Origin of the sequence: Thermodesulfovibrio sp. 1176 (assembly GCF_029946585.1) — a bacterium.
Classification (GTDB): Bacteria; Nitrospirota; Thermodesulfovibrionia; order Thermodesulfovibrionales; family Thermodesulfovibrionaceae; genus Thermodesulfovibrio.
Map to the genome: position 1 here is coordinate 35,001 of NZ_JARZRZ010000003.1, position 230,686 is coordinate 265,686.

214 protein-coding genes, 4 tRNA genes and 1 rRNA gene (2 of these 219 only partly in view) are annotated in these 230,686 nt (G+C 32.7%); 132 read left to right on the plus strand and 87 right to left on the minus strand.

Annotated features, from left to right (window positions below; all coding sequences use genetic code 11):
• From QI155_RS06130 to QI155_RS06140, 3 genes are all read left to right on the plus strand, one after another.
• Window positions 1–1,982 (plus strand): 23S ribosomal RNA (locus QI155_RS06130) (it extends 978 nt beyond the left edge of the window).
• 173 nt (window positions 1,983–2,155) lie between these two features.
• Window positions 2,156–3,592, plus strand: a complete 1,437-nt coding sequence (locus QI155_RS06135; RefSeq protein ID WP_068860050.1) for a sigma-70 family RNA polymerase sigma factor — start codon at window positions 2,156–2,158, stop codon at window positions 3,590–3,592.
• Window positions 3,589–5,424 (plus strand): transketolase, encoded by a 1,836-nt coding sequence (locus QI155_RS06140; RefSeq protein WP_281321306.1) that lies wholly within the window; start codon window positions 3,589–3,591, stop codon window positions 5,422–5,424. Before QI155_RS06135 ends, QI155_RS06140 begins: the two co-directional genes overlap by 4 nt.
• Here the strand turns inward: QI155_RS06140 and QI155_RS06145 are convergent.
• From QI155_RS06145 to tolQ, 6 genes are read right to left on the minus strand one after another with little or no spacing between them, the layout of a single operon-like run.
• Window positions 5,344–7,164, minus strand: a complete 1,821-nt coding sequence (locus QI155_RS06145; RefSeq protein WP_281321307.1) for a sugar phosphate nucleotidyltransferase — start codon at window positions 7,162–7,164, stop codon at window positions 5,344–5,346. The genes QI155_RS06140 and QI155_RS06145 overlap by 81 nt on opposite strands.
• Window positions 7,157–8,323, minus strand: coding sequence for a DUF1343 domain-containing protein (locus tag QI155_RS06150; RefSeq protein WP_281321308.1), 1,167 nt, complete (start codon window positions 8,321–8,323; stop codon window positions 7,157–7,159). Before QI155_RS06150 ends, QI155_RS06145 begins: the two co-directional genes overlap by 8 nt.
• Window positions 8,324–9,523 (minus strand): hypothetical protein, encoded by a 1,200-nt coding sequence (locus QI155_RS06155; protein ID WP_281321309.1) that lies wholly within the window; start codon window positions 9,521–9,523, stop codon window positions 8,324–8,326.
• Window positions 9,520–10,152 (minus strand): energy transducer TonB, encoded by a 633-nt coding sequence (locus QI155_RS06160; protein ID WP_068861750.1) that lies wholly within the window; start codon window positions 10,150–10,152, stop codon window positions 9,520–9,522. Before QI155_RS06160 ends, QI155_RS06155 begins: the two co-directional genes overlap by 4 nt.
• Window positions 10,149–10,553 carry an ExbD/TolR family protein gene (locus QI155_RS06165; RefSeq protein ID WP_068861751.1) on the minus strand — a complete coding sequence of 135 codons (405 nt, stop codon included), beginning with the start codon at window positions 10,551–10,553 and terminating at the stop codon, window positions 10,149–10,151. The genes QI155_RS06160 and QI155_RS06165 overlap by 4 nt, the downstream gene beginning before the upstream one ends.
• Window positions 10,541–11,182 (minus strand): protein TolQ, encoded by a 642-nt coding sequence (gene tolQ / locus QI155_RS06170; RefSeq protein WP_068861752.1) that lies wholly within the window; start codon window positions 11,180–11,182, stop codon window positions 10,541–10,543. The genes QI155_RS06165 and tolQ overlap by 13 nt, the downstream gene beginning before the upstream one ends.
• A gap of 152 nt (window positions 11,183–11,334) precedes the next feature.
• On the opposite strand from tolQ, the gene QI155_RS06175 reads away from it, so the two are divergent.
• Window positions 11,335–11,844, plus strand: coding sequence for a ribonuclease H-like YkuK family protein (locus QI155_RS06175; RefSeq protein ID WP_281321310.1), 510 nt, complete (start codon window positions 11,335–11,337; stop codon window positions 11,842–11,844).
• An 18-nt stretch (window positions 11,845–11,862) separates the two neighbouring features.
• Here QI155_RS06175 and QI155_RS06180 read toward each other — a convergent pair whose 3' ends face one another.
• From QI155_RS06180 to QI155_RS06190, 3 genes are all read right to left on the minus strand, one after another.
• Complete coding sequence (locus tag QI155_RS06180; protein WP_068861754.1) at window positions 11,863–12,078, minus strand: hypothetical protein; 216 nt, start codon at window positions 12,076–12,078, stop codon at window positions 11,863–11,865.
• A gap of 34 nt (window positions 12,079–12,112) precedes the next feature.
• On the minus strand, window positions 12,113–12,688 hold the full coding sequence (locus QI155_RS06185; RefSeq protein WP_068861755.1) for a hypothetical protein: 576 nt from the start codon (window positions 12,686–12,688) through the stop codon (window positions 12,113–12,115).
• A 212-nt stretch (window positions 12,689–12,900) separates the two neighbouring features.
• On the minus strand, window positions 12,901–14,436 hold the full coding sequence (locus QI155_RS06190; RefSeq protein WP_281321311.1) for a PAS domain S-box protein: 1,536 nt from the start codon (window positions 14,434–14,436) through the stop codon (window positions 12,901–12,903).
• Window positions 14,437–14,822: 386 nt separating this feature from the next.
• Here QI155_RS06190 and QI155_RS06195 point away from each other — a divergent pair, with 386 nt between their 5' ends.
• Genes QI155_RS06195 through QI155_RS06205 form a run of 3 tightly spaced genes read left to right on the plus strand, consistent with a single transcriptional unit; the run spans window position 14,823 to window position 16,762 of the window.
• Window positions 14,823–15,587, plus strand: a complete 765-nt coding sequence (locus QI155_RS06195; protein WP_068858941.1) for a flagellar motor protein — start codon at window positions 14,823–14,825, stop codon at window positions 15,585–15,587.
• On the plus strand, window positions 15,584–16,225 hold the full coding sequence (locus tag QI155_RS06200; RefSeq protein WP_083200023.1) for an OmpA family protein: 642 nt from the start codon (window positions 15,584–15,586) through the stop codon (window positions 16,223–16,225). The genes QI155_RS06195 and QI155_RS06200 overlap by 4 nt, the downstream gene beginning before the upstream one ends.
• A 3-nt stretch (window positions 16,226–16,228) precedes the next feature.
• Window positions 16,229–16,762: a PilZ domain-containing protein gene (locus QI155_RS06205; RefSeq protein ID WP_068858922.1), complete on the plus strand. Its 534-nt coding sequence runs from the start codon at window positions 16,229–16,231 to the stop codon at window positions 16,760–16,762.
• A gap of 75 nt (window positions 16,763–16,837) precedes the next feature.
• Here QI155_RS06205 and QI155_RS06210 read toward each other — a convergent pair whose 3' ends face one another.
• The 8 genes from QI155_RS06210 to QI155_RS06245 all read right to left on the minus strand — a co-directional run bounded on the left by QI155_RS06210 (window position 16,838) and on the right by QI155_RS06245 (window position 28,426).
• Window positions 16,838–20,092: an ATP-binding protein gene (locus QI155_RS06210; RefSeq protein WP_068858919.1), complete on the minus strand. Its 3,255-nt coding sequence runs from the start codon at window positions 20,090–20,092 to the stop codon at window positions 16,838–16,840.
• Window positions 20,089–21,516 (minus strand): PAS domain S-box protein, encoded by a 1,428-nt coding sequence (locus tag QI155_RS06215; protein WP_068858916.1) that lies wholly within the window; start codon window positions 21,514–21,516, stop codon window positions 20,089–20,091. The genes QI155_RS06210 and QI155_RS06215 overlap by 4 nt, the downstream gene beginning before the upstream one ends.
• The gene (locus QI155_RS06220) at window positions 21,513–23,120 is read right to left on the minus strand and encodes a methyl-accepting chemotaxis protein (RefSeq protein WP_068858912.1); all 1,608 of its coding nucleotides are present in this window, start codon (window positions 23,118–23,120) and stop codon (window positions 21,513–21,515) included. The genes QI155_RS06215 and QI155_RS06220 overlap by 4 nt, the downstream gene beginning before the upstream one ends.
• A 612-nt stretch (window positions 23,121–23,732) precedes the next feature.
• A complete protein-coding gene (locus QI155_RS06225; protein ID WP_068858910.1) occupies window positions 23,733–24,563 on the minus strand; it encodes a universal stress protein in 831 nt (276 codons plus the stop codon).
• Window position 24,564: 1 nt separating this feature from the next.
• A complete protein-coding gene (locus QI155_RS06230; RefSeq protein ID WP_068858907.1) occupies window positions 24,565–25,311 on the minus strand; it encodes a hypothetical protein in 747 nt (248 codons plus the stop codon).
• A 1-nt stretch (window position 25,312) separates the two neighbouring features.
• Window positions 25,313–26,581, minus strand: coding sequence for a sulfite exporter TauE/SafE family protein (locus QI155_RS06235; RefSeq protein WP_068858904.1), 1,269 nt, complete (start codon window positions 26,579–26,581; stop codon window positions 25,313–25,315).
• A 200-nt stretch (window positions 26,582–26,781) separates the two neighbouring features.
• The gene (locus QI155_RS06240; protein ID WP_143600634.1) at window positions 26,782–26,967 is read right to left on the minus strand and encodes a hypothetical protein; all 186 of its coding nucleotides are present in this window, start codon (window positions 26,965–26,967) and stop codon (window positions 26,782–26,784) included.
• A gap of 169 nt (window positions 26,968–27,136) precedes the next feature.
• Window positions 27,137–28,426 carry a sigma-54 dependent transcriptional regulator gene (locus tag QI155_RS06245; protein ID WP_068858901.1) on the minus strand — a complete coding sequence of 430 codons (1,290 nt, stop codon included), beginning with the start codon at window positions 28,424–28,426 and terminating at the stop codon, window positions 27,137–27,139.
• A 112-nt stretch (window positions 28,427–28,538) separates the two neighbouring features.
• On the opposite strand from QI155_RS06245, the gene QI155_RS06250 reads away from it, so the two are divergent.
• The 9 genes from QI155_RS06250 to QI155_RS06290 are packed head-to-tail and all read left to right on the plus strand — an operon-like array spanning window position 28,539 to window position 36,169.
• Window positions 28,539–28,784 carry a 4Fe-4S dicluster domain-containing protein gene (locus QI155_RS06250; RefSeq protein ID WP_254045427.1) on the plus strand — a complete coding sequence of 82 codons (246 nt, stop codon included), beginning with the start codon at window positions 28,539–28,541 and terminating at the stop codon, window positions 28,782–28,784.
• Between the two features lie 54 nt (window positions 28,785–28,838).
• The gene (locus QI155_RS06255) at window positions 28,839–30,671 is read left to right on the plus strand and encodes a 4Fe-4S binding protein (protein WP_068858898.1); all 1,833 of its coding nucleotides are present in this window, start codon (window positions 28,839–28,841) and stop codon (window positions 30,669–30,671) included.
• Window positions 30,652–30,876: a sulfurtransferase TusA family protein gene (locus tag QI155_RS06260; RefSeq protein ID WP_068858895.1), complete on the plus strand. Its 225-nt coding sequence runs from the start codon at window positions 30,652–30,654 to the stop codon at window positions 30,874–30,876. The genes QI155_RS06255 and QI155_RS06260 overlap by 20 nt, the downstream gene beginning before the upstream one ends.
• The gene (locus QI155_RS06265) at window positions 30,858–32,096 is read left to right on the plus strand and encodes an ABC transporter substrate-binding protein (protein ID WP_068858892.1); all 1,239 of its coding nucleotides are present in this window, start codon (window positions 30,858–30,860) and stop codon (window positions 32,094–32,096) included. Before QI155_RS06260 ends, QI155_RS06265 begins: the two co-directional genes overlap by 19 nt.
• A 2-nt stretch (window positions 32,097–32,098) precedes the next feature.
• Window positions 32,099–33,934: an ATP-binding protein gene (locus QI155_RS06270; protein WP_173894026.1), complete on the plus strand. Its 1,836-nt coding sequence runs from the start codon at window positions 32,099–32,101 to the stop codon at window positions 33,932–33,934.
• Between the two features lie 3 nt (window positions 33,935–33,937).
• Window positions 33,938–34,303 carry a response regulator gene (locus QI155_RS06275; protein WP_068858883.1) on the plus strand — a complete coding sequence of 122 codons (366 nt, stop codon included), beginning with the start codon at window positions 33,938–33,940 and terminating at the stop codon, window positions 34,301–34,303.
• Window positions 34,304–34,314: 11 nt separating this feature from the next.
• On the plus strand, window positions 34,315–34,875 hold the full coding sequence (locus QI155_RS06280) for an isochorismatase family protein (RefSeq protein ID WP_068858881.1): 561 nt from the start codon (window positions 34,315–34,317) through the stop codon (window positions 34,873–34,875).
• Window positions 34,872–35,522, plus strand: a complete 651-nt coding sequence (locus QI155_RS06285) for a histidinol phosphate phosphatase domain-containing protein (RefSeq protein WP_068858878.1) — start codon at window positions 34,872–34,874, stop codon at window positions 35,520–35,522. The genes QI155_RS06280 and QI155_RS06285 overlap by 4 nt, the downstream gene beginning before the upstream one ends.
• Window positions 35,519–36,169: a tetratricopeptide repeat protein gene (locus QI155_RS06290; protein ID WP_068858876.1), complete on the plus strand. Its 651-nt coding sequence runs from the start codon at window positions 35,519–35,521 to the stop codon at window positions 36,167–36,169. Before QI155_RS06285 ends, QI155_RS06290 begins: the two co-directional genes overlap by 4 nt.
• 9 nt (window positions 36,170–36,178) lie before the next feature.
• Here QI155_RS06290 and QI155_RS06295 read toward each other — a convergent pair whose 3' ends face one another.
• From QI155_RS06295 to QI155_RS06310, 4 genes are read right to left on the minus strand one after another with little or no spacing between them, the layout of a single operon-like run.
• Window positions 36,179–37,522, minus strand: a complete 1,344-nt coding sequence (locus tag QI155_RS06295) for a sigma-54 dependent transcriptional regulator (RefSeq protein ID WP_068858873.1) — start codon at window positions 37,520–37,522, stop codon at window positions 36,179–36,181.
• A complete protein-coding gene (locus QI155_RS06300) occupies window positions 37,519–40,215 on the minus strand; it encodes a bifunctional acetate--CoA ligase family protein/GNAT family N-acetyltransferase (RefSeq protein ID WP_068858870.1) in 2,697 nt (898 codons plus the stop codon). Before QI155_RS06300 ends, QI155_RS06295 begins: the two co-directional genes overlap by 4 nt.
• Window positions 40,202–42,682, minus strand: coding sequence for a DNA gyrase subunit A (gene gyrA / locus QI155_RS06305; RefSeq protein WP_068858867.1), 2,481 nt, complete (start codon window positions 42,680–42,682; stop codon window positions 40,202–40,204). Before gyrA ends, QI155_RS06300 begins: the two co-directional genes overlap by 14 nt.
• Window positions 42,683–42,735: 53 nt before the next feature.
• Window positions 42,736–42,936 (minus strand): zinc ribbon domain-containing protein, encoded by a 201-nt coding sequence (locus tag QI155_RS06310; RefSeq protein WP_068858863.1) that lies wholly within the window; start codon window positions 42,934–42,936, stop codon window positions 42,736–42,738.
• 113 nt (window positions 42,937–43,049) lie between these two features.
• Here QI155_RS06310 and QI155_RS06315 point away from each other — a divergent pair, with 113 nt between their 5' ends.
• The 10 genes from QI155_RS06315 (at window position 43,050) to QI155_RS06360 (ending at window position 54,835) form a co-directional block, all read left to right on the plus strand.
• Window positions 43,050–43,640: a SurA N-terminal domain-containing protein gene (locus tag QI155_RS06315; RefSeq protein WP_068858860.1), complete on the plus strand. Its 591-nt coding sequence runs from the start codon at window positions 43,050–43,052 to the stop codon at window positions 43,638–43,640.
• 1 nt (window position 43,641) lies between these two features.
• Window positions 43,642–44,409, plus strand: a complete 768-nt coding sequence (gene cdaA / locus QI155_RS06320; RefSeq protein ID WP_068858858.1) for a diadenylate cyclase CdaA — start codon at window positions 43,642–43,644, stop codon at window positions 44,407–44,409.
• Entirely contained in the window at window positions 44,406–45,062 is a 657-nt protein-coding gene (locus QI155_RS06325; RefSeq protein WP_068858855.1) for a CdaR family protein, read from the plus strand. The genes cdaA and QI155_RS06325 overlap by 4 nt, the downstream gene beginning before the upstream one ends.
• A 23-nt stretch (window positions 45,063–45,085) precedes the next feature.
• Window positions 45,086–46,459 (plus strand): phosphoglucosamine mutase, encoded by a 1,374-nt coding sequence (gene glmM / locus QI155_RS06330; protein ID WP_068858931.1) that lies wholly within the window; start codon window positions 45,086–45,088, stop codon window positions 46,457–46,459.
• Window positions 46,460–46,635: 176 nt separating this feature from the next.
• On the plus strand, window positions 46,636–48,720 hold the full coding sequence (locus tag QI155_RS06335; protein WP_173894025.1) for a DNA internalization-related competence protein ComEC/Rec2: 2,085 nt from the start codon (window positions 46,636–46,638) through the stop codon (window positions 48,718–48,720).
• A gap of 9 nt (window positions 48,721–48,729) precedes the next feature.
• A complete protein-coding gene (gene hisH / locus QI155_RS06340; RefSeq protein WP_068858849.1) occupies window positions 48,730–49,341 on the plus strand; it encodes an imidazole glycerol phosphate synthase subunit HisH in 612 nt (203 codons plus the stop codon).
• On the plus strand, window positions 49,338–51,212 hold the full coding sequence (gene selB, locus QI155_RS06345; protein WP_068858846.1) for a selenocysteine-specific translation elongation factor: 1,875 nt from the start codon (window positions 49,338–49,340) through the stop codon (window positions 51,210–51,212). Before hisH ends, selB begins: the two co-directional genes overlap by 4 nt.
• A 2-nt stretch (window positions 51,213–51,214) precedes the next feature.
• Window positions 51,215–52,648, plus strand: a complete 1,434-nt coding sequence (locus QI155_RS06350) for a DegQ family serine endoprotease (RefSeq protein WP_068858844.1) — start codon at window positions 51,215–51,217, stop codon at window positions 52,646–52,648.
• Window positions 52,645–53,652 (plus strand): hypothetical protein, encoded by a 1,008-nt coding sequence (locus tag QI155_RS06355; RefSeq protein ID WP_068858841.1) that lies wholly within the window; start codon window positions 52,645–52,647, stop codon window positions 53,650–53,652. Before QI155_RS06350 ends, QI155_RS06355 begins: the two co-directional genes overlap by 4 nt.
• Window positions 53,645–54,835: a bifunctional 2-C-methyl-D-erythritol 4-phosphate cytidylyltransferase/2-C-methyl-D-erythritol 2,4-cyclodiphosphate synthase gene (locus QI155_RS06360; protein WP_068858838.1), complete on the plus strand. Its 1,191-nt coding sequence runs from the start codon at window positions 53,645–53,647 to the stop codon at window positions 54,833–54,835. Before QI155_RS06355 ends, QI155_RS06360 begins: the two co-directional genes overlap by 8 nt.
• A gap of 344 nt (window positions 54,836–55,179) precedes the next feature.
• Here QI155_RS06360 and QI155_RS06365 read toward each other — a convergent pair whose 3' ends face one another.
• Window positions 55,180–55,395 (minus strand): LapA family protein, encoded by a 216-nt coding sequence (locus QI155_RS06365; protein WP_068858837.1) that lies wholly within the window; start codon window positions 55,393–55,395, stop codon window positions 55,180–55,182.
• Window positions 55,396–55,454: 59 nt separating this feature from the next.
• On the opposite strand from QI155_RS06365, the gene uvrA reads away from it, so the two are divergent.
• On the plus strand, window positions 55,455–58,256 hold the full coding sequence (gene uvrA / locus QI155_RS06370) for an excinuclease ABC subunit UvrA (protein ID WP_068858834.1): 2,802 nt from the start codon (window positions 55,455–55,457) through the stop codon (window positions 58,254–58,256).
• On the opposite strand, the gene QI155_RS06375 is transcribed toward uvrA, so the two are convergent.
• From QI155_RS06375 to QI155_RS06450, 16 genes are all read right to left on the minus strand, one after another.
• Window positions 58,245–59,363 carry a Vms1/Ankzf1 family peptidyl-tRNA hydrolase gene (locus QI155_RS06375; RefSeq protein ID WP_068858832.1) on the minus strand — a complete coding sequence of 373 codons (1,119 nt, stop codon included), beginning with the start codon at window positions 59,361–59,363 and terminating at the stop codon, window positions 58,245–58,247. The two genes, uvrA and QI155_RS06375, sit on opposite strands and share 12 nt — an antisense overlap.
• On the minus strand, window positions 59,356–60,366 hold the full coding sequence (locus QI155_RS06380; protein WP_173894024.1) for an AI-2E family transporter: 1,011 nt from the start codon (window positions 60,364–60,366) through the stop codon (window positions 59,356–59,358). The genes QI155_RS06375 and QI155_RS06380 overlap by 8 nt, the downstream gene beginning before the upstream one ends.
• A 66-nt stretch (window positions 60,367–60,432) precedes the next feature.
• On the minus strand, window positions 60,433–61,098 hold the full coding sequence (locus QI155_RS06385) for a type 1 glutamine amidotransferase (protein ID WP_068858827.1): 666 nt from the start codon (window positions 61,096–61,098) through the stop codon (window positions 60,433–60,435).
• On the minus strand, window positions 61,095–62,648 hold the full coding sequence (locus QI155_RS06390) for a D-aminoacylase (RefSeq protein ID WP_068858824.1): 1,554 nt from the start codon (window positions 62,646–62,648) through the stop codon (window positions 61,095–61,097). The genes QI155_RS06385 and QI155_RS06390 overlap by 4 nt, the downstream gene beginning before the upstream one ends.
• Window position 62,649: 1 nt before the next feature.
• Window positions 62,650–63,861 (minus strand): N-acetylmuramoyl-L-alanine amidase, encoded by a 1,212-nt coding sequence (locus QI155_RS06395; RefSeq protein ID WP_068858821.1) that lies wholly within the window; start codon window positions 63,859–63,861, stop codon window positions 62,650–62,652.
• A gap of 12 nt (window positions 63,862–63,873) precedes the next feature.
• Window positions 63,874–64,098 (minus strand): NifU family protein, encoded by a 225-nt coding sequence (locus tag QI155_RS06400; protein WP_068858819.1) that lies wholly within the window; start codon window positions 64,096–64,098, stop codon window positions 63,874–63,876.
• 76 nt (window positions 64,099–64,174) lie between these two features.
• Window positions 64,175–65,683: a DHA2 family efflux MFS transporter permease subunit gene (locus QI155_RS06405; RefSeq protein WP_068858816.1), complete on the minus strand. Its 1,509-nt coding sequence runs from the start codon at window positions 65,681–65,683 to the stop codon at window positions 64,175–64,177.
• A 328-nt stretch (window positions 65,684–66,011) separates the two neighbouring features.
• Window positions 66,012–66,671 (minus strand): ABC transporter ATP-binding protein, encoded by a 660-nt coding sequence (locus QI155_RS06410; RefSeq protein ID WP_068858813.1) that lies wholly within the window; start codon window positions 66,669–66,671, stop codon window positions 66,012–66,014.
• Complete coding sequence (gene cbiQ, locus QI155_RS06415; RefSeq protein WP_068858810.1) at window positions 66,668–67,411, minus strand: cobalt ECF transporter T component CbiQ; 744 nt, start codon at window positions 67,409–67,411, stop codon at window positions 66,668–66,670. The genes QI155_RS06410 and cbiQ overlap by 4 nt, the downstream gene beginning before the upstream one ends.
• Window positions 67,401–67,973 (minus strand): emp24/gp25L/p24 family protein, encoded by a 573-nt coding sequence (locus QI155_RS06420; protein ID WP_068858807.1) that lies wholly within the window; start codon window positions 67,971–67,973, stop codon window positions 67,401–67,403. Before QI155_RS06420 ends, cbiQ begins: the two co-directional genes overlap by 11 nt.
• The gene (cbiM, locus tag QI155_RS06425; protein ID WP_068858804.1) at window positions 67,970–68,563 is read right to left on the minus strand and encodes a cobalt transporter CbiM; all 594 of its coding nucleotides are present in this window, start codon (window positions 68,561–68,563) and stop codon (window positions 67,970–67,972) included. Before cbiM ends, QI155_RS06420 begins: the two co-directional genes overlap by 4 nt.
• Window positions 68,563–69,333 carry a DUF4198 domain-containing protein gene (locus QI155_RS06430; protein WP_068858801.1) on the minus strand — a complete coding sequence of 257 codons (771 nt, stop codon included), beginning with the start codon at window positions 69,331–69,333 and terminating at the stop codon, window positions 68,563–68,565. Before QI155_RS06430 ends, cbiM begins: the two co-directional genes overlap by 1 nt.
• Before the next feature lie 79 nt (window positions 69,334–69,412).
• The gene (locus QI155_RS06435) at window positions 69,413–70,519 is read right to left on the minus strand and encodes a carbohydrate porin (protein ID WP_068858798.1); all 1,107 of its coding nucleotides are present in this window, start codon (window positions 70,517–70,519) and stop codon (window positions 69,413–69,415) included.
• Between the two features lie 143 nt (window positions 70,520–70,662).
• Window positions 70,663–72,054: a radical SAM protein gene (locus QI155_RS06440; protein ID WP_281321312.1), complete on the minus strand. Its 1,392-nt coding sequence runs from the start codon at window positions 72,052–72,054 to the stop codon at window positions 70,663–70,665.
• 137 nt (window positions 72,055–72,191) lie between these two features.
• Entirely contained in the window at window positions 72,192–74,375 is a 2,184-nt protein-coding gene (gene katG, locus QI155_RS06445; protein WP_083200018.1) for a catalase/peroxidase HPI, read from the minus strand.
• A gap of 58 nt (window positions 74,376–74,433) precedes the next feature.
• The gene (locus tag QI155_RS06450) at window positions 74,434–74,862 is read right to left on the minus strand and encodes a transcriptional repressor (protein ID WP_068858925.1); all 429 of its coding nucleotides are present in this window, start codon (window positions 74,860–74,862) and stop codon (window positions 74,434–74,436) included.
• A 201-nt stretch (window positions 74,863–75,063) separates the two neighbouring features.
• On the opposite strand from QI155_RS06450, the gene QI155_RS06455 reads away from it, so the two are divergent.
• Window positions 75,064–76,416, plus strand: coding sequence for a TrpB-like pyridoxal phosphate-dependent enzyme (locus QI155_RS06455; RefSeq protein WP_068858792.1), 1,353 nt, complete (start codon window positions 75,064–75,066; stop codon window positions 76,414–76,416).
• Window positions 76,417–76,427: 11 nt separating this feature from the next.
• On the opposite strand, the gene QI155_RS06460 is transcribed toward QI155_RS06455, so the two are convergent.
• The 4 genes from QI155_RS06460 to QI155_RS06475 form a co-directional block, all read right to left on the minus strand.
• Window positions 76,428–77,957 carry a YifB family Mg chelatase-like AAA ATPase gene (locus tag QI155_RS06460; protein ID WP_068858790.1) on the minus strand — a complete coding sequence of 510 codons (1,530 nt, stop codon included), beginning with the start codon at window positions 77,955–77,957 and terminating at the stop codon, window positions 76,428–76,430.
• Window positions 77,902–78,840 carry a TIGR01212 family radical SAM protein gene (locus QI155_RS06465; protein ID WP_068858787.1) on the minus strand — a complete coding sequence of 313 codons (939 nt, stop codon included), beginning with the start codon at window positions 78,838–78,840 and terminating at the stop codon, window positions 77,902–77,904. The genes QI155_RS06460 and QI155_RS06465 overlap by 56 nt, the downstream gene beginning before the upstream one ends.
• A gap of 39 nt (window positions 78,841–78,879) precedes the next feature.
• The gene (locus tag QI155_RS06470) at window positions 78,880–79,542 is read right to left on the minus strand and encodes an energy transducer TonB (RefSeq protein WP_281321313.1); all 663 of its coding nucleotides are present in this window, start codon (window positions 79,540–79,542) and stop codon (window positions 78,880–78,882) included.
• Window positions 79,543–79,655: 113 nt separating this feature from the next.
• Window positions 79,656–80,321: a hypothetical protein gene (locus QI155_RS06475; RefSeq protein WP_068858782.1), complete on the minus strand. Its 666-nt coding sequence runs from the start codon at window positions 80,319–80,321 to the stop codon at window positions 79,656–79,658.
• Between the two features lie 818 nt (window positions 80,322–81,139).
• Between QI155_RS06475 and QI155_RS06480 the strand changes: the two genes are divergently transcribed.
• From QI155_RS06480 to QI155_RS06490, 3 genes are read left to right on the plus strand one after another with little or no spacing between them, the layout of a single operon-like run.
• Complete coding sequence (locus QI155_RS06480; RefSeq protein ID WP_254045424.1) at window positions 81,140–81,424, plus strand: phosphate-starvation-inducible PsiE family protein; 285 nt, start codon at window positions 81,140–81,142, stop codon at window positions 81,422–81,424.
• 2 nt (window positions 81,425–81,426) lie between these two features.
• The gene (locus QI155_RS06485) at window positions 81,427–81,579 is read left to right on the plus strand and encodes a hypothetical protein (RefSeq protein ID WP_159426680.1); all 153 of its coding nucleotides are present in this window, start codon (window positions 81,427–81,429) and stop codon (window positions 81,577–81,579) included.
• On the plus strand, window positions 81,576–82,691 hold the full coding sequence (locus QI155_RS06490; RefSeq protein ID WP_068858776.1) for a site-2 protease family protein: 1,116 nt from the start codon (window positions 81,576–81,578) through the stop codon (window positions 82,689–82,691). Before QI155_RS06485 ends, QI155_RS06490 begins: the two co-directional genes overlap by 4 nt.
• A gap of 157 nt (window positions 82,692–82,848) precedes the next feature.
• Here the strand turns inward: QI155_RS06490 and QI155_RS06495 are convergent, their stop codons facing one another.
• Window positions 82,849–83,352: a transposase gene (locus QI155_RS06495; RefSeq protein ID WP_281321314.1), complete on the minus strand. Its 504-nt coding sequence runs from the start codon at window positions 83,350–83,352 to the stop codon at window positions 82,849–82,851.
• A 99-nt stretch (window positions 83,353–83,451) separates the two neighbouring features.
• Entirely contained in the window at window positions 83,452–83,709 is a 258-nt protein-coding gene (locus tag QI155_RS06500) for a hypothetical protein (protein ID WP_068858765.1), read from the minus strand.
• A gap of 160 nt (window positions 83,710–83,869) precedes the next feature.
• Between QI155_RS06500 and QI155_RS06505 the strand changes: the two genes are divergently transcribed.
• Complete coding sequence (locus QI155_RS06505) at window positions 83,870–84,421, plus strand: DUF2148 domain-containing protein (RefSeq protein WP_281321315.1); 552 nt, start codon at window positions 83,870–83,872, stop codon at window positions 84,419–84,421.
• A 45-nt stretch (window positions 84,422–84,466) separates the two neighbouring features.
• On the opposite strand, the gene QI155_RS06510 is transcribed toward QI155_RS06505, so the two are convergent.
• Window positions 84,467–86,053, minus strand: a complete 1,587-nt coding sequence (locus tag QI155_RS06510; protein WP_068858754.1) for an L-lactate permease — start codon at window positions 86,051–86,053, stop codon at window positions 84,467–84,469.
• A gap of 156 nt (window positions 86,054–86,209) precedes the next feature.
• Here QI155_RS06510 and QI155_RS06515 point away from each other — a divergent pair, with 156 nt between their 5' ends.
• The 10 genes from QI155_RS06515 to polA are packed head-to-tail and all read left to right on the plus strand — an operon-like array spanning window position 86,210 to window position 99,653.
• A complete protein-coding gene (locus QI155_RS06515; protein ID WP_281321316.1) occupies window positions 86,210–87,190 on the plus strand; it encodes an NrpR regulatory domain-containing protein in 981 nt (326 codons plus the stop codon).
• Window positions 87,191–89,818, plus strand: coding sequence for a CBS domain-containing protein (locus QI155_RS06520; RefSeq protein WP_281321317.1), 2,628 nt, complete (start codon window positions 87,191–87,193; stop codon window positions 89,816–89,818).
• 39 nt (window positions 89,819–89,857) lie between these two features.
• Window positions 89,858–90,436, plus strand: a complete 579-nt coding sequence (locus tag QI155_RS06525; RefSeq protein WP_068861219.1) for a TetR/AcrR family transcriptional regulator — start codon at window positions 89,858–89,860, stop codon at window positions 90,434–90,436.
• Window positions 90,433–91,752, plus strand: a complete 1,320-nt coding sequence (locus QI155_RS06530) for a TolC family protein (RefSeq protein ID WP_281321318.1) — start codon at window positions 90,433–90,435, stop codon at window positions 91,750–91,752. The genes QI155_RS06525 and QI155_RS06530 overlap by 4 nt, the downstream gene beginning before the upstream one ends.
• Window positions 91,749–92,843: an HlyD family secretion protein gene (locus QI155_RS06535; RefSeq protein ID WP_083200140.1), complete on the plus strand. Its 1,095-nt coding sequence runs from the start codon at window positions 91,749–91,751 to the stop codon at window positions 92,841–92,843. The genes QI155_RS06530 and QI155_RS06535 overlap by 4 nt, the downstream gene beginning before the upstream one ends.
• Complete coding sequence (locus QI155_RS06540) at window positions 92,843–94,114, plus strand: TolC family protein (protein ID WP_068861216.1); 1,272 nt, start codon at window positions 92,843–92,845, stop codon at window positions 94,112–94,114. The genes QI155_RS06535 and QI155_RS06540 overlap by 1 nt, the downstream gene beginning before the upstream one ends.
• On the plus strand, window positions 94,111–95,268 hold the full coding sequence (locus QI155_RS06545; protein WP_068861215.1) for an efflux RND transporter periplasmic adaptor subunit: 1,158 nt from the start codon (window positions 94,111–94,113) through the stop codon (window positions 95,266–95,268). Before QI155_RS06540 ends, QI155_RS06545 begins: the two co-directional genes overlap by 4 nt.
• 2 nt (window positions 95,269–95,270) lie before the next feature.
• The gene (locus tag QI155_RS06550; protein ID WP_068861214.1) at window positions 95,271–95,954 is read left to right on the plus strand and encodes an ABC transporter ATP-binding protein; all 684 of its coding nucleotides are present in this window, start codon (window positions 95,271–95,273) and stop codon (window positions 95,952–95,954) included.
• Window positions 95,951–97,180 (plus strand): ABC transporter permease, encoded by a 1,230-nt coding sequence (locus tag QI155_RS06555; protein WP_068861213.1) that lies wholly within the window; start codon window positions 95,951–95,953, stop codon window positions 97,178–97,180. The genes QI155_RS06550 and QI155_RS06555 overlap by 4 nt, the downstream gene beginning before the upstream one ends.
• Window positions 97,173–99,653, plus strand: coding sequence for a DNA polymerase I (gene polA / locus QI155_RS06560; RefSeq protein ID WP_068861212.1), 2,481 nt, complete (start codon window positions 97,173–97,175; stop codon window positions 99,651–99,653). Before QI155_RS06555 ends, polA begins: the two co-directional genes overlap by 8 nt.
• Window positions 99,654–99,719: 66 nt before the next feature.
• On the opposite strand, the gene rpsT is transcribed toward polA, so the two are convergent.
• Window positions 99,720–100,028, minus strand: coding sequence for a 30S ribosomal protein S20 (gene rpsT / locus QI155_RS06565; protein ID WP_068861211.1), 309 nt, complete (start codon window positions 100,026–100,028; stop codon window positions 99,720–99,722).
• An 82-nt stretch (window positions 100,029–100,110) separates the two neighbouring features.
• Here rpsT and QI155_RS06570 point away from each other — a divergent pair, with 82 nt between their 5' ends.
• Together QI155_RS06570 and glgP are read left to right on the plus strand one after the other, a co-directional pair.
• On the plus strand, window positions 100,111–100,929 hold the full coding sequence (locus QI155_RS06570) for a 1,4-dihydroxy-6-naphthoate synthase (protein ID WP_068861210.1): 819 nt from the start codon (window positions 100,111–100,113) through the stop codon (window positions 100,927–100,929).
• On the plus strand, window positions 100,908–102,602 hold the full coding sequence (glgP, locus tag QI155_RS06575; protein WP_068861209.1) for an alpha-glucan family phosphorylase: 1,695 nt from the start codon (window positions 100,908–100,910) through the stop codon (window positions 102,600–102,602). The genes QI155_RS06570 and glgP overlap by 22 nt, the downstream gene beginning before the upstream one ends.
• Here the strand turns inward: glgP and QI155_RS06580 are convergent.
• A complete protein-coding gene (locus tag QI155_RS06580) occupies window positions 102,568–103,053 on the minus strand; it encodes a methylated-DNA--[protein]-cysteine S-methyltransferase (protein ID WP_068861208.1) in 486 nt (161 codons plus the stop codon). The genes glgP and QI155_RS06580 overlap by 35 nt on opposite strands.
• A gap of 21 nt (window positions 103,054–103,074) precedes the next feature.
• On the opposite strand from QI155_RS06580, the gene QI155_RS06585 reads away from it, so the two are divergent.
• Entirely contained in the window at window positions 103,075–103,617 is a 543-nt protein-coding gene (locus tag QI155_RS06585) for an HD domain-containing protein (protein ID WP_068861207.1), read from the plus strand.
• Here the strand turns inward: QI155_RS06585 and QI155_RS06590 are convergent.
• Genes QI155_RS06590 through QI155_RS06600 form a run of 3 tightly spaced genes read right to left on the minus strand, consistent with a single transcriptional unit; the run spans window position 103,614 to window position 106,361 of the window.
• Window positions 103,614–104,120, minus strand: coding sequence for an Rrf2 family transcriptional regulator (locus tag QI155_RS06590; protein ID WP_281321319.1), 507 nt, complete (start codon window positions 104,118–104,120; stop codon window positions 103,614–103,616). The genes QI155_RS06585 and QI155_RS06590 overlap by 4 nt on opposite strands.
• The gene (gene cydB / locus QI155_RS06595; RefSeq protein WP_068861206.1) at window positions 104,029–105,051 is read right to left on the minus strand and encodes a cytochrome d ubiquinol oxidase subunit II; all 1,023 of its coding nucleotides are present in this window, start codon (window positions 105,049–105,051) and stop codon (window positions 104,029–104,031) included. Before cydB ends, QI155_RS06590 begins: the two co-directional genes overlap by 92 nt.
• A 2-nt stretch (window positions 105,052–105,053) precedes the next feature.
• The gene (locus tag QI155_RS06600; RefSeq protein WP_068861205.1) at window positions 105,054–106,361 is read right to left on the minus strand and encodes a cytochrome ubiquinol oxidase subunit I; all 1,308 of its coding nucleotides are present in this window, start codon (window positions 106,359–106,361) and stop codon (window positions 105,054–105,056) included.
• A gap of 94 nt (window positions 106,362–106,455) precedes the next feature.
• On the opposite strand from QI155_RS06600, the gene QI155_RS06605 reads away from it, so the two are divergent.
• Window positions 106,456–107,532: a hypothetical protein gene (locus QI155_RS06605; protein WP_281321320.1), complete on the plus strand. Its 1,077-nt coding sequence runs from the start codon at window positions 106,456–106,458 to the stop codon at window positions 107,530–107,532.
• Window positions 107,525–108,493 carry a GGDEF domain-containing protein gene (locus tag QI155_RS06610; RefSeq protein WP_068859834.1) on the plus strand — a complete coding sequence of 323 codons (969 nt, stop codon included), beginning with the start codon at window positions 107,525–107,527 and terminating at the stop codon, window positions 108,491–108,493. Before QI155_RS06605 ends, QI155_RS06610 begins: the two co-directional genes overlap by 8 nt.
• 13 nt (window positions 108,494–108,506) lie before the next feature.
• On the opposite strand, the gene ffh is transcribed toward QI155_RS06610, so the two are convergent.
• Genes ffh through trxA form a run of 3 tightly spaced genes read right to left on the minus strand, consistent with a single transcriptional unit; the run spans window position 108,507 to window position 110,683 of the window.
• The gene (ffh, locus tag QI155_RS06615; RefSeq protein WP_068859836.1) at window positions 108,507–109,829 is read right to left on the minus strand and encodes a signal recognition particle protein; all 1,323 of its coding nucleotides are present in this window, start codon (window positions 109,827–109,829) and stop codon (window positions 108,507–108,509) included.
• A gap of 2 nt (window positions 109,830–109,831) precedes the next feature.
• Window positions 109,832–110,344 carry a TlpA disulfide reductase family protein gene (locus QI155_RS06620; RefSeq protein WP_068859838.1) on the minus strand — a complete coding sequence of 171 codons (513 nt, stop codon included), beginning with the start codon at window positions 110,342–110,344 and terminating at the stop codon, window positions 109,832–109,834.
• Window positions 110,345–110,347: 3 nt separating this feature from the next.
• Window positions 110,348–110,683, minus strand: a complete 336-nt coding sequence (gene trxA / locus QI155_RS06625) for a thioredoxin (RefSeq protein ID WP_068859840.1) — start codon at window positions 110,681–110,683, stop codon at window positions 110,348–110,350.
• 404 nt (window positions 110,684–111,087) lie between these two features.
• On the opposite strand from trxA, the gene QI155_RS06630 reads away from it, so the two are divergent.
• The 3 genes from QI155_RS06630 to QI155_RS06640 all read left to right on the plus strand — a co-directional run bounded on the left by QI155_RS06630 (window position 111,088) and on the right by QI155_RS06640 (window position 112,208).
• Window positions 111,088–111,158: transfer RNA gene (locus QI155_RS06630), tRNA-Gln, on the plus strand.
• Between the two features lie 11 nt (window positions 111,159–111,169).
• Window positions 111,170–111,244: transfer RNA gene (locus QI155_RS06635), tRNA-Glu, on the plus strand.
• A 31-nt stretch (window positions 111,245–111,275) separates the two neighbouring features.
• On the plus strand, window positions 111,276–112,208 hold the full coding sequence (locus QI155_RS06640) for a L,D-transpeptidase family protein (RefSeq protein ID WP_068859842.1): 933 nt from the start codon (window positions 111,276–111,278) through the stop codon (window positions 112,206–112,208).
• A gap of 18 nt (window positions 112,209–112,226) precedes the next feature.
• On the opposite strand, the gene QI155_RS06645 is transcribed toward QI155_RS06640, so the two are convergent.
• The 3 genes from QI155_RS06645 to QI155_RS06655 all read right to left on the minus strand — a co-directional run bounded on the left by QI155_RS06645 (window position 112,227) and on the right by QI155_RS06655 (window position 114,504).
• Entirely contained in the window at window positions 112,227–112,535 is a 309-nt protein-coding gene (locus QI155_RS06645; protein ID WP_068859844.1) for an alanine-zipper protein, read from the minus strand.
• Between the two features lie 68 nt (window positions 112,536–112,603).
• A complete protein-coding gene (ribD, locus tag QI155_RS06650) occupies window positions 112,604–113,695 on the minus strand; it encodes a bifunctional diaminohydroxyphosphoribosylaminopyrimidine deaminase/5-amino-6-(5-phosphoribosylamino)uracil reductase RibD (protein WP_083200064.1) in 1,092 nt (363 codons plus the stop codon).
• Between the two features lie 311 nt (window positions 113,696–114,006).
• Window positions 114,007–114,504 (minus strand): rhodanese-like domain-containing protein, encoded by a 498-nt coding sequence (locus QI155_RS06655; RefSeq protein WP_254045449.1) that lies wholly within the window; start codon window positions 114,502–114,504, stop codon window positions 114,007–114,009.
• Between the two features lie 217 nt (window positions 114,505–114,721).
• Between QI155_RS06655 and QI155_RS06660 the strand changes: the two genes are divergently transcribed.
• The 13 genes from QI155_RS06660 (at window position 114,722) to QI155_RS06720 (ending at window position 129,770) form a co-directional block, all read left to right on the plus strand.
• Window positions 114,722–115,300, plus strand: coding sequence for a rhodanese-like domain-containing protein (locus tag QI155_RS06660; protein ID WP_068859848.1), 579 nt, complete (start codon window positions 114,722–114,724; stop codon window positions 115,298–115,300).
• A gap of 3 nt (window positions 115,301–115,303) precedes the next feature.
• Window positions 115,304–116,071 (plus strand): rhodanese-like domain-containing protein, encoded by a 768-nt coding sequence (locus QI155_RS06665; protein ID WP_068859850.1) that lies wholly within the window; start codon window positions 115,304–115,306, stop codon window positions 116,069–116,071.
• Between the two features lie 54 nt (window positions 116,072–116,125).
• Entirely contained in the window at window positions 116,126–118,060 is a 1,935-nt protein-coding gene (locus QI155_RS06670; RefSeq protein WP_281321321.1) for a hypothetical protein, read from the plus strand.
• On the plus strand, window positions 118,026–118,448 hold the full coding sequence (locus tag QI155_RS06675; protein ID WP_068859856.1) for a DUF488 domain-containing protein: 423 nt from the start codon (window positions 118,026–118,028) through the stop codon (window positions 118,446–118,448). The genes QI155_RS06670 and QI155_RS06675 overlap by 35 nt, the downstream gene beginning before the upstream one ends.
• Before the next feature lie 129 nt (window positions 118,449–118,577).
• Window positions 118,578–119,108: a bifunctional pyr operon transcriptional regulator/uracil phosphoribosyltransferase PyrR gene (gene pyrR, locus QI155_RS06680; protein WP_068859858.1), complete on the plus strand. Its 531-nt coding sequence runs from the start codon at window positions 118,578–118,580 to the stop codon at window positions 119,106–119,108.
• Window positions 119,105–120,004 (plus strand): aspartate carbamoyltransferase catalytic subunit, encoded by a 900-nt coding sequence (locus QI155_RS06685; protein WP_068859860.1) that lies wholly within the window; start codon window positions 119,105–119,107, stop codon window positions 120,002–120,004. Before pyrR ends, QI155_RS06685 begins: the two co-directional genes overlap by 4 nt.
• Window positions 120,005–120,180: 176 nt before the next feature.
• On the plus strand, window positions 120,181–121,485 hold the full coding sequence (locus QI155_RS06690) for a dihydroorotase (RefSeq protein WP_068859862.1): 1,305 nt from the start codon (window positions 120,181–120,183) through the stop codon (window positions 121,483–121,485).
• Entirely contained in the window at window positions 121,482–122,567 is a 1,086-nt protein-coding gene (carA, locus tag QI155_RS06695; protein WP_068859864.1) for a glutamine-hydrolyzing carbamoyl-phosphate synthase small subunit, read from the plus strand. The genes QI155_RS06690 and carA overlap by 4 nt, the downstream gene beginning before the upstream one ends.
• 148 nt (window positions 122,568–122,715) lie before the next feature.
• Window positions 122,716–125,976 carry a carbamoyl-phosphate synthase large subunit gene (gene carB / locus QI155_RS06700; RefSeq protein WP_068859865.1) on the plus strand — a complete coding sequence of 1,087 codons (3,261 nt, stop codon included), beginning with the start codon at window positions 122,716–122,718 and terminating at the stop codon, window positions 125,974–125,976.
• The gene (gene purH, locus QI155_RS06705; RefSeq protein ID WP_281321322.1) at window positions 125,973–127,508 is read left to right on the plus strand and encodes a bifunctional phosphoribosylaminoimidazolecarboxamide formyltransferase/IMP cyclohydrolase; all 1,536 of its coding nucleotides are present in this window, start codon (window positions 125,973–125,975) and stop codon (window positions 127,506–127,508) included. Before carB ends, purH begins: the two co-directional genes overlap by 4 nt.
• A gap of 1 nt (window position 127,509) precedes the next feature.
• The gene (locus QI155_RS06710; RefSeq protein WP_068859869.1) at window positions 127,510–128,403 is read left to right on the plus strand and encodes a protoglobin domain-containing protein; all 894 of its coding nucleotides are present in this window, start codon (window positions 127,510–127,512) and stop codon (window positions 128,401–128,403) included.
• Window positions 128,400–129,665, plus strand: coding sequence for a phosphoribosylamine--glycine ligase (gene purD, locus QI155_RS06715; protein WP_281321323.1), 1,266 nt, complete (start codon window positions 128,400–128,402; stop codon window positions 129,663–129,665). The genes QI155_RS06710 and purD overlap by 4 nt, the downstream gene beginning before the upstream one ends.
• Window positions 129,666–129,687: 22 nt before the next feature.
• Window positions 129,688–129,770: transfer RNA gene (locus QI155_RS06720), tRNA-Leu, on the plus strand.
• 8 nt (window positions 129,771–129,778) lie between these two features.
• On the opposite strand, the gene QI155_RS06725 is transcribed toward QI155_RS06720, so the two are convergent.
• The 5 genes from QI155_RS06725 to hpt are packed head-to-tail and all read right to left on the minus strand — an operon-like array spanning window position 129,779 to window position 133,660.
• Window positions 129,779–130,303 (minus strand): CAP domain-containing protein, encoded by a 525-nt coding sequence (locus tag QI155_RS06725; protein WP_348650832.1) that lies wholly within the window; start codon window positions 130,301–130,303, stop codon window positions 129,779–129,781.
• Window positions 130,304–131,464, minus strand: coding sequence for an acyl-CoA dehydrogenase family protein (locus QI155_RS06730; RefSeq protein ID WP_068859875.1), 1,161 nt, complete (start codon window positions 131,462–131,464; stop codon window positions 130,304–130,306).
• A gap of 12 nt (window positions 131,465–131,476) precedes the next feature.
• A complete protein-coding gene (locus tag QI155_RS06735; protein WP_281321324.1) occupies window positions 131,477–132,793 on the minus strand; it encodes a metallopeptidase TldD-related protein in 1,317 nt (438 codons plus the stop codon).
• On the minus strand, window positions 132,768–133,136 hold the full coding sequence (gene queD, locus QI155_RS06740) for a 6-carboxytetrahydropterin synthase QueD (RefSeq protein WP_068859879.1): 369 nt from the start codon (window positions 133,134–133,136) through the stop codon (window positions 132,768–132,770). Before queD ends, QI155_RS06735 begins: the two co-directional genes overlap by 26 nt.
• Window positions 133,136–133,660, minus strand: a complete 525-nt coding sequence (gene hpt, locus QI155_RS06745; RefSeq protein WP_068859881.1) for a hypoxanthine phosphoribosyltransferase — start codon at window positions 133,658–133,660, stop codon at window positions 133,136–133,138. The genes queD and hpt overlap by 1 nt, the downstream gene beginning before the upstream one ends.
• 502 nt (window positions 133,661–134,162) lie before the next feature.
• On the opposite strand from hpt, the gene cobA reads away from it, so the two are divergent.
• Genes cobA through QI155_RS06775 form a run of 6 tightly spaced genes read left to right on the plus strand, consistent with a single transcriptional unit; the run spans window position 134,163 to window position 141,301 of the window.
• Window positions 134,163–135,854 carry a uroporphyrinogen-III C-methyltransferase gene (gene cobA, locus QI155_RS06750; RefSeq protein ID WP_068859884.1) on the plus strand — a complete coding sequence of 564 codons (1,692 nt, stop codon included), beginning with the start codon at window positions 134,163–134,165 and terminating at the stop codon, window positions 135,852–135,854.
• On the plus strand, window positions 135,833–137,179 hold the full coding sequence (gene hemG, locus QI155_RS06755) for a protoporphyrinogen oxidase (protein ID WP_068859886.1): 1,347 nt from the start codon (window positions 135,833–135,835) through the stop codon (window positions 137,177–137,179). Before cobA ends, hemG begins: the two co-directional genes overlap by 22 nt.
• Before the next feature lie 22 nt (window positions 137,180–137,201).
• Window positions 137,202–137,633: a nucleotidyltransferase domain-containing protein gene (locus tag QI155_RS06760; protein ID WP_068859888.1), complete on the plus strand. Its 432-nt coding sequence runs from the start codon at window positions 137,202–137,204 to the stop codon at window positions 137,631–137,633.
• Window positions 137,634–137,642: 9 nt separating this feature from the next.
• Window positions 137,643–138,575 carry an AEC family transporter gene (locus QI155_RS06765; RefSeq protein ID WP_068859890.1) on the plus strand — a complete coding sequence of 311 codons (933 nt, stop codon included), beginning with the start codon at window positions 137,643–137,645 and terminating at the stop codon, window positions 138,573–138,575.
• A gap of 54 nt (window positions 138,576–138,629) precedes the next feature.
• A complete protein-coding gene (locus QI155_RS06770) occupies window positions 138,630–140,825 on the plus strand; it encodes a sensor histidine kinase (RefSeq protein WP_281321325.1) in 2,196 nt (731 codons plus the stop codon).
• Window positions 140,826–140,881: 56 nt separating this feature from the next.
• Entirely contained in the window at window positions 140,882–141,301 is a 420-nt protein-coding gene (locus QI155_RS06775; protein ID WP_068859896.1) for a response regulator, read from the plus strand.
• 5 nt (window positions 141,302–141,306) lie between these two features.
• On the opposite strand, the gene QI155_RS06780 is transcribed toward QI155_RS06775, so the two are convergent.
• Window positions 141,307–143,796, minus strand: a complete 2,490-nt coding sequence (locus QI155_RS06780) for a PEP/pyruvate-binding domain-containing protein (protein WP_281321326.1) — start codon at window positions 143,794–143,796, stop codon at window positions 141,307–141,309.
• 189 nt (window positions 143,797–143,985) lie between these two features.
• Between QI155_RS06780 and QI155_RS06785 the strand changes: the two genes are divergently transcribed.
• Genes QI155_RS06785 through QI155_RS06870 form a run of 18 tightly spaced genes read left to right on the plus strand, consistent with a single transcriptional unit; the run spans window position 143,986 to window position 156,788 of the window.
• The gene (locus QI155_RS06785; protein WP_281321327.1) at window positions 143,986–144,717 is read left to right on the plus strand and encodes a GntR family transcriptional regulator; all 732 of its coding nucleotides are present in this window, start codon (window positions 143,986–143,988) and stop codon (window positions 144,715–144,717) included.
• A 45-nt stretch (window positions 144,718–144,762) separates the two neighbouring features.
• Entirely contained in the window at window positions 144,763–145,287 is a 525-nt protein-coding gene (locus QI155_RS06790) for a CBS domain-containing protein (RefSeq protein WP_068859906.1), read from the plus strand.
• A 1-nt stretch (window position 145,288) separates the two neighbouring features.
• Complete coding sequence (locus QI155_RS06795; RefSeq protein WP_068859908.1) at window positions 145,289–146,785, plus strand: DASS family sodium-coupled anion symporter; 1,497 nt, start codon at window positions 145,289–145,291, stop codon at window positions 146,783–146,785.
• A 58-nt stretch (window positions 146,786–146,843) separates the two neighbouring features.
• Window positions 146,844–147,344 carry a Na+/H+ antiporter subunit E gene (locus tag QI155_RS06800; RefSeq protein WP_068859911.1) on the plus strand — a complete coding sequence of 167 codons (501 nt, stop codon included), beginning with the start codon at window positions 146,844–146,846 and terminating at the stop codon, window positions 147,342–147,344.
• Between the two features lies 1 nt (window position 147,345).
• A complete protein-coding gene (locus tag QI155_RS06805) occupies window positions 147,346–147,654 on the plus strand; it encodes a monovalent cation/H+ antiporter complex subunit F (protein WP_068859915.1) in 309 nt (102 codons plus the stop codon).
• Window positions 147,651–147,992 carry a monovalent cation/H(+) antiporter subunit G gene (mnhG, locus tag QI155_RS06810; protein WP_068859917.1) on the plus strand — a complete coding sequence of 114 codons (342 nt, stop codon included), beginning with the start codon at window positions 147,651–147,653 and terminating at the stop codon, window positions 147,990–147,992. Before QI155_RS06805 ends, mnhG begins: the two co-directional genes overlap by 4 nt.
• On the plus strand, window positions 147,989–148,234 hold the full coding sequence (locus QI155_RS06815; RefSeq protein WP_068859919.1) for a hydrogenase subunit MbhD domain-containing protein: 246 nt from the start codon (window positions 147,989–147,991) through the stop codon (window positions 148,232–148,234). Before mnhG ends, QI155_RS06815 begins: the two co-directional genes overlap by 4 nt.
• On the plus strand, window positions 148,231–148,515 hold the full coding sequence (gene mbhE / locus QI155_RS06820; protein WP_216819017.1) for a hydrogen gas-evolving membrane-bound hydrogenase subunit E: 285 nt from the start codon (window positions 148,231–148,233) through the stop codon (window positions 148,513–148,515). The genes QI155_RS06815 and mbhE overlap by 4 nt, the downstream gene beginning before the upstream one ends.
• A complete protein-coding gene (locus QI155_RS06825) occupies window positions 148,499–148,954 on the plus strand; it encodes an MnhB domain-containing protein (protein WP_216819018.1) in 456 nt (151 codons plus the stop codon). Before mbhE ends, QI155_RS06825 begins: the two co-directional genes overlap by 17 nt.
• 3 nt (window positions 148,955–148,957) lie before the next feature.
• The gene (locus QI155_RS06830) at window positions 148,958–149,332 is read left to right on the plus strand and encodes a cation:proton antiporter subunit C (RefSeq protein ID WP_068859922.1); all 375 of its coding nucleotides are present in this window, start codon (window positions 148,958–148,960) and stop codon (window positions 149,330–149,332) included.
• Window positions 149,329–150,810: a monovalent cation/H+ antiporter subunit D family protein gene (locus QI155_RS06835; protein WP_083200066.1), complete on the plus strand. Its 1,482-nt coding sequence runs from the start codon at window positions 149,329–149,331 to the stop codon at window positions 150,808–150,810. The genes QI155_RS06830 and QI155_RS06835 overlap by 4 nt, the downstream gene beginning before the upstream one ends.
• Before the next feature lie 3 nt (window positions 150,811–150,813).
• Window positions 150,814–152,310 (plus strand): monovalent cation/H+ antiporter subunit D family protein, encoded by a 1,497-nt coding sequence (locus QI155_RS06840; RefSeq protein ID WP_281321328.1) that lies wholly within the window; start codon window positions 150,814–150,816, stop codon window positions 152,308–152,310.
• Window positions 152,307–152,444, plus strand: a complete 138-nt coding sequence (locus QI155_RS06845) for a hypothetical protein (protein ID WP_281321329.1) — start codon at window positions 152,307–152,309, stop codon at window positions 152,442–152,444. The genes QI155_RS06840 and QI155_RS06845 overlap by 4 nt, the downstream gene beginning before the upstream one ends.
• 11 nt (window positions 152,445–152,455) lie before the next feature.
• Window positions 152,456–152,707, plus strand: coding sequence for a hypothetical protein (locus tag QI155_RS06850; protein ID WP_281321330.1), 252 nt, complete (start codon window positions 152,456–152,458; stop codon window positions 152,705–152,707).
• Window positions 152,697–154,493, plus strand: coding sequence for a Na(+)/H(+) antiporter subunit D (locus tag QI155_RS06855; protein ID WP_281321331.1), 1,797 nt, complete (start codon window positions 152,697–152,699; stop codon window positions 154,491–154,493). The genes QI155_RS06850 and QI155_RS06855 overlap by 11 nt, the downstream gene beginning before the upstream one ends.
• Before the next feature lie 36 nt (window positions 154,494–154,529).
• On the plus strand, window positions 154,530–155,234 hold the full coding sequence (locus QI155_RS06860; protein WP_068859292.1) for a hypothetical protein: 705 nt from the start codon (window positions 154,530–154,532) through the stop codon (window positions 155,232–155,234).
• Between the two features lies 1 nt (window position 155,235).
• Window positions 155,236–156,174 carry a universal stress protein gene (locus QI155_RS06865; protein ID WP_068859304.1) on the plus strand — a complete coding sequence of 313 codons (939 nt, stop codon included), beginning with the start codon at window positions 155,236–155,238 and terminating at the stop codon, window positions 156,172–156,174.
• Complete coding sequence (locus QI155_RS06870) at window positions 156,174–156,788, plus strand: hypothetical protein (protein WP_068859289.1); 615 nt, start codon at window positions 156,174–156,176, stop codon at window positions 156,786–156,788. Before QI155_RS06865 ends, QI155_RS06870 begins: the two co-directional genes overlap by 1 nt.
• Here the strand turns inward: QI155_RS06870 and QI155_RS06875 are convergent, their stop codons facing one another.
• From QI155_RS06875 to QI155_RS06890, 4 genes are read right to left on the minus strand one after another with little or no spacing between them, the layout of a single operon-like run.
• Window positions 156,789–158,747, minus strand: a complete 1,959-nt coding sequence (locus QI155_RS06875) for a TRAP transporter fused permease subunit (RefSeq protein WP_068859287.1) — start codon at window positions 158,745–158,747, stop codon at window positions 156,789–156,791.
• Window positions 158,748–158,768: 21 nt separating this feature from the next.
• Window positions 158,769–159,137: a hypothetical protein gene (locus QI155_RS06880; RefSeq protein ID WP_068859284.1), complete on the minus strand. Its 369-nt coding sequence runs from the start codon at window positions 159,135–159,137 to the stop codon at window positions 158,769–158,771.
• 10 nt (window positions 159,138–159,147) lie between these two features.
• Complete coding sequence (locus QI155_RS06885; protein WP_068859281.1) at window positions 159,148–160,158, minus strand: TAXI family TRAP transporter solute-binding subunit; 1,011 nt, start codon at window positions 160,156–160,158, stop codon at window positions 159,148–159,150.
• Between the two features lie 60 nt (window positions 160,159–160,218).
• Window positions 160,219–161,622: an NAD-dependent malic enzyme gene (locus QI155_RS06890; RefSeq protein WP_281321332.1), complete on the minus strand. Its 1,404-nt coding sequence runs from the start codon at window positions 161,620–161,622 to the stop codon at window positions 160,219–160,221.
• Between the two features lie 78 nt (window positions 161,623–161,700).
• Between QI155_RS06890 and sdhA the strand changes: the two genes are divergently transcribed.
• The 5 genes from sdhA to QI155_RS06915 are packed head-to-tail and all read left to right on the plus strand — an operon-like array spanning window position 161,701 to window position 166,044.
• On the plus strand, window positions 161,701–163,434 hold the full coding sequence (sdhA, locus tag QI155_RS06895) for a succinate dehydrogenase flavoprotein subunit (RefSeq protein WP_083200034.1): 1,734 nt from the start codon (window positions 161,701–161,703) through the stop codon (window positions 163,432–163,434).
• Window positions 163,434–164,153 (plus strand): succinate dehydrogenase iron-sulfur subunit, encoded by a 720-nt coding sequence (locus tag QI155_RS06900; protein WP_068859279.1) that lies wholly within the window; start codon window positions 163,434–163,436, stop codon window positions 164,151–164,153. The genes sdhA and QI155_RS06900 overlap by 1 nt, the downstream gene beginning before the upstream one ends.
• Window positions 164,150–164,494 carry a succinate dehydrogenase, cytochrome b556 subunit gene (gene sdhC / locus QI155_RS06905; RefSeq protein ID WP_068859276.1) on the plus strand — a complete coding sequence of 115 codons (345 nt, stop codon included), beginning with the start codon at window positions 164,150–164,152 and terminating at the stop codon, window positions 164,492–164,494. Before QI155_RS06900 ends, sdhC begins: the two co-directional genes overlap by 4 nt.
• Entirely contained in the window at window positions 164,495–164,809 is a 315-nt protein-coding gene (gene sdhD, locus QI155_RS06910) for a succinate dehydrogenase, hydrophobic membrane anchor protein (protein WP_068859274.1), read from the plus strand. It abuts the gene before it with no gap.
• A gap of 20 nt (window positions 164,810–164,829) precedes the next feature.
• Window positions 164,830–166,044, plus strand: coding sequence for a type II secretion system F family protein (locus QI155_RS06915; RefSeq protein ID WP_068859271.1), 1,215 nt, complete (start codon window positions 164,830–164,832; stop codon window positions 166,042–166,044).
• On the opposite strand, the gene QI155_RS06920 is transcribed toward QI155_RS06915, so the two are convergent.
• Window positions 166,010–167,185 carry a pyridoxal phosphate-dependent aminotransferase family protein gene (locus tag QI155_RS06920; protein WP_068859268.1) on the minus strand — a complete coding sequence of 392 codons (1,176 nt, stop codon included), beginning with the start codon at window positions 167,183–167,185 and terminating at the stop codon, window positions 166,010–166,012. The genes QI155_RS06915 and QI155_RS06920 overlap by 35 nt on opposite strands.
• Before the next feature lie 70 nt (window positions 167,186–167,255).
• Here QI155_RS06920 and mraZ point away from each other — a divergent pair, with 70 nt between their 5' ends.
• The 29 genes from mraZ to QI155_RS07065 all read left to right on the plus strand — a co-directional run bounded on the left by mraZ (window position 167,256) and on the right by QI155_RS07065 (window position 203,342).
• The gene (mraZ, locus tag QI155_RS06925) at window positions 167,256–167,711 is read left to right on the plus strand and encodes a division/cell wall cluster transcriptional repressor MraZ (protein ID WP_068859265.1); all 456 of its coding nucleotides are present in this window, start codon (window positions 167,256–167,258) and stop codon (window positions 167,709–167,711) included.
• A complete protein-coding gene (gene rsmH, locus QI155_RS06930) occupies window positions 167,686–168,582 on the plus strand; it encodes a 16S rRNA (cytosine(1402)-N(4))-methyltransferase RsmH (RefSeq protein ID WP_083200033.1) in 897 nt (298 codons plus the stop codon). Before mraZ ends, rsmH begins: the two co-directional genes overlap by 26 nt.
• Window positions 168,579–168,908, plus strand: coding sequence for a hypothetical protein (locus QI155_RS06935; RefSeq protein ID WP_068859262.1), 330 nt, complete (start codon window positions 168,579–168,581; stop codon window positions 168,906–168,908). Before rsmH ends, QI155_RS06935 begins: the two co-directional genes overlap by 4 nt.
• Before the next feature lie 2 nt (window positions 168,909–168,910).
• Window positions 168,911–170,638, plus strand: coding sequence for a penicillin-binding protein 2 (locus QI155_RS06940; protein ID WP_068859260.1), 1,728 nt, complete (start codon window positions 168,911–168,913; stop codon window positions 170,636–170,638).
• Complete coding sequence (locus QI155_RS06945; protein WP_068859258.1) at window positions 170,635–172,113, plus strand: UDP-N-acetylmuramoyl-L-alanyl-D-glutamate--2,6-diaminopimelate ligase; 1,479 nt, start codon at window positions 170,635–170,637, stop codon at window positions 172,111–172,113. The genes QI155_RS06940 and QI155_RS06945 overlap by 4 nt, the downstream gene beginning before the upstream one ends.
• 4 nt (window positions 172,114–172,117) lie before the next feature.
• A complete protein-coding gene (murF, locus tag QI155_RS06950) occupies window positions 172,118–173,452 on the plus strand; it encodes a UDP-N-acetylmuramoyl-tripeptide--D-alanyl-D-alanine ligase (RefSeq protein WP_068859255.1) in 1,335 nt (444 codons plus the stop codon).
• 2 nt (window positions 173,453–173,454) lie between these two features.
• A complete protein-coding gene (gene mraY / locus QI155_RS06955) occupies window positions 173,455–174,540 on the plus strand; it encodes a phospho-N-acetylmuramoyl-pentapeptide-transferase (RefSeq protein WP_068859252.1) in 1,086 nt (361 codons plus the stop codon).
• Between the two features lie 4 nt (window positions 174,541–174,544).
• Entirely contained in the window at window positions 174,545–175,534 is a 990-nt protein-coding gene (locus QI155_RS06960) for a D-alanyl-D-alanine carboxypeptidase family protein (protein WP_068859249.1), read from the plus strand.
• On the plus strand, window positions 175,506–176,954 hold the full coding sequence (murD, locus tag QI155_RS06965) for a UDP-N-acetylmuramoyl-L-alanine--D-glutamate ligase (protein ID WP_068859246.1): 1,449 nt from the start codon (window positions 175,506–175,508) through the stop codon (window positions 176,952–176,954). Before QI155_RS06960 ends, murD begins: the two co-directional genes overlap by 29 nt.
• The gene (ftsW, locus tag QI155_RS06970) at window positions 176,951–178,129 is read left to right on the plus strand and encodes a putative lipid II flippase FtsW (protein ID WP_068859243.1); all 1,179 of its coding nucleotides are present in this window, start codon (window positions 176,951–176,953) and stop codon (window positions 178,127–178,129) included. Before murD ends, ftsW begins: the two co-directional genes overlap by 4 nt.
• A complete protein-coding gene (murG, locus tag QI155_RS06975) occupies window positions 178,126–179,235 on the plus strand; it encodes an undecaprenyldiphospho-muramoylpentapeptide beta-N-acetylglucosaminyltransferase (RefSeq protein ID WP_068859241.1) in 1,110 nt (369 codons plus the stop codon). Before ftsW ends, murG begins: the two co-directional genes overlap by 4 nt.
• Window positions 179,222–180,595: a UDP-N-acetylmuramate--L-alanine ligase gene (gene murC, locus QI155_RS06980; protein ID WP_281321333.1), complete on the plus strand. Its 1,374-nt coding sequence runs from the start codon at window positions 179,222–179,224 to the stop codon at window positions 180,593–180,595. Before murG ends, murC begins: the two co-directional genes overlap by 14 nt.
• Entirely contained in the window at window positions 180,586–181,479 is an 894-nt protein-coding gene (gene murB / locus QI155_RS06985; protein WP_068859236.1) for a UDP-N-acetylmuramate dehydrogenase, read from the plus strand. The genes murC and murB overlap by 10 nt, the downstream gene beginning before the upstream one ends.
• The gene (locus QI155_RS06990) at window positions 181,476–182,384 is read left to right on the plus strand and encodes a D-alanine--D-alanine ligase (protein WP_281321334.1); all 909 of its coding nucleotides are present in this window, start codon (window positions 181,476–181,478) and stop codon (window positions 182,382–182,384) included. Before murB ends, QI155_RS06990 begins: the two co-directional genes overlap by 4 nt.
• Window positions 182,374–183,072, plus strand: a complete 699-nt coding sequence (locus QI155_RS06995; protein WP_281321335.1) for an FtsQ-type POTRA domain-containing protein — start codon at window positions 182,374–182,376, stop codon at window positions 183,070–183,072. The genes QI155_RS06990 and QI155_RS06995 overlap by 11 nt, the downstream gene beginning before the upstream one ends.
• 22 nt (window positions 183,073–183,094) lie before the next feature.
• Window positions 183,095–184,408, plus strand: a complete 1,314-nt coding sequence (gene ftsA / locus QI155_RS07000; protein ID WP_068859228.1) for a cell division protein FtsA — start codon at window positions 183,095–183,097, stop codon at window positions 184,406–184,408.
• 15 nt (window positions 184,409–184,423) lie between these two features.
• Window positions 184,424–185,788 (plus strand): cell division protein FtsZ, encoded by a 1,365-nt coding sequence (gene ftsZ / locus QI155_RS07005; RefSeq protein WP_068859225.1) that lies wholly within the window; start codon window positions 184,424–184,426, stop codon window positions 185,786–185,788.
• Entirely contained in the window at window positions 185,772–187,424 is a 1,653-nt protein-coding gene (locus tag QI155_RS07010) for a radical SAM protein (protein WP_281321336.1), read from the plus strand. The genes ftsZ and QI155_RS07010 overlap by 17 nt, the downstream gene beginning before the upstream one ends.
• A 276-nt stretch (window positions 187,425–187,700) precedes the next feature.
• The gene (locus QI155_RS07015) at window positions 187,701–192,275 is read left to right on the plus strand and encodes an AAA domain-containing protein (protein WP_281321337.1); all 4,575 of its coding nucleotides are present in this window, start codon (window positions 187,701–187,703) and stop codon (window positions 192,273–192,275) included.
• A 251-nt stretch (window positions 192,276–192,526) separates the two neighbouring features.
• Complete coding sequence (locus QI155_RS07020; RefSeq protein WP_281321338.1) at window positions 192,527–192,775, plus strand: macro domain-containing protein; 249 nt, start codon at window positions 192,527–192,529, stop codon at window positions 192,773–192,775.
• Between the two features lie 316 nt (window positions 192,776–193,091).
• Window positions 193,092–193,514 (plus strand): phosphatidylglycerophosphatase A, encoded by a 423-nt coding sequence (locus QI155_RS07025; protein WP_281321339.1) that lies wholly within the window; start codon window positions 193,092–193,094, stop codon window positions 193,512–193,514.
• A gap of 6 nt (window positions 193,515–193,520) precedes the next feature.
• Window positions 193,521–194,081, plus strand: a complete 561-nt coding sequence (gene thpR, locus QI155_RS07030) for an RNA 2',3'-cyclic phosphodiesterase (protein ID WP_068859214.1) — start codon at window positions 193,521–193,523, stop codon at window positions 194,079–194,081.
• A gap of 38 nt (window positions 194,082–194,119) precedes the next feature.
• Window positions 194,120–195,148 carry a recombinase RecA gene (recA, locus tag QI155_RS07035; RefSeq protein WP_068859211.1) on the plus strand — a complete coding sequence of 343 codons (1,029 nt, stop codon included), beginning with the start codon at window positions 194,120–194,122 and terminating at the stop codon, window positions 195,146–195,148.
• Window positions 195,129–195,575 (plus strand): regulatory protein RecX, encoded by a 447-nt coding sequence (locus tag QI155_RS07040; RefSeq protein ID WP_068859208.1) that lies wholly within the window; start codon window positions 195,129–195,131, stop codon window positions 195,573–195,575. The genes recA and QI155_RS07040 overlap by 20 nt, the downstream gene beginning before the upstream one ends.
• Complete coding sequence (locus tag QI155_RS07045) at window positions 195,572–195,907, plus strand: hypothetical protein (RefSeq protein WP_068859206.1); 336 nt, start codon at window positions 195,572–195,574, stop codon at window positions 195,905–195,907. Before QI155_RS07040 ends, QI155_RS07045 begins: the two co-directional genes overlap by 4 nt.
• A 3-nt stretch (window positions 195,908–195,910) precedes the next feature.
• The gene (gene alaS / locus QI155_RS07050) at window positions 195,911–198,532 is read left to right on the plus strand and encodes an alanine--tRNA ligase (protein ID WP_281321340.1); all 2,622 of its coding nucleotides are present in this window, start codon (window positions 195,911–195,913) and stop codon (window positions 198,530–198,532) included.
• A gap of 53 nt (window positions 198,533–198,585) precedes the next feature.
• Window positions 198,586–199,929: an acetyl-CoA decarbonylase/synthase complex subunit gamma gene (acsC, locus tag QI155_RS07055; RefSeq protein ID WP_281321341.1), complete on the plus strand. Its 1,344-nt coding sequence runs from the start codon at window positions 198,586–198,588 to the stop codon at window positions 199,927–199,929.
• Complete coding sequence (acsB, locus tag QI155_RS07060; protein WP_068859198.1) at window positions 199,926–202,055, plus strand: acetyl-CoA decarbonylase/synthase complex subunit alpha/beta; 2,130 nt, start codon at window positions 199,926–199,928, stop codon at window positions 202,053–202,055. Before acsC ends, acsB begins: the two co-directional genes overlap by 4 nt.
• Window positions 202,056–202,106: 51 nt before the next feature.
• A complete protein-coding gene (locus QI155_RS07065) occupies window positions 202,107–203,342 on the plus strand; it encodes an ATP-binding protein (protein ID WP_068859196.1) in 1,236 nt (411 codons plus the stop codon).
• A 4-nt stretch (window positions 203,343–203,346) separates the two neighbouring features.
• On the opposite strand, the gene QI155_RS07070 is transcribed toward QI155_RS07065, so the two are convergent.
• A tRNA-Met gene (locus tag QI155_RS07070) sits at window positions 203,347–203,420 on the minus strand.
• A gap of 138 nt (window positions 203,421–203,558) precedes the next feature.
• On the opposite strand from QI155_RS07070, the gene QI155_RS07075 reads away from it, so the two are divergent.
• From QI155_RS07075 to QI155_RS07085, 3 genes are all read left to right on the plus strand, one after another.
• On the plus strand, window positions 203,559–203,789 hold the full coding sequence (locus tag QI155_RS07075) for a FeoA domain-containing protein (protein WP_068859194.1): 231 nt from the start codon (window positions 203,559–203,561) through the stop codon (window positions 203,787–203,789).
• Entirely contained in the window at window positions 203,786–205,699 is a 1,914-nt protein-coding gene (gene feoB / locus QI155_RS07080) for a ferrous iron transport protein B (protein WP_068859191.1), read from the plus strand. The genes QI155_RS07075 and feoB overlap by 4 nt, the downstream gene beginning before the upstream one ends.
• A gap of 69 nt (window positions 205,700–205,768) precedes the next feature.
• Window positions 205,769–206,251, plus strand: a complete 483-nt coding sequence (locus tag QI155_RS07085; RefSeq protein WP_068859186.1) for an adenosine-specific kinase — start codon at window positions 205,769–205,771, stop codon at window positions 206,249–206,251.
• Here QI155_RS07085 and amrS read toward each other — a convergent pair.
• The 4 genes from amrS to QI155_RS07105 all read right to left on the minus strand — a co-directional run bounded on the left by amrS (window position 206,248) and on the right by QI155_RS07105 (window position 208,665).
• Window positions 206,248–207,258, minus strand: coding sequence for an AmmeMemoRadiSam system radical SAM enzyme (amrS, locus tag QI155_RS07090; RefSeq protein ID WP_068859183.1), 1,011 nt, complete (start codon window positions 207,256–207,258; stop codon window positions 206,248–206,250). The two genes, QI155_RS07085 and amrS, sit on opposite strands and share 4 nt — an antisense overlap.
• A complete protein-coding gene (locus tag QI155_RS07095; protein ID WP_068859180.1) occupies window positions 207,258–207,503 on the minus strand; it encodes a DUF2934 domain-containing protein in 246 nt (81 codons plus the stop codon). The genes amrS and QI155_RS07095 overlap by 1 nt, the downstream gene beginning before the upstream one ends.
• Window positions 207,504–207,723: 220 nt before the next feature.
• Entirely contained in the window at window positions 207,724–207,954 is a 231-nt protein-coding gene (locus QI155_RS07100) for a transposase (protein ID WP_281321380.1), read from the minus strand.
• A gap of 201 nt (window positions 207,955–208,155) precedes the next feature.
• Window positions 208,156–208,665, minus strand: coding sequence for a nitroreductase family protein (locus tag QI155_RS07105; RefSeq protein WP_281321342.1), 510 nt, complete (start codon window positions 208,663–208,665; stop codon window positions 208,156–208,158).
• A gap of 65 nt (window positions 208,666–208,730) precedes the next feature.
• Here QI155_RS07105 and dapA point away from each other — a divergent pair, with 65 nt between their 5' ends.
• From dapA to QI155_RS07125, 4 genes are read left to right on the plus strand one after another with little or no spacing between them, the layout of a single operon-like run.
• The gene (gene dapA, locus QI155_RS07110; RefSeq protein WP_068859171.1) at window positions 208,731–209,606 is read left to right on the plus strand and encodes a 4-hydroxy-tetrahydrodipicolinate synthase; all 876 of its coding nucleotides are present in this window, start codon (window positions 208,731–208,733) and stop codon (window positions 209,604–209,606) included.
• A complete protein-coding gene (recN, locus tag QI155_RS07115; protein WP_281321343.1) occupies window positions 209,603–211,240 on the plus strand; it encodes a DNA repair protein RecN in 1,638 nt (545 codons plus the stop codon). The genes dapA and recN overlap by 4 nt, the downstream gene beginning before the upstream one ends.
• Window positions 211,237–212,427, plus strand: a complete 1,191-nt coding sequence (locus QI155_RS07120) for a TIGR04013 family B12-binding domain/radical SAM domain-containing protein (RefSeq protein WP_281321344.1) — start codon at window positions 211,237–211,239, stop codon at window positions 212,425–212,427. Before recN ends, QI155_RS07120 begins: the two co-directional genes overlap by 4 nt.
• 51 nt (window positions 212,428–212,478) lie before the next feature.
• The gene (locus tag QI155_RS07125; protein ID WP_281321345.1) at window positions 212,479–212,724 is read left to right on the plus strand and encodes a hypothetical protein; all 246 of its coding nucleotides are present in this window, start codon (window positions 212,479–212,481) and stop codon (window positions 212,722–212,724) included.
• 92 nt (window positions 212,725–212,816) lie between these two features.
• Here QI155_RS07125 and QI155_RS07130 read toward each other — a convergent pair whose 3' ends face one another.
• The 4 genes from QI155_RS07130 to QI155_RS07145 are packed head-to-tail and all read right to left on the minus strand — an operon-like array spanning window position 212,817 to window position 214,938.
• Window positions 212,817–213,473, minus strand: a complete 657-nt coding sequence (locus QI155_RS07130) for a cytochrome b/b6 domain-containing protein (RefSeq protein WP_068859159.1) — start codon at window positions 213,471–213,473, stop codon at window positions 212,817–212,819.
• Window positions 213,463–214,440, minus strand: a complete 978-nt coding sequence (locus QI155_RS07135; protein ID WP_281321346.1) for a 4Fe-4S dicluster domain-containing protein — start codon at window positions 214,438–214,440, stop codon at window positions 213,463–213,465. Before QI155_RS07135 ends, QI155_RS07130 begins: the two co-directional genes overlap by 11 nt.
• Before the next feature lie 38 nt (window positions 214,441–214,478).
• A complete protein-coding gene (locus QI155_RS07140; protein ID WP_068859153.1) occupies window positions 214,479–214,661 on the minus strand; it encodes a zinc ribbon domain-containing protein in 183 nt (60 codons plus the stop codon).
• 13 nt (window positions 214,662–214,674) lie between these two features.
• Entirely contained in the window at window positions 214,675–214,938 is a 264-nt protein-coding gene (locus QI155_RS07145) for a metal-sensitive transcriptional regulator (protein ID WP_068859150.1), read from the minus strand.
• A gap of 119 nt (window positions 214,939–215,057) precedes the next feature.
• On the opposite strand from QI155_RS07145, the gene QI155_RS07150 reads away from it, so the two are divergent.
• On the plus strand, window positions 215,058–215,966 hold the full coding sequence (locus QI155_RS07150) for a selenium metabolism-associated LysR family transcriptional regulator (RefSeq protein ID WP_068859297.1): 909 nt from the start codon (window positions 215,058–215,060) through the stop codon (window positions 215,964–215,966).
• On the opposite strand, the gene pyk is transcribed toward QI155_RS07150, so the two are convergent.
• From pyk to QI155_RS07190, 8 genes are read right to left on the minus strand one after another with little or no spacing between them, the layout of a single operon-like run.
• Window positions 215,961–217,379 (minus strand): pyruvate kinase, encoded by a 1,419-nt coding sequence (pyk, locus tag QI155_RS07155; protein ID WP_068859148.1) that lies wholly within the window; start codon window positions 217,377–217,379, stop codon window positions 215,961–215,963. The two genes, QI155_RS07150 and pyk, sit on opposite strands and share 6 nt — an antisense overlap.
• Window positions 217,380–217,399: 20 nt before the next feature.
• Complete coding sequence (nadB, locus tag QI155_RS07160) at window positions 217,400–218,974, minus strand: L-aspartate oxidase (protein ID WP_068859145.1); 1,575 nt, start codon at window positions 218,972–218,974, stop codon at window positions 217,400–217,402.
• Window positions 218,975–220,687 carry a type IV-A pilus assembly ATPase PilB gene (pilB, locus tag QI155_RS07165; protein WP_281321347.1) on the minus strand — a complete coding sequence of 571 codons (1,713 nt, stop codon included), beginning with the start codon at window positions 220,685–220,687 and terminating at the stop codon, window positions 218,975–218,977.
• A gap of 3 nt (window positions 220,688–220,690) precedes the next feature.
• Window positions 220,691–221,584 (minus strand): methylenetetrahydrofolate reductase, encoded by an 894-nt coding sequence (locus QI155_RS07170; protein WP_281321348.1) that lies wholly within the window; start codon window positions 221,582–221,584, stop codon window positions 220,691–220,693.
• A 3-nt stretch (window positions 221,585–221,587) separates the two neighbouring features.
• Entirely contained in the window at window positions 221,588–222,238 is a 651-nt protein-coding gene (locus QI155_RS07175) for a methylenetetrahydrofolate reductase C-terminal domain-containing protein (protein WP_068861525.1), read from the minus strand.
• Complete coding sequence (gene folD, locus QI155_RS07180; RefSeq protein ID WP_068861526.1) at window positions 222,235–223,095, minus strand: bifunctional methylenetetrahydrofolate dehydrogenase/methenyltetrahydrofolate cyclohydrolase FolD; 861 nt, start codon at window positions 223,093–223,095, stop codon at window positions 222,235–222,237. The genes QI155_RS07175 and folD overlap by 4 nt, the downstream gene beginning before the upstream one ends.
• Window positions 223,095–223,661 (minus strand): GTP cyclohydrolase I FolE, encoded by a 567-nt coding sequence (gene folE / locus QI155_RS07185; RefSeq protein WP_068861527.1) that lies wholly within the window; start codon window positions 223,659–223,661, stop codon window positions 223,095–223,097. The genes folD and folE overlap by 1 nt, the downstream gene beginning before the upstream one ends.
• A complete protein-coding gene (locus QI155_RS07190; protein ID WP_281321349.1) occupies window positions 223,654–224,208 on the minus strand; it encodes a 5-formyltetrahydrofolate cyclo-ligase in 555 nt (184 codons plus the stop codon). The genes folE and QI155_RS07190 overlap by 8 nt, the downstream gene beginning before the upstream one ends.
• A 51-nt stretch (window positions 224,209–224,259) precedes the next feature.
• On the opposite strand from QI155_RS07190, the gene QI155_RS07195 reads away from it, so the two are divergent.
• Window positions 224,260–225,465, plus strand: a complete 1,206-nt coding sequence (locus tag QI155_RS07195) for an acetylornithine transaminase (RefSeq protein WP_068861529.1) — start codon at window positions 224,260–224,262, stop codon at window positions 225,463–225,465.
• On the plus strand, window positions 225,462–226,367 hold the full coding sequence (argF, locus tag QI155_RS07200) for an ornithine carbamoyltransferase (RefSeq protein ID WP_068861530.1): 906 nt from the start codon (window positions 225,462–225,464) through the stop codon (window positions 226,365–226,367). The genes QI155_RS07195 and argF overlap by 4 nt, the downstream gene beginning before the upstream one ends.
• On the opposite strand, the gene murA is transcribed toward argF, so the two are convergent.
• Complete coding sequence (gene murA / locus QI155_RS07205; RefSeq protein WP_068861531.1) at window positions 226,368–227,621, minus strand: UDP-N-acetylglucosamine 1-carboxyvinyltransferase; 1,254 nt, start codon at window positions 227,619–227,621, stop codon at window positions 226,368–226,370. It abuts the gene before it with no gap.
• A gap of 38 nt (window positions 227,622–227,659) precedes the next feature.
• Between murA and QI155_RS07210 the strand changes: the two genes are divergently transcribed.
• Window positions 227,660–229,768, plus strand: coding sequence for a bifunctional (p)ppGpp synthetase/guanosine-3',5'-bis(diphosphate) 3'-pyrophosphohydrolase (locus tag QI155_RS07210; protein ID WP_281321350.1), 2,109 nt, complete (start codon window positions 227,660–227,662; stop codon window positions 229,766–229,768).
• Here QI155_RS07210 and QI155_RS07215 read toward each other — a convergent pair.
• Both QI155_RS07215 and QI155_RS07220 read right to left on the minus strand, forming a co-directional pair.
• Window positions 229,754–230,353, minus strand: a complete 600-nt coding sequence (locus QI155_RS07215) for an L-threonylcarbamoyladenylate synthase (protein ID WP_068861533.1) — start codon at window positions 230,351–230,353, stop codon at window positions 229,754–229,756. The genes QI155_RS07210 and QI155_RS07215 overlap by 15 nt on opposite strands.
• Window positions 230,331–230,686, minus strand: the 3' portion of a protein-coding gene (locus QI155_RS07220; protein WP_281321351.1) for a DUF3488 and transglutaminase-like domain-containing protein. It continues 1,504 nt past the right edge of the window; only the last 356 of its 1,860 coding nucleotides appear in the window; the start codon falls outside the window, past its right edge; the stop codon is at window positions 230,331–230,333. Before QI155_RS07220 ends, QI155_RS07215 begins: the two co-directional genes overlap by 23 nt.

Sequence of the window (230,686 nt, forward strand, 5' to 3'; positions counted from 1 at the left end):
CAGGGAGTGAGACTATGGGCGCTAAGGTCCATGGTCGAGAGGGCAAGAGCCCAGACCGTCAGCTAAGGTCCCTAAGCGGATGCTAAGTGGTAAAGGATGTGGCACCACGAAGACAGCCAGGATGTTGGCTTAGAAGCAGCCATCATTTAAAGAAAGCGTAATAGCTCACTGGTCGAGTGGCGCTGCGCCGAAAATTTAACGGGGCTTAAGCATCCCACCGAAGCTACGGACTGTCTGTAAAGACAGTGGTAGGGGAGCATTCTGCTAACCTGTGAAGGTGAGTCGCGAGGCTCACTGGAGGAGGCAGAAGAGACAATGCTGGCATAAGTAGCGAAAAGGCTGATGAGAAGTCAGCCCGCCGTAAGCCTAAGGTTTCCCGGGGAAGGTACATCCGCCCGGGGTTAGTCGGGACCTAAGGCGAGGCCGAAAGGCGTAGCTGATGGATAGCCGGTTAATATTCCGGCACCACCTGATTGACGTTATTACCGAAGGGGGGACGCAGGAGGATAGCCTGAGCCTGCTATGGTTTGCAGGTCCAAGCACCGAGGCTGAGGGAAGAGGCAAATCCCTTCCCTCATGAAGGCTAAGGTGTGACGGGGAAGACCGTAAAGGTCGAACTCAGGTGATTTCACACTGACGAGAAAAGCCTCGTAGGGAGTCATTCAGGTGCCCGTACCGCAAACCGACACAGGTAGGCGAGTAGAAGATACTAAGGCGTTCGGGAGAACCCTCCCCAAGGAACTCGGCAAACTCGCCCCGTAACTTCGGGAGAAGGGGTGCCTCGAGTAGGGTGAGGATGTAAATCCGAGCCCGAGGAGGCCGCAGTAAAGAGGGCCTGGCGACTGTTTACCAAAAACACAGGTGCCTGCTAACTCGTAAGAGGATGTATAGGCACTGACGCCTGCCCGGTGCCGGAAGGTTAAGGGGAGGAGTTAGGGGGTAACCTCGAAGCTCCAAACCGAAGCCCCGGTAAACGGCGGCCGTAACTATAACGGTCCTAAGGTAGCGAAATTCCTTGTCGGGTAAGTTCCGACCTGCATGAATGGCGTAACGACTGGGCCGCTGTCTCGGGGAGGGACCCGGCGAACTTAAGCAACCGGTGAAGACGCCGGTTACCCGCAGCTAGACGGAAAGACCCCGTGCACCTTTACTACAGCTTGGCAGTGAGTTCTGGCAATACATGTGTAGGATAGGTGGGAGGCTATGAAGCAGGGACGCCAGTTCCTGTGGAGCCGTCGGTGAAATACCACCCTTGTGTTGTTGGGACTCTAACCGTGAGCCGTTATCCGGCTCCGGGACACTGCCTGGCGGGTAGTTTGACTGGGGCGGTCGCCTCCTAAAGAGTAACGGAGGCGTCCAAAGGTCTCCTCAGGCTGGACGGAAACCAGCCGTTGAGTGCAAAGGCATAAGGAGGCTTGACTGTGAGGGAGACATCCCGAGCAGGGGGGAAACCCGGGCTTAGTGATCCGGTGGCTCTGTGTGGAAGGGCCATCGCTCAACGGATAAAAGGTACGCCGGGGATAACAGGCTGATCGGGCCCAAGAGTTCACATCGACGGCCCGGTTTGGCACCTCGATGTCGACTCATCGCATCCTGGGGCTGAAGTAGGTCCCAAGGGTTGGGCTGTTCGCCCATTAAAGCGGTACGTGAGTTGGGTTCAGAACGTCGTGAGACAGTTCGGTCCCTATCTGCTGTGGGCGTAGGAGACTTAAGGGAGGCTGCCCCTAGTACGAGAGGACCGGGGTGGGCGGACCTCTGGTGTTCCAGTTGTCGCACCAGCGGCAATGCTGGGTAGCTATGTCCGCAAGGGATAACCGCTGAAGGCATCTAAGCGGGAAGCCCGTCCCAAGATTAGGTCTCCCGTTCCTGGGGAAACCCAGGACCTAAAGGCCCCTGGTAGACTACCAGGTTGATAGGCTGGAGGTGTAAGCACCGTAAGGTGTTTAGCTTACCAGTACTAATAGGCCGTGAGTCTTGACTTACTCTTTTACTTCTTCTTGAATAAATTTTTCTTTTCATTAATTTCAATAGAAAAGAGAGGAAGGTTAATCCCTTTCTCTCTTTTTATTTATTTTTTATGACAATTTTAGGGATTGAAAATTTTTCAAAAATTGATATTATTGAAATATAAACTATTTTTTGAGAGGACAATGATATGAAGGAAAGGGATATATTTGAAGAAATAGTAAATTTAGGTAAGAAAAGAGGAAAATTAACATATGATGAAATAAATGAAGCTCTTCCTTCTGAATATTTTTCACCAGATGAATTAGAGGATTTAATTGATGTTTTAAGTGATATGGGAGTAAAGGTTGTAGATGAAGATGAAGAATTATTTTTAGAAGAAGAGGAGGAATTAGAAGAGGAGGAACATGTAGAAGATTTAGTTCAAGCATACTTTAATTCCATGGGTGATATCCCAATTTTAACAAAAGACGAAGAAGTTGAACTTGCAAAAAAATTGCAAGAAGGAAAGAGCATAATTAAAGATACAGTTGTTGGTTTATCCATATATAAAAAGATTTTAGATGAAGTTAATAAAGAGGAAGAATCAGAATCTCTTACAGAAGATGAAAAGGCTGAAGAGGCTTTAAGTCGCACGATAATTAAATTAGAAGATTTAATTAATCAATTAGATAAAGTAGAGCAAAAGATAAAGGAATATGGTACTTTAAAGGATTTAAGAAAGAAAATCAATGATTTAAAAAAGGCTGGTGAAAGTCCTAAAACTTTAGAAAATTTATATAAAGAGGTCTATGCTGACATAAAAAAGATAGAAAATGAATCAGGACTAAAAGTTGATGAATTAAAAAATGTCTGGAATAAGATATATAAGGCTAAATGTCTTGTTGAAGAAACAAAAAATGAATTAATAACCAGAAATTTAAGACTTGTTGTCAATATTGCAAAAAATTATGTTGGAAGAGGATTGCCTCTTCTTGATTTAATAGAAGAAGGTAATATTGGTTTAATGAAGGCTGTTGATAAATTTAAATATGAAAAGGGATTTAAATTTTCAACATATGCTACATGGTGGATAAGGCAAGCTATTACAAGAGCACTGATTGATCAAACTAAAACAATAAGGGTCCCGGTGCATATGATGGAATTTTATAATAGAGTAACAAAGGCATCCCGTGAATTAACCCAACAGCTTGGAAGAGAACCGAATAACGAAGAAATTGCAGAAAAGCTTGGCGTTCCTGTAAGAAAAGTTGAGGAAGTTTTTAGAGCTATTCAAGATCCTATTGGATTACAGACGCCTATCGGGGATGAAGACACAGAGCTTGAAGATTTCATCGGAGATAAAACTTCTCCTTCTCCTATTTCTGAAGCTGAAAGAACAGAACTTAGTGAGCATATTCAGAGAATTCTTAAGACCTTAACACCTAAGGAAGAAAAAGTAATAAAAATGAGATTTGGTATAGGAGAAGACAGAGATCATACACTTGAAGAAGTTGGAAGATATTTATCCATAACAAGAGAAAGAGTTCGACAAATAGAGACAAAAGCTCTAAGAAAATTAAAGCATCCAAGCAGATTAAAACTTCTTAAGATGCTTCTCAGTGACACTGTAGAACCAAAAAAGTGAAGTATTTAGAAGAAATAGCAAAACTTTTAAGATACTATATTCTTTCATCTACAACACAGGCAGGTTCTGGACATCCTACAACCTGTCTTTCAGCAGTAGAGTTAATGGCAAGCCTCCTTTTTGGAGGCTTTTTTCATTTTGATGCCGATGACCCTCAGAATCCAAACAATGACAGACTGATTTTTTCAAAGGGTCATGCAGCACCTCTTCTTTATTCTTTATGGACAGTGGCTGGAAAGTTAACAGAAGATGAGCTTTTAACTTTAAGAAAATTCGGCTCTCCCTTAGAAGGACATCCTGTAAGAACATTCCCATATTCTGAGGCAGCTACAGGTTCTCTTGGTCAAGGACTTTCAATTGGAGTTGGTATGGCTATTAACGGAAAATATATTGATAGACTTCCCTACCATGTTTTTGTATTACTTGGTGACAGTGAAATGACTGAAGGCTCAGTATGGGAGGCAATACAAATTGCAGACTATTATAAGCTTGATAATCTCATTGGAATAGTTGATGTTAATAGATTAGGTCAGAGAGGCGAAACAATGTACGGATGGAATTTATCTGCCTACGAAAAAAGAATTTCTTCTTTTGGATGGAAAACTATATGTATTGATGGACATAATTTTAATGAAATTTTTAAAGCCTATGAAGAAGCATTAAGTAGCAATGTCCCCTCAATGATTATTGCAAAAACAGTAAAAGGAAAAGGAATATCCTTCCTTGAGGATAAAGAAGGAAGACATGGTGTTGCACTAACTAAGGAAGAATTCAATCAAGCACTGAGAGAACTTGGAGAAATAAAAAAGTTTTCGGTTCCTTTAAAAAAACCTGAACCATTAACTCCTAATCCTGAACTTTTACAAACAAAAGAATTTATAAAAAATTATTCAATTGGTGATAAAGTTGCAACAAGAAGAGTCTATGGAGAAGCACTTGTTAAAATTTTCCCAGAGTTTTCTAATATTGTTGTCCTTGATGCAGAGGTCTCTAATTCAACATATGCAGAAATATTTAAAAATCATTATCCAGAAAGATTTTTTGAATGTTTTGTTGCAGAACAAAATATGGTTGGAATGGCAGTTGGACTTTCCCTTAGAGGCAAAATTCCCTTTGTATCTACTTTCGCAGCCTTTTTAACCCGTGCCTTTGATCAAATAAGAATGGCTCAATACAGTGATGTAAATATAAAATTTGTGGGCTCCCATGCTGGAGTCTCTATTGGACAAGATGGAGCAAGTCAGATGGGACTTGAAGATATTGCAATGATGCGCAGTATCTTAAATAGTGTTGTTCTGTATCCCTCTGATGCTGTTTCTACTGAAAAGCTTGTAAGAGAAGCAGCAAATTACAATGGAATTGTTTATATCAGAACGACCCGTGCAGCTACACCAGTTATATATAACGAAAATGAAGATTTTCCAATTGGTGGGGCAAAAGTTTTAAAAGCATCAGATAGAGACTTGTTCACAGTTGTTGGAGCAGGTATTACCTTGCATGAGGCATTGAAAGCTTATGAAGAACTTAAAAATAAAGGAATTTATATTAGGGTCATCGATCTTTACAGTGTGAAACCATTGAATACAGAGTTACTAAAACGAGCTTCTTCTGAAACAGATGCAATTATAACAGTTGAAGACCATTACCCTGCAGGAGGGATTGGTGAAGCTGTAAAAGGTGAAGTTGGTTCAGAAAAGATTTATAGTCTATCCTGTAAAAAAATACCAAAGAGTGGAAATCCTGAAGAACTTTTAGATTATGAAGAAATCTCTGCAAGAGCCATTGTAAATAAGGTTCTTGAGCTTAAGGACAAGATTTTTTATTCTTGGTAAATCAATATAACATTCTTCCAAATCCATTAGAAGTAGGGTTAATCCATAAGGAATAAATTTAAGAAAGCTTTTTTTCCCTTTTTTTGAAGCTAAAAATCCATAGGCACCAAGAGCTTGCATATGTCTTTGAATTCTACATAATGAAAGCTCCTTCAGAAAAGATATATATTGAAGATTACAGTGTTTGATATAAAAATTAACAAGTCTTTTTCTTAATTCATTATTAAGTTCTACATAAGGATCCCAAATTAGGGAGGCTATATCATATCCAGCTGGACCCATCCTTGCACTTTGATAATCAATAAAATAAACTTTCCCATTTTTTAACATTATATTTTGGCTTTGTAAGTCTCTGTGCACTATTACTTTTTGAGTTTTTGAAAGAGTATCAGCAATCCAATGGAGTTCATCCTCTAATCCTTGATATTTAATTTTGAAAACCTCTTCAACGCATTCCTTTAAAAAATAATCACTTTCCCATCGAAAATAGGAGTAATCAAACTCTGGAAGATTTAAATTTGTTGATTCCTTGGAAATTTCCCAGTGAAGTTTCCCAATTTTTTCAAGTATTTTTTTATAAATTTTTTCAATATCTTTATCATTTCTTTTGCACTGTAGCCAACTATAAAGTGTTAAATCTCCAAGGTCTTCAAAAATAATTATTTTATTATTCTTGTCGAATTTAATAATTTCCGGAACAGGGAAATTATTTTCTTTTAAAAAATTACCTAAAGATATATTCTTTTCAAAATCTTCTAATAATTTTTTCCATTTACAAAAAATTCTGCCATTTTTCCTGAAATATTCTCTATCAGAACCGCTTAAGGTTAAGGATTCTTTTACAGGAATTTTAATTGGAATTCTATAATCTTTCCCAAAAATTGAATTGGAAATATTTTCGCTTTCGGGATTAAATTCAGTTTCTGGAAGAATTATAATATTTTTAGCCTTAAAGGGTTTTTTTATTTTTACATTTTTTTCGATAACCACATTTCCATTAAATTCTATTAATTCACATCCTGAAACAGTTGAATGCACAAATAGGGAAGTAAAATTTCTCTTTAATTTATGAAAAACTGCTCGTGCATATTCATTTGGAGTTCCTATATCAAACCAAAAATTGTAATTTGCTTTAAATGTTTTTACTTTTAATCCTTTTTTTATAGCTTTAATCCAGACATCAATTATTGATGAAGGACCCTCAGGTAAAAGTTCAAGAATTTGAGGGCTATAAATTGCAACTCCACAAAAGGCAACACTTTTTTCTGTTGGACTTAGATTATTTGAGCTATCAATTCTAAGTAAATTACCTTCTTTATCGATAATTAACTTGTTTTGAGGTTTGTGTTCATGAGTAATAAGAGTTATTGAATTTTTAGATTCAATATGCCACTCAACTGCTTCTTTAATATTTCCATCCCAGTAAATATCTCCGTTATGTACTATGAAGTGAGAATTCTTAAGAAATTGTTTTGCATTCCAAAGGGCTCCTCCAGTTAAAAGAATTTTTTTTTCATAGAATGTGTGAAGTGGTAGATTATAATTTTTTATATAATCTTCAATTTCTTTTGCTTTGTAATGTAAATTTATACCAATATGTTGGGTTATAGGTCTTAAATTTTTAAAAATATGTTCAAGTAAAATCTCTCCTGCAATTGGCATTAAGGGTTTTGGTATGTGTTCTGAAATTGGTCTTAATCTTGTTGAGTATCCTGCAGCAAGTATAAATCCTTTAATCATAAATTAAATATTTTTCTCTTATTTTTCTGAAGCTTTCAAGTTCATCATTCCACCAATATTCCATATTCTTAAGAGATTTGCCTTCCTCAATATCCTTTCTTAATCGGTCGGAACCTGAAAGAATATCAAAGGGAAGTTTTTCAAATTCATATTCATAGGGAGGCTCACGCCAGATATTAATTTGAGGATAAATCTCTTTTATTGTAAGCAAAATTGCAACTGCTGTTTTAAAGGGTTTAAATTTTTTTCTGTCAATAACATGAATCTGAACACCGCCACATAACTGTCCTGAAAACTTATTAAATGTTGGAGTAAAATAAAGGGGTCTAAAAAAAACTCCTTTTAACTTAAATTCATTTAATCTTTTTACAAGTTTTTCAGGCTCAATAAAGGGAGCTCCAAATATTTCAAAGGGTCTTGTTGTTCCTCTTCCTTCACTTAGAATTGTGCCTTCAAGTAAACACATTCCAGGATAAACAGTGGCTGTATCAAGGGTTGGCATATTTGGAGAAGGCATTACCCAGTGAAGTCCAGTTTCATTAAACCATGATTTTCTTTTCCAATTTTTTAAAGAAATCACTGTAAGGTCAACTTTTGGATAAAAATTGTCTTTAAAGTATAAAGCAATTTCTCCTATTGTCATTCCATGTCTTACAGGCAAAGGATGAAGACCTACAAAAGATGTAAAATTTTTTTTAAGTAAAGGTCCTTCGGTAATAATTCCTCCAATTGGATTTACTCTATCAAGAACTATCAGAGGAATTTTTCCTTCACAGCTTTCCATGCACAAAGCCATAGTCCAGATAAAGGTGTAATATCTTGCTCCAACATCCTGTAAATCAATAATCAAAATATCAATATCTTTAAGCATTTCAGAAGTTGGTTTTCGTGTTTTTCCATATAAACTATAAACTGGTAATCCAGTTGATTTATCAATAAATCCTTCCCATTCAATCATGTTATCCTGAGTATTTCCAAATATTCCATGTTGGGGACCGAAAAAAGCAGAAACTTTAATTTTTTTAGTATTAAGAAGTACTTCTTTTGTATAGATTAGTTTCCTATTTACTGATGCAGGATGAATAAGTAATCCTGCTTTTAAACCATGAAATTTTTTGTCAAGAGCTTTTTCAAATAGATCTATACCTGATTTAACCATTTATCTACTACAATGGGGAAGATATCCATGAGTTAATGATTTTTGCACTGCTCCATCGGAGCTTATGAGAAAAATCTCTTTTTTGTCAAATCTATCAGACATAATCGTTAAAAAATGTCCATCAGGACAAAAAGAAGGTTGCTCATTATTACCATCTTTTGTTATTTGAGTTTGCATATTGGAGTTTAAATCTAATACATTTATTTGAAATCCTGCTGACAATGAAGAAAACGCAATTTTATTCCCATCAGGACTTATGGTAGGCTCTGTATTATATCTACCCTGATAGGTAAATCTTCTTATAGATAAACCATCATAACTCATCTGATAAATCTGAGGGGAGCCAACTCTGTTTGATACGAGAAAAATATGAGATGGAGCAAACCTCGGAGATGCATCAATCCACCTTGAAGATGATACAGTTTTATTTTTTCCAGACAGATCCGATATTTTAATTTGAGATAATTCTCCGTCACTTTCTAAATAAATAATTTCATATTTATTTGAAACATCACCAAGTTTAAGTAAATTTCTGCTTTTTATTATTTCTCTATTAGATTTATTGGAAATATCAAAAACTTCAATATGCCAGAATTTATTTTGAAGAGATGAATAAAAAATTTTGTTATCCTTGAGAACAACTCTTGAAATAATTTCTCTTCTAATGCCTGTATCTTGAATCTGTTTTCCATTCCAGTTGCTTATAAAAATTCCCATTGAATTTTTAAATTTTCTTACAAAAGTAAATTGATTAAAAAATGGAGAGTTTTTTCCTGTAAGAAGTCTATAAATATCAGAAGCGATAATTTTACCTGTGTATTCATTATCTTGTAAAGAGTAATCTTTTGTAAATATCGGAGCATCTGTTGTTACAGTGTAAACTTTAACATCTATCTTGCCAAAACTTACAGCTCTTATAACTATTTCCACATCAGCTGATTTCCATAACAGAGGGTCAAATTTTTCACCCCTATAAGGAAAAGGTCCATAAATCTTAAAATACTCTGTAAATTCAAGTTCTTCTTTTATGGTGTTACTAACCTTTGAAATTCCTTCAAAACCTTCTAATGCGATGCTGAGTTTTTTGATTCCAGGTTGTGTTATATCAATATAAATTTTTTCAGCAAATGTTGAGTTAGATATAAGATTAAAAAAAAGAATAATTATTATAATTTTGATTGTCTTAAAGATACCTTTCATGGCTTAAACCTCATTCCCACAATTACTTCAGATTTTGGAGGAGGAAGGGGGGAGGATTTTTTAATAGCCCTTATCACAGAAGAATCAAATATTGTATTTCCAGAACTCTTTTCAAAACCTTCAATAATTACTTGTCCGTTTGAAAGTATTCTTACTGCTACAACCGCTTCAAGATTTTTAGGAACAGTATCAGGTATGTTCCAGTTCTGTCTTATAAGTCCAGAAATAATGGCAAGATAACTTGACAACAACTCATTAGAATCAGGTTTATTTGTAGATGAAGCTGTATTAGATTTCAAAGAATTAGAAATAGCAATTTCTTGAATTCTTTTTTTTGCTCTTATTGCAGAAAGTCTTTCCTCAAGAAGCTCTTCGTCTGATTTAATTTTTTTTTCATTAATTTTTTCTTTTTGTTTCACAATGGGATTTAATTTGGCAATTTCATTTTTTTCTGTATTTTGTAAATTTGAATTAGTGATACTTTTATTAATAGATTCTTGAATCAAGGTTATATAGGTAATGTTTTTCAAGTCATGGGTAGAATTTCTTATTCCAAATATTAGAAGGAGGATAAATAAACTATGAAAAATGATTGATAGAAAAAGAGAAGAGTAAATCTTTGTTGTCATTGATTTTCTTTTGGTTCTGTTATCATTCCAATTCTTTCTATTCCAGAAGCCTTAATCTCTCCCATGACTTCTGCTACAAGTCCATAGGGAACATCTTTATCTGCTTTTAGTAAAACAGCTATATTAGAATCTTTAAAGGCTGAAAGAATAGATTGCAATTCCTGCATCTTTGATAATTTTTCATTAACATAAATTTTTCCTTCTTTTGTAACAACAATATTAATTTTTTCTGCCTCTTCAATACTTTTTCCCTTTGCTTTTGGTAAATTAACATCAATTCCCTGTTGCATAAGTGGAGCAGTAATCATGAAGATAATAAGCAACACAAGCATTATATCAACTAATGGAACAACATTAATTTCAGCGAGCGCTGATTTTCTACGAGGTATTAATCCTGCCATGGATATTTCAAAATTGTTTCAGAAAAGTCATTTAATTCATGAATCAGTTTATTTGCTTGATTAGTAAAATAATTATAGGCAATTACTGCAGGGATTGCTGCAAATAAACCAGCTGCCGTTGCTATCAATGCTTCCGCAATACCTGGTGCAACTGTAGCCAGTGAGGCAGAACCTTTTATTCCTATATTGCGGAAGGCATCCATTATACCCCAGACAGTTCCAAAAAGTCCTATAAAAGGTGTAGTAGATGCTGTAGTTGCAAGAAAACCTAAGTAACTTTGAATTTTATTAATTTCTTCAGAGGAATATTTTTTTACAATAAATTCAAGATTAAAGTTATTTGGGTTATTAGAAGGATTTTTTCTTGAAATTTCTGAAAATATCCCTCTGTAAAGGGAAGCAAGTGGACTTAATTCAAATCTTTTCGCCGATGAAAAGAGATCTTTATGGTTGTTTGTATTGATAAATAAATCAAAAAAACGTTCATTTTCGTGCTTCATACCCTTGTAAACTTTAATTTTATAAAAAATAATTGCCCATGAAAAAATTGAAAAGAAAAGTAGAATAATTAGAACAACCTTTGCAACAATTCCTGTTTGTTTAATAAGATCAATAACTGTAAGTTCCATAAATAGAATAATAAAACAGGATAGTTTTAAATGTCAAACTATTTTGTTTATTGGGGTTTTATATATTTAAAATTTTATTTGCAAACGTTTTAAAGGATTTGGTAAAATTATCATAACAATTTAAAATTTTTATTGCAGGAATAAAACCTGCATTGAAAATACAGACTATGGAAAATGAGTCGTTAAAAAAGGTTTTTTTTCACAGTCCCACATACGGAAGTCTTTCCTTTCAACAGGTTTTTGAAAAAATTATAGAATTTGTGAAGGAAGCCCCAGAGAGGAAATATAGCTTAATTGTTGGTAGTGACTCTTTCCCCGGAGAAGAGACAGTTTTTGTGACAGCTATAATTATTCACCGTAGAGGTTCAGGTGGTCGATATTTTTATAGAAAACTTAAGTATGAGAAGATGGATAATTTAAAATTACGAATATTTACAGAAGCATCTTTGAGTCTGGAAATCGCAGAAGCCTTAAAAAAGAAGCTTTCTGAAAATGGAGTATCTAAACTTCCAGTTGAGATACATCTTGATGTAGGAAAGAATGGAGCAACAAGGAATATCGTAAAAGAAGTGATAAAAATGATTGTAGGTTCAGGTTATGTGGCTGTGACTAAGCCAGATTCTTTTGGTGCTTCTAAAGTAGCTGATAGACATACAAATTAAACCGTAACACTGCAAATTTTAAGTAATATGTAAATTGGAATTTAGTTTTTCAAGAATTTTTCTGGATGTCTTAGGAATTTCTGATATAACCCATTTATCATTTATTTTGAGTTTGTATATTCTCCTTAGATGAATTATTAAATCCTTTACTGAATATTTCTTTAAAAGCTCTGCCTCCCTTAATTTCATATATACTCTGTAATAATAAAGCAGACTAAGAAAATTAACAAACATCTATCCCTGTAACATTAAATCATCCCTCTACTCCCTAAACGATACTGTATTTCATAAAATCTTTCAATGGAAAAACTACCCCCTTTTTTAGAAAATCAACTACTGTTTTTCTCTTCATCCCTATATCTTTTAGTATTCCTGATATGCTTTTTGGTGAAAGCTTGCAATCTCTTATTCTGTCACTTAAATCTGATGTTATGTAATAATGTCCAACATTTTTTATTGCTGTACAGTGAAAAAATCTTAAAATGGAAAATACATATAATTCCTTATAATAAACAGGAAAATACTTCTTAAGTAATTCATAAATATCAGAGGTGATGGAAAAACAAAAATCTGTTGCACCAAACTCCTTTACTGTTATGTTTGTTAATCCTTCTTTTAGTCTTTCATGTTTTGGCTTTATAAGACCCTGCGGAGTTATCTTGCCAAGATATTTCTCTGTTACTTTTCTTGCCCTTCCTTTCTTTCTATCCCATATGGACTTTATTTTGTATAAATAATAATTGCTCCCAATCTGGATAATCTGTGTGCCAGATGTTTTATGCTTTTTTACCCATTCTGGTAATTCTTTTTTGTCAATATAGTAGGAAAATATACAATTTATCAATTTGATAATAAATTTTACTTGTGTCTATTACTTAATTTAGGCGGTGTTAAGGGTTAATATTTTCTCTAATTATTACCTAAACTGAATCTATTTGAATTCTTTTTTCCTTCCTTAAACCCCTCATGTCTGCTTTCATATTAACTGATCCTTTTTTCATAAAACTTTTGACATTATCTATTATTTTATAATTTGAATTATACAGAGTGAAAAATTTATTTATCAAGGACTTCTCTTATTTTCTTTGATAAAAGTTCAATGCTAAAAGGTTTTTGAATGAAATTATCGGAATTTTCATCAACTCCATATTTTTTAAGAGTATTTACTGGTAAGGCAGACATGTATAGAACCTTAATATTTGGTCTATATTTTTTTATTCTTCTTATCAACACAGAGACTCCTATACCCGGCAGAACTACATCTGATATAACAATGTGAATAGTTTTATTGTAAAATTGAGCCATTAATAAAGCCATATCTATTGTAACTGCCTCAAGTGGTTTATATCCTAGTTTTTTTAAGATTTCAATTACCAATTTTCTTACATTTTCGTCATCATCTATAACAAGAACTGTTTCATTACCTGTATAGATTTTATCTTCTTTTTCAATGAATACTTTTTCTATCTTTTTATCAACTCTTGGAAGATAAACTTTAAAAGTTGTTCCCCTGTCTTTTTCAGTATGCACTGTAATACTTCCTTTATGTTTTTTAACTATACTGTATACGGTTGACAATCCTAATCCTGTTGAGTATTCTTTAGTAGTAAAGAACGGTTCAAATATTTTATCTATAAAATTTGAAGGTATTCCAACTCCCGTATCAGTAAAAGAAATTGTGACATAATGTCCTTTTTTCAAACCGTGATATTTATTCAGATGTTCATCATTAATTTCCACATTAGAAGTTTCGATAATGAATTGACCTCCAAGAGGCATAGCATCTTTGGCATTTGCGGCGATATTCAAAATAACTTGAATGATTTGTGAAGAATCAGCCTCTATAGCTCCAAGGTCAGGTGATAGTTTTTTTACAAGCAGAATGTCTTCACCAAGTAGTCTTTTAAGAATATCCTCAATATGTTCAATTAATTCATTAACATTTAATACTTCCAGCCTGGATGGTTGTTTTTTACAAAATGTAAGTAGCTGTTTTACAAATTCTTCAGCTTTTTCAACTGACGAAAATATGATTTTAAGATATTCATTGACAGGATCATGTTCACCTGTTTTTGCAATTGAAAGCTGGGTAAATCCTTTAATTGGTGTAAGTATATTATTTAAATCATGTATAATACCTGCTATAAATCTGCCAATTGATTCCATTTTATGAGACTGAATTAGCTGTTCCTGAAGTTTTTGATTTTCCTCTTCAGCTTTTTTAATTTCTGTAATGTCCCGTATAAAATTCAGCGTGGCTGTTCTTCCATGCCAATTTATTGGAACCGTTGTAGTTTCAATCCATACAGGATATCCCTCTTTATGAATAATTCTTAATTGATGTTTTTCAGGTAAGTCTTTTTCTCCTTTAATCATTCTTGTATATAAATCCATTGTTTCAGGAATGTCATCAGGATACAGAAATTCTAAAAAAGGTTTTGACAGTGCTTCTTCGAGTGTATATCCAGATATTTCAAGCATTTTAGGATTTACAAAAAGAATTTTGTCATCCTGGGCAATTACAATACCTTCTCCAGCATTTTCAACAATAATTCTGTATATTTCTATCGATTTATTTAAAATGTCTAACATATTTTTACCTTATTTTGGTTAATTTTAAATAATTTTTTTGTTATAAGATATTGATCTATAAGATTTTTTCGGGGGGGGGGGGGGGTAGAATATAATAAATTATCTCCTACGGAGAAGAAAATTTCTGTAGAAAGAATGCTAATATAAAAGAACATAAAATAAAATATCATAAGTAAAGTAAAATTTCAATGCTTTTTTGCATACGGTGGTTACAATATAAAAATGTCACATATATGTTAGCCTTTATTTTATAGAGACTAAAAATATAAGAGGGAGGCTTAATGGAAAAGTACATAATCTCCCCAAGCAGAATTTGTTCTTATGAATTCAGTATTTTCAATAAAAAATTTCAATTAAAATTCTAATTGTAATATAATATTATGATTATGAAACGAATTTTAGATCCTTTCGTAATTTTTGGTTTAATTGTTGGAATTAGCTCGATAATTGTAGGGAATATAGTAGAAGGGGGCACAACTGCTCATATCCTACAATTGGCAGCTGCACTTATTGTTTTTGGAGGTACCTTTGGAGCAACTGTTGTAAGTTTTCCTATGAAGGATTTGGTGAATGCTTTTAAAGTATTAAAAATTGCCTTTTTTAAATCTGTTAAATCAGATCGTCTCCTAATTGAAGAAATCATAAGTTTACTTGTAATAGCAAGAAAAAGAGGGATAATGGCTTTAGAAAATGAAATTCCCTCTATTTCTGACCCTTTGTTAGCAAAAGGGATTCAGTTAATCGTAGATGGATATGAAATCAATGTAATAAAAGAGGCTATTTATCGGGAAATAAAAAATTATGAAGACTCAATAAAAAATGCAGCAAAAGTTTTTGATGCAGCGGGTGGATTTGCTCCAACAATTGGGATAATAGGTGCTGTTTTGGGATTAATTCATGTACTACAAAATGTTACAGATCCATCAAAGGTTGGTCAAGGTATAGCAGTTGCTTTTGTAGCAACCATTTATGGCGTAGGCTCTGCAAATTTAGTTTTTATCCCCATTGGAAAAAGAATTCTTCAGAGGGCAAAAGATGAGATAAAAAGAAAACTTATAATTATGGAAGGGATTACAGGAATAGAAAAAGGAATAAATCCTCATTATTTAAGAGTAATTCTTGAAAGTTTTAAAGATGGAGGTAAAATTTGAAATTGGAAGTTGATGAAAAAGAATCTGAAGAAAAAGAAAATCATGACAGATGGTTAATTTCATGGGCTGACTTTTTAACACTACTATTTACTTTTTTTGTTGCTCTCTATGCTTTATCTACAGTTGATAAACAGAAAGCAGAGGATTTATCAGTATCCCTTAAAACAGTGTTCAAAATAATAGACCCACCGATTAAAAAAGATATTGAAAAGCCCGATGTCATAAAAGAACTTGAAAAAGCACTGAGTCAATATCCAGAAATTACAATAAGAGAAAATCATCGGGGTTATGTTATAACAGTTCAGGATACTGTACTTTTTAAATCAGGCGAATATGAACTTAATGAAAGTTCAAAGGAAGTTCTTAATAAAATTGTGGTAGCTTTGAAAATGTTACCAAACAAGATTTCAATAGAAGGACACACAGATAACATTCCAGTAAAGGGTATGACATTAAGGTCTAATTGGGATTTATCAGCATTAAGAGCACTTTCTGTTCTTTATTATTTTAAAGATTCAGGTATCTCACCTGACAGGCTATCTGCTACTGGCTATGGAGAATATCGTCCTATTTCAGACAATGAAACAGAAGAAGGAAGAGCCAAAAACAGAAGAGTAGAAATAGTATTACTGAGGTAAGAAATGGAAAAGAAAGAAATATATGAAAAACTTAGAGAACATGTTAGGCAGGATGTAAAAATTCCATTTTCTGTAAAATTAATTTCTTCACAGGAATTAGAGATGCTTTCAACAAAGATTTTTGGTTATATAAATCTTTACGAGGCAAAAACAGTAGAAGATACAAATTATAATATATCTGAAAGACTAAATCGTATTGAAGAAAAAATTGATGCTATATTAGATATGTTTTTATTGCAACAGCATGGGTTTTTCAATTTACCTGAATCAATTATTAATTTGAGTGGAGGAGGATTAAGTTTTATATCAGATAAACACTACAATAAAGGAGATTTTCTTGAGATAAAAATGCTTTTGCCTGAGCCAACACCTGTTGGAGTCATTACTTATGGAGAAGTTGTAAGAGCAGAAAAAAAAGAAGGAAAAACTGAAATTGGAGTTAAGTTTATTAAACTTAATGAAAAAGAAAGGGACTTCATTATAAGGTTTGTTATCTATAAGGAAAGACAAAAACTAAGGGGAAAAAATTTACAATAGAAAAATGTATCAAATCCATTTTGAAAAGGGAAGTTTAATTTCTTAAAAGTCTATCGGTGATTATGGGGCAATATCTTATTTAACCCGCTTATTATAATCTTCAATTAATTTCTGAGACTCTTTTTTAAGCTTCTCAACCAGTTCTAAGTACTTAGAAGTTTGTCCTTTCTTTGTAGCCTCCTCAATTTCTTTACAAATAAATGAGATGCTTTCAATTCCTAACAATGCTGAACTTCCCTTTAGAGAATGAGAAAGTATTAAAAGCAATTCCCTATCATTTTTAATAGCTGATTGAGAGATTTCCTCAATTTTTTTACCTAAGGTTTCAAAAAATTTCTTATAAAGATTAAAAAGAGTTTCATCAGGAAGCCTGATTTTTTCTTTAGCCCGTTCAATAAATGAATCAAGCTCAGTTTTTTCAACCTTAGAGGTTTTTTCAGCATAGATTATCTTTGCATATTTTTTTATAATTCTTTCAAATTCTTTAATTGGAACAGGTTTTGGAAGATAATCATCAAATCCTGATGATATTAGATTTTCCATCTCTCCCTTTAAAACATGATCTGTAAGAGCCACAACAGGCAATTCTGGATAATCTTTTTTGATAAGCTTTGCTGCCTCAACTCCATCCATAACAGGCATGCTTATATCCATAAAAACAACATCATATTTTTTCTCTCCTACTTTTTCCACTGCTTCTGCACCATTTAATGCAAAATCAACTTCAATACCGTATTTTTTAAGTAATTCTTCAAAAAACATTCTGTTAACCTCATTGTCCTCTGCAACAAGAACTTTAAGTGGAATTTTTATCTCCAAAGTGTCCTCTTTCTTTGGTGAAAGAAATGAAATTGTCTGCATAATTGCAATATAAAGCTGGGACGGAGTTCCTTTTATTGTGATAACTTTTTCATGTTCAATATAGTCTTCTTCAGAAACCAAAACAAGATGCTTACATTTTTCAAGACATCTTTCAAGGTCCTCTTTATCAAAAAATATTCCAATGTCAAAACTTTTCTCAGCCTTTGAAAGCTCAATATGAGAATAAGAAATATGCCATGAGCCAAGCATTAAGGCAATTTTTTCGCTTCTTTCATCAAAGGTTTTAAATACGCAAATTTTTAAATTATCAAACATCTTATAAAGACTTGATTCTGGGGTACATTTCTTCAAAGGAATTGTAAAATAAAAACTACTTCCTTCACCTACTTTGCTTTTAAATTCAAGGGTTCCACCTATCATCTTCACCAGAGAATAAGAAATTGAAAGACCAAGACCTGTTCCACCATATAAATATGAATGTGCCTGAACAAATTTTTCAAAGACTGTAGCTTGCTTATCTTCAGGAATTCCTATTCCTGTATCTTTTACCTCAAATCTTACAAACTGGCTGTCTTCAAAATCCTCAACAACATCAACAGCAATATTTATCTGTCCTGTTTCTGTAAATTTTATTGCATTGCTTATAAGATTGCTTAAAACCTGTTTTAAAGCTTCCTTAGGCATTGTAAGGCATTCATAGATTTTCGGGTCAATGCTGTAAAAGTATTTTAATCCTTTTTGCCGTGCTTTTGGTGCAAAAAGTGTTATTGCTCTGTCAAGCTCAACAAAGGGATTAACATTAAAATACTCAATCTCCATCTTTCCTGCTTCTATTTTTGCCATATCAAGTATGTCATTAATTATGCTCATAAGGGTTTCAATTGAATTCTGTATCACTGATATGTATCTTTTCTGGGTATCATCAAGTTTTGTCTTTGAAAGTAAATCAAAAAAACCAACAATGCCTGTAATAGGAGTTCTTATTTCATGGCTCATTCTTGAAAGAAATTCTGTTTTCGCCTTTTCTGCCTCAAGAGCTTTCTGCCTCTGTGTTTCAATTTCTGTTACATCTGTAAAAATCTTTACTAAAAAACTTTCTGTTTCAAGTTCAACCTTCCTTACATTAACAGAAAATATTCTTTCCTGACCAAATTTATCAATCATAACTGCAAGATGAATCTTATCAGCTTCACTTAAAATTTGCTCTGACCAGTGATGTTCAGGAGTTCCTTTTTTTAAGTATCCTTCTTTTTCAACAAAAAGCTCAGAAAGGAATTTATGCTTTGAAAGAAAATCATTAATGTTTTTATATGGAAAAATCTCAAAAAATCTCTTATTTAAATAGTTAACACCTTCAACGGGTCTTCCTATTGCCACAATGCTTTCCTGGGCATCAAGGATTGCTTCAATTTTTCTATTGAATTCATTTAACTTTAAAAAAAGATTTTCTATTTCTAAGAAGCTTTTATTGCAAATTTCAGAAGTTTTACCAATCTCATCCTTTGAATATACTGGAATCATGCTGTATTCATCTGTCTTGCCTTCAAGAAAGCATAAGAATTTATTTAATCCATCCTGAAGTGCTTTTATTGAAAAAATCATCCTTCTGTTTAGATAAAGGGGAATAATAATGACAAATAAAGCAAATAATAAAGAAAGTGAAGTGAGAAAATAAAATTTTCTAATAAAGCCTGCGTATTCTTTATCAATGCTAAAAATAATTCTGTCAATTACAGCTGTTTGTATTTCTTTTTGAGCCTCAATTAGATTTGAAACTGTTGCAAGCCATTCAGTAGATGAAAATTGAATTTCATTTCTGTTGATAATTCTATTAAGTATTTTATCTAAGACTTCTTTTTTAGGATTAAGAAGAATTTTTTGTATGTATAGAGTTTTAAAATCCTCATCAGCTATTTGGAAAAACTGTTTTTGATTATGTTCAAGCTCACCTTTAGTTGTTATGAGCTCGAAAAGACTATCTCTGTCAAGATAATTTTTTCTTAAAACTAATAAAACAGCATATTCAAGTTCAGACAGAGATTCTTTTATCTGCGTAATCCTTGTATGAGTTCGCACCAATTCCATCTCATAGCCTATATAACCTGCCAGCTTAAGCATTTCGTTTGTTAATGAACTTATTAGTTCTTTATAAGAATTTGAAATGGTTTGTAAGGAAAACCCTGAATCAACCTTTTGTCTTAAAATTTTTAAGTTTTGTTCATACTGAACATATTCAGGTATTAAAGCATCATCTGTATTTTTTCTTTGTTTATGAAGTTTATCTCTTTCAAGATTTGCAAGAGTTAAGGCACGCTCTTTCTGAATTTCATGGATTAGATTTTGAAGAGCTTTTACTTGCATTGCATTATATTTAGCTCTTTTTAACAAGTCAATCTCTCTTTTATAATTGATGGAATTGAAAAATGCAAAGACTAAAAAACCAAATAAAGGCAATGATATTATTAATAGAAACTTTGCTTTTATGTTTAAATTATCAAAAATTTTCATTGTTTTAAAGGAATATATATCTCAAACTTTGTTCCTTTATTAGGTTCACTTTCAACAAAGATAAATCCTTTCAAAAGCTGAACAATGTGATAAATCGTTGTTAAGCCCATGCCTGAGCCTTTTTCTCCCTTTGTTGTAAAAAATGGTTCAAATATTTTCTCTTTTGTTTCTTTATCCATTCCAATGCCTGTATCTGTTACAGATAAACATATGTAATATCCCGCAAGTTCTTTCTTTCCTATAAGAGTTAAAAATTTGTCTGGTATTTGTTTTAACTTTGCCTCAATTGTAATTTCACCTCCCTCTGGCATTGCATCCTGTGAATTTAATACAAGATTTGTAATAATCTTTTCTATATCTGTTTTATCTGCAAAAACAGTTAATGGCTTTTCATCGATTTCTAAAATTAGATTTATATTTTCTTTTAAAGAAGCTTTAAGAAATGTAGTTATGTTTTTTATTACATCCCTTAAATCTATTAGTTCTGGATTTCTTCCTATTTCTCTTCCAACTCCCAATATTTCTCTTATGTTCATTGATACAGAATCAACTATTGAAAGAATTTTCTCAATGTATGAATTTTTCTGTTCATTGTTTTCTGATTGTAAAGCAAGCTGGACAAAACCTCTTATCCCTGTAAGCATGTTTTTTATTTCATGAGCATAGATTGATGTGAGTTTCCTTACAGATTCCATCTTATGTGAAATTATTATCTGTTCTTCATATTTTCTTAGCTCTGTTATGTCAGTTAAAAAAAGTGCATATCCATTTTCCTTTTCAAGTCTTATACCTCTTAAACGAAAGATTTTCCCACCAGATTTAATTTCTTTTAAATAACTGTTATGAATTTCATAAAGTGATATCTGAGGAAATATGTCAAATATGTTTTCGCCTAATGCCTTATGAAATCCTGTATATTTCAAAAAAGCTTCATTACAGTAAGTAATTTTACCTGAGAATTCTAAGATTGCAACACCTACAGGAGAATGCTCAATAACATTGAATAATTTTCTCAGTTCTTGCTCAGCAGTTTTCCTCACTGTAATGTCCCTTACTATCTGGACAGCTCCAATTAAATCACAGGCTTCATCATAAAGAAGATGGGCAGACATTCTTACCCATGCACCTTTTCCATTATAAAGATTTGGGGCAAAGGTTTCTGTTTCAACAGTCTCTCCTTTTATTTTTAAATCATCTGGATAGCTAATCTCAGGATTTAAAATATAATCAACTAGCATAGGTCTCCGAAATCCGTAAAAGGGAATGGAATACTCAAAATTATTTTTTCCAATTATTTCTGTTTCCTTAACTCCTGTAATCTCCTCCATTACCTTATTCCAGATTGTAACTTTTCCAGCTAAATCAATAGCAAAAACACCATCTGGAAGTAGTCTTATAACTCTTTTTAAAATGTTTTCTTTCATACCTTGACTCCCTTTATAGCCTCAGTAAGCTTTGTTATTACATTATTTAAATTTTCAACTTCTTTTATTACTTCCTCTGTTGTATTTTTGACATCCTGTGAAAACTCACTTGAACGCTCTGCAGAATGAGCAACCTCATCAGAGGCTGAGGATTGTTCCTCAGTTGCAGTTGCTATCTGTGTTATTGCATCTTTTACCCTTTGAGAAAAATCTACAATTCTGCCAAGTGATTCCTTAACCTCACTTAAAGCCTTTAAAGCCTGTAAAACTTGCTCTACTGCTTCATCCATATTTTTAATTGATTCGCGAGATTCTGCCTGAACACGGGTTATTTTCTGTGCTATTTCATCTGTTGCTTTAATTGTCCTTTCAGCCAATTTACGAACTTCATCGGCAACTACGGCAAATCCTCTGCCCTGCTCACCTGCACGAGCTGCCTCAATTGCTGCATTCAAAGCAAGAAGATTTGTCTGATCTGCTATGTCTTTGATTACTGTTACTATATCTCCTATTTCTTCAATACTGCTGTTTAATGAATCAATGGTCTTCTTTAATTTTTCTGTTGATTGATTTGCTTTATTTACAATATTTGTAGCTTTATCAGAAAGTAAAACTCCTTCCTGAGCAACTTTCATGCTTTCAGTTGCTAAATCACTGGCTTGAGCAGCATTTTTGGCAATATCTGTTATTGTTTGGCTCATCTCCTCAGCAGCTGTTGCAATCTGATGGGACTGAGAAGTCTGTTCCTTTGATTTTGTTTTAAGTGTTTCAACATTCATTTGAAGAGAGTTGGCAGTTTTCTGAATCATAGTAGTTGCATCCATTATTTTTTTAACAAGGCTGTGTGTGAACTCCTCAACACTTCTTATGGATCTTGCAATAACCCCAATTTCATCCTTTCTTAATCTGTAACCTTTTCCAAATCCTATCTGAGAAAAATCTCCTTTTGCAACTTCTTCAAGCTTCTGTGCCATGTCTGGAATAGCTTTTAATGCTTTATTTGTTAAGAATAAAAGCATGTTTATTGCTAAAGCAGAAAAAATAAACAATGTTGAAAATATATAAAAATTCCTTTTCATTAAATTTATTGAAGCCTCTTCTGATTTTTTAAAACTTGCCTGCTCTTCATTTATAATTTTAGAGAGAACATTATCCCTTATATTTCGCCAGATTTCTGTAAACTCTTCTGATTTTCTTTGAGCTTCCTCTTTTTTACCTTGTTCTACAAGAACAATTATTTCCTTTAATTTTATGTTAATATCTTGCCATTGTTTTGACAATTTTTTAAGCTCTTCCTGAGAAGCTTCTTTACTTAAAGTAGTTGCTTCATTTATGTTTTTCAGTGCTTCATCAAAATATTTAACTGCATTCTGTTTTGATTTTTCGTCCTTTGGATTCAAAATTACATTTCTTATTGATGCTACCATCTGTGTCGCATTCGTTTTTAATTCCTGAAGAGAAAAAAGAATCTTCATTTCTCTGTCAACAAGTTCCTTGATAGTGTTTTCAGAGTTTTTTTCTGTAAAATAAAAAAGCAGAAACAAACCAAGCAAAGTTATGATGCTTACTGCATTGGTTAAATGAAGCAGTCTTTTAATTGTCATGATCCCCTCCCTTTAAAGGAATGAAAATTTATAAACAGATTCTTTGAAAATTATAAAGCTTAATAAGATTGATTTTTTGGAGGGGGGCGGTAATCTGAAAGAAAGTGCTGTCTTGCTCTATTTTAGAGATTGTATGCATGGGCAAAGCCTCACATAAATACTTCGAATTTGTGGGATAACAGTTTTTGGAAATTTGAGTTTTTGTGCTACTCTGTAGGAGCGTAAGCGACCGAATCTCATTCTTATTGATTTTGATCTCATTCTGAACGAAGCATTAGCGAAGTGAAGAATCCCTTCCCTTTTTATAATCGGAATGAGTTCCTTCGGCTTACGCCTCAAAATGATGCCTCGCGTTGTATTGAACTCCTCGGAATGGCAAAAAAAGAGTTCCTTCTTCGGCTTTGCTTAAGGACAGCGCCTCGTGGGGTATTGAGTCTCTCGGAATAAACAATATAAGCGAAAGACAGCTTTTCCTCAATCAGTAATTTTGGAGGTAAAAAGACTATTTGACCATTTTTTAATAACAATAAAATATTTAAGAGGAGATTCTTCGCTTCCCATAATGAAATCTTTATTATTCTGAGAGAAAACAAAGAATCTCCTCTTTTTAAATTACTTTTTCTTTACAACCATTACTGGTCTGGCTGATGTACCTATTACTCTTTCGGTTACGCTTCCCATGAAAAATTTTTCAATACCTGTTCTTCCATAGGTTCCCATAACTATCAAACCAGCAGTATTTTTGTTTGCTACATCAACAATTTGTTCAAAGGGTTCTCCCTTTGCAATAACTGTTTGAACTTTTACTCCTTCACGTTCAGCAGTATCTTTAACTACCTTTACAGCTTCTTCTGAATAGGCAACATCCGTATCTCTCTTTGCAACAGAAACTGCAATGAGTTCACTGTTAAATCTTTTTGCTATACCAATTGCTTCAGAAACAGCTACCTGACTATATACTGAACCATCGGTGGCTATCAAAATTTTTTCAAAATTCAAAGTAGTTCCTGTTGGAACAACAAGAACTTTGCATGGTGCATTACCAATTACTTTCTTACCTACTGCACCAAGCATCACTCCCTTTTTGCCAAGTATAATCAAGTCCACGCTGTTTTTAATTGCTTCATCAATTATGTATTTGTATGGCTCTGGTCCTGTATAACTTATTGTTTCACACTTTACACCTGCCTTATCTGCAATTGCCTTAACATCATCAAGTGCCTGTTTTGCTCTTTTTTCAAGAGAATCTATAAGTTGAGGAAGAGTTTCTACAAATTCTGCGGCAAACATCGGAACTTCTGCTACGCATATTGCATAAATTGTGCTTCCACAGGGTTTTGCAAGTTCAACAGCAGCTTGTGCAGCAAATTTTGCAGACTCTGATCCATCGGTTGCTAAAAGTATTTTATCTACTTTGGTTAATGGACATGCTCCAATTGCCATTTTAGACCTCCTTCTTTACTTTTGCTTTCTTTGTGGAAAGCCCTAAACCTTCAAAGAGATAGAGAACTCCAAAGCCATACCAAATTGTATATAAAACATAGAAACCAAGCAATCCTGCTGCTAAACCTGCTTTTTCAGATATCTTAACAGCATCAATTCCGTAGAAATTGTAAGCAGGCTCAATTGCTGCTGTCATAATCTTTTTAACAAAGTTTGCGTCTTCAGCCTTTTTGTCAAGAGTGAGCCTCTTGTTGATAAGTGAAAGTGCATTATGCCACTGCCTGAACATCTGCTTCATTTTTTCATCGTCGGTAACATCATATTTTTTCTTGATGTAATCTCCATTGTTTTTATACATCTGATCAGCATCTTCAAGAGCTGCTGCCATAAGAGCTCCAAAATCTGCAGTTATATGAACCTTCGAACCATCAACTTCAGCCTTAGCACCATTAATTGTCATAACCTTCGCAATCCTTTCTGCTCTCTTTTCAGCATCACCTGGTTTATCCCCAGATTTTTTAACATCAATTACTACATCAAGAGGTTTACCTTTGTATTTTTCTACATCTTTCTTTAGTTTAGGAATCTGATAGGCTGAGCCCTTCGAGAGTTTGTTAAATAATTCGTCACTGTATTCCAAACCATTCATTCCCTCTCCATAAATTGGTGCAAAGATAAGTATTAATACACCAACAAAGCTTACAAGTAAAATCAATCCCCAAGTTAGATGTTTTTTATCAGCTGCCATCTTATCCCTCCTCTCTTAACGCCTTTAAATTCTTAAAGAAACTTCCAATTACCCATACTGCGAAACCACCTACTGCTGCCCAGAATACAACATTTCCAATAAGAATTATTATGTCACAGGCTGCTTTTGATATTGACCAAAGTTCAAGACTTCTTAATTTATCAGGAATAACACTGGCTCTGTTCGCAAAACCTGCAAGTATTGTCAAAACCCAGAATCCTCTGATTACCATACCAGGAACAACCTTTGTTGTAAGAGCACCAATCTGAATTCCTATAAGTGAACCCAAAAGAAGTCCCATTGCAAGTGTGTAAAATACATATCCGTATATTGCATACTGAGTTATTGAAGAGTAGCCAGCAGTGAAAATAATCTGTAAAATATCAGTTCCAACTGTTGTAGGAGTTGATACACCAAGAACATAGACAAAGAGAGGAAATGTAATAAATCCACCACCAACTCCCATGACTGCTGCAAGAATCCCCACTAAAAATCCGCAGGCAGCAACAAAAAGCCAAGAGATTCTTCTTCCACCAAAATCTTCATCAAAATAAATCATCGGAGGGATTTTAATTTTCTGAATATTAAGTGCAAGTTGAGTAGTTGTCATAGGACCACCATGAGCATCTCCATGAGCATCTCCTCCTGCTTGCCCCCCTTTTTTACGAGCTTTGCTTAGTTTTATGTAGTCTCTTAATCCGTAAAACCCGAGGAAGCCAAGTATTATAGCGTAAATTACGCTAATAAAAGCTTCACTTGCTACAGGATCCCAATTATATATTGTTCTTTGAATATAACCGCCTGTTGTAGCTCCCAATACAGAGCCAATAACAAAGGCAACTGCTAATCCAACGCATACATTACCAAGTTTCTTATGAATTACTGTTCCCATTATTGCTTTTGCAAAAATATGAAACTGGTCTGTTCCTACTGCCAAAATTCCCTTAACACCTGCTGCCATTAAGGCTGGTGCAATAATAAATCCACCCCCTGCACCTATACATCCTGTGATAAGACCTGCTGCTAAACCAACTGCAATTGATGCAATAAAGACAGTTGTGGTGTAATGAGATGGTGCATAGGCTGATTTACCACCTAAAAAATCTGCTGCTCCAAGAAAGGATACAAGAAGAATTGGAGAAATCAGTGCAATTAAAATCAGTAACCTCTTTTTGTTTTTCAGAATGTTATCGGACATCTGCTTTTCCCACTTTGCCTGGTAAATAGCACCAGCCATCATAAGTTCATAAAGTTTTCTTAACTTACTCATTCCACAGCCTCCTCCTTTTTAATTTTTGTTTCTAACAAAAAATCATAACATTAAACAAAACCCCTTAACCCCTTTTTCTTCTCACCCCCCTTCTTTTTTTATTTTGTTGCAAATTTTCATTTACTCTCTTAATTTCTCCTAAGTAAAATTTTGGTCGTCCTTTTATCATCTTACTTCTCTATTCTGTCATTCTGCGCAAACTAAGAATCCTCTCTTTTTTTGAGATTCCTCGAGATATCAAACTCCTCAGAATGACATTTTGTTTTTTTACTTGTTGAAGATTCCTTTTTGCTTTTTTTCTTCTCACAAAGCCTATCAAACTCCTTAGGTTTTGAAAATGTTATTGATACAAGCAAATTTTTCATCTTCTTCCAAAGTTTTTTCATTATAATGTTCTTATGCAATAAATTTGCCAGATACAAAATAAAGAATAGTAAAGCTTTTAAGCTATTGAGATTTTTTTTGTTGCAACATATTATTGCATTTTACTGCTTTTTAAAAATTTTTTAGCTTTAAAACGGGATATTGAATGCAATAAAATATTGCATGAAAAAATTATGTGGCAATTTTGAATTGTTTCAGTTTTCTTTGAAGTTGCTGTCTGTGAATTCCCAGAAACTCTGCTGCCTTTGAAATATTGCCTCTGCTTTTCTGCAAAGCTGACCAAATGAGTTCCTTTTCAAAGTTATCAACAGCTTCTCGTAAGCTTCCCTGCATTGTTTTTTTAGTAGTAGATGTTTTTATTAAGTAGGAAGGCAAGTCTTTAACTGTTATTTCCGCTGAGTTGGTAAAGGCTATTGCTCTTTCTATAATATTTTCAAGTTCACGGACATTTCCGGGAAAAGAGTAATTCATCAATAAATTAAGGGCTTCTTCTGTAATGCCTTTAATATAAATATCTTTTCTTTTAGATGAATGTTTTTTGATAAAGAAATCTACTAAGGATGGTATGTCTTCCTTTCTATTTCTTAAAGGTGGAAGTTCTATATGAATTACATTTAATCTATAAAAAAGGTCTTCTCTGAAAGAGCCCTCTTTACATGCCTTTAAGAGATCTTTATTTGTAGCTGCGATAAATCTAACATCTACTTTTATTGGTTGAGCTCCACCAATTCTTATAAACTCTCCTTCCTGAATAACCCTTAAAATTTTTGTCTGAAAAAGAGGAGATACATCACCTATTTCATCAAAAAAGAGAGTTCCATGATGAGCCCATTCAATAAGTCCTTTTTTTGTATAATTTGCTCCAGTAAAGGCTCCCTTTTCAAATCCAAAAAGCTCTGATTCAAGAAGAGTATCTGGTATAGCTGAACAGTTTATAACTATGAATGGATTATCTTTTCTTTCACTTAAATTATGAATTGCTCTCGCAACAAGTTCTTTCCCCGTACCAGACTCTCCTGTAATTAGTACATTGCTATCTGTAAGAGCCGCTTTCCTGATACCACAATAAACATCTTCCATAATTCTACTTATTCCTATAAGTCCAGGTACTTCAACTTTGGGTTTGTCTTTGAATTTTTCAAAAATTTCAAAAACTGCATCATTTTTTAAGGGTTTTTGTAAAAAATCAATAGCACCAAGCTTCATTGCTTCAACTGCTTTTTTAATATCTTGCTTACCAAAAGCAATCACGGGCATGTATTGTTTAAGTTCATTCAGTCTCTTTTCCCATCCTTCTGAATCAATGTCAAGAAAGGCTATGTCATAGTTAGAAAAATCCTTCGAAGAAGATTTAGCTTTATTTGACTTTCTAAATGTGATACCAATGGAGTCGAAAATCCTGTAAAGTTTATCTGCTTCTTCAGATATAACAAGGACATTAAATGACCGTAAGAAAGCCATGTAAGTTAAAATAGAACATTTATCTTTACTATGTCAACTATTTAAAAATAACCCTGAAATTGCCGATAGAAATTTCAGTGATAAAATTAAAATTTGACTTATTATCAATGAAATGATTAAAATTGTTTTTATGCAAACAAAGGTTAAAAAGGGTATTATAGAAATAGATATAGAAAGATGCAAAGGTTGCAAATATTGTATTTTGACATGCCCTAAAGGTTGTATAGAGCTTTCTTCAAATTTTAATTCGTCAGGCTATTACCCAGCCCAATTTTCCAATTCTGAAAAATGCATAGGCTGTACTATGTGTGCAGTTGTCTGCCCTGAAATAGCAATAGAGGTTTTTGTAGAAGAATAACTCCTTCTGTGTTAAAATATCTTCAAAAAATTTCTCATTTAAGGGGTATTTTGTTTGAGTATTGGAGTTATTTTCTGCAGTTGTGCAGGGCAAATAACTGAAAAAATTTCCTTTGAAAAATTAAAGGAATTAATTAATAATCAAGTTGAATGGATTGAAAATTTTAATCTTGCTTGTTCAGAGGAGTCTCAGAAGGACCTTATTGAATTCCTCATTCAAAGAAAACCCAATGGTTTAATTATTATTGGTTGCTCTTCCAATAATAAAGGTTCATTTTTTAATACCATCGCCCAACGGTCTGGTGTTAATAAATATATGATAAATTTTGTCAATATAAGAGAGCAGGTTGCATGGGTTACAGAAGATAAAAATCGAGCAACTAAAAAAGCCTATGCTCTTTTTAAAGGAGCCTTAGAGAGATTAAAAAAACAAAAGCCTCTTTCAGATTTAGAATTTCCTGTTTTAAGTGATATTTTAGTTGTTGGTGGAGGTATTGCAGGTATTACAGCTTCGATTAATCTTTCAAAGGCTGGATACAGGGTTCATTTAATTGAGAAAGATTATTCATTAGGTGGCAAAATAGTAAGATATGAAAAACTTTTCCCTGATTTAACATGTGCTCCTTGTTTTGTTAATCCAATGATTGAAGATATTTTAAATAGTGAAGTTGAAGTTAGATTAAATGGAGAATTAAAAGAATTAAAAGGTTTTTTTGGTAATTTATTTGCAAATATTATTTCAAAGCCAACTTATGTGAATCCTAAAAAATGCATTGGCTGTTCAGCCTGTGAGGATGTCTGTCCAGCCAAAGCAATTAAAGTAGAACCTATGAGATTACCAGCAATTGCAAAAATTGACACTGAAAAATGTTTAAGAATAAAGGGACAGGAGTGTGATTCTTGTATAACAGCATGTCCTGTTTCAGGAACAATAAATTTTAATGATAGAGAGAGAGAAGAAAATTTAAATATTGGAGCAGTATTATTATCAACAGGATTCAGTTTAATTGATTGCAGAAAATTTCCAAATCTTGGCTACGGAATCTTTAAAAATGTATACAATGCTTTAGATTTCGAAGAAATCTTAAACAGTGAAGGACCGACAAAGGGAGAGATTATTACAGAGTTTGGAGAAACTCCAAAAAAAATTGGGATAATTCATTGTGTAGGAAGCCTTGATGAAGAATATTACCCCTACTGTAGTAAAATCTGCTGTCAATATGCCTTTAAGTTTAATTGCATGATTAGACAAACTATACCAGATGTAGAAATTTTACATTTTGTTAGAGAGATAGTTTTACCAGGGAAAAATGCCTATAATCTTTACTTGAATGCTAAAAAAGATAAAAATGTAAAAATAATCCGTTATGAATCAATTAAAGATTTGACTGTCAATAAGGAAGAATCTCTAAGTATTTTATATAAAAATGAAAAAATTCCCTGTGATATTATCATTCTCTGTCCAGCAATAATTCAGCAAAGTTCAAAATTTGAAGAAATTAATGGAGTATTTTTAACTGGTTCAGCCAAAGAAGCAATGACTGTTGAAGAAGCTGTAACAGATTCTCTGTCTATATGTAGTAGGTTAATGACAGAACTTAAAGTTAACAAAAAAATAATAAAATCTCCTACAATTGCAAGAATAGATTATAATATATGTACAAATTGCGGAATTTGTGTACTTCAATGTCCTTACAAAGCAATAGAATTAAATATTAATGAAATAAAAATCATTGATAGTATTTGCGAAGGATGTGGAACATGTGTACCATCATGTCCTTCAAAGGCAATTGAATTAGAGGGCTTTACTTATGATCAGATAGTATCGGAAATGGAAGGAATCCTAAGTTCATTAAGGAGGTTAGACAATGGCAGTTATTGTATTTGATGCTTGTGGTTTAAAATGTCCCCAACCAACAATTCAGATGACGATCAAGGCATTAAAGATGAAAAAGGGTGATATACTTGAAGTTGTAGCTGATTGTCCTACCTTTGAAAATGATGTTAAAAACTGGTGTCGCAGAAACAACAAGACTCTTTTATGGATAAGAGATGAAGGTAATGGTATAAAGAGATGTCAGGTACAATTTTAAAATTTTTATTATTTTGTTTTCTTCTTTTGCTCCCCTTTACGATTTTTGCTCAATCAGAAGATACAATTGTTTTGGGTATGTCGGCAGCTTTTAAAGGTCCTACAGGAGGATTAGGTTCGGAGCTTTACAGGGGAGCTATGGCTTACTTTGAGCACATAAACAGAAATGGTGGGATTAATGGTAAGAAAATTTTAATAAAAGCTTATGACGATGGCTATAACCCCATACCTACGATAAAGAATACAATAAAATTTATAGAAGAAGATAAGGTTTTTGCTCTTTTTAATTATGTAGGAACTCCAACTGTAACAAGGATACTACCAATTCTGAAAAGTAACAGCGACAGAAACATTTATCTTTTCTTCCCCTTTACTGGTGCAATGCCTCATAGAAAACCACCTTACGATGAATATGTTTTCAACTTAAGAGCATCCTATGAACAAGAAACTGGAGGATTAGTTGAAAATTTTTTAAAGATTGGAAGAAAAAAAATTGGATATTTTTATCAAGTTGATGCCTATGGAAGAAGCGGATGGGAGGGTGTAAGAAAAACTCTTGCAAAACACGGACTTAAAATAGTTGGTGAAGCTACATACAAAAGGGGAGCTAAGTACTCTGACAGTTTCGTAAGACAAGTTGAAATTTTAAAGAACTCTGGAGCAGAGGCAATAATTTCTGTAGGTGCCTATGCTGCCTGTGCTGGTTTCATAAGGGATGCTCGAAATTTAGGATGGGATGTTCCTATTGCCAATGTATCCTTTGTAGGTAGTGAATTTATGATAAATCTTCTTTTAGAAGAAGAAAGAAAAACAGGTAATGTATATACAAAAAATTTAATAAATGCTCAGGTTGTTCCAAGTTACGAAGATATGGGACTTAAAGCAGTAAGACAATACAGGGAATTAATGGATAAATATAATCCACAGATTCCCGCAGATTTAACTGATAAAGATTATAAGCCTTTGAGATACAGTTTTGTAAGTTTCGAAGGGTTTTTAAATGCAAAGGTTATGGTAGAAATAATTAAAAGATTAGGAAAAGAACCAAAGAGAGAAAAAATAAAAGAAACTGTGGAAAGCATAAAAGACTTGGATATAGGAATTGACGAAAAAATAAGTTTTTCTAAGACAAGGCATCAGGCTTTGCAAAAAGTTTACTATACAACATACAAGAACGGCAAATTTGTTCCTTTGAATGACTGGAGTGAGTGGAAAAAATGAAAATGTCCAAACTTTTCCAGAAAACTTTAATTAGTATAATTTTTCTTTTTCTAATAATATTCATAACTATAAGCATTTTTTCTGGATGGCATTTATACGACAACTTAAAAGAAGAATATAAATCAAAAGGTACTGCTATAGCAAGCAGTATAGCATCATCTTCTGTTGAGACAATCCTAAATCTTGACTCTGCAACTGTCCAAGCAATGATAGACCAATTTCTTGAGATAGAAGGGGTTTCCTATGTTTTTGTAAGAGATTCCTCAGGGCAGATAATTTCCCATACCTTTACGCCAACTATTCCCATTGAAATATTAGAAATAGCAGATACTCATAAAAGTGAAATAAAAGACATATCAATACATGGGATGGGTGAATTTTTAGATGTTGTTGCACCAATTACAGAAGGAGCCATTGGTTTTGTCCATGTTGGGATGAATAAAAACATAATAAACAAGAAAATGTGGGCTGTCATAGGAAGACAGATTGCCTTGTTATCAGCTATTTTTGTTCTTAGTGTATTTCTTGCATATTTTATGGTCAATAAAATATCGCAACCGTTGAATGAACTTACTGAGTATGCTAAAAAACTTCTTAACCATGATTTCAGTGCAAAGGTGGATATTAAATCTAAAGATGAAATAGGACTTTTAGCAAATACAATGCAATCCATGGCAAACAATATCAATGAAGTATTTGATCGCTATGAATATGCTCTTAAAGATGCTGTCTTAGAACTTCAGGATACTTTGGCTTACTTAACTACAATTATAGATAATATGGCAGATGGACTCATTGTTGTTGATAAAGATGGTATTATAAATCATATAAACCCAGCAGCATCAGAAATGTTTGGGCTTGCAGAGCATGAGATGATGGGTAAAAATATTGAAATATTAGGGAAAAATTTTATTGAGTTATCAAGAAAATCTTTAAATACTGAAGAGATAGTCACAACAGAGATAAATCTTACAAGAAACAGATTTGGTAAGGCAGTTGCAAAAAGCATAAAAAAGGAGTACTTTGCTGAAGATTCTGAAGCAAAAGGAATTCTTGGCTCGGTTATTCTGATAAGAGATATAACACAGGAAAAACAAGTAGACAAGCTGAAAACAGAGTTCATAACAATTGTAAGTCATGAATTACGAACACCCCTGACTTCAATACTTGGATTTGTTGAAATGATTGAAAGAAAGTTTAAAGATACTATTATTCCCAATATTGATTTGAACAATCAAAAAATTACAAAAGTTATAAATAAAATTGAACGAAATTTCGATATAATTCTTTCGGAAGGAGAAAGAATAACATCTCTTATAAATGATATTCTTGACATTTCAAAACTTGAATCAGGAACAGTCAAATGGAACTTTGAAGAAATATCTATTGAAGATGTAATTGAAAATGCCTATAAAGCTCTTTCATCTTTATTTGAGCAAAAAGGAATTCTTTTTAATTTAGAAATTCAACCTAATCTCCCTAAAATTAACGCTGACAGAGAAAGGCTTATTCAGGTAATGATCAACTTATTTTCAAATGCTTTAAAATTTACTGAAAAAGGATTTATTAAATGCTCAGCAGAACTATCAAATAATGAATTATTAGTAAAAGTTCAAGATACAGGCGTTGGTATTCCAGAAGAGGAAATAGATACTATATTTGAAAAATTCAAACAGGTAGGAGATATTATGAGAAATAAACCTAAAGGCACAGGATTGGGCCTTCCTATTTCAAAACAGATTATTGAAGCTCATGGCGGAAAAATATGGGTAAAAAGTGAATATGGAAGGGGAAGCATTTTTTACTTTACTATTCCTTTAACGAAAAGGAGGGAATAAATAATGAAAATATTAATAGTTGATGATGAGGCAATTATAAGGGAACTCATTTTACAGGTCATTGATGAGATAGAGGATATGGAGATTCAAACTTTTGAGGCAGCTGACGGATTAGAGGCTTTAGAACTCATAAAAAAAGAAAAGCCCGATATAGTATTTCTTGATATAATGATGCCAAAACTAAATGGATTTGAAATATGCAGAATATTTAAAGCTGAACCTCCCACATGGGATATGAATATAATTATGCTTACAGCAAAGGGACAGGAGATTGACAGACAGACTGCAAAAGAACTTGGAGTAAAATGGTATATTACCAAACCATTTAAGATAGATGATATAATAAAACTTTTAAGGGAAATTGCTTAGAGGTGAGTTTAATGGTTATTGAAAAATTTTTAATTGAACCACAGAAAGCTTTATTAGTAGTAATTGATTTTCAAGAAAAACTTGCAAATGCGATGAAAAGGGATGTATTAGAATCTACATTAAAAAACACTCTAAAACTTATACATTTGTTTAAAATACACGGTATTCCAATTTTATTGACAGAGCAGTATCCAAAGGGTTTAGGTCAAACATTAAATGAAATTAAAAATCTGATAGACGAACCAGCTATTGAAAAAATTCATTTTAGCTGTCTTAATGAAGAAAAATTTATAGAAAAAATAAGACAGTTAAATAGAAATCAAGTTGTTCTTGTAGGTATGGAAGCGCATGTTTGTGTATTTCAGACTGCTCTTGATTTTCTTATGAGAGATTACAGGGTCTTTTTGCCAAAAGATGCAGTTTGTAGCAGAAGGAAGGATGACTGGAAGGTAGGTATTGACCTTATAAAGGAAGCAGGCGGAATTATTACCTGCACTGAAACAATTATATTTCAAATTTTAAAGAAAGCAGGTACACCTCAATTTAAAGCAATGCTGGAGTTTGTAAAATGATAGATTTTCATATTCACAGTGTTTTTAGCGATGGAGAGCTTATTCCAGCAGAAATTATTAGAAGAGCTGAATCATTGGGATATAGGGCATTATCAATTACTGATCATGCTGACCATTCAAACATTGATTTTATTATTCCTCGAATTGTAAAGATTATAAAAGAAATTCAACCATATACTTCAGTGGTTTTAATTCCTGGTATTGAGTTAACCCATGTACCGCCTAAACTTATTCCAGATTTAGCAAAGGAAGCAAGGTCTTTAGGAGCAAAAATTATTATTGTTCATGGAGAAACTCTTGTTGAACCAGTCAAAGAGGGGACAAATGCTATGGCAGTTCAGTCTGATATAGATATCCTTGCTCACCCTGGACTTATCTCAGAAGATGAAGTAAAAGTTGCAAAAGAAAAAGATATCTTTCTTGAAATAACATCAAGAAGGGGGCATTCTTTAAGCAATGGTCATGTTGCTAAACTTGCTTTGCTTTATGGTGCAAAATTAGTAATAAACACAGATTCACACTCACCTAATGATCTGATTTCCAAGAATTTTGCTTTTAAAATATTAAAAGGTTCTGGACTTAATGAAAGTCAGATAGAAGAGGTTTTCAAAAACATGGAAGAAATTGTAAGGAGGAAAGTAGTATGAAAAAACAAGAAGAACACATAGAGAGTTTCAAGGAAAAGCTCATGTCTCAGAGAAAAAAACTTTTAACCATAGCTATAATTTTTATTTCTACAGTTGTGATAATCATGGGTAGTTACATATACAATGTAAAACAAGAAAGTGATGCAAAAGAACTTGAGGCAGAGGCATACAGATATTACTTTGGATTAATAAAGAACACAGATCTCTCACAGGAACAAAGATTTTTAAAGTCCGCAGAATTTTTTCTTAAAGCTTACGAAAAGAAAAAAAATCTCTCTTATCTTTTAAATGCAGGATATGCCTATGATATGGCTCAACAAAAAGAAAAATCTCTTGAAATTTTAAATAAAGTAGTTAAATCTGGTGACCCTAATTTTTCCAATCTCGCAAAGGTAAAAATCGCAATGATTCATCTAAAATATAATGAACAGGATTTAACGGAAAAATATCTAATGGATATCATAAATGGCAATTCAGATACTTTAAAGGATTTTGCAATGTTTCAACTTGCTAAAATTTATGAAAAAGACAAAAGACAGGAGGCAATGAAATATTACAAAATGATTATAGATAAGTATCCTAATTCGCCCTTTGCATCTATTGCAAAGAAGTTTTTAGAAAGTGAACAGAGAAATAAAGCAAACTAATAAAATATTCTAAGAAAGTCGTGGAATACCCCATTTTTTTCTTTTTTCCCATAAAGCTTTTCTTGTAATTCCAAGCATATCTGCAAGTTCTTGTTCCGTATACATTGATTGATATTTTAAGATAAATTCTTTGGTAAATTCCTCAATTGACAATATGGGAATTTCCTTATGTTTTTCAGAAGTTATTTCAGGTTCTCTTAAGTATTCAGGAAGGTCTTCTAAAGTTATTGTGTCAGATTCTGTAAAAACAACTGCCTGTTCTATTACATTCTGAAGCTCTCTGATATTACCAGGCCAAGGGTATTTAAGTAAAATTTGTATTGCTTGGGGTTCAATTTTTTTAATATTTTTCCCCATTTTTATTGCAAATTTTCTCATAAAATGATAGGCAAGGATTTCAATATCTTTCCCTCGTTGCCTTAATGGTGGGATTTGAAGGGTAATAACATTGAGTCTGAAATATAAATCTTCTCTAAAATTACCCTCTTTCACTGCTTCTATCAAATTTTTATTAGTAGCTGAAATAAACCTCAAGTCTACTTTTTTACTTATAACACTACCAAGAGGACGAATTTCCTTGTCCTCAATAACTCGCAGAAGTTTTGCCTGTAGACTTAAGGGTAAGTCTCCAATCTCATCAAGAAATACTGTACCTCCATCAGCTATTTCAAGAAGTCCCTTTTTATCTGATGTAGCACCTGTGAATGCTCCTTTTACAAAACCAAAAAGTTCTGATTCAAGAAGATTCTCTGGTAAACTTGCACAATTTATTGCTACAAAGGGTTTTTTCTTTCTGTAACTTGACTCATGAATTGCTCTTGCAAAAAGCTCCTTACCAGTACCTGTTTCTCCAAGAAGTAAAATGTTTGTCGGAGTGTTTGCTATTTTTTTAATTTTTTCAAGCAAAAGTTTAATTTCTAATGACTCACCAATTATTAAAAAAAAGTTCTCCTTAGTGGCTTGTGTAATTTTTTCAGTTTCCTTTAAAATTGTTTTCTTTGTAAGTTCCCTACAAGATGTCAATACTTCATCATAAACAAAGGGTTTTGTAAGATAATCATCTACTTTAAGTTTCAAAGCTTTCAAAGCAGAACTTAAAGAAGGATAGGAAGTAGTCACAATAACTTTTACATCGGTGTTTAAAGATTTAATTTTGCTTACAAATTCTAATCCATCACCATCTGGAAGTTCTATTTCAACAATTACAAAGTCATGAATATAGGATGCATAAGTATTTATTGCTTCTTGAAAGGTTGCTACTGAATCTACAATAAAACCCTGTTTTTTTAGATAATTACTTAAATTTTCCCTTAAAGAGTCATCTCCATCTACTATAAGAATTCTTTCACTCATGAAGTATTGTCAAGGTTTAATAATACTTTAATACTATCTTCTTCTACATGATGTTTTTTAAATCCTAATCTTTCTGAGAGACCAAGCATGTAAGTATTGATTCTTAATATGTCCATCCATATTCTTTTTACACCTAAGTCCTTTGCTACCTCAATGGCATAACTGCAAAGGACTTTTCCTACTCCTTTACCTTGCCAGGCATCTTCAACTAATATTGCCATTTCAGCATCCAAACCATCTGGATCCTTTGATAATCTTACATCTCCAACAATTTTTTCTTCATCTCCATCCTTAATAACACATATAAATGCTAATTCTCTATCATAGTCAACCTGACAGAATTTAACAAGATTTTCATGCCTTAAATCTATTGCTCTCTGGAAAAATCTTAAACTTATTGTTCTTTCTGAACATCTTCCAAGCAAATCTGCTATAAGGGCTTCATCTTCAGCTTTAATTGGTCTTACAATTGCTTTTGTTCCATCCTTCAACTCCATTTCTTTGTAAAGATGAATAGGATAAGGACATATACTTAAATGAGGTGGACAAAACTCTCCTTTTATAACTGCTTTTTTCTTTGGTGCTGTTTTATCAAAAATTATACTACAGTCTAAGGCGAATATTTCTGAATCAGTAATAAATACTGGATTAATGTCAAACTCTTTAATCTGTGGAAAATCAGAAATTAAATAAGAGAATTTTACAACAGTCTCTTCAAGTCTGCGTAAAATATCTTCATAATAGGGATATTTACTAAGATATCTATAGATTTTTGTTTCTTCCATTAATCTTTTTGCAAGGGTCTGATTTAATGGAGGAAGACCTATTGAATAGTCTTCCAATGCCTCAAGAAGATTCCCACCTGTCCCAAATAGGATAACTGAGCCAAAGGTTGGGTCTTTTTTAGCTCCTAATGCAATTTCATATCCGTATGTTATAACCATCGGTTGAACTATAATAGAGGCTTCGGGGTCTCCATGTTCTGTAGCGAGTTTTTTAAGCCATTTAAATCCCTCTACTGCTTCTAATTCATCTCTTACATCAAGGATTACTCCTCCTTTTTTAAATTTGTGAATTATTTTAGGTGTATCTATTTTTAGAACAACTGGATATCCTATTTCAGCGATTGCTTTTTTTAGTTCCTCTATTGTATTTGCTCTTTTTGTAAGAATAACAGGAATCCCGTAGGCAGAAAGAATTTCAGAGGCTTCAAAGAAAGTTGGAATAGATCTTCCTTCTGATATTGCTTTTTCTATTATTGTTTGTACCTTTTCAGTATCAAACTTAACATCCTTAAGAATTGTTTGAGGTGTCTCCAGAAGAAGCTTGAGGTTAAAATCATAACGATACATATACATAAATGATCTTACTGCCTGTTCTGGTGTTACAAAGGTAGGAATTCCATTTGAATTTAATAATTCTCTTGCTTCCTCTACCAATGTTGCCCCCATCCAGTTTGTAAGAACAGGTTTATAGGGATTTTCTTTTGCTATTTTTATAACTCTTTGAGCTGTAATGGCAGGATCTGCTCCTAAGGAAGGTGTTAGCATAACTAAAACAGCATCTACATTTTTATCTTTAATTATTACGCTTAAAGCCTTTTCATAATAATCAGGTTTTGCATCTGAAACTAAATCAAGGGGATTTCTAATAAATCGAGTTGGTACATTCCCTTCGAGTTCCCTTAATGTTTCTTCTGAAAATTCAGCAAGTTCTCCTCCTAATTTAAGAAGGCTGTCAACAGCAGTAACAGCTGGAGCACCAGCATTTGTAATTATTGCAAGCCTTTTACCTCTCGGTCTTCTCTGCTTTGAAAGAGTTTCTGTAATGTAAAACATATCAAGGGTTTCATCAACCCTTACAGCACCAGCTCTTTTAAAGGCAGCATCATAAACTTTATCTTCACCTGCAAGTAATCCTGAGTGAGTTAAAGCAACTTCAAGAGATTCTACAAATTTACCTGATTTTACTATGACTATAGGTTTTGAAAAAGCAAAGGAACGAGCAGATGTCATAAATTTTCTTCCATTTTTAATAGATTGCATGTATATGACAATTGCTCTTGTAGAGGGATCAACACCAAAAAAATCTATAAGATCAGCGAAATCTATATCTATGTCTGAACCAAGAGAGACAAAATAACTGAATCCGATATTTTTATCAGAGGCTCTATCTAAAAGGGCAACAGAAAGAGTAGCACTCTGGGCTATTAATGCAATATTACCTTTATTAAGTCTTCTTCTAAAAAGGCTTACATTCAAATTAATTCCTGGTCTGATAAATCCAAGAGTATTCGGACCTAAGAGCCTGAAGCCGTATTTTCTATGAATTTTCTCTATTTCTTCTTCAAGGTGAATTGCTTCTCTGACCTTTGTTCTAAAGTCAGGACAAAGCAGGATAACTCCCTTTACTGCCTTCTGCCCACATTCTTCTAAAACAGTCAAAACATCTGAACCACATTCTTCTGCTAAGACAACAAGGTCAATCTCTTTTGAAATATCACTTAAGTTTTTGTATGCTTCAACTCCTTGAACAGAATCTGTCCTTGGATTAACAGGATAAACAATCCCCCTGTATCCTTCACCAATAAGATTTCTAAAAACAGTATAGCCAATGCTTCCTGGCTTGTCATCGGCTCCTATTACCGCAATTCTTCTTGGGTTGAAAAAATATTCAAGATTATAAATTGACATTTTCCTCTCCTTCTAAAATTCTACCAACACTTACTACTTTATCATCTTGAGTGAGGTCAATTAATCTAACACCTGTTGTAGCTCTTCCCTGTGGACGAATTTGAGAAACTTTAAGTCTAATCATTTTGCTACTACTACATATAATAATTTCATCATCATCTTTAACCTGTAAAGATGCTACAACATTACCTGTTTTTGGGGAAAGCTTAATGTTTTTTACTCCTGTTCCTCCTCTATGTTGAAGTCGATACTCTTCAATCGGTGTTTTCTTTCCAATTCCTTTTTCTGTAATTGTAAGAACATAGGAGCCTTCAGATACAACATCTGCAGAGACTACTTCATCACCTGATTCGGAAAATCTTATTCCAATAACTCCTCTGGCTGTTCTTCCCATAGCTCTTACATTAGATTCATCAAATCTTATTGACATTCCTTTTTTAGTTGCAATTATAAGATGGTTTTTCCCATTGGTTTTTACTACTGATATCAATTCATCTCCTTCATCAATATCTATTGCAATAACTCCTTTACTTCGGATATTTTTAAACTCTTCAAGGGATGTTTTCTTTACAAATCCTTTTTTTGTAAACATTGTAAGAAAACCTTCTTCAAGATCTTTACATACCAAAGCGGTAGTAATCTTTTCCCCTTCATTTAATGGTAGTAGATTTACAATTGCCTTTCCACGAGAGAGCCTTCCTGCCTCTGGTATTTGGTAAATTTTAAGGCAGTAAACTCTCCCAAAATTGCTGAAAAATAGAATATGATCGTGAGTTGAACCAACTAAAACATCGGTAAGATAATCTTCTGAAACAGTTTCCATAGGAGTAAGCCCCTTACCACCCCTTTTCTGACTGCGATAATCGGAAAGAGACGTTCTCTTAATATAACCAAGATTGGTAAGGGTAATTACCATGTCTTCTTCAGTAATAAGGTCTTCTATTCTTATTTCTTTTGTTTCAGTAACTATTTGAGTTCTTCTTTCATCTCCATATTTTTGTTTTATCTCAATCAACTCCTCTTTAATAATATTTTTAACAAGTTCTTCACTTTCAAGGATTGCTTTTAGTCTTTCAATTTCTTTGAGCATTTCTTCATAATCATGAATTATTTTTTCTCTTTCAAGTCCTGTAAGTCTCTGTAGTCTCATATCAAGTATTGCCTGTGCTTGAATCTCTGTTAAAGGAAATCTATTCATAAGTCGTGTTTTTGCTTCTTCTGGATTTTGAGATTTTCTGATAATTGAAATTACTTCATCAAGATTTTCAACGGCGATTTTAAGTCCAAGTAATATGTGTGCCTGATGTTCAGCCTTTTTTAAATCAAAGGCTGTTCTTTTTAGGACAACATCTTTTCTGTGTTTAAGAAACTCCCATAAGGTTTCTTTAAGGTTTAGTATTCTTGGTTGTCCATCAACAATTGCAAGCATTATTGCTCCAAAAGTAGTTTCCATTTGAGTATGTTTATAAAGATTATTAAGGATAACTTCGGGCATTTCACCTTTTTTAAGTTCAAGAACTACTCTTATGCCTTCTCTGTTTGATTCATCTCTTATTTCAGTGATTCCTTCGATCTTCTTTTCCCTTACAAGTTCAGCAATTTTCTCTATTAATCTTGCTTTGTTAACCTGATAAGGAATTTCTGTTATTACAATTCTTTCTTTAAAAGACTTACCTTCTGAATCTGTCTCAAAAAGATATGGCTCTTTTGCTTTTTTACCCTTTGCTTCTTTTTCTACCTTTGCCTTAGCTCGGACTTTTATAAGTCCTCTACCTGTTAAGTAGAGGTCCTTTATACCATCAATACCATAAATTGTTCCACCCGTTGGGAAATCAGGTCCTTTGACAATATTTGTGAGTTCTTCAATTGAAATCTCAGGTTTTTCAAGAAGATTAATCAGGGCATTTACAATTTCGTTAAGATTATGAGGTGGAATATTTGTTGCCATTCCAACAGCTATTCCTGAGGAACCGTTTATTAAAAGATTAGGAATTCTTGTCGGTAAAACAAGGGGTTCTTCAGTTGTTCCGTCAAAATTAGGAACAAAAGGAACTGTTTCCTTATCTATGTCCTGAAGAAGTTCTTCAGCTATTTTTGTAAGCCTTGCTTCAGTATAACGATATGCTGCTGGAGGATCACCATCAATAGAACCAAAATTACCCTGTCCATCAATAAGAGGATAACGCATATTGAAATCCTGAGCCAGTCTTACTAAAGCATCATAAACAGCTTGGTCTCCATGGGGATGATATTTCTTTAAAACTTCACCAACAACACCAGCGCATTTTGAATACTTTTTACCAGCAAGAAGTCCTTCTCTAAACATGGCATATAGAATTCTTCTTTGTACTGGTTTAAGTCCATCTCTTATATCTGGAAGTGCTCTACCTATGATTACGCTCATGGCGTAATCAAGGTAACTAACCTTCATTTCCTCTTCAATATTGACTTTCAGAATATTTGACATGCCTTACCTCTTTTATTTTTCATAGGATTTATTAAAATTTTGGAGCAAAAAATTCATTTACAAGAACTACATGACGAAGATTTACAGGATGTACAGGCAGAATTACCCTTTTGAACCCCTTTCATTGAAAAAGAAGACATTTTTTTAAATATTTCATGGGAGTTACACTTTGGACAGGTTACTGTTTTGTTGCCAAAAAGGAGGACTTCAAAATTTTCTCCACACTTTTTGCATAAATATTCATATATAGGCATTCTATCACCTCTTTAAGAGAGTAATTTAAGCATTTTTATTATATCATAGCTTGCCTTATACCTAAAAATTCTTTTAAAGTAAATATGATAAAAATTTTTCGTAGGAGGATAATGTGCTAAAAACACTTAGGGAAAAGGCTAAATATTTCTATTTTCTATTTTTTTTAGTGATAATTACTTTTGTATTTTGGGGAGTTGGAACTGTTGACAAACCTAAAATAGAATATGTAGCAGAAGTTGATGGACAGAAGATTTATGCTGAAAAATTTTGGAGAAATTATGAAGAACTAAGAAGAGCTTATCGTGAAGTATTTGGAGAGAAAGCTTCAGAAATGGATAAGGATTTAAAGGAGAGAGTTTTAGAGGATTTAATTAATGAAGAAGTTCTTTTGTGGATTGCAAAAAAATATGACATAGAAGCAACTGACAAAGAAGTTCAAAATGCAATAATAAATGATCCAAGATTTATGCGAAATGGTGTTTTTCAAAAAGATATATATTTTCAAATCTTAAAATTGAATAGAATGACGCCTGCTCAATATGAAGCCTATCTTAAAAGAGAAATAACAATAGGTAAAACTCTTCAGTTAATTGCTTCTGCTAAGGGTAAAAATGAAATATCTGATGAAGTTTTTATTAAAGCCTTTTTAAAATCAGTTAAAGAGAATATTCCCATAAAGATAAATAAAGAGGCAATTTCATAGAATGGAAAAATTTTTCAGTCAACTGAGATGGCAGGATTTAATAGATATTGCGGTTGTTTCTTTTATTATTTACAAAATTTTTATTCTCGTTAAAGGCACCCGTGCTGCAAGAATGCTCATTGGTGTAGGTGTATTACTTGCTTTATCTCTTTTTTCAAGATTTCTTGAATTATACACCCTTGACTGGCTTATCCAGAGTTTCTGGACACAGATTATTATTGTTTTAATAATTCTTTTTCAACCTGAAATTAGAAAGGCTCTTGCTCAGATGGGGGAAACTCCTCTTTTCCATAGGTTTAGTTCTGCTGGAGAGATGAAAACTATTGAAGAAATAGTCAAAGCTGCACAGTCACTTGCTAACAAAAAAATAGGTGCTTTAATTGTTTTTGAGAGAGATGTAAGCCTTGGTGAATACATTGAAATTGGTGTACCCCTTGATGCAAAAGTTACAAAGGAACTTTTAATAAGCATATTTCATCCCACAAGCCCTATTCATGATGGTGCTGTAATAATTAAGGGAAATAAAATTTTAGCTGCAGGCTGTTTTCTTCCCATAAAGCTTGGAGCAGATTTAAAAAAAACCTATGGCACAAGACATAGAGCTGCATTAGGTATTACAGAGGAAACCGATGCTGTTGCTGTAATTGTATCAGAAGAGACAGGAGCAATTTCTTTGGCAGTTAATGGTCAACTTGAGATAAATCTTGACATAGGAAAATTAAGACAGTCCCTTACAAATCTCTTTACAACAGAGAGGCAAAAAAGATGAAAAAATTTTTTAAAAATCTTATAGCAGAAAATCTTACATTTAAATTAATTTCTATTGCATTAGCTGTTTTTCTTTGGTTTTTTGTAACCTTTAAAGGTCAGACAGAGACCTATGTGGAGATTCCCATTGAGTTTAAAGGAGTTCCAGCGGGAATGGAAATTTTGAAACAGAATGTAAAAAAAATAAACATATCAATTTCTGCGCGAGAAAGAATAATTAGAGAGATTGCACAAAATAACATAAGAGTAATTATTGACTTATCTAATGCAAAGCTTGGAGAAAATTCAATACCAATCACTAAATCATCTATAAAGATTCCAAGAGGAGTTGAAATTCTTAGGATTGAACCTTCAATAGTTAAAGTTCACTTAGATAAAAAATCTCAGAAAATGGTTCCTGTTAAAGCAGTAATTGTTGGAAATCCCGAAAAAGGATTTATCATTCGTTCAGTTGAGTTAGAGCCATCACAAATAAATATTGAAGGAGCCAAAAAGGAGCTTGACAGAATCCAAATTATTAAAACAGAACCAATTGATATTGAAGGAATTAAAGAAAATATATCCATTCAAACTAAAATAGACCCTGAAGGCAAGATTTTTAGAAGTGATAAAGATATAATTAATGTAAAAATTGAGGTAAGGAGGAGGAATTAGTGGAATTTATAGCTAATTCATCTATGAAGGAGAGTCAAAATTTACTTTTTGGAACAGATGGAATAAGAGGAACAATAAACCTTTATCCTATGTTACCAGAAATATGTTTAAAAGTCGGAATGGCATTATGTTTTCTCTTAAAAGAAAGACTTTCCCATAAACCAAAAATTTTAATAGGAAAGGATACAAGAATATCTGGTTATGCTATAGAATCAGCTTTGACTGCTGGTATAACTTCAATGGGTGGAGATGTATATCTTGTAGGACCTATTCCAACTCCAGCAGTTGCTTTTCTTGTAAAAAGCATGCGTGTTGATGCAGGAGTAGTAATATCAGCATCCCATAATCCTTTTTATGATAACGGAATAAAAATATTTTCAAACAATGGTTTTAAACTTTCTGAAGAAATTGAAAGAAATATCGAGATTTTAATTAATAAATCTAATTTTCCAGAAAATAGACCTTCTGCCCATTTTTTAGGTAAGGCATACAGAATTGAGGATGCTCAGGGTAGATATATAGAGTTTGTGAAGTCAACTTTACCAAAGGATTCAAATCTTGAAGGATTGAGGGTTGTAATTGATCCTGCTAATGGAGCAGCCTATAAAATTACTCCCACCCTTTTCCATGAATTAGGCGCAGAAGTTATAACAATTAATGACAAACCCGATGGACTCAATATTAACAAAGAATGTGGTGCTCTTTATCCTCAATCATTAGCAAAAAAAGTTGTTGAATTTGGAGCTCATCTTGGTATTGCCCATGACGGAGATGCTGACAGAACTATCTTTGTAGATGAAAGGGGACAAATAATAGATGGTGATTTTATTATTACAGTATGGGCAAAGGAACTTAAAGAACATAAGAGATTGAAAAAAAATACTGTTGTTACAACAATAATGACAAACATGGGAGTTGAAAACTATTTAAAAAACTGTGGAATAAAAATAATAAGAACAAAGGTTGGAGATAAATATGTTGTTGAAGAAATGCTCAAAGGTGGATACACTCTTGGAGGAGAACAGTCAGGACACATAGTTTGTCTTGACTATACAAATACAGGTGATGGTCCTATTACAGCAGTTCAGATAGCATATATAATGAAAAGAAAAGAAAAAAATTTGAGTGAACTTATAAAAAATATTCCCCGATATCCTCAAGTTCTAAGAAACATCAAAATTCCAGATTCTTTCCCAAAGGACAAAATAAATGATGTAGTTGAAAGTATAAAAGAGATTGCAAAAAAACTTGAAAAACAAATGAAAGGAAGAATAGTGATAAGACCCTCTGGAACAGAACCGAAGATAAGAATAATGGTAGAAGAAGAAGATTCAGAAAAAGTATTAAAAATTTCTGAAGAACTTGAGAATATAACAAAAAAGTTGCTTGCCATGTAATGCCATATTTATTTGCCCTTTTATCTGGTATTTTTTCAGGTTCATTTTTCATCTATTTCCCTGTCTTTTCAATTCTTTTTGCCCTCACTCCTTCCTTGTATCTCTTTTTAAAGAATAAATATTTATCAAGTATTGTCTGTCTTATTCTTGCATTAACGAGTATTTTTTATGTAAATATGCATCAAAGTAAGACTTTATCAGATGAAAACAATAAAACTATAATTTTCGAAGGTTACATAATCGCTCAAAGCAACAATTTTTACTGGTTTAAAACAACTGAAGGAAAAACAATAAAAATTTACTTTGAAAAACCTTTAAGGGAACAAAAAGTTTATGAAGTTGAATGTAAAAGGATTGAAGAACATAAAAATCCTTTTTCAATGATTAGTAAAAATCCTTTTTGTTTTCCCCAAAAAATAGAAGAAAAGGGTCATTTAAAATTTACATTTTTTGATAGTCTCAGAAATAAGATTAATAAAGAGTTAAAAGAAAAACTTAGCGGTGATACTGCAAATGTTTTGATTGCTATGACAGTTGGATATCGCCATGAAATATCAAATCAAATTAGAGAGGATTTTCAGAAAACAGGGCTTATTCATCTTTTAAGTATCTCAGGAGCACATTTTAGTCTTATTTTTACTTTCTTTTTTCTAATTTTTAGATTTTTTCTTAAGAATCTACCATATCGGGCTTTAGTTTATCTTACCCAATATATGAAACCTTCTCAATTAGCTATTATTTTGTGTTTTCCAATTGTAATAGGATATTTCTTTTTAGTTGAGCCAAACTATCCTTCCTCAAGGGCATTTATTATGGCTACATTTTTTATGATAGGAGTTCTTACAGAAAGAAAATCATTATGGTTTATTACTGTCAGCATCGCATGTCTTATAATCCTAATTATTGAACCAGATGCTATCTTTGATATTTCCTTTCAGCTTAGCTTCCTTGCTACAGCAGGGATAGGATTTGCAACTGACATTTTCAAGGAGTTCAAAGATAAAATTAGTAATAGGCTTGTTTCTTATATTTTTTTAAGTCTTCTTGTTAGTATTTCAGCGGTATTATTCACAGCACCAATTATAGCCTATAAATTTCACTATTTATCTTTAATCAGTCCCTTTGCAAACATTTCAGCAGGATTACTTATAGGGATGATTCTTTTTCCTTTGAATTTAATTTTTATTATTCTATTTCTTATAACAGGCTTTTATCCCTTCCCAGAACTTATTGAATATATTGCTAAATTTTCATTTTATGTGATGCATCTGCTTGCCTCATTTAAATATTCCGCATTCGATGTACCTGCTTTTCCGCTATTTACAGTTTTTTTGTCTTATTTTTCTTTATTTATAATGGTCTTAAGCTTTTACATGGCTAAGAGATGGAAGAGAAGGATTTTGTTATCTTTTTCATTTTTGTTAATTTTTTTTGCTCTGTTAATAGGTTATCTCAAAATAAAAGAAGAACAAAATTTTCTTAAAATAACTTTTCTTGATGTTGGTCAGGCAGACTCTTCGATCATTGAAACTCCATCGGGTGTCTTTATTGTTGATACTGGCAAAACAGGATTTGAATCTGAACAGTTTTTAAAAGCTAAGGGATATAAAGATTTAGTTGCTTTAATCATTAGTCATGAACAAAGAGATCATGCAGGAGGATTTTTGAGAATTTTAAATAGATTTAATGTAAATGAAATATGGGATAATGGACATACAATCTACAATATAAAAGCACCTTTGAATTTAAGACATCTTGAAAGGGGTGATGTTTTAAAGGTTGGCAATTGCGAGTTTACTGTGCTTCATCCATATAGGGGATTTTATGTCAGTTCACTAACAAAAGATAGTAATGAATTAAGTTTAATTTTCAAATTTAAGTGTTTCAAGAGAGAATATCTTTTTTTATCAGATGCTGGGAAATCTGCTATAGAGAATCTTCCACTTGAATATTTAAAAACAGATTTAGTGAAAATCCCCCATCATGGCAGTAAGCATTCCTTTTATGAAGATTTTTACAAATCAGTTATGCCTGATATTTGCATAATCAGCGCAGGAAAGAGTAATCCCTATGGACATCCCCACAGGGAAGTTATTGAGTATTTAAGTAAAATATGCAGAATTTACAGAACAGATATTGAAGGTGCCATTCAGATTAAAGAAGACAATTTTGGCAACATCAATATACAAAGCTTTGAAGAAAGTCGTTTTAAACCTTACAGAGATATTGAGAATTTAAAAAAAATGTTTATTTTATGGTAGAATTAAGCCATGATAGCTTTAATTGACTATGGAATGGGAAATATTAGAAGTGTATGTAAAGCCCTTGAAACAGTCGGTGCTCAGGTTTTAATTACTCAGAATGCTGAAGATATTCAAAAAGCAAAAGCAATAGTACTTCCAGGCGTAGGAGCTTTTAAAGATTGTATGACAAATCTTTCACAACTTGAACTGCTTTCTGTTATCAAAGATGAAATACTAAAAGGTAAGCCCTATTTTGGAATATGTCTTGGAATGCAAATTCTTTTTACTGAATCTGAAGAATTTGGGATATGTAAAGGTATGGATTTACTAAAAGGCAGGGTTGTGAGATTCAATTTACCAAAGGAATATAAAATACCTCACATGGGATGGAATATGGTTAGAATAAAGAAAAAAAATAAAATTTTAGATCCCCTTTTAGATAACTCATATTTTTATTTTGTTCATTCCTATTATGTAATACCGGATGAACCGAAGGTTATAGCGGGTGTTACTGATTACGGCATTGAATTTACATCAATAATACAATATGAAAATATTTTCGCCACCCAGTTTCATCCTGAAAAATCTCAGAAGATGGGTCTAAAACTTTTAAGTAATTTTGTTCAGCAAATTCGATGAAAAAAGTTATTTTAGGAACTGCCGGTCACATTGATCACGGAAAAAGTTCTGTTGTAAAAGCCCTCACAGGTATAGACCCAGATAGACTTAAAGAAGAAAAGGAAAGAGGAATTACAATAGACCTCGGGTTTGCAAATATTTTTTATCCTGACCTTATCGTTGGAATTATTGATGTTCCAGGACATGAAAGATTAATAAGAAACATGCTTGCAGGTGTAGGTGGAATTGATATGGTTATGCTTGTTGTTGCTGCTGATGAAGGAGTGATGCCTCAGACAAAGGAACATCTTGCAATATGTGATCTTCTCAAAATAAAAGCAGGAATTATTGTTTTAAATAAAGTAGATTTGATTGATGAAGAAACTTTAGAACTTGCAAAAGAAGATGTAAAGGAAGCTGTAAAGGATACATTTCTTGAGAATGCAGAAATAATTCCCGTTTCAGCAAAAACAGGATATAATATTGAGTTATTAAAAGAAAAAATAAGAGAAATTGCAGATAAAATTCAAGAAAAATCATCTGGTGGTTTATTTAGAATGCCTATTGATAGGGTATTCACCCTTAAAGGTTTTGGAACTGTTGTAACAGGAACGGTTTTAAGCGGGAGTATCTCTGTGGATACTCCTGTTGAGGTTCTTCCAACAGGAGTTAATTCAAAGGTAAGAGGACTTCAAAGTCATGGACAATCAATTAAAGAAGCCTTTGCTGGACAAAGGGTCGGTATAAATCTGCAAGGACTATCAAAGGAAGACTTAAAAAGAGGTGATATTGTCACAATTCCGAATAAACTAAAGCCTACATATTTTATTGAGGCAAGAATAAAACTTCTTAAAGATGCTACAACGCTAAAAAATAATGCACCCATCCATTTTTATTTAACTACCTCTGAGACAGTAGGTAAGGTTAAACTAATTGATAAAAATGAAGTTTTACCTGGGCAGGAAGCTTTTGCTCATATAAAATTAAAAGACCCTATAATTGCCATGGCTAAAGATAGATTTGTTATAAGACGTTTTTCTCCTCTTGAGACTTTAGGGGGAGGTGTAGTTCTTGACCCTCAACCACCAATAAAAAAGAAGGATATAGAACCTGAACATCTCCATATTCTTTACAGTGGTGACCTTTCTGAATGTCTTGAAGTTAAGATTAAAAGAAAGGGGATGAAAGGCATGTCAGTGGAAGAAATCGAAGGATGGATAAATACTGATATCAGTCAGATTCACACTGCTGTTGAAAAACTTTTAGGGAAGAAGAAAGTTATAAAAGTTGAAAATAGACTTTTTCATATAGACATTTTTGAAAATTTTAAACAGATTCTTCTAAATTTACTTAAAGATTTTCATGCCAATAATCCCTTTAAAGAAGGCTTACCTAAGGAAGAGTTAAAGAATAAACTCTCTCTTGAGAGATTCCCTGAGATTTTAATGCTACTGCCAAAGATTGATGAAATTCTTATTGAGGGGAGTTTAGTAAAATTAAAATCTCAAACTAAACAGGATATTGACCCAGTTATAGAAGAAAGAATACTAAAAGAGTTGACCCTTAGAGAGTTTCAGCCACCTTTCAAAGATGAGCTTTCAAGTATTCTTAACATTAAGGAAACCAGATTGGATGACCTATTGAAAATAATTGCTAAAAAAGGCAAGATAGTTAGAATAAATGATAGCCTATATCTTACAAAGGAAAACTATGAAAAAATGCTAAATCTTTTAAAAGATTTTTTTTCAAAAAAAACAGAGATAACTGTTTCAGAGTTCAGAACTATGCTTAATACTACAAGAAGATATGCTATTTTATATCTTGAATATCTTGATTCAAATAAAATAACCTTGAGAGTTGGTGAGGTTAGAAAGTTAGTTAAAAGAGGATAGAAGTGACAAAGAAAAAGATTACATTTTTTATTTTATTTTTTGTTTTGGGTATTATCTCAGGGATTATAATTTTTAATTTTGTTAAAACTCCTAAACAGTCAATTCCTATTTATAGAGACTTTACAGAACCAGTTAAAAGTTTTTCTGAAATAGTAAAGGCTGTATCTCCCTCTGTTGCTAATATTTCAACGATGAGAACATTACAGGTTCCTCCAACTCTTGAAGATTTATTTGAATCTCTACCTCCCTATGGTAATTCACAGGGTAAAAAATGGAAAGAAATGAGTATGGGTTCTGGTGTTGTGGTTTCATCTGATGGATACATTCTTACAAATTATCATGTTATTGAACAGGCAGAGGATATTAAAGTAACATTATATGATAGAAGAACTTTCAAAGCAAAAATCGTTGGTGTTGATCCTAAAACCGACCTTGCAGTAATTAAAATAGATGCAAAGGATTTACCAATTGCTTCATGGGGAGATTCAGATAAGCTTCAAGTGGGAGATTTTGTCCTTGCTATTGGGAATCCTTATGGTTTAACTCATACTGTTACAATGGGAATAATAAGTGCAACAGGAAGAGCAGATGTTGGAATAGCTGATTATGAAGATTTTATTCAAACAGATGCGGCAATAAATCCGGGAAACTCTGGTGGACCTCTTGTTAATATCAAAGGAGAAATTATTGGAATCAATACCGCTATATTTTCCCGAACAGGAGGATATCAGGGAATTGGTTTTGCAGTGCCAAGCAATATGGCGCGGATTATAAAAGACAGTCTCATAAAGGATGGGAAAGTAGTTAGAGGATGGATTGGAGTTATGGTTCAGGACTTAACAGCAGAACTTGCAGAAAAGTTTAACCATAAAGAACCTTACGGAATCATAATCACAGATGTAACTAAACAAAGCCCTGCCTATAAAGCAGGTTTAAAAAGAGGTGATATAATACTTGAATTTGACGGAAAAAAAATTACAGAGAGTGCTATCTTGCGGAATCTTGTTGCACAGAGTAAAATAGGTACTATAGCAAATTTAAAAATTTCGAGGGATGGTAGAGTCTACATTATACCTATTACAATTGAACAACTTCCTTCAGATCAGTTTATTGAATCAAAAATCTATCGAAAAAATTATACAGAATCAGAAAATCCCTTCAAGGGTCTTTCAGTAATTGACCTTGACCCATCAATGGCAAAACAGATTGGAGTTGAGCCTGAGGACAGAGGAGTAGTGGTTTACAGGATTGAACCAGGCTCACCTGCTGAAAATTCAGGATTTCGAAAGGGAGATCTTATAATGGAAATAGAAAGACAGAGAATTGTAAATTCTTCTGATTTTCAAAGGGTTATGCAGAAAATTTCAAAAGGTGATATTTTGGTTCTCATAAACAGAGGCGGTAAAAAATTTTATACAATACTTTCAACATCATGAATCTTTTAATATTACTTTTTATAATAAGTCTTGTTTTTGGTATATATGTAGAAGAAAAATATGTTACTGATTTTCAACCTTTTGTAAAGGGCTCTATAATATTCTTAGGTGCTCTTATATTAAGTTTTTTTGTATACTTTAAACTCAAAAAATTAAATAACTCGCAAATTTTATTTACCCTGATAGGTCTTTTTTTAGGTATTTTCACGGGCTTTCTTTTGAGTTTACCTTTATTAATTCTGTCATCGGAGCTGAAATTTATCGCCTTCATAGTAATGATTAGTTTTGGATATGGTGGTGCCATTTTTGGTTTACAAAGTGGAAGTAGAATAAAAATTTCAGACCTTTTGCTTTTCATAAAAAAAGAATCTCTTTGGGAGGAGCCGAAAATTTTAGATACAAATGTATTAATTGATGGAAGAATAGCAGACCTTGTAGAACTTGGATTTATAAAAGGAACAATTTTAATACCAAGATTTATACTACGAGAAATTCAGTATATTGCTGATTCTCCTGATCCTTTAAGAAGAGCAAAGGGTAAGCGAGCACTGGATATACTTCAAAGAATTCAAAGTTCAGACAAATTAAAATTAGAGATAATTGAAAAAGATATTCCAGAAATAAAAGAAGTTGATATAAAGCTTATTGAGTTTACTCGAGGCATAAAGGGAACAATTATTACAAATGATTTAAACCTAATAAAAATTGCTCAACTTAGAGGAGTTCCTGTTTTGAATTTAAATGAATTAGCTCAGGCTATGAGACCTCCTGTGCTACCAGGGGAAGCCTTAAGTCTATTTATAGTCAAAGAGGGTAAGGAGCATGATCAAGGAGTTGCTTATCTTGATGACGGGACAATGGTAGTAGTTGAGGGTGGAAGAAATTATATTGGTAAGACAATTGATGTAGTAATTCACAGTGTACTTCAGACTTCAACAGGCAGAATGATATTTGGTAAACCGAAATTAGATTTTACTAATAAAGACGAATCAGAGGATGAATAAAAAGTTATCTAAGATTAGAGCCATAATCCTTTCAGCTGGAATAGGCAGAAGATTTGGTTCACCAGATAAGGTTTTCATAGAGTTAGAGGGAAAACCTCTTTTTATTTGGTCTGCTGAAATTTTTGAAAAATTAGAAGAAGTTGATTATTTATGGATTGTTACAAGAAAAGAGATGATTGAAAAAGTTAATTACTATCTAAATAAATTTAATTTTAAAAAAGTTGAAGGAATTGTTGAAGGTGGTTTAGAAAGACAAGACTCTGTATATAATGCATTGAAATCTTTACCTGAGGATACTAATATTGTATTAATCCATGATGCAGCAAGACCTTTATTAAGTAAAGAATTGGTAATAAGATTATTGAATGCGATTAATTCTCATATCGATGGCGTTATCCCTGTAATTTCTATAAATGATACCATTAAGTGGATTAAAAGAAGAAATGTTATTGGTGGGACTCTCAACAGAGATATTTTAAAGGCGGTTCAGACCCCTCAGATATTTTGGTTTGAAAGAATCATGGAAGTCTATAAAAAAGCCTATGAAGAAGGTTTTTATGGAACAGATGATGCTTCTCTAATTGAAAGATATGGAGGAACAATAATAGCAGTGCAAGGAGAAGAAAGTAACATTAAAATTACAACAAAGGATGATTTTAAAAAAATTCAGTTGTTTTTTAAAAGCCATCAAGAAAAAATGAATAGTTTTTTTAATTCAATAAGAATTGGAATAGGCTATGATAGTCACAGACTTGTTGAAGGAAGAAAACTAATAATAGGAGGAGTTGAAATCCCTTATCAAAAAGGTCTTTATGGACATTCAGATGGTGATGTTTTAATCCATGCAATAATTGATGCAATTTTAGGTTCAGCAGGATTAGGTGATATAGGAAAACATTTTCCAGACACAGACCCAAAATATAAAAATATTTCAAGCATTCTTTTACTTGAGGAAACTTTAAAAATAGCGAAATCCAATCAAATAAAGCCAGTATGGATTGATTGCACAATTTTTGCAGAAAAGCCAAAAATGGCTCCATTCATTCCAGCAATGACAGAAAAACTTAAATCCTTAGGATTGACAATAAACATAAAAGCAAAAACTAATGAAGGTATGGGATTCATTGGAAGACAAGAAGGTATTGCTTCCCATGCAATCTGTTTAAGTAGAGTTATCTTTTAATTTAATACCCATCTTTATGAATTTTTTCCCTCTCTTTTTCAGTGCCCTTGGTAGAATCAAAATGTTCGGAATGATAGGTTCATCCTATATTCTCTGATATTTACTGCTTTTATGTCCGTCATAGAATTATTCATGAAGTACGGATATTTACTATTGAATCTGTTGTTCTTGCCACTTGGTATAGATTTTGATTCTGAAACAGTTGATTTCCTTAACAAACAGTGGCTAAAGGTTAGTGCAGGATTTTATGCTTTGCCCTTGGTTTGGAGTGGACCTTTATGAAATTACTGTCCCATATTAGATGAAAATCATTCGGGCTGGCGTTATCGGATTTGAAATAATTTTTATCGATTCTTTTTGTCCTTACTGGATCTGTTTAACAAAGCAGTGAGCAAGCCAAGAGCGAATCCTCCTGCTGCAGTAAATAGTAACAAAAGAATATGTGGCATCTCTATAGTGATGAAAAGAAAATGAATTTTTATTGGCTCAAGATTTTGAATGAAAACTATTCCGAGAAGAATTACTAAAACCAGTATACATATTAATTTGGCTGTATTCATAATAACCTCCTCCTTATACAGGATTGATTATGTATTTTAACATAAGGTTACAATATAGAATGGTCATTTCCATAGAAAATACCAATAACATAGAAGAGGAATATCTAATAATTAAGGGAGCAAGACAGAATAATTTACAAAATATTGATTTATTAATTCCCCATAATAGGCTAACTGTTATAACAGGTATCTCTGGTTCTGGAAAGTCTTCCCTTGCCTTTGACACAATTTATGCAGAGGGACAATGGAGATTTATAGAGTGTATGTCAAGTTATGCAAGGGTTTTTATAGAAAAACTTCCAAGACCTGATGTAGACCTAATTGATAATCTCAAACCCTCAATTGCCCTTGAACAGAGAAATCCTGTAAAAGGTTCTCGGGCAACAGTGGGAACACATACGGAAATTTATGATTATCTGAGAATAATTTTTTCAAAGATATCAAAACTCTTTTGTCTAAATTGTCAAGTCGAAATAAAAAAATGGAATCCCTCTGCAGTTTCAGTGGAACTTTTAAATAAATACTATGGTAAAAGAGTATTCATAATGTTTGAAACAAAGGAAAATCCAGAAAAACTTATTTCAAAGGGATTTACAAGACTTTTTGTAATTGAAGATAACAATCACTATGTAAAGGATTTACAAGATTACATTAAGCAAACTGAAACTATAGAGTCTTTCTTAATTATTACTGACCGATTAAAAATTAATGATAAATCAAGACTCGTTGATTCCCTTGAAATAGCTTTCAAAATGGGGGATGTAAAAGTTTATATTGTTGATGATAATATTTTAATAAACTTTCCGAAGGAGCTTAAATGTCCAAATTGTAATACAAAATTTGAAGAACCAAATCCTGCTACATTTTCTTTTAATCATCCCCAGGGAGCATGTCCTGAGTGCAAAGGTTTTGGTTACATTCTCACTTATGATGAAAATTTAATAATTCCCGATAAAGAGTTATCTATCAATGAAGGAGCTATTGAGATATTTGAAAAACCCGCACTTAGATGGTGGAAAAAACAATTAATTAAAGGAGCCATTCTTTCAGGAATAAATATTTATTCTCCTTATAAATCATTACCAAAAGAACATAAAGAATTAATTTTTTCAGGAAACCAGTATTTTTATGGAATAAAAGATTTTTTTGAGGAACTTGAAAGAAAAAGATACAAAATTCATGTAAGGGTCTTTCTATCAAAAATAAGAAAGCCCTTTTTATGCCCCCTTTGTAAAGGCAAAAGACTTAAAGGGACTTCTCTAACTTACAAATTAAATGGAAAAGATATAGGAGATCTAAACTTTATGACAGTAAAACAGTTAAAACAGTGGATTCAATCTTTAGATTTATCCTCTGAAGAAAATAAAGTGGTTCAAGAAGCAATAGAACAGATATTACAAAAACTTAATTTTTTAGAAACAGTTGGACTAAGTTATTTAACCCTTGACAGACAAATTAAAACTCTCTCTGGCGGTGAATATCAAAGATTAAATATTTCAAATCAACTTGCCAACAGACTTACCTCAACCCTTTATGTTTTAGATGAACCAACAGTGGGATTACATCCTCGAGATACAGATAAAATTATTAAAGTTTTAAAAGAAATTACCAATTATGGCAATACAGTTGTAGTTGTCGAACATGATAGAGATGTTATATCTCAAGCAGACTGGATTGTTGAGTTAGGTCCTGGAGGTGGAAGAGAAGGTGGAAGAGTAATATACTCAGGAACAATTGAAAATTTTTTGAATACAATCTCACCTACTGCAAATTATATTAAATCAAAGGAATATATAAATTTTCATAAAAAACTATGTCTTAACAAAGAAATTCAAAAAAAATACAATTTTATAACCCTTAAAGGAGCAAAGGGACATAATCTTAAAAATATAACTGTCTCCTTTCCTTTAAATGCTCTTACTGTAGTTACAGGAGTCTCTGGCTCAGGGAAAAGCTCATTAATAGTTGATACACTATATAGAGGACTTTCAAAAAAACTCGGTCTTGATACTCAAGAACCTCTATATTTTGAAAACATTGAAGGAATACAAAGCATAAAAACAGTGAAACTTATCGATCAATCTCCAATTGGAAGAACTCCTAAATCAATTCCTGTTACCTACCTGGGGATTTACAACAAAATTAGAGAAGTATTTGCATCCCAAAAGGAGGCGAAACAAAGGAAATTTTCTTCAGGACATTTCTCTTTAAATAGTCCCTTAGGACAATGTCCTGTATGTAAAGGCGAAGGATTTGTAAGAGTAGAAATGTATTTTTTTGAAGATTTATTTTTACCCTGTGATGAATGTGAAGGTAAAAGATTTAAAAAAGAAGTATTAGAGATCAAATATAGAGATAAAAATATCCATGAAGTTTTATCTATGAGTTTTGACGAAGCCTATGATTTCTTTGAGGAAGAAAACTTACTAAGAGAAAAAATAGATATTATAAGGGAACTTGGACTTGGGTATCTTAGATTAGGACAACCTGCAACGACCCTATCAGGAGGAGAAGCTCAAAGATTAAAAATCTGTGCAGAAATTTTGAATTCACTTACATCAAAAACTAAATCTTCTCTAAAAGGCTTCCTTTATATTCTTGATGAACCAACAGTAGGATTACATCATGAAGATGTAAAAAAATTTCTCAATGTTATAAGAAGGCTCATTGATAGATCCGCTACAGTCATAATAATTGAACACAATCTTGATGTAATTTACCATGCAGACTGGATTATTGACCTTGGACCTGAGGGAGGAGATGAAGGAGGCTACCTTATTTATGAAGGAAGCCTCCCTGACTTCCTTAAAGTTAACAAATCCTATACTGCCAAATATTTAAGAGAATATCTAAAACCTTAAAAAAGCACCAATACCACCATACTGAAGAAGTCGTTGCCTGTCTTTTTCCTCCTTTACAACTTCAACAAGGGCAGACTGCTCAATTGCCATTTCTGTGGCTTTTTCTATTAAGTTATCAGTTTTAATTACACAGTTGCCACATTCCATACAGCATTCAATATGTTGAGTTGTTGCAAATCCGCAATTTTCACAAATAAAACCTTCTACAGCATAATCCTTAGCTATAACAAGTTTCATTACCCTTCTGTCTCTTAAATATTTCAAAGTATCATCAATGCCTGTTACAGCACTTTGATTTTTTAATGTTTTTATAATGAGCTCAGAAACAGTCTCTTTTTCCTTAGATTTTTCATATTCCTCAATTATTGGAAGAACCTTTTGTAAAACTTCTTCTTTTGAGGCATACTTTTCTATATTTGCCCTTCCTACTATTTTTTGTTTTATTTCATCAGGAATAATGTTCATTAATTCAGAAATTGCCTCATCAGGTCCTGCAACAATAAGTCTTCGGATGTTTTTATCCTTAAGAAAATCACCAAATCTTTCAATAACATCTTTAAGATGGTTTTTTACATGATAGTCAATGTGTCTTTCATATCTTTTCTCTGCAAGGGCAAACCATCCACCTTTTTTATGTTTTCCTGGGACATCTTCATGCTCAACCATTCCATACTCTTCAATATCACCTAAGAAAACTTGAAATACTCTTGCAGCTCGTTTGTCAACAAGAAGCACCCCATATTTCTGATAATTATCAAGTAAATCAAAAAGAGGGCTTGTAAATGGTGTTTTATCGATAATTAAATTATCCTTAACTTCAACATTTAGATCATATCGAACCCAAAAATCTTTTTTAGTACAACTATAAATAACAATTGATTTTTTGAAAGATTCTCTATCACTCTGTAAAAAGGATTCTATTTTTTCAATATCTTCCTTGCAAGTATTATAATTTTCTTCTGTTATAGATTTTACGAGATTTTTAAATTTTGAAATATAAGCCTGCTTTTTTCTTTCCTGTGGCGAAACATTAAGAAAAAGGCTTACTACAAGGGTATCATTCCATTTAATTTTCTCAAGCTCCTCCAAATCTTTTCTGTCAAACATTTTCCCCACCTCCTATAAAATTTTTAAGAATCTCAAGAAATGAAACAAAAAGACTAAATATAAGAGGACCAAGTATAAAACCAATTAGTCCGAAAACTTTGATACCTCCCAGAACAGAAAGAAAAATAAATATGAGTGGTAAATTAACTCTACCCTTTATTATGAGAGGTTTCAAAACATTGTCAATGGAACTTATAATTAATGCTCCCACTAAAGCAAGAACAATTCCTTTGATAATATATCCATTAACTAAAAGATATATTGCTCCAGGTCCCCATACAGCAAAAGCACCTAATACAGGAATAAAAGAAGCAACTGCTGTAGCAAATCCCCACAATGTAGCTGATGGAATTTCAAGAAAATAAAAGGTTATACCAAGTATTGTTCCTTGAAGTATGGCAATTAAAATTCCACCGTAAAAGGTTGTATAGATGATATTTTTAATCTGATTTATTATTGAAACTTTGTCTGTATCTGCAAAGGGTAAAAATTCAGAAATTTTTCTTACGAAATTATCACCATCCTTTAAAAAGAAAAAGGCAATAAAAAAAGTCAAAACAAGATTTATTGTTAATGTCAAAACATCACCAAAACCATGGGCAATTTTAAGTGCGCCCTCTTTCAATAAATTCCCAAATTCATTTTTGATAAGAGTTTCAAGGGCTGATATATCACCTCCTGTAACAAAACTAAGTTTTTCAAGTATTTTTGAGAGTATAGGATTAGTTGTTATCTTATTTAAAAGTTCTGTTATGTTGATTTTCTTTATAAGTTCACCTGTTTCTAAAATTATTTGATAAGAAATAAAAACAAAGGGGAAAAGAAAGAGGATTATAACTAGAACAATTGTTACAAGAGCAGACAATCCTTTATATTTTAAAAATTTTTGAGTAAAATCAAAAACAGGATGAAATACTAAAGCAATAACTATTGCCCATCCCGCAGAGGCAAAAAAGGATTTTAAAATCTGATAATTAAGATATCCAAGTATTCCTATAAACAATAACAAAATCCACATATAAAAATTTCTTTCAAGGGAGATTCTATATTTCCGTGACGGGCCCATAATTTATTTTATCTTTTTTAAAAAGATTTGCCAAAGGTATTTTGAGGCTATACCATTGTCTCTTTCAGGGTGCCATTGGACACCAACAAAAAATTTATGCCCTTTTAGATAAAAACCCTCTATAATGTCGTCTTTTGCTTTGCAAAAAACTTTTAGACCCTCTCCAATTTTATTTACTGCCTGATGATGAGAGCTATTTACTGTATAAGTATCCTTTTTAAAAAGAAAACTATCAAAAACTTCTATTTCGTGTTCCCCTGTTTTATGATTTATTGATGTATTTATATCTTGATAGAGAGTTCCACCAAAAAATATATTCATAATCTGCATTCCATAACAAATGCCTAATAATGGCTTATTTGAGACTAAAAAAGACTCAATTAGAGCCAATTCAGCTTTTATTCTATCATCAGGAACAATTTCTCTACATGAGATATTTTGTTCTCCATAAAATTGAGGGTTTATATCTCCTCCACCAGAAATTATTAATCCTGAGATTTTTTTTGTTAAATTTTTTATTAAATCATGACGAACAGTATCCTCTGAAATGACCATTTCTGGTGAGATTATAAAGGGTATAAACCCTGATTTTACAATAACTTGTATATAATCTCTGTTTAAGTAAAGTTTTTTTTCATCAACACTACAGGTAATCCCAATGAGTTTCATAAAAGTATTCTTCCATTTCTGATATCAGTAATTAAACCATTTTCAACGGCAATTTTACCATTTATGATAACGTATTTTATCCCCTTTGAGATGCCGAAGGGATTTTCAAAGGTTGCGGTATCTTCGATTTCTGAAGGATCAAAAAGCACAATATCAGCATAATAACCTTCCTTTATTAAACCTCTTTTATGGATTTTAAAAATTTTAGCCGGTAAATATGTTATTTTTCTTATAGCTTCTTCAAGGCTTAATATTTCTTTTTCTAAAACATATTTTCTTATAAACCTTGGAAAACTACCAAATCCTCGTGGATGAGGTTTGCCTCTTGCAGTAATTCCCTTTGTACTTCTTGAAGAACTATCAGTACCAATCACTACATAGGGTTTTGACAAAATCTTTATAAGATTTTCCTCACTCATACCAAAATATATTACCGCTACATATAAATCTGACCGAATCAGAAGGTCACATATAAAATTGTGAGCATTTTCAAATTTTGTTATATCTCCTAATTTTTTACCTTCAAAGTCTCTATCTTTTTCAAAGGCAACTTCAGATATTAAAAGACTATCTAAAAAATTTTTCCCTCTTGTTTTGATATATTTTGCTATCTCTTTTCTTATAGATTCCCTTTTTAATCTACTTACAATGTCTTCTCTACTGCCTTCAATTATCCATTGGGGAAGAAAGACATCAAGATCTGTTGCAGATGCAGTATAAGGGTAGCTATCAGCAGTAATTTTTATACCTTCCCTTTGAGCAGACTCTATGAGAGACAAAACAGTATCAATTTTCCACCAGTTTTCTCTACCCGATGTTTTAAGATGTGATATATGAATAGGTATTTTTGCCTTTTTACCAATCAAAATTGCTTCTTCCAAAGCTGAAATTAATCTTTCTCCTTCACTTCTTAAATGGGTTGCATAAACACCTTTATTAGGATGTAAAACTTTTGCAAATTCTATTAATTCTTCAGTGTTTGCAAAGATTCCTGGAGGATAAATAAGTCCTGTTGATAGTCCTTTAACTTTATAGAAAAACTGTTTTTTAAGAAGATTCCTCATTTTAGATAATTTTGCTTTGTCTGCAATAACATTTTTATATCCAATGACTGAGCCTCTTATATTACCGTGTCCACATAAAGTTGCAAAATTAATCGATGGGTTGACATTTTTAAGTAAAGAGATGTATTCATCAATGCTATTCCATTTTGGTAAGCCTAATGCTTTAAGTTCAGGAAGTCTTCTTTCTAAGGTTTCTTCAAGCATTGGGAAAGCTGATAATCCACAGTTACCGTTTATTTCAGTAGTTATTCCCTGAGTAATTTTGCCTTCAGCCTGAGGGTCTGCAATAATGGTGAAATCTGAATGGGAATGGGTATCAATAAACCCGGGCGTAAGAATTAATTCATTGGCGTTTATTGTTATTTTAGAAGAAAAATTTTCTTGCCCAATATAAATAATTTTATCCTCTTTTATTCCAACATTGGCCTTGAAAATACTTTTACCTATGCCATTAACAATAGAGGCGTTTTTAATGAATAGGTCCATCTTATAATTTATTTATCTTATTTTTTTTATTGTTTGTTTTTTTACTGTTTTCTCTTACAATGAAATGATTTGTATATTTCACTTCTCTGATCTGGTAAGATTTTGAAAAATAATTTTTTATTCCATCAACAATTGCTTGGGCTATTTGCATTCTGTAGGTTTCCTGAGAAAGAAGGATTTCTTCTTCAGGATTACTAATATAAGAAATTTCTAGTAAACAAGAAGGCATCTGAGCACCAAATAAAACATAAAAAAGTGCCTGTTTTACACCATTGTCATGCCTATAAAATTCCTTGTTTAATTTTTCAACCATAGAATTATGAATATATCCAGCTAATTTTACTGAATCATCTCTCTTTGCCTCTCTTTCAAGGGATGCAAGCATAAAGCCAAGCTCACCTTTTAACTCTTTCATTCTTTTAAGAGAGATAGCATTTTCCCTTGCTGCAACCCTTATTGCTTCTTCGTCATCAGTCCAGTTAAGAATATATGTCTCAATTCCCTTTGCATAATTATTTGTTGATGCATTGGTGTGAATTGAAAGGAAAAGATCTGCTCCAACTCTGTTAGCAATCTCTGTTCTTTCATTTAAAGGGATGAAAACATCCTTTTCCCTTGTAAGAATAATCTCATAATTAGGTTCTTTTTTAAAGAGTTCCTTTACTTTCAGTGCAATGTCTAAAACCACATCTTTTTCCATTAAACCTCTCGGACCAATTGCACCGGGATCCTTTCCTCCATGTCCCGGATCAATAACAATTTTTCTTTTTATATTACTTTTATTATTTTGAGATTTTTCAATTTGACTTTCTGTTTGTTTTTTTGTTTCGTCTGAATATATATCTATTACTAACCTGAAAGGATCTTCTATTTGAATAACTTTAAATTCGTAATTGGATTTAATTAATTCAAAAACAATTCTTACTGTGGCGCTGTCAAATTGTCCAATTCTAATTTTATTAACAATATTGCTATTTAAAATGTATTCCCTTTTTAGTTCTTTATTTAACGAAGCGTTTTTAATATCAAAGAAAAGTCTTTCTGGATTTTTTAATTGTCCTTTAGTAAACTCAACAATCCCATTTGTTTCAATTACTGTTCTGAAGCCCTTTGAAAGTTCGTAATACCTTATTTCCCTTACCTGAATTCTTTCATCTGCCCAGATACCAGATAGGGGAAGAAAAATTAATAAAATTATGAAAAATCTTATCATTTCATCATTAGATTATACTGCTACAACTTCTTTTACTTCTGGAATCTCGCTTTTTAAAGTTTTTTCTACCCAGTTTTTTAAGGTAAGAGTTGCCATTGGACAGGTTCCACAGGCCCCTTTAAGTTTTACATAAATTACATTATCTTTAATATCTACAAGGTCAATATTCCCTCCATCAGCCATAAGTCCTACTCTAATTTTACCTAAAACCTTTTCTACTTTAGCCCTATCAATCATAAAAAGCCTCCTAAAATTTTATAAGTTATAATACTATATCATATCAAAATATTCAATTTCATTAATACATTTAGGCTTACATTTTATTCTTTGAATATTTTCTTACCCGGAAAAATAAAACTGTAAGAAGCATTGAAATCATGGCAACGCTTAAGATCCAAAAAGCTTCATTAAAGGCAATTGCCTGGGACTGTCTTATTAATTCTCTGTAAATTACTCCTTCTGAAGGAACAGGAGCTTTTAAAAAGAGATATTCGTTTAATTTTTCAATTGCCATCTGGTATGAAAAATCATAGGGCGTAAGATTTTCAACTAATCTATGCTGGTGAAGTTGAGATCTTTGAGATACAATTGTAGTAACTATTGCCGTGCCAACAGAACCTCCTATATTTCTTATAACAGCACTGATTGGCGTGGCATCCTGCATTTTTTCCTTTGGAATAAAAGCCATGGTCATAACAGCAAGGGGAGTTATTACAAAAGCCATTCCTATAGCCAGGACTCCTCTTGGATAAACAAGACTCCAGAAATCTACTTGAAGATTGAATAAGCTCATAAGGTAAGTTGAATAGGCACAAAAAATAATACCAAAAGTTAATGGTATTTTTGGATTAATTCGGTCGGTTATTTTCCCGCTAAGTGGAAAAGCAATTAATTGAAGTACACCAGCAGGACCTAAAACAAGTCCTGCAAGAAAAGCTGTATATCCCATCAAGTTTTGGACATAAATTGGAAGTAGAATTATGCTACCAAAGAGATTAACAAAGGTAAAAAACATGACAATATTGCCAAATAGAAAATTTCTGTCCTTAAAAAGTCTTAAATCAACAATAGGATTTTTAGCTTTTTTAAGTTCCCACCAAACAAGTAAAATTAAACTTATAAAACTTATAATAGATAAGGTAACAATAAAATTCGATTCAAACCAATCCTCCCTTTCGCCTTTATCAAGAACAATCTGAAGACATCCTATCCCTAAAGAGAGAAAAATTAAACCAGGATAATTAATTTTTAGTTTTTCTCGTTTCAAATATGGTGGATCTTCAATTACTAAATACGTCATTAATATAGAAATAATGCCAATAGGAATGTTTATGTAATAAATCCAGCGCCATGAAAAATTATCTGCAATCCATCCACCAAACATAGGACCTAAAATAGGAGCTAAAATTATACCCGTTCCATAGATTGCCATTGCTTTTCCGTATTGTTCTTTTGGAAAAACCTCTAAAAGAATACTTTGACTAAGTGGCTGTAATCCACCTCCCCCAATTCCTTGAAGAATTCTAAAAAGCAATAATGATTGAAGATTCCAAGATATTGCACAAAGGAAAGATGAAATAGTAAAGAGTGCAATTGAAAATATAAGATAATTTTTCCTGCCAAAAATTCTACTTAACCATCCAGCCATGGGGATTACAATTGCATTTGCAACAAGATATGATGTAATAATCCAGGTTGATTCATCTATTCCAGCAGACAGGTCATCTTGAATGTGTCTTAAGGCTACATTATTAACTGTAGTATCAAGAATTTCTATAAATGTCGGAAGCATTACAGTCAATACAATCCAGAATCTTTTCATTTGAATATTATATAAAAATTTTATTGTAAGTTAGCAATAACATTCTGAAAATTCCTGAAATTGCCGATAGAGATAAAGGCAATATTTCGTTTATGCAGTCATTCCGAGGGGTTCAATACCCCGAGGAATCTCTCATTAAAGAATCTATCTGGTGAAAAAGGAGGAGATTCCTTAGTCGCTTACGCTCCTTCGGAATGACAAAATCAGTGTTTTTCTATCGGCAATTTTGAGTGAAAATTCTAAATTACAAATTTAACAATCCTTTCAGAGAGAATAAAAATGTCATAATAATGAAATTTTGTATTTCCCTTTATAGAATTAGAATTTTCTATTCGACACTCTTAGAGATTGTTCCATTTTGAATATAATAGATTTTTTGAGTTGTCCGTGATAAAAATTCTTTATCATGGGAAACTACAAGATATGTATTAGCTTTATTTAAAAGATAATTAGTGAGTCTATCTATTGTTTTCTCATCAAGTCCTGCTGAAGGTTCATCTAAGAGATAGCATAATGGATTCATTGCAATGACTGTAGCCAGTGCCACAAGTTTTTTTTCACCTCCTGAAAGCTTATAAGTAACTCTGTCTTCGAATCCCTTTAAACCTAAAATATCACAAGTTTCTTTTACAATATTTAAAGCTTCTTCCTTTGATTTACCAAGATTAAGAGGACCGAAGGCTATGTCTTCTTTAACTGTGGGACAGAAAAGCTGACTGTCTGAATCTTGAAAAAGTAATCCTATCTTCTGTCTTACTTCAATAAAATCTTTTTCTTTTTGCCTTATTTTCCCAAAGATCTCAACAGTCCCAGATGATGGTTTTAAAAGTCCCATTATAATGTATAAAAGAGTTGTTTTACCTGAACCATTTGGTCCCATAAGTCCTACCCTATCTCCTTCATGAATATCAAGGTTGAGATTTTTTAGGACAACTCTGCCATCATAATAAAAATAAATATTGTTCAATCTTATAAGTGGTTTCTTCATGTTTTAAACCAGAATAAAATAAAGATAAAAATTGATAACACACTGAATATTATATCAATTTTTCTTGTTTGAAAATGCTCAAAGAGGGGAAAAAATCCTTGAAAGCCTCTACAAAGCATTGCCTTGTAAATTTCCTCAGCCTTTTCATAGCTTTTTATAAGCATACCACCAACAATGTAAGCATATGTCCTATAGGTGTGGAGATTTGATTTTGGGACAAAACCACGGGCATAGACAGTCCTTTTTATTTTCAAATATTCATCATGAATAACCGTAATATAGCGATAAAAAAGAAAAAAAACTGTTACAAGTTTTTTAGGTGCTTTAAGATGAAGCATTGCATGGGCTAAAGAATTAACAGAAGATGTTCCTAAAAGAGTTATTGTTGCAACAATAATTGCATTTGCTTTTATAGTTATTGAAAGAGCATAAATAAAGCCTTCATGGCTGATTTTTATCTGCCAAAGCTCAATGTAAGGATTACCGGGATAACTTATTGGTAAAAAAATCCAGATAAAAAATATAAAAAAATTTGCAATAAAGAGTCTTGAAAAAAGCTTTCTTAATTTTAAATGGGCAATAAAAATAGAAAAGACAGAATAAATTAAAAACAAAGCTGGTGTTTTCAATCCATGAGCAGTAGCGCATAGGATACTGAATATTGAAAAAACAATAATTTTTAGCCTTGGGTCTGCCTTATGTAAAAAAGAGTTTCCCTCGGAAAACTCTTCAAGATGCATTTTTTCTTCTCTTAATTAACATTATTAATCCCCATAATCCAAAAATGTATCCAATTCCTCCAATTATGTCTCTTATATTGATTTTATCCATCTGTTTTCTTAAATCCAATATTTCATTTTTTATTCCTTGAAGCTTTGCATCCATTACTTCATCAATAATTTGTTTCATTTCATCTCTGTTTATTGAAGGAGCTTGCTTTTTCTCAGCTTCTTTAAAAGGTTCTTGTTTTTTTATTTCCTTTTTTTCTGACTTTTCTGATGCTTCAAGTCTATATTCTGCTGTGTGCCCCTCTCCAGCGGAAATTACTATTTTTAACTCTCCTGTTTCTTGTGTTTTAAAACTAAATTTGCCTTTTTCATCTGTAGTAGTCTGTAAGAGCTTTTTCCCTTTGCTGTCATAAACTGCAACAATGGAGTTTTTACATGGTGAACCATCAACAAAATAGCATTCACCAGCTACTTTATCTCCTTCTCTATAGGCATAGGCACTTACTTTGTGAGCCTCTAAAGTATTAGTGCAAATAAAAAAAGAAATTATAATCATAAAAATAATTCTTTTCATCCCAATGCCTCCGGTTTTACTTTTTTAAGATAAAGGACAACAAAGCCTGTGATAATTCCTTCTATCAAAGCAACTGGAAGATGCATTGTAAAAAGAGTTATCGCAACTCCAAAAAAACTTTTTTCAGTTTCAATTAAAGCCATGCTTATAAATAAAGTGCCGATGAGCACAGCAGAAGTTCCTCCAAAAGCTCCACCAATAAAAGCAATATTTCTGCTTTTTTTTAGCATTTTTCTGAAAATATAATATGAAAGCACTGCAGGCATTGACATTGCAAAGGTGTTTATGCCAAGAGTTGTAAGCCCACCGAATTGAAAAAGTAAAGCCTGTAGAACAAGCCCTACAAATATTGCTGGAAAGGCTGACCATCCAAGAAGCATTCCAACAAGCCCATTTAAAACAAGATGTGCTGAAGTTGGTCCGACTGGTATATGAATTAGAGAGGCAACGAAAAAAGCAGAGGAAAGTACAGCAACTTTTGGGATATCTTCATTTTTTATTTTTCTAAGTCCGAGTGTAAGTCCAGCTAAAGATAAAACAGCGCCAGCAAGCAGTACTGGCGCTGAAAGAACTCCTTCTGATATATGCATTATTTCATCTCCCTTGCCTTAACCCATATAATACCACCGATTTCAACTGGATATTCTTTACCGTCTTTTTTGATTTTATATGAAGCTTCAGTTAATGCTGCAAATCCCCACCATCCAGCCTTAGGAATTGCATAAGTGAATACACCATTTGCATCAGCCTTTATAGCCTGTGTTATATAAGGCTCTTTTGGTGCTTTAACTTTACCCCCTTCATTAAAATACTCTACTTCAACTTCTGCAAAGGGCAAGGGTTTTCCATTGATTTTAACAATTCCCTGAAATACATTTCCAACCCACAATCCATAGGGCCTTGTAAGAGGAATTATTTCAATTGGAAGTCCAATTTCTTTATCCCAACCTTCCTCCTTTCCAAAAGCCTGAACAACAACCTTTGGATAGTGAGCTATGAACTTTTCCTCTGCAGGTTCCCAGTAAGGCTGAGGCTCAAGATAAAAGATATAATCCCCTGGACGTTTTATAGTAAACTGAGTTTCCCATGTATTTTTTCCTTTTACTTTTTTATTTATAAGGGTAGATAAAAGATCGATTTTTTCATCACCAATCATTACACTGAATGCCTTTGGTTTTTCCATATTAAGCCATTCCTGCTCAAAGGGATGCATGAAATAAACTTTTAAAGTAATCTTTTTCTGATCCTTTTCACCAATAATATCATCAGAAGGCATTATTACTCCAAAATGAGCAAAAGCGGTTGTTGCAAGAAACAATACAAAAACCATACTAATTAAGAATTTTGTAAATCCTTTCATTATCAAACCTCCTTTTTGATGTCATTCTGAGGCAAAAAGTGCCGAAGAATCTCTTTCTTTCCTATGGCTCCATCCTCCATTAAAAATTCAGACTAAATCTAATTCCATATATATTTCCTGCCATTGAACCTTCTTGAGGAGTTTTATCCTGTATATATTGATAATCAAGGGTTATGTCAGAGGATATTGCTTTGTAGCTAAAAAGCTTAAACTTCAAATAGGACTCAAATATCTGACTTCTTGAAAAAGCATCATTTTTTGGTGGTGACTTTAAATAAGCATAGCCAATCCCTATTTCATCATCTTTTCTTCCCCATATGCTTCCGTTTAGATTAAATCCAAAGGAAACCATTCTGTTATAATCAATCACTGCTGAGTCATCCTGTAATCCTGCACGGAAGAATGCTCCCAATGTATCCTTTATAAGTTGCTGGTCAAAGGATAACCCAATTCCTTTTAAACTCTTGTATCCATCTGAATCCCAGTTTTTAAATCTCTTGTTAGTTGTATAAGCATAAAGTCTGTAATTTCCCTCTCCTAAGGTTGTTTCAAGTTTATATCCTACTTGTGCTCCAATCCAGTTGAATCTCCTCTCATAATCATTCTTTGAACGCATCCCTACTAATCTAAGATGAATTTTATCCCACTCAAACTCTACTGATACTCCAGCATCATAACTTGGTAAATTTGCAAGGGGATTGTTAACAAAAGCTTCATTCATAAACTGTCCTAACTCATCATTTGCATAAATATTGTCATCAATAAAAGCTGTTGAATCAATTATTCCTGCTGTAAATTTAAGAAAGATTTCTTTTTCAATTGGAAACTTGTGAGAATACCATAGTTCAAGTAGATGATCCCTTGGATGACCATTGATGTTTTTTAAGTCACTGAATAAATCATCAGCATTTGGTGAAAGTATAAAAGGATTAATATCTTTAAGACCACTTCCCTTTGCAAAACTTGCCCTTAAAAAAATTTCACTATTTTCAATCGGTTTGATTGATACATTAAAATCAATAACTGTAGAACCTCTGTCTTTGTTTTCAATATCACCTTGAGTTTTGTTAAGCCATTGATAAACTCCAGTTGCTGAACCTGATACTGAAAGCCAATCGGTCACATCAGCAGAAAAAACTGACTTCGGAAAAATTAAAAAAACCAATAAAATTAAAGCTTTTTTCATCAAACACCTCCAAAAAATTTTAAAATAAAAAAGCCACGAAAGCTTAAAAATTCAGCTCTTCTGAGCTATTTCAAGCCTTCGTGGCTTGAAAAAATTCTATCATACAGATCACTAAAAATTCAATATGAAATTTTATATTTTTTTTAGACAGTTTTTTCAAAGGATAGAGAATGAATGGATTCTAAATATTCCCCGATGTTTTTTAAAGTCTTGTTAATCAGTATTTTTCCGTAAAGTCCTATTAATGCATAATAAAAATTTAAATTAACAAAATTTTTTATAATATATTTCCATGAATAGAATTTTTTCATTGCTTGGATTGTTTCAATTTGCAACATCTCTATATTCATCTTGGGTTTAAATACAACATGATGTCCATCATATCTACTCCAATCCATGTGTATTAATCTACCAGAATCTTGCATCTCAAAAAAGAATGGTGTTCCTGGTAAAGGAGTTAGTATCATAAATTGAACTGTATCTATTCCGTTAGTAATAGCGAAATCAGCAGTCCTTTTTATTGTTTCAATATCATCTGTATCAGCACCAAGAACAAACATTCCATGAATATGGATACCAGCACTCTTTATATTTTTTATAGAATTAACAATATCATTTAAATCTTGCTTTTTGTTGTAGTATTTTAGTGTTTGTGGATTTATAGATTCAAAACCTACATAAAGAGTACTACATCCTGATTCTGCCATAAGCCTTAGTAATTCTTCATCCTTGGCTACATCAATCCTTACCTGAGCAGACCATCTTGCTTTTATCTTTTCCTCAATCATTCCCTTAAGTATATCTTTTGTCCTTCCTTTATGAGCTGAAAAATTGTCATCTACAAAAAATATAATGCCATTAGATGATTTAATTGCCATTTTTATATCTATCAAAGTCTTTTCTACTGATCTAAATCTGTATCTTCTTCCAAACATTTGTATTACAGAGCAGAATTTACAATCAAATGGACATCCTCTTGATGTTGAAATTGGATATATATTATTGGATCTAAAACCTTTTAATAAAGAAAAATCAGGAGAAGGTAGAATATCAAGGTTGTCGATCAGGTCAGGTATAGGGTTATGATATATTTTTCCTAAAGAATCCTTAAAACTAATCCCTTTTATGTCATTAATATTGGGAGATCCTTTTCTTAGATAATTTATCAAAGATATAAAAGTAAGGTCTGCTTCGCCTCTGACAACATAGTCAGCATGTTGGAGAGCCTCTTCAGGCATAAAAGTAGGATGAATTCCACCCATTATAACAGGAATACCCTTTTTTCTAATTAAATCTGCAAGAGCATAGGCTCTTGGAGCAGTAGAAGTTATAGTTGAAATACCTACAAGGTCAGAAGATTCCACAAATGACCAATCTATTTCAGATATGTCTTCAACAAAAATTTTTACATCAAAGCCGTGATTTTTAAGTATAGTGCCAAGAAGAACTACACCTAATCTGGGAATAGGAAATTTTTTATATAAGTGTGGCCATATTGAACCCGCTTCAATCATGGAAATTCTATTAATTAACATATTTAAGACTAACCTCTTCTAAAAATTTCTCTAATTTTTTTAAATTATATCAAAAATTAATTAAGTTTTCCTTAAGATTAATTTGAGTAGATATATAATTCAGTGGCTGGCATTATACCAGCCACTGAAGATAAATTTTAATAAAGGTCAAAACGGTCAAGGTTCATTACTTTGTTCCATGCAGATATAAAATCCTTTATAAACTTTTCTTGTCCGTCATCACTTGCATAAACCTCTGCAATTGCTCTAAGCTGAGGATGATGCCCCAATATTAAATCAACCCTTGTAGCTTTCCATTTAAGCTCGCCTGTTTTACGGTCATAACCTCCAAAGATATAATTATCATCAGATATAGATTTCCAAACAGTTGTCATATCAAGAAGATTAACAAAAAAATCATTAGTCAATACTTCAGGACTGTTTGTAAAAACTCCATAATTAGATTTATTGTAGTTTGCATTAAGTACTCTCATTCCACCAATTAAAACAGTCATTTCTGGAGGTGTTAAGGTAAGTAACTGTGCCTTATCTATCAATAATTCTTCAGGTAGTTCACGAAATTTTGTTTTAATATAATTCCTAAAACCGTCATATTTAGGTTCTAAATATGAATACGTCTCAATATCTGTATGTTCCTGCAATGCATCAACCCTACCTGGGATAAAGGGAACTTTTACATTATATCCGGCTCTCTTAGCTGCTTCTTCAATCGCTGCACAACCTCCTAAAACAATAAGATCTGCAAGGGATACTTTTTTACCATCTTTTGCAGAATGGGTTGCATTGAAATCTTTTTGTATATTTTCAAAAACAGCAAGAACTCTATTAAGCTGATCAGGCATATTGACTTCCCAATCTTTCTGTGGAATAAGTCTGATACGAGCACCATTTGCACCACCTCTTTTATCTGAACCACGAAAAGTAGAAGCCGATGACCAAGCAGTGTATACCAACTCAGAAATTGAAAGTCCTGATAAAAGTATTTTCTTTTTTAGCTCTTCAATTTCATCCTTTTCAATTAAGGGATGATCAACTAAAGGTAATGGCTCATGCCATGGCTCTATCTCTTGAGGTATTTCAGGTCCAAGCCAACGTGACCTTGGTCCAAGATCTCTATGGGTAAGTTTAAACCAGGCTTTGGCAAAAGCCTTTGCAAACTCCTCAGGATTTTCTAAGAATCTACGTGCTATTTTTTCATAAATTGGATCAAAACGTAAAGCAAGATCTGTAGTAAGCATTGTTGGTTTATGCTTTTTATTTGGATCATGGGCATCAGGAATTATTTCAGGAGCATCTTTTGCTATCCATTGGTATTTACCTGCCGGACTTTTAGTAAGTTCCCATTCGTATTTAAATAGATTATGTAGAAAATTATTACTCCATTTAGTAGGAGTAGCTGTCCAGGTAACTTCAAGTCCGCTTGTTATCGTGTCAGGACCCTTTCCAGTACCGAAGCTGTTTTTCCATCCCAATCCCTGTTCTTCAATAGGTGCTGCCTCTGGCTCAGGTCCTAAATAGGATTCTGGTGCAGCACCATGGCATTTACCAAATGAATGTCCGCCTGCAATAAGAGCTACAGTCTCTTCATCATTCATCCCCATACGTTTAAATATTTCTCGAATATCCTTTGCAGATGCAACAGGATCTGGTTTTCCTCCTGGTCCTTCAGGATTAACATAAATAAGTCCCATCTGGACAGCTGCATAGGGCATTTCAATATCACCTTTTTCAGTATGTCTTCTATCTTCTAACCATTCAGCTTCAGGACCCCAATCAACACTTTCATCGGGTTCCCACCAATCAACTCTTCCACCAGCAAATCCATATGTTTTAAAACCCATTGATTCAAGAGCAACATTTCCTGTAAGAATAATAAGATCAGCCCAAGAAATCTTTTTACCATATTTCTTTTTGATAGGCCATAGAAGTCTTATTGCCTTATCAAGATTAACATTATCTGGCCAACTATGAAGTGGTGGAAATCTTATCTGACCAGCATTTGCACCACCTCGTCCATCAGCTATTCTATAAGTACCAGCACTATGCCATGCCATACGAATGAATAATCCTCCATAATGTCCAAAATCAGCGGGCCACCAATCCTGTGATTGAGTCATTATTTCTTTAATGTCCTTTTTAACAGACTCGATATCAAGACTTAAAAACTCCTTAGCATAATTAAAATCTTTCCCATATGGATTAATTTCATGGCAGTTCTGATGGAGAATTTTTAGATTTAGTAATTTAGGCCATTTGTCCCATATGGATTTTCTCTTTTCTCCTTGAGATTTTTCTTTCTCGCTAACTTTAATGTTTTCCATCGTTTACCTCCTACGAAAAATTTTTAAAACAATACCCTTAAGGGTAATACAAATAAAACTATTCATCAGGCTTACATTTTTCACATAATCCTGTAAAAACAATTTTTGATTCTAAGATATTAAATCTATCCCTTAGTGTCTTTGGGATTTCAACTTCTTTAAATTTTTCATCATAAATATCAATGATTCTATGACATTTAATGCAATGAAAATGATGATGATTTTCAATCAATCCATCATATCTTCTAAGGTCTTCAAAATCTTCAACAACCCTTGCAATACCAATCTCAACAAATTTTTGTAATGTTCTATTAACTGTATCGAAGGATATATTTGGATACTTTTTCTTTACTCTTTGATAAATTTTTGTAACAGAAGGATGGTCATTGTTTTTTATAAGTTCCTTAAATATTTCGATTCTTTGAGGAGTAATTTTTATTTTATTTTTTTCGCAAATGTTATAAAAATTGGTCAATAATGTACTCATTTTTTGTTTTTTCATAATTAATATGATATAGTAATTATTCCTATTTTGTCAATAATTCCTAATAACTAAAACTTTCAATGATTTTATAAAAAGCTAATGATATCAAAATCAACAAGCTTTGATTTCTAAGGATAAAAAAGTTATTGAAAAAATTTACAACTTATTTCATAATAAAAAACTATATCTCTAATGGAGGCGAAAATGCGGAAAATTGTTTTATCAGAAAAAGATTTGCCAAAACATTGGTATAACATACAGGCAGATATGCCAAATCTACCTCCACTGCCACTTAATCCTAAAACGCAAAAACCTGTTTCACCAGATGATTTAAAAGTAATATTTCCAATGTCTCTAATCGAACAAGAAGTAAGCACTGAAAGATGGATTTCTATTCCGGAGGAAGTTTTAGATATTTATGCAAGTTTTAGACCAACACCTCTTTTTAGAGCTTTTGGATTGGAAAAGGCTTTAAAAACACCTGCAAAGATTTATTTCAAACATGAAGGATTTGGGCCTGCTGGAAGCCATAAAACAAACACATCAATACCACAGGCATATTACAACAAACAAGAAGGAATAAAAAGAATTGCAACAGAAACAGGTGCAGGACAATGGGGGTCTGCATTGTCCTTAGCAGGTGCATTAATGGGAATAGAAATTACAGTTTATATGGTAAGGGTTAGCTATGAACAAAAACCTTATAGAAGAATAATGATGGAGACATGGGGAGCAAAGGTTTATCCATCACCATCTGATAAAACTGAAGCAGGCAGAAAAATTCTTTCTGAGGAACCCGATCACCCTGGCACCTTAGGGATAGCAATTTCAGAGGCAGTGGAAGATGCAGCAACTCATCCTGATACAAACTATGCTCTTGGTTCAGTGCTTAATCATGTTTTACTTCATCAAACAATAATTGGGCTTGAATGCAAAAAACAATTTGAAATAATAGGAGATTATCCAGATATTGTTATAGGTTGCTGTGGTGGAGGAAGTAATCTTGGAGGCATTAGCTTTCCATTTATTTATGATAAAATTCATGGAAGAGATTTAAGAGTAATAGCTGTTGAACCATCCTCATGTCCAACCCTTACAAAAGGAGAATTCAGATATGATTATGGAGACACTGCAGGACTTACTCCACTTCTTATGATGTATACTCTTGGTCATGATTTTGTTCCTCCAGGAATTCATGCAGGAGGGCTTAGATATCATGGTGATTCTCCTTTAGTCAGCCAGCTTTATCATGATGGTTTAATAGAGGCACAGGCAGTTGGACAGACTGCGGTTTTTGAGTCTGCCATACTATTTGCAAGAACAGAAGGCATAATTCCTGCACCTGAAAGTGCCCATGCCATAAAAATAGCCATAGATGAGGCATTAAAAGCAAAAGAAGAAGGTAAGGAAAAGGTTATACTTTTTAATCTTAGCGGGATAGGGTTCCTTGATTTGCCATCCTATGAGGCTTATTTATCGGGGAAACTTATTGATTTTGAATATCCCGATGAAAAAATAAAGGAATCATTGTGCAAATTACCAGAGATTAAACTTTAAAAGAAAAAAGCTTAAGTATTAAAAATTTGTCTTTCAAAGCTGCGATATTGAATTGCTTCTGCAATATGATGGTATTTTATATTTTCAGAGCCTTCAAGGTCAGCTATTGTTCTTGCCACCTTTATGATCTTTGAATGAGCCCTTGCACTTAACCCCAATTTTTCCATTGCATTTTTAAGAAGACTGTGAGAGTCTTCATCAAGTTTGCAAAACTTTTTAAGATGCTTTGTTTTCATATGTGCATTTGAAAAAATTCCTTCCTCTTGAAATCTTTTAAGCTGAATCTGTCTTGCCTTAATCACTCTTTCACAAATGCTTTTTGAAGATTCAGAAGGAGAGTCATCTCTTAAATCATCGTAATTTACTCTTGGCACTTCAATATGAATATCGATTCTATCAAGAAGAGGTCCTGAAACCTTTGAACGATATCGCATAATCATGTTTGGAGTGCAGGTGCAAGGTTTTAGAGTGTCTCCGTAATGACCACAGGGGCATGGATTCATTGCTGCTACAAGCAAAAATCTTGCTGGAAACTGCACAGTAGCATAACTACGAGCAACTGTAACATAGCCATCTTCAAGGGGTTGTCTTAAAACCTCCAAAACATTTCTCTTAAACTCAGGAAGTTCATCAAGGAAAAGTACTCCATTATGGGCTAAAGAGACTTCTCCTGGCTTTGGAATCTGTCCACCGCCTATTAAAGCTATGTCACTAGCTGAATGATGGGGAGATCTGAAAGGCCTTTTTAGAACTAAACCAACTCCTTCATAAAGAAGTCCTGCCACAGAATGAATCTTGGTTGTCTCAATGGCTTCTTGAAGCGTCATCGGAGGCAGTATTCCAGGTAATCTTCGAGCAAGCATACTTTTTCCACTTCCAGGAGGTCCAACAAATAAAATGTTATGTCCACCTGAAGCTGCTATTTCAAGAGCTCTCTTTGCATAAAACTGTCCTTTAACATCAGCAAGATCTTCGTAAAAATCTGAATCAGAAAGCTCTATCTCTCTTTTAAAAGGTTCTATAGTCTTTTCTCCTTTTAAAAATTCTACAACTTCTACTAAATCATTTAAAGCGTAAACTTCTATATCTTTTACAACAGATGCTTCAGAAGCATTTTCTTTTGGAATAATTAATTTCTTTATACCCGATTCAACAAGTTTTGATGCAATACAGAGAACACCTTTGACAGGTCTTAATTTTCCCTCTAAAGAGAGTTCTCCAACAAGTAAATAATCTTTTAATATTTTATTTGGAATATGTCCTTCTGCTGAAAGAATTCCTATTGCAATTGGAAGGTCAAAGGAGGAGCCTTCTTTTTTTAAATCAGCTGGAGCAAGATTTACGGTAATCTGTTTTATAGGGAAGGGGAATCCTGTATTTTTAAAAGCAGCTTTAATTCTGTCACGTGATTCCTTTACAGTAGTATCAGGAAGTCCGACAATACTAAAATAAGGAAGCCCCTTTTGAGCAATATCAACTTCTACTTCAACCCAATAAGGCTCTATCCCTAACAGATGCGCACTTTGAACCCTGGCGAGCATTTCTTTCCTCAAGCTTTTTTTCTATATCATTTAAAATCTGCTGTTTTGTTCTGCTCCATTTTGGTGCGATTAGAATTTCATCGGGAGAGGTTGCAAAAAGTCTTTGAATTACAATGTCTGGACGGATTCTTTCAAGAAAATCAACAACGAAATCAAGATATTCCTCGTAATCGAAAACTTTGAAAGGTTCTCTCTCATAAATTTTTGCAAGAGGAGTATCTTTTACAATCTGAAGTTGATGAATTTTTAGAAATTTAATTGGATGACGATTTATCTCATCTGCCATCTTTAGGGATTCTTCTTTTGTTTCAGTTGGAAGTCCTACAATTATATGAGCTCCTACAAGAATATCCTTTTCATAAGTATCATAGACTGCTTTAAGAAATCTTTGATAATCATGTCCTCTTCGAATGAATTTAAGAGATTTATCGTAAATTGACTGTAATCCGTATTCAATAATTATTAAATGAGTTTTTGAAAGTTCTTTGAGTAAATGAAGTTTTTCTTCATCAACACAGTCAGGTCTTGTTCCAATGGCAAGTCCTATAACTTCTGGAAAAGAAAGAGCTTCTCTGTAAAGTCTTTCAAGTTTTTCAACCGGTGCGTAGGTGTTTGTATAGGGTTGAAAATAAACAAGAAAAGCTTTAGCTTTATATTTTTTCTTTACATGGTCTATACCCCTTGAAATTTGTTCAGTTAAAGAAATTTCTGGAGCACAGCTTGGAGGTCTGAAAGAGGAATTATTACAATAAATGCATCCACCATAGCCCAAGGTTCCGTCTCTATTTGGGCATGTAAATCCCGCATCCACATTCACTTTGTAGACCTTTTTGCCAAATATTTCTTTTAGATATTCACCGAAAGAGTAATAACGCTTTGTCATAGTTTTTTCTAATATATTTTTAAGGAAATAGTCAATTGATTAATTTTTTAGAACAAATCTTATAGGAAGAATTGCTCTACAAGCAATTGGTTTGCCATCTCTTTGGGCAGGTGCAAATTTTGACTTTTTTACTGCTTCCAGAGCAGATTCTGTAAATCCGTACGGAGCTGATTCTAAAACTTCAATATTTAATAAATCTCCCCTTTCATTTAAAGTAAGCCTTAATACAACCCTTCCTTCTTTTCCGAGCCTTCTTGCTATCTGAGGATATTGAGGAATTTCTCGATATATAAATTTGGGTCCATAAGTTGAACCAAACTCCGTATCAATTATTTTTTCTCCCTTCCCCTCCTTTGAACCTTCCTGAAGAAAAATGGAAGAAGATGCAGATGAATCTGAGGAAAAATTGATTTCAACAGACTGTTCTAATTTTGTTTCTTTAATATCACTCTTTAAAACAGATATTTCTTTTTCATTTTTTAAAGAAATTTTTGATTGCCTCTCTGTATTTTTAAATTTATGTTTCTTTTCTATTTTATGGAAATCCTTTGAAGAAACAGAATCATTAAAAATGAATACTTCAAATTCCTGATTTTGCTTTGTTAAAAAAGCAAAGCTTGAGCAGGCAAGAAAAATAAAAAAGTGAAACATCAATGATAACAATAAAAATTTTGTTAATTTATTTTTACTTGCAACAATCATCAAAATAAAAAACCATGAAAGCTTCTTTTATGCCTTCATGGCTTTAAACTGTCCTTCAGGACAGGATAGTAAATTTTATAAAATTCAGTACAAAAAGTTCAAATATTTTCAGGTTAGAAAATTGTATCCAGCAGTTGCGTTATACGAACAAGCTCTTTAGCTTCCTTCTCCAAGGGCTCATCTCTAACAACCGAAATTCTCTCTATTAAAACAATTGTTCCAGATGATCGAATTATCACATCTCCACATTGCTCGAGAACATTGAAAAATTCACTTTTAAAAGATGGTAAATTATCATTTTTATGAACATAAAGCGTAAAATGATTATTTGATTGACCGAAAAAATGATTATTAACTTTAGTAAAATTCAAAGATGAAAGTGATAATTCATAGCTTTTGCTAATTATATTAGCAATCTTGCCCTTAACAGATGGAATATTAGAGAGAATCCATTTCCCAGTTCTGATTTTTTGAGGAATTATCGATACTAAAGCATTATTATTGCTCTCTGTGGTTGTGGTAATCCAACAAACAATTAAATCTTCCTTAATTCTATGAAATACTTGTTCCAAGTAAACTGGATAAGGAGCAGTTAATCTGAAAGCTTCTCTAATTTCTTTAATCTTAGGATTTGAGAGCTCTAAATTTATAAATCCAAGAGATGTCATAACCCTGTTAATTTCAGAGGCAATTTTTTGATCGGGTTTCCTTTTTACAAAAAACAAAACTAAAATAAAGATCACAATAGCTAAAATTATCCCTAACAAACCTTCAATCATAGTTTAATTTTTCCTATCAAATTTTGTTCTAATTTAACACATATTTAAATAAAATTGCTCAATTCAAATAAGTTTGTAATAAAACACCTCAAGAAAAACTTATATCCGCTGTAGCAGTTTGTTTTTATCAAAGCTTCATCTCTATATTAGTGGTCCTTATTAAGTAATAATCTCTTAATATAAAAAATATTTTATCTCTCACTGTCTTTCCGTCCAAAAAGACAATTAGTATCTTAAGCAAGTATAAGGACTGCAATTTTATAAAAAAACAAAGAAATTAAAGAGGTTTGCTTGTTAGGTAATTGAAATAGTTCAATTTTTTTCACTATTTATTTCAAGAATTTTTATCTTGCTCTTTTTTTCTGTAAAAATCCTGACTAATTCTTCAATAATTTTGATTTTTATTTACTCAGCTGAGGATATAACTGAATTTTTGTCGAGGATATCATATTTAATACATGATATCACATTGTTTGAGATACTTACTTTATCCAAGATACTATTCCGTATTTTTGAAGATTCTTTCCTTTCTTGTTTTGATTCATGAAAATTTTTACTTTACCATGTAAACATATGAATTATTTATCTTCGTGACTAAATCTTTTTTAACTGTTAAGTAAAAAGTTTTCTTAAATGCAAGCCCAATTTATCAAGGCTTTAAAACGTAATACTTCCATATCACCCTCTTGTATATCTTGTATTATGTATAGACTCTTGACTATGTAGTGGTTGCAGACAATTATGTTTTCTGCTATTATTATGGTAGTTGTAGAGATTAATAAATAGCTGATAAAAAAGGAACAAAGTAAGCGATTATTTTGCTCGATATTAATGAACTTTTAGAAATTTTTAGTCTATTTATGCTGGTCATAATAGGTATAGAATTACTAGAAACCATAGTGAAAACCTATCTATCTGAACCTGTCAATAATGTTGAAGTTGTAATAGCAGTTGCAATGATTGCCATATTCCGTAAAGTTATTATCCTTGATGTTGAAGATTTATCGGGACTTTCACTTATCGGAATAGCGGCAATCATTCTTGCCCTTGCTGTGGGATATTATATAATAGAAAAAGAAACAAATAGCCTCTGCTTGAGATAGAAATGTTTGAAAGAAAAAGATATTATTACATAATTAACATCTCTGCGTTGTCATTATTAATAACATTTGGTATTCGAGCAGCATGCTTCTACGGAACAGCAGTTGAAATAGAAATACCCTATAAAACTCCAAACGAGCAAAGGAGAAGATTATGAATGGATTATTTCAGGGTTCATGGAAAATCGGTACAATAATTGGGATACCTATCCGAGTCCATTTTACATGGCTTATTATTTTTGGTTTAATCACATGGTCACTTTCCACTTTCTATTTTCCAATGGTAGCTCCTGATCTTCCTTTGACATCTTACTGGATTAAAGGTGCTCTTGCAGCCATTCTACTATTTATTTCTGTAGCCTTCCATGAACTTGCCCATTCTTTGATTGCAATGAGATATAAAATCTCGATAGAAAGCATTACGCTTTTTATCTTTGGAGGTGTTGCTCAAATGAAAGGAGAACCACCTCATCCACGGGCAGAATTTGAGATAGCTATTGCTGGACCATTATCAAGCTTCTTTCTTGCGATCATTTTCTTTTTCCTATCTAAAAATACAATCGGTAGTTTGAATGCTCTTTTCTCTTATCTTACCCAAATTAATTTAATATTAGGAATCTTTAATCTCATCCCTGGTTTTCCGATGGATGGTGGTAGAGTATTAAGATCAATTATATGGCAAAAGAAAAAGAACTTTTTCTACGCCACACAGAAGGCAGCAAGCATTGGACAGAAGATAGCATTGTTTTTCATCTTTTTCGGAATATTCTCTCTATTTGCAAGAATACCTGCAGGATTATGGCTTATTCTTATAGGATGGTTTCTTTATTCAGCAGCAGGGGCAAGTTATCAACAATCAACTATTCAAGAAGTATTATCAGGAATTAAGGTCAAAGACATAATGATAAGAGAAAAAGATATAGTAACAATTAGCCCATCCATCACAATTGGTGAGGCTGTAAATAACTACTTCTTAAGATATGGTTACGGAGGCTTCCCTGTGGTCTCTGATGGGAAGTATCTTGGTATGATAACACTCAAAGAAATAAAAGATATCCCCAAAAATGCTTTTGAGGATACAAAGGTCTCTGATGTTTATGTTAAACACAAAAAGCATTGGGAGATATCACCTGAAGAAGATGCAATAAAAGCCCTTGAAACTATGATAAGAGAGGATACAGGCAGGCTTGTAGTCAAGGAAGAAGATAAAATCACAGGTCTGATTACCCGTAATGGTATTGCAAGGTATTTGCAGATCATGGGCAAATAACAAAGAGGCTGTTCAATAACAGGAGAGATTTATGGATAAATACTTGGTTGAAAAAATTTTAAGAGGCTTCAGTAAAAATTTTTCAGTTCATAAAGTTTCATTTCACCCGATTTTTATCTTTATTTTAATTAAAAATCAATTTATTACCTGCATAAGCTCAGTAAAATCTACAACGGAATTTAATTCTGCCTCTTTTATGCTTTCTGCCCCAGTAACAAAGTTCAACTCCTGCAGGACAAAGCAGTTTGCCCTGAGCAATAATTGGTGTAATGTTTTTCTGAAGAAGATACTTAGCAGTCTTTACACTATCATATCCAGCATCTGCTATAACTGCCTTTATATTTTTTCCTTTATCAGAAAGGTGTTTACAAGCAGACTCTGTAAGTTCTACAAGATAATGTCCATCCCATTTATTACCCTCTGTAACTTTTACACTAACAGGGATAGGAAATGCTCCTTGAGTTACCTCAAGATGAACTTTGTAACCAAAAAAGCTAAAATCCTTAGATTTATATCCCCACTTAGCATCTTTATCAGTATTAAATGCCTCTATATGAGAGGAATCTATGGAAAGCTTAAGATTTTTGTTTTTAATAAGGCACACAGCTTGGGCTATAAGATTAAGAAGTATTTCATAAAATACTTCTTCCCCAAGTCTCATTCTAAAGTAGTGAAAGGTGTTATGCTTAGGAGTGTTTCCATGGTAGAGCTCACAAAGATAACAGAGTCTACCATCAAAATGCGAAACATTTTCCTGAGGCTAAGCCGAAAGTGTCAACCTGAGTTTTCTTGCAAGTTCTCTTTCAGAAGAAGCATAGCCAAGATAAATAAGGAGCAAGGCTTTAAAGAGGCTTTTAGGATTAAATCCTTGTCTTCCACACTGAGAGTATTTGTTTTTGCAAAGTTCATAGATGAAAGAAAAATCAATGCTTTCAAAGATTATTTTAAGAGGGTTATCGGCAGGAATCATATTTGCTATTGTAAGGTCAGCAAAAGAAGGTTGAATAGTTTTTCTCATATATTGACCTCCAATGTTGATAAATTTAGATATTTTTGTTGATAAATTTAGATATTTTAATTTAGAATGTTTGCGGTAATAGAAAAAAATAATGGCTTACAGAAGTTTGATTTTCAAACATCTGTAAGTTTTTGAACAGTCTCTGTATAAATAAGGAGGTGTGCAATTGAAAATTAATCCAGAGAAAGAAATTATCGAAATAGTAGCAAAAATAATGCTTATTTCTGCAAGAACTGCACCGAAAGCAAAGGGAGAAGATGAGATAGTGACAGGAATTCTTAGTCCTGAAGAAAAAGAAAAGATTGCCAAAGAAATGGATTTTATAGGAGAAAGGGGAGAGGCTTTTAAGTTTTTCAAAAGAGACGCTCAAAATGTAAGAGACTCTGAGATGGTAATACTTGTTGGACTTAATTTCAAAAAGCCTGTTGGTGTAAATTGCGGTGCCTGTGGTTTTGACTGTAATACTATACTTAAGCAAAAAACCAATGAAATTGATTATTTAGGACCTGTATGCACAATTAGAGCTATAGACCTTGGAATTGCAATTGGTTCACTGGTTTCTGTAGCAAAGGAATTTTCAGTTGACAACAGAGTAATGTATTCAATTGGTGTTGCGGCAAGGAAACTCGGATTAATGGAAGCACAAATAATACTTGGTATTCCTTTAAGTGTTAAAGGGAAAAATATTTTCTTTGATAGAAAACCTTTGTAGATTAAATGCTGAAGGGTCTAACCCTTCAGCATTTGAATTGTTTATTTAAAGATATATAATTGCCATAACCATTGCACCAGTAATAGCACACATTATTAAGACAGGAACTAAAACAGCTTTTATAAAGTAAGCTTCTTCTCTACCGCCAACACCTATTGTTGCAGCAGCATTTGTGATTTTTGATGGTGTAATTGCTGAGGCTATACCACCACCGACTGCATGGGCTGCATAAATCCACATAAAAGCTTCTGCTCCAACAGTTGAAAGAGTTGCTTCCCATTGAATTTTTGCAAAAAGAACATTTGATGCTGTCTCACTTCCACCAACAAAGGCTCCGAAGAGTCCAAGAAATGGTGAAATAAATGGATAGGCAGGTCCAAAAACATTTGCAAGAGTAATTCCGATAATTCTATCCATATTGTATTGGGCAAAATACTGAGATGGAACAAGCTTACCATTTGCAACTTCCATGGCTGACCATGCCATGATAAAGGCTACAGCAAAGAATAAAGAGTATGCTAAAAAGGGACCCCAGATTCTTGTTAACCAAAGTTTAACTGCATTTTTTAATTGATTTGTCGATGGTTTAAGTATAAAAATTGACATAAAAGATACAATCATTATCCAAAACCATACATTTCCAAGAATATTTAAATCTTCCTTTTTATCAGCAATAATTTTTATTACTTCTGTATGTCCAAGAAGGCTTTCAAACTTTAATTTTATGAACGGGATGTTAACAATAAGAGAGATTATAATCAATAAAATAAAGGGCATACAGGCATTCAGCATTTTTTTATCAAATTTAGGTTTGTTTTCCAATTGTCCTCCATTATGCTTTTTATAAATTATATAAACAGCTGTCATTGTTACAAATCCTGATACAATTCCAATAATTTCTACTGGTAGGATTCTAAATGTAGCAATTACCAAAGCAGAAATAGACAACGTCAATCCCGCAATTAATGCTGCTTTCCAGTTAGACTTAATAGCTTCTTTTCCTCCAACAACTTTAAGCATTAAAAAGGCAAAAATTACAGATATTACAGGTAGCAAAACAGTTACTTTAAAGGTGAAATCCCATATAAAATCATTTAGGCTTTCAATCCCAGGCGGTTTAATTCCAAAAGCCATAGCAACTTTTGAAGGAAGAGTAAGAGGGATAGTAAATAGGGCAAATGAAGTAAGAGGATCATAACATAGAATGCTTACACCTATGGCTGCAACAGGGGAAAAACCTAATAATAAAAAAATTGGTGGAAACATTGCAGGAGTAACCATCCCTAAAGCTGTACTTAAGGAACCAAATCCCATTCCAATAAAAAGGGTTTGTTCTTCCTTTGTCTTTGCAATACCCTTAACGTAGTCTATGATTTTTTTCAATGCTCCTGTCTCTCTCATAAGAAAAATAAGAAACATAGTAAATACAACAGCCAAGGTTATACCAAGAGCTTTTACAACCCCCATTAAAGTAGCACCCCATACAACTTCCCAGGGTGTTTTAAAATAATACATGGCTAATAAGACAGCAAGAATCCATCCTACTACAGAAACAAAAGTTCCAGAACGATAAAAAACAAGCATACCAATTAGAACTACTAAAATAGGAAATATAGACAAAAAGAAATCCACTTTTTAACCCTCCTGAAAAAATATGACAATAATTGAAAAACGTATATAGTGTAAACTATTTTTTATGATAAAAATCAAGCCATGTTATAATTGTAAATAGACTAAAAGGTTTAAAATTAATAATTTTTAATAGAGAATCTCGAAAAGGAGTGGAAGATGAATCGAACACTTTTGTCTATCTTAAAAATTTTATCAAAAGAAAATAAAATTATAGGTTCAAAGGAAATTTCTAAGAAACTTAAAATGCACGGAATAAACCTTTCAGAGAGAACTGTTAGATATCATTTAAAAATTCTTGATGAAAGAGGATTAACAAAAGTTTTTGGTAAAGAAGGAAGAAAAATCACTGAAAAAGGCAGAAAAGAGCTTGAAACTGCCAGCACTGTTGAAAAGGTCGGTTTTATTATAAATAAGATTGAGTCATTGAGTTATCTATCAGATTTTGATATTAATTCTTTAAAAGGAAGATTAATTTTAAACATTACATACATCCATGAAAGTAAAATAAAGAAAGCTTTTAAAGTGATGGAAAATGTTTTTAATTCTCCCTATGTTATGGGTCATAAAGTACTTATTCTTGAAAAAGATACAGAAAATATTCTTGTACCAAAAGATCACATATGCATTGGAACAATATGCAGTGTAACTTTAAACGCTATTTTACTTAAAGCTGGAATTCCTATAATTTCAAAATTTGGTGGTGTTCTTGAAGTAAGAGATGGTCAGCCTTATAAGTTTGGTGCTTTAATAAGTTATGACGGAACTTCTTTGGACCCCCTTGAAATATTTATGAGGGGCAAAATGACTGATGTTATCGGAGCAATAAAGAATGGTTTTGGAAGAATTCTTGCAAGTTTTAGAGAAATCCCTGTTGTCTGCCTTGATAAAGTTAAAGAAATTTACAAAGTTATGCAGAAAAAGGGATTCAAGGGAATTCTTATGTTTGGTGATCCTAATCAACCTCTGCTTGATATTCCTGTAGGAATTGATAGAGTAGGAATCATAGTTGTTGGTGGTCTTAATCCTATTGCTGCCCTTGAAGAAAATAACATACAGACAGATACCTCAGCCATATCTGTTCTTTACGATTACAATGAACTCTTAGATTTTAATAGTGCTTTTGAGAAATTTAAATAAATGCAAATAATAACTACTCATCTTAATGCTGATTTTGACTCTTTAGCATCCTGTATGGCAGCAAAAAAGCTTTATCCATCTGCCTATGTTGTACTTCCTGGATCTATGGAAAGAAGAGTTAAATTATTTTTTGATACCTTTAAGCCCTTTGATATAAAAAAGATGAAAGAAATAGAATCTGAACCAATTGAAAAATTAATAATTGTTGATACAAGAAGTATACAAAGAATTGGAGAAATGTCAAAATTGCTAAAAAAAGCTGGTAAAGTTCATCTCTATGATCACCATCCACCAGCAGATGATGATATTAAAGCAGATTTTCAAATCATTGAACAAATTGGTGCCCTTTCATCACTATTTACTGAAATTTTTCGTAAAAAAAATATTTTCCTTTCACCAATTGAATCCACTCTTCTTTGTCTTGGAATTTATGAGGAAACAGGATGTCTTCTTTTTCCATCAACTACACCAAGAGATGTAGAGGCTGTAGCTTATTTACTTAAGAGAGGGGCAAATTTAAATTTAGTTTCACAATTTTTAAAAGAAGACCTTTCTCGGGAGGAAATTTCTCTTTTAAATGAACTTTTAAATTCCCTTCAAGAATACATAATTGAAGGGAAAAGAATACATATTGCTTATGGTATTATGGAAGAATCTCAAGATATATCCCATATTGCTCATAAAGTAATGGATCTTATTGATACAGATGCTCTTTTTATCATAATTGGAATGGCAGACAAACTAATAATAATTGGAAGAAGTAACATCCCAGAAATTGATATTGGTATGATTCTTTCATCTTTTAATGGAGGTGGGCATTGGGCAGCTGGAAGTGCTACTATTAAAGACATGCCTGTAAATTTATTGATTGATGAACTTTTAAAGGCTATTAAAGAACAAGTAAAACCTATAAAATTAGCTAAAGATTTAATGACCACTCCTGTAATTTCTGTTCAATGGGATAAAACTATCAAGGAAGTTGAGGAAATAATGACCAAATATGGCATAAATGCTATGCCTGTTATAAAAGATAGAAAGTATATTGGTATTATTACACGAGGGGTGGTAGAAAAAGCGATTTTTCATGGTTTAAAAAAATCAAAGGTCTTTGATTTTACAACTACTGATGCTTATACAGCAGAGGAAGAAACGCCAATAATGGAAATTGAAAAAAATATGGTAGAACTAAATCAAAGATTTGTTCCGATTTTAAAAGATGAGCATGTTTTGGGAGTCATTACAAGAACGGATATACTAAGGAATTTGTATGAAGAACTTATGAGAAAATTTAAGATTTCACAGCCAAAGGAGGAATCTTCTGATGAGATAAGAAGAAATGTTGCAAAATTAATGAGAGAGTTCTTACCACAGGAATTCTTTGAAATTTTAAAAATAGCTGGTGAACTTGCCGATGAATTAGGTTATGGTGCTTATCTTGTTGGAGGTTCTGTTAGGGATCTGTTAATGCGCATTCCAAGTCAAGACATAGATATAGTAGTGGAGGGTGATGGAATAAAATTTGCATTGGAACTTGCAAAAAAAATAAATGGGAAAGTTACACCCCATCTTAGATTTGCTACTGCAAAAATTATAAAGGAATTACAAAAAGATGGAAAGCCTTTAAATTTAAATATAGATGTTGCAACAGCTCGAACAGAATACTATGAATCTCCTGCTTCGATGCCCAAGGTGGAGACTTCATCTATAAAAAAAGATTTATATCGAAGAGATTTTACCATAAATGCTCTTGCTGTAAAACTTAATTCAAAGGATTTTGGGATTTTGATTGATTTCTTTGGTGGACAGAGAGATATTAAAGATAAAAAAATCAGAGTACTTCACAATTTAAGTTTTGTAGAAGACCCAACAAGAGCAATCAGGGCAGTTAGATTCGCAGAGAAATTAGGGTTTAAAATATCAAAACATACAGAAAATCTTATAAAATTAGCTGTTAAAATGGAGATATTCGAGAAACTAAAAGGTTCAAGACTTTATGAAGAGATTATTCTCCTTTTTAAAGAAACATTACCTCATCAGGCTATTAAGAGACTTAAAGATTATGGATTACTGCGAGTGATTCATCCTTCATTGGAAGGAAAAAATATTTATAATATTCTTCTTAAAGCCCACGAAACCCTTCAGGGAGTGGATTTACTGTTTCTTAAGGAAAATTACGAGAGAGAATTTATATACCTAATGGCAATTCTCTGGGAATTAGATAATAAAGAAAGAATAGAACTTCTTGACAGGATAAATGCTCCAGAACATATAAAAAGAATGCTCCTTGAAAACATTGATATTGCTAAGAAAAATTTACAATTTCTGAACATATCGAAAGAAAATATGGAGATTTATAACTTGTTAAAACCTCTAAAAATTGAGATAATTATTTTGATGATGATACATGCAAATAGGCCTCAAAAACAGGCTATTTCTCAGTTTCTTACTAAATTCAGAGATATAAAACCATTAATTACAGGCGAAGATTTAAAAAAAATTGGTATTAGTCCAGGACCTGTTTATAAACAAATTTTCGAAATGATAATTAACGAAAAATTAAATGGTAAACTCATGTCAAAGGAAGAAGAAATAGAGTTCGTCAAAAACTTTATTACTCTCAATCCTTGACTTAGATTTTTTTATTAGTATATGTTAGTAAGTACTACCATGAAAAATACCAGAGATAAAATTATTCAATCTGCTTTAAAACTTTTTTCTAAAAAGGGATTTCTTGGAACAACAACAAAGGAAATTGCTAAGGAAGCAAAAATTGCGGAGGTAACTCTTTTCAGATATTTCAATTCAAAGGAAAATCTTTTTATTGAAGTTTTAAGAAGTCAATCCTTCTTGCCTACATTAAAAGATATTCTACCAAAAATAAAAAAAATGGAATATAAAAGGGCATTACAAACTGTGGCTAAATATTTTTTAGCTTTGTTAAAAAATAAAAAGGATCTAATTTGCATAATGCATGCCGAAATGTTTCAGTATCCTGCTGAAATAAGAGAAATAAACAGTAAAATGATTCATGAAGTTTATCTTGTTTTTGCATCCTATCTTGAAGATTTAAAGGAAAAAAATGTATTAAAAAAAGATATAGATACCACTTATGCATCTACAGCATTTTTTGGTATGCTTTTCAATTTGTTTATAAAAAAGGAATTTCTTAAAAGAAAAATAAATTTCAAGAAGGCAGTACAAACTTATATTGATATATTTTATGATGGTACAAGGAGGATTAAATGAGAAAAATTTTTCTTTTCATCACTATTTTTTTGTTGATTTTACAAAGCTTAGTTTTTGCACAGGAAAATTATACGATAAATGATATTTTTTCTCTTGCCCTTAAAAGGGCTGAAAAAGTAAAAATTGCTGAAGAAAACATTACAATATCAAAAGAAGGTACCTACAAAGCTCTATCAGCATTACTTCCTACAGTTACTGCTTTTGGCAAATACACTGAATACAGCAAAGAAAAACTTTTTAACAATCAGATTATTCAGCCAGATAGAAGTAAAATATGGGGAATAACAATTGAGGAAAAACTTTCTTTAGGAGGTAAAGAGTTTACTGCTTATGCTGTAGCACGAGACAGTCTCATTAAAACAGAGCATGATGTAAATTCTTTTAAGGAACAATATCTTTTAAAGGTTTCTCAAGATCTTTATACATATCTTAAGGCAAAAAGAACAGTTGAAATAGCCGAATCTAATGTAGAAAGACTAAAAAAGCATAGAGATGCGGCAAAGATAAGGCTTAAAGTAGGAGAAGTAACAAAAACAGACCTCTTAAGAGCAGAGGCTGAGTTAAGTGGTGCAGAAGCAGATTTAATTTCTGTAAGAAATTTTTTGAAAATTGCAAAGGCTCAACTATCAAGAGATGTGGGGATTGAGGGAAACTTTGAAATAATCGAATCAAAGATTATAGACCCCTATTTGAATTTAACCCTTGACCAAATTAAGGCAATTGCAAAGGAGCAAAGAGCTGAGATAAAAATTGCTCAAATTTCAAAGGAAATAGCAAGAAAAAATGTAAATTATGCGATTGGCTCTTTTTTCCCCTATTTAAGTCTATCAATTACCTATCAAAGACTTGACCAGGATCCTTCAAATGAGATGACAAATAAAGAATCAAAATATGCAATCGCTTCAATAAATTTCCCTATATTTGAAGGAGGATTAAGAAGGGCAGAAGTTGGAGAGGCAAAGGCAAAATTAAGACAAGCTGAACTTCAGTATGAAGATACATTGAAAGAGGTGTTCATGGATGTTGAGTATGCTTATCATAACTATATAACTTTCAAAGACACAATTAAATCTCTTGAAGATGAGGTCACCTATGCAAGAGATAATTTTAATTCCGTTTCAAAACAGTATCAGCACGGACTTGCAAATAGTATAGATGTTACCGATGCAAATACTTTTTTAGTTACTGCTGAAAGAAAACTTATGGAAGCCCTGTACAACTATCAACTGGCTGTCATAAGGCTAAGACAGGCAACAGGTACATTGCTTAAAGCATTTATAAATAATGAAATGTTTGCAGGAGGCGATATTAAATGAGTCTTGTTTCTTTGAGTGAGAGATTTAAACATTCAAAAAAACTAAAAATTATCATACTCATTATTTTAGCAGTTATAGTTTTATTTTTTATGGCAAGAGAGATATATTATTATATTGTTTATGAAAGAACAGATAATGCCTACGTTGAGGGAACCATTGTTCCTATTTCACCGCAAGTTTCAGGCAAAGTGGTTAAAGTTTATGTAGAACATAACCAGAGAATAAAAAAAGGAGAACCCCTTGTTGAAATAGAAAAAGATGATTATCTTGCTGAGTTAGATACAAAAAAGTTTAATGTTAATACCCTTATATCACAAAGGCAGGAAATAGCTTCATCACTCAATGAAGCTATTGCTAGACTTAATGTAGCAGAATCAAACCTTGAATCTGCCCGTGCCCAAAAAGTTCTTGCCCAGCAGGAATATGAGAGAATTAAAAGCCTTTATCAGGAAGATCTGGTTTCAAAAAGCAAATATGACCAGGCAGAGGCAACTTTAAAGATAGCACTGGCACATGAAAAATCAGCAGAAAGCCAGATAAGAGAAATAAAATCTACAATAAATACTTTAACAGCAAAGCTTAAAACACAGGAAAATTTAATTAAAAAAGCTCAACAGGAGTTAAAAATTGCAGAAATTAATTTTAAAAGAACACTAATTTTAGCACCAAGAGATGGTAGAATTGCAAAAAAATCTGTTGAAGTTGGACAGTATGTTCGACCTGGACAACCATTGATGGCCATTGTGGATGAACATGATATATGGATAGGTGCTAATTTTAAAGAAACTCAGATAGAAAAAATGAGAGTTGGTCAACCTGTAAAAATTAAGGTAGATGCCTATCCTGGCAAAATTTTTAAAGGTCATGTTGCAAGTTTTCAACCAGGTACAGGTGCTGTTTTTAGTCTTTTTCCACCAGAAAATGCAACTGGGAATTTTGTTAAAGTAGTACAGAGAATTCCTGTAAGAATAATAATTGATTCTCCTTTTGACCCTGAGTATCCCCTATGGCCAGGAATGTCAGTAATTCCCTATGTGGATGTTACTGTTAATACAGGTGCAAAATTAAAAGATGTTATGGAAAAGAAATAATGAGAACATGTTTATTTTTAATATTTTTCTTATTTATCTTGCAATCTAAAGCATTAAGCATTGACTCATCAGAGTTAAATCAGCCTATTTACAGTCTTCAAGACTGTATTGAAATAGCATTGAAAAAAAATCCCGAAATTCTTGCTTCAAAACAGCAGGTTGAAAAAAGCTACTTTAAAATTGGAGAGGCAAAATCAGGTTATTTGCCTGAGATAGAACTTTCTTTAGGTTACCAGAGAAGTTATCAAGAAGCTCAAAAATTACAAGAATACTCAAAAAATTATTCAGGACAGATAGTTCTTACTCAAACTCTCTTTGATTTTGGAAGGACTTCATTAAAAGTGGATATTCAGAAGATACTTTTTGATTCAAGCATATGGCAAGATAAGGATACAAAAATAAATACTGTTTATACTGTAAAGGAAGCATATTTTAATCTTCTCAAGGCAAAAAAACAAAGAAAAACAGCACAGGAAGTTCTTAAACAGGCACAAAGACATCTTGACTTAGCCAAAGGATTTTATGAGGTAGGTCTTAAACCTAAGATTGAAGTAACTAAGGCAGAGGTTGAATTAAGTAATGCAAAGCTTGCTGTGATTTCTGCTGAAAAATTAGTCAGACAGGCTCTTTTAAATTTAAAAATAGCAATGGGGGATGTTTATATGCCGGATTTCGATATTAAAGAGGAAGATTATGCATTAAGAAAACTTGATGAAAATGACGCAATAAAGGTTGCTTTAGAGAAAAATCCTCAACTTCAATCAGTTAAGTTTAACAGACAGGCATCAGAGATTTCAGAGGATTTAGTAAAAAAAGAGTATTTCCCAACCCTAACTGGTACAGGAAGATATGGGTACAGCGGAGAAGATTTTCCTCTTAACAGAGGCTGGAGTCTACTTTTTCAAATTAATTTTCCATTGTTTAGTGGATGGTCAACGACATATAAACTTAAACAAGCTAAGGCAGATGTTGCCTATTATTCATATAAAGAAGAATCAATAAAACAGCAAATTACCTCCCAGATAAAAAATCTTTTTGTTCAACTTAAAGAAGCATCCCAAAGAATAGAAACATTAAAGGAGGCTTTAAGACAGGCAAAGGAAAATCTTGATCTTGCAATGGCAAGATATGAAGTAGGAATTGGAAGCTCCATAGAAGTAGTTGATGCTATAGTTCTTTATGAACAAATAAATACTCAGTATTGGCAGGCAATTTATGACTACAATGTAACATATGCATCGATAGAAAAAATAGTAGGGATGGAAAAATGAAAAAGAATAAAAAGTTACTTATAATTTTAGCAATAGCGGTTATGGCAGTTTTAGCAGGTATCATTATAGCTTTTTCGGGATCCAAAAAAATTCAGTTTAAGACTGCTAAAATTCAAAAAGGCGAGATAACGCAGACAGTAAGAGCAACAGGGAATGTAAATCCTGTAACAACAATTATTGTAGGAACAAGAGTTTCTGGAACAATAGTTGCTCTCTATGCAGATTACAATTCCAAGGTAAAAAAAGGTCAGCTTATAGCCCAGATTGATTCTACTCCTTTTGAAAATGAACTTAAACAGGCAGAAGCTGAACTTCTCAATACAAAGGCGACTCTTTTTAAAGCAGAAGTAACATTAAAAGATGCAGAAAGAACACTAAAAAGAAAACAAGAGCTTTTTAAAAGAGATCTAATTGCAAGGAGTGAACTTGATGATGCTGAAACAGCTTACAATACTGCCCGTGCCCAATATGAAATTGCTTTGGCTCAGGTAAAAAAAGCTGAAGCAGGGCTCAGGCAGGCAAAAACCAATCTTGGATATACAAGAATTGTTTCTCCTGTAGATGGTGTTGTGATTGCAAAGAATGTGGAAGTAGGGCAAACAGTTGCAGCAAGCTTTCAAACTCCTACACTTTTTACAATAGCTCCTGACCTTACAAAGATGCAGGTTGACACAAATGTTGATGAAGCAGATATATCAAAGATTAAAACAGGCATGGAAGTAAACTTTACAGTTGATGCCTATCCCGATAAAAAATTTAAAGGAATTGTATCGCAGATAAGGCTTTCACCTACTGTAACTCAAAATGTTGTAACTTATAATGTTGTTATATCCTTTGATAATTCCCACCTTTTACTTAAGCCTGGCATGACTGCTAATGTAACTTTTGTTGTTAACAGTAAAGAAAATGTCATTAAAATACCAAACTCTGCATTAAGATTTAGAATGCCAGATAGCCCACCTTCAAAACAACAGGGAGTATGGGTTATAAGAGGTGGTAAACCTGTAAGAATTAATGTTAAAACTGGAATAAGTGATGGAGAATGGACAGAACTTATTGAAGGAGATTTAAAAGAAGGAGAGGAAGTAATTATTGAAATAGCAACTAAAAAACAAGATGGTGCCACAACAGCAAGACCACCGGTAAGATTTTAAACATGACTCAAATAAAATTTGAAAATGTTGTTAAAATTTATAAATTTGGTGACCATGAATTAAAAGTTTTAGATAATATTTCTATAAGTATTGAAAAAGGAGAATTTGTCTGCATTATGGGACCAAGTGGTTCAGGAAAATCAACTTTTATGAACATTGTTGGGTGTCTTGATACACCAACATCTGGAAAATATTTTTTTGAAGGAGTAGATGTTTCTACTTTTGGTCTCGATGAACTTGCAGAAATAAGGAATAAAAAAATAGGCTTTGTTTTTCAACAATTCAATCTTCTTCCCAGGGCAACTGCATTGGAAAATGTGGAACTTCCTCTTATTTATGCAGGAATTTCTGCAAAAGAAAGAAAAGAAAAAGCTTTGGAAACTCTGTCATGGGTGGGATTGAAAGAAAAAGCAAATGTTTATCCAAGACAGCTTAGTGGAGGTCAACAACAAAGAGTTGCAATAGCCCGTGCCTTAGTCAATAATCCCGCAATTATCCTTGCTGATGAACCAACAGGAAATCTTGATTCTAAATCGAGTATGGAAATAATGGAGATATTCAAAAGATTAAATGAAGAACAGGGACTTACAACTATTATTGTTACACATGAACCAGATATCGCATCCTTTGGTAGAAGACAGATAAGGTTTCTTGATGGTAAAATTTTAAGTGATACAAAGACATGATAGCTATATCTTCCATAATTAATATTGCCTTAAGATCTCTTATAGCCAATGCTATGCGTTCTTTTCTTGCTATTCTTGGAATAATTATAGGAGTCGGTGCGGTAGTTACCATGGTTGCAATAGGAACAGGTGCAAGTGAAAAGATTTCCAACCAGATATCAAGCATTGGAAGTAATTTAATTTTAATACTTCCGGGTGCAACAACCCAAGGTGGAATAAGAATGGGACATGGTACAATTCAGACCCTTACAATGGCAGATTCAGAAGCAATAGCAAGGGAGTGTTCAGCTGTTGTGGCAGTTGCTCCTGTAATTTCTGGAACAGCTCAGGTTGTCTTTGGTAATCAAAACTGGTCAACTGCTGTTATGGGAACAACTCCTGAAATGGTAACAGTCCGTGAATGGGAACTTATCTCAGGAAGATTTATAACAGAACAGGATGTAAGAAGTGGAACAAAAGTGGCGGTGATAGGGCAGACCGTGGCAGAAAAACTTTTTGGTGACCTTGATCCAGTTGGAAAGTTAATAAGAATTAAAAAAATACCATTCGAAGTAATAGGAGTTCTTGATAAAAAAGGACAGACCCTTACAGGACAGGATCAAGATGATATAATATATGTTCCTATTACTACATCTCAAAGAACCCTTTTTGGAAATATCCTTCCCGGTAGGGTAAGGCTTATTTATGCAAAGGCTGCAAGTCTTGAAGCCATTCCTACTGCAACTGAACAGATAAAAACATTATTAAGACAAAGACACAGAATCGGACCTAATCAAGAAGATGATTTTACTGTCATGGATTTAACACAAATGCTTAAGGCTGCTGAGGAGTCAACAAGAACAATGTCAATTTTACTTGGAGCAATTGCCTCAGTTTCTTTAATTGTTGGTGGAATAGGTATTATGAATATTATGCTTGTATCAGTTACTGAAAGAACAAGAGAAATAGGAATTAGAATGGCTGTTGGAGCAAAACCAGGAGATATTAGATTGCAATTTCTTATTGAAGCAGTTTTTCTCACAACAATAGGAGGAATTTTTGGACTTTTGCTCGGAATTGGTACATCTTTGATTGTATCATCAATTATGCAATGGCCTGTTAGCATTTCTCCCATTGCAGCAATTATTGCCTTTGGATTTTCAGCCTTTGTTGGGATTTTTTTTGGATTTTATCCTGCCTATAAAGCTTCGATTCTCAATCCTATAGAGGCTTTAAGATATGAATGAGGTCTATCTTCTTGATGGAAGCTGTTTTGTTTATAGAGCCTATCATGCCATAAGGACATTAAGCACTTCAAAGGGTTTACCTACAAATGCTATTTATGGTTTTACAAGAATGCTTCTTAAACTGCTTAAAGAAAGAAAAGTTCAATACATGTTAATTGCCTTTGACAGTCCTTATCCTACTAAAAGACATAAAGTTTATGAAGAATATAAAATAACGAGACCTGAAACACCAAAGGATTTACTTTTGCAACTAAATTATATAAAAGAAATTGTTGATGCCTTTGGTATAAAAAGAGTAGAAATCCCAGGATATGAAGCAGACGATATAATAGCATCTGCGGTGTTTAATATAAACAATGCAATTTTTTATATTGTAACCCTTGACAAAGACATGCTTCAGATAATTTCTGAAAATATTAAGATTTATGATCCTTTTAATAATCTGGTCATTGATAGAGATTTTGTTATAGAAAAATATGGTATATCTCCTGAAAAACTTTCCGATTTCATGGCTTTGGTAGGTGATAGCATTGACAATATTCCAGGAGTAAAAGGTATTGGAGAAAAGTCTGCTTTAGAGCTTATAAAAAGATATGGTTCCGTAGAAAATATTCTCAAAAATATAGAGATAGTTAAACCATCACGCATTGCAGAATTAATAAGAAAAAATACAGAGACTTTAAAGTTGAGTAAAGAGCTTGTACTTTTAAAAACAGATGTTCCTATTGATTTCAATCTGGAAGAATTAAAGATTAAAGAACCTGATACAGAACTTCTTATAAAATTTTTCAGTGAACTTGAATTTCACAGTCTTTTAAAAGAAATTTTTAAACAAGAAAATTATTCCCATTCAGGTCTTCAATTATCAGAAAAAAAAATGGAATTATCTGATATTACAAATATAGAAGAAAGTGATAAATTTGCTGTTATACTCAAAAATAGCAAAATTCATATTTTTACAGGAAAATCTTTCTATGAATTTGAAATTGAAGAAACCTCTAAAATATTATCATCCCCGAGTTTAAAGATAGTATATAATACTAAAGAACTTCTAAAGACTCTTCAAATTAAGGGTATAATTTTAGTTCCTCCCTATTTTGATCTTATGATTGTTTCCTATCTTATAAATCCTAATAAAGGAAAGTATGGGTTCAGTGATATCGCCTTTGAATATTTAGGAAAACTCTATTATGAAAAGACTGAGGCAGAGCTAATGTTTGAACTCTATGAAAAATTGAACCATTTGCTTAAAGAAAGAAGTCTTGAAAAACTTTATTATGAGATTGAAATGCCCCTTATAGAAGTCTTAGCACACATGGAAGAGGCAGGGATAAAGATTGATATTGAAAAACTTGAAAGACTAACAAAAGAACTCTCTTTAGAGATTGATAAGATAAAGGATAAAATTTATAAAATCGCTGGAAATGAGTTTAACATTAACTCACCAAAACAGCTTGCAGAAATTTTATATGATAAATTAGGTCTTAAAAGCAGAAAAAGGGGTAAAAAAGCTCGCTCCACTGAAATGGAAGTACTGCAAGAGCTTGCCTTTCAACATGAACTCCCTCAGGAAGTTATAAACTATCGTATTTTAAATAAACTTTTAACAGGATATCTGCAACCTCTTAAAGCTTATATAAATCCTGAAACGAGTAGAATTCATGCAAAATGGTTACAGACCATTGCTGGAACAGGAAGACTTACCTGTAGTGAACCAAATTTACAGAATATCCCTGTAAAGGGGCAATGGGCTGAATTTTTAAGAGAAGTTTTTGTACCAGAGAGAGGTTTTCTTTTCCTGAGCGCCGATTACTCTCAGATCGAACTTAGAATTTTAGCTCACTTAAGTAATGATCCTTCATTAATTAAGGCATTTAATGATGGAAAAGATATACACAGAGCAACAGCATCAGAGATTTTTTCAGTGCAAGAAGAGGAAATAACCGATGAACAAAGAAGAATTGCAAAGACAGTAAATTTTGGTATCTCCTATGGTATAAGTGCCTTTGGTTTATCAGAATCAATAAAAATTCCTTATGAAAAAGCACAAGAGTTAATAGACCTTTATTTTTTAAAATATCCCTTTGTTAGAAAGTTTATTGAAGAGACTATTGATTTTGCAAAAGTCCATGGCTATGTTAAAACACTTTTTGGAAGGGTCAGACCTGTTCCGGATATAAACAGTCCGAATCAATTTTTAAGGATGCAGGCTGAAAGAATAGCAGTTAATACAGTAGTGCAAGGGACTGCAGCAGACCTTATAAAAATAGCAATGATAAGAATATATGACAAAATCATAAAAGGTAAATTTAATGCAAAGCTTGTCTTACAGGTTCACGATGAAATTGTTCTTGAAGTTATTGAAGAACAGATTGATGAAATAGAAGAAATTGTAAGGAATGAAATGGTCAATTTTTCTCTTTCAGTTCCCCTCGAGGTTAATATATATAAAGGCAAAAGTCTTAATTTATAACTATTTAAATTTTTTTAATAAAAAATCCCCAAAGATAGACTCTCTGGGGGTTCTTAAAAAATTTGTTTAATTATTTGATGCAGAAACCGACAGAACAGAATTTGCCTTTTTCATAAGTCTTGATATTTTTCTTGATGCTGTATTTTTATGAATTATTCCTTTTGATGCAGCTTTGTTGATTATTTTTATGGCTTCTTTTAATACATTTTGAATTAATTCTTTTTCATTTTTTGCAATTGCTTCTTCTACTTTTTTAACAGAAGTTTTAATCCTTGTCCGCCATGCTTGATTACTTATTTTTCTTTTTTCGTTCTGCCTAATTCTTTTCAAGACAGATTTACTTCTCTTTTTAACAGTTGACCTTTTAGTTGCCAAGTGTATCCTCCTCCAATTTAAATATTAACTTTTTAAAATACCATAGTTTACATAAATGTTTCAATATCTGTAAAATTATTTTATGTTAGAAATTGGAATATCGCCCTGTCCCAACGATACTTTTATTTTTTACGGGATTATAAAGGAAAAGATTGATTTAAAGAATCTTAAATTTAGATTCATAATAGAAGATGTTGAAACTCTTAATAATTTATGTATAAATGACAAGCTTGCAATTTCTAAGATATCTGCCCATGCTTTTTATTATTTAAAAAAAGAGTATGATTTGCTAAATGCTGGTGGAGCAATTTCAGAGTACGGGCCTGTTGTTGTTACAAGAAATTCAGAACGAATAGGGGAATTATCAGAAATTAGAATTGCTTTACCAGGAAAATTAACGACCGCTTCTGCTTTGATGTGGTTTTATTGGAAAAAATTTTTCATGGATAAAAAATATATTCTGAATTTTTTACCCTTCAATCAGATTTTTGATATGTTGATAAAAGATGAAGTTGATATTGGAGTGCTTATACACGAGGGAAGGTTCATTTATCCCTCTTTAGGACTTAAATTAATTGTAGACTTGGGAGATTTTTGGAAAGAACAAACAGGAACACCAATTCCATTAGGATGTATTGTTTCAAAAAAAGATTTAAAGATTAAAAGTGTCTTAGAGGAATTAATAAGAGACAGTATAAATTATGCCTTCAAGAATAAGGATGAGGTATTTAATTTTGTTAGAAGTTATGCTCAGGAACTTGATGATAAAGTTATCATGTCTCATATAGAAACCTATGTTAATGACTATACATTTAATATGACAGATAAAGGATTGTTGTCTATGAAAACTTTAATGAATAAAATTGAAAAGGAGGGTGTATGGGGATTGAGGAATTTGTAAAGGATACAAGAATTGCTTATTTTTCTATGGAAATCGGGATTAGACCAGAGATGCATACTTACAGTGGAGGTCTTGGAATATTAGCAGGCGATACTTTAAAATCAGCTGCAGATCTCAGAATTCCAATGATCGGAGTTACCCTTATACACAGGATGGGTTATTTTAGACAAGAACTTGATCCCTTCGGCAGACAGATAGAACATCCTGATCCCTGGGATATTGAAAAATACCTTAAAAGAATTAATATTAAAGTCTCTGTTGAGATAGAGAGAAAGCCTGTTTATATTACAGCATGGTATTATGTTATTGAAAGCACTACAGGAGGGAAAGTACCTGTTATATTCTTAGATACAGAAATTCCAGAGAATGATCCTGTAAATAGAACTCTTACTCACTATTTATATGGAGGAGATTTAGAGTATCGTTTAAAACAAGAAATAATACTTGGTATAGGAGGCGTGAGAGTTCTTGATGAGCTTGGTTTTGAAATAAGAAAGTATCATATGAACGAGGGACATTCAAGTTTGTTAACTCTTGAATTACTAAATAAATTTAAAAAGCCAATCGAAGAGGTATGGTCTGAAGAGCTTGTTTGGGATGTTCAAAAGGTAAGGGATTTATGTGTTTTTACAACTCATACACCAGTAGAGGCAGGACATGATCGATTTCCCTATGACCTTGTTCAAAGGATTCTTGGAGAACCTGTTCCTATGTGGTTAATAAAAAAACTTGCAGGAGATGGAATGTTAAACATGACATTGCTTGGTTTTAATCTTAGTGAATACATTAACGGAGTATCAAAAAAACATGAAGAAGTTTCTGAAAGAATGTTTCCAGGCTATGAAATACACGCAATTACAAATGGAGTTCATCCCTATACATGGGTTTCAGAATCTTTTAAAAATCTTTATAATAAACATCTACCAGGCTGGGCAATGGAACCTGAAATTTTTGTGAGAGCATGGAAAATTCCAGAAGAGGAACTATGGGATGCTCATATGCAGGCTAAAAAAAGTTTAATTGATTATGTAAATCGACTTACAGGTATGAATTTTAACTATGAAACATTCACAATAGGTTTCGCAAGAAGAGCAACACCTTATAAAAGAGCTGATTTATTACTTTCAGACCCTGAAAGATTAGCAATAATTGGAGAAGGAAGAGTTCAGATTATTTACGCAGGTAAAGCACATCCAAAAGATGAAGGAGGCAAGCAACTAATTCAGAGAATTTTTCAGATTAAGGAGCGAATTAAAGATAAAGTTAAAATAGTTTATTTACCAAATTACGATATGGCAATGGCAATGAAACTTGTTGCAGGAGTGGATATTTGGCTTAATAATCCCCTTAAACCTCTTGAAGCATCAGGAACTTCAGGGATGAAGGCAACCCATAACGGTGTTCCCAATTTCAGTGTTCTTGATGGATGGTGGATAGAGGGCTGGATTGAAGGATATACAGGATGGGCAATAGGAACTCTTGAGGAAACTTCAGATCCAAAAAGAGATGCAGAAGACTTATATTTTAAATTAGGGAATGATGTATTGCCAATGTTTTATGAAAATAGAAATATATGGATTAAAGTAATGAAAAATGCAATAGCTATGAATGCTTATTATTTTAATACTCACAGGATGATTAGATTTTATGTAACAGAAGCTTATATAAGGTAGACTTTTCATGTTCAAGGAGCCATTTTTTTACTTCTATCCCTAAAGAGTATCCACCAATGTCTCCATTAGTTTTTATTACTCTATGACAGGGAATAATTAATGGTAAGGGATTTTTTTTAAGTGCCTGCCCAACTGCCCTTGGTGATGTATTTAATTTTTTTGCAATCCAATTGTATGAAACAGTCTCTCCATAGGATATTTGAGATGTAAGATTAAATACCGCTTTGCAAAAATTTGAAGCATTAATTAATTTAAATGGATAATCAATAGTAATTGTCTTATCTTCAAAATAAGCTTTTAAACATTCAATGAAGTTCATTATCTCTGTGGATAAATTTTGTTCATTTATTAAAAGGAATCTGTCAGATTTTGCGATTTTTATAACATTAAATTCGTCATCAAAGGACAATTCGAGAATACCAATTGGTGTATCAATGTATACAGATTTCATAGAATTGATTATAATAAAAAAATGGATCCTTTAGAAATTATTAAGAAATATTACAAAATAGAAAGTATGGCATTTAAAATACTTGTCAATCATTCTAAAGCTGTGGCTGAAAAGGCTTTAAAAATTGCGGAAAAGTTTGAAGTAGATAAACAGTTTATTTATGAGTCCGCTGTGCTTCATGATATAGGGATTTTTATGACAAATACGGCCAAATTTGACTGTCATGGTATATTTCCCTATATCTGTCATGGTTATCTTGGAAGAGAAATTCTTGAAAAAGAGGGTTTTCCCAGACATGCCCTTGTTTGTGAAAGACACACAGGTGTGGGAATTACAAAGGAAGAAATAATAAAAAACAATCTTCCCTTACCTCACAGAGATATGATACCTCTTAGTATGGAAGAGAAAATAATTGCCTTTGCAGATAAATTTTTTTCAAAGGAATCTGATGGTTCTGTAAGATTAAGAACTGTTGATGAAATAATCAATGACCTTGCAAGATATGGTGAAGAAAAAGTAAAAATTTTCAAGGAATGGCTTAAATTATTTGAGGGGAATGCCTAAGAGGCAGTCCCCTCTGTTAGAAATTCAGAAAATTTAATCTCCTTTAGATCTTCAATTAATTTATTCCTTACCTTAAACCATATAGGATGAACAGGACAATGAGGGACAAGTCCGCAGATTCCTTTGTTAATAACGCATCTGTTTAGAGCAATTGATTTTTCCATTACAATAATCACATCATAAAGAGTAATCTCATCTGGTTTTTTAGCCAAGGTTACCCCACCTGATACTCCTCTTTTAAGTTTCAATAAACCAGCCTTTTCAAGCTCTTTCAATATTTTCATTAAAAAATTCTTTGGTATCTCCATTTCTTTTGAAATATTCTCAGCTTTTGCAGTAAAATTTTCTTTTCCAGAAAGATAAAGCACAGTTCTTATTGCATAATCTGTTTCTCTTGTAATCTGTAATCCTTTAATAGCCTTCCTCCTTAAGTTCCTTTTCTGTGATTTTATACATAAATGTTTTATATGTCCAAGCCTGATAGAAAATAACAATAGGAACAAAGATTATTACAACAATTGTCATGATTTTCAGAGTATAAGGACTTGATGAGGAATTAAAAAGAGTAAGACTGTATTTAGGATCAATTGAGGATGGTAAAAGATTAGGATAAAGTCCTACTAATCCGCTAAAAATCAATGCAATAATAAATAAAGCGGAAAAAACAAAGGCTCTTCCATTTTTATTTTTAATAAGATAAAACCCTGTAAGAAGAAGGCAAGCTACAGCTAAAACTGGAACAATAAACCATATAGGTGTTTTTATAAAATTATCATAGAGATTTGTAAATACAGCTGTAAAAATCAAAAATAATACAGCAGCAATTGTCTGTAAATACCAAAATTTTTTTGATCTTGCAAAGGCACGATTAGCTAATTCCTCAGGTACTCTTAATGAAACCCACAATCCACCATGGACTATGAAGGTGAAAAGAAAGAGTAAGCCTACAATCAATCCATAGGGATTTAGAAGCCTGAAAAGGGTTCCATAGTAGCCTGAGTCATCAAAGGGTAGTCCCATAAAAATGTTTCCAAAGGCAACACCAAAGAGCAATGCAGGGATGAAACTCCCTACAAATAACCAAAAATCCCAGAATTTTTTCATTCCTTCAGAAGTTGATTTTCCTCTTAGTTCAACAGCAACTCCTCTGAATATGAGAGCAAAAAGTATTATTAAAAGGGGAGTATAAAGATAGCTAAACATATACGCATAGGTTGTTGGAAAGGCAGCAAAGGTAGCCCCTCCTGCAGTGATTAGCCATACTTCATTACCATTCCAAACCGGACCTATTGCATGTAATACTGCTTTTTTATCAATTTCACTTTTACTTATGAAAGGATAAAGAATTCCTGCTCCAAAGTCAAATCCATCAAGGGCAAAATAAACTGCCCAGAGTAACCCCCATAAAATAAACCATATAATTTGAAACTCCATTTTTACACCTCCTTTGGTTCAGGACCTTTTCTTGCATATTTTGAAAGAAGATAAATATCGATAACCCCTAAGACACCATAGAAAATTGTAAATCCTATAAAAGAAGCCACAACCTGAGCAGGTTCAACTGCTTTTGAAACAGCTTCAGAAGTTCTCAACAATCCATAGACAATCCAAGGTTGTCTACCCACCTCTGCAACAATCCAGCCAAGCTGTCCAGCGATGTATGGAAGAGGGATTGACCATAGAAGAATTCTTAAGAGTGTAGTGCTTTGTTCAATTTTTTTGAATTTAATCAAAGCCAAGAATGCAAGAACGATAAACAGAAAGCCAAGTACTACCATAACCCTGAAACTTATAAATGTAAGTGTTACGGGTGGTCTATCTTGGGGTGGAAACTCTTTAAGTCCTTTAATTTCTTCTTGTCCTGCAAGAATGTTCAAAAATTTAGGAATTCCTATAGCTTCAACTGAATTTTTCTCGTTGGCTGGATCAGGCATAAGCAGAAGATACATTGGTGCATCCTTTGTGGTTTCCCAAAGAGATTCCATGGCAGCAAATTTTGTTGGTTGAGTTTTGGCAACCTCTTTTGCATGAAAATCTCCGACTCCAACAACCAAAATTGAACTTACTAAAGCAAAAATAGCACCAATTTTAAAACACTTTTTAAAGAACTCCGTTTCATTTTTTCTTAAAAGATGGTATGCTGAAACACCAAGAACAAAAAATCCTGCTACAACCCAACCTGATGCAACAGTATGGAAAAATTTCAATATTCCATAAGGATTTGTTACAACTGCCCAGAAATCAACCATTTCTGCTCTCGCATTTCTTATTACATAACCTACAGGATTTTGCATCCAGCCATTGGCAATTAAAATCCATAGAGCAGACAAATTAGTTGCAAAAGCTACAAGCCATATTGAAAGTGCATGAAGTTTTGGTGAAATTCTATTCCATCCAAATATCCACACACCAAGAAAGGTTGACTCAAGGAAAAATGCAAGAGTTGCTTCAATTGCAAGGGGTGAACCAAAAATGTCTCCTACATAGCGGGAGTACTCTGCCCAGTTCATTCCGAACTGAAATTCCAGTGTAATACCTGTAACAACCCCTAAGGCAAAATTAATTAAAAAAAGCCTACCCCAAAATTTTGCCATTCTTAAGTAATCTTTGTCTCCTGTTGCTACATATCTACTTTCCATGTAAGCTATAAGGATTGAAAGCCCTAATGTGAGAGGAACAAAAATAAAATGGAAGGCAGCTGTTATGGCAAACTGAAGTCTGCTTAATAATAAAACAGTATCCATACCTCCCTCCTAAATTTTTATTGTTGACTAATTTTATCCACTTTTAAAAATTTTGTCAAGAGAAAATTTTTTTAATTTTTTGATATAATTGACTATGCAAATTAAAAAATTAAGTGAAATTATTGATATTTCAGAAGATTTAATAAATTCTTTTGAAAAAGAAAGTGTAACTTTCATAAATATTGTCAAATCAGAAATTTTATCGAATCCAAAACTTTATGAATTAATTGGGAATAATTCCATAAAATTTTTAGAAGATGTTATCTATAATCATATAAAAATCATGTCAACCGCTTTGAAATTTGATAGTGTTTATATTTTAATGAAAGGACTTTCAAGATTATATAGATTTTCCCAGAAAAAGGGTGTTCAAGATAAATTATTTACAATACTGCATATTGCATTAGAAAATTCTATTACATCAACGATACAAAAATATAAAGAAGATTTTAAAACTTTGTATGCCTGGATTATTCAAAATTTTAATCTTGTATTATCTTCTGTTGACTCTACTCAAGGACAATATAAATATTTCGAAAATAATATAGAATTTATAACAAATTTCATATCAAAGCTATTCGAAAATGATTTAATTGAAGCAGAAGTATTAATAAATAGTTATTTGTTCGACGATTTAAGGAGAGAAAAATTTTATAATTATATGCTTTATCCATCCTTAGAAATCATAAAAAAATTATATGAAAGAGATATTTTTGACGAAACAGAAACAAAATTAGCCCTCTCAGCTTTTAATAGGGTTTTATCTTCTATTTACATAGAAAAGGATATTAAAAATAAAAAAGAATTTTATTCTCTATATTTACCAGAAGAGGACATCTTAGACAGTAAAATTTTAAGTTTATACAACGCAATAGAAGCCCAAATTTTTTCAGATCTTTTATCCTTTAAAGGATTTAGAAGCTTCTGTTTAAATGTTAAGGAAATTGCGAAGTTTAATTTAAATAATCAAGAAAATGCCGTAATAATTTTTGGATTATCACCTTATAACTTTCCTCAATTTATTCAAACTTGGGAAATGATAAAAGCAAAGGCGCCTAAAATTAGAATTTTTATATCCGATGAGAATTGGGAGGATTTTTACAGAATTAATAAATATGGTGAATTATTTTCTCACCCAAAAGAAATTCTGGAGGTTTTAAAAAATGATTGACAAATATATAAAAAAAATATTTGAAAAAACAGAGATAATTGAAGAGAAAAAATTATCCGGTGAGATTGCTGATATCTTGAAGATGAATTTAGAGTTTTTATTCAACTATATTGAAAATTTTGGCAAAATAGTCTTTGTAGTTACAGATAAAGATTTAAACATAAAACATGCTAATAAAGCCTTTTTAAAAATGATTAACTTAGATGATGTTCAAGATAAAAATTTTAAAATTTTCTTACCCCCTTATGTTAAGTATATTTCAATACCTGAGGATGGAAAGGCAGAAAAGGTTATTATCCATTTAAAATGTAGAAGACCAGATGTTAATATAACCTTATCTGGTTATGTCTTAGCCCAAAAGGAAGTTTTATTATTTTTCCTCGAAAAAAGAAATTTCAATTATCATGAACTATATGAAAAAATATCTGATTTAAACAATGAAATAGCGAAGTTATTGAGAGAAAATCAGAAAAAAGATTATCTAATAGAAAAATTAAAAAATGAAATAAATGAAACTATGAGAAAAGATCAGCTTACTGGAGCCTACAACAGAATTTATCTTAAGGAAGTAACAGAAAGAGAACTTGCAAAAGTCAAAAGATATAAAGTTCCATTGAGCATTGTTTTAGTTGATATTGAAAATTTTAAACTAATTAATCAAAATTATGGTAGGACAACAGGAGATAAAATCTTAAAACAGTATGCTAATCTATTAATGGAATACACAAGAATTGTAGATATGGTTTTTCGTTACGAAGAAGATAATTTTCTATTACTTTTGCCTAATACTAATATTGAAGGTGCAAAAATTGTGGCAAAAAAAATTGAAAATATTACAAATACTACATTATTTGAAAACGGTATTAGCATAAATGTAAAAACTGCCACTGTTGAGTGCAAGGAAGATGATTCTTTAGAATCCCTTATTGATAGATCCTATATGTTGCTTAAGGGAATTTAATTTGTTTTTATAACTAAAATGGAAAAATTTTTGGAAGTTTAAACCCTTTACCGTGTTTGAATTTTTTCATCATTTTTTTCATCTCATTAAATTGTTTGATTAGTCTGTTTACATCTGTAACTGTTGTACCGCTACCCTTTGCAATTCTTATTCTTCTACTTGCATTTATAATTTTAGGATTTTTTCTTTCTTCAAGAGTCATGGAGTTAATTATTGCTTCAACTTTTACAAATTCTTTTTCATCTATTTTTATATCCTTCAATAATTTATTTGCTCCAGGAAGCATAGAAAGAATATTTTCAAGAGGACCCATTTTTCTCATCTTTCTTATTTGTTCTTTAAGGTCATCAAAGGTAAAATCCTCTTTTTCAATTTTTTCTTTTAGTTTTTCAGCTTCCTTCTGATCAAAGGCTTTTTGAGCTTGCTCAATGAGAGATAAAACATCACCCATTCCTAATATTCTTTTAGCAATTCTGTCTGGATAAAACTCTTCCAAAGCATCTAATTTTTCACCTACTCCTATTAATTTAATTGGTTTGCCCGTAACTTCTTTAATTGAAAGAGCTGCTCCACCTCGAGCATCACCGTCCATTTTTGTAAGAATTATTCCATCAATTCCAATTTTGTCATTAAAGCTTTTAGCAATATTAACAGCATCCTGCCCTGTCATCGCATCGGCAACAAACAATACTTCATTGGGATTAAGAATTTCTTTAACATATTGAAGTTCTTGCATAAGTTCTTCATCAACATGCATTCTACCAGCAGTATCCACTATAACAGGATCCATTCTATCTATTTTTGCCTTTTTTAGGGCTTCTTGACATAGTTTTCTTGGATCTTTTAAATCAAATGAATGAAAAACAGGCACATCTATTTGTTTACCTAAGGTAATTAGTTGTTCTATGGCAGCCGGTCTTTGTAAATCTGCAGCAACAAGCATAGGACGTCTGCCTTCCTTTTTAAAAATTCTTGCTAACTTTGCAGATGTTGTTGTTTTTCCTGAACCATGAAGTCCTACCATCATAATAACTGTAGGTGGATTTGGGCTTAACTGTATTTTCGCACTGCTACCACCAAGTAATTCACAAAGTTCATCATATACTATCTTTATTACCTGTTGGGCAGGCGAGAGACTTTCAAGTATTTCTTTTCCTATTGACTTTTGTCTTACTCTATCAATAAAAGACTTCACTACTTTGAAATTCACATCTGCCTCTAATAGGGCAATTCTTATCTCTTTCAAGGCAACATCAACATCTTCTTCTTTTAGAATTCCTTTACCTTTAAGTTTTTTAAATATTGCTTCTAATTTATCTGATAGTGCTTCAAACACCTTTATTGTCCTCCTTTATTAAGAATTTTTTCGATCTCTCTATTAAGCAAGCCAAAAGTATCCTTTGTTATTCCTCTGTATATCTGTCTTATTTGTTTTTTTTCATCTAAAATAACAAAATTTGGAAAGCCATAAACATTGTAAAGTTTTTTAACTTTTACATCTGCTATGAATAGAGGATATTTTATCACTTTATTTTTTGAAAATTCTTTGAGTTTATTTATATCTTCAACTTCATCGTTAAAAAGAATCCCTATTACCATCAAATTTTCATTAGAAAATTGTTCATGGATTTGATTTATGTCTGGAATAACCATATCGCAGGCAAAGCACTTAGTTGAAAGAAATTCGATTAGAATAACCTTGCTTTTAAACTGATTGAGAGAATAAGTTTTTCCATCATGACCAGTTAAATAAAAATTAGGTGCAGGGTCTCCGGTTTTTAAAGCTCCCTGCACATTATTGATATAAATTAAGAGAAAACATATAGAAATTAAGAAGAAAAGTTTTTTCACTATTTAAACATTATTTAAGAGGGTATCTAATTTGCTCTTTAAAGTTGACTTTGGCACAACTCCTACAATCTGGTCTACTCTTTGCCCATCCTTAAAAAACATTATTGTAGGGATACCCATAATACTATATCGAGTTGCTATCTCTGGATTTTCATCTGTATTAAGTTTTCCAATTTTAACCTTATTAGAATATTCTTTTGCTAATTCTTCAATAGTAGGAGCTATTATTCTACAAGGTCCACACCATGGAGCCCAAAAATCCACCATTACTACTCCTTTAGAGTTTAATACCTCTTTTTCCCATGAAGTAGTTGTAAGCTCTAAAATTCCTTCTGTCATTATTACCTCCAAGAATTTTTATTCATGCAATATATTTATAAAATAAATTTTAATTAATTATTTTGTCAATTTATCGACATTTCTTTAAAAAATAATCTTCTTTAAAAAGTATTGTCCAATCTTTAAGAATTATATATGGAATATTTTTATGTTGTAAACACAAACATCTGGCCTGAAATTGCCGATAGAGATAAAAGCAATATAATATTTATGCAGTCATTCCGAAGGGTTATATACCCCGAGGAATTTCTCATTAAAGAATCTATCTGGTGAAAAAGGAGGAGATTCCTCAGTCGCTTACGCTCCTTCGGAATGACAAAATCAGTGTTTTTCTATCGACAATTTCAGGATCTGGTTAACTAATTGACAATATAAGCTTTTTTATGATATACAATAAAATAATTTGGGGAGTCGTCTAACGGCAGGACGGCAGACTCTGGATCTGCTTGTAGGGGTTCGAATCCTCTCTCCCCAGTTAATAAAAAAGGTCCCATCGTCTAGCCAGGTCAAGGACGTAGCCCTCTCAAGGCTAAAACACGGGTTCGAATCCCGTTGGGACCGTTTAAATAAATTTATAATTAAATTAAAATTTATGAGAAAAATTTCATTTTTTATAATTTCAATTATTTTTATATTTGCTATCTTTTCTAATTCATCAGCTGAAACTTTTTCAATTGGAGAAAACACTTCTGCTGTTGGAACAATTAAATATCACGTAATTCAAAAGGGAGAATCCCTTATTGAGCTTGCAAGACAAAATGCTCTTGGCTACAATGAAATTGTAGATGCAAATCCTGAATTTGATCCCTTTGTACCTACTGTGGGAAGTAAAATTATAATTCCTAAATTTTGGATTCTTCCAGATAGACCTGAAAAATTTCAAGGCATATTAATCAATCTATCTGAAATGAGACTATTTTATTTTTATAAAAAAGGGAATATTAATTTTTTAAGTACCTTCCCAATAGGGATAGGAGATGATAATCTTGAAACACCAATGGGAAAATTTAAAATATCTCATAAAGTTATTAATCCTTCATGGTATGTTCCAGAGTCAATAAGAAAAGAAAGACCTGAACTACCTGCAGTAGTTCCCCCCGGACCAGAAAATCCTCTGGGAACGCATGCAATGAGACTGTCAGGTACAAGTTACCTAATTCATGGAACAAATAGACCCTGGGCAGTTGGTAGAAAAGTAACTCATGGTTGTATAAGGCTTTATCCTGAAGATATTCCAAAGCTTTTTGAAATTGTTCCTATTGGTACAGAGGTATTAATTACAAGACAACCTGTAAAAGTTGGTAAAATCGGTGATGAAGTATATGTTGAAGTTCATCTTGATGAGCAATTAAAAGAATTCGATTATTTGGGTACTGCTATAAATCTTCTTGCTAAGAAGGGGCTTTTAAAATATGTTGATACTTTTAAACTTTATAATGTAATTAAACAAAAAAATGGTATTCCGACTTCTGTAACTGTTAAAAATAAAGAGCCACAGGTCATTACTTCTGACCCGTGGCTTTAGAAAATAAAGGCTAAAGAATTATTTCTTTTGTTGTAATTCAAAAGCCTTTCCAGCTTTCTGTGCAGCAGCTTCTGCTCTATTTGCTGCATCTTCTGCTTTCTTTGCAGCAGCTTCTGCTCTCTTCGCAGCATCATCAGCTTTATTACAACAATCATCTACCTTCTTCCCCAGGGCATCAACTTTTGACTCAAGGGCATTAACTTTGTTTTCAAGTTTACCGAGTCTGTCAACGATAGGGTCAATTTCTTGTTTTACATAGTCCTTTGTGGCACAACCAAATGAAAAAATAAACATTACCGCCAATACAACTGCCATCAATCTTTTCATATTCTTTCACCTCCTTTCTGGAAATTTTTACTTAATTTAATAGAGTTTATAATATATTGATTAAAAAATCAACCTTTTTTGAAGTATCCCTCAATTAGGATATCCTTAGATAATTTTCGTATAGACAATTTTTCTATTTCATAGGCTTCAGATAGCCTTTTATAAAAATTTCCTCCTATACATGGATAAGAATCTTTACCACCTATTATTTTAGGAGCTATAAAAATCATTAATTTATCAACAATATTATATTTAATTGCATAAGAATTCAAAGATGATCCACCCTCAATCATAACTGATATGATAGATCTCTTTCCTAACTCCTCCATTAACCATGAAAGGTCAACTTTTTCTGAGTCAAATGTAATAATATCAATCCCTTTATTTATCAAAATTTTAGCTTTTTCTTCTGTTAATTTTTCTTTTTTTACTACTGTTATTGTTTTAGGTGGTGGACTATATACATGGTAGTTTAAAGGAATTTTAAGTTCAGGATCTATAATTACTCTTATTGGGTCTTTGCCTCCTTTTATTCTTGATGTAAATTGAGGATTATCCTTTAAAACAGTTCCGCAAGCAGTAAGAATTGCATCAACTTTTGAACGGACTTTGTGAACAAACTGCCGAGATTCCTCAGATGTAATCCACTTTGATTCCCCAGTGGGTGTGGCAATTTTACCATCTAAGGTCATGGCTATTTTTAGTATTACAAAAGGTTTTTTTGTTGTTATATATTTAATGTAAAACTCATTCAAACTTTTAGCTTCCTTTTCAAGTACTCCCTCCTTTATCTCGATCTCGTTTTTTTTTAGTAATTCAATTCCTTTGCCTGATACCATTGGATTAGGATCTCTCATTGCTATCACAACCCTTTTAATACCAGAATTTATAATGATATCTGTGCAAGGAGGAGTTCTTTTATTCCTATGACAACAGGGTTCAAGATTTACATAGAGAGTTGCCCCCTTTACAGATTCTTTTGCCTTCATTATTGCTTCTGCTTCAGCATGAGGAAGTCCTGCTTTTTTATGATATCCTTCAGATATTACTTTACCGTCCTTTACTAATACTGCACCAACCATCGGATTAGGAGAAGTCTTCCAATTTGCTTTTCTTGCCAAAGATAAAGCTCTTTTCATATAAACTTCATCAATATCCATTTTTTACTCCATAAAAAGATTTTTATTCCATTTTATCATATCAGAATTTATTGTTGTATGTTATTTCTAAAGCCATTATTATAATGGAAAATCTCATATTTCTCTCTCAGTACCTCTCTTTTATATCCATAAGGGGAAGGCTAAAATACATTTTGACATTTTATTTTAGTAATTTAGTAATATAGTTGTAACCACATTATCCCAAAATTGATTTTATAAAAGTGTTTTTGAGGATTGTTTGGTAAGGCTAATATTTTTTTAAGAGGATTGTTAGCTTTGAAAGGGAGGGATATCCCTCCCTTTTTGATAATTTAATCTTTTACGTACTCTGTGGCAGTTCTTCCTATCTCTCTGGCTAACTCAACCATACCGCCCTTAAATTGAAAGGCATTGGAAAAACCAATTGCTCTTAAAGCAATGGTTGCTGCAGCAGCTCTGTCTCCAGTGTGACATATAACCGCTATTTTTTTATCCTTTGGAAGTTTTGCGAGATTTTCGGGTTTAAATAGTTCATGCATTGGGATAAGAAGACTACCTTTCCATACAGGTGCTATAATTTTCTGTTCTGCCGGTGTTCTTATATCAAGGATTACAAAATCTTCGTTTTTCTTAATCATATCAAGTATATCTTTTGTGGTTATCTGACAAGGTCTCATAGTAAGAACTTGAGGATTCAACTGTGAAAACATAGCATCAAATTTTTTTGCTAATTCTACATCATAAGCAAATAGTGTGCCAGAGAAAATAAAAATTGTTAAAGCAATGCCTAATAAAATTCTCATTTGAAAAATTTGTAGATATTTACTCATTTTTTACCTCCACGATTAATTTTTATAATCCTGTTAAATAGGGTTATAAAATGCTCTTATAAAATGTATAATGTCGGATTTAATTTTGTCAATAACGGTTTAAATAAAATGTTAGGGGAGTATAATATAGGCAAAATATATAAAAATTTTAATTAATATAGATGAAATTTATGAAAATTAGTTATAATATAATAAAATTTTTAAAAGGAGGTATATCATGAAAAGGAAACGAAGTTTACTTTTGATTGTCATGGTTTTTTGTCTGACCTTTGCATTTCTAGTCTCTAACAGCATATCTCAGCAAAAACCAATAATTGCAAAGAGTTGTTCTCTTCCAGGATGCCACACAGCTAAACCAAATGAGCTATATGGAAATCTTAAAACAGTATCAGCAAAAGCTGAAATGATTCAGATTGATACTGGTGCACTCTGGACAGTAAAATTCGATGAAAACACAAAACTTAAAAACTGGAATCAACCAATCAACAAGATTCCAAAAGAAAAAGAGATTACAATTACCTATGTAGAGAAAAATGGCGAACTGTATGCAACATTAATTAATGTAAAGCCCCCAGTAGTAGTAGATCCAGCTAAAGTTATTAAAGTTAGTGAGATGAAGAAAATTTTTGACGACAAAAAAGGATTAATTATTGATTGTAGACCGCCAGGAAGATACCATGAAGGACATATTCCTGGATCGATAAATATTTGGTATGCAGAATTTGATAAACATATTGACAAGCTTCCTCAAGATAAAAATGAATTAATTGTATATTATTGTCAAGGTCCTACCTGAGCTTTGACTCCTTCATCTGCTCGTAGAGCAGAAGCACTTGGTTATACAAATGTAAAACAGTTTGTAGATGGAATACCTGAATGGAAAAAACAGGGTTATCCTGTTGCCTCAACTCCAAAATACTTAAAAGACTTAATTGAAAAAGACATACCCCATGTATTAATTGATGTTCGCCCTGCTGAAAAGGCAAAACAGGAACACATTCCAGGTGCTGTAAATATTCCCCTTGCTGACCTTGAAAAAGCTAAGAATCTCTTCCCAAAACAAAAGAATGCTCCAATTTTAATTTATTGTGATTTGGACAAACTCTCCCAACAAGCTTTCGATATAGTAAGAAAATGGGGTTATATTAACACTTCTTATGTTGTTGGAGGATTAAATGCCTGGAAACAGACTGGTGGCCAAGTAGTAAGCGATCAATTCAAAAAACAAATAGTCTATGTTCCAAAGCCAAAACCAGGTACAATAGGTGAAGAGGAATTCAAAAAGATTGTTGGTAAACCTCCTAAAAATGTTTTTATTCTTGATGTAAGAGATCCAGAGGAAACACAAATGGGAATGCTTAAGGGTGCCAAGAATATACCCGTCAATGAATTAAAAGACAGGCTCGGTGAAATTCCAAAAGATAAAGAAATAATCATTCACTGCGCAACAGGAATGAGAGCTGAAATGGCTTATAATATCCTTAAAGAAGCAGGCTATAATACAAAGTTTCTTGATGCCAATATACAAATTAGAAAGGATGGAAAATATAAAATAATCAAAGAGTAAATTAAAAAAAAGGGGGATCTCTTATTCCCCCTTTTTTTCTTGCTATAATTTTAAATGCCCTTTAAACTCGGGAAAATCAGTGATTTAGCCAAGCCTTTAACAGTAACTGTCTTTTTTCTTCAATTTTTTCTAATAATTGGTTATTTTGGTTACAAATACTACATGGATTCTTCAGAAAGTTGTATCCAATGCCATGGTTCAAAGGAAAAAATGGCTGAATTTGGATATCCTCAATTTTATATAACCCTTGAAGATGTAAGAAAACAGACAGGACATAAAACAGTTTTCTGCAGCGACTGTCATCTTGGTAATGGAAGGACAAATGATAAGGAAAAAGCTCACAAAGGTATGCTTAAGCCAATATATGTTAATGATTCAATGGATGTAGAGGAAAGAAAAAAGCTTTATGACAAAAAGGATTCTGAACTTAATAGATTAATTCCTCAAGGTGATGATGAACTCTTTAATATGCTTCCCAAAATTAAAGAAAATAGCGAACTTAACTTACATCCTAAGGTAAGAAATCTTCTCTGGCATGATAGAAATCCTGAAAGTTTTAACTTTGACCCTGAGATAATCAAAAAAACCTGTGGGAAAAGAGGTTGTCATACAGAAGAACTTAAACAATTCAGAACAACCATAATGGGTGTAAATTTCAGACAGAGGACAATGGTTAGTTGGCTTGAACCCTATGGCCCTCACAATTGTGGTCCTTCCTTTGCTGATGTTCCACCAGAGGAAGTCTTAAAAAAAGTTGGTTTTGATTTTACAAATACAGAAAAAATTAGAAAAGAAATGAACATTTCTTTTACCAATGAACAGGCTATGCGTAGACAAAAGATGTGTAATGTCTGTCATGCTGGTTGTCTTGACTGTCACTATGCGCCAAGTCCTGAAAAGGGTTCCCATGCATTTTTAAAAATACCAGACTCATATAGTTGTATGGGAAGGGGTAGAGGTAATTCAGTATGTCATACAGGCGCATCCCAATCAAGAAGAGGAGAAACATATATTGGTGGATTTTATTCAATTCCACAGGGTAGAAAAGGAGATATCCATTTTAAAAAGGGTATTCATTGTATAGATTGTCATCAGACAGGTAAAAAAGGTATGGGAGATATGAAGCGAAAGGCAACTTGTCAGGACTGCCATATTGAAATTGAAAGGGCTCACGCAAAATCAATTCATAAAAATCTTACATGTACTTCCTGTCATGTAACTGAAGCAGGTGGTTATCAGATTACAATATGGGGTAGGGGGTATATTGGAGAAAATTTAACACCCTTTAAAAAATATTCCCTTTATCACGGAATTCAGAAGCCATTAATTCTTATGAAAGATCAAAAAGGAATATGGTTTCCTGTTAAGATATTTCCCCACAGTGTAGGAAATATTAAAGAAAAAGTTTCTCCATCAGGTCTTCGCTATAGGTGGCAAAATGGTGAAACAAGAGATATGTATTACATTGTTGGAACTGTTGATGGCCTACCCTCTGGTAATAGACATTTACTTTGGATTCAAATTGAAGAAGTTTCTCATCCCTTTGGAAAAGCAAGGGATTGTAAAAGTTGTCATAATAATAAACAGGTTTCTGTATCTACATGGCAGTATGAAGATACTCAGGGTGCAGAGCCTTTCAAAGGGGGATATAAAATTGTAGCTGATGAGAAAGGATTAAGAATAAAGGATTTCTGGCATAGCAAAATTAATATTTTACCAGGTTTTGAATTGACTGATTTTGCCTCCTGGATTTATTTTACTGATAAGTGGTTTATTCCAGGTGATTTTTCAATAAAGATTGACTCTAATAAATATAAAAAATACCTAAATCTCCATGAAAGAAATCTAAAGTTCCTTAAAAAAATAGAAAGCAAGATTAAAGATGAAAGGGAGAGACAGAAATTAAGAGAAATTAAGGGTATTTTAATTCACAATCCTGAATTTAATATTAAAAATGAAAAAGATTTACACAATTGGTACAAGCAGTAGAATTATTGAGGAATTTATTGAAATCTTAAAGAGATATCATATTGAGACAGCTGTTGATGTAAGAAGCTTTCCGCAGTCAAAAAGATTTCCTCATTTTAATCAGAGGAAACTTTCAGGTTTTCTTGAACGGGCTGGAATAAAATATGTTTATCTTGGAAAGGAACTTGGTGGTTTTAAAAAAGGTGGATATGAAAGATATATGGAAACAGAAACCTTCAAAGAGGGAATTAAAAAGCTGGAAAAAATTGGAGAGAAATCAATTACTGTTTTCTTTTGCTGTGAAAAACTCTTTTTTAGATGTCACAGAAGATTTATCTCTCAAGAACTTACTATAAGGGGATGGAAGATATATCACATTGTTGATAGGAACATTTATTTTCAGACTTAAGGGGTTATAGAAAAAATTTTTAAAATCTTGTATAATTTATTAATTTGCGTTTTAATCTCCAAAGGGGAGAAAAATCTAATAGCTTAGGGGTTCTAAGATTACCCCTATGGTTCAACAATAAAAGAGAGCATGGAAAAGGAACTTCTTAACGAACAGGAAATAGAAAGAATCCTTACAAGGATTACCCACGAGATATTGGAAAAGAATAAGGGAGCAGAGAATATTTGCCTAATAGGAATTGTTACTGGAGGTGTATATCTTGCAGAAAGGATAAAAAATAAAATAAAAGAAACCGAAGGAATTGATGTCCCATTAGGTATGCTTGATATATCCTTTTACAGAGATGATATAAATATTACAAAAAATCGAAAAGCAATAAAACCTACAAACATTCCATTTAGTATAGATGACAAAAAGGTTATTCTGGTAGATGATGTTTTATATACTGGGAGATCAACAAGAGCGGCAATGGATGCATTAATGGATTTTGGAAGACCTGCAGAAATTCAACTCGCTGTATTGATTGATAGAGGTCACAGAGAACTGCCAATTATGGCTAATTATACAGGTAAATATATTCCCACTTCAAGGGATGAAAAAATCAAAGTTAATTTTAAAGAAATTGCAGGTAAAGATTCAGTGTTATTAATTAAAAAATGAAAGACCTTATTGGAATAAAAGAACTCTCAAGGCAGGATATTGAGGAAATCCTTAATACAGCCAAAGCCTTTAAAGAAGTTCTTGGAAGAGATATTAAAAAAGTACCTACTTTGAGAGGTAAGACAGCTATAAATCTTTTTTTTGAGCCTTCAACAAGAACAAGAACATCCTTTGAACTTGCTGAAAAAAGACTAAGTCTTGATGTTTTGAATTTTTCTGTAAGCACAAGCAGTGTAGTAAAGGGAGAAACACTTTATGATACCCTAAAAACCATAGAAGCTTACAATGTTGACTATATTGTTATCAGGCATTCCTCTTCGGGATCGGCAAAGTTTGTTGCAAAACATACTCCAGCATCAGTAATAAATGCAGGAGATGGAACAAATGAACATCCTACACAGGCATTGCTTGATGCCTTTAGTATTCTTGAGGTTAAAGGTAGACTTGATGGACTTAAAATCGCAATTGTGGGCGACATAATCCACAGTAGAGTAGCCCGTTCTAATTTGTATCTCTTAAGCAAATTTGACACAGAAATAAGATTTGTAGGTCCACCAACTCTTCTTCCTGTGGAAACTCCAGAAAATGTAAAAATTTTTTATGACCTCAAAGAAGGGTTAAAAGATGTGGATGTGGTTATGTTATTAAGAATTCAGCTTGAAAGACAAAGTGCAGCATTTATTCCTTCTTTAAAAGAGTATTTTTATATATGGGGAATGAAAAAAGAGGTTTTTTCCCATTTAAAGGATGATACAATCATAATGCATCCTGGTCCAATGAATAGAGGAGTCGAAATTGCAACAGAAGTTGCTGATAGCTCTCGATCAATAATTCTAAGACAGGTGACAAATGGAATAGCTACAAGAATGGCTGTTATTTATTTGTTGACTTCATAAAAAAGGATGGGGGATTCTTCGCTATCGCTCAGAATGACAAGGAAAGGAGGTTCGGAATGACAGTGAGAAGGATAAGATTTCTTTGGGTTAAAGCCCTTAGAATGACAAAAAGTGTGGAAGAATTACAGTAAATGTAACATAGGAAAAAATAAAAAGGGACAAACAAGAGGTAAAAAATGATTATAAAATTTTACAATGCATACATAATTGACCCTTTTACACATAAGGAAGGAATTGCTCACATTGTAATCGAAGACGGAATTATTTCAGAGGTAAAATTTACAAAGCCTAAAAAAATAAAAAATCAAAAATCTAAACCTGAACTAATTGAAATAGATGCTTCAGGGCTTTATGTTTTTCCAGGTCTTTTAGATATGCACACTCATTTAAGAGAACCGGGTTTTGAATATAAAGAAACAATCAAAATAGGTACTCTTGCTGCGGTAAGAGGTGGTTTTACTTCTGTTTGTTGTATGGCTAATACCAATCCTGTAAATGATAATCCTGAAGTAACCTACTATATCCTTGCAAAAGCAAAGGAAGAGGGAAGTTGTGATGTATACCCTGTGGGAGCAATAACAAAGGGACTTAAAGGTGAGGAACTCTCTGAGATGGCTTTGCTTAAAGAAGCAGGATGTGTGGCTTTTTCAGATGATGGAATGCCTGTTATGAATTCTTTAATTATGAGAAGAGCCCTTGAATATTCTAAGGCAGTTGGAGCTCCTATAATATCTCACTGTGAAGACCTTTTTTTAAGTGAAAAAGGAGCAATGAATGAAGGAAAACTCTCCTTTTATCTTGGTTTAAAAGGTATTCCACGAGCTTCTGAAGAGGTAATGGTTGCAAGAGATATAATCTTGTGTAAACATTTCCGTTCACCTTTACACATTGCTCATGTATCAAGTAAAGGCTCTGTTGAGTTAATAAAAAGAGCAAAAGAAGATGGAATTTCTGTTACAGCAGAAACATGTCCTCATTATTTCACTCTTACAGAAGATGTGGTATCCGATTATAATACAAATGCTAAAGTAAATCCTCCACTTAAAACAGATGAAGACAAAGAAGCAATAAAATCCGCTTTACGAGAAGAAGTGATTGATGTAATAGCAACAGATCATGCACCACATAGCATTGATGATAAGAATACCCCTTTCCAAGAAGCAGCAAATGGAATTTCAGGACTTGAGACAGCACTGGCATTAAGCCTAAGACTTGTTCACGATGGAGTTTTGCCACTTAATAAACTTATTGAAAAATTTACTGTAAATCCTGCAAAGATATTAAAAATTTATAAAGCTGGAATTAAAGAAGGTGCAGAGGCAGATTTAATACTTGTTGATATCAATAAAGAATGGATTGTTAAAAAAGAAGATTTTGTTTCTCTTGGTAAAAATACTCCCTTTGATGGTTGGAATCTTAAAGGCAAGGTTTTAATGACTTTAAAAGGTAAAAAAGTTTTTGATATGAGGACGGAAAAATGAAAAAAGCAATCTTGGTTTTAAAAGATGGAACAGTATTTGAAGGATATTCCTTTGGAGCTCATGGAGAGTCCATAGGAGAAGTTGTTTTTAATACCTCAATAACAGGATATCAAGAAATACTTACAGATCCCTCCTATAAGGGACAGATTGTTGTAATGACCTATACTCAAATAGGAAACTACGGTGTGAACAGAGAAGATATAGAATCTAATGGAGGACCAAAAGTTGAAGGTTTTGTTGTAAAAGAGTATAAAGATTATCCAAGTAACTGGCGTTCAGAGGAAAGTCTTGGTGAATATCTCAAGAAATACGGGGTTGTAGGAATACAGGGAATTGATACACGAGCGCTAACTAAACATCTGAGGGATAAAGGTGCTCAGATGGGAATTATATCAACGGAAGATCTTGATCCATTTAGCTTACATAAAAAAGTTCTTGCCCATCCAGATATTTCAGAGATTGACCATGTAAGTGCTGTTATGTGTAAAGAACCTTATATTTATCATGAGGAAAAAGATGCGCCTATCTGTGTTGTTTACGATTACGGAGTAAAATTAAACATTCTTAAAAATTTAAAAAGAGTTGGTTTTTCAGTTTATGTTGTTCCAGGTAAAATGCCAGCTGAAGCTGTCCTTGAAATAAATCCTTCATGTATTATGCTTAGTAATGGTCCAGGAGACCCGCAGATTCTTACTTACGCAGTTGAAAATATTAAAAAATTGATTGGTAAAAAGCCTCTTTTTGGCATATGCCTTGGGCATCAACTTTTAGGATTAGCTTTGGGAGGAAAAACATATAAGCTTAAGTTTGGGCATCATGGAGGAAATCATCCAGTTAAAGATTTAAAAACAGGTAGGATTGCAATTACAGCACAGAATCATAATTACTGTGTTGATATTTCAAGCCTTAAAGGACAGGTAAGGTTAACTCATAAAAATCTTTATGATGGTACAGAAGAAGGAATGGAGCATGTGGAGTATCCAATTTTTTCAGTTCAACATCATCCAGAAGCAGGACCAGGTCCCAACGATGCATTGGATGTTTTTGACAGATTTATGGAAATTACTCGAAAGAATTTATGAAAGTAAAAATTCGTTTTTAGGGTAATCAGAGGAATCTAATTGTGCTGAAAAAAATATTAAAAAAGACTCTTAAGAAATTTCTAAAGAAAGTGATAAAAAAACTTTTTAAAAAAATCTTTGACTAGTTAAAAAGGAGAGATTATCAATTATGCCAAAGAGGACAGATATTAAAAAAATATTAATAATTGGTTCAGGTCCTATAGTGATTGGTCAAGCCTGTGAGTTTGACTATTCAGGTGCACAGGCCTGTAAAGCACTTAAACAGGAAGGATATGAAGTTATACTTGTGAATTCTAATCCAGCAACAATTATGACTGATCCAAGGATGGCTGATAGCACTTATATTGAACCCTTAACTGCAGAAATTCTCGAACTTATCATAAAGAAAGAAAGACCTGATGCTTTGCTTCCTACTCTTGGCGGACAGACTGCTTTAAACCTTGCAGTAGAGCTTGGTGAATCTGGTGTTTTGGATAAATACTCTGTTGAACTAATTGGTGCAAATCTTCAAGCTATAAAAAAAGCTGAGGACAGAGAGCTTTTCAAACAGGCAATGAAAAAGATTGGACTTGATGTACCACGTTCAGCAACTGTTCACAGTTTAAAGGAAGGTTTAGAAGTAATTGAATGGATTGGTTTTCCTGCAATTCTGAGACCTGCCTTTACCCTTGGTGGAACAGGAGGTGGAATTGCTTACAATATTGAAGAGTTTAAAGAGCTTCTTGAAAGAGGGCTTAAACTTAGTCCAATAAGTCAGGTTCTTATTGAAGAAAGCCTTCTTGGATGGAAAGAATTCGAACTTGAAGTTATGCGCGATAAAGCAGACAATGTTGTAATTGTCTGTTCTATTGAAAATTTTGATCCTATGGGAGTACACACTGGAGACTCAATTACAGTAGCACCAGTACAGACTCTTACAGATAGAGAATATCAGTTAATGAGGGATAGCGCTATAAAAGCAATTAGGGAAATTGGGGTTGATACAGGTGGAAGTAATATTCAATTTGCTGTAAATCCTAAAAATGGAAGAATGGTTATCATAGAGATGAATCCAAGAGTATCCCGTAGTTCAGCCCTTGCTTCTAAGGCAACAGGTTTTCCAATAGCAAAAATAGCTGCTCGTTTGGCTGTAGGATATACTCTTGAAGAGATTCCAAATGATATTACAAAGGTAACACCTGCAAGTTTTGAACCAGTCCTTGATTATGTTGTTGTTAAAATTCCAAGATTTACTTTTGAAAAATTTCCAGAGGCAAATCCGATACTTACAACCCAGATGAAATCTGTTGGTGAAGTAATGGCAATTGGAAGAACTTTTAAAGAGGCTCTTAGTAAGGCAATTCGTTCACTTGAAGTAGGCTCCTATGGCTTTGAAGAAATTGAAGCTTCTAAAGAGGAAATAATATGGAGGTTGAAAAATCCAAATGCAGAAAGACTTTGGTACATTGCTGAAGCTATTCGTAAAGGTTTTAGTATAGATGAAATATATGAATTAAGTGGAATTGATCCATGGTTTTTGAATAATATAAAAGAAATAGTTGAGATTGAAGAAAATATAAGATTCGCTAAGAACTTAAAACTAAATGAGCATGAATTCAAAAATCTTCTTTTTGAAGCAAAACAGAGTGGGCTATCAGACAGAAGAATAGCTTTTCTTATAGGAAAAAAAGAGAAAGAAATAAGGCAGTTAAGAAGTCAGCTAAATATAACTCCCATTTATAAACTTGTTGATACATGTGCAGCTGAGTTTGTTGCATATACACCATACATGTATTCTTGCTATGAAAAACCTTACTTTAAACTTGATTCTTCATCAAGCCTTCATGATTCTGATGCTCCTCCTACAGATAATCTTAAAAAAGTAATAATTTTAGGTTCAGGACCAAACAGGATAGGACAGGGAATAGAATTCGATTACTGTTGTGTTCATTCTGTATTTGGTTTAAGAGAACTCGGTTATGAAACAATAATGGTAAACTGTAATCCAGAAACAGTAAGTACAGACTATGATACATCAGATAGACTCTATTTTGAACCTTTAACCCTCGAAGATGTTTTACATATTATTGAGAGAGAGAAACCTCTTGGAGTTATTTTACAATTCGGAGGTCAGACACCGTTAAAACTTGCCAAAGCTCTTGAGGCTAATGGTGTTAATATTCTCGGAACAAAGGCTGATGCCATTGACAGAGCTGAGGACAGAAAACGTTTCAAAGAATTAGTAGACAAATTAGCTCTTAAACAGCCTCCAAGTGGTACAGCTACTTCGTTAGATGAAGCTCTTAAGATAGCCCAAAAGCTTGGCTATCCCATTCTTGTGAGACCTTCCTATGTTCTTGGTGGAAGAGCAATGGAGATAGTATATGATGAAGAATCCTTACTTAGATATATGAAAGAAGCTGTGAAGGTTGCAGAGGATCATCCTGTTTTAATTGACAGATACTTGGAAGATGCTATAGAGGTTGATGTTGATGCAATAAGTGATGGAGAAACAGTTATAGTGGCAGGAATCATGCAACATATTGAAGAAGCAGGAATTCATTCAGGAGATTCTGCCTGTTCACTTCCTCCTTTCTCTCTTTCAGAAGAAATAATTGAAAAAATTAAGGAAGAAACAATTGCTATAGCAAAAGAACTCGAAGTTAAAGGATTGATGAATGTCCAGTATGCTATAAAAAACAATGAAGTCTATGTTTTAGAAGTAAATCCCCGTGCATCAAGAACTATTCCTTATGTCAGTAAAACCATAGGGGTGCCTCTTGCAGCCATTGCCGCAAAAGTTATGGTAGGAAAAACTTTAAAAGAACTTGGATTAACTGAAAAAATCAAAATCCCCTATGTAACAGTAAAGGAAGCAATCTTTCCCTTTGATAAATTCCCAGAGGTTGACGTTATTCTTGGTCCTGAGATGAAATCAACAGGTGAGGTTATGGGAATTGATGAAGATTTTGGTCTTGCCTATGCTAAATCTCAGATGAGTGCAATGGGTAAAATTCCCTTAAATGGTCGAGTTTTTATAAGTGTTAAAGATAAGGATAAACCTGCTGTAGTTTCAATTGCTAAAGATTTTATAGATCTTGGTTTTACGGTGATTGCTACTTATGGAACTGCTAAATTTTTAAGGGAAAAGGGACTGAATGTTGAAACAATAAATAAACTTCAGGAAGGGCGTCCCCATGTTCTTGATTTAATAAAAAACAGACAGATTAGTTTTATAATAAACACAGTATTCGGTAAACAGGCTCAGAGGGATTCAATGTACATAAGAAGAGGTGCTTTAAATTACAAAATTCCCTATACTACAACAATATCGGGGGCGAGTGCGATTGTTAAGGCTATAAAAAGACTTAAAGAAAGCGAAATTAAAGTAAAATCAATACAGGAATATCACAGAGAGGTGACGGGGTGATAAAAAGAGCATTAATAAGTGTATCTGACAAAAGGGGATTAGTTGATTTTGCAAGAGAACTTGACAATTTAGGAGTAGAGATCCTTTCAACAGGTGGAACTGCAAAAGTTCTTAAAGAATCTGGAATAAATGTAATTGATATCTCCCAGTATACAGGATTTCCTGAGATTATGGATGGAAGGGTAAAAACTCTTCATCCCCTTATTCATGGAGGAATTCTTGCAAGAAGAGATAACCCAAAAGATTTAGAGGCTATTGCCTCACTTGGAATAAAACCAATTGACATGGTTGTGGTTAATCTTTATCCCTTTGAAACAACAATAAAAAAAGAGGATGTAAAACTTGAAGAGGCAATAGAAAACATTGACATCGGAGGTCCTACACTTTTAAGAGCATCTGCTAAAAATTATAAAGATGTAATAGTAATCGTGGATCCCGAGGATTACTCTTCAGTCATTGATGATATTAAAAAAGGTGATATTTCTCAGGAAAAAAGATTTAAACTTGCAAAGAAAGTTTTCTCACATACTGCAAGATATGATGCCTTAATAGCAGAATATTTTGATAAAATATCTCAACAAAAAAATTTTCAAGCTGAATGGACACTACCTCTTAGATTAATAAAAACTCTTAGATATGGAGAAAATCCTCATCAGAAGGCAGCACTTTACAGTATTAATGAAGCTCCTTCATTGATAGATGCAGAGGTCCTTCAAGGTAAAGAAATGTCTTTTAATAATTATCTTGATACACATTCAGCAGTTCTCATCGCCTCAGAATTTAAAGAACCTGTATGTGTAATAGTAAAACATAATAATCCTTGCGGAGTTGCCATTGCTGAAAATCTTAAACTTGCCTATAAAAAGGCTTTTGAATGCGATCCAGTGAGTGCTTTCGGAGGCATAATTGCTTTTAATAGGACTGTTGACAAAGCAGTAGCTGAAGAGATTGTTCATACTTTTTATGAAGTTATTATTGCTCCTGAATTTGATGAAGAGGCATTACAAGTTTTTTCAACAAAGAAAAATTTGAGATTGTTGAAATTTCCTGCTCTTTTCCATGAAATTAAGCCTTCGGGCTTTGATTTAAAGAGAATTCTTGGTGGATTTATTGTTCAAAATTGGGATGCCCTTGAAGATGAATTTTCCCAGGCAAAGGTGGTAACAAAAAGAAAACCTTCTCAGGAAGAATGGAGAGCTTTAAAATTTGCATGGAAAGTATGCAAACATGTAAAATCTAACGCTATTGTCTATGCAAAAGAAGACCGAACAGTGGGACTTGGAATTGGACAGACAAGCAGAGTTTTTTCATCTAAAGTTGGAGCAATGCATGCATTAAGTTCCCTCAAAGGTACAGTGGTTGCATCAGATGGATTTTTCCCCTTTAGAGATAATATCGATGTACTTGCTCAGAATGGTGTAACAGCAATAATTCAGCCAGGTGGCTCTGTCCGTGACCAAGAAGTCATAGAAGCAGCAGAACAGTATGGTATTGCAATGGTTTTTACAGGAATAAGACACTTCAGACACTAAAATGAGACCCTTTAAAGAAATAAAAGCTAATTATTATTTTACAAAGGAAGACGAAGACAGACTCTTAAGATTAAAACCTTTCATGGAAAAGAGAGTAGACCGAGTTGTTGAAGCTCTGTATCAATGGATAAACGCCACGGATGCTGCAAAAAGATTATTTAAAGACGAATCTTTAATTAAACATGTGATGAAATTAGTTCGAATCTGGTTTATTAGTCTATTTTCAGGTAAATATGACAATGCTTACTACGATAGCCTTATTAGAATTGGACAAAGACATGAAAAAGTTGGAGTAGAGCCTCATTTTATGAATAGGGCAATCAATATAATAAGAAATGCCTGTGTTGACATACTCTGTGATGAATTAGATTACATTGAGAGAGATCAATATATTATCTCAATTAATAAAATTCTCGATATGAATCTTGATATAATAATCTCTGCATACATAGAAGAAGAAGTAAAGGGGTATTCAGTTGCATATAAAGCAAAAAGCAAAGTAGTTAGATTTGGAGAGTTTTTTGCTCAATTGACAAGTTTTTCACTTATCTTTGGATTAATCATGCTTACAGGAGCGGTAATTTATCTTTGTGGAAGAGATCTATACGCAATTTTTACAGGGAAATTAGAACAAACAATTATAACTGCTCTCGGTTCTATTTTAATTTTATGGGTAATGCTCGAACTTATAAATACAGAAATAACTCGACAAAAGGGTGGTAAATTTAAAATTAGTGTTTTTGTTGGAGTAGCTCTTGTTACAACAATAAGAGAGGTTATGATTGCAACTTTAAAACATGATACTCTTGAATTTATTGGAGCATTAGTTGTATCTGTTCTTGTTATTGGAGTTATTTATTGGTTGGTTAAAAAAACCGAGGAGGAAAGAAAATGAAAATTCTTGTAATAGGAGGTGGAGGAAGAGAACACGCTATTGTTTGGAAGCTTTCCCAATCAAAAGTTGTTGATAAAATATATTGTATCCCTGGAAATGCAGGCATCTCAGAACAGGCTGAATGTCTGGAAATTGAAAGTAAAGATATATCAGCATTGGTAGATTTTGTGAAATATGAATGGATTGATTTAACTGTAGTTGGTCCTGAAGATCCCCTTGCAAAAGGAATTGTTGATGTTTTTCAGAAGGAAGGAAGAAGAATAATAGGTCCTACTCGGGCTGGTGCGCAGATTGAAAGCAGTAAGGTATTTGCAAAGGATTTCATGAAAAGACATAAAATCCCCACAGCTGAATATAAGGTTTTTACATCCTATACTCATGCTGAAGAATACATTAGACTCAAAGGAACACCGATTGTTATAAAAGCAGACGGACTTGCAGCAGGTAAAGGAGTTTTTGTATGTCAGAACTATGACGAAGCAGTAGATGCCTTAAGAATTATTATGAAAGAAAAGGTTTTTGGTTCAGCAGGAGATAAAGTAGTCATTGAAGAATGTCTCAAAGGTCAAGAGGTATCTTATTTGGTCTTTACAGATGGTAAAAGTGTTGTTCCAATGGTTACATCAAAGGATCATAAAAGGCTCCTTGATAATGATGAAGGACCAAACACAGGAGGGATGGGGACATTTAGTCCAAATCCTGCAGTTACACCTGAGCTTGAACAAGAAATACTTGAAACAGTGATAAAGCCAACTATCAAAGGTTTAAAATCAGAAGGGATTATATATAAAGGTATTCTTTATGCAGGACTAATGATTGTTAATGGAAAACCCTATGTTCTTGAATTTAATTGCAGATTTGGAGATCCTGAAACACAGGTTATTCTACCAAGACTTGAAACAGATATAATCGATATTTTTATGGCAATATCAGAGCAAAGACTGTCTAAAGTTAATGTAAAATGGAGCGATAAAGCATCTTTATGTGTGATTTTGGCTTCAGAGGGGTATCCTGGGAAATATAAAAAGGGACTGCCAATTACTGGTCTTGACATTGTTAAAGGACTTAAAGATGTGATCGTTTTTCATGGAGGAACCAAGTTTAACGAAGAAGGTATTATTGTTACAAATGGTGGAAGAGTTTTAGGAGTAACAGCATTGGGCAATGATTTACAGGAAGCAAGACAGAAAGCATATTCAGCAGCAGGATTAATTAATTTTGAAGGAATGCAATACAGAAAAGACATTGGATTAAAATTTTAAAAAATTTTTAAAATTAAATAATGCGAGAGTGGCGGAATGGCAGACGCGCTGGACTTAGAATCCAGTGGGGTCAAACCCGTGAGGGTTCAAATCCCTCCTCTCGCATTATTTAATTAATAGGGTTTTTTACCAACAATGTTTCCTGCAGGATTATAGTTACAAACCCAGATTTCTTCTCTTTTACTGCATAAAGCTCTTGCACAACCTAATTCTTTAGTGTCTCTCCATATTATTTGAGTATAATGACTGCAAATTTTATCCTGTCTGCAACTATTTGAGTAATAATCATAATTGAATCTTTCCTGTGCCCAGTAATCAACTACATATTTTGGCCTTACTGGAGAGTTTGACCAAAAGATATTTTCCCCTAATCTGTTACTGCTATGAATCATTCTGCAACTGTAATTTTTAGCTAATTTATTAGCCCAATTTTGAGCAATTTTTTCCAGTTCCTTTGACCATACTAAATTTGGAACTCCCACTTGTTTCCGCCATTGGTTGTGCGCATTAATTATTTCTGTCTTTTCTTTCTCAGTAAGCTCAAAAGAATAAACTCTATAATTTGGATAATAGGCGCATCCTAATAAATACAGTAAATTTAAAATCAAGAAAAAATTAAAAAATGTTAAATTTTTCAATTAAAAACCAGCTTTTGTAAGCTCTTTTATAATAGCCTGTCCTATAACATTTCTTTGTATCTGATTTGTCCCTTCATATATTTGTAAAATCTTAGCATCTCTCATCATCTTTTCAACAGGATAATCTTTCATGTATCCAGAACCTCCCATTACTTGAACAGCGTCAACTGTAACTTTCATAGCAACATCTGTAGCAAAGGTTTTTGCCATTGCAGAAGCTTTTGTAATATCCTTTGCACCACTGTCAATATATCTTGCTACAGAATATACAATAGCTCTTGCTGCCTCAATCTGAATTGCCATATCTGCAAGCATGTGTTGCACAGCTTGAAAACTTATTACTGGTTGTCCAAATTGAATTCTTTGTTTTGCAAACTTTGCTGCTTCTTCGAAGGCACCCTGAGCAACTCCTACTCCCTGAGCACCTACTCCTACACGAGACTGATCAAGGGTTTTCATAGCTACTATGAATCCCATACCCTCTTTCCCCAGAATATTTTCCTTAGGGATTCGGCAGTCCTCAAAGATTAATTCTCTTGTTGCAGAGGCTCTGATTCCCATTTTGTTTTCTTTTTTGCCAAAACTGAATCCAGGAGTTCCCTTTTCAACGATAAAAGCAGATGCTCCACGAGCTCCCTTTGATTTATCAGTTAATGCTATAACAGTGTAAATCTCTGCTTCGCCACCATTTGTAATCCACTGTTTCCTTCCATTTAGAATGTAATAATCTCCATCTTTTACAGCTGTTGTTTGAATTCCTCCAGCATCACTTCCTGCATTTGGTTCAGTAAGGGCAAAGGCAACAAGTCTCTTACCATCGGCAATATCTGGAAGATATTTTTTCTTTTGTTCTTCTGTTCCAAAAAGAAGTATGGGATAGGTTCCCAATGCATTTGCCGCATAGGTTGTTGAGACACCGAGACATACACGGGATAATTCTTCAACAACTAAACATAATTCTAATGCTCCTGTACCAAGTCCTCCGTATTCTTCGGGAATAAAAACTCTAAACATGTCAGCCTGTGCTAAAATTTTCATAATTTCCCATGGAAACTCTCCTGTTTCATCAAGTTCAGCTCTTACAGGAAGAACATGTTCTTCAGCGATTTGTCTTGCCAAATCCTTTATCATTTTCTGGTCTTCTGTTAAAAGATAATCCATCAACTTCCTCCTTTAACCTGATATATCTATCCCTTCAACAAGAAGGGTTGGTGTTCCAATATTTTCATAAAAGGTTAAATCTTGTCCTAAAGCTTTAATATTTTTAAATATTTGTGAAACATTCCCGGAAATTATAGCTTCTTTTACAGGATATTTTAATGCACCTTTTTCTATGTATACACCTGCTATACCAACTGAAAAATCTCCACTTACAGGATTGGCAGTATGCATTCCCATCACTTCTAAGATATAAATTCCTTTATCAATGAATTTTAATAATTCATCAAAAGAACTTTGAGGAAGATTACTTTCAATATAAAGATTAGTTGGACCTACTGAAATTCCCCTTTCAGTTCTTATTGCATTTCCTGTTGAATTCTTCATTCCCCATCTTCTTGCTGTATAGGAGTTATGCATCAGGGACTTTAATACTCCTTTTTCAATAAGAGTCTTTTTATTGGTAGGAACTCCTTCAGCATCAAAAGGGGTTGAACCAAATCTTTCAGGAATTACTCCATTGTCAATTATATCTAAAGCCTCATTCATTACAATTTCATTCATTTTATTTATGAATATTGACTTGCCTAATTGAAAATTTTCTGCTGAAAGAGATTGACAGATAAGTTCGAGAAATTCTGATGCAACAGAGGGTTCTAAGAGTATCCAGCCTTTAAAGGGTGATATTTTTTGAGGATTAAGCAACATTAGGGCTTTTTTGGATGCTTCTTTACCAATTTCTTCAAAATTAATATTTTTCAGAAATCTCTCTGCTCTGTATGCCCAACCCATTTGTGAATTTTCTTCTTCTGCTATAGAAATTATATGAGCAGATATTGAAGTAAAAGGATTGGATATCGCTAAGCCCTCTGAATTTATTATACCTATTTCATAGGTAGACACATTAATTTCTGCATTTCTAAGTTTTTTAATTCTTTTATCAAAAAAGGCACTTCTTTGCATGGAAATTAAAAAATCTGAAATTGCTCCATTTATTTTTGCTATGTTATCATCAAAAACATTGAGAGGTTTTATCTCTGAAGGTTGAGGAATATGAATAAATTCATCTGGTTCTGAATGTTTAGAAAGTTCAAAGGCTATATTGAATGCTTCAGGGATTTTTTCAATGCTTCTACAGTTTGCAAATCCAGCTTTTGAATCTTTTACTACTCTTATTGAGAAAGAATTCCGAAAGGAAGTTTTTTTTCTGTCAATTTTTAAGTCTTTACCTTCTATAATATGAGATTGTTTTCTTAAAAAATAAATTTCCCATTGAGCATTTATTTGAGGAACCAATTTATAAAGTTCACTCAAAATAGGTTGCTCCAGCATTATCGGACTCCCATACTGTAACCGAATAAAGCTTGACAGGACCTTTTTCAAATTTTGATTTTAAGTTAAGATATATCCATCTTGCTATATTTTCGCTTGAAGGATTTATTTGATTAAAGGGCGGAATTTCATTTATAAAGGTATGGTCTAATTCAGATACAACCTCATCGGATATTTTTTTTAAATCTTTAAAATCAATAGCAATACCAATTTCATTTAAATTTTCTGCGATAACCTCTATTTCAACTTTCCAGTTATGTCCGTGAATATTTTCACATTTACCTTTATAACCCCTTAGCTGATGGGCAGCGTCAAAATCAGTAATAATTTTTAACTTATACATTATTTGGCTTCTTTTTTAAAGATTGTTAGATAAGGAATGTTTCTAAACATTTCCTGATAATCAAGTCCATATCCAACAATAAATTTATTAGGAACAGAAAAACCAACATAGTCTATGGGAACATCAACAACTCGTCTTTCCTTTTTATCCAAAAGAACACAAATTCTCAAAGAGGCCGGGTTCATTTCAAGTATTTTTTCCCTTATAAAATTCAAAGAAATCCCTGTATCAATAATATCATCAACAAGAAGAACATCTTTACCAGTTAGGTTTTCTCTTGGAAAGTAATGAATTTTTACTTCACCGGAAGAACTATCTTTCAAATAACTTGAAGCAATAAGAAAATCAATTTTCAGAGGACTTTTAATATGCCTTATAAGATCGGAAAAAAACATAAATGAGCCTTTAAGAATACCAATGACAATTAAATCTTTTTGAGAATAATCCCTTGAAATTCTATTCGCAAGCTCTTTTACCTTCATCTGAATTTGCTCTTCTGAGATAATAGGCTTTCCAATAAACATGGTTTATATTATAACAAAAATAAGTTTAAATTGTAATTTTTTATGTGTCACCCTGAAATTGCCGATAGGAAAAAGGTTGTCTTTTTCTTCTACTGTAATTCCGTGGGGTTAAATACTTCGAGGCGTTGTCCTGATCCCTTCTGCTTGACTTTGAGACTGCGCTGAACGAAGTGAAGGGGTAAACTCCTCGAATTAAATCTCTCAGAAAAAGGAATAAGAGAGGGATTCTTCCCCTTCGCTTAAGCTCAGGGTCAGAATGACACTTTTATTGTCACTCTTCAAAATAGTACTTTTATTGTCACCCTGAGGCGTAAGCCGAAGGCTCTCATTTTTTTAATATTATGAGATTCTTCGGGCTAATACCTTCAGAATTAAAGAATCATCAAGAATAGAAATTTCTATCGGCAAATTTATGGGCTTAGTTTCATATGACATTAAAAAACAAGATATGTGTTAAAATTTATTAATGTTTCATAAAAGAGAAAATATCAAAGGAGGACAGATGAACAAGGGTAAGGTTTACCTTGTTGGTGCGGGACCAGGAGATGCAGGATTAATTACAATTAAAGGGATTAGAGCAATTCAGCAAGCTGATTGTATTGTTTATGATTTTCACATAAATCCAAGACTTTTAACTTATGCAAGGAGGGATGCTGAATTTATCTATGCAGGTAAAAGAGGTGGTCATCATGAGATGACTCAGGATGAGATAAACAAAGTTCTTGTTGAAAAGGCAAAGGAAGGCAAAATTGTTTGTAGACTTAAAGGTGGAGATCCCTTTGTTTTTGGGAGAGGAGGGGAAGAGATAGAGATTCTTGCAGAAGAGGGAATAGATTTTGAAATAGTTCCAGGAATTAGTTCTGTTATTGCTGTTCCAGCCTATGCAGGTATACCTGTAACCCATAGAAAAGTTGCCTCTGCCTTTACTGTAATAACAGGAAATGAAGACCTGTCAAAACAGGATAGAATTTTTACTCATATAAGGGCATCAAATGCTCCTGAAACTTTGATTTTTCTTATGTGTGTAAAAAATCTTGACACTATTACAGAGAAGTTAATACAGGAAGGGTTAACTCCTCAAACCCCTTCAGCTATTATTCGATGGGGAACAAGACCTGAACAAAAGGTAATTACAGGAGTAATTTCAGAAATAGCAGAGCTTGCAAGACAGAATAGAATTACTCCTCCAGCAATTCTTGTAATTGGTGATGTTGTAAAATTAAGAGATAAACTCAACTGGTATGAAAAAAAACCCTTACATGGGCATAGAATTCTTATTACAAGACAATTAACTGAAGATTACCTAAAGCTCGAAGATATGGGAGCAGAGCTTTTTGTATTCCCAACAATAGATTTTTTACCACCAGAAGATTTTTCAGAGCTTGACAGTGCAATAAAGGAGATAGAAAGTTACAATTTTATAGTTTTTCCATCTCCAAGAGCAGTTACATTCTTTTTTGAACGATTTTTAATCCTTGTTAAAGATGTAAGAGCTCTTAAAGATATTCTTATTTGTGCCATTGGTAAAGAAACCGCGAAAAGTTTAAGAAACTATGGTATAAATGCAGACATTGTTCCTGACGAGTTTAATTCTTCCGCATTGGTGAAATTGTTTAAAGAAAAAATGATTCATAGTTCTTATTCCTCTTTGTCATTCCGAGGGACTCAATGTCGGGGTCCCCAAAAAGTCCATGATTTTTTGGGGTGCCCTTGTCCCGAGGAATCTCTTAAAAAGGAGGAGATTCTTCACTTCGCTCAGAATGACATATTGAGTATTCAGAAGGAAGATAAAAATATTTTTATTAATGAGCCTATACGAATCCTTTATCCCCGTTCAGATATTGCACTGAAAGATTTTGTTGAAGATATGCAAAAGCTCGGTGTAAAAGTGGATGCCCCTATTACATACAGAACTGTTAAGCCTACAGATCATGGAAAAAGACTTGCAAGATTTTTAAGAGAGGGAAAGATTACGATTGCCACATTTACTTCTCCATCAAGTTTTAATAACTTGATTGATATTCTCAAGGAGGATGCAAAAGAAATGCTTAAAGATGTAACAATAGCAGCATTAGGAAATACAACTGCAAAGGCAATTGAAGAGAAGGGTTATAAAGTAGACATTATTCCTCAAAAATCAACAATAAAAGACATGGTGGAGGCAATAATTAAATGGACAATGCAGAAGCAATAATTGTAGGTGGTGGAATTTCAGGATTAAGCCTCGCATACTTTTTACTAAAAAGAAATCCTGAACTCAATTTAAAACTCATTGAAGCAGAAAAAAAAGCAGGTGGTAAAATTATCACTGAAAAAGTATCAGGGTTTCTTTGTGAAGGTGGAGTTAATGGATTTTTAAGTAACAAGCCATCAACAATTGCACTGGCAAAGGAATTAAATATAGAACCAATAAAAGGAAGTGAAAGTGCAAAAAAAAGATATATTCTTATTGATGGTAAACTTAAAGAGGTCTCTTCCAATCCTTTAAAGTTTTTCTTATCTTCATTGCTTTCTTTTTCTGGGAAAATAAGAATGATTCGTGAATACTTCATTGTACCTCAAAAAGAAGAAATAGATGAATCAGTGGAACAGTTTGTAAGTAGAAGAGTTGGAAGGGAATTCTATGAAAAACTTATTGATGCTATGTCAACGGGTATATATGCTGGAGACCCTTCAAGAATGAGTATGAAAAGCTGTTTCCCAAAGGTTTACTTTCTTGAAAAAAAGTATGGAGGACTTATAAAGGGATTGCTGGCTTTGAAAAAGGAAAGAAAAAGTGTACAAGCTCAACCAGACACTGTGCTTATGTCCTTTAAAGGAGGTATGTTAGAACTTATTAATTCCCTTGAAAGCAAACTTGAAGGAAGAATAATTAAAGGTAAAAAAGTTATAGGTTGTAATTATGAAAATGGAATTTACAGAGTATTTCTTGAAAGTGGAGAAACCATTGAAGCAAAAAAAGTTATTTTTGCCTGTCCAGCCCATGATACATCTCAAATACTCAAAGATTTTGATAAAGAGCTTTCGGATATTTTAAACTCAATTCCCTATCCACCTTTAAGTGTTGTTGCTTTAGGATTTAAAACAGATCAGATAGGTTTTGGAACAGACCTCTATGGTTTTCTTGTTCCCTATAAAGAGAAAAGAAAGATTCTTGGAGCTCTTTTTGACTCAAGTATTTTTACAAACAGAGCTCCTGATGGGTATGTACTTTTAAGGACAATGATCGGGGGAAGAAGAGCACCAGAGCTTGCTTTATTGCCTGATGAAAAACTAATTGATTTAGCTTTGTCAGAACTAAAGGAAATTCTTAAAATCAAGGGAGAACCGAATTTTATAAAAATATTCCGCTGGGGAAGAGCAATTCCACAGTATGAACTCGGACATGAAGAAAAGCTCAGAAAAATTGATCAAATACTAAAAAAATATCCAGGACTATATCTTACAGGAAATGCTTACAGAGGTGTAAGTGTAAATGATTGCATTGAAAACTCTTTGAAATTGGCTGAGAAGATATAAAGGAAACTGTTATAATTAACCTATGAAAAAGTTAATAAAGGATTTAAAAAAAGCCCTAAAAAATGAAAAAATTCCAGGACTTGAAGCTGTTTATTTGTATGGTTCTTTAGTTAGAGGAATAGTTAGAAAGGACAGTGACATAGACATTGCCATATTGCCTGCTCCTAATTTAAATAAAGAAAAAGTTTTAATTCTAATCAGTCATGTAGAAGACATTATCTCAAGAACTTTATTCAAAGATGGTATAAAAATAGATATAAGCATCTTAAATATGGCTGACAAATTTGCTTCAATTTTACTTCTTTTTTCAATAATCTCACAGGGGATTTTAATATATGAGGCAAAAAGTTTGAGACAATATAGAATAGAATTTCAGAATATGATAATCAGAGAATACCATGATTTTGCTCCTTATTACTTAAATGAGTTAAAAAAGAGATATGAATATGCATAGAAAAATTGGATGTTCCTTGATATCTTATCTTTTATAATAATCGGGCTGTTATTAAGGATTCTTTTTACATTTATTGGTGTCACCCCTGAAAAAATTGATTTTATTCGTGATAGAATAAATTATTTTGTTTTTTATTACATTATACCCTTTGTTTGTTTTAAAACAGCCTATACAATGCCTTTTAGTCTAAGTCATTTAAAAATTTCAATTGTTGCAAATCTTACAATATTAAGCTGTGTTACCATTTCATGGTTTATTTATAAAAAGATCGCACAAAGCAAAAATATCAAAACTGAGGTAATAGGCGTTCTTATTATGTGTTCTGCTTTTGGAAATGTTCTTTATATAGGTTTGCCTATTTTGACAAACCTATATGGAACAGAGGGCATGAGTTATGCATTTACCTATGATTTTTTAGCAAGCACACCTCTTACATGGACAGTTGCTGTGGCAGTTTGTATGAAATATGGTAGTGCTAAAAGTTTTAATTTAAAAAATTCATTGAAAACTATTATTAAAATTCCACCAATTTGGGGTTTAATATTCGGTTTTATTTTCAGAGAATTGAATATAACTTTACCTGAGGAATTCATATATACAACTACCAAAATTTCAATTTATATGACCTATCTTATGCTTTTAATTGTGGGACTTTCAATAAAAGCATTACAACCTCAAAGGATTACTCTTCTGTTGCCAGCAATATTTATTAAAATAGTTTTGTCTCCTCTGTTGGCATTATTTTTTGGTAGTATAATAGGATTATCAGGAATGCCACTTAATGTTTGTATAATTGAGGCTGCAACTCCTTCAATGATTCTAAGCATGATTTTTGCAACAACTTTTGGTGTTGATTTAAGAACAGCGATTGAGATGATTTTTTTGACTACAATATTTTTTTGTTTGATTGTTTTTTTGCTTTTTTATTTTATTTTTTCTTGAAATCAATTATAATGTTAATTAGAAAGACTTTAAAAATATAGGAACTTCAATAATATGAAAAAACTGGTTAAAAGAATTAACGATAAGATTTTAGATTTTAAAAATTATAGTTTTTTTAATATTAAATACTTAAAACTGATTACGTTAATAGCAGTAGTTATTGTTGTCTCCTTTGTGGTTTTTATTGGGATGATAACCCACAAAAGAATTGTGGAAACTGTTAAAGAAGATTTTAATGAACAACAATTAATTCTTGCCAGACATGGAAGTTCTCAAATAGAGAGTCTAATTAATATGATTAAAAGAGAAATTCAACTTTTAAGTTTATCCCCCTCTGTTCAATATTTTGAATCTCCAGGATTAGTTTATAGGTTAAATATAACATATTCAACTGTTAAAGATTTAGGTGTTATGGATCTCATATACATTGACGGTAATAAAAAAATAGCCCATAAAATTTCTGAAGAACCAGGTTATACAGTTTTGAAAATAAGTGAAATCGAGAGAAAGATTTTAGAAAGGGTAGTTTCAGAAAAAAATAGAGGAGAATTAATTTTAACTGATACATATTTCGCGAATAATCAATCTATCTTTATAGATATGATTTTTCCTGTATGGCAAACTTCTATTGATGAAGCTCATCCTGTGGCAACTGGCAAATTTTCTGGAGTCTTAGTTTTCAAAATTGATGTTACATATTTAGTAAGTAAAGTCACAGATAAGATTCATTCAGGTAAAACAGGCTATGCTTGGGTTATAGACAATAAAGGGATATTTCTATATCATCCTGAAAAGACTTTTATTGGTCAAAATGCATTTAAAGCCAGATATCAAAGAGAACCCACTATGTCTTTTCAACGAATAAATGAATTGCAAAAGAACATGTTAGAAGGGAAAGAGGGTAAAGATTGGTATATTTCTGGCTGGCATAGGGGTGAATACGGAGAAATAGAAAAGTTAATTGCTTATACTCCAATTACAATTGACAATAAAAAGGGAGTATTGTGGAGCATTGCTGTGGTGGCTCCTATAAGTGAGATACAAGGAACAATAAGCGATATTCAATTTCAAAATATTTTGCTACAAGTTATTATTGTATCCTCCATAATATTAGGCGCATGGTTTTCAACTTTAATGATTGTTAAATGGGCAAATTTAGTTAAAAAATCTGAAATTCGATACAGATCACTAATAGAAAATGCGGATGATATAATCTTTACCTGTGATAATAAATATACTCTAAATTCATTAAACAAAAAGGGATTAGATTTTTTTAATATTAAAAGAGAAGAAGATCTTGTTGGTAAATTAGTTTCAGAAGTTTTTTCTCCTGAGGGAGAAATATTAATTATGAATATACAACATGTATTTAGGGAGAGAGAACCGATACAGTTAACTCATAAAGTTATTGTTAATAATAAAGAGTTTTGGTTAAATACGAGATTAAAAGAGTTACATGATGAAAAGGGGGAAATATATGCAGTTTTAGGAATTTCCCGAGATATCACAGAGAGAAAAAAAATGGAAGAACAAAGTTATTATCTAGAAATTTTAGCATCTCTTGGAACATTAGGAGCTTGTGTAGCCCATGAAATAAATAATCCATTAGCTGTAATTCTTGGTTTTACTGATTTGTTGCTTGAAAAGACACCTAAAGAATCTGAACAATATGAAATTTTAAAAATAATTGAAAAACAAGCATTGAATGCAAAAATTAGCGTTGAAAATCTATTGAGTTTTGTACGAAGAAAAGAACACAAAGCAGAATTGGTAAATATCAATGAGTGTATTATAACCGTTATGAGAATATTAGAAAATACCGCTTCTATAAATAAAATAAAAATTGTGTATAATTTACAAGATAATTTACCCTTTGTGAAAGGTGATGCAGGGGAATTGCAACAGGTTTTCTTTAATATAATTAATAATGCTATATATGCTATGCAAAATGGAGGTATATTGACTATTACTACAAGACACGAAAAAAACTGGGTAGAAATATTTATTGCTGATACTGGTCCTGGCATCAAAAAGGAGTATAGAAACAGAATTTTTGAACCTTTCTTTACAACAAAAGAGGTTGGAAAGGGAACAGGATTAGGTTTATGGATTTCGTATAATATAATAGAAAAACATGATGGAATAATAGCCTTTAAAACAGCTACTAAAGAAGAATCTGAGATAACAGGCACAACTTTTGTTATTAAATTGCCAGTAACTGAAGAGGAAAATGGAGGAATAATTAATTAATAATTAATTATACAATTAATTTTAATCAAAGAAATTGAAAAAATTAGGAGGGATATATGAAAGAGAAAATTTTAATAGTAGATGATGAACCAGATATGTTGAAATTGCTTTCAATGATTATTAGAGAAAAGACTCCCTATGAAGTTAATACAACAAATAATCCAATAGAGGCTGTTCAGTTAATCAAAGATAATGATTTCTCTCTTGTTATAACGGATCTTAAAATGCCTGGGATTGATGGATTACAGATTTTAGAGGAAGTAAAGAAAAAAGATGAAGACATACCTGTAATAATCATTACAGCCTATGGAACTATTGAATCAGCTATGGAAGCAATGCAAAAAGGTGGTTTTGACTTTATAACCAAACCTTTTAAAAAAGAGCATATCCTCTTTACAATAGAAAAGGCAATTAAATGGTTAAATTTATGTAAAGAAAACAAGTTATTAAAAGAGAAAATTAAATCGGCAGGATAAACTTTCTATTCCTTAGGGATATGTTGTCTTATGAAATCTTCAGTAAACATTTCTGCTACTGAATCATTAAATAAAACCATATCAAGCTGTTTTGTATAAGCTGTAAGTTTTCCCAGTACTTCAAGATTTTTCTCAATTTTAAGTGAGGGATATTTTGTTGTTATGGCATCAATTACGTCTTCTTTTACTACTACCTTAAATCCTAATTTTTTCAATATCTCTGTTATAAGTTTTACTCTTCGTAATCTTCTATCAATTGCAGCTCCTCCACCTTTGAAGAAAAATTTTATATAGTTATCATTAATTTTATCTCCAGCATAGGCTTCAATTAATGAAAAATGATATCCGAGTCTTATGCTAAAATTCATATAATTTTTTGTAACTATGCAGAAACTTTTTTTCCCAGTCTCCCTTAGTTGTTCTTCAGGAATTGTGGCTGTGTTTGCAATCATTCCAAGAAATCCTTTTGTATCAATTGGTGGTGGGTCAGGCCATTTCATAGATGTCATCCCTTTTAGTATTGCTTTGAAGGGTATTGAAAAAATATCATCTAAAGTCGCCTTTTTAATATTTTCCTTTAATCCATCGCAAATATCAAGAACTAAAACACCAATGGGAATTCCAGCTATTAATGGTACAGCATGAATTTCACTGTCATATTTATCCCAGAGAGTAAACATTTCATACATTACCATTTCATGACAGTATCTTGTTATATCATGAAAGGTTTGACAATTTTCAATTTTAAAGTTTTCAGAGGTTGGATCAACAAGATTTAATGAGATAATTAATTTTGATACATTTTGTAGAATTCTATATATCTGTGTTTCTTCTATATCTTTTTTACTCTTTTTCGAGATTTCTAATAGCTCTTTGACTTTGCCTTCATAAACAACGCAATTGTAAGCATCAACTGTTATTTCTTGTTCAGGTTTTATGATTTTTGTTGCATTTTCAGTATTAATTATCATTGGCACTCTATATTCTCTTGCTATTGATGAAACATGCTCTGTTTGACAACCTGAATCTATAATTATAGCAGAGGCTTTATTCATTATTAGAACATAACTTGGATCAGTATGTTTAGCTACCAATATATATCCTTCAGGGAAATTTGCAATATCTTCTTCATCTTTTAGTAAAAAAGCTTTTCCATAGCCAACACCCCTACAAGCAATAGAACCATTGTCAAGTATTACAGTGTATCCTGAAAGTCTTGTTGGTAAAGGAGCTTTATATTCTAAAGAGGTTTCTAATACTCTAAGAAGTCTTGTCTGTAGAATAAAGATTTTTCCATTCTTATCAATAGCCCACTCAATATCTTGAGGGTTTTCATAAAAATTTTCTATAGTCATTCCCATCTTAGCTAACTCAATTACTTGTTCATCGGACAAGGAAAATTCGCTTATTTCTTCACTAAGAGGGATTACATCTATATCTCCATTTGTTTTGCAGATTAAAATTTTGTTCTGTTTACCCAAAAATTTCTCAGAGATATATAATTTATCTCTATTAATAGAAAAATTATCAGGTGTTACTTCTCCATCTACTACTAATTTACCAAGTCCTTTCACAGAGTTTATTAATAAATTTCCACTTTCAGGATTATTAGGGTCTTTAGTATACATAACTCCTCCCGCATAGGCATCAATCATAGGTAAAACACCCACAGCCATAACCATTTCTTTTTCAGAAAATCCCTTTGTTTTGTAATAAAAGACAGCTCTTGGATTAAATAAACTTGCAATGACTTCCTTATACTTTTGAATTATTTCGTTTTCAGGAACATTAAGAAAAGAAGAGTACTGACCAGCAAAACTAAAATAGGAATCTTCGTGAATAGCACTACTTCTGACAGATACATTACACTTTTTGTTAATTTTATTACATAGTTTTTCATAGGAGGATTTAATTGATAATTCAATTTCCTCAGGTAATGGGGAGTTTATGATTAATTCTTTAATTTTTTGACATGTTGACTCTAATTCATCGAATTTATTGATGTTTATTTTTTCTATTAAATCATTTATTTTGTTCTTTAAATCGTTAAATTCTAAAAATTTTAAGTAGGCATATGATGTTATAACAAAACCTTCTGGTGTTGGAATATTTAGACTTTTTTTAATTTCTGCAAGATTAGCCATTTTCCCCCCTGCAACTGTCACCATATCCTTAGAAAGTGACTCAAGAGGCAATGTAAAATCTGTTACAGGAATTTCAATTTTATGGGAGATTGTGTTTTCTATCTTTTCTTTAATTTTTTCATAGATTTCATATAAACCATGGTATTTGTTATCTGCAAGTGAATTTAACAATTTTATAATCTTTAGAACTCCTTCAGATGTCTTTTCTACATTTGATTTTATAAATTGAATATCAAATAAATATTCTCCTGATAATTTTTCGCTTAATTCAGCCATTAAGGTAAGCACTTCATTGTTAGTGTTAAGTAGTTCTTGGAAAAGGAAATATTTTTCTCTAAGCAAAGCCTTCATTTCTTCCTGTTTTTCTTTCCTTTTTTTTGAAAAAATTGAGAATATACTACCCATATCTAATTATAAACTTTTTTAATGAGATTATTACATAATTTTTTTTGACAAAATTATAAAATTTTATTATTATTTAATATCATAATAATATAATAACATTATAACATTATAACAATAAAAAGGAGTATAAGAAAAATGGAAGAATTTTTAAGAAGAGATGAACATGAAAAGCTGTATCTAAAGTTATATGAAATATTAAAAATGAAAATTGAAAAAGGAGAGTGGACAGTAGGAATCCAGATACCTACAGAAGAACAATTATGTAAAAATTATGATGTCAGTAGGGCAACAGTTAGAAATGCTATATCAGAACTTGTAAGAGAAGGCTATTTAAAGAGAATTCAAGGTAAAGGGACCTTTGTTGTTAAAAAAGTCACGCCAAGAGAATCAATTACTATTAATCTTAAAGATATCATGAAAGAACATGGAACTTTTTACACAAAAGTGTTAGCTAAAACAGTAATGACACCTCCTGAAGAAATTGTTAATAAGCTTGAGTTGTCAGATCCTACAACGCATCTTATATATATAAACAGATTATGTTACCTAAATGATGAACCTACTATTATACAGTATTCTTATATTCCCTATAAAATTTGTCCTTCTCTTATTGATGAAGACCTTGAAAAAAATTTTCTCATTGATATCATCGAAAGAAAATGTAACTATACTATTACCCATATCCATAATCATATAGGTATTTCATATCTAAATGAAAGGGAGCAGGAATTACTAAATTCCAGAGATAATCCAGTTGCTTTAACTCTTGAACAATTTTATTATTCCTATGACAAAAAGATTTATTACAATCAGACTCTTAAGAAAAATGACGATGTGAAATTATTTGTAGAATTAAGATTGTACTGAAACTTTATTAAGGTTCCCTAAAATAACATTTAAGGAGGTATTAAGATGAAAGAAGAAAAGAAAGTTAGAGATTTAATGGTAAGTGTCTTTGATTATCCACACATACCTTACTGGTTTACTATTAGGCAGGCAATAAGTATTATGAAAAAATCCTTTATTGAGAGTGAAAAGACAATATTACCACAGGTTATTTTTGTATTTAATGAGAAATACGATTTGCTTGGAACGATTACACCATTCGAAATTGTAAAAGGACTTGAGCCAAAGATGAAAATGGTTTCTATTAAAGATGCTGATGTAATTTATTACGACGAAAACTCTTTAACAGAAGTAGAGGCAAGCCTTTTTAGCTCTGAAGTAAAAGAAAAGGTAGAAAGACCTGTGAGTGAAATCATGGTTTCAGCAAAAGTATTCATTTCTCCCAATGCCTCTGTTATTAAGGCTGGTTTTTTAATGATTCATCATAAATTATCTGTATTGCCAGTGATTGAAAATAATAAGTTCGTTGGAGTAATACGCATGCTTGATGTGTTTAATGAGATTTCAAAAATAATTCTTGAGGAGGTGTAACATGGCAGAAAAAGATTTTGATAAGTCAAAAGGATTACCACCACCTCCACCTGAAATTAAAGTTGCACCAGAAGTTGAGGAGCATCCTCCGGCACCTGAAAAACCAGTGAAAAACATTATTTTATCTGTTATTATTTCAATAGGAATTGGTGTTCTAATAGCTTTACTTCCAACACCAGAAGGTCTTTCACCAGAAGGACACAAATTTTTGGCCTTACTGATAACTGTAATTTTATTGTGGGTTACAGAGGCTATTCCAATAGGAGTGACAGCATTACTTGCAGCTGCGGGTTTAATACTTTTTAAAATTCAACCAGGTCCACAGGCATGGATGCCCTTTGCAAGTCCTGCTGTTATGTTCGTTTTGATGATTATGATGTTTGGTGTAGTTTTGAATGAAGCAGGTGTTGCCAAAAGAATTCTTTTTCTAATCATAAGAGCTGCTGGAACAAATGTAAAAAAATTAAGTCTATTTATGGCTGTATCTGCTACCATGCTTTCAACAGTATTTCATGATGCAACAATTACTATAATTTTAATATTCTGTATGTTACCAGTTTTAACTGCTATGGGAATTACTCCACAGAAAAGTAATAATTTTAGTAAATTCTTTATATTGTTAATTCCTCTTGCTGCATCTGCAGGAGGATTTGGAACACTTCTTGGTGGTGGTAGAAATCCTGTAATGGTTGAGGTTTTAGAAAAGGTTACAGGATATAAAATGGGATTTATGGAATTTTTGGTTTGCAATTTACCTCTTGCTTTAGTAACTGGATTTGCTACATGGTTAATTGTTTACATTATTTTCCCACCTAAAGTCAAGGAGATTCCTTTGGCTGCCTTAGGAGAGAAATTGCCACCAATGGGTAAAAAGGAAAAAGGGGTTATAGGATTTTTTGCCCTTGCTTTCATTCTTTGGTCACTTACTGATATTACAAAAGTTCATTATAGCGTAGTTGCTGCCTTAGTTTTAGCTCTTATTTTTGGATTCAGACTTGTAAGTGCCTCTGAAGTGTTTAAAAAATTCCCCTGGGAGTCATGGATTGTCTTTGGAGCAGGAGTATCATTAGGAACAGCAATGCTTGATACAGGAGCTGGTAAATGGATAGCTACCCAGTTTTTACCAATGCTTGAGGGTAAACCCTGGCCCATTGTATTTGCAGGAGCCGGGTTATTAGGAGCATTTATGTCGAGTTTTATGTCTAATTCAGCAGCTACAGCTCTTATACTACCTATTACAATTCCAATGGCTCAGGCACTTGGTATTCCAGAAGCAGCTATAGCTTTATCTGCTCCTATTACAACATCATTTATAATGCTCGTAATTGGATGCCCACCTACAATAATTGCATACAGTACTGGTTATTTCAGTCAGTTTGAATTTGTAAAGGTGGCAGTTCCTTGGGCTATATTGATGATTATAGTAGTTACAATTAGTGCAGCTATTTACTGGCCCTTGACTGTATTTCCAGAACTACCATTTTTGGGAATTAAATAATTCCTAAGGGAGAGAGGGCATTTCCCCCTCTCTCCTAAAGGATTAAATGAGGTGATATATGAGAAGAGAAATTGTAACATTTCTGATACTTTTTCTATTATGGCTCATATTTTCAGGAATGTTTGATGCCTTTCATCTTGCTTTGGGAGTTGTATCTTGCTTAATTGTCACTTTAATATCAGGTGATTTAATTTTTCAAAATGAAAGATTTACGATGAATCACATAAAAGAGGGTATAAGATTTATTAAATATCTACCTTGGTTAATCTATCAAATAATTCTCGCAAATATTCATGTTGCCTATCTTGTTTTGCACCCAAAAATGCCAATAGAACCTATAATTATTGCATATAAGGCAAAATTAAAAAGAGATATTTCAAAGGTTGTTTTTTCTCAATCAATAATACTTACACCAGGAACTATAACAATGGATATAGTTGACGATACTTTTATAGTTCACTGCATCAGCAAAAAAGTAGCCGATGACCTCTTTACAGGAGAAATGGAACAAAGAATTGCCGATGTATTTGAACGAGAAAATACTAAAAGGAGTTTGTAACATGGAGAATTTCTTCATATTCACAATAATTGTTATAGGAATTCTTGTAATTTTATGCCTTTACAGGGCTATTTTTGGTCCTACTGTTATGGATAGAATTGTAGCGGTTGGTGTTATAGGGACCAAAACAACGGTTATTTTAGTTCTCATAGGTATTTATTATAAGAGAGTGGAAATGTTTGTTGACATATCTTTAGCCTATGCTCTTTTGAACTTCATTGCCACATTAGCAGCATCAAAATTTTTTAGAACAAGAAAGAGTATTCTACCAGGAACGAAATTTATGAAAGACAGGGAGGCAGAGAAATGATAGTTGAGTATATAATAGATGCTTTTGTTATTATACTCGTTCTCTTAGGTTTATTTTTCCTCTTCACAGCAACTGTTGGACTTCTTAGATTTCCTGATTTTTATTGTAAGCTTCAGGCTACGGGTAAGGGAGATACTTTAGGAGCGATTCTGATACTTTTAGGTGTTATTTTATATAACCTTCATGATTTTTCTTTAAATAATTTCCTTGTTTGCCTAAAGATATTATTCATCATCATATTCATATTTCATGCTAATCCTGTAGCAACTCATGCTATTACAAAGGCTGGATTAGATGCGGATGTAAAACCTTTGACAAAGGAGGATATTAGAAAATGATATGGATAGTAGACATACTTTTATTAACTATCGTAGTAATATGCGCTATAGGCGCAATATATGTTAAGGATCTTTTAAGTTCTGCCATTCTCTTGGGTGCTTATAGCTTCTTAATGTGTTTACTTTGGACCGAGATGGGAGCTGTTGATGTTGCTTTTACCGAAGCTGCAGTAGGTGCAGGGATAAGCACAGCTTTCTTTATAGGAGCTATATATCAAACTACAAGGAGGACTAAAGATTGAAAGTTTTGGCATTAATAATAGTAATATTAACGGGAAGTTTATTAATTTATAGCAGTCTTGATATGCCAGATTGGGGAGATCCAAATTCTCCTGCAAGTACTCATGTTTCACCAAGGTATATTGAAAAAACAATTGAAGAAACTGCAACTCCAAATGCTGTAACATCAGTACTTGCTGATTACAGAGGTTATGATACCTTAGGTGAGACAGTTGTTATTTTTACTGCTGCTGTTGTATGCATTTTACTTTTAAGGAGGTTTGAAGATGATAAGACTCATTGAAGACCTTCATATCCAGTTTGTTTGTAGAATTATGGTCCCTCTAATTCAATTTTTTGCCTTATATGTTATAGCGCATGGACATTATAGTCCTGGAGGAGGATTTCAGGGTGGATGTATTTTAGGAGCTTCCTTCATATTAATGATGATTGCCTATGATATTGAATATGTAAAAAAGAGATTTCCAGAGAAGTTTAACACTTTTATGGTAGCCTTTGGTGTATTTTTGTATGCTGCAATTGGAGCACTTTGCTTGATATTAGGAGCTGAATATCTTAATTATGGAATTCTTCATAAGATTCTTCCAGCTGATCCAGTCAAGGTAAGAGCCCTTGGAACATTAGGAATAGAAATAGGTGTTGGAATTACAGTAAGTGCGGTTATGTTGTCTATTTTTCTTAATCTATCTACCTTTGGTAAACATGAAAAAAGTGAGGTTTAAACCATGGAAATTATAATAGGTAAGTATAATTACTGGATTTATATTGCTTTAATGATGATAGGATTTTATGCAATGATTGCAAAAAGAAATTTAGTTAAAAAAATTGTAGGGATGAATATTTTTCAAACAGCTATAATTCTTTATTTCATATCAACAGCCTATAAAAAAAATGCGACCATTCCGATATTGATTAAATCTCAAGAGGTTATTGATGTAACACAGTATGTTAATCCATTGCCCCATGTTTTGATGCTCACAGCAATAGTCGTTATGGTAAGTACATTTGGTGTTGCTCTGGCAGTCATAGTAATGCTCTATAAGAAATACAAAACCCTTGAAGAAGATGAAATAATTGAAATTTTGAGGGAGAAAAAATGAATCTGTCAGAACATTCATCAATTTTGATTGTTGTTGTTCCTTTAATTGCTTCATTTCTAAATGTCTTTATTGGACTGTGGAGGAGGTCTCTATGCTATCCCTTATTTTTACTGGCATTGGTAATTTGTGGATTTTTATCCATTGATCTAATTCAGAATATTATTAATAATGGTACGATAAGATATAAACTTGGTGGTTGGATGCCTCCGTGGGGCATTGAATATGTTGTTGACCATCTTAATGCTTATGTTATTCTTATTGTCTCTTTTATAAGTCTATTGGTAGCTATATATTCAAAGAGAAGTCTGGAAAAGGAGTTAGAGGAATCAAAACTTCCCTATTTTTATTCAACTTACTTATTACTTGTTACAGGACTTTTAGGAATCACGGTTACAGGGGATATTTTCAATCTTTTTGTATTCTTAGAAATTGCCTCTTTGGCTGGTTATGCCCTGATAGCAATTGGAGAAAATAGGTCAGTTTTGGCAAGTTTTAATTATATAATAATGGGAACAATTGGCGCATGTTTCTATCTTTTAGGAGTGGGATATATATACATCATTACAGGCTCTTTGAATATGCTCGATATAGCTCAATTACTTCCTAAACTTTATGAATCGAAGGTTACTCTTGCAGCTTTTGCATTTTTGGTGGTAGGCGTAGCTATTAAAATTGCTCTTTTTCCTCTTCATAGATGGTTACCAGATGCTTATACCTATGCTCCTTCAGCAGTCAGTGTATTAGCTTCTGCAACTATGACAAAGGTTGGAATATATGTTCTCATAAGAATTTCTTTTACTATATTTGAACCTAATTTTTCAAAAGATATTATTCCTGCAGGAACTATTCTTGTTTGGTGGTCAACGATAGCAATAATTTTTGGTAGTATTTTAGCTCTTGGACAAATTGATTTTAAAAGAACACTCTCATATATTTTGATTGCTGAAGTTGGTTATATGGTCTTGGGCGTTAATCTTGGGAATAAAGAAGGATTTATTGGTGCGGTCTTGCATATATTGAATGATGCATTAATGATTGCCTGTCTGTTTATGGTTACAGGAGGTATTTACTATTACCTAAAATCGAGAAATATAGAAGACTTTGTAGGATTAAATAAAAAAATGCCACTCAGTATGGCATCCTTCAGCATCGTAGCCCTATCAATGATCGGCATTCCACCTACAGCAGGATTTTTTAGTAAATGGTACCTTATAATTGGAGCAATTAAAGCAGAACAGTGGATTGCAGTTATTGCTCTTTTGTTTAGTAGTTTAGTGAATGCCATAATTTTCTTTAGAATACTTGAAAAAATATATTTTAAAAAGGGTAATTCAACAAAAGATATAAATGTCAAAGAGGTGCCTGTTAGCATGCTAATACCAATTCTTATATTGGCTACTTCAGTTATTCTGGTTGGTCTATTTAGTGGAAAAATTATTTCTTCAATAATTCAGTTTACTGTTCCCGGAGGATTTTAAGCCATGGAAATAATAACATCAGCCAAACCATTATTTGCTATTTTAGTATCCCTAATAGCAACAATACTTATTAGTATTACAGGAGAAAAAGCAAGAAATTTAAGAGAGGCATGGACGATTATTGCCTCAATTGTTAAGTTTACTATAGTTGCCTCAATGTTGCCAGATATTTTAAATGGAAGAGTTATTGAGTATACCCTATTAGCAATAACCTCTGAGTTGGTATTACAATTTAAAGTAGATGCATTCGGAATTCTCTTTGCTCTTACTTCTTCCTTCCTTTGGATTATAACATCATTTTATTCAATTGGATACATGCGAGGACATAACGAGAAAAACCAGACAAGATATTATGCATGTTTTGCAATTGCCCTATCAACAACAATGGGAGTTGCTTTTTCTGCAAATCTCTTTACTATGTACCTTTTTTATGAAGGTTTGACATTTGCTACTTATCCACTTGTTGTACATCATGAAACAAAAGAAGCAAAAATAGGTGCAAGAAAATATGTACTATATTTGTTTATATCTGCAAAGTTATTTTTACTTACTGCAATAGCAATTACTTACTACCTTGCTGGAACTCTTGATTTTCAGAAGGGAGGAATATTTACAGAGTCTGTACAAAAGGCATACATATCTTTGCTTGGAATAGTATTTCTCCTGTACATTTATGGATTTGCAAAGGCTGCAGTAATGCCTTTACATAGCTGGTTACCTGCTGCAATGGTTGCTCCAACACCAGTAAGCGCACTTTTACATGCGGTAGCTGTTGTAAAAACAGGTGTATTTGCTGTTTTAAAAGTGATATTTTATATATATGGTGTTGATTTTCTAAAAGTTTTATATTTTTCTGATATAGGTCTATTTTTAGCTGCTTTCACAATAATTATGGCATCTATAATTGCGCTTACAAAAGACAACATAAAAGCAAGGCTTGCTTATTCAACAGTAAGCCAGCTTTCTTATATTATTCTTGGTCCTTTACTATTAACCTATAGCGGAATGATTGGTGGAATCATACATATTTCAAATCATGCCTTTGCGAAGATAACTCTTTTTTTCTGTGCAGGTTCTTTATATGTATGTGCACATAAAACTGCGGTTAGTGAGCTTGACGGAATTGCTAAAAAGATGCCGTGGACTATGGCAGCCTTCACAATAGGTGCTCTTGGAATGATTGGTATTCCTCTTACAGGAGGATTTGTTACAAAATGGTATCTATTGTTGGGTTCCTTAGAGAAGGGAAGCATAGATATTGTCATAGTCCTTTTATTAAGCTCTTTACTTAATGCAGGATACTTTTTGCCAATTGTTTATCGTGCATATTTTAAGGAGTTTAAGGGAAATCATGTACATCATGCCCATGGAGAATCACATACTGAAATTAGGGAAAATCCATTTATGGCTATACCTCTTACAATAACAGCAATTATAAGTTTAATAGTGGGCATTTATCCAGATTTATTAATTCAACTTGCGCAGGAGGTGCTAAAATGAGTAAGAACAATAAAAATGAAGAAAGAATGATTCTTTCTCATGAACCTATTCCGCCATACAAAACAGTTTTCTATATAGTTTTTATTCTCGGTGTTATTTATTTAACAGCTATTATTGTTTTGGGATTAAAGTAGGGGGTATAAAAATGAAAAAGGAGAAGGTGCATTTTTTTGATAGACCAGGCAGTTTAAAGAAGGTATTAAGAGTTTTCTTTATTTTTCTTGTCATACTTTTTATTGTTGACCCCTTTATCCATAAACATCCTTTTTTCAATTTTGATGGATATCCAAGTTTTTATGGGTCCTTTGGGTTAGTTGCTTGCGTGTTTCTCGTTTTAGCAGCTAAGTATATTTTAAGACCAATTGTTATGAGAAGGGAGGACTACTATGATGATTAACATTCCACCAGCATCAATTTTGATTTTAGGTGCTTTAATAATTCCCTTTTTAAAAGGTAAAGTTAGAAGTTTCTATATGGTTATATTGCCTTTACTGACCTTATTTTATCTTTTCTCTCTTTCAGAGGGAACATACTGGACTGTAAAAATTTTGAATTATGAATTAATATTTGGTAGAATTGACAAACTTTCCTTAGCATTTGGTTATATTTTTGCAATCGTTACATTTATCGGAGTTATCTACAGCCTTCATGTAAAAGATACCTTACATCTTATGTCAGCTTTTATATATGCTGGGGCTGCTCTGGGAGCAGTTTTTGCTGGAGATTTTATTACCCTATTTATTTTTTGGGAAATTATGGCTTTTGCAGCTGCTTATATAATATGGTCTGCAAAGACAAAAAAAGCAATTTCAGCTGGAATGAGATATTTAATGGTGCATATTTTGGGAGGTTTACTGCTAATCAGTGGTATAATTATTCATTATTATGAAACTGGTTCGCTTCATTTTAACTATATAGGGTTAAATGGACTTAGTACATGGTTGATATTTCTTGGTTTCGGTATAAATGCTGCTTTCCCAGTTTTACATGCATGGCTACCTGATGCTTATCCTGAATCAACTGAGACAGGAACAGTTTTTTTATCTGCCTTTACAACAAAAACAGCAGTCTATGTCCTTGCTCGAGGTTTTCCAGGAACTGAACTATTGATATATATAGGAGCATTGATGACTGTTTTTCCAATCTTTTATGCTGTTATTGAAAATAATTTACGAAGAGTTCTTTCGTATAGTCTTATCAATCAGGTTGGATTTATGGTAACAGGAATTGGAATAGGAACACAACTTTCTTTAAATGGAACAGTAGCCCATGCATTTTGTCATATTCTATATAAGGCATTACTTTTCATGTCAATGGGAGCAGTACTTTACAGAACGGGAAAGATAAATGCAACCGACCTTGGAGGATTATATAAATCAATGCCTCTTACTACCGTATTCTGTATTGTAGGTGCAGCATCAATCTCTGGAGTTCCTCTTACAAGTGGATTTGTTAGTAAATCTTTGATAGTTTCAGCAGCAGGAGAAGGTGGAATGTTGCTCATATGGATTGCTCTCTTGTTTGCTTCAGCAGGTGTTTTTCATCATTCAGGAATAAAAATTCCCTTTTTTGCCTTTTTCAGTCATGACTCAGGAATAAGAACACAAGAAGCTCCAAAACACATGTTAATTGCAATGGGATTGGCTGCCTTTTTATGTATTGGTATAGGTATAATGCCAGGACCTCTTTATTCAATCCTTCCCTATCCAGTAGATTATGAGCCCTATACATCAGCTCATGTAATAGATCAGACTCAATTGCTTGCCTTTTCAGCTTTAGCATTTACCTTGCTTATGCTTTCAGGAATTTATCCCCCTGAAATCAGATCTGTAAATCTTGATGCTGACTGGTTTTACAGAAAGGGAGCAAAAGCATTTATGTGGTTATTAAACAATCCGGGAGCAAAGTTAATGGCAAAGATTAACAATTTCATCTTTGAAAAAGTTATTTCATTTCTTGTATGGTTTACAAAAAATCCTGTTTTTGCAATAAAAATAGCTAAAGATACTTTACTTCTTGCTTTTTCTATTCCTGAAAAAAGAGATGAAATCAAAAAAAGATTAAAGGATGAAAAAGAATCCTATCCAGGAGATCACAGTATGCCCACTCCAATTGGTACTGTAGTTTTATGGGCTACAATATTTTTAACTATATGTTTAATAATTTTTTATTTTGCTTTATAATATTTATTTATAATATTTATGGAGGAGGAATATCGGATGGACAATTCACACTTAGAGAAGTTTTTTGGAAAATGCCAGAGGCAAGATGATTTTATAGAAAAAACCTATAAAATTTTGAATAATTTTGGTTTTAATAATGAAAATACAATTGCCTCTGTTTGTACTTGTAGAGATGAACTTGCCCAAACAATTCTAACAGATATTAAAAGATGGTGGGGTGATGTTTTTAATTTTTCAAGTCTTGGAGGCTTATTCACTTCAGGGCTTACAGGATTAAAAGCTTTTTTCTCCCATGCACCAAGATTAAATACAAAGGAAAGATACATTTTTTACGTTTTTTCACATATTGGAATTGATGAAAAGGGGAGTTTAGGTTTTTGTAAAAGAAGAGGAATAGACAATTCAACTGCCTGTGGAGCTCTTATATCTTTATTAAAAGATATTTCTGAAAAAAATTTAGAACTAAATTATGAAAAGGATAGGGAACAGAGCTATCTTAAAGAAAGACTTTTTAAAGAAATTAAACAAGATGAAACTTTAGACCTTTTAAATATTACTAAAATAGTTATGAGAATAACAAAATATGAAATTGAAGGGTTAACAAAAAAAATAGTTGATCCTTCAATCAGTGATTACGCACTCTTTTGTGGTATCCAGATACATTATGGAGATTTCAATTATATTTCTCCTCATGATTCCTATGTATTTTTTAATAATAAAAAAATTATATTGGAAATATAAAATGTTATGCCAACATTTTAAAAAAATTCTATTACCTATTGACAAAAGTGAAAATTCAAAAAGGGCAATTAATTTTGTAGGAAATTTGATAAGTTCTTTTATAAGTAATCAGATTGAATTAAATTTCTTGCATATAATTAGAATGGATGATTTAATGGAAAAATTTAAAAATGCTGATTTTAGATTAGTTATGATTAGAGATAGAGATTTTGCAGAGAAACTTATAAACAAGTACATTAATGATAATATCATTCCTTTTATGAATAACTATGAAAAGATATTGAGAAATAAAGGATTTACTGGAGAAGTTAAAAAGATTGTTGAACAAGGTGACCCAGGAAACAAAATTTTAGAAGTAGCACATAGGGACAACTTTCAGACTATTATGATTGCAAGACGGGGTATTTCAAAATTTAAAAAAATTATTTTAGGTAGCATATCTAATAAACTTGTCTATGGTCTTTTAAATCAAAATCTATATCTTGTCGGACAGAAAATTTCAGAGGAAACTCCGATTTCAGATATTTTAGTCCCTGTTGATGGTTCAGAGTATTCAATGAAAGCTGTTGAACACGCTGTATGTCTTGCAAAATTAGTCAAAGGTATAAAAAAGATTGTTTTATTAAGGGTAATAAACATTTCTCTTTATCTGGAAAGGGTTAAACATGGAATAGATCCAGAAATAGAGGCAGAGGAAATTCTATTGAATGCGAAGATGAGATTCCTAAACACTGGAATTTCTGAGGATATTCTTCAAACAAAAATAAATGTTGGTATACCTGCAGAAGAAATTTTGAAAGAAGCTTGTGAAGGAAATTATAAATTAATAATTATGGGAAGAAAGGGCCGTTCTGAGTTAAAAGATATTATTCTCGGTGGTGTTAGTTCAGCAGTTATAAACAAATGTCTTGAGCCCACAGTAGCAATAATAAATCTTTAATGAATCTTTTTATTTCAGGTTGGGCAGGATTTAGGCAGGCTTTGGATATTCCAGAGGAGTGGCATTTTATTACTCCCTTCCTTGATTTTGATGAAGAGGGTATATTAAATTTTTTAACGGATAAATCAGGGAGCCTTTTAATAGGCTGGTCAACAGGTGGACATATTGTTCTTAAAAATCTTGAATTTTTTTCAGAAAGATTTGATAAAATCATTATAGTTTCAGGCTTTAAAAAGTTTACAGATTATGTTAATCCAAGAGTTATAAGAAAAATGATTCAGAAAATGGAAAAAGAACCACAGACTGTGATAAAGGAATTTCTTAAAAATGCAGGAGCCAAACCATATGTCCCTGAAAATATTGATAAAAAGGCAATGATCGAAGGATTAGAATTTTTAATTAATTCTGATTTTATTAATCAAAATAAAATTTTTAAAAATCTAACATTTATTCATGGCAGAGAAGACATAATCTTACCACTTAAGGCTATTTATGATTTGAAACTCCTTTTTAAAGGTTGTTCATTTTTTGTTGTTGAAGGTTTTCACTGGATTAATTTTAAAGAGATTGAAAATATTATAAAAGTAAGCCCTGGAGACAATCCAGGGCTTTGATTAAACTTTTCTTACAATCTGGGCAGGTCTTTTGCCTATTACAGGTATCTGGACATCAAATTTTTCAAGAAGTATTCCTAATAAAAATATAGCAATACCAATAAAAGTCCAGTATCCAGGTGCCATCATAATTAATCCACCAACAAGATAAAGTAATCTTTCAATAGGAGTGGAAGGTTTCCGCCAGTATCCTAAAACACCTGCCTCAATGGCAAACATTGCAATGAAAGCACCGATGAATATAAAAATTATTTCCCATGCAGGACCTTTCATAAGATAAGCAGGAACAAAAATGAAGAAAAAAGGCATTATGTATCCACCGATGCCAAGCTTCATAGAATCCCAGGCAGATTTAAGCCAGTTTCCTCCAGAAATTGCTGCTGTTGTAAATACAGTAATACAGACTGGTGGAGTAAGTCCAGATTTTATAGCAAAATAAAAGATAAATAAATGGGCTGCAAGAGGGTTTATTCCCATTTGATGAAGAGCTGGTACAAGCACAGCTGCAGCAATAACATAGGCAGCAGTTGTGGTCATTCCCATCCCAAGAATTATTGCTGTAAGCATGGTGGCAATCAATGCAAGGTAAACATTGTAACCAGAAATTTCAATTATTAACTCCGATACCTTTACTCCAAAACCAGTAAGAGAGATTAGACTTACAGCTATCTGAACACAAGCCATCATTACCATTAACCATGCTAAAGCCTTTACAACTCCTTCAAAGAGCCCTCCCCATATAGATTTAATTCTTCTCCAAATTTCTTTTTTATTAAGTGGTCCGCCAAAAAATGTGAAATAGATAACTGATACAACAATTGCCCAGGCAGCACATACCTGTGCAGGAAAGAACATAAAAAGTAGCACACCAAGAGTTCCAATTGGTAAGACAAAACCTAAAATTCTATTTGGTCTGAGAATTTTTTTTAACTCTGGCATAAATTCCTTAGGAAGCTTTCCCATTCCTGTTCTTCCTGCTTCAATCCATACTCCTGCAGCAATACCAGCAAAATATATTAATGCAGGAATTAATCCAGCAATCATTATATGTGTATAGGGTATATTTAAAAATTCTGCCATTATGAAACATCCTGCACCCATGATAGGTGGCATTATTTGTCCACCAGAGGACGCAGCAGCTTCAACAGCAGATGAAAATTCCCTTGAAAAACCGAATCTTTTCATAAGTGGAATTGTAAAAGAACCAGTTGTAGCTGCATTTGCTACAGAAGAGCCACTTAACATTCCAAAAAGAGAACTTGAGATAACAGCAACATGACCTGGTCCGCCCCTTATTTTTCCACCAAAATAGGTAGAAAGCTCCATTACTGTTTTACCAACTCCTGTTGCAAAAAGAATCGGTCCGAAGATTATAAATGGTGCAATTATTCTACTTGCCATATCAGTTAGTAATCCCCATACTCCTTCTGTCATAAGGTAAAGCTGGTAGAGGATATCTGTGAAGTTAAATCCAGGATGACCGAATCTTCCAGGGATGTGTGGTCCTAATACAGTATAAAATAAGAAAAATAAGACAAGAAGAGGTATTGTCATTCCTAAGGCTCTTCTTGTACCTTCAAGGAGAGCAAAAATAAGGATTCCACCAAGAACTAAATGATATGTCTCGAATACACCAGGATTTCTTGCTATTTCTTCCCAGTGTAACATTATATATATACATGGGACAAGACTTAATATGATAAATATTAAGTCAATCAAAGATGGAGAAGTTTTTGTTCCAGTTAGAAGAAGTTTAAAAAATTTAGGGACATTCCATTTAAGCATTCGTTTAGAAAAAGGATAAACGAGAAAGACAATACAAAGTCCTATTGATAGAGATATACCGCCCTGCAACAAGGGATGCAGGGCGTAAAGAAGGGCTGTATATAATATAAAAACTCCCCAGATTCCAACAAGAATTCCTACAATAAATTTCCAGAAGCTCCTCAGTTCTCGCATTATTCTTTAATAGCCTCCTTACTATTTTTTATCCTTTGCTTTAACTTCTATTTTTAGATCTAATTGAGTTCCCTTGTTTCCTATTACATCAACTTTATAGGTGCCTGGTTTTGCATTAATCGGAATGCCTGATTTAACAGAGAATGCTCCATTAGCATCAGTTTTTATTACATCAGCTTTTACAGTGCCTAATGCCACCTTTTCACCTTCATCAAGGGTAATGATTATATCAACTTCCTCATCAGGTTGAAATCCTTTTCCCTCGATTGTTATTTCGTCTGCAGGAGCACCAGAAGAAGGAGTTATAATTACTGCTGGCTGTGCAAATACAAAAAGAGGTAATACAATTATGAAAAAGGCTATTGTTATTATAGAAAGAAATGTTTTCATGGAGTCCTCCTTATTTTTTCTTCATCTCTGGTGGTATTAATTTATCAGGTACTTTTAATTTAAGAACATCTCTGTAAAATTTTACAGCTCCTGGATGAAGAGGAACATTTACATATTTTACAGCCATTCCAAACATGTCTTCAAAATTACCCTCTTTTAATGTTGCAAGAGAGCCTACTATTTCTTTTCTGTTTTCCCATACAGCTTTAACAATTTTAAATACGACATCTTCAGGAACATCTTTATCGACAAAGTCAGTAACAACATAGGCTAAACTCATTTGAGGCTTTTTAACACTCTTAAATAGTCCAGCGGGAATTTCCATCATCAAACCTTGACCAGGGTAGACTTTGTTAAATTGATCTATCATTTCCTTAGTTACAGGAAGAATTCTTATATCCATATTAGCTTCAAGATCAAGGATTGCGGAGTCTTTGAATCCAGCTTTGTACCAGGCTTTTACTACTCCAGATTTCATAGCATCAACGCTTGCACCTATACCCATTGGTTTATAATTAGGTGTAATATTAAGTGCCTTAAAAAATAATTCAGCAGCTCTTCCTGAGGTTGTACCTGGATTAGATGCAAAATCAACACCGCTTAACTGTCTAACATCTTTGACTCCACTTTTCTCACTTACAACAATATGGATTGGTGTAATGTATCCTCCCCACAGAGTTCTTAAATTGGGATTTGCTTTACCTTCATAATCAATAATTCCCATATAATTTGCATATCCTGCAGCTGCATCTGCTGGTCCAATATGGATTGCCTTTCTCTGAAGTCTTGATAAATTTTCAAGGAATCCTCCTGTTTCAACAACAGTTACCTCAATTTCACCTGGATAGGCTTTGTTTACAACCTTTGCCATTGCTACTGTGTTTGCATAAAGACCAGAACGAACAGAGGTAGCACCCCATTTAATGTAAACTTTTTTAGCTGCCTCTGTTTTGTCTCCAATCAAGACAAGGAAAGCAAATGCCATTAAAAATAAACCTGCTAAAAATAGACTTCGTTTCATTTTGCCCCTCCTATTTAAGATTTTAATGATATTATTAAAAAAGCATTAAATTTTTCAACTCTATCTTGCTAATTTAAGCTTTTTAGCCTTTTCTGAAACAGCATTAGCTACTGCCTGAGCAACTTTTTTATTAAATATACTTGGAATAATGTAATCTTCGTTTAACTCTTCATCTTTTATTATGTTAGCAATTGCGTGTGAGGCAGCAAAGAATATTTCTTTGTCAACGCCTCTGGCTTTAACTTCAAGTAAGCCTTTGAATAAACCAGGAAATGCTAAAACATTGTTTATCTGATTTGGATAATCAGACCTTCCTGTTGCCATTATTCTTACAAGAGGCATTGCAAGTTCTGGTGCTATTTCGGGGTCTGGGTTTGCAAGAGCAAAGACAATCCGAGGAGGATTCATTTTCTTTATATCATCAGGAGTTACTATGTTTGGTGCTGAAAGTCCGATAAAAACATCTGCTCCTTCTAAGGCATCAGATATTTTACCTTTAATTTTTCTTGGATTTGTTTTTCTTGCGAGTTCTTCTTTGTAAGGGTCTATTTCTTCTTTTCTTCCTTCATAAAGGGTTCCCGCTCTGTCACATACAATGATATCTTTTACTCCGTAATCAAGAAGCATATAGGCTGTAGCAGTCCCAGCTGCACCTGCACCTGCAATTACAATTTTAAAATCTTTAATCTCTTTTTTTAAGACCCTCCCTACATTTATTAATGCAGCCAAAACAACAATAGCAGTTCCGTGCTGGTCATCATGAATTACTGGAATATTAAGTTCTTCTCTTAGTCTTTTTTCAATCTCAAAACAACGGGGCGCTGCGATGTCTTCAAGGTTAATTCCTCCAAAGGGAGTTGAAATTTTCTTAACGATATTAACAAATTCATCAACATCAGTTGTTTTTATGGCAATTGGGAAGGCATCAACACTTCCGAATTCTTTAAAAAGCATACATTTTCCCTCCATAACAGGCATTGCTGCTTCAGCACCTATGTTTCCGAGTCCTAAGACTGCTGTTCCATCTGTGATTACTGCAACTGTGTTTCCTTTGATTGTATACCTATAAACATGTTCTGGATTTTTTTGAATATCAAGGCATACACGGGCAACACCTGGGGTGTAAACTCTGGAGAGGTCTTCCCTTCCCTTTACATTAACTTTATTATATATTCCAATTTTACCTCCTTCATGAACTAAAAATGTTCTATCCATAACCCTTAGAATTTTTACTCCTTCAATGTGTTTGAGAGCCCTTATTATTTTCTTTTCATGTTCTTCATCCCTTGCATTTACAGTTATGTCTCTGATTATCTTTCCCTTTTCAACTTTGACAATATCTATTGAACCAAGATCTCCACCAGCACCACTTATAGCTGAAGCAATTTTTGCAAACATACCAATACGATTTTCAATTTCCACCCGGACTGTTATGCTGTAACTCGGGCTTGGTACATATCCCATTTTTATCCTCCTATACTTGACATTGTGTTATAAATTATACAAAATAAAATAATTTTTGCAAATAGGGAGGTAAGGCAATTGGAGATTAGTAAACACTACTTTGACACAGTGATTATTGGTTCTGGATTAGCAGGTTGTCGTGCTGCAATTGAGTGTATAGGGAATGGTTCAGTTGCTGTGCTAAGCAAACTTTATCCAACTCGTTCTCATTCTACAGCAGCACAGGGTGGAATAGGTGCTGCCTTAGGAAATGAAGAAGAAGATTCTCCAGAGTGGCACACTTATGATACAGTTAAAGGAAGCGATTTTCTTGGGGACCAGGATGCAATTGAAATTATGTGTTATGATGCAATTCCAACAATAATTGAACTTGAACACATGGGGGTTCCCTTTTCACGAACTCCTGAAGGAAAAATTGCTCAGAGAAGATTTGGTGGACATACCCGTGAGTTTGGTAAAGCTCCTGTCCGTAGAGCCTGCTATTCAGCAGACAGAACAGGTCATGCTGTTTTGTTTGCTTTGTATGAGCAATGTCAATTAAAGGGAGTAAAATTTTTCCAAGAGTTTCAGGTTCTTGATATTGTTGTTGAGAATGAAGCAGTTCAGGGAATAATAGCAATTAATATAAAGGATGGTTCAATCCATGTATTTGAAGCAAAGGCAGTAATAGTAGCAAGTGGTGGATACGGAAAGATATTCAAAGTAACATCTAATGCCTATGCAAGCACTGGCGAGTGTTTAAGCATGCTTTTTAGGCAGGGACTTCCCCTTGAGGATATGGAGTTTTTCCAGTTTCACCCAACAGGACTTTATGGATTAGGAATACTTATCACTGAAGGAGCAAGAGGTGAAGGTGGAATACTGATAAATAGTAAAGGTGAAAGATTTATGGAACGCTATGCACCTACCATAAAAGACCTTGCTCCACGGGATATGGTATCAAGGGCTATACTAACAGAGATAAGAGAAGGCAGGGGAATTGATGGAAAGGATTATGTTTATCTAGATTTAAGACATGTTGATAAAAAAATTCTTGAGGAAAGACTTCCAGAGATAACAACTTTCTGTAAAATATACATGGGAATCGATCCATCAGAAGCTCCGATTCCAATTGTTCCAACAGCTCATTATGCAATGGGTGGAATTCCCACTGATATTGATGGAAGAGTATTAAAGGATGTAGATGGAAGCACAGTTTATGGACTTTATGCAGCAGGTGAGTGCGCTTGTGTTTCTGTTCATGGCGCAAATAGACTTGGATGTAACTCTCTTCTTGATACTGTTGTATTTGGAAGAAGAGCTGGCAAGTCAGCTTCAAGTAATCTTAGGACAGCTACAAAGGGGAGAGTTACAAAGGAAAGGATTCAGATAATTGTTGATTGTATAAATATGATTAAAAACTCCAATGGCAGAGAAAGTGTAGGTTCTGTTAGAAAAGATTTGCAAACAGCCATGATGGATAAATGCTCTGTATTCAGAATAGAGGAAGAATTGAAAACACTTCTTGAGGAAATTAAACAACTAAAAGAAAGATACAAAGAGATTTCCATAAAAGATAAATCAAATAGATTCAATACAGAACTTCTTGATGCATTAGAGCTTGGACATATGCTTACTTTAGCTGAAGCAATAACTGCAAGTGCTTTACAGAGGACAGAAAGCAGAGGAGCCCATTACAGGGAAGATTATCCAGAAAGGGATGATGAAAACTGGCTTAAGCATACTTTTGCTTTTCTTACAGATAAAGGCATTAATTTCAAATTTAAACCTGTTAAAATAACAAGATTTAAACCAGAGGAGAGGAAGTACTGATGGAAAAATACTACACTTTCAGAATTAAAAGATATTTACCTGAAGAAAATCCCTCTGAAAGATGGGATGAATTTAGAATTAAGCTTAACAGCATGGAAAGAGTTTTAGATGGACTTGTCAAAATTAAAGAGACAAAAGACGGAACTCTTACTTTTAGAAAATCCTGTGCCCATGGTGTATGCGGTTCCTGTGCGATGAAGATAAATGGTAAAAACAAGCTTGCCTGTCAGAGTCTTGTCAAAGATCTGCCTGAATTGATAGTAATAGAACCTCTTCCATCTTTACCAGTAATAAAGGATTTAGTTGTTGATATGACAATGTTTTTTGAGAAAAATGATAAAGTTTTGCCATATTTAATAAATGAAGAACCACCACCTGAAAGGGAAAGAATTCAATCCCCTCAAGATCAACACAAAATTCTTGAATCAATTACATGTATTATGTGTGGAAGCTGTACAACTTCATGTCCTGTTTTCTGGGCTAACAAGAATTATCTTGGTCCAAGTGCACTTCTTAAAGCATTCAGGTTTATTTTTGATACCCGTGACAGAGCAACAGATGAAAGACTTGCAAGAATTACAGGAGAAAATGGTATCTGGAGATGTCATTCAATTTTCAACTGTGTTGAAGTCTGTCCAAAAGAGATAGATGTTACAAAGCATATTTTGAAATTAAAACGTCTGGCAGTTAAAAAAGGATTCACAGGAGGTGAAAAATGAGATACAGATGGAATACAGGATCTATTGCATGGCTTGTTCATAGGATTACAGGAATAATTCTTACATTTTATCTGATTGCCCATATTTATGTTTTAAGCCATCTTAAAGACCCTGAGGCTTATCAGAAAATAATGTCTATGATGAAAAATCCGATTATCAAATTTGGTGAACTTGTTCTTTTTGCCATAGTTTTAAAACACGTATTTGCTGGAATTAGAATTACACTTCTTGAGATGGGTGTTTCAACAAAGTATCAAAAACAGCTTGCCTATGCTGGAGCATTAATTATTGCAGTGTTGTGGTTTGTTGGTGCCTTTTACTTTTTACAGGAGGTGTTTTAGATGGGGGGCTGGCTATTGCATAGAGTGACAGGAATTATTCTTACTTTTGGTTTAATTTATCATTTCTTTATGATGCATTTTATGGAAGCTGAAGCTTATTCGTATCAGTCTGTAATACAAAGGCTTAGTGAACCATCATGGAAGATTTTTAATATTGTTTTTTTAATTTCTGCTTTGTATCATGGTTTTTACGGAATTAACGGATTAGTAACGGAATATGTCAAAGGTGAAGGATTGAAAAAATTTTTAAAATTTTTTATATTTATTTTACCATTGGCACTTGCATTTTTTGGAATAAAAATTGTAATCTTTTAAAAAGATAAAAGGGATTAAAAATGCCCACGGTTTATATATGGAGAGGTAGAACAGAAGATGGCCTCTATGTAAGTGGTGAAACAGAGGCAGAAAACGAGGGTGAACTTCTTCTTTCTTTAAGAAAAAAGGGAATTATCCCGAGATATGTAAGAGAAAAACAAGAGGCTCGGGCTTTCACCTTTGGTAGAGGAGTTCCTCAAAAAGATATTCTTTTCTTTACCCGTCAATTTGCAACTTTATTTTCCTCTGGTGTTCCTATTGTTCAAGCCTTTGATGCTCTCATTGGACAGATTAAAAATAAAACTTTCAAAAAAGTTCTTATGCAAATGAGAGCTGATATTGAAAAGGGTTCTTCCCTTGCAGAGGCAATGAAAAGACATCCTCGTGTATTTAGTTCTCTTTTTGTAAACATGGTTAGAGCAGGCGAAGAAGGCGGTATGCTCGATAAGGTTCTTTTTAGAATGGCTGATTATTTTGAAAAGATGATGAAACTAAGAAGAAAAATTATCGGTGCAATGATTTATCCTTCATTAGTGATAGGTGTGGCTACGTTGGTTGTTGCAATAATTATGATATTTGTTATTCCCACCTTCGCAAAACTCTTTGGAGAAATGGGACTGCAACTACCTCTTCCAACAAGAATTACAATTGCAATAAGTAATTTCATGGTAAAGACAGGAATATTTATTCTTCTTGGAATTATTGGATTTTTTATTTTTATAAAATTATTCAGACGCACTGATAAAGGTAAAAAAATAACAGACAGTATTTTGTTAAAGTTTCCTATATTAGGAGTAATTTTGCTGAAAGCTTCTCTTTCAAGATTTGCAAGAACTTTAGGAACTTTGCTTGGAAGCGGGGTGCCAATACTTAACAGCATGGAAATTTCTGCAAGGGCATCGGGAAATAAAGTAATAGAAGATGTAGTTATTCAAATGAGAGATGATATTACAGCAGGAAAATCCTTAACAGAAGTTTTAAAATCAAGGCCAGAACTTTTCCCGCCTGTTTTTATTCAAATGGTAAATGTAGGGGAGGCTACTGGTGGCACTGACGAAATGCTTAATAAGGTATCTGATTTTTATGATGAAGAAGTTGACAATGCTGTTGCAAATCTCATGAATATGCTTGAGCCAGCTTTAATTGTATTCCTTGGTGTAACAATTGGATTTATTGTAATATCCCTTTATTTACCTATATTTAAACTCGGCGAAGTTGTTGGTGGAGGAGGTTAAAAGCCTCAATAAGCCTCTCAATATCTTTATCTGTATGAGCTGCACTTATAGTTATTCTTATTCTTGGAATTTTTACTGTTGGCGGCCTTATTACAGGTGCATAGATTCCTAAATCACTAAATATTTTTGATGCTTTATTTGCCTCATCTATTGTGTCAAAAAGAATTGGAATAATTGGAGTTTGCGTATTCGTTGTTTTTAGATTTATAGTTTTAATAGTTTTTATAACTTTTTCAGTATTTTCCCAGAGTCTGTCAATAATAGTTTTATCTTCCATTATGATTTTTATAGAAGCTATGGCAGAGGCAACAACGCTTGCAGGTAGTGCTGTTGAGAAAATAAATCCTCTTGCAAAGTTTATAAACCATTGTATTAAAGTATTTGCTCCACATACAAAGGCACCAAAACAACCTATTGCTTTTGAAAGAGTTCCCATATGGATTACAAAGTCTTCTTTAGGAAGAGCAAAGTGTTTCCATGCACCATGTCCATCTCCAAGCACACCAGTTCCATGGGCATCATCAATGTAAAGTAGAACTTCATAGGATTTGCAAATTTCATATATTTCCTTTAATGGTGCTATGTCTCCGTCCATACTAAAAACTGTATCTGTTATAATGATCTTTTTGCCTTTGCTGGGAGCTTCTTTTATTTTTTTCAGTAAATCATCAATATCATTATGCCTGTAGATAATTTTTTGTGCTTTGCTTAATCTAATACCATCAATTATACTTGCATGATTAAGTTCATCACTGAAGATCACATCTCCTTCATCTGTTATTGCAGGTATTAAAGAAGTATTGGCTGTATAGCCAGAGTTTAAAACAATTGAGCTTTCAGTATCTTTAAAATCACATAAAAGTCTTTCCAATTTTTCATTTAAAAATGTACCACCGCATAAAAGTCTTGATGCACCTGCGCCAGAACCAAAAAGTTCAACTGCCTCCTTTACTGCCTCCTTTACCATAGGATTTTGACTTAATCCAAGATAGTCATTTGATGCAAAGTTTATATATTTTTTACCTTCAACAGTAATATTCATTCCCTCACGATGTTCAATATCTTTGATTGAACGATAGAGAGAGCTTTCTTTCAGTTCAGCAAGCTTTTTTTCAAAAATTTCAAAAATTTTTTCATACATAAAAAATACCCCTTGACAAAATTTTCACCTTAGTATAATATTGGTGGTAAATAGTGGTGGAAAGTGGAACATGATATCTTTCATAGGAAAATATTACCATAATCTTGATCAAAAGGGAAGAGTTATTTTACCAGCCTCCTTAAGAGAGGTTCTGGCAAATAGATATACTTCAGGTAAACTTTATCTTACAAATGCTCCCTTTGATAAAGCCTTACATCTTTATCCTCTTGAAGAATGGATAAAAATTGAAGAAAAAATAAGGCAGCTTCCGAAGTCTGATGAAGCGGTAATGTACTTTTTAAGAAGAGTTATAGCTTCAGCAATTCCCTCTGAATTGGATAAACAGGGAAGGATTCTTATTCCCTATGAACACAGACAAGATGCTGGAATTAATTCAGAGGTTGTAATTGTCGGTCAGATTGAAAGGATTGAAATATGGGATAAGTCAACATGGGATAGTATTACTGACCCAACAAAGGTTGATATTAAGAGGATACAAGATGGTCTTGCAAAGTACGGATTATAAAATGATTCATACACCAGTAATGGTAAAGGAAGTTATTAAAATTCTCAATCCTAAAGAAGATGGAATATATGTAGATGCAACTTTAGGGTGTGGTGGTCATTCAGCAGAAATCCTTAAGAAACTCGGTAATAATGGAAGAATAATAGGTCTTGACAGAGATGAATCAGCTATTGCCTGTGTAAAAGATATTTTAAGTGACAAAAGAATTTTAATAAAACAGGCAAAATTTTCTCAGTTAAAGGATACTTTATCAGAACTTAATATTGAAGAAATTGACGGAATTGTTTTCGATTTAGGTGTTTCTATGTTGCAACTTAAAGATTTATCAAGAGGATTTAGTTTTCACTCAGAAGAAAAACTTGATATGAGGATGGACAATTCCGAGAGTCTTACTGCATGGGAAGTTGTAAACAGGTATCCAGAAAAGACGCTAATAAAGATATTTACTGAATATGGTGACGAACCTTTTGCAAGAAGAATTGCCCGTGAAATTGTCAGACAAAGAAGTAAAAAAACAATTGATACATGCAGAGAATTGGCTAATTTGATAAAAAAAATAGTGACCAAAAAAGATAAGATTCATCCTGCCACAAGGGTTTTTCAGGCAATACGAATTGAAGTAAACAAAGAACTTGAAGAACTCACAGAAGGATTAAGGCAGGCTTTGGAAGTTTTAAATCGTGGTGGCAGAATTTGTGTAATTTCTTACCATTCAGGTGAAGACAGAGTTGTAAAAAATTTTTTCAGAGATGAGGAAAGAAAGAATACATTAAGGATTATTACTAAAAAACCTCTTGTACCTTCTCTTGAAGAAATAACTAAAAACCCTTCAGCAAGAAGTGCGAGATTGAGAGGAGGTGAAAAATTATGAGTAAAATATGTTATGGAGGCAAGGGATTTTATTTAATTCAGGTTTTATTAATTTTTCTTACAGTTGTTTCAATTTTTGCCATACTTTGGATTAGATCTAATGTTATTACAATTGAATACAGGCTAAGCCAGCTTGAGGAAAAAAAGAAATATCTTATTAGAGAACAAAAGGTCTTAATTGCTGAAAAGTCTTCTCTTACTTCTATTGCAAAAGTTGAACAGAACGGTTTAACAGAATTTCAATTCCCTGACAGGAATAAAGTTGTATATGTTACAAAGAATATTGAGCCTTCTATTAATAAGGTAAGTTTTAATCGCAGAGATTAAATATGCATTCAAGATTAAAAATTCTTAAATCTTTAATTGTTTTATGTTTTCTTTTAATTATATTTCGTCTTTTTTTGATCATGTTTGTTGAACATGAAGTTTATCTTGAGAGAGCAAAAATTCAACAAGTAAAGAAGGAAGACATAATTCCCAAAAGAGGTAATATATATGATCGAAGGGGAAGAGAGCTTGCTATTTCATTAGAAAAGGAGTCTTTGTATATTGATCCTGTAATGATAAAAAATCAGGAAGCGATTAATAATATTCTTAATAATTATCTGAAAGTTAATTATCAGCAAATAGTTAATTATGCAAATAATAAGAGATTTTTATGGGTAAAGAGAAAGATGGATGATGAATTAGTTCAAAAAATTAAAAATATGAAACTTGAAGGAGTAGGCTTTATTACTGAACATACAAGATATTATCCAAAGGGAAATATTGCTTCCCATGTAATAGGCTTTGTAAATATTGATGAGGAAGGAGTTGAGGGTTTAGAAAGACTCTATGACAGATATCTTAAGGCACAGAAAAGTTCAAAAATTGTTTTGAGAGATGCTTCAGGTAAAAAGCTTTCTGACGGAATCTATCCAGATATAAAAGGTAATGATATTTTTATAACAATTGATGAAGGATTACAGTATATTGTTGAAAAACATCTTGATGAAGCAATGGCTAAATGGCGAGCTTCTTCAGCAACAGCAATAATGATGGATCCCTTTACAGGTGAAATTCTTGCCTTGGCAAATAGACCAACCTATAATCCCAATGATTTAAAAACAATAAAAAATATGGATGCAGTAAGAAATCGTGCACTTACAGACCTATATGAACCGGGCTCTACATTTAAGATTGTTACTGCCTCAGCAGCTCTTGAAGAAGGGATTGTGAAACCTTCTACAAAGTTTGATTGTTCCGCAGGTTTTATTGAAGTAGGAGGTAAAAAAATTAAAGATGTTCACAAAAATGGAGTTCTTTCTTTTGAGGAAGTTGTTCAAAAATCATCGAATGTTGGTACAATAAAAATTGCCCTTATGCTCGGTAAAGAAAAGCTCTATCATTATATAAAAAAGTTTGGTTTTGGTGAAAAAACAGGGATAGACTTACCAGGAGAGATTGCTGGATATGTAAGAAATCCCAATAAATGGTCTGGAACTTCTATAGGAGCAGTTTCAATTGGACAGGAAGTTGGGGTTACCCCATTACAGGTTTTAAGAGCCTATTCAGCTATTGCAAATGGAGGTTATCTTGTAAAACCCTTTGTAGTATCTGAAATCCGTTCTCCCGATGGAAATATTTTATTCAAGGCTGTTATAAAAAGAGAAAAAATTTTATCTGAAAATACAGCACTAAAAATGAGAGAAATTCTTAAAAAGGTAACTGAGGAAGGTGGTACAGCAAGGACAGCTAAAATTGATGGAAATAATGTGGCAGGTAAAACCGGTACTGCCCAAAAATATGATCCTAAAATTAAAAGATATTCGAAAGATAAATTTGTAAGTTCCTTTGTAGGATTTATCCCTGCTGAGTCACCAAGAATTGCTCTGATAGTTGTTATTCATGATCCAGTAGGAGCTCATTATGGAGGAGTTGTTGCAGCACCGGTATTTAAAGCAATATCTGATGAAGCTCTATCTTATCTCAATGTACCAAGAGATGATGCAAAAGAAAAAGGATTAATTATTACATTAAATAATGAAAACAGTAAAAAGGTGGCTGTGGCAAGATGATGCTTTCAGAACTTATAAGAGATGATTTTGAGATTTTAGGAAATATTGACATACAAATAAATTCTGTTCATTACAATTCAAAAGAAGTAGACAATGGAAGTCTGTTTATTGCTATTTCTGGACAAAATATTGATGGACATAATTTTATAGAAGAAGCAATAAAGGCAGGAGCTAAGGCTGTAGTATATGAAAAGGGAAGATTTTTTCCTATACCAAATTCAAATATTACTTGGATTGCTGTTTTCGATTCAAGAGATGCTCTTGCATGGATATCTTCAAGATTTTTTAATAATCCTTCCCAGAAAATGAAAATGATTGGAATCACAGGCACCAATGGCAAAACAACAACATCCTATCTCATAAGGGAAATTCTTCGGGAATATTGTAAAAGAACAGGATTGATTGGAACTATAAAATATTTAATTGATGATGAAGAAAGAAAAGCAGTTCATACAACTCCAGAGGCACGGGAATTTCAACAGCTTCTTTATGAGATGTATAATAGAGGCGTTGAATATGTTATTTCTGAAGTATCTTCTCATGCCCTTGCTCTTAAGAGAGTTGATTATACCGAATTTGATGTAGCAGTATTTACAAATCTCTCAAGAGATCATCTTGATTTTCATAAAGATATGGAAGATTACTATTTAGCTAAAAAGAGGCTTTTTACAGAGCTATTAAAAAAAGATGGATTAGCTATAATAAATATTGATGATGAATATGGAAAAAGACTTTCAAAGGAAACAGATAGAAGAAAAATTTTATATTCCATTGAAAATAAGGAAGCAAACATATATGTGAAAAATTATAAATTGATGTTTGATGGTACAGAACTTGATTTATTAATTGATGGCAATAAAGATTTTTCAATAAAGTCTTCCCTTTTAGGAATACCAAATATATACAACATCCTTAGCGCAATAGCTGTAGCCTTGGCTTTAGATATTCCACTTGAAATTATTAAGTCTGCTTTAATGAAAGCAACTGCTCCAGCTGGAAGATTTGAAAATATTAATCAAGGACAGGATTTCTTAGTCTTTGTTGATTATGCTCACACTCCTGATGCTCTTGAGAGGCTATTACAAAGTGTAAGAAAATTAAAAGATCAGATTTCAAAGGATGGTAGAATTATTACAATATTTGGTTGCGGTGGTAATCGTGACAGGGGTAAAAGACCTCAGATGGGGAAAATAGCAACAGAATTAAGTGACTATGTAATTATTACCTCAGATAATCCAAGATGGGAAAAACCACGAGAAATTATAAAAGACATCGAGGAAGGGATTGCTCTTGATAATTATATTGTTGTTCAGGATAGAAAAGATGCTCTTAAGATCGGAATACAAATTTGTAAAAGAGGAGATATTTTAATTGTTGCAGGTAAAGGACATGAAGATTATCAAGAAATAGAAGGTCTCAGATATCCCTTTAGTGATAAAGAAGTATTAATAGAATTCTTAAAGAATAGAGGTTAAATTAATGTTCAGTTTGGATGATTTACTTAAGGCGACAAATGGTAAAGTTTTATCGGAGGGGAACACTGTTTTTACCTCTGCTTCGATTGATACGAGAACCATAGGTGAAGGTGAAATATTTTTTGCATTAAAGGGTTTAAAAAGAGATGGACATGAATTTTTGGAAGAAGCTCTTACAAGAGCTTCCGGTGCTGTAATATCAAAGGAAATAAATATAGATTTTCATGGAAAAACAGTAATAAAAGTTGAAGATACACTTGAAGCTTTAAAGTCACTTGCAAAATATTTAAGAAAGCAATTTAAGGGAAAAGTTATTGCTGTCGTAGGAAGTAATGGAAAGACAACAACAAAGGAGTTACTTTACCATTTTCTTTCAGAAAAATACAAAGTTTTAAAAACAGAGGGAAATTTTAATAATATTATTGGTGTGCCTCTTTGTATAAGTAAAATACAGCAGGATACAGAAATAATGGTTCTTGAGCTTGGAACAAATAGAAAGGGAGATATAAGAGAACTTTGTGAGATAGTAAATCCTCAGTATGCTTTAATTACAAATATAGGATACGAACACATTGAAGGATTTGGATCCCTTGAGGGTGTAAGAGATGGAGAACTTGAAGTACTTCCCTTTGTTCATACTGTTTTTGCAAATGGAGATGATCATTTTCTAATGGAGGGATTGAAATATTTTCGAGGTAAAGTTATAACCTTTGGGATAGGTGAAAATTGTGAATTTAAAGCATCTGATATAAATTTTGTGGATGATCACATTGAATTTGTCTTTAATACCGATATTGCAAGTTTTCCTATAAGTATATCCTTAGTTGGCTTATACAATGTGTATAATACTGTTGCATCTGCTACAGTTGCCTTACATTTTGGAGTATCTCAATGTTCAATAAAGAAAGTAGCAGAGACATTTGTTCCAGTTAAAATGCGTGGGGAAATCATTAAAGTAGGCGATTTTGAAATATTCTTTGATGCCTATAATGCCAATCCCTCTTCTATGAAAGTGGCATTGCAGGAGCTTTCAAGACGGAAAAAGGGAATACCAGCTGTAGCAGTTTTAGGTGATATGTTGGAACTTGGAGAGTTTTCTGAACATGCCCATGAGCAATTAGGTATTTGGTTAAGGGATTACGATATAGAACACTTTATAGGGGTGGGAAAGTTTATTAAAAATGCATTAAGATATGTCAATGGACAGGTTTTTGATACAGCAGAGGAAGCCGGAGAATTTATTAATAGAAATTTTAGAGGACCTCATCTTTTATTAATTAAGGGTTCGAGAGCTATGAAAATGGAAAAAATTCTTGAAATTATAAAGAAAGGTAACTGACAATGTTATACGAAGTGCTTTACAGTTTTAGTGATCAAATTTCGGTATTTAATGTTTTTAGATATATAACTTTTCGGACCTTACTTGCCATACTTACATCATTTTTTGTTACCTTTTTAATTGCTCCAGCTTGTATCAGATGGTTGAGAAGTCTCAGTTTAACTCAGCACATAAGAGATGATGGACCAAAAAGTCATTTAAAAAAAGAAGGAACTCCTACAATGGGAGGAATTATAATTATTGGCTCTATTCTTGTTTCAGTGCTATTATGGGGCAATTTAAGAAATCATTATATGTGGATAATGTTTTTGAGTTTTTTGGGATTTGGACTAATAGGATTTATCGATGACTATTTAAAGGTATCAAAGAGAAATTATAAAGGATTGCCTGGTCGATATAAATTAATTGCTCAAATTGTTTTAGCATCAGCAATTACACTTTTTTTATATTTTAATCCAAAAGATCCATATACAACCGTTTTAAGTATCCCATTTTTTAAACAATGGCTTATAGATTTAGGATTATTTTACATTCCTTTCGCAATTTTTGTAATTGTTGGAGCATCAAATGCAGTAAATCTTACTGATGGTATGGATGGATTGGCTACAGGACTTGTTGGAATCGCATCAATTGTTAATGCAGTACTTCTTTATGTATCAGGACATGCTGTGTTTGCCAAATATCTTTATGTTCTTTATATACCAGGAACAAGTGAACTTGCTGTTTTCTGTGGAGCAATGCTTGGAGCCTGCTTAGGTTTCTTGTGGTATAATGCTTATCCCGCAGAGGTTTTTATGGGAGATGTGGGCTCTTTAAGCCTTGGAGGAGCCCTTGGTACTCTTGCAGTCATTACAAAACACGAAATTGTCCTTGCCCTTGTTGGTGGAATTTTTGTAGTTGAAGCTTTATCTGTAATTCTTCAGGTTGGTTATTTTAAACTAACTGGTGGTAAAAGAATCTTCAGAATGGCACCCCTTCACCATCATTTTGAATTGAAAAAATTGCCAGAACCAAAAGTTATTGTAAGATTTTGGATAATAGGTATCATACTTGCCTTATTAAGTCTTTTAACTTTAAAACTGAGGTGATACAATGAAAGTAAAAATGTTTTTTAGAGCTTTTTTATCTGCATTTATGGTTTTTATCTTCTTTAATTTTGCTTTAGCTGAAGAAATTACAGCTCCCAGTGCAGTTGCAGTTGATGCCCAGACAGGGAAGATATTATATGGAAAAAATCCCCATCTTAAACTTGCACCCGCAAGCACGACAAAACTTGTAACTGCAATGGTTGCTTTAGAAAATCTTTCACCAGAAAAAAAGGTAAAAATTTCTAATAAAGCTGCAAAAACACAAAGTGTATCACCTAAATTAACGGCTGGAGAGATTTATACTGTAAGAGATCTTGTTTATCTTGCACTTATGCGTTCAGTAAATAGTGCAACAGTTGCCTTAGCAGAGGCGGTATCAGGGAATGAAAAAGATTTTGTTAAACTCATGAATGATAAAGTAAAAAAAATTGGAGCCAATGATACTCGATTTGTTAATTCTTCAGGATTGCCAGGGAAGGGACAATATACAACAGCCTATGATTTAACAAAAATAATGGCTCATGCCCTTTCATATCCTCTAATAAAAGAGGCAATCAATACCCGCGTTTATCTTGTAAGGTCAGAAGAAGGTAGGGAACATTTTATTCAGAATACGAATCATCTTTTATGGTCAGAAGACAACATGATAGGAGGTAAAACAGGATATACAAGAACAGCTAAACATTGTTTTGTAAGTGCTTCAAGAGTTGGAAACAGGCTTATTTATACAGCTGTTCTTGGAGAGGCTAATAGAGATAAACTATGGCAAGATACCCAACAACTTATAGTTAAGGCAGATACAATTCTTTCAGGTAAAGGAGAGCCAATAGTACATTTAACTGAAGAGAAACCTATAGTAAAGGCATCATATAAATCTGTTAATAATATAGCTGAAAAACAAAAAATAAAATCCAAGAAAACTTCAAAAAATAAAGGCAAAAAATTAAAAAATAAGAGGACAAAAAATGCAAGCAATAATACAAAATCTATCTGATTTTGAAAATAAAAATATTTCTGTTGTTGGATTAGGTAAAAGTGGGTTGGCTGTAGTAAAATTACTTTCTTTATTGGGCGCAAAACTAACAGTTAATGATAAAAAAAGCAAAGATGAAATTTTAAAAGATTTAAATGAACTTTCTAATAAAGTAGAAAAAGTAATAGATGGCGGGCATCCATCAGAAGCCTTAGAAGATGCTGAATTAGTTGTTGTAAGCCCTGGAGTTCCTTTAAATACACCATCTATAGTATCAGCAGTTTACAAAGGTATTCCTGTAATTGGAGAGATAGAACTTAGTTGGAATATACTTAATTTAATAAAAAGAGAAATCCAGATAATTGGAATAACAGGATCAAATGGTAAATCAACTACTTCTACTTTAACGTACGAATTTTTAAAAAAGGATGGCAAAAAGGTTTCCCTTGCAGGAAATATAGGTCTTCCTATGGCAGAAGTGGTTTATCAATTGTTAAATAATAATATCGATTTAGATTACCTTGTACTTGAACTTTCAAGTTTTCAACTTGAAGGTATAAAAAATTTCAAAGCCCAATATGCTGCAATTTTAAATATAACACCAGATCATATGGATAGATACTCAAACATGAAGGAGTATATTGAAGCAAAAGCCAGGATTTTTAAAAATCAGGATGGACATGATTATCTTATTCTTAATATGGATGATAAAAATACAGTATCGACAATAGAACATTTAAGAGATGTTTATTTAAGAAGGGGCAAACTTCCAAATATATTATATTTCAGCAGATTACAAAGAGTCTATGGTGCTTTTTTAGAAAACAACGCAATAAGATTTAATGCAAGAGAAGAACTTCCTGTTTCTGTTATAAAAGAAATGGAAAATACTGTTTTACCAGTAGATACATTCAAAATTAGAGGAGTTCATAATATTGAAAACATAATGGCATCTTCTCTTTTAGCCCTTTGTGCTGGATGTAAAGGAGAAAGCATTAAAGAAGTTGTAAAGGAATTTCCAGGACTACCGCATCGAATGGAAATAGTAAGACAGATAGATGGAGTTACATATATAAACGATTCTAAGGGAACAAATGTAGATGCAGTTAAAAAATCTCTTGAAAGTTTTACAGGAGGAGTTATTTTAATTGCGGGTGGAAGGGATAAAGACGGAGATTTTACAGTTTTGAGAGAAATTGTTTCAAAGAAAGTTAAAGCTTTAATACTCATTGGTGAGGCAAGTCAGAAAATAGCAGATATTTTAGGTGATTTAGTACCAACGTATTTTGAAAAGGATATGAAATCTGCTGTTATGAAAGCAAAGATGGAAGCTAAAAGGGGAGACATAGTTTTACTTTCTCCAGGTTGTGCAAGTTTTGACATGTTTAGAAATTTTGAACATCGTGGAGAGGTATTTAAAGAGATTGTGAATTCCCTATGAATAAAGGCTCAATTGATAAGACAATTTTATTTACGGTTATTTTCCTTATAATTATAGGTCTTATTTCTGTTTATAGTTCAACTTCTGTTTTAGCTTCGGTGAAAGCAAAATATGCGGAAAAAGGAGGAATGATTTATTTTCAGAAACAGTTATTTACCCTTTTTATAGGATTTTTTTTAATGTTTATATTTATTTTTATTTCTCCTGCAAATTTAAAAAAGATTGTCTTTCCTTTGTTGATTCTCTCTTTTGTTATGTTAATTCTTGTTTTCTCTCCATTAGGAGTAAGCGCTGGAGGTGCAAGACGATGGCTCAAACTTTGGCCAAGTGCTTTTCAGCCCTCTGAGATTGTAAAATTTGCAATGGTTCTTTTTCTTGCTTGGTATATAAGTCGCCCTGATTATAATAAAGACAGCATTAAAAATTTTTTAATACCAATTGGAGTAATGGGAATATTTCAACTAATTTTTCTCAAACAGCCAGATTTCGGAGCAGTCTTGACCCTTGGAATAATTACCTTTACTATGCTTTTTCTTGCAGGAGCTAACTTGAGATATATGGGGATAACATTTTTAATGGCTATTCCTGTAATATTTTATCTTGCCAGAGAACCTTATCGATGGCGCAGAATAACTTCATTTCTTGATCCCTGGGCAGACCCTCAGGGAAGCGGATTTCAGCTTGTTCAATCATTGATAGCACTGGGAAGTGGTGGACTTACTGGTCAGGGATTGGGAGGGGGAAAACAGAAACTTGCTTTTTTGCCAGAGATACATACTGATTTTATTTTTGCTCATATTGGTGAAGAACTAGGCTTTTTAGGTGCCTTTACTGTTGTTTTTCTTTTCTTTTTGTTATGTATTAGAGGTTTAAGTATTGCTTTAAGACAGACAGAACCCTTTAATTATTTTCTTGCTTCTGGAATTACTCTTATGATTTCATTTCAAGCTCTGATAAATTTTGCAGTTGTAACTGGATTAGCACCTACTAAGGGATTGCCTTTACCATTTATAAGTTATGGAGGTTCATCTTTGGTTGTTAATCTTATGGCAGTAGGGATTTTGCTAAACCTTTCACGATTTTCTTCAGAGGTTGGATATTCTAAAATTTTTATTCAACCAACTTCAAAGACAAGAAAATACAGATATTATTATAGAGTAAGAAGGCTGTCATGAAAGTAATTATAGCAGGTGGTGGAACAGGTGGACATCTCTTCCCAGGGATAGCTCTTGCTTCTGATATTAAAGAGAAATATCCCGATGCAAAGATTATATTTATTGGAACTGAAAGAGGTTTGGAGTCAAAGATCATACCTAAAACAGATTACGAGCTTAAATTAATCTCTGTCAGAGGTTTTGTTGGAAAATCCTTCAATGATAAAATAAAATCAATATTTAGTCTTGTTAAATCCTTTAATGAATGTAAAAAGATAATAAAATCTTACTCACCTCAAATTGTATTTGGAGTTGGTGGATATGCCTCTTTTCCTCTTGTTTTAATTGCATCATTAAAAAAAATTCCTACGGTAATACTTGAACAAAATACTGTTCCAGGTTTAGCTAATAAAATTCTTGGTAATTTCGTATCAGCCATTGCTATAACTTATCCTGAAACAATAGAACATTTTCCTAAAGAAAAGGTATATCTTACAGGGACTCCCATAAGAAAAGAAATTTTATTGGGCGATAGAAAAAGAGCGGTTAAAATTTTTAATCTCGAGGAGCATAGACAGACTCTTTTAGTTTTTGGAGGAAGCCTTGGAGCAAGAAAAATAAATAAAGCTATGATAGATGGACTTTCATATTTAATTCCACTCAGGAATAAAATTCAGATAATTCATCAGACAGGAGATGCAGATTACAAATGGGTTTCCGAAGAATATGAAAAGCTTTCATTTAAGGCAACAGTGCTACCCTTTATCTATGAAATGGCAGAAGCGTACTCTGTTTCTGATCTTATAGTTTGTAGGGCAGGGGCTTCCACAGTGGCAGAAATTACAGCTTTAGGGAAGGCATCAATTCTAATTCCCTACCCCTATGCAGCATATAATCATCAGGAAATTAATGCAAGACGGTTACTTAGCAGAGGTGCCTGTGAACTTATTCTTGATAGAGAAATTAATGGGGAGATTTTAGCGAAAAAAATAATTAAAATTTTAGATGATAGCAAAATTAGAAAGGAGATGGAAATAGCATCTCTTGCTTTTGGAAATGCAAAGGCAGGAGAAAAAATAATAGAGATAGCAGAGAGTCTGATAAGGAGGAGGAATGTATCAGTATAAGAAGATTCATTTTATAGGCATTGGTGGGATTGGGATGAGTGGCATTGCAGAGGTTTTACACAACATGGGGTATACAGTAACAGGCTCAGACATTAGAGAGTCTGATACTGTGAAAAGGCTTAAGAGTTTAGGAATAAAAGTATTTATAGGACATAGTCAGGAAAATATTAATCATACTGATGTTGTAGTATTTTCTTCTGCTGTAAAATCTGACAATCCTGAAATTATTAAAGCAAAATCCTTAGGTATTCCTGTCATTCCACGAGCTGAAATGCTTGCTGAACTTTGTAGACTTAAATATTCAGTTTTAGTTGCCGGTGCTCATGGTAAAACTACAACAACTTCTTTGATTGCAGAAGTTTTAAATCATGCTGGTTTTGATCCAACTGTTGTAGTTGGTGGAAAGCTTAAATCTATTGGAAGTAATGCAAGATTAGGACAAAGTGAGTTTCTTGTGGCAGAGGCAGATGAAAGTGATGGTAGTTTCCTTAAACTAAATCCTTCTGTATCAGTTATAACAAACATTGATAAAGAACATCTTGACTATTTCAAAAATTTAAGAAGAATTAAAAAAGCCTTTTTGGAGTTTGCCAATAAAGTTCCCTTTTACGGAGTATCAATTCTTTGTAAAGAATGTAAACATATAAGGAGCTTGATACCTAATTTAAACAGAAGATACATTCTTTATGGTTTCAATGATAATGCTGATTTTTACAGTAGAAATATTGAATATAAAGACCAAAAAACTTATTTTGAAGTTTTTTACAAGGGTAAATCATTGGGAATTTTTAAACTTCCTATCCCAGGAAGACATAATGTTTTAAATGCTTTAGCAACTATAGCTGTGTCAATGGAACTTTCTGTGCCTCTTGATAAAGTAAAATCCGCCTTTGAGAACTTTACAGGTATAGGAAGAAGATTTGAATTTAAAGGGGAAAGAAGGGGATTAAAATTTTATGATGATTATGGTCACCATCCTACAGAAATTAAAGCAGTGATTAAAACTGCATTATTGTTAAAGCCAGAACGTCTATGTGTAATTTTTCAACCCCACAGATATACTCGTACCAGAGACCTTATGGAACAATTTGTCTCTGCCTTTAAAACAACATTAAGGAAAAAAGATATTTTATTTCTTATGGATATATACCCTGCAAGTGAATCTCCTATTAAAGGAGTAACTGGAGAGATTTTATATAAAAAATTGAGAGACTCAGGAGTCAATGTCATATTTAATCCTGATAAAGAAAAAATTAAGGAAGACATTTTAAAAGAAATAAAGAAAGGTGATATTGTCTTTACAATTGGAGCAGGTGATGTTTATAAGATTGGAGAGGCAGTAAGAGACCTATGCAGTTAATGGAAACCTTTTTTAAAGAAAAGGGTATTGTTTATAAAAAGAACGAAGCTCTTGCTAATTATACAACTTTACGAATTGGCGGTGCTGCTTCATTTATAGCTTTTCCAGAGGATGAACAAATTTTGAATTTACTTGAAGTATTAAAAAATGAAGAATATCCCTTTTATATTATTGGTGGTGGTAGCAATTTACTTATTAGTGACAAAGGTTTCAAAGGTGTAATAATAAATACGAAAAAAATGAATGAAATTTATCTTGACGGATTTACTCTTACTGTATCAGCAGGAGTAATGCTTGGAAGAGTGGTTACTTTTTTGGCAAAAAGGGGATTATCAGGAATGGAAGGACTTATTGGTATTCCAGGAACTATCGGAGGTGCAATAAAAGGTAATGCAGGTTCCTTTGGATACGAGATAAAAGACTGTTTTATAGAGTGTGAAATTATTGATGCTCAATTAAAGACAAAAATATTGACAAAAAATCAAATTAATTTCCAGTATCGTAGTTCAGGATTACCAGATGATGTAATAATATGCCGAGCAAAATTTTATCTCAAAGAAAGCAATGGATCAATTTTTAACAAAATGATAGATTTTTTAAAAAAGAAACAGTTAACACAACCCCTTCGTGCTCCCTCTGCAGGTTGTGTCTTTAAAAATCCTCCAGGTTTTTCAGCAGGAGAATTGATTGATAGGGCAGGACTTAAAGGGTTTAAGGTCGGGAATATAATGGTAAGTCCGATTCATGCAAACTATTTTATTAATTTAGGCAATGGAAAAGCCTCTGATTTTTTGAAACTAATGGAAATTGTTAAAGATAGGGTTTTTAGATATTTTGGAATTGAATTGCAACCTGAAATAAAAATTTTGGGGGATAAACCATGAAAGTTGGTGTAATAGCGGGAGGCATATCTTCAGAAAGAGAGGTATCTTTGAGAAGTGGGCAGGCAGTATTTAATGCATTAAAGGAGCTTGGATATAATGTGGTCTTCATAGATGCCAATATTGACCTATGTGAAAAAATAAAAAAGGAAAAGATTGATATAGCCTTTTTAGTATTACATGGTGGATGGGGAGAAAATGGAGCTATCCAGGGAATGCTTGAAGTTATGGGAATTCCATACACAGGTAGTGGAGTTTTAGCTTCAGCATTAGCGATGGATAAGGAGGCAACAAAGAAAATTTTTCTTTATCATGGCATACCAGTTCCTCCATTTAAAGTTATCAATATAGAAGAATATGAAGAATTGAATATAAGAGAGATATTATTGCCGTGTGTTGTTAAACCTTCTCAAGAAGGTTCATCTGTTGGCGTGAGTATTGTTAAAAAAGAAGAAGATTTAAAATCTGCCCTTGATGAAGCATTTAAATATGGAGATAGAGTAATTATAGAAAAATTCATAGAAGGTAAAGAGATTCATATCGGCGTTCTTGGAAATAAAGCTCTTGGTGGAGTTGAGGTAAGACCAAAACAAGGATTTTACAGTTACGAAGCAAAATACACTAAAGGTTTAACTGATTACATACTTCCACCAGAAATTGATAAATATCTTTATGAAAAACTAAAGGATTTAGGGTTAAAGGCTCATAAGGCATTGGGATGTAAGGGAGGAACAAGAGTTGATATGCTTATAGATAAAGAAGGCAATCCATATGTGCTTGAAATTAACACTATTCCAGGAATGACAGAGACTTCCCTTTTACCGAAAATAGCGACTCTTTCAGGCTACGATTTTAAGGCTTTGGTAAAAGAGATTTTAGAACTTGCAATAAAAGAAAATGAGAAATAAAAAAATAATCTTTATTGTTACTGGTTTTATTTTTTCAGTGTTCTTTGTGTTTTTACTTTATAAATTTTTTACAGTAAAGCAAATAGTTATTATTGGTAATAAGCATTTACCAGACAGTGAAATAAGGGCAATTTTAGGTATAAAAGAAGGACATTCAATTTTATATCCTTCTTCAAAAAATATTTATGATAGATTGAAAAAATCACCATGGATTAAAGAGGCAAAAATAAGAAAGGATTTAAATGGAAAGCTTACGATTTTTATTCAAGAGTCAACTCCGACTGCAATATTGCAACACAACAGCAGATATTACCTGGTTAGTAATGATGGAGAAGTACTTGAAGATTTTACCGATAAAATTAAAGAGTCAAAAATATTTCTCCCTGTTATAAAAGAATTAGATCCCTTTAAAGATAAAAAAACACTTATAGATGCCTTAAATTTAATAATTTTTGTTAAAACCAAAAATTATGTAAATCCAGAGGATGAAATAATTATTACGGGTTCAACATCAGAAAATTTAACTTTAAATGTAAATGGTTTTCCTATAATTGTTGGAACAGGTGATTATGAGACAAAATTTTCAAAGTATATGATTGTTGTTACCGAATCTCAAAAGCGTGGTCTGTCTTTAGAATATGTAGATTTAAGATTTCCTGATAAGGTGATTGTAAAACCAAGCCAGTAATATTGATAAAGGAGTTCGATGAATGAGTCTTTTTAATGTTATTGACATAGGTAGCACAAAAATATCTATAGCAACAGGCATTTTAAATGACGACAAATTTTTAATACAGTTTTTAAAGAGTTACAACTCTGCGGGATTAAAGAAGGGTAGAGTAATAGATATGGAAGGGTTAAGTTCTGCAATAAAGAGAGCTCTTGAAGATGCAGAGATTCAGCAAAACATTAAAATAAAAAAAGCCTCTGTGTGCTATTCTGGATTGGATGTAAGGGGTATATACAGTAATGGTGCTGTAAGGATAAGAAAAAGAGAGATATCAGAGGAAGATGTAAATTTTGCAATAGAATCAGCTACTGCAATGTCTTTGCCTGCAGATCAGGAGGTAATTCATGTATTACCTGTAGAATTCATCGTTGATGGTAATAATGGTATAAAAGATCCGGTAGGTATGAAAGGATTAAGGCTTGAGTCAAAGGTTTATACTATTACAGCCTCTTCCAATCAAATACAAAATATTATTACTTGTTGCAGTAGAGCAGGAGTTGAGGTTGAAGATGTAATTCTTCAAGGAATAGCTTCCTCTGAAGCTGTTTTAAGCACCCATGACAAAGAGATTGGTACAATGGTTATTGACATAGGAGGAGGTACAATTGATTTAGCAGTATTTTATGAGGGCAGTATAAGATATATTGCCACTTATGGAATTGGTGGAAATCATATTACCAATGATTTATCAATAGGTCTTAAAATTTCCTATACTGAAGCAGAGAGAATAAAAAAGCAATTTGGGGTACTTTTACCTAATATTAATTTAATTTCATCAGACAATCTTGCCAAAAAGGATTACCAGTCTAATAATCAAAAGTTGATTGAAAATATATCAGAAATAGAGATAATTGGATTAGACAGACAACCTATAAAAATTCCAATGTCAATAATAAAAGAAATTATTTATGCAAGGTCTGAAGAAATACTTGAGATTATCAAAAAAGAAATTTTGTCTCTTCCCAATGATATTTCCCTTTCTTCAATTATTTTTACAGGTGGAACATCTTTGATGTCAGGATTTATTTCTTTGGCTGAAGCTTATCTGTCAATCCCCTGTAGAGTTGGCAAACCAGACACGGGAATTAGTTCATTATGTTTAGAAATGGGATTGAATGATAGCTATATTTATGAAAACGATAACTTTTTAACAGTAAACACTCCAGAGTTTTCATCTGCCATAGGTGCATTGATTTACAAAATAAAAACAGGACTGTATGATAACCATGTTGTAGGTTTTAGTAAATTCGTGGATAAGATTAAGGCATTAATAAGGAATTTTATAAAAATTTAAAAGGAGGTTTGAACAATGTTTGAAATTGAGGAGTCTGAAAGACCTATTGCAAAAATTAAGGTTATAGGTGTAGGAGGAGCTGGTACAAATGCAGTCAATACAATGATTTCAGCTGGTGTATATGGAGTTGAATTTATTGCAGTAAATACCGATGTACAACATCTTGAAATTTCATTAGCACCTGTAAAGGTTCAGATTGGTAAGGAGCTTACAAAAGGACTTGGTGCAGGGTCAGACCCTGAGCTTGGTAAAAAGGCAGCTTTAGAAGATAAAGATACTTTGATTTCATGTATAGAGGGATCGGACTTAATATTTATTACTGCTGGGATGGGAGGAGGAACAGGAACAGGCGCTGCTCCTGTTATAGCATCTTTGGCAAGACAGTTGGGAATTTTAACTGTGGCTGTTGTAACCAAGCCTTTTTATTTTGAAGGTAAAAAAAGGCTTCATAATGCAGTTGTTGGAATTAAAGAGTTGAAAAAGTATGTTGACACAATAATAATTATTCCTAATGATAAAATTCATCTTGTTGTTGAAAAAGGAACTCCATTGGTTAAGTCCTTTGCCATAGCCAATGATATTTTAAGACAAGCGATTCAAGGTATTTCTGATCTTATTTTAAGTCCGGGATTTATTAATAGAGATTTTGCTGATGTTAAAACAATAATTGAAAATTCAGGCAAAGCAGTAATCGGTCTTGGAACTTGTCTGAAAGGAGAGAGTGCTAAAGAAGCAGCATTGAAAGCAATTAGAAATCCTCTTTTAGAGGAAACATCAATAGAAGGTGCAAGAAGAATTCTAATAAATATCACAGGAGGATTTGATCTTACTCTGGATGAAGTCCAGGAAATTGCATCTACAATTTATGATGTTGCCCATGAAGAGGCTAATATAATATTTGGAACAGTTGTCAAACCAGAGATAGAAAATGAAATATATGTTACAGTTATAGCAACAGGGTTTGAGGATAAACCTGAAGAAATTGAGATATCAACTGCAGAAAAATGGATGCCCAAAAATTCAAATGTCTCTCTGAAAGAAACAAAAAGAATTATTTCAAAAAATATTGGTTCTTTATCCTCTTTTATGAAAAAACCAGATGTGCCTTACTTATTCCCAACTGAAGACCAACAAAAGAAGTATTCACAGGAAACTATTGAAGAAATTAATAAGACTTCATCAGAACTAATCGAAGAAGAAGCTGTAGATAAAATAGAGACGAAAAAAGAAATCAAAAATGATGAACTTTCAAATTCTCAATTCAAAGTAAAAGTATTACAGGAGCCTTTTAAGGAGATTCCTGATGATGTTGAAGAAGAGATAGATATTCCTGCCTATCTCAGAAAAAAATACAGAATAATTGATGAGAAAAATAGTTGATAAGATTAATTTCATTATTAAGCAAGAAAGGGGAACAATAAAAAAAGAACACGGAGGGAAAATAAGAATATGCCTAATTTATCCAGATATTTATCAGGTAGGAATAAGTAATTTAGGTTTTCAAACAGTTTATAGACTTTTAAATAAAAGAAAAGATGTTGTTTGTGAAAGAACTTTTCTTCCTTCTAATGAAGAAATAGTCGATTATGATAATTATCCTCTTATTTCCTATGAAACAAAGACCCCCCTTTATGAGTTTGATATATTAGCTTTTAGTCTTTGTTTTGAAAATGATTATCCTAATATTATAAAAATTCTTGAATTAGCAAAAATTCCCTTCCTTAATTCTGAAAGGGAATCTCATCATCCCATAGTTGTTGCTGGTGGTGTTTTATGTTTTTCTAATCCAGAACCAGTAGCTGAGATATTTGACATAATCTTTGTTGGAGAGGCAGAAGAATTAATAGACAACTTCGTAGAGCTTTATAAAAGGGTTAAAGAGCATTCCTATGAAGAAGATTTCAAAAACAATGTAAAAAGAGAAATCATAAAATTCAAAGGATTTTATGTTCCAGAGGCATACAAGGAGATTTACAGAAATGGAAAAACTCAAGGAAGAGAAATTCTATGGAAGGATGCACCAGATAAAATAAATAGAGTTTACTGCGAGAATTTTTCAGAAAGATTCGGTTATTCCCAGATTACAACTTCTGAATCTGTATTTCCTGAAATGTTTCTTCTTGAAACAATGAGAGGATGCCCCTTTAGCTGTAGATTCTGCCTTGTTGGACATGTTTATAAACCTGTAAGAAGAGCATCCTTTGATAAATTAATTGAAAAAATTGACGAAATCAAAAAAGAAGGACATTCTTTAGTAGGAATAATTGCTCCATCTCTTACGGCTTATAAAGAACTAACAGAATTATTTAAAATTTCCGATGTTGAATTATCCTTTACTTCCTTAAGGGCGGATCGATTTACAATGGAAATTTTGAATACTTTGGCAAATCGTAAAACCCTCACATTAGCTCCTGAAGCAGGTTCAGAAAGATTACGTAGGGTTATCAAAAAGGGTATCTCTGAGAGTGATATATTAAGTATTTGTGAAAAACTTTCAGAAACCAAACTTGAAAATTTAAAATTATACTTTATGATAGGATTACCCTTTGAAAAGGATGAAGATATAGACGAGATAGTAAATCTAATAAAAAAAATAAGAAATATTTTTCCAAGAAAACTGACTGCAAGTGTGAGTGTTTTTGTTCCAAAACCCTTTACTCCCTTTCAATGGCATAGAATGGAGGAGTATGAAAATGTGAAAGAAAAATTAAAAAAGCTCACAAAAGATACTAATAAAGATACTAATAAAATAAAGGGATTTAAGCTGGTGCATGAAGTGCCTAAATATTCATATATGCAGGGTTATTTTTCAAGGGGTAATAGAAAAGTATTAAAAAATATAGAAAGAATTTCAAAGGGTGAAAATTTTAGCAAAATCTTTGAAGAAGTAAAGGATTATACATATGAAGTAAAATCTTTTGATGACTACTTGCCATGGGATTTTATTGAACATGAGGGTTTAAGCAAAGAGAATCTTTGGCAAGAGTATGAGAAAGCTAAAAAAGCAGTGGATTGATGGAAATTTTTTAAATTTATTATACTTAAACTCATTACTTATTATTCTCTCAAAATTCTTTAAAGATGAGAAAAAAATGATATAATTTTTTATAAAGATTTTTATAAAAATGCTGAAAATATATTACAAAATAGAGATAAACTTTGACTTCCTTTTAGTCTCAGGAGATGTTTCGCTCTGTCAAATCTATCAGGCTTTTGAGGAAAACATTTTAATTCGAAAGGATAGAAGACACAATGAAAAAGATTAAGTCTATCCCAAAATTTGACAGACCTCGTGAAAAAAATAAGTAATCTCGCTAAATACTACAGGGACCTTTTATTTTCTCTTTCAAATCAAGCTGGGAGACATTTTATAGATATTACTGCAGTTTTAAGATATGGATTAACTGCTGATCTTAGCTTGTTTATCCCAACAATTGAAGAGATTATTTCAAACGGAACGATTAGTTTTACAATTGAAAAAACATCCTCAGATGATATAGATAAAATCGTGGATGCTGCAGATGAGATTGAAGATCAAGAGGAACGAATGGATTTTGAAAATTCTGACACTCCTGATATTGAAATTAATTTAGAAAATTATGAAAGAAAAAAAGCATCTGCAATTCTTATTGCAATATATAGAAAACAGCAATTTGATCCATATAACCGAGAAGTTATTGTAGGATTCCCTTTGGTCTCAGGAAAAACTGGTAGAAAAAAGTTCTGTGCACCGCTTTTTTACTATAAAGTGCATATTGAATTTAACCCTCTTAAAAACATCTTAACACTTGTTAAAGATTTTGAAATACCTGCCTTAAATTTCCAATTGATTAAACATATTGTTGAATCAGACGAAGATGTTGAGATGATTCGAAAAGAAGTTTTGCCTTATCTTTATGGAGAAAATTTTGATTTAAAAACAATTGAGAAAATAATAAAGATACTTTCTGAATTGACAGAAGGATTTAGAGGAATGTCTTACTCTCAGGAACAGGTCACATTAAGTACTGCGATGAAATCGAGAGAATCTGAAGGTATTAAAGTCTTTAATACATCCGTTATTATAAATGCAAAAAAAACGAACTCTTACCTTATTGACGATTTAACTCAAATTGCAAATATTGATAAAATAAATGGCGAAACAGTTATAGATGCTATATTATCTATGCCTTCTGAGGATCAAGACGATGGAATAGAAGACCATATATTAAACACAGAACGCTCACCTCTATTGTTTCCGTTGTTAAGCAATGAAAGGCAGCGGAGTGCAGCAATTAAAACAGAAAGATCACGCCTTCTTGTTATACAAGGACCTCCCGGAACTGGCAAATCTCAAACCATAGCCAATCTTATCTGTCATCTTGTAGCCAATGGTAAGACTGTTTTGGTTTCAAGCCATCAGAACAAAGCTCTTGAAGTTGTTACAAAAGCCTTACCAAAAATAGATTACCTCGCAATGTCTTTGTTAAAGGGTGAAAAAGAGTCAATCAATGAACTTACAAATAAAATTGAGAGTTTTCACTCTCATATTAGTGGGATAGATATTAATCATCTGAATCAGTTATTAAAGAGAAATATGGCAGAGTTGGAAAAAATAGACTATAACATAAAAAAACTACAAGTCAGATTTTCAGAACTAAAAATTATAGAAAGAGACCAACATTCAAAATATCATCAATACCACAAGATCAGAGATTATGATCTTATAGATGCGCATGATTCGATTCCCGAGGGATTAGAGTCTGTAATAGCTTTTACATTAGTAGAATATAGAGAGCTTCTACAAATACTAAAAAAATATTATTCTGATATAGAAAGAATTTTGTCTTCTAACAATAGTATCGATACTACAATAGAAAGTATTAGACATCTTATAAATGTTTATGATTGGATCAAAGAAAACTTTTCTGCTGATAAACGTGACCTAATAAGTTTCTGTAATCAATGCGCAAACCCTAATCTTGATTTTGAAAAATGTATCCATTACTTGCGTCTTTTAAGTCAATGGGTAGATAAACATTGTTGGAATCTGATATTGGCACTAAAGATATTATCTGAAAATTATAATCTTGATTTAGATTTCCAAACAGTCAAAAAAATCTCCGTTGAATACGAAATTCTGATAGATGATATTATTAGTTGTTTAGAAGATTTAATTTTAAGATTAAAAAAATTAAGTGAACTAAGAATAGAAACTGGGCTTCCCGAATATCCAAACAGTCAAATAATTGAAGAAGCAGCTTACAATTTAGAAGTCTTAAATCAATTAAAAAATTCTTGGTGGAAATGGCATTTATCCATAAAAGCAAAGAGTGCCCGTAAGTTCTTTGTATCTCTAAATTTACCCAAACCTGTGTATAAAAAACAAGATGATATTCTTAAAAAACTTAAACTATGGAAAGATCACTGGTCATTAAGAAACGAGATAGTAAAAGACCTTAAATATTTAATTGAAAGGGGGATTCCAATTAAAGAATTATCTCCACAACCCTCTATTAGAGAGCTTCATATTAATGTCAATCTTGCACAAAAATATACAGATGCTATATCAGCATTAAATGAGTTTCCATCAATTCAACTCGACACAATTACAGAAATAATAGAAAGTAGAGCATCAAAAATATCCAACTATGAAGAAATCTCATTATTTAAAGAATACTTAGGGAAAACCATAACCTATTTAGAGACTCTGAATGTATTGAGAAAGCTTATCGAATCAAATAATCATTTTAAAGATCTTTGTTACTCAATATTCTCCCCGATTATAAAGGTAATATTCCAATTAAATTCTGATGGACAAGCGGACAAAATTATTAATTATCTTAAAGCTATATTTCCTTATTTTGATGACTACAAAAAACTTAAAACTTACGAACAAAATCGGTTGAATACACTCTCTAACACATACGCCAAAATTAAAGAAAAAGTCTTTAAAGGAGAGGATATATCGGCATTGATGAAGCCGGACCTTGTTATAGAAGCCTTTAGGCTTTCATCTTACATAAGGGAGGATCTTTTAAAAAATCCTGATGACATCAATGAGATAACAACAAAAATTACTAAGTTAAAAGCAGAAGCGCAGCAAAGGATATTAAGAATTCTTGATATAAGTCGCAAAATGGCATTGAAAAAGGCTGAATCTAACCCAGAAACCTTATTTATTATCAACAAATTAAGACAAATCTTAAAAAGAAAAAGAAAAACACATTCGTTTGTTCAATTGCGTAACCAAATTGAATACAAAAGGCTGTTATTGGTATTCCCTTGTTGGATAATGAGTATTGAAGATACTGCACGTATATTTCCTCTCGAGTCAGGTTTATTTGATTACCTTATCATTGATGAGGCTTCACAATGTAATCAGGCAACTGCCTTACCTCTATCATATCGAGCTAAAAGAATGATAGTAGTCGGCGACAGTAAGCAGATGAAGAATCCCAATACTCAATTCTTGAGTGATTCGGTAATCCAGCTTAATCTTACAAAACACAGTCTTGACAATCATCCTAAATCGGTATTCCTACATGGTAGGAATTCTCTCCTTGATCTCGCCATAGGTTGTCAGGATGTCAGCCCTGTGTTTCTGAATGAACACTTTAGATGTGAACCTCCAATAATAGAATTTTCAAATAGACATTTCTACAACAATAATTTAAAGATACTTACCCCATTCCGGAAGAAACGATTTAACCCTTGCATGGAAATTAGGCTAATAAAAGGAGCATATGATGACCCAGATAACACAAAGCAAAATATTATAGAAGCGCAGGCAGTGATTGCAGAATTAAAAAGAATGGTTGATAGCGGAGAACTTATAGGTGACAAAAAAGATGAAAGACTGACAGTTGGTATCCTGTCGCCATTCAGACATCAGGCCTCCCTTCTACAAGGCATGATGTATAAGATGTTTGAACAACAACCTCACATTCTGAAAGACCACGAAATGATTGCTTCTACAGTAGATGGTTTTCAGGGCGATGAGCGGGACATAATTTTATATTCTTTTAGATACGCTCCGAATTCAAAGCCTGGATCAATACATGTATTACAAAGGGAAGACGAACACTCATTAGGGCGTTTAAATGTAGCCTTTAGCAGAGCAAGAAGAAAGGTTATCTGTTTTATATCTACCCCCATCGATAATTTTCCGAAAGGACTTATTAGAGACTACTTAAACCATGTTTTATATGTCCAGAATTCCTCATATAACAGGCTGTGCAATCCAAACGAAAAAGAGAAATGCCAAAGTGATTTTGAACGAGATGTCTTTGATGCCCTTGTGAATAGAGGATTAGAAGTTTATGCGCAGATTCCTTGTGCTGGGTTTTTTATAGATTTTGTAGTTATAGACAAAGAAGGAAGGAGAATTGCCGTTGAATGTGATGGTGAGTTTCATTATGATGAATATGGCGAGTTAAGAGAAGAAGATTATCAGAGGCAAGATATTATAGAACGAAACGGCTGGTTTGTTCATAGAATCTCATCCCGTAAGTTTTATTCTGATCCACAGGGAGCAATAGATAAATTATTGGAAGATTTACGAAAACAAGAGGCCGATATTGAGATAACACTTGCAGAAAAAGTACATGACCCCTTTGTAGAATCTACTGAAGTATATAATCAACAAATTATCCAAGAAAAAGAAGCTGATTCAAAGACTACCACCCCAGATGCCAATATAACCGTAGAAGATAAAATAATTGAACTCCTTTCTTCAGAAGGTCCTATGCCTATATGGCAGATAGCTCAGAGAATAGGTCAACCCAAAGAGGATATAGTTCCTAAATTAGAAAAACTTTTAAAAGATGAATTGGTAAAATTCTATTATTCTGAGAAAAACGTAAAGGTGTGGGAGGCGATAGTGTAGGTCTATGGCTTTACAGAAGAGGAGCTTGATTTCATTGTTAACTACGACATCAAGTATAGGATGGGTATCGGTGGAAATAGTGACGAAGATGAGTAAAGATGAAGCAGGCATGGATATATAGAATTCATTGCCAGCAATAATAGGCATTGGATGTAAGACTGAAGGATTGTATAATATAATAAAACCCTATGCCCCAAACTTCTGGGCAGAAAATTGCTATCAAGATGAAACCAGAAAGGTATTTTTAAGCTATGATTAAATTTATAAAAGGTAACATTTTTGAAAGCAAAGCTGAGGCACTTGTAAACTCTGTTAATACTGTTGGAGTTATGGGGAAAGGTGTTGCATTGCAATTCAAGGAAAGATTTCCTGAAAACTATAGGCTTTATAGAAAGGCTTGTGAGGAGGGTAAAGTAACTATCGGAAGAGTCTTTGTTACCTCAACAAATAGTCTGGTTAACCCAAGATGGATTATTAACTTCCCTACCAAGAAACACTAGATGCATCGCTCAAGCTATAAGTTTATTGAGGAAGGACTGAATGATTTAATCAGAGTAATTAAGGAGTTGAATATAAAATCCTCAGCTATACCCCCACTTGGGACAGGTCAAGGATGTTTTTAAAGAAGAACTGATAAGATTATCGCTACAAAGACTCTTATATTTTGGTGAAGAACTTAATTATAAGGATAAAATAAGAATTTTAGGCTTTAGATCATTAAGCTGAAGATATTAAAAGATAAATCTTTAAAATTGCCACCTTAAACTTGACTAAAAATTAAATATAGAACAAAATAAAATTTCAATGTTATACAAAATGATTGCTACTGTTTTTTTTATTGGTTACTGTCCTGTTGCACCAGGGACTGTGGCTTCAGCATTTGCAATGGTTATTTTGTTGATTTTTGCTCCATCAGATACTGTTATTTTATTTATACTAATTACTTCGTTGATTCTTGGAACAGTGGCATCAGAAAAGGTAGCAAAGGAGTCTAATAGTAAAGACCCTTCTTATGTTGTAATAGATGAGTTTGCAGGATATCTTACAGCAGTTGTTTTTCTTCCATTGAATTGGCAGATTCTGGTTGCAGGCTTTGTGTTGTTCCGATTTTTCGATATTCTGAAGCCTCCTCCTATAAGACAGACTCAAAAGATAGCTGGTGGATTAGGAATTATGCTTGATGATTTTCTATCAGGAGTTATCAGTAATCTTTTAATAAGAGTTTTTCTTTTGTTATGATATCCTATGCGTCTTTTTATAGCAATAGAGATACCTAAGGAAATCAAAGAATTTCTTTCTGAATTGAATACTTTTACATCACCCATTGAAGGAGTTAATTTTGTACAGAAAGATAATTTCCATATTACATTGAAATTTCTTGGCGAGGTTGAAGAAAAGTTCATACCTGATTTAACGGATCTTCTTAAATCAATAGCAGAGGAATTTTCTGATTTTACATTAAAGATTACTAATCCTGGAGTTTTCCCTGACAAATTCAAGCCAAGAGTTATATGGATAGGGACTGAAAACACAGATATACTTAAAAAATTAGCAAAAAAGATTGATGATGAACTTTCTCAGTTTGGCTTTCAGAGAGAAGAAAGGGAATTTAAATCTCACATAACTTTGGCAAGAGTGAAAAATCACCAAAATGGAAAGTATGTTTTTGAAAAGATTTTAAGGAGATTTTCTGAGAAATCTCCTGATTTTCAATTTCGTGTCAAAGATTTTGTTTTAATGAAGAGTACTTTAACTCCAAAAGGTTCAATTTACCATGTTTTACAAAGGTTTCTTCTGCTTAAATAGATAAATGGTATAATAAAAAAAAGCCTATGAGGTGATTTATGAATAAGGAAAAATTAAAGGCATTAGAAATTGCCATCTCACAAATTGAAAAAAATTTTGGTAAAGGCGCTATAATGCGTCTTGGAACAAAAGGTCAGGCAGAAGGAATAAGCGTAATTCCAACAGGTTCAATATCTCTTGATATAGCAACAGGTGTTGGAGGATATCCGAGAGGAAGAGTTATAGAGATTTTTGGACCAGAATCCTCTGGTAAAACCACTCTTGCACTTCATGCAATTGCAGAAGCTCAGAGGCTTGGTGGAGTTGCTGCCTTTATAGATGCTGAACATGCCCTTGATGTTAATTATGCTTCAAAACTTGGCGTTGATATTGAAAATTTACTTATAAGTCAGCCTGACACAGGAGAGCAAGCTTTAGAAGTAACAGAAACTCTTGTCCGTAGTGGAGCTGTTGATATTATTGTTATTGATTCAGTTGCTGCTTTGGTACCAAAGGCAGAAATTGAAGGAGAGATGGGAGACAGTCTTCCTGGGCTTCAGGCAAGGCTAATGAGTCAAGCTTTAAGAAAGCTTACTGCAGCCATATCAAAATCTCAAACGGTGGTTATTTTTATAAATCAGTTAAGACAGAAAATTGGTGTAATGTTTGGAAATCCTGAAACAACTCCTGGAGGAACAGCATTAAAATTTTATGCCTCAATGAGACTTGACATAAGAAAGACAGATACCTTAAAGGAAGGACAGGATACAACAGGTGGTAGAGTAAGAGTTAAAATTGTAAAAAATAAAGTTGCTCCTCCCTTTAAACAGGCTGAATTTGATATCTACTTTAATGAAGGAATATCAAAGACAGGTGAAATTCTTGATCTTGCTGTGGAAAAGGGAATTATTGAAAAATCAGGTGCCTGGTACAATTACAACGGAACAAGATTTGCTCAAGGAAGGGAAAATGCTAAGGAGTATTTAAAAAATCATCCTGAAATTTTTAATGAAATTTATAAAAAAGTTTTTGATGCCTATGGATTAAAACAACCAAAGGTTATGGAAGGTGAAAACAAAGCAGAATGAAGCACTGAAATACGCATTGAGGCTGATAGCTAAAAGGGATAGAACAGAAGCTGAATTAATAGATAAACTTAACAGAAAAGGATTTTCTGAAAGAGAAATCGATGAGACAGTTTTTTATCTTAAGCAAAAGGGATTTTTAGATGATACTAAATTCATTGAAAAAGCAGAAAAAATTGCACAGGATAGATTTCTTGGAAATATGGGAATAAAAAACTATCTTGCAAAAAAAGGTATTGATAAAGAATTACTTGAAAATGTTCCAGAAATCGATGAATTTTTAATTGCTCAAAGACTTATCCAGAGAAAACTTCATTTAATAAAAAATGATTCTACAGATAAAAAAAAGTTAAAAATAACAGGATTTCTTCTCAGAAGAGGATTTTCATGGGATACTGTAAATAAATGCTTAAAGGAGGTATTAAAATGAAATTTTTTATTGCTTTATTGACTGCCTTATTTATTTTGGGATGTGCTTCTCAGGGTGTTAGATATACCTATGATGAAATTAAGCATTATCCACCAGATATTCAGGAAAGAATTGCAAAAGGAGAAATAGCACTTGGTATGACAAAGGAGCAGGTAAGGCTTGCATGGGGTAATCCTTCTTCTGTAAGGGTTCTTACTCCTGAAAAGGGAAAACAGAGAGAGGAATGGGTTTATTCATCAGCTTTGGGAATTTTAAAATCAAGGCTTATTTTTGTCGATGGCAAATTGACATATATAATTAGCAATGAACAGAGAATAGTTGGTGAGGAATAATTAATGCAAAGTTCAGATATTAGAAGATTCTTTCTCGAATACTTTGTTTCAAAGGGACATGAACTTGTAAAAAGTTCTCCTCTTATTCCTAAGGATGACCCATCTTTATTATTTACAAATGCTGGTATGGTTCAGTTTAAAAGGGTTTTTCTTGGTGAAGAGCAAAGACCTTATAGCAGAGCCACCACTTGTCAGAAATGCATACGGGCAGGCGGAAAACACAGTGACCTTGAAAATGTTGGTTTTACCGCAAGGCATCATACATTTTTTGAAATGCTTGGAAACTTCTCATTTGGAGATTACTTTAAGAAAGAAGCAATTCTTTTTGCATGGGAGCTTTTAACAGAGTATTTTAAACTTCCAAAGGAAAAACTCTGGGTTTCAATATATAAAGATGATGATGAATCTGCTCATATTTGGGAAAAAGAAGTTGGTATTCCATCAGAAAGGATAGTTCGCCTTGGTGAAAAAGATAACTTCTGGCAGATGGGTGATACAGGTCCCTGTGGACCTTGTTCAGAAATTATAATTGATCAAGGAGAAGACTTTGGATGCGGTAAACCAGACTGCTCTGTTGGTTGTGACTGTGACAGATTTCTTGAACTGTGGAATCTTGTTTTTATGCAGTATAACAAAAATGAGGAAGGCAAACTAACTCCCCTTCCAAAACCAAGTATTGATACAGGAATGGGACTTGAAAGAATCACAGCGGTGCTTCAGGGGAAAAGAACAAATTTCGATACAGACCTTTTTGAACCAATAATTTCAAAAATTTGTTCTGTTTTGAATGTTAATTATGGTAAAGAGAGAAAAACTGATATCTCAATAAAAGTAATTGCAGATCATATCAGAGCTTCTACTTTTTTGATAGCTGAAGGGTTAATTCCTTCTAATGAAGGTAGAGGCTATGTTTTAAGAAGAATTATAAGAAGAGCCTGCAGACATATTAAACTTCTTCAGCATGACAGTGTTGCTTTTTATAAATTTGTTGAGCCTGTAGTTACCTCTCTTGGAACAGTATATCCTGAGATTGTCTCTGAAAGAAAAAGGATTGAAAAGGTTATAAAAATAGAAGAAGAGAGATTCTTAAAAAGCCTTGAAAGGGCTCAGCAAGTCTTTGATGAAATTCTTGAAAATATTAAAAAATCCAGCTCAAATATGATTCCTGGGGAAGAGATTTTTAGACTTTATGATACCTTTGGTTTGCCCATTGATTTAATAAGGGAAATGGTTCAGGAAAAGGATTTACAGATTGACGAAACTGGTTTTTATCGGGAATTAAATAAACAAAGGGAACGTGCTAAGGCAGCTGGAAAAGCTCAGGAAGTTGGAATAAGTGAAGTTTATAAACAGTTGAGGCAGGAGGCTGAGGGTTTAAGATTTATAGGTTACACTGAGCATGAAACAGAGACAGCAATATACGCTATTGTCAAAAATGGTGAGATTGTAAAAACGCTTGATGCAGGTGAAGAAGGAGAAATTTTTCTTTATGAAACCCCTTTTTATGCTGAATCAGGTGGACAGGTTGGTGATACAGGTATAATAATTTCTAATACAGGTAAGGCAGAAGTTATTGATACAAAGAAAATAGGAGACCTTCACTGCCATAAAGTTATAGTTATTGAAGGAAGCATAAAAGAAGATGACAGAGTTTTTGCAAAGATTGATATAGATAGAAGAAAATCAATTGCAAGGAATCATACAGCAACGCATCTTCTTCATTCAGCATTAAAGAGTATTGTTGGGGAACATGTAAAGCAGGCAGGAAGTCTTGTTGCACCAGAAAGACTTCGCTTTGATTTTACCCATTTTGAAGCAGTAACTGATGAGGAATTAAGAGAAATTGAAAGAATTGTTAATGAAAAAATACTTGAAAATCTTCCTGTCAAAACAGAGATAAAATCCCTTGATGAAGCTTTAAATGAGGGAGTTATGGCTCTTTTTGAAGATAAATATGAAGATACTGTAAGAGTTGTTAAAATTCTTGGATTTAGCAAAGAACTTTGTGGTGGTACTCACTGTAGCCAGACAGGTGAAATAGGAAGTTTTTATATTATTTCTGAAGGATCTGTTGCCTCAGGAATTAGAAGGATTGAAGCTGTAACTGGTTCTCAAGCCTATGAATATGCAAACTCCTACAGAGAACAGATAAAAAATATATCGCAACTTCTTAAATCAGCTGAGCCGGTAAAAGCAGTAGAAAGACTTATTAATGATTTAAAGACAAAGGGGCAAGAAATTGAAATCCTTAAGGAAAAACTTATTAGTCAAAACATTGATGAATTTATAAAACAGGCAAAAGATATAAAGGGTGTTAAGGCATTAGCATTAAAATTTGAAGGGTTTGACACAAAAGCTTTAAGAACTCTTTCAGATAAATTAAAAGAAAAGCTTCATCCATCCGTTATCTTACTTGCATCTAAAACAGATGGACAGGGTGTTTTGATTCTCTCAGTCACTAAAGATGCAACAGACAGGTATGATGCTGGAAAACTTTTGAAGAACATATCGCAAACAGTTGGCGGTAAAGGTGGTGGAAGGGTTGATTCTGCCCAGGGTGGATGTCCAGATGGTGAAAGCCTTGACAAAGCGATAGAGGTATTTTACAAATTAATTGAAAACTAATATTTACTTCTTTCTTGTCTTTTGATGGGGTAATTCTTTTTTAAGGAGACAAAATGGCACTTACAGGAATAGAAATATTTAAACTGCTTCCTAAAACAAATTGTAAAAAATGTGGCTTTCCAACATGTCTTGCCTTTGCAATGAAAGTTGCACAGAGTCAAGCAGAAATTGAACAATGCCCTGAGGCATCTGAGGAAGTTAAAGCAAAACTTAAAGAGGCAGCAACCCCACCAATTCGAGGTATAATTTTTGGACCTAAAAATAATTTTATAAAAATTGGAGAAGAACAGTGCCTATACAGGCATGAAAAGAAATTTTTTCATCCGACAGTTTTAGCTTTAAGAATAAAAGACACTGATGAAAATATAGAGGAACAAGTTAATAAAATTTTGGATTCCCAGATTGAAAGAGTAGGCGAGTTTCTTAAAATTGATGCTGTTTTTCTTGAAAATGAATCTAATAATCCACAGAAATTTAAAGAAGCTGTAGAAAAAATAATCAAAAAAGCCGAAATTCCTATAATCTTCGGAACCTTCAATCCTGAATCTGTAGAACAATCTTTGCCCCTTCTATCAAACAATCGTCCAATTCTTTATGGAGCAAATGAGAAAAATGTAAATCAAATGACATCTTTAGCTAAAAAATATAATGTTCCACTTACTGTTACAGCTTATGGAATACAGAATGTTATTTCAATTGTTGAGAGAATTCAAAATCTTGGATTTGAAGATATACTTATTGATACTCAACCAAATAGCGCCCGTGAACTTTTAATTGACAATACATTGATAAGGCGTGCTTCATTAAAAAAGAGAGTTAAAGCAGTTGGATATCCGATTTTCACTTTTATTAAAGAAAAAGAATCATTTTATGAGACAGTTCTTGCCTCTGTAGCAATTCTTAAATATTCATCAATTGTAGTTTTGAATGAAATTCCAAAATGGAAAAATCTCATTTTATTTACATTGAGACAGAATATATATTCAGATCCGCAAGTGCCTATGCAGGTAAAAGAGGATATATATAAAGTTGGCGAGCCCGATGAAAATAGTCCTCTTATTGTTACAACTAATTTTGCTCTTACCTATTTCCTTGTTAAAGGTGAGATTGAAAATAGTAAAGTTCCAACCTGGCTTGCTATAATGGATTGTGATGGGTTAAGTGTTCTTACAGCCTGGGCTGCAGGTAAATTTTCAGCAAGTAAAATTGCTCAGTTTATAAAAGAAAGTGGAATAGAACAAAAATTAGCTCACAGAGAATTAATAATTCCCGGATATGTTGCCATGCTAAAAAGTGCCATTGAAGATAAACTCCCAGGATGGAAGGTTATAATAGGAACTAAAGAAGCAAGTGCAATCCCAGCATTTTTGAAAAATTATGTAAGGAGTAAAGTTTGATAGATCAGATTTTAGAAATCACAAGAAAAGTTATAGATAATCTATCAGACAAGATAAACAATCTTTTAAAGATTGTCTCAAAAAAAGGTATAGTTTCTTTTGAACTTCCAGATACTGCTTATGGAATTCCTTTAATTTATGCTCTTGAAGGTATAAAAATCAACAGAGTTGATGAAATGAAAAAATTTCTTGAGGAAATCATACCTAAACTTAAAAACCAGAATGACTTAAAAAATCTTGGCCTTGCATATTTATATATTGGAGAAATTTATCTTACTCTTCAATACATTAATCAGGAAAATAAAGAAACTCCTTACTATGGTTTTCTTGGCGATACAATTCAGAGAACTCTTGGAGTTCAGCTTGTTGATGGAAGAATTCCAGCAGTGGCAGTTTTACTTGGGGAATTAAATCCAGATGATTTGTTGAAAATTGTGAAAGAGCTTCAGGAAAAGAAAATTCTTACTTTTTTAATTGGTCCTGTTGCTGAAGAATTTATAACAGCAGGTGAAAGATTCGGTTTTGAAGCCTATGTTGTTCCTGTAGGCAAAAATATTGAAGAAACATTGTATGTAATAGACTGGGCTTTAAGAGCTTCTCTTATTTTTGGAGGTCAGACTCCAGGACAGAAAGATGCGATCATTGATTATGTAAGAAAGAGAGTTAACGCCTTTGCAATCTCTTTTGGACAAATTAATGAATTAGCAGTGGCTACTGCTTCAGTAGCTATGTTTTTTGCCTGCCCTGTAATAATAGATCAGGATTTACCAGAAATAATTATTAATGAGATTGCTGAATATCCCCTTTTAGTCACTGAAAAGGACTATTCAAAAATTGTTAAAAAAGCAATTGAGACAAGGGGATTAAAGATAGTTGTTGAAAAACCTCCAATTCCAGTTTCCTATGGACCAGCCTTTGAAGGAGAGAGAGTAAGGAAGGAAGATACATTTATTGAATTTGGTGGACAAAGAACACCAGCCTTTGAATTAGTCCAAATGAAAGATTTAACAGAAATAGAGGATGAAAAAATTCACATAATTGGCAAAGAATGGCAATTTCGTTATGAAAAGGGTGGACAGATGCCTCTCGGAATAATTATTAATGTGGCTGGTAAAAAGATGCAGAAGGATTTTGAACCTGTCATTGAGCGTCAGATTCATACTTTTATAAATGAAGCAGAGGGACTTTGGCACATCGGTCAGAGAGACATAAACTGGATAAGAATAAGCAAAAAAGCAAAGGAAGCTGGCATAACCCTGGAACATCTTGGAGTAATCTTGACCACAATGACAAAGGCAAGATTTCGTAGTATTGTTGATAAAGTTGAGGTTTATCTTTATATTAATCAAGAAGATGTTATTAATTTAAGACAAGAGGCAAGAAAACAGTACAAGGAGAGAGATTTAAGGCTTGCCAAGCTAACAGATGAAGATGTTGATAAATTTTACTCCTGTTTGCTCTGTCAGAGTTTTGCTCCAAAGCATGTATGTGTGATAACACCAGAACGTCCTGGATTATGCGGAGCCTTTACATGGCTTGATGCAAAGGCAGCCTATGAGATTGAACCAACAGGTGGAAATCAGCCAGTTGAAAAAGGTGAGCTACTTGATCCAGTTTATGGTAGATACAGTGGAATAGATGAATATGTAAAAAAACACTCTGGCGGTGAAACAGAGACAATAAATCTTTACTCAATAATGGAAAATCCTATGACATCCTGTGGATGCTTTGAATGTATTGTAGCAGTAGTTCCAGAGGCAAACGGAGTATTGATTGTAAACAGAGGATATGGTGGAATGACACCAATTGGTATGAAGTTTTCAACCCTTGCAGGTATGATAGGTGGTGGAGTTCAAACTCCGGGATTTATGGGAGTTGGAGTAAATTACATTACTTCAAGAAAGTTTCTTAAAGGTGATGGTGGAATAAGAAGAATTGTATGGATGCCAAAGGAGTTAAAAGAAAGAATAAAAGAGAGCTTCAAGAAAAGAGTTGATGAAGAAGGCATATCTGATCTAATGGATAAAATTGCCGATGAAACAGTCTGTGAAGACATAGAATGCCTATTAGAATTTCTCACAAAAGTTAACCATCCCGCTTTAGAAATGGAACCAATAATAAAATAATCCGATAATTTTTTAACTTGACTTTTATTTTTCTCGGGTTTATAATAAAGCATGCTTATAAAAAGATACATTTTTCAAGAATTAATTGAGCATCTATATAAGAAGGAGATTTCCTTCATAGTTGGTCCAAGACAGGCAGGAAAAACTACACTTATGAATATTTTACAAGATTATCTCAATAAAAAAGGAGAAAAAACTCTTTTTTTAAGTCTTGATTTTGAGAGGGATATGCCACATTTCAAAACACAGTTAGATCTGGTTCAAAGGCTTAAGCTTGAGTTTGGAAATAAGAAAGGCTATGTTTTCATTGATGAGATACAGAGAAAGGAAAATGCTGGATTTTTTTTAAAAGGACTTTATGATATGAACTTACCATATAAGTTTATTGTTTCTGGTTCTGGTGGTGTTGATTTGAAAGAAAAAATAAAAGAATCATTAATTGGTAGAAAAAGAATTTTTGAGTTAAACACACTGTCTTTAAAGGAGTTTTTAAACTTTAAAACAGAATATAAATATGAAGAAATGCTCAATGAATACTTGAAAATAGATCAGCAGGCAATGAATTTATTTATGGAATATATGAATTTTGGTGGATATCCAAGAGTTGTTCTTGAAGAGACTCTTCACGAAAAAAAAATGATTATTGATGAGATATTTAGAAGTTACATAGAAAAGGACATATCATTTTTATTGAAAATTGAGAAAATTGGTGTATTTTCAAATCTAATAAAAATTCTTTCATCTCAGATAGGAAATCTTGTTAATTTCAATGAATTATCAACCACTGTAGGAGCATCTCTTCAGACAATTAAGAATTATATTTACTATGCTGAAAAAACTTTTGTTATAAGAAGAATAACGCCTTTTTTCAGAAATATAAGAAAGGAAATTTCTAAAACTCCTATTTTTTATTTTAATGATTTGGGTTTAAGAAATTATGCGATAGGATTATTTGGTAAATTAACAGAAACTTTTCAAGCTGGTTTCCTATTTCAAAATCTTATTTACAATCTTCTGATTGATAAATTTGCAAGAACTGGTGTAACAATTCATTACTGGCGAACTAAAGATAAAGCAGAAGTAGACTTTATAGTAGATTTAAAAGACAGGATAATTCCAGTAGAGGCAAAGTGTACAAGATTCCCAAAAATAGAGAGGTCACTTAAAAGTTTTATTGCAAAATATAAAACTGAGGAAGCATGGATTGTAAATCTTGGTTTTAAAGAAACAGTGAAAGTTGATAATACTTCGGTAAAATTTTTACCTTTCTGGGAAATTATAGAATAAAAAATGGCGGCGAAGGGATTCGAACCCCTGACACGACGGATATGAGCCGTCTGCTCTGACCAACTGAGCTACGCCGCCGAACAGTAATAATATATCAAAATCATCATTTTTTTGGCAAATTTTAGAAATACATACATATTGTGCATTACCATTTTATTGCAACAGACTATTAAAATGTTTTATTATTAACAATAGTTTTTTTAATGTGAGGGTATAATGAAAACATTGGTTAATATAGATAATGGAAAAAAGGTAAAAATTTTAAAAATTTCAGGTGGAAGAGGAATTAGGCAGCATCTTCAGTGTTTGGGTATTCATATAGGTGATATTGTTACTATCAAAAAAAGTTCTTTTTTAGGTGGTCCTGTTCTTTTAGAAATAAATGGTTATGATGTTGCATTGGGCAAAGGGGTAGCATCAAGGATTGAAGTTGAGGAAGTTGAATGAGAATAGCCTTTGTCGGGCAACCCAATGCAGGAAAAAGTACCATATTCAATGGGCTCGCTGGGTATAAGACAATAACAGCTAATTTCCCTGGACAAACAGTCCACTACACAGTAAGTAAAGTAACTGTCGGAGATGAAACTTTTGAAATCGTTGATTTGCCAGGTATTTATTCCCTTACAGCAATTGATAAGGCTGAATTAGAGTCAAGAAAATATATTCTTTCTGGACAAACAGATGTGGTAGTAAATGTAATTGATGCATCAACACTTTCAAGAAGTCTTGAATTGACTTTACAACTTACAGAATTACAAGTTCCGATGGTTATCTGTCTAAATATGATTGATGAAGCAAGAAGAAAGGGAATGGAAATTAATATAGAGAAACTTTCTAAAATTTTCGGTGTTCCAGTTATTGAGACTGTTGCTAATAAAGGAATAGGACTTGATAAAATATTTATTTCTGCTAAGGAAGCTTATTATAAAAGATTAATTCCCAATATACAATCATTTCATAAGGATATAGAAGAAAGAATTGAGGAAATTGAAAAGATAATTCCAGAGGAATTTTTTTCAAAGATTCCCAAAAGGTATATAGCTGTAAAACTATTAGAAGGAGATGAGGAATTAACTGAAGAAATTAAAAAATATCCTGAAGTTTTAAATAAAGTCAGGGAAATAAGAGAAGAAATAAAATCTTCCCATGGTCGTCATGCTGATACTGTGATTTCCTCAGAAAGACATGCTTTAACAATGAATATTTTTGAAGAAGTGACTAAAATAGGTGAACCATTAAAATCGACAAGAGAAAAAATTGATGATTTACTTACCAATAGATACCTCGGCTATCCACTATTATTTTTAATTTTATTTGGAATTTTTTTTATAGTTTTTGAGATAGGAAAATTAATTGAAGAACCGTTAATTTCAATTTTTGATTCTTTTATTCAGAAGCTGCCTACCATTGTGAAAGAAGATTCTCTAACCTTTTTTATCCTAAAAGGATTGTTAGAGGGATTTTCTGGAGGTCTTGGTGTTGCTATACCTTATTTAATACCTTTTTTCATAGGTCTTACAATTTTGGAAGATATTGGATATCTTCCAAGAATGGCTTTTTTAATGGATACAGTAATGCATCGCATTGGATTACATGGTAAAAGTGTTCTTCCTTTCATTATTTCCTATGGATGTAATGTTCCTGGTGTTATGGCAACAAGAATACTTGAATCACCAAGAGATCGTTTTATTACGGCAACTCTCTCGGTTCTAATACCCTGTGCAGCAAGAACTACTGTAATATTTGGACTTGTAGGAGCTTATATTGGTGGAATAGCAGCAGCTGGATTATACATTTTTAATCTATTTGTAATTATGATATTGGGAGCTATATTAACAAAATTTATTCCTGAGATTACACCTGGATTAATTATGGAAATTCCTCCCTTAAGGATTCCAACTTTTAAAAATGTCTTTATGAAAACATGGCTTAGATTAAAGGATTTTATTTTAGTTGCTTGGCCCCTTTTAATTATTAGTAGTATAATTTTAAGTTTCTTAGAGTATTTTAAAATTGATACAATAATTAATTTAGTTTTCTTCCCATTGGTTAGCTGGATTTTAGGACTACCAGAGCAAACAGGTTTAACACTTCTTTTTGGTATTTTAAGAAAAGAACTTTCAATGATAATGCTCTTTCAGGCTATGGATACAACAGATTTAAGCAAAGTTATGACAAATACACAGTTGATTATTTTTACAATCTTCACAATCTTCTACATTCCCTGTGTAGGGACAATTGGTGCATTAATAAGAGAATTAGGAACTAAAAAAACTCTTATAGTAAGTATTTTAACCATTTTGTTAGCTATAATTCTTTCATTAATCATCAGAATATTGCTATCGATTTTTGGATAAAAGAATATTAGCTAAATATTAAATTTTTCGTTATAATTAATCATATCATTTATTTCCTGGAGGTGGATTATGGAAATTAAAAGCGTAAAAGTTAATATTCCAGATGGTTGTAATATTATTATTGGACAGACTCACTTTATAAAAACAGCTGAAGATTTGTATGAGATACTTGCAACCCATATACCTCATGCTAAGTTTGCTGTTGCTTTTACAGAAGCCTCAGGTCCCTGCTTGATTCGTTCAGAGGGAAATGATGAAGAACTCAAAGAGGCATGTATACAAAATCTTTTAAATATTGGTGCAGGACATGTGTTTTGTATTCTAATAAAAGGTGCTTTTCCAATAAGCATTTTGAATGCAATTAAAATGTGTCAGGAAGTATGTAATATCTATTGTGCAACAGCAAATCCTCTTGAAGTCGTAGTTGCAGAAACAGAACAGGGAAGGGGAATAATGGGCGTAATAGACGGTTCATCTCCAAAGGGAGTAGAAAAAGAAGATGACCGTCAGCGCAGAAAGGAATTTTTAAGAAAAATTAATTATAAACTTTAAGGTAGTCCAACTCCTTCTATAGGGTTTCCGCAATTATTACAGCGGGAACCCTTTAAATTTATTTTGTTAATAAAATAGCCAAATCTTTCAATAACAAGATTTTTACAGTTCGGGCAATATGTATTTTCTCCTCCTTCACCTGGAACATTTCCAGTATAAACAAACTTCAATCCTTCTTCAAAACCAATTTGTCTTGCTCTTTTTAAGACCTCTACAGGTGTTCTTGGTTTATTTGTCAGTTGGTAGGTTGGATAAAATTGAGTTACATGCCACGGTATCGCAGGATCTACAGAAACAAGAAATTTAGCAGTTTTTCTTAAAAAATCTTCGGAACTGTTTAGTTCAGGTATTACTAAAGTAGTTACTTCCACCCATACTCCAAGTTCCCTTAGAAGTGCTATGTTTTTCAGTACAGGTTCTAACCTTGCACCACAGATTTTTTTATAAAATTCTTCGTCTCCTTTAAGATCTACATTTATTCCATCAAGATATGGTGCAATGAAACGGAGAGCTTCTTCAGACATGTAACCATTACTTACAAATACATTCTTAATTCTTTCTTTATAGGCTAAAACCATGCAATCATATGCAAATTCAAGAAAAATAGTCGGTTCTGTATAAGTATAAGATATACTTTTACAACCGCTTGCTCTTGCTTCTTTTACTACATCTTCAGCAGAAAAATATTCTCCTGGAATATCCTTGTAAAGCTTTGGATATTGAGATATGGTATAGTTTTGGCAATGAAGGCATTTAAAATTACATCCTATTGTAGCAATTGAATAAGAAGCAGACCCTGGATAAAAATGGAAAAGAGGTTTTTTTTCAATTGGATCAATATGATAAGCAATTATTTTGCCATAGACGAGACTATAAAGTTTGCCATCTTTGTTTTCTCTTACTCCACAAATTCCTCTTGCATCTGGAGAGATTATACAATGATGATTACAAAGTCCGCATTTTACCTTTCCATCGGAGAGTTTTTCATAAAATAAAGCTTCTTTCATTATTTTTTCCTTTTTTCTTTACTTTCTCTTTTGGTAGAGGAACCTCTTTTGCATACTCTCTTAGTTTTTTTCTTTTCTGTTTTTTCTTCAGATTCTTCTGATTGAATAAGCCCATATTTTTCAAAAATAATTCTTTTAGCTTCGAGCCAGTTGTCAAGATCTCTTCCAGGAATACAGCCACTTTTAACATAAATTTCATAGGCAACCTGTCTTATTTCTTCTTCAAGTCTTTCCTCATCAATCATTTTTTCACCTCCTTTTTCAGTAAATCTTTCTTAAGTATATCAAAAATTGCCATTATTTTTCAGCGTTTTGAACAACCTCGTAATCATATAATTGGAATGAGTTCATTCAGCAACGCCTCAGTATGATGCCTCGGGACAAAAGCATCCCAAAAAGTCCATGACTTTTTGGTCCCCCGATATTGGTCCCTAAAATTACAGATAAACGAAAGACAGACTTTCTTCAATCAACAATTTTAGGTGGTTTCCCTGAAGTGTCAAAAGTTTTTTTAACAATGTCCCTAAGAACCTGTATTTCAAGTTCCTTTTCTGCTAAGAGTCTTTTGAGTCTTAAGTTTTCATCTTCAAGGACTTTTAGTCGTTTTGCCTCAGAAGAGGACATGCCTTTGAATTTCTGTCTCCACTTGTCGAAGGCACTTCTTGATATTGAGTATTTTCTGCATACTCCAGCTATAGAGTTACCTGGAAGTTCAGCTTAAGATAGAATTTGGATGATTTTTTCTACTGGATATTTTGTTTGTCTCATTACAAACACTCCCATTTTTATTATACATTCACACTTTTGTTATTCCAAAAATGGGGTGCAGGTCAAGTATTGTTCATAAACTGACAAAAAAGATGGATGATGGGCAGAGGTCTTTAAAAAGACTTAAAATTATATAATTTTTATTATTACTTCTTCGAGAGTTTTAACTTTTTTAGGATGAGGTATTTCATCAGGATAGCCAATGCCTATACAGGCAATAATTCTTATATTTTCAGGTATGGGGATTACTTTTCTTATATGATCTTCTCTTTCTTGAGATTCTGGATTATAGATTGCTCCCCAGCAGGCTCCCAATCCTAAGGAATGAGCTTCAAGTAAAAGACACATTAAAGCACATCCCATATCTTCAAGCCAGTGATTACTCTTTTTTTCATCAGCAAGGGCAATAAAAACATAGGGTGCGCCTTCAAGAAATTTTGTAAAAGGTTGGGCTTTTGAAATCTCCATGATCTTTTCTTTATCTTTAACAATGATAAAATACCAAGGCTGTGAATTTCTTGCAGATGGAGCATAAAGGGCTGCTTCAATGCATCTTTTAATTAAATCCTCTGGTGGAGCATCTTTTTTGTATTTTCTGATGCTTCTTCTGCTTTTTATTATTTCAAAAATATCTTGCATAAAAAATTATATCACATTTTTAAGTTATGGTATAATTTCATAAAAACTTTTTAAGGAGGAATAAGATGTTTAAAGGTTCAATGGTTGCAATTGTAACACCCTTTAAGAAGGGTAAGATTGATGAGAAGGCTTTGGAAAAGCTTATTGAATGGCATATAAAAGAAGGAACCCATGCTATTGTTCCCTGTGGTACAACAGGTGAAGCATCAACCCTTGATTATGAAGAACATTACAGGGTGATTGAAATTACAGTAAAGGTAGTTAACAAACGAATACCAGTTATTGCAGGAACAGGTTCCAATTCAACAGAAGAGGCAATAATGATTGCAAGTAAAGCAGAAAAATTAGGTGCCGATGGCTCTCTTTCAGTAACTCCCTATTATAATAAACCAACACAGGAAGGACTTTATAGACATTTCAAGGAAATTGCAGACAAAACAGGATTACCAATGATTCTTTATAATGTTCCCGGACGAACTTCACTGAATATGCTTCCTCAGACAGTGGCTCGACTTGCAGAGCATCCAAGAATCGTTGGAATTAAAGAAGCCACAGGAGATATGAAGCAAGTAAGCGAAATAATAAGACTTTGTGGCCCTGACTTTGCTGTTATTTCTGGTGATGATTTTACAAATCTTCCTCTTTTAGCACTTGGTGGAAAAGGTTTTATCTCCGTAACTGCAAACATTTGTCCAAAAGATATGGCAGAATTGTTTAATTCATGGGAAAGAGGAGATATTGCCCGTGCCAGGGAGATTCATTATAAACTTGAACCAATTAACAAAGCAATGTTTATTGAGACAAATCCAATACCTGTAAAAACAGCTCTTGCAATGATGGGTAAAATTAAAGAAGAATTCAGACTTCCTCTATGTGAGATGTCTGAGGCAAATAAACAAAAACTTGCGGAGGTTTTGCGTAGCACTGGTCTTATTAAATGATTGAAGAACTTAGGATCAAAAACTTTGCAATCATTGACAGTCTCTCAATCCCATTAAAAGAGGGTTTTAATGTCCTTACAGGTGAGACAGGAGCAGGAAAATCCATAATTGTTGATGCAATTGGAGTTTTACTGAAAGAAAAAGTATCTGCTTCCGATTTTGTGAAACATGGTAAAGATGAAGCGGTCATAGAGGTTGTCCTTACTGATGTAAAAATTGATGATTCAGAAGATGACTTAGTAATTCTTAGAAAAATTCTCTCAATTCATGGTAAGACAAGGTCCTATATAAATGATTCAGTTTATACAGTCCAGGGATTTGTAAAAATTGCATCTCAATTCATAAATATTCATGGTCAGCACGAGCATACATATCTACTAAAGAAGGAAAACCATATTGATTTTCTTGATACAATTGCAGGATTAAATGAGGAAGTAAAAGAGTTTACTAACCTTTATGAAAAAGTTATTGATTTAAAAGATAAAATTGATAGTTTAAAAAAAGAATTAATCACAAAAAAACAAAAAAGGGAGCTCATGGAGTTTCAGCTTAATGAGATTGAATCTGCTCAAATTAAAGAAGGAGAGGAAGAGGAGCTAAATGAACAAAGAGGCATTCTTAAAAATGTTTTAAAGCTTAAGGAACTCTCTGAGAAAGCCTTCAGCCTTCTTTATGATGGTAAAAATTCAGTTTATGAAAATCTATCTCAAACACTAACAACTCTTAAGGATCTTTCTCGTTTTGACTCAAAAGCAGAGGAACCAAAAGTTCTTATTGAATCAAGTCTTGCCCAGATTGATGAAGTAATTCATTTTTTAAGAAAACTCAAAGAAAGCTATGAGCCAGATCCTATTACTCTTGAGAAGATAGAGGAAAGAATAGCACTTATAAACAAGTTGAAATCAAAATATGGAGGTTCAATAAAAGAAATTCTTGAATATGCAGAAAATATAAAAAAAGAATTAAACATGTTCAGTATTTCTGAGGAAGAAGTTAAAAAATTAGAAGAGGAATTAAAAAGGTTTCAATCACAATTAAATGAAAAGGCAGAAGAGCTTTCACAAAAAAGAAAAAATCTTGGTAAAAAAATTGAAAAAGAAGTTACTGAAGAACTAAAGGAAGTAGGATTCAGCAATCCTCAGTTTGAAATAAGGTTTAGTGAAAAAGAGATTTCTTTAAAGGGTAAGGATGATGTGGAGTTTTATTTTTCAGCAAATCCTGGAGAGCCTCCAAAGCCTTTAAGTAAAGTTGCCTCTGGCGGAGAACTTTCTCGTCTTATGCTTGCCCTTAAATGTGTTGAGCTTAAGGAGGCTAAAAGGAATGTAAAATCAATGACGTTGATATTTGATGAAATTGATGCAGGCATTGGAGGTACTGCAGCAGAAAATGTAGGAAGAAGACTAAAGGAGCTTGCAAAGCATCATCAGGTGCTTTGTGTAACCCATTTACCTCAAATTGCTTCACAGGCTCAGTATCATTTGAAGGTTGAAAAAATAACAGAAGAAGAAAAAACAGTTGTAAAAGTTCAGTTATTAATTGATACGGAAAGAAAAGAGGAAATTGCCCGGATGTTAAGTGGCAGAATAACAGAAAGATCCTTATTTCACGCTGAAGAACTTCTTCAGAGTAAATGAAAATTTTTTTCTATGAAACAAAATTTAACAGATACAGCATAACTGTCTTAATTGCTTCTTTAGAGCATGCAGGATTAATTGATAAAATTGAAATTGAAATTTTTAAAGATACTGATATTGAAAATATTTTGAATAAAGAGATAAAAGGTATTTTTTGCTTTTCCTTTTGTTCACCTCAGTGGGAAAAAATAAAAGAAATTTTAGAAAAAATTAAATCAGTATCACCTAATTCGCTTTTTTTAGCAGGTGGACCTCATCCATCAGGTGCTCCTAAGGAGACTCTTCAAGCTGGCTTTGACTATGTTTTTGTTGGAGAAGGGGAAAAGAATTTCCCAGAATTAATAGAAAAAATAATGCATGGAAAGGTTTTTCCAAATATAATTCATGGTGAAAAAGTTGATATTGATAATTATCCTGCATGGAGTTTGAAACACAAAAAATTTTCACCTCTTGAAATAACTCGAGGATGTCCTTATGCCTGCAAATTTTGTCAAACAAGTTATCTTTTCGGAACAAAGCCAAGACATCGGAACATTGAAAGCATCCTTAAACATGTGGAAATTTTTATTAAACAGGGGATGAGGGATTTAAGATTTATTACCCCAAATGCTTTATCCTATGCGTCAGAGGATGGAAAAACATTAAATTTAGTAGCAGTTGAAGAACTTCTTAAAAGCATCAAATCTTTATCAAAGGATATAAGGATATTTTTTGGTACTTTTCCATCTGAAGTAAGACCTGAACATGTTACTCCTGAAGCATTGGAAGTTATAAAACCATATATATCAAATAAAACTTTAACAATTGGTGCTCAATCAGGAAGCGACAGAATTCTTGATAAAATTCATAGAGGTCATTCAGTTGAAGATGTTTACAATGCAGTGAATAATGCAATAAATGCAGGATTTTTTGTAAATGTTGATTTTATTTTTGGACTTCCCGGTGAAACAGCTTCGGATCAGGCAGATACTATAAAATTGATGGAGACATTAATAAATCTTGGACACAAGAAGAATATAGAAGTTAAAATTCACAGTCATTACTTTATTCCTCTTTCAGGAACTCCCTTTGCAAAGGAAAAGCCTATAAAACTTTCTCGAAATTTAACTCAATTTATGGGTAAACTCTATAATTTAAAGAATATATTTGGAAAATGGTATGAACAAAAGCTGTATAGTGAATATTAAAAATTTTTCTGTATCTATTTTAGAACTAATTGTATTATAATTGGATTAAGCATGGAAACTAAAATATATGAAATTGAAGAAAAATGTACACTGAAACAAAAATTTGGAAAATGTTTTATAACATTAAGATTAGCTCTTTTCTGCATGGATTGTTTTACAATTCATATACAGGATAGATGTCCAAACTGCCTTTCAAACAATTCAGTAAGATTAATAGAGTTGTTTTTATCTGAACCAGACCCCTCTGATGAGAAAATCAGAGAGGTCATACGCAAGAAATTTCTTGAAAATTATTAGGTTTTCTGTTTTTAAACAAAATTTGTTAAAAACTTTGTTAATCTTCAGAGAAACTTACGATAAAACCAGAAAAAATTGCTCTTTGCCTAAAATTAATGCATCTTAATTTTTTCATACCATATTGAATGTCTACGTTTAACATATTCTTCATCTATCCATCCTGTAAACATGCTTTTAAGAAGTGGCCAATTTGATTTAAATAAAAGAACTGTTCCAACATGCACAATAAAGGCAAACATAAATAAAAATCCTGTGAGAGTATGAATCAGCGTATTGATTGATTCCATAGTTGGCGATAGAACAATCCATTGAAGATTTTTGAGTATTTTTATAATTCCTGTAACAGTTAGAATTAAAATTATTAACCCAATACCAACATAGGCAATTCTTTGTTCAGGAAGATATTTATCTGACGGAGGTTCTTTCCCAATTCCAATCATTGCTGCAATAACTTTAATACTTTTAGATAAATCACCTTTTTTAGGCAACAGTCCGAAATCCTTTCTTAATCCATGATAAAAAATATGGAAAATTACTCCAGCTACAAAAACAACAGAGGCAATATAATGAACCATTGTTACATTGTAAAAATCTGAAGTCCATCCAAATCCAGGAATTTCGGTTATGTAATATCTTTTATAAAGGGGAAGACAGCCAAGTCCTGTAAAAAGTAATACTATTCCTGACAGAGCTATACTCCAGTGTTCAATAATTTCAATAAGGGTGTGTCTTTTTATTTTATTTTTCATCTGTCTCATCCTCCTTTTTTGTTTTATTAGAAGAAAGAGCTCCTATTACTGCTCCAATCATTGAAATAATTCCTGAAGATAAAACAATTTTACCAATAGAATTAAATTTTGACTCTATTTTATTTTCTACATTTACAGACATCTGAAATCTTTCTTTCTTTTCTTTTAAAGCCTTTTCTATTTTTTCAAAGGGGATTTTTGAAAGATAAAGTGTTGAAGTTCCTCCGTTTTGTTTGTCTCCATAAATGTAAAGCCCTTCTTCTTTGACTTTTTTATAAGCCAATTCATAAATAGCTTTTCTTTCACCAAAGGTAAAAACTGCCTGCTGTCCGAGTCTTTCCTTGCAAGCAATCACACAGGCTGGTTCTTCACCTTTTTTAATTTTATCTTTACATAGATCGCATTTATACATAACGCCACCACCTGCATATTTAGGAAGAATCTGTAAATATATTCCAACTCCGGCTTGTCTTTGTGGAATATGCCATGGGCAGACATCTCTGCATTTTGCTCCACCAAAGCAGAGTTTATCATTAATAACAGAGTTTCCCTCAGGTTGCTTTGTCAATGCTCCAAAAGGACACCCTCTAACACATGGTGGATTATCACAATGCATACATCTTCTTGGAATATTAATCTCCTGTCCATCAATATTTACCTTCTGAACAAAAATCCAGTTATAGGGAGTGAGTGTATCAAGTTTTTCTCTTTTGTCAGACCAGTCTTCATAGGTTTTTCTTGGCCAGTAAGGTTGAATTGGTTTTTGGGGTTCTGGAAATCTATTTTGATTGTACTGTCTACAGGCTTTTACACATCTTGGAACAGGTTCGTACTTGCATCCATCACATTTTGTAAGGTCTACAAGCACAGCATATTTGCCTTCTTTAGCTTCAACATCATTTCCTAAAATAAGGGAACCACAAACTGCTCCAGAAAAAGCCAAAAATCCTCTTCGTGATAGCTTCATTTTTACCTCCTTCGGCAAACTGCCGATTATCTTATTTTTCAACTACCTGCGTAATTAAAGGAATCGCAACTCACAGTATTAGTTATAAATGAAGAAACTAATCGATATGTTTGATTGCTTCCGCAGTTTGGACATTTTTCAGGTTCATCTCTTTTGTTCACTGATTTCAAAACCTGAAAAGTTATATTACACTGTTTACACTTATACTCATACAGTGGCATATTTTAACCCTCCTTACATTGAAGATATATAAGTTTTTATAACCTTTTCAATTTCCTTTTCAAGGTTTTCTACAGAATCTGCTTTACGTGTTAAACAGTCATTTAGATAATACATTACAATTAAAAATCCTGCTCCTTTTAAAGCTCCATTAATTGAAGCAAACTGAGTTATAATTTCTTCACAGGCTCTTCCACTTTCAATCATCCTTTGCAGTCCTCTAATCTGTCCTTCAATTCTTCTTAATCTTTGGATAAGTTTGGTTTTATCTTTTTCCATTATACCTAACCCCCCTATAAGTTTATTTTATAATAAAATAAATAGTATTATACTTGTCAAGTATTAAGGTATACTTTATCTTGCCTATTAAAAATTTTTATGCTAAAATAAATTTGCTAATGGAAGATCATAAATTAAAGGTATTTTGCACAGTAGCTGAAACAAAGAGTTTCTCTAAAACTTCAGAGATTATTCATCTTACGCAGCCTGCTGTTAGTCTTCAGATTCAGGCTCTTGAAGAATTATATGAAACTAAATTGTTTGATCGTTCTTCAGGAAGCATCACTCTTACTCCAGCAGGTGAAATACTTTATAAATATGCAAAGCAGATTTTAACCTTATATGCTGAGGCTGCTAAGGAAATAAGTAAAATAACTGGTTTAATAAAAGGATGTGTAAAAATTGGAGCTGGTACAACTGTTGGAAATTATATTCTGCCTGCGGTGGCTGTAGATTTCAAAAAAAGACATCCAAAGATTAGAGTAAGTGTATCAATTGGAAATGCAAAAAAAATTTTGGAAATGCTAAATTCAAGCATGATTGATTTTGGAATAATTTCGGAGATGCCGGGAAAAAGTAAATTTTCTGTTGAATCTATTATATCCGATGAATTGTGCGTAATTTGTTCTGCTGATCATCCTTTATGTAATCAAAAGTCAGTATCAATATATGATGTTGTAAAGGAGCCCTTTGTAATAAGAGAAGAAGGATCAAGTACAAGAGTAATAATAGAGAGATTTCTTGCTGAACATGGATTAAGTATTTCAGACCTTCATATTGCTCTTATATTAGGTTCAACAGGTTCAATTAAAGAAGCTGTGGAAAGAGGAATGGGGCTTTCTATTGTTTCTAAATGGGCAATTAGAAAAGAGGTTTCCTGTGGTAATTTGAAGATTTTAAAACTTAAAGAGGGAAAAATCAAAAGAGATTTTTATATTGTATTGCCTAAAAATTCAATTCTTTCACCTGCTGTAGAGGAGTTTATAACTTATATTAAAAATTATCCTTATAATGATATGCTTTTATAGAGAATCACCAATTCTATGAAGTCTTATGACATTTTTATTTCCCATAAAGGGAGAACTTGCTACAAAAACAACGGCGTCACCATCCATTGCGAGATTTAAACTTTTCAATTGTTTTTCTGTTTCCCTTAAAAAAGCATTATCAATAAAATCAATATTTTGTGGTATGTGCATAGGTATAACTGCCCATAGTAATGAAAGTTTCCTATAAACTTTATAATCAGGAGTAAAGGCAACAATAGGCATTTTAGGTCTTAATTTTGATATAAGTAATGCTGCGAATCCAGAATGAGAAAATACAACAATTGCTTTAGCATTTATATCTTGTGCTACTCTTACAGCACCTGATGCAATTGCTTCAGGAAAATAGTTACTTACTTTAAAAGATGGAAGGATTTTTTCTCCTAATCTTTCCTCTGTAAATCTAATAATTGAATCCATTGTTCTAACTGCTTCAACTGGATATTTACCAACTGTTGTCTCGGCAGAAAGCATCAATGCATCAGTACCATCAAGAACTGCATTTGCTACATCACTTGCTTCTGCCCTTGTTGGTCTTGAATGTTCTTTCATTGACTCAAGCATTTGTGTAGCAGTTATTACAATCTTCTTTTTTTGATTTGCCAATTCAATTAACATTTTTTGATATACTGGAACCTCCTCAGGTGATAGTTCAACGCCAAGATCACCTCTGGCAACCATGATGCCATCGCTTAATTCTAAAATCTCTTCTATGTTTTTCAGGGCTTCTCTTTTTTCAATTTTAGATATAATCGAAGGAAGTAGTATATTTTTTTCCTTAGCCCATTTTTTGATTTTTTCTATATCATGTCTATTTCTTACAAAAGAGATTGCAATATAGTCTACATCTATTTCAATCCCTAATAATAGATCCGCCTGATCTTTTTCTGTAAAAGAGCTTACTGTTGTTCTTGTAAAAGGGAGATTTACTCCTTTTTTAGATTTTAGTACTCCACCTTCAACAACAACTCCTATTAATCTATCTGATAGTTTTTCAATTATTTTTATCCTAAGAAGTCCGTCATCTATAAGAATTTCTTCTTCTGCTTTTACATCTTCTATTAGGGAAGGATATGAAATATAGAGCTTTTTTTCATTAGATAATTGATTTCCAGGAAATATTTCAATTGTTTGCCCTTCTGTTAATATTACCTCACCATTTTGTACCTCACCAATTCTTATTTTTATACCTTGTAAATCCTGGATAATACTTACTGCTTTGCCTAATTTTTCAGATTCCTCACGAATGATTTTGACTATTTTTCTAAACCAATCGTGATTTCCGTGCGAAAAATTTAATCTTGCTACATCCATTCCAGATAATATCATTTGTCTGATAGTTTCTCTTTGTTCAGATGATGGTCCAATTGTACAAACTATCTTTGCTCGACGCATAAAAATCCTCTCTTTATAGATTAAAAAACTTCGACTCTTTCATTTATATTTCTTACTCTTATATGTCTTTGCCAGTTTGGAAATTTTTCTTTATAGTCTGTTCTAAAATGGGCTCCAACACTATTTTTTCTTGCAAGAGCAGATTCTGTAATTATCAAACCTACTGTTATCATATTTTTAATTTCTATTGATAAAGGGTCAAAAAATAAAGAATTTGCAAATCTTTCATATAGAGAATTTATGATGGATTTTGCTATTTGTAAAGATTCAGCACACCTTATAACTCCAACTTTTTCCCACATTGTCTCCTTCAGAGTATTTTTTATACTTAACATTTCTGCTGAGTTAATATAATCTGGTTTACCTTTGATTTTAGTATCCTTTAAAAAATTAAATTTTTCAAATCCTTCTACATATTTTATTGCTCCATAGGCTGATCTATAACCATAGACAAGTCCTTCAAGTAAACTATTACTTGCTAATCTGTTTGCTCCATGAACGCCTGTGCATGCTACTTCACCAGCTGAAAACAAACCTTTTATATTAGTTGCTCCATCAATATCTGTTTCTACACCACCCATGATATAATGGGCAGCAGGAGACACAGGAATTAGCTGATTAGTTATGTCTAAATCATAATTCAAACATGTTGAATATATAGTTGGAAATCTTTTTTTTATAAAATCACTATCCAGATGGGTTATATCTAAGTAAACATAAGGGCTGTTTGTTCTTACCATTTCAGAAATTATAGCCCTTGATACTATATCTCTTGGAGCTAATTCTTTGAGGGGATGATAATTTTCCATAAATGTTTCTCCGAGAATATTTCTTAAAATAGCTCCCTCACCTCTCATAGCTTCACTAAGTAAAAAATTGGGAGCACCTTTTTTATAAAGAGCGGTTGGATGAAATTGAACGAATTCCATATCCTTCAGATATGCACCCGCCCGAAAAGCCATTGCCATCCCATCACCTGTAATGACTCTTGGATTTGTTGTTCTTGAATAGACTTGTCCGGCACCACCTGTTGCAAGCAATGTGGCTTTAGCAAAACATCTGATTATTTTAAAATCCTTTAATAGACAAGCTCCAAAACACTGATCATCTTCTATAATTAAATCTAATGCCATTGTAAAGGAAGCTTTTTTCACATTTTCTAAGGTAGAAACTTTATTTATTAAAACCCTTTCAATTTCTCTGCCAGTTGAATCACCATGGGCATGAAGTATTCTTTTTCGTGAATGAGCTCCTTCTAATGTGAATGCAAGTCTTGAGCCTTCTTTATCAAATTCTGCTCCCCAATTTATTAATTCAATGATACGTTCAGGTCCTTCAGTTACAAGAATTTTTACAGCTTCTTCATTACAAAGTCCGTCTCCTGCCTTTATTGTATCTTCATAATGGATACTTATTTCATCTTCATCACTGAGGGCAACTGCGATACCTCCTTGAGCATACTCTGTACTGCTTTCTGTAGGTAAATCCTTAGTTACAACTAAAACATTCCCTCTTTTTGAAAGTTCAATTGCTGCTCTTAAACCGGCTACACCACTGCCGATTATAAGATAGTCAGTGTATATGTCTTCAGACATTTAATCCTCGAAAGTAGCGCGCAGAACTTCTTTAATAGAAGTGATTCCTTGCATTATTTTATGAAGTCCGCTTCTTCTTAGAGTTAACATTCCTTCTTTAACAGCTTGCCTTTTTATATCTAAAGATGTAGCTCCTGTCAGAATCATTTCTTTTATTTCATCAGTTATTGGCATTACTTCATAGAGAGCTATTCTACCTTTGTATCCTGTAAGATTACATTCTGAGCATCCAACAGGCCCGTATATTTTTAAATTTTCTATTTCTGCCTCTGTAAAACCTAATTTTAACAGAGTTTCCTTTGAAACAGTTTCTTCTCTTTTACAGTGGGGACAAAGTTTTCTTACAAGTCTTTGGGCAACAACCAATAAAACAGAGGATGAAATTAAAAATGGTTCTATACCCATATTTATCAACCTTGTAATTGTACTTGGAGCATCATTTGTATGAAGAGTGCTTAATACAAGATGTCCTGTTAAAGCAGCTTTAACAGCAATTTCAGCTGTTTCAAAATCTCTTATTTCACCGACCATAATTATATCTGGATCTTGTCTTAAAAAGGATCTTAAGGCAGCTGCAAAAGTTAATCCAATTTCTTCTTTTACATGAACCTGATTTATTCCCTGAAAGCTATATTCAACTGGGTCTTCAACAGTCATTATATTTACTTCAGGTTTGTTAAGTCTCATTAAAGCAGAATAAAGGGTTGTGGTTTTGCCTGAACCAGTTGGACCAGTTACTAATATCATTCCATAGGGTTTTTCTAAGGCATCTAAGAAAAACTGTAAGGAAATTTCCTCAAATCCTAATTTTGTTAAATCAAGTTGTAAAGAACCTTTCTCAAGAATCCTTAAGACAACCTTTTCTCCATGAATTATTGGTAAAGTAGATACTCTGAAATCAACTTCTTTTCCTGAAATTGTTGCTTTTATCCTGCCATCTTGGGGGAGTCTTCTCTCTGAAATATCAAGATGAGACATTATTTTGAATCGTGTTGTCAAAGCACTTTTAATTTGAAGTGGTAAATTCAAAATATTATGTAAAACTCCATCAATTCTATATCTTACTGTTACTCCTTTTTCGTGGGGTTCAATATGAATATCACTTGCCTTCATTTTTATTGCGTCAAAAATAATTTTATTGGCAAGTTTTATTATAGGTGCATCTACTTTAATAGTTTCTTCTTCTTTTGTTTCTGATTCATCAATAGCTGTCATGTCTATAACAGCACTTTCAATTAGCTCATTGAAATTATCTGATTTTTTCTCTTCTTCTGCTGATTTTTTGTCTGCCTCATTTAAATACTGCATCATATCTGAGTATTTGGTAAGATATATATCCAAATTAAAACCAGTAAGAAGGAATTTTACATAGTCTATTGTTGTATTTGATGGATCGCAAATTGCTACCTTTACTGTGCTACTTTCTTTTCCAAAAGGAACTACTTTATATTTTTTCATAATTTCTTGGAGGATCAATTTAATAACCTGAGGATCTTTATCAATTTTTAAAATATTAATTAAAGGATACCCATAAATTTCACTTAGGGAGTTAAAGAGTTGCTCTTCATTAATGTATCCCAATTTCATCAATGCAGAGCCAATTTTGATTCCTTCTATTTTTTGAACTCTAACAGCCTGCAGGAGCTGTTCTTCTGTAATAACTCCCTTTTTAACTAAGTACTGCCCAAGTGATGTTGCACCAACAATGCCCATAACTTATATCTTTTTAATTTTAATATAATTTAATAAATTTTTCACTTCTTCAACCTTTGATATTGCCATTATATGAAATCCATTAGCAAGACCTTTATCTATTATACTTAAAATAATATTACTTGCAAATTCTATTCCAAATTTTTCAACATCGTTGTCATTTAAGGTATTGACTTTATCAATCAACCACTGTGGCACAACAACTCCTGGAATTTTCTCTGCGATAAATTGTAACATTTTTTTTGTTTTTATAATTATAATACCAACAATAATCTTTACGTTATTAAATTTATTCGCAAAATCCATAAATTGTTCGAGTTTTTCTAATTCAAAGATCATCTGTGTTTGAAAGAATTGAGCACCCATTTTTAGTTTTTGTTCAAATCTTTTAAGCTGAGGCAGGAGGGGGTCAACATTTGGGTTTACAACAGCTCCAATAAAGAAGTCAGTGTTACCATTAAGTTTATTTCCGTTGATGTCTAATCCATTATTAAGATTGTTTACTAATTTAATCAATAATGATGAATCAATATCATAAACTGCTTTTGCTTCTTTATGATCACCCCATACTGGATGATCCCCTGTCATTACGAGTAAATTTCTAATTCCTAAAGCATGTGCACCAAGCAGGTCTGATTGAATAGCAATTCTGTTTCGGTCTCTACAACTCATTTGTAAAACCGGTTCAAAGCCTAAATCCAAAGAAATCTTACAAGCTGACATTGAGCACATACGCATTTTTGCTGAAGGATTATCTGTAAAATTGACAGCATCTGTTAAAAATTTAAGTTCCTTTAATTTTTCAACAAGAGAAGTAACGTCAGGACCCTTAGGTGGAGTCATTTCAACAGTTATTACAATTTCACCTTCCATTAATTTTTTTCTAAGTTCTGTCAAAGTTTACTTCTCCTTTCCAGAGAATCTTGGTGAATTAGACTTTGACCAGTCTTTTGGCCCCAATAGACCATTATAAAAAGAATCAACAAGCCCTTTTTTTTCTAAAATATTATATGCAGTTATCCATGCGCATTTCATTTTTGGATTAACCTCACATTTTTCATCCTTATAACCACCACAGGGACCATTTAACATAGACTTTGGGCATAAAGTAACAACACAGACACCTGTAAAAATAAGATAACATTCACCACAGGCACGGCATTTCTCTTCAAATTCTCTAAATCGTCGCATATTACCTATAAATAAAGTATCATTTACAGGAATTACAGGTTTAGAATCAAAAAATTCAGTAATTGTCTGTGTACCCGCTCCACAGGAAAGAACCAGTATACATTGAGCTTCATCGATTACTTCCTTGTACTGTTTTAACTCTTTTTTTGTCCCCAAAATCTGACAACCTGTTTTTGCAATAAGCCAACCAGTTATTTTTTTATTTTGAGATTCAATCCATTCCTTTAACTTCAATATAGCCTCTTCACTTCCCGTTCCACATAGAGTTGCACACTCGCTACATCCAATTAGAAAAAAGGAGTTGAATTTATCTATATACTTGACAAGTTCTTTAATGTCCTTTTGTTTGGTAACAATCATGAGAGTAATCCTTTCTGAAGTTTTACAGCATGTAAAGTATTTTCCATAAGCATTGCAATAGTCATAGGTCCCACACCCCCAGGAACAGGAGTAATATAAGAAGCTTTTTGTTTTACAGAGTCAAAATCTACATCTCCTACGACTTTTCCATTATAGGTAACATTTATGCCAATATCAATTACAATCGCTCCTTCTTTAACCATATCTGCAGTGATAAACTGGGGTTTTCCTATTGCAACACATAGTATATCTGCCTTTTTTGTGATTTCTTCGAGATTTTCTGTTTTGCTATGACAAATAGTAACAGTTGCATTTCTTCTTAAAAGAAGTAAAGAAAGAGGTTTTCCAACAATAATACTTCTTCCAACAACCACAGCATTTTTTTTCTCTATTTGTATATCGTGAACATCAAGCATTTTTAATATTCCCTTTGGAGTGCAAGGAATAAAAAGAGGATTATCTGTAAGAAGTCTACCAAGACAGTAGGGGGTAAATCCGTCAACATCTTTAATTGGATCTATTTTTTGCAGTATTTTATTCTGGTTTAAATGATTTGGCAAGGGTAACTGAACAAGAATTCCATTTATCGACGGATTATTATTTAAATCGTCAATTAAATTTTCTAATTCCTCTTCTTCTGTATCATTAGGAAGTTTAAATAAAACACTCTCAATACCAAGTTCTTTGCAGGTTTTTTCTTTAAGGGAAACATATTTTTGAGATGATGGATTTTCTCCAACTAATATTACAGAAAGACATGGTTTAATACCTCTTTTTTGAAGTTCAAAGACTTCATACTTGATTTCTTCTTTTATAATTGAAGCTAAAAATTTGCCATTTAAAATATTTGTTTCCATTACTTCTCCTTTCTGTTAATTAGTTCCAGAGCTTCCTGTCTCGTTGCTTGACTTTTTCTAAAAATTCCTCTTACTGCTGAGGTGATTGTTTTTGCTCCTGGTTTTTTAACGCCTCTCATACTCATACAAAGATGTTCTGCTTCAATTACTATCATACATCCCTTTGGCTTCAGCTTTTCCATAAGTAGATTAGCTAATTGACTTGTAAGTCTTTCTTGAACCTGTGGTCTTTTTGCAAGATAATCTAAAGCCTTTGGAAGCTCGCTTAATCCAACAATCTTTCCATCAGGTATATAGGCAATATGAGCATAGCCAAAAAAAGGTAAAAGATGATGTTCACACATTGAATAAAAGGGAATATCTTTTATTAAAACCATCTCATCATGAGTTTCACCTTCGATACATTTCAATAAATCATCTTCAGCTGGAAGCAATCCTCTAAAAATTTCTTCATACATTTTTGCAATGCGTAAAGGAGTATCCTTTAGCCCAGGTCTTTCAGGTTGCTCTCCTATCCCTTCCAAAATAAGTTTTACTCCATCTTCAATTTTTTTTCTGTCAAACACAGTTTATCACCCTTTCATCTGTAATTATAAAATCTAATTTTTTATCATGCTTGTCAATTGGAATTTCATTTATAATCTGTTCTTCATAGGCTAAACCAACTGCAAGTCCTGTTTTTTTTGATAGAAGTTTATCATAATATCCACCACCATATCCGATTCTATAACAATTTCTATCAAAGGCTAATCCAGGCACTACGATTACTTCTATATCATTTAAAGAAGCCTTTTTTTCAGTGCATGGCTCTAAAATTGATTTGTATCCCTCTGATAATTCTTTTAAACTTTCTATCCAATACAAATCTAAAGATTTATCCTTTTCATTTACTTTTGGAAAGGCTGTTTTTATTGAAAGTTTTTTACATAATTCAAAAATTTTCCATGTATCAACTTCACTTCCAAAAGATGCATAAAGAAGTACAGATTTGAAACTGTTATTTTCTAAAAAATCCAAGAATTTCGAAGCAATTTTCTCATCTTTTTGTTTTTTTTTAGTTATTTCAATGTTATTTCTAATCTCTATCATTCTTTTTCTTAACACCCTTTTCATTAATCTAAAATTATACCATTAAATAACTAATTTATGGTATTATAAAGCTTTATGGAAGACAGGGAAATTATAGCTAAAACTGACAAGTTATTCATGCCTACATATGCAAGATATCCTATTGTTTTAAGAAAGGGAAGGGGAGTAAGAGTTTGGGATGTAAATGGAAAGGAATATATTGACTTTCTTGCTGGGATTGCAGTAAATGTGCTTGGTCATTGTCCAAGAAAGGTTGTTATGGTTATACAAAAACAGGCCCAAAGATTAATTCATGTTTCAAATCTTTACTATACAGAACCCCAGTTAAAACTTGCTGAGATTTTAATTAAAAATTCCTTTGCAGACAGAGTATTTTTATGTAATTCAGGCACCGAAGCAAATGAAGGTGCATTAAAACTGGCAAGAATCTACATGAAAAATAAATTCGGTAATGAAAGATATGAATTTATATCAGCTAAAAATTCTTTTCATGGAAGAAGTTTTGGAAGTCTCTCGGTAACTGGTCAGGAAAAATATCATTATGGTTTTGAACCTCTACTTGAGGGAGTTAGATTTGTTCCTTTTAATGATGCTAAAGCAATTGAAAATGCTATATCAGATAAAACCTGCGCGGTTATTCTTGAGCCAATTCAAGCTGAGGGAGGAATTTATGTTCCAGATAAAGATTATCTAAGGAAAGTTCGAGAAATCTGTGATAAAAATGGGATTCTTCTCATTTTTGATGAGGTTCAAACAGGAATAGGAAGAACAGGTAAATTATTTGCTTATGAGCATTATGGAATTGAGCCAGATATAATGACTCTTGCAAAAGGGCTTGGAGGAGGAATCCCAATAGGTGCAATACTTGCAAAAGATGAAATAGCTCAAGCTTTTGTCCCAAAAACCCATGCTTCTACTTTTGGTGGAAATCCTGTTGCTTGCGCTGCTGCGGTAGCAACTTTGGAGACAATTCTTGAGGATGGATATCTTCTTGAGTATTGTCAAAGAATATCGAAGTATTTCTTTAAAAAGTTGAATACATTAAAGGAAAAATATTCAGAATTTATTAAAGAAATAAGAGGTTTGGGGCTTTTAATTGGAGTAGAATTTCTACAGAATGTAGATCCATTAGTTAAAAAATGTATGGAAAAAGGACTATTAGTAGGAACTGCAGGTAATGGTTCGGTTTTAAGATTTACTCCCCCTTTAATAATTGAAAAGGATGATATTGACGAGGCTATTTCTATTCTTGATAAAGCAATTAAGGAGGGACTGTTGTGAAAAGAGATTATCTAAGGGTATCAGATTTAAATAAAGAAGAATTTACATATCTAATAAAAAGAGCTATTGATTTTAAAGCTAATAGAGGTTTTTCAAAAAATTCTTTACCAGGTAAAAGTATAGGAATGATTTTTGAAAAACCATCAACAAGAACAAGAGTATCCTTTGAAGTAGCTATATATCAGCTCGGTGGATATCCTGTGTATCTTAGTCCCAGAGAATTACAACTTTCAAGAGGAGAGACAATAAAAGATACTGCCCAGGTGCTTTCAAGATATCTTGATGCAGTTGTAATTAGAACTTTTTCACATAAGACAATTGAGGAGTTTGCAAAATGGTCAACAATTCCAGTAATAAATGCATTAACTGATGAACATCATCCTTGTCAGGCATTGGCAGATATGATGACAATTATTGAAAAAAAGAGAAAACTTCAAGGAATTAAGCTGACATTTGTAGGAGATGGCAACAATGTGGCAAATTCTTTAATTGAGGCAAGTGCTTTGGTTGAAATTAAGATAAATATTGCAACTCCTGAAGGATGCGAACCTTTAATGGAAATTATTGAAAAAGCAAAAACATTTACAGAAGTGGAAATTTTTCATGATCCTCAAGAAGCAGTCAAAGATGCTGATGTAATTTATACCGATGTATGGTTAAGCATGGGTGAAGAAGAAAATATTAAAAAGAAAGAAAAATTCAAGGGTTTTCAGTTAAATACAGAATTACTTAAAAAAGCAAAATCAGATGCAATTGTTATGCATTGTCTTCCAGCTCATAGAGGAGAAGAAATAACAGATGAAGTTCTTGATAGTCCTCAAAGTGTGGTGTTAGACCAAGCAGAAAATAGGCTTTACACTGAAAAAGCAATTTTGGAGTTTTTACTTACTTTAAAAAATTAATTATTTAATTCTTTTTATTTTTGCACCAAGAGAAATTAATTTTTCATCTAAAGATTCATAGCCTCTGTCAAGATGATATATTCTATCAATAATGGTTTCACCTTCTGCAATCAATGCAGCTATTACAAGAGATGCAGATGCTCTTAAGTCAGTAGCCATAACGGGTGCGCCTTTTAATTTCTTTACACCCTTCACCGTAGCGGTGTTTCCTTCAACAGATATATCTGCACCCATTCGTCTTAATTCAGCAACATGCATAAATCTATTTTCAAAAATTGTCTCTTTTATCACAGAAGTTCCACTTGCTATTGACATCATTGCCATAAACTGAGCCTGCATATCAGTAGGAAAACCAGGATATGGCATAGTTTTAATATCAACAGGTCTGGGTCTTTTTGGTCCCTTAACTTTTAATCCTTCCTCTGTTTCTATAACTTCTATTCCTGCATCTTTCATTTTTAAAATAATTGCTTCGAGATGTTCAATTTTACATCCCTTAAGTAATATTTCTGAACCACAGGCTCCTGCTATTGCCATGAATGTACCTGCTTCTATTCTGTCTGGGATAATTTCATAATGAGGTGGAGGATTTAATGTCTCAAGTCCTTCTATTTCAATATTACTTGTGCCTGCTCCTTTTATTTTGGCTCCCATTGCTAAGAGATAATTGGCAAGGTCAACCACCTCAGGTTCTTTCGCTGCATTTTCTATTATTGTTAATCCTTTTGCTAAAGTAGCAGCCATCATAAGATTTTCTGTTCCAGTTACGGTTGGAATATCAAAGTAAATCTTTGTTCCTTTGAGTCTATTGGCTTTTGCAATAATGTATCCTTCTTTTAGTTCTATCTTTGCTCCCATCTTTTCAAGTCCCTTTATATGTAAATTTACAGGTCTTGCTCCAATTGCACATCCCCCAGGCAGTGATACCTTAGCTTTACCAAATCTTGCTAAAAGAGGACCGAGAACTAAAATTGATGCTCTCATAGTTTTTACAAGGTCATAGGATGCCTCAAAATTACATATTTTTTCAGTATCAATAAAACATTTATTGTTTTCAATTGAAACTTGAGCTCCCATTCTTCTTAATAGTTCTGCCATTGTATATACATCTCTTAGTTTAGGGATTCTTTTTAAAATATGTTGTCCCTGTGCAAGAAGGGTGGATGCCATAATTGGAAGAGCAGAATTTTTTGCTCCGCCTATTGTAACCGAACCTTTTAAAGGCGTTCCACCAAAAATTAGTAGCTTATCCATGATAAATATATTAAACTAAAAATGGAGGATATTTAAATATGTTAACAATTGAAGATTTGATTAATAAAGTTTTAAAGTATAGGCCTAAGGCAAATATTGAACTTATCAGGAAGGCTTATATTTTTTCAAGAGAAGCTCATTGCGCTCAAATTAGAAAGGAAGGCATTCCATATATTTATCATCCTTTAGCAGTAGCTGATATTCTTGCAGATATGAAACTTGATTCAGCTACTATTGCAGCAGGACTTCTTCATGATACAGTTGAAGATGCTGATATGACCATTGATGATATAGGTGATATGTTTTCTCCAGAAGTAGCCTTTCTTGTTGATGCTGTTACAAAACTAAGTAAACTACAATTTTCAACAGTTGAAGAAGCAAAGGCTGAAAATTTTCGCAAAATGTTTCTTGCTATGTCAAAAGATATAAGGGTTATTTTAATAAAATTTGCAGACAGACTTCATAATATGAGAACCATTGAATTTTTACCTCCTGAAAAACAGAAAAGAATAGCATTAGAAACGCTTGAAATATACGCACCTCTTGCAAATAGGTTGGGTATTGGATGGATGAGAAATGAATTTGAAGATCTTTCTTTTAAAGTTTTATATCCTGAAGAGTATGAAGACCTTATAAAAAAAGTAGCAAAAAGAAAGGAAGAACAACAGGAATATATAAATAAAATTATCAGTATACTTTCAGAAAAATTAAAAGAAATGAATATTCCTATTAAAATTTTTGGAAGGGTTAAACACTACTACGGTATATATCAAAAAATGATTAAACAAAAAATACCCTTTGAACAGGTCTATGACGTTATAGGAATCAGAGTAATTACAGACACGGTTCCACATTGTTATGATATCCTTGGCGTGATTCACTCTCAATGGACACTTATTCCTGGAAGATTTAAAGATTTCATAAGCCTTCCCAAATCTAATTACTATCAGTCTCTTCATACTACAGTTATTGGTCCTGGTGGAGAAAGAGTAGAATTTCAAATAAGAACTGAGGAGATGGATATTATTGCTGAAGAAGGTATTGCAGCTCACTGGAGATACAAGGAGAGAAAGGATTTAAACGAAAGAGAAACTAAAATTGTTGCATGGTTAAGGGAATTGATAAAAGAAATTTCAGACCCAAAAGAATTACTTGATGCAGTAAAAGCTGAAGTAATACCAGATACAATTTATGCATTTACTCCAAAGGGTGATGTAAAAGAACTTCCAGTAGGAGCAACTCCTGTTGACTTTGCCTATGCTATACATTCTGAAGTTGGTGCCCATTGTGCAGGAGCAAAGGTGAATGGAAGAATAGTCCCACTTAATTATCAGCTTCAAAGTGGAGATGTTGTAGAAATCATAACAAGTCCCCATCAAAAGCCAAGAAAAGATTGGCTCCAATTTGTAGTTACTCAAAGAGCCAAAAATAGAATAAAACATTATTTAAGACAGGAAGAAAGACAGCAGGCAATTAATATAGGGAAACAACTTTTTGAAGCCGAATTACGAAAACATGGTATATCAAGCTCAATTCTTAAGTCAGATAAAGTAGATAATGTTTTACAATCCTTTAGCGTTCAATCTTTAGAAGATCTTTATTTCCTAATAGGACATGCTAAAATTTCTGTTCACCAAGTTATTAACAAATTAGTTCCAGAAAGTGAGAGAGAAGAAATAACTACAATTAAAAAACCAGCAGAAAGAAGAGATAACAAACAGTTTATTTCTCTTAAAGGTGTTGATGAGGTTTTGTATCATATTGCAAAGTGTTGTATGCCTGTGCCTGGAGATGATATTATTGGATTTATTACAAGAGGAAAAGGTATTTCTGTCCATAGAAAGGACTGTGAAAATATTAAACATCTGGAAAAAGAAAGATTAATCGAGGTTTTTTGGACATCCGATGGTTCTTCAAAGGTACAGACAAAAATAAGTTTAGAATGTTTAGATAAAGCTGGAATTCTTGCAAATCTTACGGGTTTACTTTCAGCAAACAATGTAAATATTACTGCAGTAAAGGCAAATTCTACATCTGATAAAAGAGCATTAATTGAGTTCACTATAGAGGTTAAAGACAGAAATCATCTATCAGATATAATTAATAAAATAAATCAAATACCTGAAGTTCTCTCAATAAAAAGATAAATCTATATCAATAGCACCTTTTCTAATTATTTTTGGAGGAGTTATCGTAACATCTACTATAGTGGAAGGTATTCCTTGTAAACTTCCACCATCAATAAAGAGAGTAATATCACTTTTTTCAAAATATTTCAGAACTGTTTCAATATCAGAAGCAGCTGGATAGCCAGAAATATTGGCAGATGTGGCAGTTATAGGGAAAGGGGAATTTTTGATTAATTCTAAAGCAAAGGACTCTCCTGGCATTCTTACAGCTACAGTTTTATTTGATGTAATTTCCTCTGGTAATCCATCTTTAGCAGGAAGAATCAAAGTTAAAGGTCCTGGCCAATATTTTTCAATTAATTTTTGTGCCAATGGAGGAATTGAAGAAACTAATAAATCTAAGTGATTTAAATTTATAATCAAAGGAAAAGTTTTTTCAGAAGGTCTATTTTTTATTTCAAAAACTTTTTTAAGCAGTTTCTTATTGTCATACTTAACGCCTATACCATAAAGAGTCTCTGTAGGATAAATTATTATTCCATCCCTTTCAAGTATTTTAATTACATCGACTATTTTTACATCACTTGTTTTTAATAATTTCATTGATATTCTCCAAAATTTTGTTAAAAAGTTTTAAATCCTGTCTTTTTAGATCTTGGTCTTTAAAATATATTTTATAATAAATTTCAACAAAATTAAGAGCTTTTTCTTTTAATCTTTTGTCCTGTATTCTAAGAACAAAATCTTCCAGTCCTTCATTAGATAATCGCTCATAACCAGCCTTTCTCATAAGATTTAAAAATTTATTTAATGGTTTCTTTTTTTCTTGATAAATTCTGAGTATTTTAAATGAAGCAAGTATTAATATTAAAGTAAAAGCAATATAGAGATATTTTTTATTTAACCTTATGTCAGGTTTTTTTATAGCAGTGGCAA

Excerpts from the sequence above, each read along its gene's own strand:
- QI155_RS06135 (WP_068860050.1), top strand. The coding sequence starts at position 2,156 with ATGAAGGAAAGGGATATATTTGAAGAAATAGTAAATTTAGGTAAGAAA.
- QI155_RS06145 (WP_281321307.1), bottom strand. The coding sequence starts at position 7,164 with ATGATTAAAGGATTTATACTTGCTGCAGGATACTCAACAAGATTAAGA.
- QI155_RS06150 (WP_281321308.1), bottom strand. The coding sequence starts at position 8,323 with ATGGTTAAATCAGGTATAGATCTATTTGAAAAAGCTCTTGACAAAAAA.
- QI155_RS06155 (WP_281321309.1), bottom strand. The coding sequence starts at position 9,523 with ATGAAAGGTATCTTTAAGACAATCAAAATTATAATAATTATTCTTTTT.
- QI155_RS06160 (WP_068861750.1), bottom strand. The coding sequence starts at position 10,152 with ATGACAACAAAGATTTACTCTTCTCTTTTTCTATCAATCATTTTTCAT.
- QI155_RS06165 (WP_068861751.1), bottom strand. The coding sequence starts at position 10,553 with ATGGCAGGATTAATACCTCGTAGAAAATCAGCGCTCGCTGAAATTAAT.
- tolQ (WP_068861752.1), bottom strand. The coding sequence starts at position 11,182 with ATGGAACTTACAGTTATTGATCTTATTAAACAAACAGGAATTGTTGCA.
- QI155_RS06180 (WP_068861754.1), bottom strand. The coding sequence starts at position 12,078 with ATGTTTGTTAATTTTCTTAGTCTGCTTTATTATTACAGAGTATATATG.
- QI155_RS06190 (WP_281321311.1), bottom strand. The coding sequence starts at position 14,436 with ATGTTAGACATTTTAAATAAATCGATAGAAATATACAGAATTATTGTT.
- QI155_RS06195 (WP_068858941.1), top strand. The coding sequence starts at position 14,823 with ATGAAACGAATTTTAGATCCTTTCGTAATTTTTGGTTTAATTGTTGGA.
- QI155_RS06205 (WP_068858922.1), top strand. The coding sequence starts at position 16,229 with ATGGAAAAGAAAGAAATATATGAAAAACTTAGAGAACATGTTAGGCAG.
- QI155_RS06210 (WP_068858919.1), bottom strand. The coding sequence starts at position 20,092 with ATGAAAATTTTTGATAATTTAAACATAAAAGCAAAGTTTCTATTAATA.
- QI155_RS06215 (WP_068858916.1), bottom strand. The coding sequence starts at position 21,516 with ATGAAAGAAAACATTTTAAAAAGAGTTATAAGACTACTTCCAGATGGT.
- QI155_RS06220 (WP_068858912.1), bottom strand. The coding sequence starts at position 23,120 with ATGACAATTAAAAGACTGCTTCATTTAACCAATGCAGTAAGCATCATA.
- QI155_RS06225 (WP_068858910.1), bottom strand. The coding sequence starts at position 24,563 with ATGGCAATTGGAGCATGTCCATTAACCAAAGTAGATAAAATACTTTTA.
- QI155_RS06230 (WP_068858907.1), bottom strand. The coding sequence starts at position 25,311 with ATGGCAGCTGATAAAAAACATCTAACTTGGGGATTGATTTTACTTGTA.
- QI155_RS06235 (WP_068858904.1), bottom strand. The coding sequence starts at position 26,581 with ATGAGTAAGTTAAGAAAACTTTATGAACTTATGATGGCTGGTGCTATT.
- QI155_RS06240 (WP_143600634.1), bottom strand. The coding sequence starts at position 26,967 with ATGAAAAAACTTTGGAAGAAGATGAAAAATTTGCTTGTATCAATAACA.
- QI155_RS06245 (WP_068858901.1), bottom strand. The coding sequence starts at position 28,426 with ATGGCTTTCTTACGGTCATTTAATGTCCTTGTTATATCTGAAGAAGCA.
- QI155_RS06250 (WP_254045427.1), top strand. The coding sequence starts at position 28,539 with ATGATTAAAATTGTTTTTATGCAAACAAAGGTTAAAAAGGGTATTATA.
- QI155_RS06260 (WP_068858895.1), top strand. The coding sequence starts at position 30,652 with ATGGCAGTTATTGTATTTGATGCTTGTGGTTTAAAATGTCCCCAACCA.
- QI155_RS06265 (WP_068858892.1), top strand. The coding sequence starts at position 30,858 with ATGTCAGGTACAATTTTAAAATTTTTATTATTTTGTTTTCTTCTTTTG.
- QI155_RS06270 (WP_173894026.1), top strand. The coding sequence starts at position 32,099 with ATGTCCAAACTTTTCCAGAAAACTTTAATTAGTATAATTTTTCTTTTT.
- QI155_RS06275 (WP_068858883.1), top strand. The coding sequence starts at position 33,938 with ATGAAAATATTAATAGTTGATGATGAGGCAATTATAAGGGAACTCATT.
- QI155_RS06280 (WP_068858881.1), top strand. The coding sequence starts at position 34,315 with ATGGTTATTGAAAAATTTTTAATTGAACCACAGAAAGCTTTATTAGTA.
- QI155_RS06285 (WP_068858878.1), top strand. The coding sequence starts at position 34,872 with ATGATAGATTTTCATATTCACAGTGTTTTTAGCGATGGAGAGCTTATT.
- QI155_RS06290 (WP_068858876.1), top strand. The coding sequence starts at position 35,519 with ATGAAAAAACAAGAAGAACACATAGAGAGTTTCAAGGAAAAGCTCATG.
- QI155_RS06295 (WP_068858873.1), bottom strand. The coding sequence starts at position 37,522 with ATGAGTGAAAGAATTCTTATAGTAGATGGAGATGACTCTTTAAGGGAA.
- QI155_RS06300 (WP_068858870.1), bottom strand. The coding sequence starts at position 40,215 with ATGTCAATTTATAATCTTGAATATTTTTTCAACCCAAGAAGAATTGCG.
- gyrA (WP_068858867.1), bottom strand. The coding sequence starts at position 42,682 with ATGTCAAATATTCTGAAAGTCAATATTGAAGAGGAAATGAAGGTTAGT.
- QI155_RS06310 (WP_068858863.1), bottom strand. The coding sequence starts at position 42,936 with ATGCCTATATATGAATATTTATGCAAAAAGTGTGGAGAAAATTTTGAA.
- cdaA (WP_068858858.1), top strand. The coding sequence starts at position 43,642 with ATGGAAAAATTTTTCAGTCAACTGAGATGGCAGGATTTAATAGATATT.
- QI155_RS06325 (WP_068858855.1), top strand. The coding sequence starts at position 44,406 with ATGAAAAAATTTTTTAAAAATCTTATAGCAGAAAATCTTACATTTAAA.
- glmM (WP_068858931.1), top strand. The coding sequence starts at position 45,086 with ATGAAGGAGAGTCAAAATTTACTTTTTGGAACAGATGGAATAAGAGGA.
- QI155_RS06335 (WP_173894025.1), top strand. The coding sequence starts at position 46,636 with ATGCATCAAAGTAAGACTTTATCAGATGAAAACAATAAAACTATAATT.
- hisH (WP_068858849.1), top strand. The coding sequence starts at position 48,730 with ATGATAGCTTTAATTGACTATGGAATGGGAAATATTAGAAGTGTATGT.
- selB (WP_068858846.1), top strand. The coding sequence starts at position 49,338 with ATGAAAAAAGTTATTTTAGGAACTGCCGGTCACATTGATCACGGAAAA.
- QI155_RS06355 (WP_068858841.1), top strand. The coding sequence starts at position 52,645 with ATGAATCTTTTAATATTACTTTTTATAATAAGTCTTGTTTTTGGTATA.
- QI155_RS06360 (WP_068858838.1), top strand. The coding sequence starts at position 53,645 with ATGAATAAAAAGTTATCTAAGATTAGAGCCATAATCCTTTCAGCTGGA.
- QI155_RS06365 (WP_068858837.1), bottom strand. The coding sequence starts at position 55,395 with ATGAATACAGCCAAATTAATATGTATACTGGTTTTAGTAATTCTTCTC.
- uvrA (WP_068858834.1), top strand. The coding sequence starts at position 55,455 with ATGGTCATTTCCATAGAAAATACCAATAACATAGAAGAGGAATATCTA.
- QI155_RS06375 (WP_068858832.1), bottom strand. The coding sequence starts at position 59,363 with ATGTTTGACAGAAAAGATTTGGAGGAGCTTGAGAAAATTAAATGGAAT.
- QI155_RS06385 (WP_068858827.1), bottom strand. The coding sequence starts at position 61,098 with ATGAAACTCATTGGGATTACCTGTAGTGTTGATGAAAAAAAACTTTAC.
- QI155_RS06390 (WP_068858824.1), bottom strand. The coding sequence starts at position 62,648 with ATGGACCTATTCATTAAAAACGCCTCTATTGTTAATGGCATAGGTAAA.
- QI155_RS06395 (WP_068858821.1), bottom strand. The coding sequence starts at position 63,861 with ATGATAAGATTTTTCATAATTTTATTAATTTTTCTTCCCCTATCTGGT.
- QI155_RS06400 (WP_068858819.1), bottom strand. The coding sequence starts at position 64,098 with ATGATTGATAGGGCTAAAGTAGAAAAGGTTTTAGGTAAAATTAGAGTA.
- QI155_RS06405 (WP_068858816.1), bottom strand. The coding sequence starts at position 65,683 with ATGAAAAGATTCTGGATTGTATTGACTGTAATGCTTCCGACATTTATA.
- QI155_RS06410 (WP_068858813.1), bottom strand. The coding sequence starts at position 66,671 with ATGAAGAAACCACTTATAAGATTGAACAATATTTATTTTTATTATGAT.
- cbiQ (WP_068858810.1), bottom strand. The coding sequence starts at position 67,411 with ATGCATCTTGAAGAGTTTTCCGAGGGAAACTCTTTTTTACATAAGGCA.
- QI155_RS06420 (WP_068858807.1), bottom strand. The coding sequence starts at position 67,973 with ATGAAAAGAATTATTTTTATGATTATAATTTCTTTTTTTATTTGCACT.
- cbiM (WP_068858804.1), bottom strand. The coding sequence starts at position 68,563 with ATGCATATATCAGAAGGAGTTCTTTCAGCGCCAGTACTGCTTGCTGGC.
- QI155_RS06430 (WP_068858801.1), bottom strand. The coding sequence starts at position 69,333 with ATGAAAGGATTTACAAAATTCTTAATTAGTATGGTTTTTGTATTGTTT.
- QI155_RS06435 (WP_068858798.1), bottom strand. The coding sequence starts at position 70,519 with ATGAAAAAAGCTTTAATTTTATTGGTTTTTTTAATTTTTCCGAAGTCA.
- QI155_RS06440 (WP_281321312.1), bottom strand. The coding sequence starts at position 72,054 with ATGTTAATTAATAGAATTTCCATGATTGAAGCGGGTTCAATATGGCCA.
- katG (WP_083200018.1), bottom strand. The coding sequence starts at position 74,375 with ATGGAAAACATTAAAGTTAGCGAGAAAGAAAAATCTCAAGGAGAAAAG.
- QI155_RS06450 (WP_068858925.1), bottom strand. The coding sequence starts at position 74,862 with ATGAGTACATTATTGACCAATTTTTATAACATTTGCGAAAAAAATAAA.
- QI155_RS06455 (WP_068858792.1), top strand. The coding sequence starts at position 75,064 with ATGCGGAAAATTGTTTTATCAGAAAAAGATTTGCCAAAACATTGGTAT.
- QI155_RS06460 (WP_068858790.1), bottom strand. The coding sequence starts at position 77,957 with ATGCTCGCCAGGGTTCAAAGTGCGCATCTGTTAGGGATAGAGCCTTAT.
- QI155_RS06465 (WP_068858787.1), bottom strand. The coding sequence starts at position 78,840 with ATGACAAAGCGTTATTACTCTTTCGGTGAATATCTAAAAGAAATATTT.
- QI155_RS06470 (WP_281321313.1), bottom strand. The coding sequence starts at position 79,542 with ATGATTGTTGCAAGTAAAAATAAATTAACAAAATTTTTATTGTTATCA.
- QI155_RS06475 (WP_068858782.1), bottom strand. The coding sequence starts at position 80,321 with ATGATTGAAGGTTTGTTAGGGATAATTTTAGCTATTGTGATCTTTATT.
- QI155_RS06485 (WP_159426680.1), top strand. The coding sequence starts at position 81,427 with ATGTTTGAAAGAAAAAGATATTATTACATAATTAACATCTCTGCGTTG.
- QI155_RS06490 (WP_068858776.1), top strand. The coding sequence starts at position 81,576 with ATGAATGGATTATTTCAGGGTTCATGGAAAATCGGTACAATAATTGGG.
- QI155_RS06495 (WP_281321314.1), bottom strand. The coding sequence starts at position 83,352 with ATGAGACTTGGGGAAGAAGTATTTTATGAAATACTTCTTAATCTTATA.
- QI155_RS06500 (WP_068858765.1), bottom strand. The coding sequence starts at position 83,709 with ATGAGAAAAACTATTCAACCTTCTTTTGCTGACCTTACAATAGCAAAT.
- QI155_RS06515 (WP_281321316.1), top strand. The coding sequence starts at position 86,210 with ATGAATCGAACACTTTTGTCTATCTTAAAAATTTTATCAAAAGAAAAT.
- QI155_RS06520 (WP_281321317.1), top strand. The coding sequence starts at position 87,191 with ATGCAAATAATAACTACTCATCTTAATGCTGATTTTGACTCTTTAGCA.
- QI155_RS06525 (WP_068861219.1), top strand. The coding sequence starts at position 89,858 with ATGAAAAATACCAGAGATAAAATTATTCAATCTGCTTTAAAACTTTTT.
- QI155_RS06530 (WP_281321318.1), top strand. The coding sequence starts at position 90,433 with ATGAGAAAAATTTTTCTTTTCATCACTATTTTTTTGTTGATTTTACAA.
- QI155_RS06535 (WP_083200140.1), top strand. The coding sequence starts at position 91,749 with ATGAGTCTTGTTTCTTTGAGTGAGAGATTTAAACATTCAAAAAAACTA.
- QI155_RS06540 (WP_068861216.1), top strand. The coding sequence starts at position 92,843 with ATGAGAACATGTTTATTTTTAATATTTTTCTTATTTATCTTGCAATCT.
- QI155_RS06545 (WP_068861215.1), top strand. The coding sequence starts at position 94,111 with ATGAAAAAGAATAAAAAGTTACTTATAATTTTAGCAATAGCGGTTATG.
- QI155_RS06550 (WP_068861214.1), top strand. The coding sequence starts at position 95,271 with ATGACTCAAATAAAATTTGAAAATGTTGTTAAAATTTATAAATTTGGT.
- QI155_RS06555 (WP_068861213.1), top strand. The coding sequence starts at position 95,951 with ATGATAGCTATATCTTCCATAATTAATATTGCCTTAAGATCTCTTATA.
- polA (WP_068861212.1), top strand. The coding sequence starts at position 97,173 with ATGAATGAGGTCTATCTTCTTGATGGAAGCTGTTTTGTTTATAGAGCC.
- QI155_RS06570 (WP_068861210.1), top strand. The coding sequence starts at position 100,111 with ATGTTAGAAATTGGAATATCGCCCTGTCCCAACGATACTTTTATTTTT.
- glgP (WP_068861209.1), top strand. The coding sequence starts at position 100,908 with ATGGGGATTGAGGAATTTGTAAAGGATACAAGAATTGCTTATTTTTCT.
- QI155_RS06580 (WP_068861208.1), bottom strand. The coding sequence starts at position 103,053 with ATGAAATCTGTATACATTGATACACCAATTGGTATTCTCGAATTGTCC.
- QI155_RS06585 (WP_068861207.1), top strand. The coding sequence starts at position 103,075 with ATGGATCCTTTAGAAATTATTAAGAAATATTACAAAATAGAAAGTATG.
- cydB (WP_068861206.1), bottom strand. The coding sequence starts at position 105,051 with ATGGAGTTTCAAATTATATGGTTTATTTTATGGGGGTTACTCTGGGCA.
- QI155_RS06600 (WP_068861205.1), bottom strand. The coding sequence starts at position 106,361 with ATGGATACTGTTTTATTATTAAGCAGACTTCAGTTTGCCATAACAGCT.
- QI155_RS06605 (WP_281321320.1), top strand. The coding sequence starts at position 106,456 with ATGCAAATTAAAAAATTAAGTGAAATTATTGATATTTCAGAAGATTTA.
- QI155_RS06610 (WP_068859834.1), top strand. The coding sequence starts at position 107,525 with ATGATTGACAAATATATAAAAAAAATATTTGAAAAAACAGAGATAATT.
- trxA (WP_068859840.1), bottom strand. The coding sequence starts at position 110,683 with ATGACAGAAGGAATTTTAGAGCTTACAACTACTTCATGGGAAAAAGAG.
- QI155_RS06640 (WP_068859842.1), top strand. The coding sequence starts at position 111,276 with ATGAGAAAAATTTCATTTTTTATAATTTCAATTATTTTTATATTTGCT.
- QI155_RS06645 (WP_068859844.1), bottom strand. The coding sequence starts at position 112,535 with ATGAAAAGATTGATGGCAGTTGTATTGGCGGTAATGTTTATTTTTTCA.
- ribD (WP_083200064.1), bottom strand. The coding sequence starts at position 113,695 with ATGGATATTGATGAAGTTTATATGAAAAGAGCTTTATCTTTGGCAAGA.
- QI155_RS06655 (WP_254045449.1), bottom strand. The coding sequence starts at position 114,504 with ATGAGTAAATATCTACAAATTTTTCAAATGAGAATTTTATTAGGCATT.
- QI155_RS06660 (WP_068859848.1), top strand. The coding sequence starts at position 114,722 with ATGAAAAGGAAACGAAGTTTACTTTTGATTGTCATGGTTTTTTGTCTG.
- QI155_RS06670 (WP_281321321.1), top strand. The coding sequence starts at position 116,126 with ATGCCCTTTAAACTCGGGAAAATCAGTGATTTAGCCAAGCCTTTAACA.
- QI155_RS06675 (WP_068859856.1), top strand. The coding sequence starts at position 118,026 with ATGAAAAAGATTTACACAATTGGTACAAGCAGTAGAATTATTGAGGAA.
- pyrR (WP_068859858.1), top strand. The coding sequence starts at position 118,578 with ATGGAAAAGGAACTTCTTAACGAACAGGAAATAGAAAGAATCCTTACA.
- QI155_RS06685 (WP_068859860.1), top strand. The coding sequence starts at position 119,105 with ATGAAAGACCTTATTGGAATAAAAGAACTCTCAAGGCAGGATATTGAG.
- QI155_RS06690 (WP_068859862.1), top strand. The coding sequence starts at position 120,181 with ATGATTATAAAATTTTACAATGCATACATAATTGACCCTTTTACACAT.
- carA (WP_068859864.1), top strand. The coding sequence starts at position 121,482 with ATGAAAAAAGCAATCTTGGTTTTAAAAGATGGAACAGTATTTGAAGGA.
- carB (WP_068859865.1), top strand. The coding sequence starts at position 122,716 with ATGCCAAAGAGGACAGATATTAAAAAAATATTAATAATTGGTTCAGGT.
- QI155_RS06710 (WP_068859869.1), top strand. The coding sequence starts at position 127,510 with ATGAGACCCTTTAAAGAAATAAAAGCTAATTATTATTTTACAAAGGAA.
- purD (WP_281321323.1), top strand. The coding sequence starts at position 128,400 with ATGAAAATTCTTGTAATAGGAGGTGGAGGAAGAGAACACGCTATTGTT.
- QI155_RS06730 (WP_068859875.1), bottom strand. The coding sequence starts at position 131,464 with ATGGATTATCTTTTAACAGAAGACCAGAAAATGATAAAGGATTTGGCA.
- QI155_RS06735 (WP_281321324.1), bottom strand. The coding sequence starts at position 132,793 with ATGCTGGAGCAACCTATTTTGAGTGAACTTTATAAATTGGTTCCTCAA.
- queD (WP_068859879.1), bottom strand. The coding sequence starts at position 133,136 with ATGTATAAGTTAAAAATTATTACTGATTTTGACGCTGCCCATCAGCTA.
- hpt (WP_068859881.1), bottom strand. The coding sequence starts at position 133,660 with ATGTTTATTGGAAAGCCTATTATCTCAGAAGAGCAAATTCAGATGAAG.
- cobA (WP_068859884.1), top strand. The coding sequence starts at position 134,163 with ATGAACAAGGGTAAGGTTTACCTTGTTGGTGCGGGACCAGGAGATGCA.
- hemG (WP_068859886.1), top strand. The coding sequence starts at position 135,833 with ATGGACAATGCAGAAGCAATAATTGTAGGTGGTGGAATTTCAGGATTA.
- QI155_RS06760 (WP_068859888.1), top strand. The coding sequence starts at position 137,202 with ATGAAAAAGTTAATAAAGGATTTAAAAAAAGCCCTAAAAAATGAAAAA.
- QI155_RS06765 (WP_068859890.1), top strand. The coding sequence starts at position 137,643 with ATGTTCCTTGATATCTTATCTTTTATAATAATCGGGCTGTTATTAAGG.
- QI155_RS06770 (WP_281321325.1), top strand. The coding sequence starts at position 138,630 with ATGAAAAAACTGGTTAAAAGAATTAACGATAAGATTTTAGATTTTAAA.
- QI155_RS06775 (WP_068859896.1), top strand. The coding sequence starts at position 140,882 with ATGAAAGAGAAAATTTTAATAGTAGATGATGAACCAGATATGTTGAAA.
- QI155_RS06780 (WP_281321326.1), bottom strand. The coding sequence starts at position 143,796 with ATGAAGGCTTTGCTTAGAGAAAAATATTTCCTTTTCCAAGAACTACTT.
- QI155_RS06785 (WP_281321327.1), top strand. The coding sequence starts at position 143,986 with ATGGAAGAATTTTTAAGAAGAGATGAACATGAAAAGCTGTATCTAAAG.
- QI155_RS06790 (WP_068859906.1), top strand. The coding sequence starts at position 144,763 with ATGAAAGAAGAAAAGAAAGTTAGAGATTTAATGGTAAGTGTCTTTGAT.
- QI155_RS06795 (WP_068859908.1), top strand. The coding sequence starts at position 145,289 with ATGGCAGAAAAAGATTTTGATAAGTCAAAAGGATTACCACCACCTCCA.
- QI155_RS06800 (WP_068859911.1), top strand. The coding sequence starts at position 146,844 with ATGAGAAGAGAAATTGTAACATTTCTGATACTTTTTCTATTATGGCTC.
- QI155_RS06805 (WP_068859915.1), top strand. The coding sequence starts at position 147,346 with ATGGAGAATTTCTTCATATTCACAATAATTGTTATAGGAATTCTTGTA.
- mnhG (WP_068859917.1), top strand. The coding sequence starts at position 147,651 with ATGATAGTTGAGTATATAATAGATGCTTTTGTTATTATACTCGTTCTC.
- QI155_RS06815 (WP_068859919.1), top strand. The coding sequence starts at position 147,989 with ATGATATGGATAGTAGACATACTTTTATTAACTATCGTAGTAATATGC.
- QI155_RS06825 (WP_216819018.1), top strand. The coding sequence starts at position 148,499 with ATGATAAGACTCATTGAAGACCTTCATATCCAGTTTGTTTGTAGAATT.
- QI155_RS06830 (WP_068859922.1), top strand. The coding sequence starts at position 148,958 with ATGGAAATTATAATAGGTAAGTATAATTACTGGATTTATATTGCTTTA.
- QI155_RS06835 (WP_083200066.1), top strand. The coding sequence starts at position 149,329 with ATGAATCTGTCAGAACATTCATCAATTTTGATTGTTGTTGTTCCTTTA.
- QI155_RS06840 (WP_281321328.1), top strand. The coding sequence starts at position 150,814 with ATGGAAATAATAACATCAGCCAAACCATTATTTGCTATTTTAGTATCC.
- QI155_RS06845 (WP_281321329.1), top strand. The coding sequence starts at position 152,307 with ATGAGTAAGAACAATAAAAATGAAGAAAGAATGATTCTTTCTCATGAA.
- QI155_RS06850 (WP_281321330.1), top strand. The coding sequence starts at position 152,456 with ATGAAAAAGGAGAAGGTGCATTTTTTTGATAGACCAGGCAGTTTAAAG.
- QI155_RS06855 (WP_281321331.1), top strand. The coding sequence starts at position 152,697 with ATGATGATTAACATTCCACCAGCATCAATTTTGATTTTAGGTGCTTTA.
- QI155_RS06860 (WP_068859292.1), top strand. The coding sequence starts at position 154,530 with ATGGACAATTCACACTTAGAGAAGTTTTTTGGAAAATGCCAGAGGCAA.
- QI155_RS06865 (WP_068859304.1), top strand. The coding sequence starts at position 155,236 with ATGTTATGCCAACATTTTAAAAAAATTCTATTACCTATTGACAAAAGT.
- QI155_RS06870 (WP_068859289.1), top strand. The coding sequence starts at position 156,174 with ATGAATCTTTTTATTTCAGGTTGGGCAGGATTTAGGCAGGCTTTGGAT.
- QI155_RS06875 (WP_068859287.1), bottom strand. The coding sequence starts at position 158,747 with ATGCGAGAACTGAGGAGCTTCTGGAAATTTATTGTAGGAATTCTTGTT.
- QI155_RS06880 (WP_068859284.1), bottom strand. The coding sequence starts at position 159,137 with ATGAAAACATTTCTTTCTATAATAACAATAGCCTTTTTCATAATTGTA.
- QI155_RS06885 (WP_068859281.1), bottom strand. The coding sequence starts at position 160,158 with ATGAAACGAAGTCTATTTTTAGCAGGTTTATTTTTAATGGCATTTGCT.
- QI155_RS06890 (WP_281321332.1), bottom strand. The coding sequence starts at position 161,622 with ATGGGATATGTACCAAGCCCGAGTTACAGCATAACAGTCCGGGTGGAA.
- QI155_RS06900 (WP_068859279.1), top strand. The coding sequence starts at position 163,434 with ATGGAAAAATACTACACTTTCAGAATTAAAAGATATTTACCTGAAGAA.
- sdhC (WP_068859276.1), top strand. The coding sequence starts at position 164,150 with ATGAGATACAGATGGAATACAGGATCTATTGCATGGCTTGTTCATAGG.
- sdhD (WP_068859274.1), top strand. The coding sequence starts at position 164,495 with ATGGGGGGCTGGCTATTGCATAGAGTGACAGGAATTATTCTTACTTTT.
- QI155_RS06915 (WP_068859271.1), top strand. The coding sequence starts at position 164,830 with ATGCCCACGGTTTATATATGGAGAGGTAGAACAGAAGATGGCCTCTAT.
- QI155_RS06920 (WP_068859268.1), bottom strand. The coding sequence starts at position 167,185 with ATGTATGAAAAAATTTTTGAAATTTTTGAAAAAAAGCTTGCTGAACTG.
- mraZ (WP_068859265.1), top strand. The coding sequence starts at position 167,256 with ATGATATCTTTCATAGGAAAATATTACCATAATCTTGATCAAAAGGGA.
- rsmH (WP_083200033.1), top strand. The coding sequence starts at position 167,686 with ATGGTCTTGCAAAGTACGGATTATAAAATGATTCATACACCAGTAATG.
- QI155_RS06935 (WP_068859262.1), top strand. The coding sequence starts at position 168,579 with ATGAGTAAAATATGTTATGGAGGCAAGGGATTTTATTTAATTCAGGTT.
- QI155_RS06940 (WP_068859260.1), top strand. The coding sequence starts at position 168,911 with ATGCATTCAAGATTAAAAATTCTTAAATCTTTAATTGTTTTATGTTTT.
- QI155_RS06945 (WP_068859258.1), top strand. The coding sequence starts at position 170,635 with ATGATGCTTTCAGAACTTATAAGAGATGATTTTGAGATTTTAGGAAAT.
- murF (WP_068859255.1), top strand. The coding sequence starts at position 172,118 with ATGTTCAGTTTGGATGATTTACTTAAGGCGACAAATGGTAAAGTTTTA.
- mraY (WP_068859252.1), top strand. The coding sequence starts at position 173,455 with ATGTTATACGAAGTGCTTTACAGTTTTAGTGATCAAATTTCGGTATTT.
- QI155_RS06960 (WP_068859249.1), top strand. The coding sequence starts at position 174,545 with ATGAAAGTAAAAATGTTTTTTAGAGCTTTTTTATCTGCATTTATGGTT.
- murD (WP_068859246.1), top strand. The coding sequence starts at position 175,506 with ATGCAAGCAATAATACAAAATCTATCTGATTTTGAAAATAAAAATATT.
- ftsW (WP_068859243.1), top strand. The coding sequence starts at position 176,951 with ATGAATAAAGGCTCAATTGATAAGACAATTTTATTTACGGTTATTTTC.
- murG (WP_068859241.1), top strand. The coding sequence starts at position 178,126 with ATGAAAGTAATTATAGCAGGTGGTGGAACAGGTGGACATCTCTTCCCA.
- murC (WP_281321333.1), top strand. The coding sequence starts at position 179,222 with ATGTATCAGTATAAGAAGATTCATTTTATAGGCATTGGTGGGATTGGG.
- murB (WP_068859236.1), top strand. The coding sequence starts at position 180,586 with ATGCAGTTAATGGAAACCTTTTTTAAAGAAAAGGGTATTGTTTATAAA.
- QI155_RS06990 (WP_281321334.1), top strand. The coding sequence starts at position 181,476 with ATGAAAGTTGGTGTAATAGCGGGAGGCATATCTTCAGAAAGAGAGGTA.
- QI155_RS06995 (WP_281321335.1), top strand. The coding sequence starts at position 182,374 with ATGAGAAATAAAAAAATAATCTTTATTGTTACTGGTTTTATTTTTTCA.
- ftsA (WP_068859228.1), top strand. The coding sequence starts at position 183,095 with ATGAGTCTTTTTAATGTTATTGACATAGGTAGCACAAAAATATCTATA.
- ftsZ (WP_068859225.1), top strand. The coding sequence starts at position 184,424 with ATGTTTGAAATTGAGGAGTCTGAAAGACCTATTGCAAAAATTAAGGTT.
- QI155_RS07010 (WP_281321336.1), top strand. The coding sequence starts at position 185,772 with ATGAGAAAAATAGTTGATAAGATTAATTTCATTATTAAGCAAGAAAGG.
- QI155_RS07020 (WP_281321338.1), top strand. The coding sequence starts at position 192,527 with ATGATTAAATTTATAAAAGGTAACATTTTTGAAAGCAAAGCTGAGGCA.
- QI155_RS07025 (WP_281321339.1), top strand. The coding sequence starts at position 193,092 with ATGATTGCTACTGTTTTTTTTATTGGTTACTGTCCTGTTGCACCAGGG.
- thpR (WP_068859214.1), top strand. The coding sequence starts at position 193,521 with ATGCGTCTTTTTATAGCAATAGAGATACCTAAGGAAATCAAAGAATTT.
- recA (WP_068859211.1), top strand. The coding sequence starts at position 194,120 with ATGAATAAGGAAAAATTAAAGGCATTAGAAATTGCCATCTCACAAATT.
- QI155_RS07045 (WP_068859206.1), top strand. The coding sequence starts at position 195,572 with ATGAAATTTTTTATTGCTTTATTGACTGCCTTATTTATTTTGGGATGT.
- alaS (WP_281321340.1), top strand. The coding sequence starts at position 195,911 with ATGCAAAGTTCAGATATTAGAAGATTCTTTCTCGAATACTTTGTTTCA.
- acsC (WP_281321341.1), top strand. The coding sequence starts at position 198,586 with ATGGCACTTACAGGAATAGAAATATTTAAACTGCTTCCTAAAACAAAT.
- QI155_RS07065 (WP_068859196.1), top strand. The coding sequence starts at position 202,107 with ATGCTTATAAAAAGATACATTTTTCAAGAATTAATTGAGCATCTATAT.
- QI155_RS07075 (WP_068859194.1), top strand. The coding sequence starts at position 203,559 with ATGAAAACATTGGTTAATATAGATAATGGAAAAAAGGTAAAAATTTTA.
- feoB (WP_068859191.1), top strand. The coding sequence starts at position 203,786 with ATGAGAATAGCCTTTGTCGGGCAACCCAATGCAGGAAAAAGTACCATA.
- QI155_RS07085 (WP_068859186.1), top strand. The coding sequence starts at position 205,769 with ATGGAAATTAAAAGCGTAAAAGTTAATATTCCAGATGGTTGTAATATT.
- amrS (WP_068859183.1), bottom strand. The coding sequence starts at position 207,258 with ATGAAAGAAGCTTTATTTTATGAAAAACTCTCCGATGGAAAGGTAAAA.
- QI155_RS07095 (WP_068859180.1), bottom strand. The coding sequence starts at position 207,503 with ATGATTGATGAGGAAAGACTTGAAGAAGAAATAAGACAGGTTGCCTAT.
- QI155_RS07105 (WP_281321342.1), bottom strand. The coding sequence starts at position 208,665 with ATGCAAGATATTTTTGAAATAATAAAAAGCAGAAGAAGCATCAGAAAA.
- dapA (WP_068859171.1), top strand. The coding sequence starts at position 208,731 with ATGTTTAAAGGTTCAATGGTTGCAATTGTAACACCCTTTAAGAAGGGT.
- recN (WP_281321343.1), top strand. The coding sequence starts at position 209,603 with ATGATTGAAGAACTTAGGATCAAAAACTTTGCAATCATTGACAGTCTC.
- QI155_RS07120 (WP_281321344.1), top strand. The coding sequence starts at position 211,237 with ATGAAAATTTTTTTCTATGAAACAAAATTTAACAGATACAGCATAACT.
- QI155_RS07125 (WP_281321345.1), top strand. The coding sequence starts at position 212,479 with ATGGAAACTAAAATATATGAAATTGAAGAAAAATGTACACTGAAACAA.
- QI155_RS07130 (WP_068859159.1), bottom strand. The coding sequence starts at position 213,473 with ATGAAAAATAAAATAAAAAGACACACCCTTATTGAAATTATTGAACAC.
- QI155_RS07135 (WP_281321346.1), bottom strand. The coding sequence starts at position 214,440 with ATGAAGCTATCACGAAGAGGATTTTTGGCTTTTTCTGGAGCAGTTTGT.
- QI155_RS07140 (WP_068859153.1), bottom strand. The coding sequence starts at position 214,661 with ATGCCACTGTATGAGTATAAGTGTAAACAGTGTAATATAACTTTTCAG.
- QI155_RS07145 (WP_068859150.1), bottom strand. The coding sequence starts at position 214,938 with ATGGAAAAAGATAAAACCAAACTTATCCAAAGATTAAGAAGAATTGAA.
- QI155_RS07150 (WP_068859297.1), top strand. The coding sequence starts at position 215,058 with ATGGAAGATCATAAATTAAAGGTATTTTGCACAGTAGCTGAAACAAAG.
- pyk (WP_068859148.1), bottom strand. The coding sequence starts at position 217,379 with ATGCGTCGAGCAAAGATAGTTTGTACAATTGGACCATCATCTGAACAA.
- nadB (WP_068859145.1), bottom strand. The coding sequence starts at position 218,974 with ATGTCTGAAGACATATACACTGACTATCTTATAATCGGCAGTGGTGTA.
- pilB (WP_281321347.1), bottom strand. The coding sequence starts at position 220,687 with ATGGGCATTGTTGGTGCAACATCACTTGGGCAGTACTTAGTTAAAAAG.
- QI155_RS07175 (WP_068861525.1), bottom strand. The coding sequence starts at position 222,238 with ATGATTGTTACCAAACAAAAGGACATTAAAGAACTTGTCAAGTATATA.
- folD (WP_068861526.1), bottom strand. The coding sequence starts at position 223,095 with ATGGAAACAAATATTTTAAATGGCAAATTTTTAGCTTCAATTATAAAA.
- QI155_RS07190 (WP_281321349.1), bottom strand. The coding sequence starts at position 224,208 with ATGAAAAGGGTGTTAAGAAAAAGAATGATAGAGATTAGAAATAACATT.
- QI155_RS07195 (WP_068861529.1), top strand. The coding sequence starts at position 224,260 with ATGGAAGACAGGGAAATTATAGCTAAAACTGACAAGTTATTCATGCCT.
- murA (WP_068861531.1), bottom strand. The coding sequence starts at position 227,621 with ATGGATAAGCTACTAATTTTTGGTGGAACGCCTTTAAAAGGTTCGGTT.
- QI155_RS07210 (WP_281321350.1), top strand. The coding sequence starts at position 227,660 with ATGTTAACAATTGAAGATTTGATTAATAAAGTTTTAAAGTATAGGCCT.
- QI155_RS07215 (WP_068861533.1), bottom strand. The coding sequence starts at position 230,353 with ATGAAATTATTAAAAACAAGTGATGTAAAAATAGTCGATGTAATTAAA.